We start from the raw sequence: 229,973 nt of genomic DNA, 5'->3' as shown, positions 1-229,973 counted from the left end.
GCGGGTGTACGTGAACGCCGCGAGGGATGCCGCGCCGACGACCACGACGAGGGGCAGGGCGAGGTCGGCCGCGCTGGGATGCGTGTCCGAGCCGCCGGGGTCGGCCGGGCCCGGGGTGATCGTGGGGGTGGGGACGGGGCGGCCCGCGAGCGTGGCGGAAATGCCGCCTGCCGCGCCGATCCCGGCGCCCGCCCAGTCGTTCCTGCGCAGCGCCGGTTCGATCGCGGTCTGCGCGACATCCTTGAGCTGCGCGTCGGTGAGCTGGGAGTCCTGGTCGACGGAGTAGGCGTACTGCCGGTCGTGCGTGGCGACGGCGAGGAGTACGTCGTTGAGGCCGAGGCCGTTCTTGGCGGCCGTGTCATCGGCCCAGTCCTGGGCGGAGCGGCCGGAGAAGTCGCGTACGTAGACCACGAAGAGCTGGGTGTTGTGCTCGCTGTCGAGCGAGTCGAGGGCCGAGGCGACGTCGTGCTCACGGTCGCGAAGGGCGTCCACCTTGTCGGTGATCTGGCCGGTTCTCGACAGAGTGACGGGGTCGTCGGCCCGGGCGGTCGTGGCGGGCAGAAGCGCCCAGCAGAGCGCGAGCACGGCGGCCACGGCCGACCGCGCGGCTATCCGTACCGGACGGGGGCGACTCGAAGGCGGCGTCACAGTTGGGAGCGTATGACCGGATCTGGGGCACCGCGACCGGGATCGGCACGATCCGGTTGTGCCGAATCCGCATTGTTATCGCCCGACCTTCCGGCAAAACCGCTGCTCAACATAGGTTTCCGCCATGGAGAACGGACCCTGGGCCGCAGGCGGCGCGATCAGCGAACCGGAGCTTGTCGCGTCCGGACCCGCGGCCCCTGCGAACCGCCCCGGGCTCCTGCCCGCGTCACGGCGGCGGCGCCCCCTCGGCGCGCTGCTCGTCGGCGCGCTCGCCGCGTCCGCCGTCTGGGGCGCCGGCCTGTACGCGTTCGGCGCGCAGGGCCCCGACCTGAGGGGCTACCGGGTCAGTGACCGCCTCTGCTCCCTCCTCGCGATGCCCCACCTCGCCACGGCCTTCGACCGCGGATCGCGCTGGGAGTCCACGCGGAGCGGCAGTGAGGCGGTGGACACGGCGGACTGCTCGGGGGAGCTGGAACGCAAGGAGGGCACGGGGCGGGCCGCCACCATCACGGCGTCCATGGTCCTGCACAAGCGGACGGACCCCGGCGCGGAGTTCGACGCGGCGCGCACGACGGCCGCCGAGCGGATCCCGGGCCGGACCGAGGTGCGGACGGCGAAGGGGCTGGGCGACCGGGCGTACACGGTCGTCCACGGCCGGACGGCTACGGTCCACGTCCTCGACGGCGACGCGGAGTTCACCCTGAGCGTCAGCACCGCACCGGCCGGCGGGCGCGTCACGCCGGAGCGGCTGCGGCCGCTCCTGGCGGGCGACATGGGCGCGCTGATGCGCCGGGTGAGCACTTCGTAGCGCCGCGCGGCCTTACGAGGACGGCCTCCGCCGGATCTTGTTCCCCAGCCACACCACCGGGTCGTACTTGCGGTCGACCGCTCGTTCCTTCAGGGGGATCAGGGCGTTGTCGGTGATGTGGATGCCCTCCGGGCAGACCTCCGTGCAGCACTTCGTGATGTTGCAGTAGCCGAGGCCGTGGTCCTCCTGGGCCGTGCGCTTGCGGTCGAGGCCGGAGTCCGACGCCGCATCGAGGGGGTGCATGTCCAGCTCGGCGACCCGCATCAGGAAGCGCGGGCCCGCGAACGCCGCCTTGTTCTCCTCGTGGTCGCGCACCGCATGGCACGTGTCCTGGCACAGGAAGCACTCGATGCACTTACGGAACTCCTGCGAGCGGTCCACGTCCTCCTGCTGCATGCGGTACTCGCCCGGGGCGACCCCGGCCGGCGGGACGAACGCGGGGATCTCGCGGGCCTTCGTGTAGTTGAAGCCGACGTCCGTGACCAGGTCGCGGACCACGGGGAAGGCGCGCAGCGGCGTCACCGTGATGACGTCCTCGCGGTCGAAGACCGACATGCGGGTCATGCACATCAGGCGGGGCCGGCCGTTGATCTCCGCCGAGCACGAACCGCACTTGCCCGCCTTGCAGTTCCAGCGGACCGCGAGGTCGGAGGCCTGGGTCGCCTGGATCCTGTGGATGATGTCGAGGACGACCTCGCCGTCGTTCACCTCCACGGAGAAGTCCGTCAGGTCGCCGCCCTCGGCGTCCCCGCGCCAGACCCTGAAACGCGCATCGTACGAACTCACTCGTACAGCTCCTCTTCGGCGAGGTACTTGACCAGCTCTTCCTTCTCGAAGAGGGCGAGCAGGTCCGGGCGGATGGGCTCGGTGGTGTCGCGCACGAGGTCGATCTGGCCCCGGACCGGGTCGGTGGCCGCGAGGCCGCCGGTCGGATCGACGAGGCGGCACAGCAGGTTCGTGCGGCGCCAGCGGCGGTCCATCGTCGGGTGGTCCTCGCGGGTGTGGCCGCCGCGCGACTCCGTGCGCTCCAGGGCGGCCCGCGCGATGCACTCGCTGACGAGCAGCATGTTGCGCAGGTCGAGCGAGAGGTGCCAGCCGGGGTTGAACTGGCGGTGCCCCTCCACCCCGGCCCGCCGCGCCCGCATCCGCAGCCCGGCGAGCCGGTCGAGCGCCTCGGCCATCTCCTCCTCGCGGCGGATGATGCCGACCAGGTCGTTCATCGCCTGCTGGAGCTCCTGGTGGAGCGTGTACGGGTTCTCGGCGACGCCCCCGTCCGCGGGACCCTCCGCGGAGAACGGGCGCAGTGCCTCCGCCGCCGCCGTGTCGACCTGGTCCGCGTCGATGGCCGGGCGCTCGCCGAGCCCGGCCGCGTACTCGGCCGCGTGCAGCCCCGCGCGGCGGCCGAAGACGAGGAGGTCGGAGAGCGAGTTGCCGCCGAGGCGGTTCGAGCCGTGCATGCCGCCCGCCACCTCGCCGGCCGCGAACAGGCCGGGGACGCCGCGCGCCGCCGCCGTGTCCGAGTCGACGGCGATGCCGCCCATCACGTAGTGGCAGGTCGGGCCGACCTCCATCGGCTCGGCCGTGATGTCGACGTCCGCCAGCTCCTTGAACTGGTGGTACATCGACGGCAGCCGGCGCCGGATGCGCTCGGCCGGCATGCGCGTGGAGACGTCCAGGAAGACGCCGCCGTGCGGGGAGCCGCGGCCCGCCTTCACCTCGGAGTTGATGGCACGCGCCACCTCGTCGCGGGGCAGCAGCTCGGGCGGGCGCCGGTTGTGGTCCGGGTCGTCGTACCAGCGGTCGCCCTCGTCCTCCGACTCGGCGTACTTCTCCTTGAAGACGTCGGGGACGTAGTCGAACATGAACCGCTTGCCCTCGGAGTTGCGCAGGACCCCGCCGTCGCCGCGCACCGACTCCGTGACGAGGATGCCCTTCACCGACGGCGGCCAGACCATTCCCGTCGGATGGAACTGCACGAACTCCATGTTCAGCAGCGGCGCCCCGGCGAGCAGCGCCAGCGCGTGGCCGTCGCCCGTGTACTCCCACGAGTTCGACGTCACCTTGAACGACTTGCCGATCCCGCCCGTCGCCAGCACCACGCTCGGCGCCTCCAGGACGAAGAAGCGGCCGCTCTCGCGCTCGTAGCAGAACGCGCCGGACACGCGGTCTCCGTCCTTGAGCACGCGGGTGACCGTGCACTCCTGGAAGACCTTGAGGCGGGCCTCGTAGTCGCCGAACTCCTTGAAGTCCTCCTGCTGGAGCGCCACGATCTTCTGCTGGAGCGTGCGGATCAGCTCCAGGCCCGTGCGGTCACCGACGTGCGCGAGGCGCGGGTACTCGTGGCCTCCGAAGTTGCGCTGCGAGATCCGGCCGTCCGCCGTCCGGTCGAACAGGGCGCCCCAGGTCTCCAACTCCCATACGCGGTCGGGTGCTTCGCGCGCGTGCAGTTCGGCCATCCGCCACTGGTTGAGGAACTTGCCGCCGCGCAGCGTGTCGCGGAAGTGGACCTGCCAGCTGTCGCCGGAGTTCACGTTCCCCATGGCCGCGGCGATGCCGCCCTCGGCCATCACGGTGTGCGCCTTGCCGAAGAGGGACTTGCAGATCACGGCCGTACGCGCGCCGCGCTCGCGCGCCTCGATCGCCGCGCGCAGGCCGGCACCGCCCGCCCCCACCACGACAACGTCCCACTGCTGTCGCTCCACTTGAGACATCAGGAATGCCACCCCATCTAGAAGAAGCGCGGATCGTCGAAGGCACCGGACGACAGCAGGAACACATAGAAGTCGGCGAGCGCGACGCTGATCAACGACGCCCAGGCGAGCAGCATGTGGCGGTCGTTCAGTTTTCCGACCCACTGCCACATCCGGTAGCGCACCGGGTGCTTGGAGAAGTGCTTGAGCTTGCCGCCGACGATGTGCCGGCACGAGTGGCAGGACAGGGTGTACGCCCAGATCAGCGTGATGTTCAGGAGGAAGACGAGCGTGCCGAGACCCATGTGGCCCCACGCGTACGTCTCGTCGCGGAACGAGAGCACGGTGTCGTACGTGAGGATGCCCGCCACGAGGATCGCCGCGTAGAAGAAGTAGCGGTGGATGTTCTGCAGGATCAGCGGGAAGCGGGTCTCGCCCGTGTACTTCTTGTGCGGCTCGGCGACCGCGCAGGCGGGCGGTGACGCCCAGAACCCGCGGTAGTAGGCCTTCCGGTAGTAGTAGCAGGTCAGCCGGAAGCCGAGCGGGAAGATCAGGATGAGCAGCGCGGGGGACAGGCCCCACCAGCCGCCGAAGATCTCCCAGTTGGGGCCCGCGTGCATCGGCTTGCAGTTCTGCGCGATGCACGGGGAGTAGAACGGCGAGACGTACGGCGCGTGGTAGTAGTGCGTGTTCGCGAAGGCCCGCCACGTCGAGTAGACGATGAAGGCGAGCAGTCCCGCGGCGGTACTGGCGGGCGCCAGCCACCAGCGGTCGGTGCGCAGGTGCCCGGACGCGATCGCGGCGCGCGTCCTGCCCCGGACGCCGTGCGCGTCCGCTTGGGGATGGGGTTCCGTGCCGGTGGCCAACGAAGCCTCCGCTCAGAGGGTCAGGGGGCGTGCCGGTCCCGGGCGCCGAGTCCTTCGTCGTCCGAGTCGGTCCAGAGCGAGCTGTCGTACGGGGTGTCGGGGACGGGCACGAGCTCGGGCCGGCGCGGTGGCGGCGGAGCGGCAGCAGCCGCCCGCAGCAGCGCGACGCTCTCGCGCAGATGGTCGGCGTCGGTGCGTACGCGCCGTACGTCGAGGCCGCCGTCGAGCTGCCGCTCCAGGCGCCCCACGGTCCGGCACAGCTCGTCGAGGCAGCGCTCGGCTGCCGCCAAGTCGTCGTTCAGGGTCATGACTTGCCCTCGCTTCCGCTGGTGCGGCGGAGATGCTCATGCGCCTGCGAGTGTCGCGCGTCACATCACGCCTTGTGAAGGGATCTGCGCGGATTGCTGGAGTGCGGGGCTTCGTGCGCCCCCTTCGGGGGCGGTGCCTCGGGGGGCGGGGTGGTGGGGTTTCGCCGGCGGGTGCGGGGCTGTGGGGGCTTGTCGCGCAGTCCCCGCGGCCCTGACGGGGCCGTCATTGGGCCGCACGAGTGGGGTTCTGGCACCTCAGCGCCGTGTCTGCGACTGCCTGCTCGACCCGTCCCCTTCAGTGGGGCGATAGATGTGATCAGCTCCATATACCGCCAAACGTGATCAAACCCGGCCCGTTCCTGGCAAGCGGGCGGCCGGGCTAGCCCCGGAGGTACCCGTGATGTCCCATGACGGCGCCACATCGCGCCCCGCCAGGCGTCCCGCGCGGCGTCCCGTCCTACGCTCGGCCGCGTTCCTCGTGTCGGGGGCGCTCGCGGTGACGGCCCTGGCCGGCTGCAGCTCGGGCGACGACGAAGCAGAGTCCAGCGGTCCGGCCGCCGCCCAGGACATCGCGCCCGCGGCCCGCGGCGACATCGCCGACGGCGGCACCCTGCGCTGGGCGGTCGACGCCCTGCCGGGGACCCTCAACTCCTTCCAGGCCGACGCCGACGCGGGCACGTCCCGCGTCGCCGGCGCCGTGCTGCCCTCGATGTACCGGCTCGACAACCAGGGCAAGGCGGTGCGCGACCCGGACTTCCTGGAGAAGGCCGAGGTCATCGAGCGCGAGCCCAAGCAGGTCGTCCTGTACAAGCTCAACCAGCAGGCGGTGTGGAGCGACGGCCGCGAGATCGGCGCCGCCGACTTCGCCGCCCAGTGGCGCGCGCTGTCCGGCAAGGACTCCGCGTACTGGACGGCCCACAACGCGGGCTACGACCGCATCGAGAAGATCGAGCGCGGCAAGAACAACCTGGAGGTGCGGGTCACCTTCGCGAAGCCGTACGCGGACTGGCGCTCGCTGTTCTCGCCGCTGTACCCCAAGGACGTCATGGGGACCCCGGACGCCTTCAACGAGGAAGCCCGGCGCAAGCTCAAGGTCACCGCCGGCCCCTTCTCGATCAAGAAGATCGACCGCGACGCCAAGGACATCACGCTGGTGCGCAACCCGCGCTGGTGGGGCCGCCAGGCCAAGCTGGAGCAGCTCGTCCTGCAGGCCGTGCCCCGTAAGGACCGCGCCGACGCGCTCGTCGCGGGGAAGATCGACCTCGCCGCCGTCGACCCGGAAGACGCCTCCCGCATCTCCCTCGCCGACCGTGACAAGGGCACCTCGGGCCCGCTCGCCCACGGCCCCGGCGCGCGCACGCCCGCTCAGTCGATGCGGTCCTGGGCCGTCGCGCACGGCGACGACGCGAACGCGGCCGACGCGGAACTCGAAGCCCGCGCGAAGACCCGCAAGGCCGCCACCAAGTACGAGAAGGAACAGTCGCGCCTGGAGGACTACGTCGTCCGCAAGTCCCTCGAACCCGCCTTCACGCAGCTCGCGCTGAACGGCTCCGAGGGGCCCCTGGCCGACGAGCGGGTGCGCCGCGCCGTCGCCCGCGCGATCGACCGCAAGAAGCTCGCCGAGGTCGTCCTCAAGCCGCTCGGCCTGCCCGCGCACCCCGTCGGCAGCCATCTCGCCCTCGCCGGGCAGCAGGCGTACGCCGACAGCAGCGGTGCGCTCGGCAGCCAGGACACCACCGAGGCCCGGGCGCTGCTCGCGGACGCGGGCTGGGTGTCGGGCGGTCCCCTGAAGAAGGAGACCGCGACGACCAAGCCGAAGACGGCCGGCAACGTCTCCGGCAGCGAGGGCAAGAAGAGCAAGGCGGGCACGAAGGACGAGAAGGGTGCCGCCTCCGACTCGGACGACGGCACGTACATCGTCGGCGAGAGCGACCAGAAGCCGGGCGACCGGCAGCCCCCGGTGCTCGACCCCGGGCGCACCGCCGCGTACCAGCACGTCGCGCTCCTGCACCAGGCCGACGCGCGGAAGCTGCGCGAGGCCGACAAGGAGAGGAAGCACACGGATCAGTACGCGAAGGAGGCCGCCCAGGGTGGCGCCCCGGGTGCGTACGCCCCGAAGGGGACGGCGGCACCCGCCGGTGCCCCCGCCGGGCCGCTCGCCAAGGACGGCAAGCCGCTGACGCTGCGCTTCGTGCTCCCGTCGGGCCCCGGCTCGGACTCGCTGCGCGCGGTCGCCGACCGGATCTCGCAGATGCTGGGGAAGATCGGTATCAGCACGGAGACGTCGAAGGTCGCCGACGCCAGCTACTTCAAGGACCACATCGCGTCCGGGCAGTACGACATGGCGCTCTACTCGTGGCCCGCATCGGCCTTCCCGGCCACCGACGCCCGCCCGATCTACGCCAAGCCGGTGCCCGCGGCGGACGGCACGCTCACGGTCGAGCAGAACTACACCCGGGTCGGCACGGACCACATCGACCAGCTCTTCGACCAGGCGATCGGTGAGCTCGACGAGGGGGAGGAGCGCTCCCTGGTCAAGCAGGCCGACGCCCGTATCTGGGCCGCAGCAGGATCGATTCCTCTCTACCAGCGCCCGGAGCTCGTGGCCGCCCGTCGCAGCGTCGCCAACGCGGGAGCCTTCGGCTTCCAGGAGCCCGACTACGAGGACATCGGCTTCCTGAAGCCGGGTGCGCGGCCGGGTGCCAAGCCGAACGCCTCCGGCAAGGCGAGCTCGTCCGCGAACTCCTCCGCGAGCCCGGCCGGGAAATCGTCCGGGAGCCCGTCCGAGAAGCCGTCCGAGAAGTGACGCACATCGCACCCTGAGTGGCCCTGAGAGCCGCTGGGGGAGCGCCCCCAAGATCGCCCAGCTCAGATCTCGCTCAAGTCCCTTGCCCGCCGGCCCCTCCGGCGGGCAAGGTGCGTATCACCACTGACCTGCGGTTTCCTCGGGGCGCCCCCCACGCCTCTCCGCGGCGTTCACTCACTGTGCACCCTTGACCCCAGAGCCCCAGAAGGCCTACTCGGCCGAAGCCCCGTACGATGGGGTGAGGCCGTGGCGTGTCCAGCCCGGCAGGGCGCGCGTACGAAGAGACGTACGCGCAGCCGTCCACTCACTCCGGGAGTACGCCGCAATATGGCCACGCGCCACGACATCCGTAACGTCGCCATCGTCGCCCACGTCGACCACGGCAAGACCACGCTGGTCGACGCCATGCTCAAGCAGGCCGGCGCCTTCGCGGCGCACGCCGCCGAGTCGCTCGACGACCGCATGATGGACTCGAACGACCTGGAGCGTGAGAAGGGCATCACGATCCTGGCCAAGAACACGGCGGTCAAGTACCACCCGAAGGATGGCGGCGACGCCATCACGATCAACATCATCGACACCCCCGGCCACGCCGACTTCGGTGGTGAGGTCGAGCGCGGCCTGTCGATGGTCGATGCGGTCGTGCTGCTCGTCGACGCCTCCGAGGGCCCGCTGCCGCAGACCCGCTTCGTGCTGCGCAAGGCGCTCTCGGCCAAGATGCCGGTCATCCTGTGCATCAACAAGACGGACCGCCCCGACTCCCGGATCGCCGAGGTCGTCGACGAGACGTACGACCTGTTCCTGGACCTGGACGCGGACGAGGACCAGATCGAGTTCCCGATCGTCTACGCCTGCGCCCGTGACGGCGTCGCCTCGCTGACCAAGCCCGAGGACGGCACCGTCCCGCAGGACAGCGAGAACCTCGAGCCGTTCTTCAACACGATCCTGTCGCACGTGCCGGCCCCGGAGTACGACGAGGACGCCCCCCTCCAGGCCCACGTCACGAACCTGGACGCCGACAACTTCCTCGGCCGTATCGCGCTCTGCCGTGTCGAGCAGGGCGAGCTGCGCAAGGGCCAGACGGTCACGTGGATCAAGCGCGACGGCACGATGTCCAACGTGCGCGTCACCGAGCTCCTCATGACCGAGGCCCTCACCCGCAAGCCGGCCGAGAAGGCGGGCCCGGGCGACATCTGCGCCATCGCCGGTATCCCGGACATCATGATCGGTGAGACCCTGGCCGACACCGAGAACCCGATCGCGCTGCCGCTCATCACGGTCGACGAGCCGGCCATCTCGATGACCATCGGCGCGAACACCTCGCCGCTGGTCGGCAAGGGCGGCAAGGGCCACAAGGTCACGGCCCGCCAGATCAAGGACCGACTCGACCGCGAGCTGGTCGGTAACGTCTCGCTCCGTGTCCTGGACACCGAGCGCCCCGACGCCTGGGAGGTCCAGGGCCGTGGTGAGCTCGCGCTCGCCATCCTGGTCGAGCAGATGCGCCGCGAGGGCTTCGAGCTGACCGTCGGCAAGCCCGAGGTCGTCACCAAGCAGGTCAACGGCAAGACGCACGAGCCGATCGAGCGCATGACGATCGACTCGCCCGAGGAGCACCTCGGCGCCATCACGCAGCTCATGGCGACCCGCAAGGGCCGCATGGAGACCATGACGAACCACGGTTCGGGCTGGGTCCGCATGGAGTGGATCGTCCCGTCGCGTGGCCTCATCGGCTTCCGCACGGAGTTCCTGACGCAGACCCGCGGCACCGGTATCGCGCACTCGATCTTCGAGGGTCACGAGCCGTGGTTCGGCGACCTGCGCACCCGTCACAACGGCTCGCTCGTCGCGGACCGTTCGGGCACGGTGACGCCGTTCGCGATGGTCAACCTCCAGGAGCGCGGTGTCATCTTCACCGAGGCCGGCACCGAGGTCTACGAGGGCATGATCATCGGCGAGAACTCGCGCGCCGACGACATGGACGTGAACATCACCAAGGAGAAGAAGCTCACCAACATGCGTGCGGCTTCCGCGGACACCACGGAGAACGTGGTGCCCGCCCGCAAGCTCTCGCTCGAGCAGTCCCTGGAGTTCTGCCGCGACGACGAGTGCATCGAGGTGACCCCGGAGACGGTCCGTATCCGCAAGGTCGTCCTGGACCAGAAGCTGCGCGGCCGCGCAGCCTCGAAGGCCAAGAACGCCTGATCCCGAGACAGCTGGGCCCGGGTCCCCTTCGGGGGGCCCGGGCCTTTGTCGTATGTCCTGCGCCGGGAGGTCCGGGCAGGAGTTTTTACAGGATCGATGCCCGCGCCAGGTGGTCCTTCACTACCCTCGTGGCATCCTGGACGCGTTCCCGCGCGATCCACGCGCGTTGATCCGCCCGCTGAGAGTCTTCCCACAGCCCTGCGCAAGGGCTCGTGATGTGCAACTCGTTTTCCAGAGGCGACTGTCCGGAATCCGGACCCCATTGACCGATAGATGTGTAACGAGTCCGTTTCGCAGGGATCTATCTAGGATCAGTTTGTCCGGATTTTGGGCTAAGTACGCATCAGGTGTGATCGAACCGAGACCAAAAGACTGTGGTCGGTCCGATTCTGATGCCAGATAGTTGAGCGCGTAGAGCTCGGGTCAATGGGTCACGCACTGTGGGGAGTGCCGACTCGCGAGCACACTGAGGCACTTTCAATCCTCGCCGTCAGGGGTGTCGGTCAGGTGGCATGTGCCTCCACTTGTAGTGAACAAAAGTGGACTCATGAGGAGGAACCCATGCGAGGTGCCACAAGCGCCATATGGGTCGCGTCGTCCCCGATGGCAGGTACAGGACTCGCGGGCAGTAGCTCCGTGGTCGGCACGGCGCTCAAGCGCCGCGACAGTCTCTGACGGCAATGCCTGCCCGGTCGGGTCAGGTTCCCCCGGGGTGAGTTCACCCCAGTCGTAGCTCAACCGCGCGCATCCGGCCTTGGGTTGCCGTGTACCGCCCGTAGGTCGTCGTACCCCCTGGTGGCAATCCAGCTGGAGTGGCGTACGCCGTGCGACGGCCGTCGGTCCGGTGCTCCGTCCCACAGGGAGGAGCCCGCCGTGTGCCGACGACCTCCAACACCTGTGAAATGGACGAATCATGACGAGTCCAATCGAGATTGAGGGCGCCGAGACCTCTTCCGCCTTGGACAAGGACAGCGCGCCGCAGGCTGACGCGAAGGAGCCCAAGAAGCTCGAGGGGCGCAGCCCCGGACAGCTGATGTGGCGTCGCTTCAAACGGGACAAGACGGGCGTCATCTCCGCCTTCATCGTCCTGTTCTTCTTCCTGATATCCGCGCTCGCGCCGGTCATCGCGAAGGTGTACGGCAAGGACCCGTACACCTTCTACGGGCAGGACGACCCCACACTCCTCAACGAGTTCAACCTGCCGGCCGGTCCCAACGGCGGTATCTCGCCCGAGCACTGGTTCGGCATCGACCCGAACTACGGCCGCGACGTGTTCTCGTACCTGCTCTACGGCATGCGTACGTCGCTCTACACGGCGCTGCTCGCCACGATCGGCATCGTCATCGTGGGCGTGCTCATCGGTCTCCTCTCCGGGTACTTCGGCGGCAAGATCGACTACTGGCTCGGGCGGCTGACCGACTTCATGCTCGCCCTGCCCAGCCAGCTGTTCATGGTCGCGGTGATGCCCGTCGTGGTCACGGTGTTCGTGGCGCCCGACGAGGAGACCCCGGTCTACATCCGCTTCCTCGCCATCCTCGGCGTGATGTGGCTCCTCACCTGGATGAGCCTGTCCCGCCTGGTGCGCGCCGTCACGCTCTCCCTGCGTGAGCGCGAGTTCGTGGAGGCGGCGAAGGTCGCGGGCGCCTCGCCCTGGCGGATCATCCGCAAGGAGCTGCTGCCCAACCTGATCACGCCGATCATCGTGCAGGGCACGTACCTGCTCCCCAGCACCATTCTCTCGGTCGCCTTCCTGTCCTTCGTCGGCGTCGGGTATCAGGACCCGACCCCCGACTGGGGCCTGATGTTCGCCACCGGCGCGAACATCTACGAGCAGGACCCGACCTACATGTTCTTCCCGGGTGTCGCCATGGTCGTCTTCTTCGTGGCGTTCAACCTCCTCGGGGACTCCGTCCGGGATGCGTTCGATCCCAAGACGGGCCGCTGAACCCAGCCCATCCGAGGGGGAGCTGCCACCCGGGCGCCGGCCCACACCGGATGCGCCAGGCAGCACCAAAGGATCACTACTCACAGGCAGGTGGATCTAACTCCATGAGCATCCTTCGTACGCGCACGGCGCAGGCAACGGTCGTCGCGGTGACCGCCGGCGCGCTGGCACTCACCGGCTGCAGCAGTGGCAGCAAGAGCTCCGACAAGCCCGCGGGCAAGTCCCAGAAGGACGCCCTCGCGCAGGCCAAGCCGGTCGTCATGGGCACCGCCCAGCAGTCCGTCGGCCCCGCCAAGGAGGTGCCGGGCTCCCGTAAGGGCGGCACCGTCCAGGTCTACCAGGAGACGGACTTCTCCCACCTGGACCCGGGGCAGATCTACGTCTCCGACGGTGGCCTCCTCTCCAAGCTCCTCTACCGTGGCCTGACCACGTACGTCGAGGACGACAAGGGCAACCAGACGGTCGTCGGCGACCTCGCCACCGACGCGGGCAAGTCCTCGGACGGCGGCAAGACCTGGACCTACACGCTGAAGGACGGCGTGAAGGACCAGAACGGCAACGTCATCACGTCGGGCGACATCCGCCACAGCTTCGAGCGTCTGTACGCCTCCTTCGAGACGGACGGCCCGACCTACGTGCAGCAGTGGCTGTCCGGCGAGGGCACCAAGTACCGCAAGGCGTACGCGGGTCCGTTCAAGGGCAAGCACCTGCCGGACTCGGTCCTGTCGACCCCGGACGACAAGACCGTCGTCTTCCACTTCCAGAAGCCGCACAGCGACGCCCCGCAGGCGTTCGCGATGGCCGCCTACTCCGTCGTCCCGGAGAAGACGGACACCAAGGAGAAGTACGACCAGGCGCCCGTCGCGACCGGCCCGTACAAGATCTCCGAGTACAAGTCCGGCAAGAACCTGAAGCTGGTCCGCAACCCCAACTGGGACCCGAAGACGGACCCGATGCGTCACCAGTACGTCGATGGCTTCAACATCGACTACAACCAGGACAAGGCCACGCAGACCAAGACGATCCTGGCTGACCGTGCCGAGGCCAAGAACGCCATCATGTTCACCGGCCAGGTCGACGCCACCCAGCTGCAGAAGATCACCACCGACAAGGCGGTCATGAAGCGCACGGTGCAGGGCTACGCCCCGTACGTGTGGCAGCTGAACTTCAACATGGACCGCGTCAAGGACAAGCGCGTCCGTGACGCCATCGCCCTGGCGATCCCGGCCAACGCGGCCGGCCACGCCGACGGTGGTGCCTACGGCGGCGACCCCGCGACCAGCCTGATGTCGCCGACCACCCCGGGCTACGACAAGAAGCTCGACCCGTTCAACCGCGCCAAGAAGCCGAACGGTGACATCGCCGCGGCGAAGAAGCTGATCGACGAGGCCGGCGCCAAGGGCAAGAAGCTCGTCTACGCCTACGCCAACACCCCGGTCCGTACCACTCAGGCGAACCTGATCATCAACAACCTGAAGAAGATCGGCCTCGACATCCAGAAGAAGGAGATCGACGCCGCGACCTGGTACGAGCAGATGGGCAAGGTCAAGAACGGCCTCGACCTCTACATGACCGGCTGGGGCCAGGACTGGGCGGACGGCAACACTGTCTTCCCGCCGTCCTTCGACGGTCAGCAGATCCAGGACGGTGCGTCGAACTACTCGCACACGAACGACAAGCACGTGAACGACGAGATCGCCCGCATCCAGGCGATCACGGACGCCGCTGAGCGTGCCAAGGAGTACGGGAAGCTCTCGGAGTACATCTCCACCAAGATCAACCCGGCTGCCCCGATCTACTACACCAAGGTGTTCCAGATCGCCGGCTCCAACGTCGGTGGCCTGCGGTACTCGACGGTGACGAGCTACACCGACCCGACCGCGGTCTACCTCAAGAAGTAGTCAGTAACAGGCAGTTCCCGGGGATGAGGGCGCGGCGGTGCCCTCATCCCCGGGTCGCCGGCTCCCTCCTGGCCTCCCACCGCCGCCGTCCTGAGAGCAGCTCATTGCCATGCTTCGATTTCTCATACGCCGGACGCTCGGCGCAGCACTCATCCTTCTGCTGATCAGCGCCTTCACGTACTTCATGTACTTCGCCATCCCACAGGACCCGGCGATGCTCGCATGTGGCAAGAACTGCACTCCGGATGCGCTGGCGCTCATTCACAAGAATCTGGGCCTCGACAAGCCGGTCCCCGTGCAGTACTGGGACTACCTCTCCGGCATCTTCGTCGGACGTGACTTCGGGGTGGGCCACTGCTCCGCACCCTGCTTCGGCGTCTCGTTCCGTAACAACCAGATGGTGTGGGACACCATGATGGACCGTCTCCCGCTGACGGTCTCCCTCACCTTCGGTTCCCTCATCGTCTTCCTGTTCGCCGGTCTCGGCGCCGGCCTGCTGGCCGCCCGCTTCCGCGGCACCTGGCTCGACAAGACCTTCAGCGGCGCCTCGCTGGTCACCAGCTCGTTCCAGATCTACTTCATCGGCCCGGTCGTCATGGGCCTCCTGGTCTTCAGCACCGGCTGGCTGGACAAGCCCAAGTACGTGCCGATCAGCGAGGATCCGTGGGGCTGGTTCATGGGCCTGCTGATCCCCTGGATCATCATGGCGACGATCTTCACGGCCAACTACACACGTATGGCCCGCTCCTCGATGATCGAGCAGTTGCAGGAAGAGCACGTCCGAGCTGCCAAGGCCAAGGGCATGAGCAGCCGTTACGCCTTCTTCCGCTACGCCTGGCGCGGCTCGCTCATCCCGATCATCACCATCCTGGGCATGGACATCGGCGGTCTGCTCAGCGGTGGCATGGTCACCGAGCTGACCTTCGGCCTCGCCGGCATCGGCCGTCTCGCCCGTGACTCGGTGGTCGGCAAGGACCTCCCCGTCCTCATGGGCGTCATGATCCTCAGCGCCGCTTTCATCATCGTCTGCAACATCGTCGTGGACGCTCTGTACGCCGTCGTCGACCCGCGCGTGCGTCTGTCCTAGGAGAACGACCGTGACCACACTCACCAAGACCGAGGACGCCCCGGCCCCCACCGGCGGCGACGCGTTCCTCTCGGTACGCGACCTGAAGGTGCAGTTCTCCACCGAGGACGGCATCGTCAAGGCTGTGGACGGGCTCTCCTTCGACATCGAGCGCGGCAAGACGCTCGGCATCGTCGGCGAGTCGGGCTCCGGCAAGTCGGTGACGAACCTGACCGTGCTCGGCCTGCACAACCGCAAGAGCACCCACGTCGAGGGCGAGATCCTCCTCGAGGGCAAGGAACTGATCACCGCCACCGAGCCCGAGCTCGAAAAGCTCCGCGGCAACAAGATGGCGATGATCTTCCAGGACTCGCTGACCGCCCTGTCCCCGTACTACACGGTGGGCCGGCAGATCTCCGAGCCGTTCCGCAAGCACACCGGGGCCAGCAAGAAGGAGGCCCGGGACCGGGCGATCCAGATGCTGGAGAAGGTGGGCATCCCCCACCCCAAGCAGCGGGTGGACGACTACCCGCACCAGTTCTCCGGCGGTATGCGCCAGCGCGCCATGATCGCCATGTCCCTGGTCTGCAACCCCGACCTGCTGATCGCCGACGAGCCGACCACCGCGCTCGACGTGACCGTCCAGGCGCAGATTCTCGACCTGCTCAAGGACCTCCAGCAGGAGTTCGGCTCCGCGATCATCATGATCACCCACGACCTCGGCGTCGTGGCGAACATGGCCGACGACCTGCTCGTGATGTACGCGGGCCGGGCCGTGGAGCGCGGCTCGGTGCGCGAGGTGCTCAAGTCGCCCGAACACCCCTACACCTGGGGGCTGCTCGGCTCCATGCCGCGCCTCAACTCGGACGTCGACGAACCGCTGCTGCCGATTCCCGGCTCGCCGCCGTCGCTCCTGAACCCGCCGAGCGGCTGCCCCTTCCACCCCCGGTGTGCGTTCACCGACAAGGTGGAAGGCGGCAAGTGCAAGGGCGACCGGCCCACGCTGCCGGTCGGCCGCGGCTCTGCCTGCCACCTGACGGCAGATCAGAAGCAGCAGGTGTTCATCGAGACGATTCAGCCCCGGCTGGGCTGAGCTGAAACCGGCGACTGGGGCATGACCATGAGCGAGAACAACCAGACCACCACGGCGGTCGCGGAAGCGATCCCGCAGCAGCGGGACGCGGACAGCGCACCGCTCCTCCAGGTCAAGGACCTGAAGAAGCACTTCCCGATCAAGGGCGGCTTCCCGATCCGGCGGACCATCGGCGCCGTCAAGGCCGTCGACGGCGTCTCCTTCGACGTCTTCCGGGGCGAGGCCCTGGGCCTCGTCGGCGAGTCCGGCTGCGGCAAGTCGACGACGGGCCGTCTGCTGACCCGCCTGTACGAGCCGACCCACGGCACGATCACGTACAACGGCCAGGACATCAGCACGGCCAACCGCAAGCAGCTGGCGCCGATCAGGTCCGAGATCCAGATGATCTTCCAGGACCCGTACGCGTCGCTGAACCCGCGCCAGACGGTCGGCTCGATCATCGCCGGGCCGATGGAGATCAACGGCATCAACCCGCCCGGCGGCCGCGAGGCGCGCGTGCGGGAGCTGCTGGAGATCGTCGGCCTGAACCCGGAGCACTACAACCGCTTCCCGCACGAGTTCTCGGGCGGCCAGCGGCAGCGCATCGGCGTGGCCAGGGCCGTGGCCCTCGAGCCCAAGCTGATCGTCGCGGACGAGCCGGTCTCCGCGCTCGACGTGTCGATCCAGGCCCAGGTCGTCAACCTGCTGCAGAAGGTGCAGCGGGAGATGGGCATCGCGTTCGTCTTCATCGCCCACGACCTGGCCATCGTGCGGCACTTCTCGCAGCGCGTCGCGGTGATGTACCTGGGCAAGATCGTGGAGATCGCCGACCGCGACTCCCTCTACAACCGCCCCCGTCACCCGTACACGCACGCGCTGATGTCGGCCGTGCCGAACGCGGACATCGACGCGGTGAAGAAGGAGCGGATCCGCCTGGAAGGCGACGTCCCCTCGCCGATCTCGCCGCCGTCCGGCTGCCGCTTCCGCACCCGGTGCTGGAAGGCGCAGGACAAGTGCGCCACGGAGGAGCCGCCGCTCGTCCAGATCTCCGGCAGCCGCGAGGGTCACCTCACGGCCTGTCACTTCCCGGAGGAGCCGACGACGGCGGACCGCGGCGAGGACATCGTGCTCGACCCGGCCCTCGCGGCCCTCGAGGACGAGTCCGGCGCGAACGCCTGACCGTCCACGCTTCGACCGGCCACGGCCCGTCACCGGTGACACACCGGTGACGGGCCGTCGGCGTATCCCGAGCCGGCGGTCGTGGCGGCCACGGTGTGGGCGATGATCCATGAACGAGCGGGCGAGGGAGAGGGGCGGCAATGCTGGACGACCTGGAGGCGCGGTGCGCGCAGGCGATGGCGGTGCACGGGTGCCCGTCCGTCTCGGTCGCGGTCGCGGTGCACGGCGAGGTGACCCTCGCCCAGGCTCACGGGCTTGCCGACACCGGCGCGGGGATCCCCGCCACCGCGCACACCCCGTACGCCCTCGCCTCCGTCACCAAGCCGGTCACGGCTGCGGCGGTCTGCGTCGCGGCCGACGAGGGGCTGCTCGACCTGGACGCGCCCGGCCCGCTCGGCGCGACCCCGCGTCAGCTCCTGCGGCACCGGGGCGGGCTCGGCGCGCACTACGACTTCCACTACGGCGAGGAGGGTGAGCCGGCCGTGGACGCGGAGCCGTACACGCGGCTCCACCGCGCGCCCGGCTCCGGCTTCGAGTACGCGAACCTCGGCTACCGGCTCCTCGGCCGGCTCCTGGAGGAAGCCACCGGACAGGACCTCGCCACATACGCCCGGGAGCGGGTCCTCGGGCCGCTCGGGCTCGACGGCTTCCGCATCGCCACGGTCTGCCCGGGATCCGCGACCCGCTACACCCCCGACGGGCGCCCGTACCCGGAAGGCCTGCGCACCAGCCATCCCGGCGCCACGCTCGGCTGGGCGACGGCCCCCCAGCTCGCCCTCTTCGCCCAGTCCTGGCCGCGGCTCCTGAAGGCGGAGACGGCCGCCGCGGTCCTCGACGCCGTCCCGATCGGCGAGCACCTCGGGTACGGCCTCGGCTGGTGCGTCTCGCGCGGCGATGGGCCTCTTCTGGTGAGCCACGGCGGCGGCATGGGCGGCGTGGCCGCGATCGCGGTGTCGGCGCCGGAACTCGGCCTGTCCGTGGCGGTCCTGACGAACACGACGGCGAAGGCGGCCCGCGACGCGGTCGTCAACCACGTCCTCGGCGAGCTCGTACCCGGTTTTGCTCCCGAACTGATCTCACCGGTGTTCTCCGTGCCCGCGCGCCCCCTGACCCTGAAGGAGGGGGAGTGGGCGGGCCACGCCTCGACACCGGAGGGCGAGGTCCCGCTGCGGCTACGGATCCTGCCGGGCGCCCGCGCCGAACTCACCACCGGCGACGAGACCGCCACCGCCCCCGTCGACGCCACGGCCACCCTCGCGCTGCGCGGCTCCTTCCCCGTACAACTGCCGACCGCCGACGCGAGGGTCGGCAGTCCGGTGCTCGGTCTGGAGCTGCGTCGGGACGAGGGCCGTCTGACCGGAGTGGCCCGCGTCTACAAGGAGGGCGACCGGGAGGGTCTGCTCGGCAATCTGCTGACCCACCCGTGCGAACTGGGGCCCGTACGGCCGGGCTGAAAGTGCGTTATGTGTCTTTACGGACGATATTTGGGCCTAAGTGCCGTAAGGCGCTGACCCAGAAGCACTCCGAGGAGGCACTCCATGCGTGGAGCCACGCACGCCAAGTGGGCCGTATGCGCGGTGGCCGTCGCTCTCGCCGCGACGGCCTGTGGTGGTGGGAGCAACAGCGGCGGTGGCGGCAACGGCTCAGGGATCGTCCGTTCGTCCTGGGGTGATCCGCAGAACCCGCTGGAGCCCGCGAACACGAACGAGGTCCAGGGCGGCAAGGTCATGGACATGCTCTTCCGTGGCCTGAAGCGCTACAACTCGAAGACAGGCGCCGCCGAGGACATGCTCGCGGACAAGATCGAGACGACGGACTCGATCAACTTCAAGATCACGGTCAAGGACGGCTGGACGTTCTCCAACGGGGAGAAGGTCACCGCGCAGTCCTTCGTGGATGCCTGGAACTACGGCGCCGACCTGAGGAACAACCAGAAGAACGCCTACTTCTTCGGCCAGATCGACGGCTACGACAAGGTCCACCCCGACTCCGGCACCCCGAGCGCCACCAACCTGTCCGGGCTCAAGGTCACCGGCCCCCTCACCTTCTCGGTCAAGCTCAACCAGAAGTTCTCGCTGTGGCCCGACACCCTCGGCTACGCGGCCTTCGCCCCGCTCCCCAAGGCCTTCTTCGACAACCACTCCGCGTGGGTGAGCAAGCCGGTCGGCAACGGCCCGTACACGATCGAGAACTACACCAAGGGCTCCCAGATGTCCCTGCGCAAGTGGGACGCCTACCCGGGCACCGACAAGGCGCAGAACGGCGGCGTGGACCTGAAGGTCTACACCGACAACAACACGGCGTACACCGACCTGACGGCCGGCAACCTCGACCTCGTCGACGACGTCCCGGCCTCGCAGCTCAAGAACGTCAAGGCCGACCTCAGCGGCCGGTACATCAACACCCCCGCCGGCATCATCCAGACGCTCGCCTTCCCGTTCTACGACCCCGCGTGGAACAAGGCGGACAGCGACAAGGTCCGCAAGGGCCTGTCGATGGCGATCAACCGCAAGCAGATCACCGAGACGATCTTCCAGAAGACCCGCACCCCGGCCTCGGACTGGACCTCGCCGGTCCTCGGCAAGGACGGCGGCTTCCAGGACGGCCTGTGCGGCGACAGCTGCGACTACAACCCCACCGAGGCCAAGAAGCTGGTCCAGGAGGGCGGCGGCATCCCCGGTGGCCAGGTGAGGATCGGCTACAACGCCGACACCGGCAGCCACAAGGAGTGGGTCGACGCCGTCTGCAACAGCATCAACAACGCGCTGGGCAACGACAAGGCCTGCGTCGGCCTGCCCACCGGCACCTTCGCCGACTTCCGCAACAAGATCACGCAGAAGAAGATGACGGGCCCGTTCCGCGCCGGCTGGCAGATGGACTACCCGCTCATCCAGAACTTCCTGCAGCCGCTGTACTACACCAACGCCTCGTCCAACGACGGCAAGTGGTCCAACAAGCAGTTCGACAAGCTCGTCGACCAGGCCAACGCCGAGTCCGACCGCGCCAAGGCCGTCAAGATCTTCCAGCAGGCCGAAGGCGTCGTCAGGGACAACATGGCGGCCATCCCGCTCTGGTACCAGAACGGCAGCGCCGGCTACTCGGACAAGGTCTCCAACGTCGCCCTCAACCCGTTCAGCGTTCCGGTCTACAACGAGATCAAGGTCAGCTGACGCCCCGGGGAGCGGCAGTCCGGGGCCCTGAAGGGCGGCCGCTCCCCCCGATTCGGGAGCCCGTATGGGACGTTATGTGATCAGGCGTCTGCTGCAGATGATCCCGGTCTTCTTCGGCGCGACGCTGCTCATCTTCCTGATGGTCAACGTGATGGGCGACCCCATCGCGGGACTGTGCGGCGACAAGCAGTGCGACCCCGCCACGGCCGCTCAGCTGGAGAAGGAGTTCGGCCTCGACAAGCCCGTCTGGCAGCAATACCTGACGTACATGGGGAACGTCTTCACCGGCGACTTCGGCACCGCGTTCAACGGCCAGAAGGTGACCGAACTGATGGCGGCCGCCTTCCCCGTGACGATCCGCCTGACGATCGTGGCGATCCTCTTCGAGATCGTCATCGGCATCTCGCTCGGCGTCGTCACCGGCCTGCGCCGCGGCCGTCCCGTCGACACCTCCGTGCTGCTCCTCACCCTGGTCGTCATCTCCGTCCCCACTTTCGTCACCGGTCTGCTCCTCCAGCTCCTGCTGGGCGTCGAGTGGGGGATCATCAAACCCGCGGTGTCCACGGAGGCGACGTTCTCCGAACTGATCGTCCCCGGCCTCGTGCTCGCGTCGGTCTCCCTCGCGTACGTCACCCGGCTCACCAGGACCTCGATCGCCGAGAACCGGCGCGCCGACTACGTCCGTACGGCCATCGCCAAGGGCCTGCCGCGCCGTCGCGTCATCGTCCGGCACCTGCTGCGCAACTCGCTGATCCCGGTCGTCACCTTCATCGGCACCGACATCGGCGCCCTGATGGGCGGCGCCATCGTCACGGAGCGGATCTTCAACATCCACGGCGTCGGCTACCAGCTCTACCAGGGCATCGTCCGGCAGAACACCCAGACCGTCGTCGGCTTCGTGACGGTACTCGTCCTCGTCTTCCTGGCGGCCAACCTGATCGTCGACCTCCTGTACGCCGTACTCGACCCGAGGATCCGCTATGCCTGAACCCGAGCCGCCGGAGCCCTACTCGTCGGGCGGAGGGCGCGTCCCGGACGACGGAGGAGCCATCGCCGCGACGGGCGCGGGCGGCGCCATGGACCTCGCCACGAGCGAGGGGACAACCTTGGAGAAGACTCCGGGCGGCCCCGAAGGCACGGGACCCGCGGGCAGGCCGAGAAGCCTCTGGTCGGACGCCTGGCGCGATCTGCGCCGCAACCCGATCTTCATCATCTCGGGCCTGGTCATCGTCTTCCTCGTGATCATCTCGATCTGGCCCTCGCTGATCGCCTCCGGCAACCCGCTCTCCTGCGACCTCGCCAAGGCCCAGGAGGGCTCCCAGCCCGGCCATCCGTTCGGTTTCAACGGCCAGGGCTGCGACGTCTACACGCGCACCGTGTACGGCGCCCGCACCTCCGTCACCGTCGGCGTCTGCGCCACCGTCGGCGTCGCCCTCCTGGGCAGCGTCCTCGGCGGGCTCGCCGGGTTCTTCGGCGGGGTGTGGGACGCGATCCTGTCCCGCATCACCGACGTCTTCTTCGCCATCCCCGTCGTCCTGGGCGGCCTGGTGCTCCTGTCCGTGGTCACCAGCTCCACCGTCTGGCCGGTCATCGGGTTCATGGTGCTGCTCGGCTGGCCGCAGCTCTCCCGCATCGCCCGCGGCTCCGTCATCACGGCCAAGCAGAACGACTACGTGCAGGCGGCGCGGGCGCTCGGCGCCTCCAACTCCCGGATGATGCTGCGGCACATCCTGCCCAACGCGATCGCGCCGGTCATCGTCGTCGCCACCATCGCGCTCGGCACGTACATCTCCCTCGAGGCGACGCTCTCGTACCTCGGCGTCGGCCTGAAGCCGCCCACCGTGAGCTGGGGCATCGACATCTCCTCGGCGTCCCAGTACATCCGCAACGCCCCGCACATGCTGCTCTGGCCCGCCGGCGCCCTCGCGATCACCGTGCTCGCTTTCATCATGCTCGGCGACGCGGTGCGCGACGCCCTCGACCCCAAGCTGAGGTAGGCGCCCATGCTGCTCGAAGTGCGCGATCTGCACGTGGAGTTCCGGACGCGCGACGGCATCGCCAACGCCGTCAACGGCGTCAGCTACACCGTCGACGAGGGCGAGACCCTCGCCGTGCTCGGCGAGTCCGGGTCCGGCAAGTCCGTGACCGCCCAGGCGATCATGGGCATCCTCGACATCCCGCCCGGGAAGATCACCGGCGGCGAGATCCTCTTCCAGGGCACGGACCTCCTCAAGCTCAAGGAGGACGGGCGGCGCAAGATCCGCGGCGCGAAGATGGCGATGATCTTCCAGGACGCGCTCAGCTCCCTCAACCCCGTACTGTCCGTGGGTGCCCAGATCGGCGAGCTGTTCACCGTCCACAAGGGCATGTCCCGCAAGGACGCCAAGGCCAAGGCCGTCGAGCTGATGGACCGCGTCAGGATCCCCGCCGCCAAGGAGCGGGTCGGCCAGTACCCGCACCAGTTCAGCGGCGGCATGCGCCAGCGCATCATGATCGCGATGGCGCTCGCCCTGGAACCGGACCTGATCATCGCCGACGAGCCCACCACCGCCCTCGACGTCACCGTCCAGGCCCAGGTCATGGAGCTGCTCGCCGAACTCCAGCGCGAGCTCAGGATGGGCCTCATCCTCATCACGCACGACCTCGGCGTGGTCGCCGACGTAGCCGACAAGATCGCCGTCATGTACGCGGGCCGCATCGTCGAGACGGCGCCCGTGCACGAGATCTACAAGGCGCCCGCCCACCCGTACACCAAGGGCCTGCTCGAATCGATCCCGCGCCTGGACCAGAAGGGCCAGGAGCTGTACGCGATCAAGGGCCTGCCGCCCAATCTGATGCACATCCCGCCCGGCTGCGCCTTCAACCCGCGCTGCCCGATGGCCCAGGACGTGTGCCGCGCGGACGTTCCCCCGCTCTTCGAGGTGAGTCCGACGCGCCGGAGCGCCTGCTACTTCTGGAAGGAGACGCTCGATGGCTGACCTGGCGAAAGAGGCGCACGCCGCCGCCCCCGTGCCGGCCGGCGAGCCGATCCTCGAGGTCAGCGGGCTGGTCAAGCACTATCCGCTCACTCAGGGGATCCTGTTCAAGAAGCAGGTCGGCGCGGTCAAGGCCGTGGACGGCGTCGACTTCGTGCTGGGCCAGGGCGAGACCCTCGGCATCGTCGGCGAGTCCGGCTGCGGCAAGTCGACCGTCGCCAGGATGCTGGTCAACTTGGAGCGGCCGACCGCCGGGCAGATCAAGTACAGGGGCGAGGACATCACCAAGCTGTCCGGGCGTGCCCTCAAGGCCGTACGCCGCAACATCCAGATGGTGTTCCAGGACCCGTACACGTCCCTCAACCCGCGCATGACGGTCGGCGACATCATCGGGGAGCCGTACGAGATCCACCCCGAGGTCGCGCCCAAGGGCGACCGGCGCCGCAAGGTGCAGGACCTTCTGGACGTCGTCGGGCTCAACCCGGAGTACATCAACCGGTACCCGCACCAGTTCTCCGGCGGCCAGCGCCAGCGCATCGGCATCGCGCGCGGCCTCGCCCTGCGCCCCGAGATCATCGTCGCCGACGAGCCGGTCTCCGCGCTCGACGTCTCCGTGCAGGCACAGGTCATCAACCTGCTCGACAGCCTCCAGAACGAGTTCGACCTCAGTTACGTCTTCATCGCCCACGACCTGTCGATCGTGCGGCACATCTCCGACCGGGTCGGCGTCATGTACCTCGGGCGCATCGTCGAGATCGGCACCGACGAGCAGATCTACGAACACCCCACGCACCCCTACACGCAGGCGCTCCTGTCCGCCGTGCCCGTCCCCGACCCGGAGGCGCGCGACCACCGCGAGCGGATCATCCTCACCGGCGATGTGCCGTCCCCGGCCAACATCCCCTCCGGCTGCCGTTTCCGCACCCGCTGCTGGAAGGCGCAGGAGCGGTGCGCGCTGGAGGTGCCGGCGCTGGCGGTGCCCGCCGTGTTCCGCATCGGGGACACACCGGCGAAGCACGACTCGGCCTGCCACTTCGCCGAGGAGAAGCGCGTCGTCCCCACCGAGTAGGCGTACGTGTCGCGACAAATGCACATCAACTTCGTTAACACACAGGCAACTTGACCGTCGCGGCACCGATATACGAACGCGTCAGGCTGAACAGCGTACGGCCGTGCGGGTGCCGTGGACCGGCCGGGGCGCGCCATGTCGCCCCGGCCGGTCGCCTTTCTAGACCAGCCCCAGCGAGCGCTTCAGGAAGTCCACCTGGAGCAGCAGCAGGTTCTCCGCTACCTGCTCCTGCGGCGTCATGTGCGTCACGCCCGACAGCGGCAGCACCTCGTGCGGGCGGCCCGCGGCGAGGAGCGCCGACGAAAGCCGCAGGCTGTGCGCCACCACGACGTTGTCGTCGGCCAGGCCGTGCACGATCATCAGCGGCCGGTGCTGGCCCGCCGCCTCGGCCAGACCGTCGTCGGTGACCAGGGAGTTCTTCGCGTACACCTGCGGCGCGGCCTTCGGGTCGCCCAGGTAGCGCTCCGTGTAGTGCGTGTCGTAGAGCCGCCAGTCCGTGACCGGGGCGCCGGCGATGCCCGCGTGGAAGACGTCCGGGCGGCGCAGGACCGCGAGCCCCGCCAGATACCCGCCGTACGACCAGCCGCGGATCGCCACCCGGTTCAGGTCGAGCGGGAAGGCGTCGGCCAGCGCGTGCAGCGCCGTGATCTGGTCGTCGAGCGTGAGGGTGAGGTCGTCGCGGACCGCCTTCTCCCGGGCGGGGGAGTGGCCGGGGGTGCCGCGGCCGTCCGCGACGACCACCGCGAAGCCCTGGTCGGCGAACCACTGCGACGTCAGATGCGGATTGTGCGCGGCGAGCACCCGCTGCCCGTGCGGGCCGCCGTACGGGTCGAGCAGCACCGGCAGCGGCCCGTCCCCCTGCTGGTACGAGGATGGGAGCAGGACGGCGCACGGGATGCCGGCCGCCTCCGTGAGCGTCAGGCGAGGGCTCAGCGAGGGGCGCTCGGCATGCGAGGCGACCGTCGCGATCTGCTTGCCGTCCCGCATCAACCGCACCCGGGTGCCGGGCTCGTCGGTGCGCGCGGACGCCAGGACGGTCACGCCGCCCGCGCGCACCGCGGAGTGCACGCCCGGCTCGTCCGAGACGCGCTCCACGCCCAGCTCGTTGACCCGGTACACATGCACCTCGCCGGTCTCCCGGTCCCGCGCCGCCGAGCCCGCCGACGCCGAGACGAGCACGTCGCTCTCACCCACGTCCAGGACTGCCCGCACGTGCAACTGCGGCCCGGTCAGGGGCCGTTCGCCGACCGCGAGGACCCGCGCCCCGCCCTCGTCGGCGATCCGCACGAGCTGCCCGCTCGGCGACCAGGACGGCACGCCGGGGAACAGCTCCAGCCACTGCCCGTCCTCGTCGGCGTGCACCATCCGCGTCGAACCGTCCTCGACGTTCACCGCGAGATACAGCTCACTGAGCTGGTCACGGGCCTGTACGAGGATCAGCGGCGCCCCGTTGGCCGACCAGTGCACCCGGGCGAGATACGGGTACCTCGCCCGGTCCCACGACACCTCGGTGCGCGACCCGTCCAGGCCGATGACGAAGAGCCGCACCTCCGCGTTGGGCGTGCCCGCCGCCGGGTACGCGTTGCGGGCGGGCTTGCGGTCCGGGTGCGCCGGATCCGCGATCCACCAGCGCCGCACCGCCGCGTCGTCCGCCCGGGCCACCAGGAGCCGGTCCGAGTCGGGCGACCACCAAAAGCCCCGGGAGCGGCCCATCTCCTCGGCCGCGATGAACTCCGCGAGCCCGTACGTGACGGTCGACGCCTCGTCCTCGCCCGGATCGGCGAGGGCCCGGTCGCCCTCGCCGTCGGCGCCGACCACGCGCAGGGCGCCCCCGGACACGTACGCGACATGGCGGCCGTCCGGCGAGGGTCGCGGGTCGATCAGCGGACCATGACGTGCGGGGTCGCGGAGTTCGCGGGTCGTGCCCGCGCGCAGCTCCGCGGTGAACAGCCGTCCCGACAGCGCGAACGCGGCCTGCTCCACGGCCGTGTCCGTCGCATAGGCGACGATGCCCGCGGCGCCCTCGCGGCTGCGTTCGCGGCGCGAGCGCTCCTCGTCCGACAGGTCCTCCTCGGCGCCGCCGAGGAGGACCCGCGGATCGGCGGCGATCCGCTCCTCGCCGGACGTCACGTCCAGGACCCACAGCGCGTTCGCCCGATCGGTACCGGACCCGGACCGCAGGAAGGCGACGCGCTCGCCGTCGGGCGCCACCGTGAACGCCCGTGGTGCGCCGAGAGTGAAGCGCTGGGTGCGGGCGTGCTGGCGCGGAAAGGAGAGAGGCTCGGTGGTCATCCCCCGACCCTATGGGGCCGTGCCGCCGTGCGCCCCCCTTGCTGCCATGCACCGACTCATGCGTCGGGACGGATAGTTATGATCCATAGCGCTGCGTGGGCAAGAAACGCTCGGCTACCGCGTGGCGTACGGCAGTTGGACTCGGATCAAGGGAGGTGGACCGCTGTGGCACTCTCGATTTCGGCAGTGGTGCTGTTCGCGATCATCGTCTTCATTCTGATCAGGAAGTCGGGTCTGAAGGCCGGACACGCGATCGTCTGCGTCCTGCTCGGGTTCTATCTCGCCAGCTCGTCCATCGCCCCCACCATCAGCGAGCTCACGACGAACGTCGCGGGCATGATCGGCGGGATCAAGCTCTAGTCGCGCCGTCGGGAGTCCTAGGCTGGGGCGCATGACGGAACTGCCCGACCGGCGTCTGCTCCTCGTGCACGCGCACCCCGACGACGAGTCGATCAACAATGGCGCCACCATGGCCAAGTACGCGGCCGACGGGGCCCACGTCACCCTGGTGACCTGCACCCTCGGCGAGGAGGGCGAGGTCATCCCGGACGTTCTCGCGCACCTCGCCCCGGACCGCGAGGACATCCTCGGCCCGCACCGCATCGGCGAGCTCACCGCCGCCATGAAGGAGCTCGGGGTCACCGACCACCGCTTCCTCGGCGGCCCCGGACGCTTCCGGGACTCCGGGATGATGGGCGCGGAGCAGAACGACCGGCCGGGCGCCTTCTGGTCCGCCGACCTGGACGAGGCCGCCGCGTATCTCGTCGAGGTGATCCGCGAGGTCCGTCCCCAGGTCCTCGTCACCTACGACCCGGACGGCGGCTACGGCCACCCCGACCACATCCAGGCCCACCGCGTCGCCATGCGCGCCGCCGAACTCGCGGCCGAGCCCGCGTTCCGCCGGGACCTGGGCGACACCCACACCGTCGCGAAGATCTACTGGAACCGTGTGCCCAGGTCCGTGGCCGAGGAGCGCTTCCGGTGGCTGGCCGGTGTCCTCGGCTCGACCCCGTACGAGACCGCGGCCGAGATCGGCGACGTGCCGGGCGTCGTCGACGACGAGCGGGTCACCGCGGAGATCGACGGCAGGGCCTTCGTCGCGGCCAAGACCGCCGCGATGCGCGCCCACACCACCCAGGTGGAGATCGCACCCGGCGGCGAGCCGGTCTTCGCCCTGTCGAACGGGCTCGCCCAGCCCGTCTTCGACAAGGAGTATTACGAGTTGGCGCGGGGCGAGGCAGAGGCGCCGTACGAGACGGACCTGTTCGCGGGAGTGGTGGCGTGATGAGTGGCGCAGACAAGTCGGGCAACCCGGCCAGGTCCGGCCGGGCGGCGGCGTCGAGCGGCGCCGCGAAGTCCGCGGGCGGCCCGCCCGTCCGGCCTGCGGCGACCGGCCTCGACGCCGGGCACATCGCCGTGCTGACCGGCCTCCTCGTGCTCGGCGCGCTCGTCGGAATGGCCGGTTCCCTCGTCCAAGGGGGCCTGTTCCCGGGCGGGTTGCTGCTCGCGCTGCTCGGCGCGGCCGGCGCGTTCCTCGGCGGGGCACGGGTGACGGGCACCAGGGCAGGGGCCGTCGCACCGGCCGTGGGCTGGGCCGTCGCGGTCATCCTGCTCACGGCGAGCCGGCCCGAGGGCGACTTCCTCTTCGGCGCGGGAACCGGCTCCTATCTGTTCCTTCTCGGCGGGATGGCCGTCGCTGTGATGTGCGCCACCCTTGGTCTGTCGCAGCAACCACCGGGGCCCGCCGCCCGACTTGGGAAGTGACGTACCACTTCGGCCCGTGCCCCGCACAGGTTTCGTCGGCGGTCACCGGATGCGTTCCGGCCGCGGCCAGTATGGTGGTGCGCGCCGCCGAGCAGCCCGCGTGAGGTCGAGACGGGCGGCGGAGCCAACCGGGAGATCCTGCTTTGAGCCGTGAAACTGACAGTTCGTCCTCCGGGCCCCAGGGGCGCGGCGGTGCCGCGTACCCCTCGGGGACGCCTCCGTACGGCACCCCCGCCCAGGGCGCCGGTCCCGGCGACGGTGCGCCCGGCGATGCCGGGCAGCCCGCCGAGGGCCGGCCGGTCCCCGAGGAACGCAAGACAGAGACCACGCTGACGACGCGGATCCGGATCAACATCCCCGGATCGCGCCCCATCCCGCCCGTAGTGATGCGCACGCCCATGAGCGACGTGGACGCGGGACCCACCACCCCGGACCCGGCCGCCGCGCCGGCCCCGGCACCTCGGGCCCCCGCCGCCCCCGCTCCCCGGACCCCTCCTTCGGGTGACGGCCAGGGCGCACCGGCCGCGGAGGAGAAGACGAGCAGCTGGTTCGCGCCACGTAAGTCGGGCGCCCCCCAGGGGAGCCCGCCCGCCTCCGGCAGTCCCGCTCCGGGCAACTCCGGTGCGGTGCCCGGCCCGTCGGGCGGCTCCGGCGCCTTCGACGTGTCCGGCGCCGTCGCGTCCGGGCCGCTCGGCGGCACCGCGTCGCACGACCGCCGGCAGCAGCCCGGGAACTCCGGCGACCCGCACCGCGGCGACCTGCCCTACTTCGCCGGGAACGCCGACGGCTCGGGCCCCGGCGTCCCCCCGCGCGGCCCTTCGGGCCCGACCACGGGACCCGTCGGCGGCGACAGCCCCATGGCACGCCCCGGCGGACCTGCCGGTGGCCCTCCCGGCGGTCGGCGGCCGCCGCAGATGAGCGACGACACCGCGATCCTCACGCCGCAGAAGCCCGCGCCCGAGCCGGGCCCGGGCGGCCATGTCTCCGGCGAGACGCTCACCAGCGGCATCCCGGTCGTCCCGCCGGGCCTCGGCGGACCGAACGCGCCGTTCGCCCCCGGCGGCCCGCGCCCCGACGGGCCGCTGCCGCACACCCCGCCGAAGCTCCCCGACCCGGTCGGCCAGAACGCCCCGGCCGCGCCCCGCAAGAAGAAGGGCCGCAACAAGCTCGTCCTCGCGGGCGCGGGCGTCGTGGGCCTCGCCGGTGTCGCCTACGGTGCAGGTCTGCTGATGAACCACTCGGACGTGCCCAAGAACACGACCGTGCTCGGCGTCGACATCGGCGGCGGCACCCGTGACGAGGCCGCGGCCAAGCTCGACACCGCGTTCGGCAAGCGCACCACCGACCCGCTCCAGCTGTCGGTCGACGGCAAGTCCGTGCCGCTCAGGCCGGACCAGGCGGGTCTGAGCCTGGACAGCACGGCGACGGTGGCGGCGGCCGCGGGCAGCGACTACAACCCGGTCTCCGTGATCGGCTCGCTGTTCGGCAACGAGCGCGTCGTGGAGCCGGTCATGCCCGTCGACGAGGAGAAGCTCCAGGCCGCCCTCGAACGGGCCGCCGGCGGCGCCGACTCCGGCGACGGCACGATCAGGTTCGTCCCCGGCAAGGCCATCGCCGTGTACGGCAAGACGGGCAAGGGCATCGACGTCGCCCGGTCCTCCTCGTCCGTCGAGGAGGCGTACCGCACGCATGTGGAGACGGGCGCCTCGCGGCCCGTGCCGATGGCGACGACGACCCGCAAGCCGACCGTCCCGAACGCCGAGGTCGACCGGATGATGAAGGAGTTCGCGGAGCCGGCCATGTCCGCGAACGTCGTCATCAAGGCGGGCAACGCACAGATCCCGTTCGGCCCCGCCAAGTCACTGCCGCAGATCCTCAGCGTCAAGGCCATCGACGGCAAGCTCGTCGACTACTACGACAAGGCCGCCCTGAAGAAGCTGTACGGCAACACGTTCGACGGCATCCTCATCACGCGCGGCACCGGCAAGAAGACGCCGGTGACGCCCGAGGACGTCATCGGCGTGATGCGGCAGGCCCTCAAGGGCAAGACGCCCGCCGAGCGCACCGGGGTCATCGAGACCAACCCGGGATAACCGGCACGCACGTCACACACCGGGCGGGTCCCTTCACGGGGCCCGCCCGCTGTGCTGCCGCCCGCGGACATGACATCTGTCATCCCGGACTCCGGCCGCCCGACACTGCCGGGCACCCGCCCCCGCCCGCCACCATGGGTTCCATGACAACGACAGCACAGGCCACCGAGGTGGTCAGCTTCGAGCGGGTGAGCAAGAGCTACGGGGACGTCAGGGCCGTGGACGGGCTCACCCTCGATCTGCACCCGGGCGAGACCGTCGCCCTCCTCGGCCCGAACGGTGCGGGCAAGTCCACCACCCTCGACCTCCTCCTCGGCCTGCGCCCCGCCGACACCGGCAGCGTCCGCGTCTTCGGCACCAGCCCCCGGGACGCGATCGTCCAGGGCCGCGTCGGCGCCATGCTGCAGAGCGGCGGCCTGATGGACGAGGTCACCGTGGCCGAGCTCGTGAAGCTCGCCTGCGCCCTGCACCCCAAGCCGTACAAGCCGGGCGAGGTGATGTCCCGGGCGGGCATCGCGCAGCTCGCCGACCGCAAGGTCAACAAGCTCTCCGGCGGCCAGGAGCAGCGCGTCCGCTTCGCCCTCGCCACCGCCGGGGCCAACGACCTCATCGTGCTCGACGAACCGACCACCGGCATGGACGTCTCGGCCCGGCAGGCGTTCTGGGCCACGATGCGCGAACAGGCCGACCAGGGCCGCACGGTCCTCTTCGCCACGCACTACCTGGAGGAGGCCGACGCGATCGCCGACCGCGTCCTCGTCCTGCACCGCGGCCGCCTCCTCGCCGACGGCACCGCCGCCGAGATCAAGGCCAGGGCGGGCGCCCGCAAGGTCGCCTTCGACCTGGAGGGCGACATCGACGAACAGGCCTTGCGCGCCCTGCCGTTCCTCACCACCCTCGACGTGTCGGGTCGCACCGTCCGCCTCCAGTCGAGCGACGCCGACGCCACCGTGCACGCCCTGTACGGACTCGGCGTCTACCCGCGCAACCTGGAGGTCGCGGGCCTCGGCCTGGAGCAGGCCTTCGTAGCCATTACCACGGCCGAGGAGGCCAGGACGTCATGAACAGCCTGATCAAGCTCGAGATCACCCGAGCCCTGCGCAACAAGAAGTTCCTGTTCTTCTCCGTCGTCTACCCGTCGGTCCTTTTCCTGCTCATCGCGGGCAGCTCCGACAGCTCGACCATGGTCGACGGCACCGGCCTGAACCTCGCCGCGTTCATGATGGTGTCGATGGCGTCCTTCGGCGCCCTGACCGCCGTCCTCATGGGCAACAGCGAGCGCATCGCCAAGGAGCGCGAGAGCGGCTGGGTGCGCCAGCTGCGCCTGACGACGCTCCCCGGGCGCGGCTACGTCCTCGCCAAGACCGCCAGCGCCGCCGTGGTCAGCCTGCCGTCCATCGTCGTCGTCTTCGTCGTGGCGGCCGTCACCAAGGGCGTACGGCTCGACGCCTGGCAGTGGCTCGCCCTCGTCGTCGCGATCTGGGCCGGCAGCCTGTGCTTCGCCGCGCTCGGCGTCGCCATCGGCTACCTCGCGACCGGCGACGCCGTCCGCCCCATCACGATGATCGTCTACTTCGGCCTGTCGATCCTGGGCGGCCTGTGGTTCCCCTCGACCGGCTTCCCGCAGTGGCTCAGCGACATCGCGTCCTGGCTGCCCACACACGCGTACGCTGCCCTCGGCCAGGCCATCGAGCTGGGCAACGCCCCGCACGGCAAGGACGTCACGCTGATCGTCGCCTACTTCCTGGTCTTCGCCGGCGGCGCGGCCTGGCTGTACCGGAAGGACACCCTGAAGGCGTGAACGCCCGGACGGCGGACGAGATCAGGCTCACCGGCATGGGGCAGTCGCCCCGCAACCAGCGTGAGGCCCTGCGCAAGCTGCTGTGGATCGGCATCTGGCTGGTCTTCATGGCGGATCCGATCGACGACCTCGTCAACGGCGGCCACACGGCCTGGGCCACCGCGCTCGGCTGGCTCGGCCTGGTCGCCTTCGTCGGCGTCTACCTGGCCCTCGTCTTCCGCCACACGGCCCGCGCCCTGCGCCTGGGGCGGCTGGCCGCGATCCTCGGGGCGCTCGCCGCGGTCGCCGTCGTCATGTCCCTCACGCTCGGCGCCCCCTGGCTCGTCCTGTTCGTGTACGTCTCCGTGTCCTGCGGGGCGGTGCTGCCCATGCGGTACGCCCGCTGGACGATCGTCGCGGTCACGGCCGCGATGGTCCTCCTCGGGATCCCGCTCGGCCGCGGCTGGGACCTCGGCCTGGTCGTGCCCGCCCTCCTCGGCGGCTTCGCGATGACGGGCGTACGGCAGCTCGTGCGCACGACCGTCGAACTGCGCAGGGCGCGCGCCACCGTCGCCCAGCTCGCGGCCAACGAGGAGCGCCTGCGCCTCGCCCGCGACCTGCACGACCTCCTCGGCCACTCGCTCTCCCTGATCACGCTCAAGAGCGAGCTCGCCGGCCGCATGCTCCCCGACCACCCCGAGAAGGCGGCCCAGCAGGTCGCCGACATCGAGCAGGTCAGCCGCCAGGCCCTCGTCGACGTCCGGGAGGCCGTCACCGGCTACCGGCGCCCCCGTCTCGGCGCCGAACTGGCCGGAGCGCGCGCCGCGCTGGCCGCCGCCGGCATCGAGGCCGCGGTCCCCGCGGACGCGCCCGACGACCTGCCCGCCGAACAGGAGGCCGCCCTCGCCTGGACCCTGCGCGAGGCGGTCACCAACGCCGTACGGCACAGCGGCGCCCACCGCTGCATGGTCGGTATCGCCCGCCGCCAGACCCTGGACGGCCCCGTCATGGAGCTCACGGTGGAGGACGACGGGGCCGGTGCCGCGGCGGGCGGCAGCGGCGTACCCGGCAACGGCCTGACAGGCCTGCGCGAACGCGTCGAGGGCGTCGGCGGCACCCTGGAGGCGGCGCCCGTGCGGGACCGCGGGTTCCTGCTGGTGGCCCGGGTGCCCGTGGGCTCCGTAGGATCCGCCGCATGAGCGCTCAGATCAAGGTCCTGCTCGCGGAGGACCAGTCGATGGTGCGGGAGGCCCTCGCGGCGCTCCTCGGCCTCGAACCCGACATCGAGGTCGTCGCCCAGGTGGCGCGCGGCGACGAGGTGCTCGAGGCGGCCCGCGCACACGGCCCCGACGTGGCGCTCCTGGACATCGAGATGCCCGGCATGACCGGCATCGAGGCCGCCGCCCAGCTCAGCGAGCACCTGCCCGCCCTCAAGGTCGTCGTCCTCACCACGTTCGGCCGCCCCGGCTATCTCCGTACGGCGATGGAGTCCGGCGCCCACGCGTTCCTCGTCAAGGACGCCCCCGCGGCCCAACTCGCCGAAGCCGTACGCAAGGTGCTCGCCGGCGAGCGTGTCATCGACCCCACCCTCGCGGCCGCCGCGCTCGCCGGGGGCGCCAACCCGCTGACCGACCGCGAACGCGAGATCCTGCGCGCGGCGGCCGACGGCTCGACCAACGCCGAGCTGGCGGCGGCCCTGCACCTGTCGCAGGGCACGGTCCGCAACTACCTCTCGACGGCCATCCAGAAGCTCGCCGTGCGCAACAGGGCGGAGGCGGTACGGATCGCCCGCGAGAAGGGCTGGCTGTAGCCGGTCAGTTGAGCATCGCCCGGGCCGCCCGCGCCTGCGCGCGCACCATCTCGGCGGCCGGGGCGTCCACGGCGCCCACCACATCCGCGTACGCGTCCAGCTCCGCCGCCCCCGCGAGGAAGTCCCCGCTGCGGACGAGGAGCTGGGCCCGCTCGTAGCGCAGCCGGGCCGGGTGCGCGGGCAGCAGCAGCGACAGCTCGACCGCCCACATCGCCACGTCCGACCGCTCCGGCCGCGCCGCCGCCCACGCACGGATGTTGTTCAGGATCCGCAGCACGACGTCCAGCGGATCGGCCGGTTGCAGCATCGCCGCGTTCAGCGGCGCCCCCGTCGCACCGGCCACGAGCAGCTCCGCGTCCGCACCGGTCAGCACCCGGCCCCCGTCGAACGGGTCGGCGAGCACCTGATCCTGCGCGGGGCCGAACCCGACCACGAAGTGCCCCGGCAGCGCCACCCCGTACACCGGAGCCCCCGCCCGCCGCGCGACCTCCATCCACACCACCGACAGCAGGATCGGCAGCCCTCGCCTGCGCCGCACCACCTCGTGCAGGAGCGAGGACTCCAGCCGCTCGTAGTCGCCCGGCGTGCCACGGAAACCGCAGCGGGCGCCCAGCAGCTCGGCCAGCGCCGTCGCCCACGCCAGCGGGCCGCCGGGCCGGAACGGCACCTGTCCGGCGAGCCGGTCGAGGTCCATCTGGACCGCGTCCATACCGGACTCGTCGAGCGAGCCGTCCGCTTCGGCGGCCACCAGCAGGCACAGCTGCGACAGATCGGGACGCTCCGCCCGAGCCTCCTCGGCGAACCGCCGGCGCAGCTCCTCGGAGCGGGGTGAGATGTGGGGGGACATGCGTGCCTCGCTCAGTGTCCGGCCGGGTCCGGTGCGCGGTAGTGGTGGTACGCGTGGTGCGCGGCGAAGCCCAGCCGCCCGTACAGCGCCCGAGCCCCCTCATTGTCCGCCTCCACCTGGAGCCAGGCCGCCGACGCGCCCTCCTCCAGCGCGCGCCGCGAGAGCGCCGTCATCACGGCGGACGCCAGGCCCTGGCGCCGCCGTGACGGAGCCACCTCGACCGCCGCGAAACCGGCCCACCGCCCGTCCACGACGCACCGCCCGATCGCGTCGGGCTCCCCGCCCTCGCCCGGCACCGTCGCGAACCACACGGAAGGCCCGGCGGTCAGCACCTTCAGGGCCACCTCGCTCGCGCCCTTGCGCTGATACCGGCCGAGCCACGCCTCGCCCGGCTCCCGCGTCAGCTCGACCCGGTCGCCGGGGTCCACGCCGTCCGCGACCGGCGCGAGCCCGCCGACCCACATCTCCGCGCTGACCTCACGCACCCACTCCCGCGCCTCCAGCTCCGCGCACAGCAGCTCCTGCGTGCCCTCGGCGCCGGTCGCGGTCTGGATGTACGCGGGCAGCCCGCGCCGCGCGTACCAGGCGCGGACACGGGAGAGCGCCTCGTCGAGGGGGAGCCCGGGATCCCCCAGCGGCAGCACCGAGTTGGCCCGCCGGGTGAACCCGGAGGCTGCCCGCAGCTCCCAGTCGCCGAGCCGCTCGCTCTCCACCGGCTGCCACGCGCGTGCGGCAGCCCGCGCCAGCTCCTCGTACGACGCGGCGGGCCCGCGGCGCCTGGCGGGCGCGGCCGGCACGACCTTCCCCGCGACCAGTGACGATTCCGGAATACGGACCTGTTCGCCGCCCCGTGTTGTGATGAGCAGCACACCGTCGTTCCACGATGTGAGAACTCCGACCGCGTCGGTGAACTTCGCACCCGGCGAGCCGCCCTCGGCCAGTCGGCGCACAGACACACGTTTTCCCACGTCAGAGGCCGTCAAGCGAACCTCGAGCCGTCCGCCCGCAGTGAATTCCACAGCTCGGTCCACCCCTCCTGTTCGGATCATGCCCAGGAACGGAGATACTAGGTGCGGGCATCGACGACGCCGCGCTCCCGCGCGCCACGCGGACGAGCCGCAGATCGGCCCGCCGCGCCCTACCGAGGAGGAACGACAGCGTGACCTACGTCATCGCGCAGCCTTGTGTCGACGTGAAGGACAAGGCGTGCATCGAGGAGTGCCCGGTCGACTGCATCTACGAGGGCTCCCGGTCCTTGTACATCCACCCGGACGAATGCGTCGACTGTGGAGCCTGTGAGCCGGTCTGCCCGGTCGAGGCGATCTTCTACGAGGACGACACTCCCGAAGAGTGGAAGGACTACTACAAGGCGAACGTCGAGTTCTTCGACGAGCTCGGTTCGCCCGGCGGCGCCAGCAAGCTCGGCCTGATCGAGCGCGACCACGCCTTCATCGCCGCGCTTCCGCCGCAGAACCAGTAAGCGGGCCGCATATCGCGCCGCCCCGGTCCCGTACGGCACTCCCGCTGTACGGGACCGAGGCGTTTGCCCGAGTACGCATGCACGTACGAAAGAAGTGAGCCAGGTGTCCGCAGTCTCCGACCGCCTTCCCACGTTCCCCTGGGACAAGCTCGAGCCGTACAAGAAGACGGCCGCCGCCCACGAGGGCGGGATCGTCGACCTCTCCGTCGGCACGCCGGTCGACCCGGTGCCCGAGCTGATCCAGAAAGCGCTGATCGCGGCCGCGGACTCGCCGGGCTATCCCACGGTGTGGGGCACGCCCGAGCTGCGGGACGCACTCGTGGGCTGGAGCGAGCGGCGCCTCGGCGCGCGCGGGTTCACCCACCACAACGTCCTGCCGATCGTCGGCTCCAAGGAGCTCGTGGCCTGGCTCCCGACGCAGCTGGGCCTCGGCCCCGGAGACAAGGTCGCCTACCCGCGCCTGGCCTACCCGACGTACGAGGTCGGCGCCCGCCTCGCCCGCGCGGACCACGTCGCGTACGACGCTGAGGCATTTGCGGCTGACGCCGAGGGCACAGCGCTCGACCCGACAGGGATCAAGCTCCTATGGCTCAACTCGCCCTCGAACCCGACCGGCCGCGTCCTGTCCAAGGACGAGCTGACCCGGATCGTCGCCTGGGCACGCGAGCACGGCATCCTCGTCTTCTCCGACGAGTGCTACATCGAGCTCGGCTGGGAGGCGGACCCGGTCTCGGTCTTGCACCCGGACGTCTGCGGCGGCTCGTACGAGGGGATCGTGTCGGTCCACTCGCTCTCGAAGCGTTCGAACCTCGCCGGCTACCGGGCCGCCTTCCTGGCCGGTGACGCCGCCGTCCTCGGCGACCTGCTCCAGATCCGCAAGCACGGCGGCATGATGACGTCCGCCCCGACGCAGGCGGCCGTCGTCGCGGCGCTCGGCGACGACGACCACGTACAGGAGCAGCGCGGGCGCTACGCGGCCCGCCGCGCGGCCCTGCGGGACGCCCTGGTCCAGCACGGCTTCCGCATCGAGCACAGCGAGGCGAGCCTCTACCTGTGGGCCACGCGCCACGAGTCCTGCTGGGACACCGTGGCGCATCTGGCGGAGCTGGGGATCCTGGTCGCGCCCGGCGACTTCTACGGCCCCGCGGGCGACCGGTTCGTCCGCGTGGCGCTGACGGCGAGCGACGAGCGCGTGGCCGCGGCGGTCGAGCGTCTGAGCCAGGGCGCCTGAGCCAGGGCATCTGAGCTGGGGCGCCTGAGCCAGGGCGCCAGAGCTGGGGCGTCTGCGTTACGGCTCACGGCACAGCGAAGGGGGCGGGGAGCCTGTCGTCACAGGCTCCCCGCCCCCTTTCACTCTCACTGTGTGCCGGATGCTCAGCTGAGCGGCAGGCCCTGCGTCGGGAGCTCGCCCGTGGCGGGGAGCGCGCCGGTGGGCAGGCCGCTGCCGAGCGCGCCGGTCGGGAGGCTGCCGTCGCTGGCCGCACCCGTGGTCTGGCCGACCACGTCACCGGCGCTGCCCGCGACGTCACCGGCCGCCTTCTGGGCGGCGGGGGTGGCCGTCTTGGCGCTCCGGCCCACGGCCTTGCCGACGGTCGGCACGGCCTTCTTCACGGCCTTGCTGCCCGTGTCACCGGCGAGGCCGCTGACGTTCTTGGCGGCGCCGTCGACGGTGTTGCCGACGTTCGCGCCGTCGAGCGCGGTGAGGCCGCCCACGTTCGGGGTGGCCGGGAGGTCTACGGCGCTCGCGGATCCGGCCGCTCCGACCACGGGAGCCGCTCCCGCTGCGATCAGCAGCGCGGCACGGGCGATCCGGCGGGTCAGGGGGAGGGACATTGATGCTCCTTAGACGGGAGAGAACGGTGGTGTAAGGCGCCGGGTGCCCGGCGCTCGGACGCAGTGACTACCGCTCGAAGGTCGCGAAGGTTTCGCCCCCGCAACGTAAAGAGTTGGCAATGTGTCGCATTATCATCTGCGGCGAAAAACGGGCAAACGCCACGCCCTCCGCGAGGTCGTAAAACGCCTACGCCCCTTTACCCGCAAGGGATTTCCGCATATGCCCACGGGGCCTGCGAAGAACCGTGCGGGACGTCGCCCACAGATGACGTACATCGCCCGATCGAGCTATCAACCGCACTACTGCGCGGTGACGATCCGGACCTCTCGGAGGCCCTTCTCGGCCCCCGCCGCGGCCTGCGCCACCGCCCCGCTCCACGTGCCGCCGGCGTCGCCCGCGGTCCAGTCGCGGCCCGCGTAGGACACCCGCTCGATTTGCAGGGCCGACGAGTTGGCCACCGCCCAGTGCGCCAGCTCCCACCCGCGCTGCCGCTCCCCGCCCTCGGCCGAGTCCACCGTGGCGGGTACCGGGACGGTCACGTCGTGCCCGCCCGCGCCGGCCGCCGGCGACACCTCGCGCCCGAAGTCACGCACCAGCGCCGCCCGCACCTTCGCCGGATCGCCCGGCTTCCTGACCTCCGTGCCGCTCGGCCGGCCCTCGCAGGTCAGCGACGCACTCGCCCGGCCGGTCAGCGCCGCGGCGAGCAGCGTGGCGTCCGGCTCGTGCTTCGCGTACGCCTGCGGATAGCCGCTGCGCTGCACCCGCTGCGCGGCGACCGTCAGGGGCAGCCGCGAATAGCCCGGGATCTTGTCCAGGTGCTCGTAGAACCGCCCCGCCGCGTACACCGGGTCCATGATCTGTGCCTGCGTGCCCCAGCCCTCCGACGGGCGCTGCTGGAACAGGCCCAGCGAGTCGCGGTCGCCGTGATGGATGTTGCGCAGGCCCGACTCCTGGAGCGCGGTCGCGAGGGCGATCGTGACGGCGCGCTCGGGCATGCCGCGCGAGGTGCCGACGGCCGAGATCGTCGCCGCGTTCACCGCCTGCTCGGAGGTGAACTCGTAGGACGCGCCGTCGCCGTTCCCCGACACGACCGTGCAGCGCGGGGCCGGTCTGCCGCCCGAGACGTACTGGACCACCAGATACGCGGCGACAGCGAGCAGCACCACGACGGCCGCCCCGATACGGAGGAGACGGCCGCGCCGGACGAGGGTGGGGGGCTCAGGCACGCGTCAAAGGTACTGGAGGCCACCGACAGGGCCCGCGGCCGCCGGGCATTAGGGTCGACGCCATGGACCTCACCGCCCTTGACCTCACGCGGGACGCCGCGCTGCTCACCGCCCAGCTGGTCGACTTCGCGTCGCCGAGCGGGCAGGAGAAGCCCCTCGCCGACGCCATCGAGACGGCCCTGCGCGCCCTGCCGCACCTCACGGTCGACCGGTACGGCAACAACATCGTCGCGCGGACGAACCTGGGGCACGCCGAGCGGGTCATCCTCGCCGGGCACATCGACACGGTCCCGATCGCGGACAACGTCCCCTCGCGCCTCGACGAGGACGGCGTCCTGTGGGGCTGCGGCACCAGCGACATGAAGTCGGGCGTCGCGGTCCAGCTGCGCATCGCGCAGACCGTCACCGAGCCCAACCGCGACCTCACGTTCGTCTTCTACGACAACGAAGAGGTCGCCGCACACCTCAACGGTCTGGGACATGTGGCCGAGGCCCACCCCGACTGGCTGGAGGGCGACTTCGCGATCCTCCTGGAGGGCACCGACGGCGAGGTCGAGGGCGGCTGCCAGGGCACCCTGCGCGTCATCCTGACGACCAAGGGCGAGCGGGCGCACTCCGCGCGCGCGTGGATGGGCTCCAACGCCGTCCACAAGGCCGCCCCCATCCTCGAACGCCTCGCCGCGTACGAGCCCCGCGAGCCCGTCGTCGACGGACTCCGGTTCCACGAGGGCCTCAACGCCGTGCGCATCGAGGGCGGCGTCGCCACCAACGTCATCCCCGACGCCTGCTCCGTCACCGTCAACTTCCGCTACGCGCCCGACCGCAGCGCAGAGGAGGCCGAGGCCTTCGTCCGGGACTTCTTCGCCGGCTGCGACATCGACGACTACGTGGTCGACGACCACACCGGCGGCGCGCGCCCCGGCCTCGACCACCCGGCCGCCGCCGCCTTCATGGCGGCCGTCGGCGGCAAGGCCCGCCCCAAGTTCGGCTGGACGGACGTCTCCCGGTTCAGCGCGCTCGGCGTCCCCGCGGTGAACTACGGCCCCGGCGACCCGATCTTCGCCCACAAGAGGGACGAGCACGTGGACACCCGCAAGATCCTCGCCGCCGAGGAACGTCTGCGCTCCTGGCTCACGGCCTGACACTCCGAGGTCCCCCGCACGTAACCCGCGTAGACCTACCCTTGCTGCACGTACGCAGTGGAGGGAGCAGCGAATGAGCAACCCCGAGGGCAGGAAGCGCCCCAAGGAGCAGCGGCTCGGCCCGGTGATCCGTCGCCGCGACCAGGTCCAGCCGGGCACCACCGACCAGCGCCTCCTCGACTCCGAAGGCCCCTCCGAGTGGGTGCACACCGACCCCTGGCGGGTCCTGCGCATCCAGTCGGAGTTCATCGAGGGTTTCGGCACGCTCGCCGAACTCCCGCCCGCCATCAGCGTGTTCGGCTCGGCCCGTACGCAGACGGACTCGCCGGAGTACGCGGCCGGAGTCGCCATCGGCAAGGCGCTCGTCGAGGCCGGGTTCGCGGTCATCACGGGCGGCGGCCCCGGCGCGATGCAGGCCGCGAACCAGGGCGCCGTCGAGGCCAAGGGCATCTCCGTGGGCCTCGGCATCGAGCTGCCCTTCGAACAGGGCCTCAACCAGTACGTCGACCTCGGCCTGAACTTCCGCTACTTCTTCGTCCGCAAGACGATGTTCGTGAAGTACGCGCAGGGCTTCGTGGTCCTGCCGGGCGGCCTCGGCACCCTGGACGAGTTGTTCGAGGCGCTCACCCTCGTCCAGACCACGAAGGTGACGCGCTTCCCGATCGTCCTCTTCGGTACGCAGTACTGGAGCGGTCTGGTCGACTGGCTGAAGAACACCGTCATCGCCCAGGGCAAGGCCTCCGAGGCCGACCTGCTCCTGTTCCACGTCACGGACGACGTGGAAGAGGCGATCTCCCTCGTGACCAAGGAAGTCGGCAAGTAAGGCCCTGAGGACAGGCGCCTACGCGAGCCCTCGGCGGGCGACCGCCGGGGGCCGGTGGCCGGCGATGGTGGCCACCATGTCGAGCACCTGCCTGGTCTCGGCCACCTCGTGGACCCGGTACACCTGCGCGCCCAGCCACGCCGACACCGCCGTCGTCGCAAGGGTCCCGATCACGCGCTCCTTGACCGGCCTGTCGAGTGTCTCGCCGACGAAGTCCTTGTTCGACAGGGACACCAGGACCGGCCAGCCCGTCTCCACCATCTCGCCCAGCCTGCGCGTCGCCTCCAGGCTGTGCCGGGTGTTCTTGCCGAAGTCGTGCCCCGGGTCGATGAGCACCGACTCACGCGGCACCCCCAGCGCCACGGCCCGCTCGGCGAGCCCCACCGTCACGTCGAGGATGTCCGCCATCACGTCGTCGTAGGCGACCCGGTGCGGGCGCGTACGCGGCTCGGCGCCGCCCGCGTGCGTGCATACCAGGCCCGTCCCGTAACGCGCCGCGACCTCCGCCAGCTTGGGGTCGACGCCGCCCCACGCGTCGTTCAGGACATCGGCGCCGGCCTCGCAGACCGCCTCGCCCACGTCGTGCCGCCAGGTGTCGACGCTGATGACGACGTCCGGGAAGCGGCGGCGCACCTCGGCCACGAAGCCGACCGTGCGGCGCGCCTCCTCCTGCGCGCTCACCTCGTCGCCGGGGCCCGCCTTGACCCCGCCGATGTCGATGATCGCGGCGCCCTCCGCCACGGCCTGTTCGACCCGGGTGAGCGCGGGCTCGTCGTGGAACGTCGAGCCCTGGTCGTAGAACGAGTCAGGAGTCCGGTTCACGATCGCCATGATCACCGGCTCGTGTGCGCCGAACTCGCGCGGGCCAAGCCTGAGCATCCCCTGTGACTCTCCTTGTGGCTGCTGTGAAACCTGTCGACCGGTCGCCTGCGACCTTAACTGTCACACCCTCATGGCACGATCGGACCCTGACAGTTTCCGGACCGGGATCGGGACCGGATCCGGGCTTCGAGCCAGGGGACAGCGAAGATGGTCATGTTCTTGTTTCTGGTCGTCGCGCTCGTCGTGGTCGTCGGCGCGGTGACGCTCGCCGTGCTCGGCGGCGGCGAGAGCGGGGCGCTCCCGGAGGCGCCGCCCGAGCAGTTCGCCGACCCGCTGCCCTACGACCGGCCGGTCGGCCGCGCCGACGTGGAGGCCCTGCGCCTGCCCGTCGCGCTGCGCGGCTACCGCATGGCGGAGGTGGACGACGCCCTCGGGCGGCTCGGCGCCGAGCTCGCCGAGCGGGACCAGCGCATCGCCGACCTCGAGACCGCTCTGTCGGGGGCCCGGGCCCAGCTGCGGCCCCAGGGACCCGGTTTCGGCCGGCACCCCGGAGAGGGCCACCAGTGAGCGACGAGAGCGCAGGCGGCGCCGTACCGGGCCCGGACGGGGCGCTGCGCTGCCCGTGGGGCCTGTCCACCGAGGACTACGTGACGTATCACGACGAGGAGTGGGGCCGCCCCGTCCACGGCGACGACGCGCTGTTCGAGCGGGTCTCCCTGGAGGCGTTCCAGTCCGGCCTGTCCTGGATCACGATCCTGCGCCGCCGCGAGGGCTTCCGCGCCGCGTTCGCCGGGTTCAAGATCTCCGACGTGGCCGCGTTCACGGACAGCGACCGCGAGCGGCTCCTCGCCGACGAGGGCATCATCCGCAACCGCGCCAAGATCGACGCGACGCTGGCCAATGCGCGCGTGCTCGCCGACTGGCCCGAGGGCGAGCTCGACACTCTCATCTGGTCGCACGCCCCTGACCCCGCCACCCGCCCGGCGCCGCGCGTCATCGGCGACGTACCCGCGATCACGGACGAGTCGACGGCCCTGTCCAAGGCGCTCAAGAAGCGCGGCCTGCGCTTCGTCGGCCCGACGACGGCGTACGCGCTGATGCAGGCCTGTGGTCTGGTCAACGACCACCTGGTGGACTGCGTGGCCCGAAGGCGCTGAGGACGGGCCTCAGGCGCGCTCCGGGCCGCGCACGCGTCCTACCGGCCCAGGTACTTGGGCTTCTCCTTGGCGATGAAGGCCTGGACCGCGATGGCGTGGTCCTCCGACGCGCCCGCCCTCGACTGGAGTTCGTCCTCCTTGTCGAGGGACTCGTCCAGGGTGTGACCCGCCGCGAAGGCGAGGGACTCCTTCAGCGCCGCGTACGCCAGCGTCGGACCCTCGGCCAGCGAACGCGCCAGCTTCCGCGCCTCCCCGGCCAGTTCGGCCGCGGGCACGATCCGGTTCGCGATCCCGAGCTCGTACGCCTCCTGCGCCTTCACCGAGCGCGGGAACAGCAGCAGGTCGGCGGCGCGCCCGGGGCCCACGACGCGCGGCAGCGTCCAGGACACACCCGAGTCCGCGGTCAGGGCGACGCCCGCGAAGGACGTGTTGAAGGCCGCCGTGTCCGAGACGATCCGGTAGTCGGCGGCGAGCGCGAAGCCGAAACCGGCCCCGGCGGCCACGCCGTTGACCGCCGCCACGACGGGCTTGGGCATCTGCGTCAGGGCCCGCAGGATCGGGTTGTAGTGCTCGCGCACGGTGTTCATGGTGCGGCCCGTGCCCGCCTCGCGGTCGGCCATCAGGGAGCCCACGTGCTCCTTCAGGTCCTGGCCCACACAGAACGCCCGGTCCCCCGCGGCGGTGAGCAGCACGGCCCGTACCGCACCGTCCGCCGCGGCCGCCTGTGCCGCGTCCCGGAAGGCGACCTTGGACTCGGTGTTCATCGCGTTCATCGCCTCGGGGCGATTGAGCGTGATGGTCGCGAGCCCGTCGCTCACCTCGTAGAGAACGCTGTCGGCCATGGATCCCCTCCAACTGATGCGGCTCGGTCGTCGTCAGTGCTCAGCATGACGGAGATCACGGTCCGCGGCGGGGCCCGCGCATGTGACCTGCGTCAAAGAAATTTGTCTCGGGGGAGTCGTGAAGGAGGCGCAGTATCGCAGCCACATCGCCGAATTGAGTGGTTTTGCTCAAGCGCGTTGTGCAAGCGATGCGGACCGAAGTTGGTCATCGGGTCCCGCGATGCGGGATAATGGCCGGGAAGCAATGTGTTCGATGCCGGTGACACCTGGGTTGTCGGCTGCGATGAGCTGGTTTCAGGAAGGGGAACGAGCATGGCGGCCATGAAGCCGCGGACGGGCGACGGCCCGCTCGAGGTGACCAAGGAGGGGCGGGGCATCGTCATGCGCGTTCCGCTCGAAGGCGGCGGTCGGCTTGTCGTCGAGCTGACTCCGGACGAGGCCGATGCACTCGGCGATGCCCTCAAGAAGGTCGTCGGCTGACGCGGAAGCGACCATACCTGTCGACTGCCCCGGTACCGCAAGCGGTGCCGGGGCAGTCGTGTATACGCAGGTCAGATAGCGTGCCGAAGCAATTTCTGCGGGGCTCGGGACGCGGCGTCAGCGCTTGACGGCGCAGAGCAGCCCGTCGCCGACCGGGAGCAGCGAGGGCACCAGGTCCTGCGCCTCACGCACCGCCCGCAGCAGCTCCCGCATCCGCAGGACCTCCACCGGCTGGGGGCCCGAATCGACCGTCCGGCCGTCGGCGAAGACGCCCTCGAAGCAGACGAGCCCACCAGGTCGCAACAGGCGCAACGATTCAGCGAGGTAGTCGAGGCACTCGGTGCGGTCGCCGTCGCAGAAGACGAGGTCGTACCCGCTGTCAGCGAGCCGGGGCAGCACGTCGAGGGCCCGTCCGGGGATGAAACGCGCCCGATTGCTCGCGAATCCTGCGGCGCGGAACGCCTGCCGGGCGAACTGCTGTCGCTCCGGCTCCGGATCCACCGTGGTCAGGACGCCGTCGGGCCGCATGCCGTGCAGCAGATGGATTCCGGACACCCCGGTCCCCGTGCCGATCTCGGCCACCGCCTTGGCGCCCACGGTGGCAGCGAGCATCCGCAGCGCGGCGCCCGCGCCGGGCGACACCGGGCGGGTGCCGGCCTCACGGGCCCGGTCCCGGGCCCAGCGCAGCGCGTCGTCCTCGGCGACAAAGGCGTCGGCGAACGCCCAGCTCGTCTGCCGGTTGCCGGTAATGGCCCTCTCCTGTCCCCGTGGTTGCCTGCGCGTGACTGTATCCGTTGGTGGCGGGAACTCGCAGATGGGACCGGGCGTTTAAGGGGGCAGGGGAAAACGGCGTGGGAAAGAGCGCGGGGGTGGCCGGTGGACCGACAGAGCAATCAGCGCAGGCGAAGCGCCCGGCGCCCTCAGGCAAATCTCAGTAAAAACGCTTATCCGGAGCTAACGGGCGAGGTGGCTATGGTAGGGGCTCCACTGGACACCACCAGAGCCGATAGGGGAGGTGCGGCTGCGCCTGTGGATCGGGGAGGAGTGCTGCGGCGCTTTCTCAGGTCGGCGGGTGAGCCGAAATCCGTGACCAACATTGCTGACCGTTCCAACGCCGCCCGTTCCGCGCAGACCGCGACCTTTGCCGCTGACGCGGAATCGCAGGCGTGGACTCCCCCGACCTGGGAGGAGATCGTCAGCACGCACAGCGGCCGGGTCTACCGCCTCGCCTACCGCCTGACGGGTAACCAGCACGACGCCGAGGACCTCACACAGGAAGTCTTCGTCCGCGTCTTCCGCTCGCTGTCGACGTACACGCCCGGCACCTTCGAGGGCTGGCTGCACCGCATCACCACGAACCTCTTCCTCGACATGGTGCGCCGCAAGCAGCGCATCCGCTTCGACGCCCTCGGCGACGACGCGGCCGAGCGCCTGCCGAGCCGCGAGCCGTCGCCGCAGCAGGTCTTCCACGACACGCACTTCGACGCGGACGTCCAGCAGGCGCTGGACACCCTCGCGCCCGAGTTCCGTGCGGCCGTCGTGCTGTGCGACATCGAGGGCCTCTCGTACGAGGAGATCGCCGCGACCCTGGGAGTCAAGCTCGGCACGGTCCGCAGCCGGATCCACCGTGGCCGCTCGCAGCTGCGCAAGGCCCTGCAGCACCGGTCGCCGGAGGCCCGCGCCGAGCGTCGCTCGCTCGCGACCACGGGCGTTCCCGCGCTTGGAGGAGGGGGCGCGACCGCGTGAGTGGATCACGTCCGGACCCCGCCGAGCGGCAGCTCGCCGAGCACCATCTGGGAGACCGGCTCGCCGCCCTTGTCGACGGCGAGCTGGGCCATGACGCCCGCGAGCGGGGACTCGCCCATCTGGCCACCTGTCCGAAGTGCAAGGCCGAGGCCGACGCGCAGCGCCGGCTGAAGAGCGTCTTCGCCGAGGCGGCACCACCGCCTCCCACCGAGAGTTTCCTGGCGCGACTCCAGGGGCTCCCCGGGGGAGGCGACGACTCACACGGCGGCGGCACCCCGTTCGGCGGGGGAGGACTCGGCGGCAGAGGCTTCGGGAACGGAGTCTTCGGAGTAGACCCCGAACCCTTCGGCTACGCCCCGACCGGCCGCCACAACGCACTGCTCGCCAGTGCCCCGGCCGTGGAGCGCGGCTTCCGCATCCATGAGGTCGGCCGCGGTGACAGCGACCGCGCGGCCTCGCGTGGGCGCCGCTTCGCGTTCGCCGCCGCCGGTGCGGTGTCGCTGGCCGCGATCGCGCTCGGCGGCGTCTCCACCGGCGTTCCCGCCGACACGGGCGGTGACGTCCGGGGCGGCGGTTCGGGCAGCAACGCGACACCGCTGCGCACCCAGAGCGCCGGCGTCGCCACGGCGGCCGAGTCGCAGCGCCGCCGGAACCTGTCCCCGATGCTCGGACAGCGGGCGGGCGGCGCGCTGAACGCGCCGGTCGCCGCCACGGAGTCGGGCGCCCCCCTGCTGTCCGGCATGGCCACGCAGCCGGGGGCGCAGAGCGCCGTCTACCCGCTCGCGGCCCCGCTCCTCAGCGGGACCCGGACGCTGTCTCCGCTGATACGTCCCGCCGCATCCGTCCCCGCAGTCCCCCTGTCCGGCGTCGGCACCGCTTTCGAAAGCCCCGGCCCGGGCCCGGAGTCCAGCCCCGGGTCAAGCCTCGCGGCGGCCCCCGCCGCGTCGCCCTCCGGCACGCCCACGGCCTCCGCCCGCTGACCCTGCCCTCTGCGCGCCGGCCCGCGAACCTGGTTGAATCCATGGTGAGCGGCCGCGCCCGCCGGGCGATCCCGGGGTGCGGCGCCGAGGGGCGGTCCGACTGGGGCGATCGCCGTGTGGCTGCCCGTGGGTCGTTGCCGCGGGCCAGGTGTGGGGAGAGCGGCGGAACATGGACGAGGGGAAGCCCACAAAGGCGAAGTGGTGGAGCCGCCCCCGGCCGACCGGGGACGCTCCGCGCGACGACGGCGACTTCGAACTGGCCGAGCCGGCGCCCGCACCCGTGGTGTCGGGATCCGGGGATGTGTCCGATGCCGCAGAGACCCTCGCCGGGAACGGTGAGGGCGCGGGTGATGAAGCGTCGGTTGCGGGCGCGGGTGCCGGTGAGGGTTCCCGTGACAGCTCTGCCGTTGCCGATGTGGTGACGACTGAAGCTCCCGGTGGTCCCGCGCAGGTGGCCGGTGCCGTGGCGGGCGAGGCCGAACCCGCGCAGGCTGCCGATTCCGTTGTCGCCGAGGGGTCCGCTGGGGCGCCCGGTGAAGCCGTGACGGTTGATCAGGGTGCCGTGCAGCAGGCGCGGCCGCGTCCTCTGCATGCGCCGGACCCCTACGGCACGCCGCCTTACGGTGAGCCCGGGCCCTGGGCCCCCGCGCCGCCTGTCCAGCACCCGGCCGCCGCCACCCCCGCGCAGGGCACGGCCATGCCGTCCCCGGCCCCCGGCACGCCCATGCCGCCGGAGCACGGCACCCCGCCGCCGTACGCCGGCGGACCGATACCCCACGCCGCCCCGTACGCCCCGCACCCGGCGGATCAGGCACCGGTGCCCGTCGAACAGCAGGCCCACCATGCGGCACCGCCGCTCGCGGGCGGCTCGGCGGGGCCCGGGACGGTACCGGGCGGACCTGGGCTCAACCCGCCCCAGCCCGGAGGGCCCTGGCAGCGGTACGACCCCTGGAGCACGCCCGCGCCCGCGGACGGCCAGCGACGTGGGACCAGGCGGGGGCGGCGGCTGCTCGTCGTCTGGACCGCAGTGGTCGCGCTCGTCGCGGGCGGGATCGGTGGCCTCGTCGGAACGTATCTGGAGCGCGACGGCTCGTCCGCCGACGTGGAACTGCCACAGGCCGACGCCGAGTCCGTGAAGCGCGACCCCGGCAGCATCGCCGGTATCGCGGCTCGCGCCCTGCCGGGCGTCGTCACGATCCACGTCAGCGGTTCCGACGCCCAGGGCACCGGCACCGGCTTCGTCCTCGACTCCCAGGGCCACATCCTCACCAACAACCACGTCGTCGAACCGGCCGGCAGCAGCGGCGACATATCGGTCACCTTCAGCGGAGGCGAGACCGCCAAGGCCGAGGTGATCGGCCACGACTCCGGCTACGACCTCGCCGTCGTCAAGGTCACCGGCGTCCGCGGTCTCAAGCCCCTCGCCCTCGGCAACTCGGAGAACGTCCAGGTCGGCGACCCCGTCGTGGCCATAGGCGCGCCCTTCGACCTGGCCAACACGGTGACCTCCGGGATCATCAGCGCCAAGGAGCGGCCCATCACGGCCGGCGGCGAGAAGGGCGACGGCAGCGACATCAGCTACGTCGACGCGCTCCAGACCGACGCACCCATAAACCCGGGCAACTCGGGTGGTCCGCTGGTCGATGCGCAGGGTCGCGTCATCGGCATCAACAGCGCCATCCGCTCCGCCGACAGCGGCTCGGACCTGGAGGGCGGCCAGGCCGGCTCGATCGGCCTCGGTTTCGCCATCCCCATCAACCAGGGCAAGCGCGTCGCCGAGGAGCTGATCAACACGGGCCGCGCGACCCACCCTGTGATCGGCGTCACGCTCGACATGGACTACTCGGGTGACGGGGCCCGTGTCGCGACGAAGGGCAACAACGGCGGTTCGCCGGTGAATCCGGGTGGCCCCGGTGCCAAGGCCGGGATCGAGGGCAGCGACGTCGTCACCGCGGTGGACGGGGCGCGTATCCACTCCGCCGAGGAACTCATCGTCAAGATCCGGTCCCACCGGCCCGAGGACCGCCTGGCCCTGACCGTGGAACGGGACGGCAAGGAGCGCAAGGTCACCCTCGTCCTCGGCTCGGCGGACGGCAACTGACGGGGCAACCGACGGCGCGCGGCAAGCGCCCCACCGCGGTCCCCGCCCCGGCCCTTTGGGGGCCGGGGCGGGGGCCCTGGTGAGGCGCCGCGGCAAGCGCTTGTGCGACGGCTGAGCCCAGACGTAGTCCAGTGGCTACCGGACGGACAGCAACGCCGGGTACCGTGGACCCGGTCCGGAACCCGGAAGACCTGCCACGGAGACCTGCTGCGGGCCTGAGGACACGCTAGGAGCGCAAGGTGTTCAACGACATAGGCCCACTCGAGCTGCTGACGCTCGTCGTCCTCGCGGTGCTCGTCTTCGGCCCGGACAAGCTGCCGAAGGTCATCCAGGACGTGACGCGCACGATCCGTAAGATCCGCGAGTTCTCGGACAGCGCCAAGCGGGACATCCGCGAGGAACTGGGCCCGGAGTTCAAGGACTTCGACTTCGAGGACCTCAACCCGAAGACGTTCATCCGCAAGCAGCTGGACAACGACGAGCTCGGGCTGAAAGAGATCCGCAACGGCTTCGACCTGAAGAAGGAGATGGCCGAGGTCACGGAGGCCGTGCAGAGCGCGGACGAGGCATCGTCCGGCTCCGGGGCCGCCGCCGCGTCGTCCGGTTCGGCTCCCGCCAAGATCGACATGCAGAAGAGGCCGGAGAAGCCGGCGGCGGACGACCACCCGCCGTACGACGCCGACGCGACCTGAGGCGTTCCGACTCGCCGCGCAGCGTCCCGGCGACCCGCCCCGCGTACCTGGCGGAACCCGGGGTCGCGTACCCGGGTGTGGCATCCTGCCTTGTTGTTGCGCGGATCGGTGGCGAGGACGCCCGAGGGGGGTGGGCCGCCGCGGTCCGACTGAGCGAGGAGGCGGCCGGGTACATGGAGACGACGAGTCGGGTAGGCGCGCAGGCGCCCGCGGCGGAAGGGACCCCCGAGGTCCTGACGGCCCGGCGCACGGTCGACGGCTACCTGCAGGCGCCCTTCCCGTGGTACGGCCTCGACGAGGCGTACACGGGGCCGCGGTGGCTGACGCAGGTCGGTACCTCGGCGGAGGGCGCCGTGGAGCACGGTTCCATCGGGCACGGCGACGAGCCCACCCTGCGGAGTGAAGGACCGGCAGGAAGGGACGCCAAGGAGCGGTTCACGGTCGTCGTGACCGTGGCGGCCAGCCCGGTCCGGCGCAGCGCCGACGGCACGGGTGTCCTGGAGGCGACCTCGGTCTCCTCGGCGGCCTGGCTCGCCGGGGTCGGCCTGCTCAACGTCACGTGGCCGGGGCAGATGGACCACACCCTGCGCGACGACTGGCTGGACCAGCAGACCGAGACGGCGTGGGTCCTCGCGGACGACCTCGACGGCGCGGACTGGACGATGCTGTCCCTGCCGGTGGACGGCGTCCCGACGCCGTTCCACTACCGGGAGTCGGAGTTCGGCTGGGTCCTCGCCGGGTCGACGCAGCAGGGCGTGCACCTGGGGGCGTACGGGCGCGGCATGAGCGCGTACGGTCTGGGCTTCTCGATGATCAAGGACATCGGCGCCTACGAGGCGTAGACGTTGGGAGTACGCCGATGGGGCACGGTCGCGATGACCGTGCCCCATCGGCGTACTCCCTGAGGGTCAGAACTTGTTGCGCGGGGTGATTCCCAGCGACATGCCGGACAGGCCGCGCTGGCGGCCGCCCAGCTTGCCGGCGATGGCGCGCAGGGCCGAGCCCGCGGGGGAGTCGGGGTCGGAGAGGACCACCGGCTTGCCCTCGTCGCCGCCCTCGCGCAGCCGGACGTCGATCGGGATGGAGCCGAGCACCGGCACGTTCGCCCCGGTCGTCCTCGTGAGGCCCTCGGCGACGCGCTCGCCGCCGCCCGTGCCGAACACGTCGACCATCTCGCCGCAGTGCGGGCACGGCAGGCCCGCCATGTTCTCGACGACGCCGACGATCTTCTGGTGGGTCTGGACGGCGATGGAGCCGGCGCGCTCGGCGACCTCGGCCGCCGCCTGCTGGGGCGTCGTGACGACGAGGATCTCCGCGTTCGGGACGAGCTGCGCGACGGAGATCGCGATGTCGCCCGTGCCCGGCGGCAGGTCGAGGAGCAGGACGTCCAGGTCGCCCCAGAAGACGTCGGCGAGGAACTGCTGGAGCGCGCGGTGCAGCATCGGGCCGCGCCACACGACGGGCGCGTTGCCCGGGGTGAACATGCCGATCGAGATGACCTTCACGCCGTGCGCGGACGGCGGCATGATCATGTTCTCGACCTGGGTGGGACGCCCGTCGGCGCCCAGCATGCGCGGCACGCTGTGGCCGTAGATGTCGGCGTCCACGACGCCGACCTTCAGGCCGTCGGCGGCCATCGCGGCCGCGAGGTTCACTGTCACCGAGGACTTGCCGACGCCGCCCTTGCCGGACGCCACCGCGTACACACGGGTCAGCGAGCCGGGCTTGGCGAAGGGCACCTCACGCTCGGCCGTGCCGCCGCGCAGCGCCGCGGCGAGCTCCTTGCGCTGCTCGTCGCCCATCACGTCCAGCGTGACGTCGACGCGCGTGACGCCCTCGACGGCCGCGACCGCGTCGGTCACGTTCTTGGTGATGGTCTCGCGCATGGGGCAGCCGGAGACGGTGAGGTACACGGTGACCGCGACCGCGCCATCCGCGCCGATCTCCACCGATTTGACCATCCCCAGCTCGGTGATGGGTCGCTGGATCTCGGGGTCGTTCACCGTCGCCAGTGCTTCGCGCACCGCGTCTTCCGTAGCCATACGCCGATAGTACGGCGCGGTAACCCTTGTCCGGAAAGCCCTGTCAGCGGTCGTCTACGTCACGTCTGTGACCTGCGTCGGCCGCGGAGCCGGTCGGGAAGGTCACGCGGTGGTCCTCCAGCTCCTTGAGCAGGTCCTGGAGTTCGGAGCGGATCCAGTCGCGGGTGGCGACCTCGCCGAGGCCCATCCGCAGGGCGGCGACCTCGCGACTGAGGTACTCGGTGTCGGCGATGGAGCGCTCGTTCTGCTTGCGGTCCTGTTCGAGGTTGACCTTGTCCCGGTCGTCCTGCCGGTTCTGCGCGAGCAGGATGAGCGGAGCGGCGTACGAGGCCTGGAGCGAGAGCATCAGGGTCAGGAAGATGAACGGGTACTGGTCGAAGCGCAGGCTGCTCGGCGCGGAGACGTTCCACACCACCCACGCGATGATGATCACCGTCATCCAGACGATGAACCGGCCCGTCCCCAGGAAGCGGGCGATGCGCTCCGAGAGGCGTCCGAAGGCCTCCGGGTCGTAGTCGGGCAGCAGTTTGCGGCGCGGGGGGCGCGGCAGGTCGAGCCGGAAGCGCGGCGCCCGCGCGCCCTCGGGGCGGCCGTCCCGCTCGCGCTCAGCCGGCGCCATGGTCCACCTCCGCGTCGGCCAGGTGGAACTCCTGCTCGCGCCAGTCCTCCGGCAGCATGTGGTCGAGGACGTCGTCCACGGTGACCGCGCCGAGCAGCGAACCGCTCTCGTCGACGACGGGCGCCGCCACCATGTCGTACGTCGCGAAGAACCCGGCGACGACCGGGAGCGCGGCGGACGGCGCGAGGGCCTGGAGGTCGTCGTCGAGCATCGAGGACACCAGCGTGTACGGGGGATCGCGCAGCAGCCGCTGGAAGTGCACCGTGCCGAGGTACTTGCCGGTGGGCGTCTCGTCGGGCGGCCGGCACACGTAGACCTGCGCGGCCAGCGCGGGGGAGAGGTCGGGGTTGCGGACCCGGGCCAGCGCGTCGGCGACGGTCGCGTCGGGCCGCAGCACGATCGGCTCGGTCGTCATCAGACCGCCCGCGGTCTTGTCCTCGTACGCCATCAGCCGTCGCACGTCGGCCGCGTCCGAGGGCTGCATCAGCGCGAGCAGCCGCTCCTTGTCGTCCTCGGGCAGCTCGCCGAGCAGGTCGGCGGCGTCGTCCGGGTCCATCTCCTCCAGGACGTCGGCGGCGCGCTCCTCCTTGAGCTTGCCGAGGATCTCGATCTGGTCGTCCTCCGGCAGCTCCTCGAGGACGTCCGCGAGGCGCTCGTTCGTGAGGGCCGACGCGACCTCGGCCCGGCGCTTGGGGGAGAGGTGGTGCAGGACGTTGGCGAGGTCGGCCGGGCGCAGCTGCTCGAACGTGGCGAGGAGGTTCTCGGCGCCCTGCCCGTGCTCCTCCAGCGAGAACCCGTCGACGGCCGACCAGTCGACGGTGAGCGTCTCGCCCTTGGCGCGGCGGAACGCGCCACCGCTCTTGCCCTTGCGTACGAAGACCCGGTCGATCTCCCAGTCCCTGCGGGCCGGCAGCTGCTGGACGGAGACGTCCAGGACCGTCACCTCCTCACCGGACTCGACGAGCCGCACCCGCCGGTCGAGCATCTCGCCGAGGACGAGCCGCTCGGTGGGCCGCTGCTCGAAGCGCCGCACGTTCAGTACGCCGGTGGTGATGACCTGGCCGGACTCGATGCCGGTCACGCGGGTCATCGGCAGGAAGATGCGGCGACGCGTGGAGAGTTCCACGACGAGCCCGAGCAGCCGGGGCGGGCGGCGGCCGACGCGCAGCATGGCGACGAGATCGCGGACGCGCCCCACCATGTCGCCGTTGGGGTCGAAGACGGCGATGCCGGAGAGGTGCGAGACGAAGATCCGGGGGGCGCCTGCCGCCATGCGCCGCGCCTCCTTTACATCCTCATTTGTCCTGAAGGTGTCCTTCAGGCTAGCCCGTCCCGGTCCCGTGCGCCTTTGTGCTGCGTCCGGACGGACTGGCTCCGTTCACCGCAGGTGACACGGGTACGCTGCCGTTCTGCCGCCGAGCAAGACGTCGTACGAGAGGTAGCGCGAGCCGTGACCGTACTTCCCCTGGCCCGCCGTTCCCCAGGGATCTTTCTGGTGGGAGTGATGTGCCTCGGGCTCGCGGCGTGCAGCAGCGAGGATCCGGACGCGGGCACGAACGGCGTCGCCGAACTGACCGCCCCGAAGATCCAGAGCCGCACCGTCAAGGCCGCGCAGGGCGCCGGTGCCGTCCATCTGTCCGGCACGGTCGTCAGCGGCGGCCACTCGTACAAGATCGACATGCGGCTCAAGGACGAGGGCGGCACGGGATCCGTCACGACGGGCGGCCGGAGCTTCCAGCTGCTGCGGGTCAAGGAGCATCTGTTCCTGAAGGCCGACGCGGACTTCTGGACGCACCAGGACAGCAAGGGTTCGGGCAGCGCGGCGCAGGGGGGCACGGCCGCCGCAGCGGACAAGCTCGACGGCAAGTACGTCAAGGTCCCGCAGGGCGACCCGGCCTACAAACGCCTGAGCGGCTTCACCGTCAAGGGCGCGCTCCTGGACGGACTGCTCACCCTGCACGGCAAGGTGGAGAAGGGCGACCGGGGTTCGGCGGGCGGCGTACGCACGGTCGAACTCACCGGCGACAAGGGCGCCGGCGGCACGCTCGACGTCTCCCTCGAGGGCACCCCGTACCCGCTGCGCCTGGAGCGCGCGGGCGGCGGTGGCACGCTCCAACTCGCCGACTGGGGCAAGGACTTCACGCTCCGCGAGCCGGGCAAGGGAGACACGGTGGACTACGGGGCCCAACTCCCGAATTCCTGAAACCCTCTTGAAGGGCCCTTACTTCCCGCGCCGCTTGCGGCGGAGCAGGAGGTGGGGGAGCGCCGCGGGGGCCTCTCGACGGGTGGTCGCGGTCGTGGCGAGGGGCGCCGCGGCCAGCGCCTCGGACGACGGCGGGAGCGTGGTCCCCGTCGGCTCCAGGCGGAGCACCCGGCACTCCTGTGCCCAGCGTTCCGGCATCGCCTCGCCGTCCGGCGCGTTCAGGCGCTTGCCCTTCAGCTCGGCGACGGCCGCCTCCCACCCCTCGGAGTGCGGGGCGAGTTCGACGACCCGGGCCGCCCAGCCCACGAGGCGCCCGCCCTTGTCCTTGCTGCGCACGGTGACGGTAGCCGCCCCGCCGTCGACGAGGCCCGGCAGCGGCTGCTCGCCGGGCCCGTCGCCGACCAGGTTCGCCGCGCCCTCGTGCCACACGTGCCACAGGGCGCGCTCGGGGCCAATGGCGCCCCGTACCCAGATCAGGCCGGACTTCTTGGTGGCCTCCTCGACGAGGGCCTGGTCCATCAACAGGGATGCCGCGGAGCCGCTCGTCGAGGGGTGGTGGGCGGGAGAGGGGCTGGCCTGATCCGTCATGGGCGCCAGCCTAGAGCCTGTCCGCCGGCCGTTCAGAGCCACCCGTTCCGCTTCAGGATGCGGTGGATCGCGAAACAGGCGCCCACCGTGACGCCGAGGACGAGCGGGTAGCCGAACCGCCAGTGGAGCTCCGGCATGTGCTCGAAGTTCATGCCGTACACGCCACAGACCATCGTCGGTACGGCGATGATCGCCGCCCAGGACGTGATCTTGCGCATGTCCTCGTTCTGCGCGACGGACGCCTGCGCGAGGTTGGCCTGGAGGATGGAGTTGAGCAGTTCGTCGAAGCCGACGACCTGCTCCTGCACGCGCGCGAGGTGGTCGGCGACGTCACGGAAGTACTTCTGGATGTCCGGGTCGACGAGCCGCATCGGCCGCTCGCTCAGCAGCTGCATGGGCCGCTGGAGCGGCGCCACCGCCCGCTTGAACTCGAGGACCTCGCGCTTGAGCTGATAGATCCGCCCGGCGTCGGTGCCTCGCGGAGCGCCCTTGCCCGTCTGCGAGAAGACGTCCGTCTCGACCTCGTCGATGTCGTCCTGCATCGCGTCGGCGACGGCGAGATACCCGTCGACGACGTGGTCCGCGATGGCGTGCAGGACGGCGGACGGGCCCTTGGCGAGCAGCTCGGGGTCGTCCTGGAGCCGGTGCCGCAGCGCCCGCAGCGAGCCCTGGCCGCCGTGCCGGACGGTGATGAAGAAGTCCCGCCCGGTGAAGCACATCACCTCGCCGGTCTCCACGACCTCGCTGGTCGCGGTGAGTTCGGCGTGCTCCACGTAGTGGATGGTCTTGAAGACGGTGAACAGGGTGTCGTCGTAGCGCTCCAGCTTGGGGCGCTGGTGGGCGTGCACCGCGTCCTCGACGGCGAGCGGGTGGAGCCCGAACTCGGCGGCGATACCCGCGAATTCGGACTCGGTCGGCTCGTGCAGACCGATCCAGGCGAAGCCGCCGTCGCGGCGCGCCTTGAGGATCGCGCCGCCGGGCGTCAGGCAGTCGCTGTCGTGGACGCGGGCGCCGTCGCGGTAGACGGCGCAGTCGACGACGGCCGTGGACATCGACGGGTCGCGGGTGGTGTCGTACGGGGCTGACGTGCTGCCGGTCTCGCGCGGCGCGGGGCGGACGGCGGCACGCAGGTCACGGATCATCGACATGGGCAGGCTCCTTCGCGGGCGGGAGCCGCCGGTGGCCATACGGGTCGGCGCTAACCGGAATGAGGACGTCCTGACTGCGGATCCTGTGTGCACGTCCACAAAGCGGGGAGCACCGCACCGGCGCGGTGGCGGCTTCGCTACTGATTCAGATCAGGCGGAAACGAAGTGCTCTTCCGTGGTGCGCAGACAGATTCGAGTGTGCGCTGAAAGCCGGGAAAATGCGGCTCAGTGGCCGGAAGAGCGAGTGGTACTGCACGGTCGACTTCGGTCCATTGCAGCCCCACCTCCTCCAGCCGGTCCCCCGTGAGGGACGACGTCTCATCCCTCGCAGGGGACGCATGTAGGTCAGGGGCTCGAAAGCGACGCTTGGCGTGCTGCCCCGACCAGCGGCCTAGACTATCAGCCGACTGAAGAAGCGAGCCCCGCCTTTACCCATTGGATGCGAGTTCTATGCTCGCGACATGGGAGATGTTCTTGCTCTGGTCGAGGCCCGGCTGCGTACGGCCCTCGGTGAACCGGACGCGCGCGCCGCTGTCACGTTCCTCGGCACCGACCGCATCGAGGTGCTGCGCTTCACGGACGCGGCGGACACCGGCCTCGTGCGCTACGCCACGCTCGGTATGTCGGCCGCCCCCATGGCCGACCCGACGTCCGCGCTCGCCGACCCGCTCAAGGGTCCGCGCGCGGAGCTCGTGCTGTCGGTGCGCGCCGGTCGCGCCGACACCGACAAGGTGCTGCGCCCGCTCGCCGTGCTCGCCGCGTCGCCGCAGGTCGAGGGGGTCGTCGTGGCCGCGGGCGCCTCGCTCGACGTGGGCGAACCCCTGTGGCCCGGCGCCCCGTTCACGTCAGTGCTCGTCGCGGAGTCCGGGGGCCTCGTGGAGGATCTCGAACTCGACGATCCGCTCGATCCCGTACGGTTCCTGCCGCTGCTGCCGATGACGCAGAACGAGGCGGCGTGGAAGCGGGTGCACGGGGCGGCCGCCCTCGAGGAGAAGTGGCTGAACAGCGGAACGGACCTGCGCGATCCGCTGCGCAGGTCCGTGTCCCTGGATCAGTAGGGGTCAGTTCGCGAAGACGGAGATCCCGTCCTCGCCGGCGTGCTGCGGCGCCAGTTCCTCGGCCTCGTGGGTGAGCGCGCTCCTGCGCACCCACACGACGACCGCGCCGAGCAGCGCCGTGATCGCGGCGACCACGAACGGGATGTGGATGTCGGTCCACTCCTCGATCTTCGGCGCGAAGTACGGGGCGGCCGCGGCGGCGAACCAGCGTACGAAGTTGTAGCCGGCGCTCGCCACGGGCCGCGGCGCGTCCGAGACGCCGAGCGCGAGCTCCGTGTACACGGTGTTGTTCACGCCGATGAAGGCGCCGGACACGATCGTGCAGACGATGGCGGCGGTGTGGCCGCCGTACCCGAGGACCAAGACGTCGGCGGCGAGCAGGACCAGCGAGCCGCCGAGCACCTTGAGCGACCCGAAGCGGGCCTGCATGCGCGGCGCGACGATCACCGAGAAGAACGCGAGCAGCACGCCCCAGGCGAAGAAGACGCCGCCCGACTTGTACGGGGTCATGTTCAGGACGAACGGCGTGAAGGCCAGGATCGTGAAGAACGTGTAGTTGTAGAAGAAGGCCGACACGGCGGCCGAGGCGAGCCCGCCGTGACCCAGCGCCTTGATCGGGTCGAGGATCGAGGTCTTCCTCGCGGGCCGGGGCTGTTCCTTCAGGAACGCCGTGATGCAGAGGAAGCCGATGGCCATCAGGGCCGCGGTGCCGAAGAACGGGTAGCGCCAGCTGGCGTTGCCGAGCAGCGCGCCGACCAGCGGGCCGCAGGCCATGCCGAGGCCGAGCGCGGACTCGTAGAGGAGGATCGCGGCGGCCGAGCCGCCGGCCGCGGCGCCGACGATGACGGCGAGGGCCGTCGAGACGAACAGCGCGTTGCCGAGGCCCCATCCGGCGCGGAAGCCGACGAGCTCACCGACGGAGCCGGAGGTGCCGGCCAGCGCGGCGAAGACCACGACGAGCGCGAGCCCCGCGAGCAGCGTCTTCTTGCCGCCGATCCGGCTGGAGACGAACCCGGTCACGAGCATGGCGACGGCGGTGATCAGGAAGTACGAGGTGAAGAGCAGCGAGACCTGGCTGGGCGTCGCCTCGAGGCCCTTGGCGATGGAGGGCAGGATCGGGTCGACGAGGCCGATGCCCATGAAGGCGACGACGGATGCCCCGGCGGTCGCCCAGACCGCCTTCGGCTGACGCAGCAGGCTGGTCGCCCCCGCGTCCAACGTGTCCCCTTCGGCGGGACCTCCCGCACTTCGGGTGCTGCTGTGGCTCATGCCGGTTCCTCGCATTCGTGTGTCGTTCGCTCGGGGGCGTTCGCTCGGGGTCGTTCGCTCGGGGTCGTTCGCGCGGAGACCGCTCGTGACCGTCGGCGGCCGTGAGCGGTCGTTGGCGTATACACATAATAAATTAGCTCGGCTAACTAATGCAAGTTACATCTAATTTTTCCGGGGAGGTCCCGCGAGACCCCGCCCTCGGACGGGTGATCGTCCTTGACGGAGCGGGAGACGGGGAGGACCGTTGGACCCTATGAGGGGCGAACCCAGTTGCCCGAAGTGTGGTGGCCGGGTCAGGGCTCCCGGCCTTTTCTCCGACTCCTGGCAGTGCGACGCGCACGGGGCGGTGCATCCGCTGCAGCCCGTGATCCCGCCCAGCGTCGAGGCGCTGAGCGTCGTCGTGCACCGCACCCAGGTGCCGGTGTGGATGCCCTGGCCGCTGCCCGTCGGGTGGCTGTTCACCGGGGTGGCCAGCGCGGGCGACGACCGCACGGGCGGCAAGGCGACGGCGGTGGCGTGCTCGGGCCCCGGGCCGCTCGGCGGTGTGGGGGAGATGGTGCTCGTCGCGGAGGAGCTCGGCGTCGGCCTCGGCGCCCGGTACGCGGGCATCGACGGCCCCGACCCCGGCCCATACATGAACGTCGAGAAGCCGCCCCAGGTCAAGGTCCTCGCCGCCGGACGCCCGACCCCGATGTGGCACGTCTCCGGCACCCCCGACGACCGCGCGGTCTTCGCGGGCGAGGCGCGCGGCCTGTGGGTGTGGGCGGTCGTGTGGCCCGAGCAGACCGGGCTCCTGATGTACGACGAGCTGGTCCTGACCGACCTGCGCGACGTGGGCGCCGAGGTCGACCTCGTGCCCTGCGGCGCGCTGTCGCCGCGCATCCTGACGTAAGGGGTCGTACCGGCAGGCGACGGTGACGGGATCGCTCCGGATCCCCGTTATCCTTGAGCGTCCCCTTCCGTCCGTTCAGAGCCTGGAGTACGCGCGTGCGCATCGATCTGCACACCCACTCCACCGCTTCCGACGGCACGGACACCCCGGCCGAGCTGGTCCGCAACGCGGCCGCCGCCGGCCTGGACGTCATCGCGCTCACCGACCACGACACGAGTCGCGGGTACACGGAGGCCGTCGCCGCGCTGCCGGCCGGACTCACGCTCGTCACCGGCGCCGAACTCTCCTGCCGCCTCGACGGCGTGGGCCTGCACATGCTGGCCTACCTCTTCGACCCCGACGAGCCCGAGCTGCTGCGCGAGCGCGAGCTCGTACGGGACGACCGGGTGCCGCGCGCGCAGGGCATGGTCACCAAGCTCCAGGACCTCGGCGTGCCCGTGACCTGGGAGCAGGTCGCCCGCATCGCCGGCGACGGGTCCGTCGGCCGCCCGCACGTCGCGGAGGCCCTCGTCGAACTCGGCGTCGTCGGATCCGTCTCCGACGCCTTCACGCCCGACTGGCTCGCCGACGGTGGCCGCGCGTACGTCGGCAAGCACGAGCTCGACCCCTTCGACGCGATCCGCCTGGTCAAGGCCGCGGGCGGGGTCACCGTCTTCGCGCACCCGGCGGCCGTCAAGCGCGGGCAGGTCGTGCCCGAGTCGGTGATGGCCGACCTCGCCGCGGCCGGACTCGACGGCATCGAGACCGACCACATGGACCACGAACCGGCCACGCGGGCCCGCCTGCGCGGCCTCGCCGCCGACCTCGGCCTCCTGGCCACGGGCTCCTCCGACTACCACGGCAGCCGGAAGACCTGCGTGCTCGGCGAGTTCACCACCGACCCCGAGGTGTACGCGGAGATCACGCGCCGGGCGACCGGGGCGTTCCCCGTGCCCGGGGCCGGCGGAACCACCGCGTAGCCGCGCCCTGCCGCGATCCGGCAAGCCGCTCCTTTCATGCCCCGGTGCGGGCTCACGCACCGCACCCCCACGCACGACGCGTCCCGGCTGATCCCGTGGACCCCACTCGCAAGGCCACACCCGTGTTTGATGTCGCTGTCTTCGGATCCCTTTTTCTCACGCTATTCGTGATTATGGACCCCCCTGGGATCACCCCGATCTTCCTCGCGCTCACCGCTGGCCGGCCCGCCAAGGTGCAGAAGAGGATGGCCTTCCAGGCTGTCTGTGTCGCCTTCGGCGTCATCGCGGTCTTCGGCCTGTTGGGCCACCAGATCCTCGACTACCTGCATGTCTCCGTCCCCGCGCTGATGATCGCGGGCGGGCTGCTGCTGCTCCTCATCGCGCTCGACCTGCTCACCGGAAAGACCGACGAACCGAAGCAGACCAAGGACGTGAACGTCGCGCTCGTGCCGCTCGGCATGCCGCTGCTCGCGGGCCCCGGCGCGATCGTGTCCGTCATCCTCGCCGTGCAGAAGGCGGACAGCGCCGCGACGCAGGTGTCGGTGTGGTCGGCGATCGTCGCCATCCATGTCGTCCTGTGGGTCGTGATGCGCTACTCGCTGCTGATCATCCGCGTCATCAAGGACGGCGGCGTGGTCCTGGTGACGCGCCTCGCGGGCATGATGCTCTCCGCGATCGCCGTGCAGCAGATCATCAACGGTGTGACCCAGGTGATCCAGGGCTCCTGACGGCGCCGAGCACCCCGGGCACGCAAAAGAGCCCCCGTACGGATGTCGTACGGGGGCTCTGAAGCGTGTTATTCGATTGCGTGCGGTGTATCAGGAGTCGTCGTCTACGTGCGGTGTATCAGGAGTCGTCGTCGCGTTACGAGGCCGGCGACTCGGCCGGGCGAATGTAGAGGCGCTGCCCTATGGCGGCCGCCTGCTGAACGATCCGGTTGACGGAGGCGGCGTCCACGACAGTGCTGTCCACGGCGGTTCCGTCGACATCGTCGAGTCGCATGATTTCGAAGCGCATAACCGCTTCTCCCTTCGTCTGGTCATCCTCCTGGAGGAGAACTACTGCTACGGGACAACAGTCTTGCCCCGTCGTACGGCCAGGCGGTTGCCTGACCGTTAAGAGTGGATTGCGCGGCTTCACTGCCCCGCGTTCTGTAGGGATCAACGAGTTGCCCCCAGCAAACATTCCCTACGCTAAGGAAATTTTTCGCGAGGCTAATTACCCTCGGGTAGCGGGACCAGTTGTGTTCGCAGCGTGACGACCGTGACAATGGGCCACATATGAACGACGACCTGACGGCCATCCGCGCGGAGCTCGACCGTACGAACGAGCTGCTCAAGCGCATGCTCGCCGAAGTGGCCAAGACCCCGTCCACCCACGCGATCTTCGTGGACGCCGGATACCTCTACGCCGCCGCCGGCCGCCTCGTCACCGGGACCGAGGACCGCAGGGCCTTCGACCTCGACGCCGAAGGCATCGTCGACGCCCTCATCGACAAGGCCCGCACGATCTTCGCGGACAGCCGGCTGCTGCGCGTCTACTGGTACGACGGCGCCCGGCGCCGCATCCATACGAACGAACAGCAGTCGATCGCCGAGCTCCCCGACGTCAAGGTCAGGCTCGGCAACCTCAACGCCCACAACCAGCAGAAGGGCGTCGACTCCCTGATCCGGACGGACCTGGAGTCGCTCGCCCGGCACCGCGCCATCAGCGACGCCGCGCTCATCGGCGGGGACGAGGACCTCGTCTCCGCGGTCGAGGCGGCGCAGGGCTACGGCGCACGCGTCCACCTGTGGGGCATCGAGGCGCCCGAGGGCCGCAACCAGGCGGACCCGCTCCTCTGGGAAGTCGACAGCCAGCGCACGTTCGACCTGGCGTTCTTCAAGCCGTACGTGTCCCGGCGCACCACCACGGCGACGTACGAGAACGCGGGCACGCCCCGCCCCTCGCGGGAGGACGTGCGGTTCGTCGGTGCGCAGATCGCCGCGAAGTGGCTCGCCGCGCGTGGCAGGGAGTCACTGCTGGAGCTGCTGCCGGGGCACCCGTATCTGCCCGGGCCCGTCGACCAGGAGCTGCTGGTCGAGGCGGAGGCGCTGCTGCAGTACTCGCTGCGGGGACAGTCCGACCTGCGGCGCGCCCTGCGGGACGGCTTCTGGGGCCACCTCCAGGCGCAGTACTAGTACCGCGCCCTCCGGCTAGACCATCGGCGGGTGCAGGTCCCAGAACGCGGCCAGGGCCGCCGCGGTCGCCTGGGGGCGGTCCGTGTTCGGGGAGTGCTCCGCGCCCGCGATGACGGTCCTGCGGGCCGAGAGGCGTACGGCCATGGAGTCGAGGAGCTGCACCGGCCAGGTGTCGTCGCGCTCGCCCGACAGCACGTGCTTGGGCAGCCGGACGGCCGCCAGCTCGTCGACCAGGTCGGGTTCCGTGCACAGCTGGCGGCCGGTCGCGATGAGCTGGGCCGGGCTGTGGAGCAGCCAGCGGTGCCGCAGGGCGGCGGCGTCGTCCGCGCCCGCTCCGGGCGTGTCCGTCTCCTCCGGCGTGTCGAGCGCCTGTATCGCGTCCCAGACCTGCGCCATGTCGAGCACGGCGAGTGCGTCCCGCAGCAGCTTGACCCGCTCCTGCTGCGACGGCGAGATCTGGGCCGGGCCCGAGGACATGAGGGTGAGCGAGGCGAACGGCGTGGCGTCGACGAGCACGGCCGCCCGGGCGATCTGGCCGCCCAGCGAATGCCCCACGAGATGCAGCGGCGTCCCGTCGTCCACGACGGCCGCCTGCGCGAGCACATCGCGGGCCAACTCCCTTTGCGCGTAAGGGGATTCGTCGTCGATGGGTCCCGTCGACTCGTACTGTCCCCGCCCGTCCACGGCGACCGTGCGGTACCCGGCGGCGGCGAGCGGCACGTGCAGGGCGATGAAGTCCTCCTTGCTACCGGTGAACCCCGGCAGCAGGAGCGCGGTACCCGTGTGCCCGGCGTCCTGCGGACCGGCACTGATGGCGGCGAAGTCGCCGCGCTCGGTCCGAAGGGCGTGGGCGACGGCGCCGGGCGGCGGGACGAATGCGGGAGGCCGACTCATGCGACGAGGCTAACCGCAGTGCCGCCGCGGGTCATTCGGGGATCGGGCGGGGCTCTCCGCGACCCCCGTGACCTCCGTGACCGTGAACGCCAATGGCCCGGCCCCGCTTTCGCGGGTGCCGGGCCATTGGCTTGCTCCGTGGTCCTGCTCAGCTCTCCGTCGGCTCCGCGGCCTTGCGGGTGCGGCGGCGGGGCTTGGCGGGCGCCTCCTCGGCGGGCGCTTCGGCGGCGGCCTTGGGGGCCGCGGCCTTGCGCGTGCGCTTCGGCTTCGTCTCCGTGACCTCGGCGGCCGCGTCGGCGGTCGCCTTGGGGGCGGCGGCCTTACGGGTGCGCTTCGGCTTCGTCTCCGTGACCTCGGCGGCCGCGTCGGCGGTCGCCTTGGGGGCGGCGGCCTTACGGGTGCGCTTCGGCTTCGTCTCCGCGACCTCGACCGACTCGACGGCCTCGACCGTGTCCACCACGGCCTGTGCGGCCTTGCGGGTGCGCCGGCGCGGCTTGGTCTCGGCCTCCTCGGCGACGACCGCCTCGGCGGCGGCCTTGGGGGCGGCGGCCTTGCGGGTGCGCTTCGGCTTCGTCTCCGCGATCTCCGTCGCCTCGACGGTGTCCGCCACGGCCTCGGCCTTGGGCGCCGCCTTACGGGTGCGCTTGGGCTTGGCCTCCGCGGGAGCCTCGACCGACTCGACGGCCTCGACCGTGTCCACCGCGGCCTGTGCGGCCTTGCGGGTGCGCCGGCGCGGACTCGGGACCGTCGCCTCGACGGTCTCGGCGACCTCCTCGGCGGCGGCCTTACGGGTGTGCTTCGGCTTCGTCTCCGCGACCTCGACCGACTCGACCGGGTCGGCGACAGCCTCGGCCGTCGCGACGGCGGCGGTCTCGACGACGGCCTCCGGAGCGGCGCCGGAACGGGTGCGACGGCGACGACGCGGCGTACGCGGCTCCACCAAAGTGGCGTCCACGGCCTCGGAGGCGGCGACCGCTTCGGCCGGAGCCGTCCTCGGCTCGTTCACCGTCGGCGCGGCCACCGGCTCGCCGTTACGGATGCGACGACGGCGACGCGGCGTCGTACGCGCCGTACGCGGCTCGCGCTCGCGCTCCTGGACGGGAGCCGGAGCGGCCGTACGGCCACCACGGCCGCCGCGCCCGCCACGGCCACCGGTCTCGCCGAGGTCCTCGACCTGTTCGGCGGCCAGGCCGGCCCGGGTGCGCTCGGAGCGCGGCAGCACGCCCTTCGTGCCGGCCGGGATGTTCAGCTCCTCGTACAGGTGCGGAGACGACGAGTACGTCTCGACCGGGTCGGGGAACTTCAGGTCCAGCGCCTTGTTGATCAGCTGCCAGCGCGGGATGTCGTCCCAGTCGACCAGCGTGATCGCGATGCCCTTGGCACCCGCGCGGCCGGTACGGCCGATGCGGTGCAGGTACGTTTTCTCGTCCTCGGGGGACTGGTAGTTGATGACGTGCGTCACACCCTCGACGTCGATGCCGCGAGCGGCGACGTCGGTGCAGACGAGCACGTCCACCTTGCCGTTGCGGAACGCCCGCAGGGCCTGCTCACGTGCGCCCTGGCCGAGGTCACCGTGGACGGCGCCGGACGCGAAGCCGCGCTGCTGCAGCTGGTCGGCGATGTCGGCGGCGGTCCGCTTCGTACGGCAGAAGATCATCGCGAGCCCGCGGCCCTCGGCCTGCAGGATGCGCGCGACCATCTCCGGCTTGTCCATGTTGTGCGCGCGGTAGACGTGCTGCGAGGTGTTCGCGACCGTCGCGCCCTCGCCGTCGGGCGACGTGGCGCGGATGTGCGTCGGCTGCGACATGTAGCGACGGGCCAGGCCGATGACGGCGCCGGGCATCGTCGCGGAGAACAGCATCGTCTGGCGCTTGGCCGGAAGCATGTTGATGATCTTCTCGACGTCGGGCAGGAAGCCCAGGTCGAGCATCTCGTCGGCCTCGTCGAGGACGAGGGACTTGATGTGCTTCAGGTTGAGCTTCTTCTGGCCCGCGAGGTCGAGGAGACGGCCCGGGGTGCCGACGACGACGTCGATGCCCTTCTTGAGGGCCTCGACCTGCGGCTCGTAGGCACGCCCGCCGTATATGGCGAGGACGCGCACGTTGCGCACCTTGCCGGCCGTCAGCAGGTCGTTCGTGACCTGCTGGCACAGCTCACGGGTGGGGACGACGACGAGCGCCTGCGGGGCGTCGGTCAGCTGCTCGGGCTGCGCCCGGCCCGCCTCGACGTCCGCGGGGACGGTGACGCGCTCGAGGAGCGGAAGCCCGAAGCCGAGCGTCTTGCCGGTGCCGGTCTTGGCCTGGCCGATGACGTCGGTGCCGGAGAGCGCTACGGGGAGCGTCATCTCCTGGATGGGGAAGGGGGTGATGATGCCGACGGCCTCGAGGGCTTCGGCGGTCTCGGGAAGGATCCCGAGCTCTCGGAACGTGGAAAGCTGCTGCGTAGTCAGGGTGTTGCCTCTTCTGTGAGACGCGGTGCGAGGCGAACGCGGGGGTCGTGACCGTGCCGATTGATCGCCGGTCGCCAGCGAGAGGCGGGCGGGCCGGGTGACGCGGGACCACTGCCGACGCTCGAGCGCTCGTGCCGCTGAGGGATTCCCTCCTCGTGCCGTACGCCGTGTGACGTACCGCCCGGAGGGCTGTCGGGTCGGAGCCGATCGGGCCACCGACCGGGCATCCTCATTCATGAAGCCCGTCGAAAACGCGTACAAACAGACACGTAAAAGTTCTGCTCGTACCCGGCGGGCTCTTTACCACCATACCCCGGAATCGCGCATGTGCGATGGCCGAATTGGTCACGTAGCCGTCGTCACAGTCATTGACCAGGGACTTCCGGGCGGCGGTCGGCGGGCTATTGTGCGCTTCATGGAGACGCCTGACACCGCCGCAGCCGACGAACCCACCGGAATCGCCGCCCAGGACTGGGCGAAGGCATCCGTCGACCCCCATTACCGCGCAGCGGTCGTGGACCTGCTCGGCGCACTCGCGTACGGGGAGCTGGCCGCATTCGAGCGGCTCGCCGAGGACGCGAAGCTGGCGCCTACGCTCGGCGACAAGGCCGAGCTCGCGAAAATGGCGTCCGCCGAATTCCACCACTTCGAGCAACTGCGCGACCGGCTCTCGGCGATCGGCGTCGAGCCGACCGAGGCGATGGAGCCCTTCGTCGCCGCGCTCGACGGCTTCCACAAGCAGACCGCGCCGTCGGACTGGCTGGAAGGTCTGGTCAAGGCGTACGTCGGCGACTCGATCGCCAGTGACTTCTACCGTGAGGTCGCGGCCCGGCTCGACTCGGACACCCGCTCCCTCGTCCTCGCCGTCCTCGACGACACCGGGCACGCCAGCTTCGCCGTGGAGAAGGTCCGGGCCGCGATCGAGGCCGAGCCGCGCGTGGGCGGCCGGCTCGCGCTGTGGGCCCGCCGCCTGATGGGCGAGGCGCTCTCGCAGTCGCAGCGGGTCGTCGCCGACCGGGACGCCCTGTCGACGATGCTCGTCGGCGGCGTGGCCGACGGGTTCGACCTCGCGGAGGTCGGCCGTATGTTCTCGCGGATCACCGAGGCGCACACCAAGCGGATGGCCGCGCTGGGGCTCGCGGCCTGAGGCCGCTTCACCGTCGGTCGGTCACGGTCCAGGGTCCTGCGTCCGGATCGGGCTGGATCAGGGAGCGGGGTCAGTGCGTGCCAGACCCCGCGAGCCCGGCACGGTCCGGACGAGAGGCCCTACGCCGGCGCTGATCGCCGGACTCGGGCTGAGGGGCGCAGCAGCAGCGACAGGAACGCCACTCCCACGACGACCGCTCCGGCCAGGGTGGCGAGGGCGTGTCCGGAGCCGAGCGCGGTGTGGGTCAGAAATGCCCCGAAGAGCGCACCCGCGATTCCTGTCGGCAGTACGAGCGCCCGGGACGGGAGCCGGCTGGGCAGGCGGACAGTCGCGGCCCAGGCAAGGCCGAGGCCGAGCAGGGCGGAGCCGAGCGCTTCCAGGAGCATTGTGTGAGGTCCCTCCCGCATTGGCCGTGGTGCAAATCGGTCTTGACCGGTGTACCCGCGGGCCGCGGAATGCAATCCTCCCCGTATGGGTTCGCTGGGTCCGCCCTGTGAAGGCCGCAGCGTCGCGGACAGGCACGGAAACAGGTGCGGGAAAGGCCCGGTGGCGGATGCCACCGGGCCTTTCCCGTATGTCTTTCGTGCCGCCGTGCGCGGGGCCCTACACCGGGCCGAAGCCCACCTTGCGCACCGCAGGCTCACCGATCTCCACGTACGCCAGGCGCTCGGCCGGCACCAGGACCTTGCGGCCGTGCTCGTCCACGAGAGTCAGCAGCTGCACCTTGCCGGACAGTGCCTCGGACACCGCGCTCTCGACTTCCTCGGCGGTCTGGCCGCTCTCCAGAACGATCTCGCGGGGCGTGTGCTGCACGCCGATCTTGACCTCCACGGCCTTGTCCCTCCGACGATCCGTGATGTGCGCGGACGACCGCGCCGTACCCAGCACACATTAGCCCGGTGAGGGGACGTACCCGGCGTCCACGCTGCACGCCAGGAGCGAACAAGACCGTGGGCCGCCGTGCGCCGCGCCTCGTCAGTGGTGGTCGGTGCCGTGCAGGGGGAAGCCGGCGATGCCGCGCCAGGCCAGGGATGTCAGGAGCGTCACGGCCTTGTCGCGCGGGATCTGCGACTGGCTGGAGAGCCAGTAGCGCGCCACGACCTGCGAAACGCCGCCCAGACCGACGGCGAGCAGCATCGACTCGTCCTTCGACAGGCCGGTGTCCTCGGCGATCACGTCGGAGATCGCCTCCGCGCACTGCAGGCTGACGCGGTCCACGCGCTCGCGCACCGCGGGCTCGTTCGTCAGGTCCGACTCGAAGACCAGGCGGAACGCGCCGCCCTCGTCCTCCACGTAGGCGAAGTACGCGTCCATCGTGGCCGCGACCCGCAGTTTGTTGTCGGACGTGGAGGCCAGCGCCGTGCGCACGGCCAGGAGAAGCGCCTCGCAGTGCTGGTCGAGCAGAGCCAGGTAGAGGTCGAGCTTGCCGGGAAAGTGCTGGTAGAGCACCGGCTTGCTGACGCCTGCGCGCTCCGCGATGTCATCCATGGCCGCCGCGTGGTAGCCCTGCGCGACGAATACCTCCTGGGCCGCGCCCAGAAGCTGGTTACGTCGGGCACGGCGCGGCAGGCGCGTGCCCCGAGGGCGCGCTGCCTCTGTCTGCTCGATGGCTGTCACGCCGCCTCCCAAGATTGTCCGTGTGCGGTGTGCGCCGCTTCGCCATCGTACTTTTCGGTAACCCTGGTGTGCGCGGTGCGAACGCACAATTTCACGGACCGGACAGCTATGGAAACCGTCCGCATACGGGCAAATACGGGCAGGTCACCGATAGTCGTCCTCGTCCAGATCCACAACGCGGGCCTGTTCGGCACGGTCCGCCTCGTTCGCGGCGTCCGGGTCGGCGTCCGCCGGAGGGTCGTCCCGGTGCGGCGAGAGCTCCGTGAGCTGCTCGGCCGCGTCCGCCTCGGGGGCCTCGACGCCGAACTCCGCGTCGTCCTCCTGCCGCTCGAATGTGTCAGGGTCGGATGGGTCGACCGTCATGGCGGCTCCCTTCCCTCATGTGTCCTTGTGCGTCCTCATGTGGGCGGGTGCCCAGATCTGAGCGTAGGAGACACCGGAACGGGGCGCGATGCGATCTGTGACGGCGAACACACGATCCAGCGCGTGATCGTCTCGTAACATATCCCGCATGTCTTCGACCGAGTCGCCGCGCGTGCCTGCCGCCTTCGCAGCCGCGGCGCCCAAGCCGGGCACCGTCCGGGTCGTGGAGGGTGAGCGGCTCGACTCGGTCGCCCTGCCGGGGCTCACGCTCACGATCCGCTCCCGCCCCGGCACCCGCGCAGGGCTGCCGCCCGCGCTGTACGTGCACGGCCTCGGCGGCTCCTCGCAGAACTGGTCCGCCCTGATGCCGCTCCTCGAGGACGTCGTCGACGGCGAGGCGCTCGACCTGCCCGGCTTCGGCGACTCGCCGCCGCCGGACGACGGCGACTACTCGGTGACCGGGCACGCCCGCGCCGTCATCCGCCACCTCGACGCGGCGGGCCGCGGGCCCGTCCACCTCGTCGGCAACTCCCTCGGCGGGGCGATCACGACACGGGTCGCGGCCGTACGGCCCGATCTCGTCCGCACCCTCACACTCGTCTCGCCCGCGCTGCCCGAGATCCGCGTGCAGCGGACGGCGGTGCCGACCGCGCTGCTGGCCGTACCGGGCGTGGCCTCGCTCTTCACCCGCCTCACCAAGGACTGGTCCGCCGAACAGAGGGTGCGCGGCGTCACAGCACTCTGTTACGGGGATCCCGGCCGGGTCACCCCCGAGGGGTACCAGGCCGCCGTCGAGGAGATGGAGCGGCGGCTTCAACTGCCTTATTTCTGGGACGCGATGACCCGTTCGGCGCGTGGCGTCGTGAACGCGTACACCCTGGGCGGGCAGCATGGGCTGTGGCGTCAGGCCGAACGTGTCCTCGCGCCCACGCTCCTCGTCTACGGTGGACGCGATCAGCTCGTGTCCTACCGGATGGCGGCGCGGGCCGCGCGGACGTTCCGTTCCTCGCGGCTCCTGACGCTGCCGGACGCGGGACACGTGGCGATGATGGAGTATCCGGAGACGGTCGCCACGGCGATGCGTGAACTCCTCGCGGATGCGGGGGAATCGACCGAGAGCGACGAGACGAGCGGGCGGGGAGCTGAGGCGGCGAGTGGGACGGCATAGCCGCCGGGGGCCGGCACCGGCACCATTGGACGACGCGGAGGAGGCCGGGGCGCCGGTCGCCGCAGGCCGCGGTCGCCGCAGACGCGGCGCCCCCGATGTCCCACGTCCCACCACGCCGGGTCCCCAGGCGCAGCAGGGCGCTCCGCGCGGGCAGGCGCAGCCGGCCCCGTACCGCGGCTCGTCGCCGAACGCCGGGCCGCCGCGTGGGTTCTCCGAGGCGACGCCCGCACATGGCTTTCCCCAGGCGACCCCGCCGCGCGGATTCCCGCAGGCGGCTCCGCCACAGGGGCCCACCACCCGTGGGTTCTCCGAGGCGACCCCCGCCCATGGCTTCCCGCAGGCGACCCCGCCGCACGGTTTCCCGGCGCAGGGGACTCCGGCTCACGGGTCGCCCCGTGTGACGCCTTCCCATGGATTCCCGCAGAGCACTCCCGCGCACGGCGTTCCGCATGTGCGCGGTGGGCACCCTGAGCAGTTCGAGGGGGGCGCCCGGGGCGAGACCCGCATGGGCGTCGGCTACGCCGCCGCGCCGGTCGTGCCGTCGCCCCGGAGCAGGCCGCGGCAGGACTACGTGGACGCGTTCGCCCCGCCTGTCCGTCCCTCCGACCCCTACGGCGCTGTCACCGACTGGGAAGCGGAGGGCGGCGAGCCCGACGTGGCCGCAGCCGGGTCCGCCGAGGACGAGGAGCCGGGTGACAAACGGCGCAAGGGCCGTACGTACACCGGCATCGCGGCCGCCGCAGTGACCACCGCGCTCGCCGTCGTCGTCGCCGGGCACGTCGTCCAAGGGCGTGGCGGCGCGGCCGACGCCCACGCGCAGTCCGCGGCCGGGCCCGGCAAGCGGTCGACGGCCGGGTCGGCGTCCCGTTCGGACGACCGGGCCGCCCCCGGGGGCAAGGCCCGGCCCGTCACCCCGCTGACGTACGACCAGAAGATGGGCAGGACGTATCCCCTGTCCGCCAAGCTCAAGGGTTCCGGGAAGTTCACGGCGGTGCCCGGATTCGACAAGGCACCGGGCAAGGGGCAGAAGTTCCAGTACCGGATCGACGTCGAGAACGGGCTCGGGCTCGACGGCGGGCTTTTCGCGCAGGCCGTGCAGAAGACCCTGAACGACGACCGCAGTTGGGCCCATGACGGCGGCAGGACTTTCGAGCGGATTTCCTCCGGAAAGCCCGACTTCGTGATTACGCTCGCCAGTCCGGGGACCACCGGCGTCTGGTGCGAGAAATCCGGGCTCGACACGACCGAGGACAATGTGTCCTGCGATTCCGCCGCCACCGACCGCGTCATGATCAATGCCTATCGGTGGGCACAGGGATCGACGACGTACGGGAACAAGATCCATCTGTACCGGCAGATGCTCATCAACCACGAGGTCGGGCACCGGCTCGGGTTCAACCACGTGACCTGCACGAAGAACGGCGCGCTCGCGCCCGTCATGCAGCAGCAGACCAAGTTCCTGACCTTCGACGGAATCACCTGCAAGCCCAACCCCTGGGCCTTTCCCAAGAGTTGAGCCGCAGGGCAGGGGTCGCTTTGACATCCGGCGAAAGTTCGTTCATATTTCTCCGCATGTCGTACCGCCACGCACCCTCGCGCACCGCCATTGAGCTCACGCTCATCGGCGTGACCGCGCTGTGCGTCGCTGACGTGCACTGTTGCTGACGCCCGCCCCTGGCGTGCCGCGTCGCATTTAATCTCTCCTTTCCGGTATCCACCCTTATTTCTTCTCAGGGTTTCCGGTTTCGCGTTTTCCGGCTGTCGACGTGCCTCGGGCGAGTTCTGCGCATTTCCCTGCCTGCCCTCTGCTGCCCAGCGCAGCGCACATTCCCCAAGGGGTCGATTTCCGATGCGTCAACCGTCCGTCATAGCGCGCCGCGTGGCCGCCGCATCCGTCAGCGTGGTCCTCGCCGTCGGCGCCGCCGCCTGCGCCGGGCCCAAGGACAGCGACGCAGGGGGGAGCTCCGACGCCAAGCCGCAGAAGGGCGGCACCCTCACCGTCCTCAACTCCAACCCGCAGTCCGACTTCGACCCGGCGCGGCTCTACACCTCCGGCGGCGGCAACGTCCCCTCGCTCGTCTTCCGCACGCTGACCACCCGCAACCGCGAGGATGGGGCAGCGGGCGCGAAGGTCGTCCCCGACCTCGCCACCGACCTGGGCAAGCCCAGCAAGAACGCGACCGTGTGGACGTACACCTTGAAGAAGGGCCTCACGTACGAGGACGGATCGCCCATCACGTCCACCGACATCAAGTACGGCATCGAGCGGTCCTTCGCGGCCGAACTCTCCGGCGGAGCACCGTACTTGAGGGACTGGCTGATCGGTGGCGCCGACTACCAGGGCCCGTACAAGGACAAGAAGGGCCTCGACTCGATCGAGACCCCGGACGCGCGGACCGTCGTCTTCCACCTGAACAAGCCCGAGGGCGAGTTCCCCTACCTGGCCACGCAGACGCAGTTCACGCCCGTGCCCAAGGCCAAGGACACCGGCACGAAGTACGAGGAGCACCCCGTCTCGTCCGGCCCGTACAAGGTCGTCAAGAACGAGAACGACGGCGAGCGGCTCGTCCTGGAGCGCAACACACACTGGTCCGCGACGACCGACGAGGAGCGCAAGGCCTACCCGGACCGGATCGATGTCCGCTCCGGTCTCGACTCCTCCGTCATCAACCAGCGGCTCTCCGCAGGTCAGGGCGCCGACGCCGCCGCAGTCACCACCGACACCAACCTCGGCCCCGCCGAACTCGCCAAGGTCAGCGGTGACAAGAAGCTCGCCGCCCGCGTCGGCACCGGCCACTTCGGCTACACGAACTACATCGCCTTCAACCCGAAGGTGAAGCCGTTCGACAACCCGAAGGTGCGCCAGGCGATCTCATACGCCGTCGACCGCTCCTCCGTGATCAACGCCGCCGGCGGCTCCTCGCTCGCCGAGCCCGCCACGACGTACCTTCCGGACCAGAAGTCCTTCGGTTACACCGCGTACGACCACTTCCCGGCCGGCGCATCAGGCAACGCGCAGAAGGCCAAGGAGCTGCTCAAGGAGGCCGGTTACAAGAACGGCCTGACCGTCACCCTCACGCACTCCAACGCCAAGGACTTCGAGACCAGTCCGGAGATCGCCACCGCCCTCCAGGACGCCCTGAAGAAGGCCGGCATCACCGTCAAGCTCCAGGGCCTGGAGGCGAACGACTACTCCGACACGATCCACAGCGCCAAGAAGGAGCCCGGCTTCTTCCTCGCGCACTGGGGAGCCGACTGGCCCTCCGGCGGCCCGTTCCTCGCCCCGATCTTCGACGGCCGGCAGATCGTCAAGGACGGCGCGAACTTCAACACCGGCTTCCTCGACGACAAGTCCGTCAATGACGAGATCGACTCGATCAACAAGTTGACCGATCTTGACGCTGCCGCCGAGCGCTGGGGTGCACTGGACAAGAAGATCGGGGAGAAGGCACTGACCGTGCCGCTGTTCCACCCTGTGTACAAGCGCCTGTACGGACCGGACGTCAAGAACATCGTCATCAGTGACTGGACCGGCGTGCTCGACATCTCGCAGGTCTCGGTGAAGTGACGCGATGACCGAGGCACTTGTGGCCTCGGAGACCGCAGGGGCGGGCGCCATCACGGCGTCCGCCCCCGTCTCCGGAGCCCGTCAGTTCTGGCGGCGCCTGCGCACGCAGCGCGCCGCCCTCGTCGCGGCGACCGTCGTCGCCCTGCTCGTCCTGATCGCACTCGGGGCCCCGCTCCTCGCGCTGATCGAGGGCCAGGACCCGAACACGTACCACCCCCACCTCATCGACTCCGCGCGCGGCGGCGTGCCCGTCGGCGCGTTCGGCGGAGCCGGCGGCGAGCACTGGCTCGGCGTCGAACCGCAGACCGGACGCGACCTGTTCACCCGCCTCGTCTACGGGGCCCGGGTCTCACTCGGCGTCGCACTCGCCGCCACCGTCGTGCAGGTGTTCATCGGCGTCACCGTCGGCATCGCGGCCGGGCTCGGCAACCGCTGGGTCGACCAGGTCCTCAGCCGCGCCACCGACGTCATCGTCGCGCTGCCCTTGATGATCCTCGCGCTCGCCCTGATGGCGATCGTCCCGAGCGGCTTTCCCCGGCCCGTCCTCGTCGCCCTGGTGATCGGGCTCGTGGCCTGGGGCGGCACCGCCAAGATCGTGCGCGCCCAGACCATCACCCTCAAGGAACGCGACTTCGTGGCCGCGGCCCGGCTCAGCGGCTGGCCCACCTGGCAGATCGCCCGTCGCGAACTCCTCCCGTCGCTCGCCGCGCCCGTCATCACGTACGCGTCCCTGCTCGTCCCGACGAACGTCACCGTCGAGGCGGCCCTCTCGTTCCTCGGCGTCGGCGTCAAACCGCCCACACCCTCCTGGGGACAGATGCTCACCGCCGCCGACGTCTGGTACCAGGCCGCACCGCAGTACCTACTGCTGCCCGCAGGCACGCTCTTCGTGACCGTGCTCGCGCTCACCGTCCTCGGCGACGGCGTGCGTACCGCGCTCGACCCGCGCGCCGCGTCCCGCCTGCGCATCGGCACGGGCCGCAAGCGGGAGGCCGGCGCATGACCGGCTTCCTGCTGCGCAGGGCGATCGGCGCCGCCGTCACCCTGCTCGCCATCTCCGTGATCATCTACGTCGTCTTCTACGCGGCCCCCGGCAATGTCGCCCAGATCAGCTGCGGCCCCCGCTGCTCGCCCGCCCAAGTGCAGCAGGTCGCCGACCAGTTGAGGCTCGACGATCCGCTGTACCTGCGCTACTGGCACTTCCTCCAGGGCATCTTCGTAGGACAGGACTTCTCCACCGGCACCGCCGTCCAGCACTGCGACGCCCCCTGCCTCGGCTTCTCGTACCAGACCGACCAGCAGGTCACGCAGCTGATCCTCACCAAGCTGCCCGCCACCGCCTCGCTCGCGCTCGGCGCCATGGTGCTGTGGCTGATCCTCGGCGTCGGCACCGGCGTCCTGTCCGCATGGCGGCGCGGCCGTCCCACGGAGCGGATCCTCACCGCAATCACCCTCGCCGGCACGGCCACGCCCGTCTTCGTCATCGGCCTGCTGCTGATGATCGTCGTCTGCGGACAGCTCCAGTGGCTGCCTTTCCCGCAGTACGTGCCCTTCACCGACGACCCCGAACAGTGGGCGTGGAACCTGCTCCTGCCCTGGCTGTCGCTCGCCCTCATCGAGGCCGCCAAGTACGCGCGCCTCACCCGCGCGTCCATGCTGGAGACCCTCGCCGAGGACCACGTGCGCACCTTCCGCGCCTACGGGGTCGGCGAACGCTCCATCATCGGACGGCACGCACTGCGCGGCGCCGTCGCCCCTGTCATCGCCCTGAACGCCAACGACTTCGGCTCCATGTTCGGCGGCGCCGTGCTCAGCGAGACCCTGTTCGGCATCCCCGGACTCGGCCGCGAACTCGTGCACGCCGTCAACGTCGTCGACCTGCCGGTCGTCGTCGGCATGGTCCTCGTCACCGGCTTCTTCGTCGTACTCGCCAATGCCGTCGCGGACGTCCTGTACGCGGTGGCCGACCGACGGGTGGTCCTGTCATGAGCCTCGTCGAAGTGGATGCGCTCACCGTCGAGTTCGGGGACCTGCGGGCCGTCGACACGCTCTCCTTCCGCCTGGAGCAGGGCGCGGCGCTCGGCGTCGTCGGCGAGTCCGGATCCGGCAAGAGCACGGTCGCCTCCGCGCTCCTCGGCCTCCACCGGGGGACCGGCGCGCGCGTCACCGGGTCCGTGCGGGCCGCCGGCACCGACGTACAGGAAGCCGACGGCGAGGCCCTGCGGCGGCTGCGGGGCGGGACGGCCGCGATGGTCTTCCAGGACCCGCTGTCCTCCCTCGACCCGTACTACGCCGTCGGCGACCAGATCGCCGAGGTGTACCGCGTGCACTCCAAGGCGTCCCGGCGCGCCGCACGCGCGCGTGCCGTGGAAGTGCTCGACCGGGTCGGCATCCCCGACGCCGCCCGCCGCGCGCGGTCACGCCCCCACGAGTTCAGCGGCGGCATGCGCCAGCGCGCCCTGATCGCCATGGCCCTGGCCTGCGAACCCGCCCTCCTCGTCGCCGACGAACCGACCACCGCCCTCGACGTCACCGTCCAGGCGCAGATCCTCGACCTGCTGCACGGACTGCGCCAGGAGACCGGCATGGGTCTCATCCTCGTCACCCACGACGTGGGCGTCGCCGCCGAGAGCGTCGACGACGTCCTCGTCATGCGCCACGGCCGCGCCGTCGAACGCGGAGCCGTCGCCGACGTGCTCGGCGCACCCTCCGCCGCGTACACGAAGGAACTGCTCGGGTCCGTCCCCCGCGTCGACGCGGCACGCCCGCAGCGCCCGGACGCGACGGGCGACGCCCTGCTCGAAGCGGTCGGCCTGCGACGGGAGTTCGGGCGCGGCAAGCGCGCCTTCGCCGCCGTCGACGGGGTCTCCCTGACCGTGCGCCGGGGCGAGACCCTCGGAATCGTGGGCGAGAGCGGCAGCGGCAAGACCACGCTCGGGCGGATGCTCGTCGGGCTCCTCGAACCGACGTCCGGACAGGTGCTCCTGTCAGGGGCGCGCGCCGACACGGGCGTGCAGATGGTGTTCCAGGACCCCGTCTCCTCCCTCAACCCCCGCCGCAGCGTGGGGGAGTCCGTCGCCGACCCGCTGCGGGCGCGCGGCGACAAGGAGGTGCGCGGCCGGGTCGAGGAACTCCTGGAACGCGTCGGGCTGGACCCGGCGCACTACGGGCGCTATCCGCACGAGTTCAGCGGCGGCCAGCGCCAGCGCGTCGGGATCGCCCGCGCGCTCGCCGCCGAACCGCGCATCATCGTGTGCGACGAAGCCGTCTCCGCCCTCGACGTCACGACCCAGGCCCAGGTCACCGGCCTGCTGCGGGAACTCCAGGACGAGCTGGGCCTCGCCCTCGTCTTCATCGCCCACGACCTCGCCGTCGTCCGCCAGGTCAGCGACCGGGTCGCCGTCATGCGCAAGGGACGCGTCGTCGAGTACGGCACCGTGGACGAGGTCTACGGAGCGCCACAGGACCCGTACACCCGGCAGCTGCTCGCCGCCGTGCCGGCGCTCGATCCGGCCGTCGCCGCGCGACGACGCTCCGCCCGCAGGGAGCTGGCCGCAGCATGACATTCCGTGACGCAATGAGTGTGTAGCGCGACAGAACGCTACCCGCGCGGGAAAGTTACTGCCGTTCACCCCTTTTGGTGGCGTGATGGACAACCGTCCATCACGCCACCGGCATGTCCGCATACGTTCGTCCCGCTGAGCCGCCGGGCCAACGGCGGCTCCCCAGACGGGAGATCGGGGGTGTACTCGTGCGCATCGGACTGCTTACGGAGGGTGGCTATCCGTATGTGAGCGGTGAGGCCAGACTCTGGTGCGACCGGCTCGTGCGCGGGCTCGAGCAGCACGAGTTCGACCTCTACGCGCTCAGCCGCAGTCAGGACCAGGAGGACCGCGGCTGGATCGAACTGCCCCCGCAGGTCAGCCGGGTGCGCACCGCGCCGATGTGGACCGCCGCCGACGACGGCACCGGCTACGGACGCCGCAGCAGGCGACGCTTCGCCGACGCGTACGCGGAACTGGCCGCGGCCGTCTGTACCGGGGCTTCCCCCGACCCCACCGGCCTCGCGGGTGCGCCCGCCCACTCCGCCGGCGCCGAGGCGGACCGTTTCGGCAACGCGCTGTACGCCCTCGCCGAACTCGCCCGCGACGAAGGCGGACTCGTCGGCGCCCTGCGCTCCGAAACCGCCGTGCGCACACTGGAGCGCGCCTGCCGCGCACCGGGCGCCCTGCGCGCGGCCCGCGCCGCCCGCGTCCCCGACCTCCTCGCTGTCGCCGGACAGATCGAACGCGCCCTGCGCCCGCTCTCCCTCGACTGGTACGGCGACGACGGCCTCGGCTCGGTCGACCTGTGCCACGCCACCTCCGGCGGCCCCGCCGCCCTCCCCGGACTCGTCGCCCACCACTTCTCCGGCGTCCCCCTCCTCGTCACCGAGTACGGCGTACAGCTGCGGGCCCACTACATCGCGACCGGCGACGCCGAACTCAGCGCCCCCGTACGGGCGATGCTCGCCGCATTCCACGGCGGCCTCGCCGCCGAGACCTACCGGCAGGCCGCGATCATCACCCCCGGCAACACGCACGCCCGGCGCTGGCAGGAGCGGTGCGGCGCCGACCGCGCGAAACTGCGCACCGTCCACCCCGGCATGGAGGCCTCCCGCTTCGCCGAGATCGGCGAGCGCGAGGAACCGGGGGAGCCAGGCACCCTCGTCTGGGTCGGCCGCATCGAACCCTCCAAGGACCTGATCTCCCTCCTCCACGCCTTCGCGGAGATCCGCAAGGAGGAGCCCAAGGCCCGCCTGCGCCTCGTCGGAGCGCCCGCCGAGGGACCCGACGCCGCCGCCTACCTCGCCCACTGCAAGGCCCTCGCCGCCCAGCTCTTCCCCGACGAGGCGGAGGGCGCCCACGCGATGGGCGACAACCCGGTCTCCTTCGAGGAGATCGGCGGGCCCGAGACGCCCGACCTCGCGGACGCGTACGCCGCCGGGAGCGTCGTCGTCCTGTCGAGCATCGTCGAGGGGTTCCCCATCAGCCTCGTCGAGGCGATGTTCTGCGGACGCGCGACGGTCTCGACCGACGCGGGCGCCGTCGTCGAGGTCATCGGCGGCACCGGCCTGGTGGTCCCGCCGCGCAATCCGCGGGCGCTCGCCGAAGCGTGTGTGTCGCTGCTGCGTGACCCGGGGCGCCGCGAACGGCTCGGCGCCGCCGCGCGGGCACGAGCGCTCGAACTCTTCACCGTCGAGCAGAACATCACGGCATTTCACGGCATTTACCTGGAGATCGTTTCTCACTGCCCCGTGCGCCGTGAACCCGTGGACGACGCGGGCGACCCCCTGCCCTTCGCCAACCCCCCGGAGGCCCATGTGCCGGGCCGCTGGACCGCACCGACGAGCGAGTCGGGCGGAGGCTTCGGCACGTGGCTGGCGGGGCGCTCCGCTTCTGGGGGCCCGCCTAGTTGGGCGGGGACGGAGGGGGAGGCGGCTGCCCCTGGGGGCGGTGCCGTTGGTGCGGGTGGGGGGATCGGCTCGGGCGGTGGCGTTGGTTCGGGCAGTGCCGTTGGTTCGGGCGGTGGCGGGCAGCGGCCGGCCGGCGAGCAAAGCCAGTTGGCCGGGGCCTTTCCGGGTGGGGAGGGGGACGCGTGAGCGGGCAGGGGTTGGACGAGACGGTCGTGGGCGCGAGCCTGGACGCGCCTCAGGTGCCGGGTGGCGCGGATGCGTGGGGTGCGGGGTCGCAGGAGGCGTTGGGGGAGCCGGGATCGGGTGCTGAGCCGGGGCCGGCCCGAGGGTCGGAGCCGCGGTCGGGTGTCGGGCCGGTTATGGAGCTGGGTGCTGGGCCGGTTACGGGGCCGGGTGCTGGGCCGGAGTCGGAGCGGCCTGCGGAGCGGGAGCCGGAGGGTGGGCCGGAGTCGGAGCGGCGTGCGGAGCGGGAGCCGGAGGGTGGGCCGGAGTCGGAGCGGCGTGCGGAGCGGGAGCCGGAGGGTGGGCCGGAGTCGGAGCGGCGTGCGGAGCGGGAGCCGGAGGGTGGGCCGGAGTCGGAGCGGCGTGCGGAGCGGGAGCCGGAGGCTGGGCCGGAGTCGGAGCGACGTGCGGAGCCGGAGTCGGACGCTGAGCCGGGGTTGCCGGCCCGTGGGCTCGACCCCGCCGCGGGCGACGAAGCGCTGTTGAACGAACCCGTGGCCTGGCGTGCCACCGCCGCAGCCGCGTCGACGGGCAGCCCCCTCCCCGACGTGCCACCCCCTCCGTCGGCCTCCCCTCCCGGCAGCCCCGCCAAGGCCGCCAACCCCGGCAGCCGTCGCCGTACCAGCGTGGACCCCGTGAAAGCGCTGATGCACCGGCACCGCGAGCTGTGCGAGCGCGCCGTCGACGCACTGGAGATCGCCGCCGGCCTGGAGGCCCATGGCGTGACCGACCGGACCGCCGCCCGCTTCCGGCACCGCGACGTCTTCTCGCTCGCCGAAGAGATGTACGCGCGCGTTCCCCGCGACAGCGACATCGAACCGGAATCCCGGCACGCCGTATCCGGCACGCCGCGCGGCCGACGCCCCGTCTGGGCCGCCCTCGCGCTGCTGCCCGGCACGCTGGGCGCCCTCACCCTCGTAGGACTCGACTTCACCGGCGGACGACTGCGGCTCGCGGTCGGGGCCGGAGGCGTGCTCGCCGTCTCCGCCGCACTCCGCGCGGCCCTGCGCCGGGGCCCGCTGCGCGCCACCGCCCACACCGGGCCCGCCATCCGCGCCTGGACCTGCTGGCTCCTCGCCTACGCACTCCTCGGCGACGGACTCCTGAGCGCCGCCGTATCGGGCGGTCCCGACGAGGCCTGGGCACCCGCCACCGCCCCCCTCCTCGCCCTCGCCTTCGCCGTCGCGCCCGGCGCCTGGTGCGCCCAGCTCTTCGGCGCCGTGGCCCGCCGCAGGCTCGCCTCCAGCCGGGGCCTCGATGAGTTCGTTGCCTCCGTACGCCCCCTTCTTCTCGCCGTCTTCGCGCTCTTCCTGTGTGCGCTGTGGACCCTCATCGGGGTGGCCGCCGCCGTACTCGGCCAGGACGCCGCATACGCCGGTGCCGGAACGCTCGGCGCACTCCTGCTGCTCGCCCGCCTGCTCACGGCGTACGGCCGCACCCACGCCCCCGCCGTCGTCCTCGGCGCAGCCACCGCGGCCGAGGCGCTCGCGGTCTGCACCGTGTTCGCCGGCCGCCTCCCCGGCTGCGGCTTCCTCGCCGTCCCCGTAGAGACGGCCGTCGACGCCTGGGGGCCCGGCACCGTACCTGGCCTGGCCTGCGGCGCTGCCGCGCTCACCCTCCTCGTCCACGCGGCCCGCACGCTCACCAGGGCCTCCGCCCACGCGCCCACGGACACCACTCCGTGACCGCGTCCGACGCCGTACGACCACACGAAGCGGCCGGCCCGGCCGCTCCCCTCCCGCGGGGCCGACACCGCGGGCCTTCCGAAGACCCACGGCAACTTCCCTAAGGAGAACGCGAGATGACCACCCCTCCCCCCGGAGGCCCCGGCCCATCCAGACGCCCCGGGCGCCCAGGACTTCCCGGAGAGCTCGGAGAGCTCACCCAGGGAGCCGCCCGATGAGGGTGCTGCTGATCGGAGCCAACGGATACCTCGGCCGCTTCGTCGCCGACCGCCTCCTCGCCGACCCCGCCGTGCAGCTCACCGCACTCGGCAGGGGGGACGACGCGGACGTACGGTTCGACCTCGCCACCGGAAGCCCGGGCGCGCTGACCCGCTTCCTCGACGCGGTCCACCCCGGAGTCGTCATCAACTGCGCGGGAGCCACCCGCGGCGGGGCCCGCGACCTCACCCGCCACAACACCGTCGCCGTCGCCACCATCTGCGAGGCACTGCGGCGCAGCGGCTGCGGCGCCCGCCTCGTGCAGATCGGCTGCGGCGCCGAGTACGGGCCCTCGCAGCCCGGCTCCTCCACGGCCGAGGACGCGGTCCCGAGGCCCGGCGGACCGTACGGCGTGAGCAAGCTCGCCGCGACGGAACTCGTCCTCGGCTCCGGCCTCGACGCCGTCGTCCTGCGGGTGTTCTCCCCGGCCGGACCCGGCACCCCCGCCGGCTCGCCCCTCGGCCGTCTCGCCGAGGCCATGCGCCGCGCCATGCAGTCCGGCGACGGCGAACTCAAGCTCGGCGGACTCGGCGCGCAGCGCGACTTCATCGACGTACGCGACGTGGCCCGCGCCGTCCACGCCGCCTCGCTCTCCGCCGCGCAGGGCGTCATCAACATCGGCTCGGGCCGTGCCGTCCGGCTGCGGGACGCGGCGTCCGTACTCGCCCGCGTCGCCGGCTTCGGCGGCGCGCTCCACGAGCTCGACTCACCCGGCGGCCCCGTCCGCCCGACGCTCGGCCACCCCCGCTCCGACCCCGACCACGTGGCACCCGCCGCGCACCCGTACCCGGACGGCTGCGGCAGCTGGCAGCAGGCCGATGTGCGCACCGCACGCGACCGGCTCGGCTGGCGCCCCCGCATCAACCTCGAGGAATCACTCGCCGACATCTGGATGGAAGCGGCATGCCGTATCTGACCCCCACCGCCCCCGGGACCGCGAGCACCGACATACGGCTCGGCTTCGGCATCCCCGGCTACGCACACCCCCTCATGGCGCCCGTCGAATGGGCCGAACTCACCCGCCCCGGCGCCCCCTTGCACTGGGTCGTCCTGAACGTGGCGGACGGACCCGGGGCCCGCCCCGACCCGCACTGCCTCGAAGCCGCGGGCAGGCTGCGCAACCGGGACGTACGGGTCCTCGGCCACCTCGATCTCACCTATGGCGCACGCTCGTTCGGCGAGGTCGTGTCCGACGCCCACCGCTATCTCGACTGGTACCGCGTCGACGGGTTCTCCCTGGGCCGCTGCCCGACCGAGCGGGCGGCCCTCCCCGAAGTCCGCCGCATCGTCACCACGCTGCGCGCCCTGTGCGAGGACGCCCACATCGTCCTCGGGCACGGCACACACCCGTACCCGGGATACGCCGAGGCCGCCGACCAGTTGGTGACCTTCTCCGGGCCGTGGAGCGACTACCGCTGGTCCCAGGTCGCCGAGTGGACCGCCGACTACCCGCCGGAGCGCTTCTGCCATTTCGTGCACGGCGTACCCCGCGGGCACCTCGACGAGGCGCTGCGCATCGCCCGCTGGCAGGGCGCGGGGACGATCTACTTCACCGACCGCACGGACCGCGGTGGCGCCGCCGATCCCTGGGAGGCCATGCCCGGGTACTGGGACGACATCGTCTCGCGGGTCGGAACGGGTGTCTCGGAATGAAGAGGGGCGTGGCAGTGTTGACGCAAGAACCACTGTTCCGAAATGACGATCAACGGAGCCCCCGTGTCGCTGCCACCCCTGGTAGAGCCAGCTGCTGAGCTCACCGTAGACGAGGTCCGCAGGTACTCCCGCCACCTGATCATCCCCGATGTCGGGATGGACGGGCAGAAGCGGCTGAAGAACGCCAAGGTGCTCGCCGTGGGCGCGGGCGGCCTCGGTTCGCCGGCGCTCATGTACCTGGCCGCGGCCGGTGTGGGCACGCTCGGCATCGTCGAGTTCGACGAGGTCGACGAGTCGAACCTCCAGCGCCAGATCATCCACAGCCAGGCCGACATCGGCCGTTCCAAGGCCGAGTCCGCCAAGGACTCCGTGCTCGGCATCAACCCGTACGTGAACGTGATCCTCCACGAAGAGCGGCTCGAGGCCGAGAACGTGATGGACATCTTCAGCCAGTACGACCTGATCGTCGACGGCACGGACAACTTCGCGACCCGCTACCTGGTCAACGACGCGTGCGTGCTGCTCAACAAGCCGTACGTGTGGGGCTCGATCTACCGCTTCGACGGCCAGGCCTCGGTCTTCTGGTCCGAGCACGGCCCGTGCTACCGCTGCCTCTACCCGGAGCCCCCGCCCCCCGGCATGGTTCCCTCCTGCGCCGAGGGCGGCGTCCTGGGCGTGCTGTGCGCGTCCATCGGCTCCATCCAGGTCAACGAGGCCATCAAGCTCCTCGCCGGCATCGGTGAGCCGCTCGTCGGCCGCCTGATGATCTACGACGCCCTGGAGATGCAGTACCGCCAGGTCAAGGTCCGCAAGGACCCCGATTGCGCGGTCTGCGGCCCGAACGCGACCGTCACCGAGCTCATCGACTACGAGGCCTTCTGCGGCGTCGTCTCCGAGGAGGCCCAGGAGGCGGCGGCCGGCTCGACGATCACTCCCAAGCAGCTCAAGGAGTGGATGGACGACGGCGAGAACATCGAGATCATCGACGTCCGCGAGCCGAACGAGTACGAGATCGTCTCGATTCCCGGCGCCCGGCTGATCCCGAAGAACGAGTTCCTCATGGGCACCGCCCTGGAGAGCCTCCCGCAGGACAAGAAGATCGTCTTGCATTGCAAGACGGGTGTCCGCAGTGCGGAGGTCCTCGCCGTCCTGAAGTCCGCGGGCTTCTCGGACGCCGTGCACGTCGGCGGCGGCGTGATCGGCTGGGTCAACCAGATCGAGCCCGAGAAGCCGGTCTACTAGACCGCCCGCCGGCCCGCGCGGCCGACGCCGCCGGTCAGGGGGCAGCTTTTCCGAACGGGTCCCGCACCTCGCGTGCGGGGCCCGTTCGTCATAGAGCGCCGCATAGGGCGCCGCGTCGGCGTTGGCGTCGGCGTCAGGAGCAGACCTTCCCGTCGCGCGGTATTCGGCCCTCCAGGAAGTAGCCGTTCACCGTCGAGTCGACGCAGCTCGACCCGCTGCCGTACGCGCCGTGCCCCTCGCCCTTCCAGGTGAGCTCGATGCCGACACCCTTGCCGAGCTCGTCCGCCATCCGGCGGGCGCCCTCGTACGGGGTCGCCGGGTCGCCCGTGTTCCCCACGACGAGGATCGGGGCGGCGCCCGGCGCGCTCACCTCGGGAGTCGCGTACTGGCCCGGCACCGGCCAGTCGTGGCACCAGCCCGCCGTGTCCCAGGCCATGAACTCCCCGAAGACGGGCGAGATCTCGCGGAACGACGCGAGCCGCTTCTTCGCCTCCGCCGGCGTCGGCCGCTCCTTGTCGTCGAGGCAGGAGATCGCCCGCTGCGAGTGGCTCTGCGAGCTGTAATGCCCGGCGGGACTCCGCTCGTTGTACGCGTCGGCCAGGGCGAGCAGCGCCGTCCCGTCCCCCTTCTCCGCCGTCTCCAGGCCACGCGTCAGTGCGGGCCAACTGCTCTGGCTGTACAGGGTGACGGTGATGCCGATCGTCGCGAGCGACTGGTTGAGTTCGCGGCCGCCCGAGGTCCGCAGCGGCTTCGCGTCGATCCGCTTCAGCAGGGCGGCGATCTTCCGGGATCCCTGATCCGGGTCCTGGCCGGTGGACTTGAGGTAGTTGTCGAGGGCCCGCTGGAAGCCTCTCGTCTGGTTCTCGGCATGGCCCACGGTGTCCGCGGCCGGGTCGACCACGGCGTCCAGAACGAGCCGTCCCACCTTGCCGGGGAACAAGTGCGCGTACACACCGCCCAGTTGGGTCCCGTACGAGACGCCCATGTAGTGCAGCTTGTCGTCGCCGAGCGCCTGGCGTGCCAGGTCCATGTCGCGGGCCGTGTCGTCCGTCGAGACGTGCCCGAGCAGCTTGCCGGCCTGCCGGGCGCAGCCCGCGCCGAGGTCTGCGGCGTCCTTGAAGTACGCCCGCTCCTCGGCGGGGGTGTCCGGCGTGAGGTCGACGGACTCGGCGGCCTGGATCGCCTTGTCGTCGCGGCAGCGCACTCCCTCGCTCGCGCCGACGCCGCGCGGGTCGAAGCTCACCAGGTCGTAGCGCTCGCGCAGCTTCGCGTAGTCCGGTGCGAAGGCGGGCAGCATCGAGACCCCGGAGCCGCCCGGCCCCCCGAAGTTGAACAAGAGCGAGCCGGAACGTCCGCTCCCGCTCGTGGACTTGGCGCGGATGAGGGCGACGCCGATGGTCTCCCCGTCCGGCTTCGCGTAGTCGAGCGGCGCCTTCAGCGTCGCGCACTGCCAGTCGGAGCCGGGCGCGGGGCCGTCGTCGGTGGCCTTGCAGCGGCCCCAGTCGAGTCGCTGAGACGTGAGTGCGGCGGGCAGTGCGGGCAGTGTGCCGGCGCGGCCGGCCTTGTCCGAGCCCGGTGGTGACGACGGCGACGAGTGCGGTGGCTGCGTGTGCCCCTTCCCCTCGCCGTGCCCGGCCTTGTCTCCCGACCCGCCGCAGCCCGCGGCGGCACCGGCCACCAGCAGCCCCGCGGCCAGCAGAGCGAACGAACGAACATGACGCGACACAGGCACCCCCCGGCGATCCCCCTCGCCTGCCTCCGATCCGAAGACAGTCAGACCATCCTAGGCAGCGCCACTGACAATCATCTGCGGCAGCGCGTCATCGACAACCGGGCGCGCGAGCCGAACACGCTTACCCCCGCCGCTACTTGCAGACCGAGCCCGCCTTCGGCACCGTCCCGTTCAGCAGATAGCCGTCCACGGCGCCTCGCACACACTTGTTCCCGCTGTCGTACGAGCCGTGCCCCTGGCCCTCGTACGTGAGTTCCACCCCGACACCCTTGCCGAGCGCGTCGACCATCTTCCTCGCACCTTCGTACGGGGTGGCCGGGTCACCCGTATTGCCCACGACGAGGATCGGCGCCGAGCCGGGCGCGCTGACGTCGGGGTGGTCCGCGGCGCCGGGGACCGCCCAGTCCGTGCAGCTGAGCATGCCCCACGCGAGGTAGTCGCCGAACAGGGGAGAGGCGGCGCGGAACTCGGGGAGCTTCGACTTCACGTATGCCGGCGTGTAGCGGGGCTTGTCGTCGGCGCAGTTGACGGAGACGTTGGCCGCCTGGATGTTGCTGTACTTGCCGTCCTCGCTACGGCCGTTCATGGAGTCCGAGAGGAGCATGAGGATCTGGCCGTTGCCCTCGTAGGCCTGGACGAGACCCTCGGTGAGGTACTCCCAGAAGTCCTTGGAGTACAGCGACTGCGCGATGCCGTTCGTCGCGGCGGTCTGCGTCAGGTCGCGCGGGAAGACCCCGGGGATCGGCTTGGAGTCCAAGTCCTTGAGCAGCTTCGCGATCTTGGCCTTGACCTGCTCGGGGGTGTCGCCGACCGGACAGTCCTCGACCTTGGAGGTGCAGTCCTTCGCGTAGTTGTCGAGGGCGAGCTGGAAGCCCTTGGCCTGGCTGAGCGAGCCCTCCTCGGAGTTCTGGGTGGGGTCGACGACGCCGTCGAAGATGGCGCGGCCCACGTTCCTGGGGAACAAGTGGGCGTACACGCCGCCCAGTTCGGTGCCGTACGAGATCCCGAAGTAGTGCATCTTGTCGTCGCCGAGCACCTGACGCATCAGGTCCATGTCGCGCGCCGCGTCCGTCGTCGCGACGTGCGGGATGACCTGCCCGGAGTTCGTCTCGCAGGCGTCGTTGAACTGGGTGATGTTGCCTACGAGCTCCTTCGTCTCGGCGGCGTCGTCGGGCATGGCGTCCTGCTGGAAGTACTTGTCGAGTTGCTTGTCGTTCTCGCACTTCACGCCGTCGCTGCGGCCGACGCCGCGCGGGTCGAAGCTCACCAGGTCGTAGCGGGTGCGCAGGTTCGCGTACTCGTTGCCGAACGCGGGCAGCGTGGTGACTCCGGAACCGCCGGGTCCGCCGAAGTTGAAGATGAGCGATCCGATGCGCTTGTCCTCGGCGCCGGAGGACTTGGCGCGGATGAGCGCGATGCCGATCGTGTCGCCCTTGGGCTTGCCCCAGTCGAGGGGCGCCTTCATGGTGGCGCACTGCCAGGTGGCGCCGCCGGGCAGCGGCGACGGCGCGGGGCCGCCGCCCTCCGACTCCGAGGGCGCGGGGCAGTCCTTCCAGCTGAGGGTCTGGGCCGTCAGGTCCGGGTCCTCGGAGTCGCTGCTGCACGCCGCGAGGGCGGAGGTCATGAGGAGGGCGGCGGCGACCAGGGCAGCGGCACGCGGCCGGGACGGATTGGGCATGAACCCATCCTGCGGCGACAGCTCACGGGGCGCTCGGGGCGGGGGCCGTGCGGGTGAGCGATGCGGCTACGGGGGAGGGCTCTCCGAAGAGGCGCCGCGATGCTGTCCACGAGCTCACCCGGACACGCGTCCTTGCAGGGAGCGCTCCGGGAAACGCGTCCCTAAAGGGTGCCCTTCCCTAAACACGCCGCTACAGGGAGCGCTCCAGGAAATGCGCTCCTACAGGGAGCCCTTCCGGGAGAGGTGGTTGAAGAAGAGCCAGCCCGGCAGCACCGGTACCCACAGCGTCAGGAGCCGGTAGAGCAGCACGGCCGGGGCCGCGACCTCCTTGGGCAGCCCGACCGCGATGAGGCCGACCGTCAGGGTTGCCTCGACCGCGCCCACACCGCCCGGCGTCGGCGCGGCGGAACCGAGCGCGTTGCCCGCGAGGAACACGACCGCGACGCTGGCCAGGCTGAGCGTCGTCGACTCGTCCCCGAAGGCGCGGATCGACGCGTCCAGGCACATCACGAAGCAGGCCGTCAGGAGGAGCATGCCGCCGATGCCGGTGATCAGCTTCTGCGGCCGCTGGAGTACGTCCAGCATGCGCGGTACGACGCCGGCGAACAGGGACCGTACGCGCGTGACGACGAACTTCCGCAGGAACGGGATCGACGTGACCACGAGTACGAGGACCGCGACGGTCAGCAGGCCCGCGATGACCGTCCGGGACGGCGACAGGGACGGGGTCTTCTCCGTGCCGGTCAGATAGCCGAAGGTCAGCAGCATCATGATGTGCGCGCCCAGGCCGAAGAGCTGGGAGGCGCCGACACTGGCCACCGCGAGCCCGGGGCGCACGCCCGCGCGTTGCAGGAAGCGGGTGTTGAGCGCCACACCGCCGACGGCGGCCGGTGCCACGATCTTCACGAACGAGCCCGCGACCTGGGCGGCGACCGTCCGCAGGAACGGCACCCGCTCCGGCACGAAGCCGAGCAGGCTCATCGCGGCGGCGAAGTAGCTCAGCGCCGAGAACAGGACGGCGGCGGCGACCCAGCCCCACTGGGCCTGGTCGAAGAGCGTGCCGAACTCGATGTGGGTGAGCTGCGACAGCAGGAAGTACGCGCCGATGGCGCCCGCGATGAAGCTCACGAGAGTGCGCGGTTTGATGCGCTCCAGGCGGGCCGGCTCGACGGGCGCCTGAGGCCGGATGCGGAGCACCTGGTGGCGGATCTGGGTGAGGAGATCCTCCTCGCGCGCTTCGTCCAGGGCCTCGTCGATGGCCTTCTTCTCGGCCTGCCGCTCGGCTTTCTCGGTCTGCCGTTCGACCTTCGCGGAGGTCTTGGCCGACGGGGGCGTGATCCGCTCGGCGACCGTCTTCGTAGAGGGCGTTTTCTCGGTGGCCCTCTCCGTAGGCGTCGATTCCTCGGCGGGAGAGGGCTCGGCGAGGGAGGCCTCGTCCAGGCGGGCCTGCTTCGCCCTGCGCGACGCCTCGAGCACGGCCTCGCGCTCGCGTTCGGAACGCTCCCTGCCGAGCTTGCGCAGTGTCGAGCGCGTCGTACGGCTCAGGGCGATGGGCTGGAGCAGCGGCAGACAGTCGGCGATCGCATCGGGGCCGAGCACTCCCACGGCGGACGCCACCGCACGCTCGGCGCCCACACGAAGGCCCAGCGTGGCCAGGAGCTGCGCGATGTCCATGCGCAGGATCAGATCGCCGGACGCGATCTCGCCGCCGCGCAGATCCGTCAGGATCACCGTGCCGGAACGATCCACCAAAATCGCGTCGCCGGTGAGCCGCCGATGGGCGATACGCCGCGACTGGAGCGCCTGCACCTGGTGCCAGGTGTCGCGCAGCAGCTCGTCGGTGATCTCCTCGTCCGGCACGGAGTCCAGCGAACGGCCGCCCGTGTGCTCGTACACGAGCATCACCGCGTCGGGGCCGAGCTCGGACGTCGCGATCAGCTTCGGTGCGTTGGCCCCGGCCGCGATCGCCGCGTACGCGAGGAGCGCCTCCTGCTCCAGCGCCTGGCGCAGCGACTGGAGGCTGCGGCCCGTGGTGATACCGCGCAGCGTCAGTCGGCGCCACACGCGGTAGAAGAAGCCCTGTGCCTGCTGTTCTCGGTCGACGATGGTGACGTCGAGAGGGGGGCCGTCCTCCAGGGTGACGAAGTAGCGCCGCCCCCTGTCCCCGTTCTCCGTAGCGCCCTCGTGGGCCTCTTCGCGGGCCGCGCTCACCGGGTGGAAGCCGACGTGCCGCAGGCCCGCGAGGAGCGTCTGGCCGGTGGGCCGTACGTTCGGTGAACCGACCGCGTAGAGCGTGCCGTAGGCGACAGTCCAGCCGATGAGGACCGTCAGGATGATCGAGAACGGTGTCGTGTAGCCGGTGACCAGCATCGCGAACGCGTCGAGCAGCAGCACCACCCACAGCACCACACGCCAGCGTGGTCTGCGGGACATCCCCACGGCTGTCATATAGGCGATGACGGGCGCCAGATAGCCGTGCACCGGATCGGTCAGCGCGTGGATGTCGCCCGGCGACGGACGGGTGAGCGCGTCCTGGATCGACTGTGGGGCGCCCTGGGCGACCCACAGGTCCGTCGCGAGCGTCACCCCGTGTGCGAGGACGGCCGCGAGAACACCGTCGGCGATCCGCAGCCCGTCGCGTTTGATCAGCCGCTCGATCGCGAAGGCGACCGGGACGAGGAGGATCGCGATGCTCGACGCGAGCCCCGCGAATTTGATCATGAGGTCGGGAGCGGCGCCCGTGCCCTTGCTGATGTCCTGCTGAAGACCCGAGGTCGTGCCGTGGGCGAAGGCGGCGATCGACAGGAGCACGGCGATCGCGAGAACGCCCACCAGCAGACGCATCAGGTCGGAGGGGCGGTGCACGCGCGCGGGGAGGAGCGGTTCGTCGCCGTCCACCCGCTCGGAGTGTGCGTCGGCATCGATGCACTCCGGGTCGACGAGAGGGACCTCGGTCCGCTCGGGCCCGGCCTCCGCGCCCTTCTCGGGCGCGGCCTCAGCGGCCTCAGCGGCCTCCTCGGACGTGTCCGCCGGGGGCGCCCCGGCCGGCCGGCCCAGGCGTTCGGTCACGGGGGAGTGGTCGGCCTCGTCGCTGTCCGGGCGCGCCGAAGCCCCAGAGGTGCCCTCCGCCTTATCGGGATGCACGCCCTGCTGCTCCGTCGTTTCTTCTTGATCTCGTATCACCGGTCACCGCCCGCACGATGGTGGCACGTCCCACTGACACAGGGGGGCATCAGGGTGCGATGCGGGGGAGCAAAGTATCCCGCAACCGCGGATTCGTGCGTCTTCATACGCCTCTCCACGCCCCGTGACCGGGTCGTCACAGTGTCGGCGGGGTGCGGCAGGATGGGCCGGATGAGCGAGGAGAGCGGTGCGGCGGGAGAGCTGCCGGAGTACGCGGAGCGGGTGCTCGAGGTCGCGGAGCTGATCCCGCCCGGGCGCGTCATGACCTACGGGGACGTCGCCGAATGGCTCGGTGAGGGCGGCCCACGCCAGGTCGGCCGTGTGATGGCCCTCTACGGGGGAGCCGTTCCGTGGTGGCGCGTCGTGCGCTCGGACGGCGTGTTGCTGCCCGGCCACGAACTGGACGCCATGGCGCACTACCGCGCGGAGAGCACCCCCCTGCGCGAAGCCTCCCGCGCGTCCGAGGGGCACATCCCGCGCCTCGACATGAGGCACGCGCGATGGGACGGCGAGGAACGCGTGGAATCTCACACCTGACAGCTCCCGCCATCGCGTTCCCGCACGAGCGGCCTGTGGCCCGTACGGGGGAAACGGGGCGAGAGGGGCACTTCGCCGCCATCGCGTACGTTCGTGAATCGCGGCACACCCGTGCCGCACGGGACCCGGGGGACCCGACGGAAGCCCGGCTTCCGCCACACTCGACGGCGTAGCGTCGACGGCGCGCACCGCCCTCACCCCGCAGCCACCGCCCCGCTCGGACGGCCGGCCGTCTCCCCGTCCCCCCAGCACACCCACCAGGACCAGCGATCCACGTGAGCTCCTCTTCCTCCACCCGGAACCTGTCGCACCGCCAGGTACGACAGGGGACCCCCGGCGCGTACCGACTGGTGCGTACCCCGCCGGCCCCGGTGGACCCCCCTCGTCTGGACGCACGGCAGCGCGCGGTGGTTGACCACGTGCACGGCCCGCTGCTCGTCCTCGCGGGACCGGGCACGGGCAAGACGACCACGCTCGTCGAGTCCGTCGCCGCACGCATAGCCAAAGGCACCGACCCCGAGCGCATTCTGGTCCTCACCTTCAGCCGCAAGGCAGCCGTCGAACTGCGCGACCGCATGGCCCTGCGCATCGGCGCCGCCCACGCACCACAGGCCACCACGTTCCACTCGTTCTGCTACGCCCTCGTCCGTGCCCACCAGGACGCCGGCCTGTTCGCGGAACCCCTGCGCCTGCTGTCCGGACCCGAACAGGACGTCGCCGTACGCGAGCTGCTCGCCGGCCAGATCGACCTGGAGCAGGCCGGCCTCGCCCACGTCCGCTGGCCCGACGAACTGCGGGCCTGCCTGACCACCCGAGGCTTCGCCGACGAGGTACGCGCCGTCCTCGCCCGCAGCCGCGAACTGGGCCTCGGACCGGCCGCACTCGACGCCTTCGCCCGCCGCATCGGCCGCCCCGACTGGAAGGCCGCCGCCACCTTCCTCGCCGAATACCTCGACGTCCTCGACCTGCACGGCGTCCTCGACTACGCCGAACTCGTCCACCGCGCGGTCCTCCTCGCCCACCGCACCCCCGTCGCCGACGAACTCGCCACGCGCTACGACGCCGTGTTCGTCGACGAATACCAGGACACCGACCCGGCCCAGGTGCGGCTGCTGCACGCCCTCGCCGGCGACGGCCGCACCCTGCTCGCCTTCGGAGACCCCGACCAGTCGATCTACACGTTCCGCGGCGCCGACGTGAACGGCATCCTCGAATTCCCCGACCAGTTCCCCCGCGCCGACAAAAGCCCCGCCCCCGTAGAGGTCCTCACGACGTCCCGCCGCTCCGGAGCACACCTCCTCGACGCCACCCGCCGCATCACCCGGCGCATGCCCCTGACCCGGCTGCCCGCCGACAAGGTCCGCGCCCACCGCGAGCTGACCCCCGCGCGGGACGGCGGCCGCGTCGAGGCCTACACGTACCCGACCTCCGGCACCGAACTCGACAACATCGCGGACATCCTGCGCCGCGGCCACCTCGAGGACGGCATCCCCTGGAACGACATGGCCGTCCTGGTCCGCGCCGGCACCCGCTCTATCCCCGCGATCCGCCGCACCCTCACCGCGGCGGGCGTCCCCCTCGACATCGACGGCGACGACCTGCCCCTGCGCCACGAACCGGCCGTCACACCCCTGCTGACCGCGCTCAGGGCCGTCGCCCTCAGCGTCGCGCAGGACACCCCTGAACCCGACGACGAGGACCGGGAACCGCCCGTCTGGCTCGACACCGAGACCGCCCTCACCCTCCTCGCCTCACCCCTCGCCGGCATGGACGCCGCCGACCTGCGCCGCCTCGGCCGCGCCCTGCGCGAGGAGGAACGCGCCGCCGGCAACCACCTGCCGCCGCCCTCCGACGAACTCCTCGCACGCGCCCTGGCACAGCCCGAACGCCTCACCGCCCACGACCCCGCCCACGCCCGCGGCGCCCAGCGCCTCGGCGCACTGCTGCGCGCGGCCCGCGAAACCCTCACCTCCGGAGGCACCGCAGAGGAAGCCCTCTGGCAGCTGTGGAACGGCACGTCCTGGCCCCAGCGCCTGGAACGCGCCGCCCGCCGCGGCGGCGCCGCAGGACGCAACGCGGACCGCGACCTCGACGCCATATGCGCCCTCTTCGCGACCGCCTCCCGCGCCGAGGAACGCACCGGAGGCCGCGGCGCCCTCAACTTCCTCGAAGAGGTCGAAGCCCAGGACATCGCCGCCGACACCCTCGCCGGACGCGCCGTACGCCCCGACGCCGTACGCCTCATGACCGCCCACCGCTCCAAGGGCCTCGAATGGCGCCTCGTCGTCGTCGCCGGCGTACAGGAAGGGCTGTGGCCCGACCTGCGCCGCCGCGGCTCCCTCCTCGAAGCCGACCGCATCGGACGCGACGGCCTCGCCGAACCCCTCACCCCCGGAGCGCTCCTCTCCGAAGAGCGCCGCCTGTTCTACGTGGCCACCACGCGCGCGCGTGAACGCCTCGTCGTCACCGCGGTCAAGGCACCCGCCGACGACGGCGACCAGCCGTCCCGCTTCCTCACCGAACTCGGCGTCGACCCCCAGGACGTCACCGGCCGCCCGCGCCGCCCCCTGTCCGTCGCCGCGCTCGTCGCCGAACTGCGCGCCACGACCGTCGACCCCCGCGCCTCCGACACGCTGCGCGACGCCGCCGCCCGCCGCCTCGCCCGCCTCGCCGCCCTCACCGACGACGACGGACGCCCCCTCGTGCCGTCCGCGCACCCCTACCGCTGGTGGGGCATGGACGACCCCACCGAGAGCAAGATCCCCCTGCGCGACCGCGACCAGCCCGTCGTGCTCTCCGGAAGCGCCCTCGACCAGCTCGCCAACACCTGCTCCCTGCAGTGGTTCCTCGGCCGCGAGGTCAAGGCCGACGCCCCCGCCACCGCCGCCCAGGGCTTCGGAAACGTCGTCCACGTCCTCGCCGACGAGGTCGCCTCCGGACGCACCCCGGCCGACCTCGCCGTCCTCATGGAACGCCTCGACTCGGTCTGGGACGCCCTCGCCTTCGACGCCCCCTGGAAGTCGGCCCAGGAGAAGGAGCACGCGCGCGTGGCGCTCGAACGCTTCCTCCGCTGGCACGTCGACTCCAGCCGCGTGCGCACCCCCGTAGCGAGCGAACACGCCTTCGACGTCACCCTCGAAGCGGGCTCCTACGAAGTACGCATCCGTGGCTCCATGGACCGCGTCGAACGCGACACCGAAGGCCGCGCCTACGTAGTCGACTTCAAGACCGGCAAGCAGGCCCCCTCCGCCGCCGACGTCGCCCGCCACCCCCAGCTCGCCGTGTACCAGCTCGCCGTCCGCGAGGGCGCCGTCGACGAACCCTTCGACGGCGATCGCCCCGAACCCGGCGGCGCCGAACTCGTCCAGCTGCGCCAGGGCGCCGCCAAGAAGGACGGCGGCGACACCCTCCCCAAGGTGCAGGCGCAACAGCCCCTCGGTGAACACGGGGAAGGCGAGGGGGACGGAGCGTGGGTCGGCGACCTCCTCGCCACCGCCGCCGGCAAGGTCCTCGACGAACGCTTCACCCCCACCACCGGACAGCACTGCACCCACTGCGCGTTCCGCGCCTCGTGCAGCGCCCGCCCCGAGGGCAAGCACGTCGTCGAGTGACGCGCGCCTCCACCGCGCCGGGTGCCCGGCGACGTGCGCATCGACCGCTGCGGACGCCGCGTGACGCGCGCCTCCACCGGATCGGGCCGGAGCTGTCAGTGGGGCCGGTTAGCCTCGATGAGGTGACCACACGCCTCACCGACCCCGAGCAGCTCAAGGAGCTCCTCGGGATCCCGTTCACCCCGGAGCAGACGGCCTGCATCACCGCGCCGCCCGCCCCGCAGGTGATCGTGGCCGGAGCCGGCTCCGGCAAGACGACGGTCATGGCCGCCCGCGTCGTATGGCTCGTCGGCACCGGCCAGGTCGCCCCGGAACAGGTCCTCGGCCTCACCTTCACCAACAAGGCCGCCGGCGAACTCGCCGAGCGCGTCCGCAAGGCACTGATCAAGGCAGGCGTCACCGACCCCGACGCCATCGACCCGGACAACCCCCCGGGCGAGCCCGTGATCTCCACGTACCACGCCTTCGCCGGCCGCCTCCTCACCGACCACGGCCTGCGCATCGGCCTCGAACCCACCGCACGCCTCCTCGCCGACGCCACCCGCTTCCAGCTCGCCGCCCGCGTCCTGCGCGAGGCCCCCGGCCCCTACCCGGCCCTCACCCGCTCCTTCGCCGACCTCGTCAGCGACCTCCTCACCCTCGACGGCGAGCTCGCCGAACACCTCGTCCAGCCCGACGAACTACGCGCCCACGACACCCGCCTCCTGCACACCCTCGAAGGCCGCAAACTCACCAACGCCGACCTGCGCAAGGTCCCCGAGGCCGCCGCCGCCCGCCTCGACCTCACCGGCCTCGTCACCCGGTACCGCGAAGCCAAGCGCGCCCGCGACCTCCTCGACTTCGGCGACCAGATCGCCCTCTCCGCCACCCTCGCCCGCACCCGCCCCGAGGTAGGCGCCATCCTCCGCGACGAGTTCCGCGTCGTCCTCCTCGACGAGTACCAGGACACCTCCGTCGCCCAGCGGATCCTCCTGGCCGGCCTCTTCGGAGCGGGCACCGGCCACCCCGTGACCGCCGTCGGCGACCCCTGTCAGGCGATCTACGGCTGGCGCGGCGCCTCCGTCGCCAACCTCGACGACTTCCCCGAACACTTCGCCGACACCGACGGCCGCCCCGCCACCCGCTTCTCCCTCAGCGAGAACCGCCGCAGCGGCGGCCGCCTCCTCGAACTCGCCAACGGCCTCGCCCAGCCGCTGCGCGCACTGCACGCGGGCGTGGAAGCCCTGCGCCCCGCCCCCGGCGCCGAACGCGACGGCGTCGTCCGCTGCGCCCTCCTGCGCACCCACGCCGAGGAGATCGACTGGCTCGGCGACTCCCTCGCCCACCTCGTACGCACCGGCACCGCCCCCGGCGAGATCGCCGTCCTGTGCCGCACCGCGACCGACTTCGCCGCCATCCAGGGCGCCCTCGTCGCACGCGACATCCCCGTAGAGGTCGTCGGCCTCTCCGGCCTCCTCCACCTCCCCGAGGTCGCCGACCTCGTCGGCGTCTGCGAAGTCCTCCAGGACCCCGGCGCCAACGCCTCACTGGTCCGCCTCCTGACCGGCCCCCGCTGGCGCATCGGCCCCCGCGACCTCGCCCTCCTCGGCCGCCGCGCCCGCCTCCTCGTCGCCCACGCGCGCGCGGGCGACGACGACCCCGACCGCCGCCTCGCGGAAGCCGTCGAGGGGATCGACCCCTCCGAAGTGATATCGCTCGCCGACGCCCTCGACACGTTCCTGGAGACCCCCCTCGACGAACCGGGCGACGACAGGCTGCCGTTCTCGCCCGAGGCACGCGTACGTTTCGCGCGCCTCGCCACCGAGCTGCGCGACCTGCGCCGCTCACTCGCCGACCCGCTGATGGACGTACTCCACCGTGTCCTCGCCGTCACCGGCCTCGAAGTCGAACTCGCCGCCTCACCGCACGCCCTGGCCGCCCGACGCCGCGAAACCCTCTCCAACTTCCTTGACATCGCCGCCTCGTTCGCCGCGAACGACAGCTCCGCGACCCTCCTCGCCTTCCTCGCCTTCCTGCGCACCGCCGCCCAATACGAAAAGGGCCTCGACAACGCGCTGCCCGGCGGCGAGAACACCGTGAAGGTGCTCACCGCCCACAAGTCCAAGGGCCTGGAATGGGACGTCGTCGCCGTCCCCGGCCTCGTCACCGGGACGTTCCCCAGCGCCCAGGGCCGCGAGAAATGGACCGCCCAGAGCAAGGTCCTGCCGCACGAACTGCGCGGTGACGCCGCCACACTGCCCGACATCGAAGCGTGGGACTCCAAGGGCATGAAGGCCTTCCACGAAGAGATGAAGGAACACCAGCGCACCGAGGAACTCCGCCTCGGCTACGTCACCTACACCCGCCCCCGCACCCTCCTCCTCGGCTCGGGCCACTGGTGGGGCCCCGCCCAGAAGCGCCCTCGCGGCCCCTCCGACTTCCTCCAGGCGCTGTACGACCACTGCGCCGCCGGACACGGGGAGATCGAGGCCTGGGCCGACGAACCGGAGGAGGACGAGGAGAACCCCGCGCTCCAGGAGGCATCCGCCGATCAGGCGTGGCCGCTCCCGCTCGACGACGAGGCCATGGCGCGCCGCCGCGAGGCCGCGGCCACGGTGCTGGCCCACCTCGCAACCCCGGCCGACGCCGACGCCCACTCCCACGAGGTGGGCCACCCGGCCACGTACACCGACCCGGACTGGCCGGCCCCACCGGACGAAGAGGCCCCCTACGAAGGCGAGCCCCCCTACGAAGACGGGCCCTTCTACGGAGACGAGCCCCTCCACGGAAACGAGCCTCTTTATGAAGAGGGCGATTTCGTCGGCTCACCGGAGGACGGCCCCGGACCAAACTGGGACGAGTGGGACGACTGGGACGCGCTGCCCCACGAACGCCCCACGCTCCCGCACCCGACCGGCACCCCCGCGCAGGCCGCTGCCGATGCCCCGCACAAGGACGCGCACCCACACCCGGACGACGCCCGCCCCATGCGTGGCGCCCCGCACACGCCCGCGCACAACGCCCCACGAACGCCCGCGCACCCCCTGAGCGCCATCCCGCACCCGACCACGCCCCAGGACGCCGACACCCGCCCCCACCCCGACCCGGCACCCACCAGCACCGCCCCGACCGTCCCCCCGGAGCGCCACCGGCCAACTCCGGAGGAGACCCGCACACTCGCCTCCTGGGACCGCGACCTCGACGCCCTCACCGGCGAACTCCTGCGCTCCCGCCAGGCCGTCCGCGACGTCCCCCTCCCCACCACCCTCACCGCCTCCCAGCTCCTGCGCCTCGCCGCCGACCCCGACGGCTTCGCCCAGGACCTGGCCCGCCCCATGCCCCGCCCGCCCCAGCCCGCCGCCCGCCGCGGCACCCGCTTCCACGCCTGGGTCGAATCCCGCTTCGAAGAGCTCCGCCTGCCCATGCTCGACCCCGAAGAGCTCCCCGGCAGCGAGGCCGACATCGCCGACGAACGCGACCTCGAAGCCCTCAAGGAAGCCTTCGACAGCACGCCCTACGCCCACCGCACCCCCCACCGCGTCGAAACGCCCTTCCAGCTCGCCATCGCCGGCCGTGTCATCCGCGGCCGCATCGACGCCGTCTACAAAGAAGGCGAAGGCGACGACACCACGTACGAGATCGTCGACTGGAAGACCACCCGCGGCCGCACCGCCGACCCCCTCCAGCTGGCCGTCTACCGACTCGCCTGGGCCGAGCAGCACGGCCTCGCGCCCGAGGCCGTCAAGGCGACGTTCGTCTACGTACGCGACGGCGAAACCGTCACCCCCCGCGACCTCCCCGGACGCGCCGAACTGGAACGCCTCCTCCTCGAAGATCCCACCCCCGGCCCCGGCGGCGGCAGAGCACCGGAACCACCGCACGAGCACGCACCGGCGGACGGATAGGCTCGGGACCATGAGCAAGCCCGTTGACAACGCCGTCAGCACCGTCCGTGCGTACATCGAGACCCACCACGACGCGTTCCTCCAGGACCTCGCCGAGTGGCTCCGAATCCCGTCCGTGTCGGCCCAGCCCGACCACGCACCCGACGTACGCCGCAGCGCCGACTGGCTCGCCGCGAAACTCCGGGAGACCGGCTTCCCGACCACCGAGGTCTGGGAGACACCCGGCGCCCCCGCCGTCTTCGCCGACTGGCCCTCCGACGACCCGCACGCCCCCACCGTCCTCGTCTACGGGCACCACGACGTCCAGCCCGCGGCCCGCGAGGACGGCTGGAACACCGACCCCTTCGAACCCGTCGTCATCGGAAACCGCCTCCACGCGCGCGGAGCAGCCGACGACAAGGGACAGGTGTTCTTCCACACACTCGGCGTCCGCGCCCACCTCGCCGCCACCGGCCGCACCACCCCCGCCGTCCACCTCAAGCTCCTCGTGGAGGGCGAAGAGGAATCCGGCTCCCCCCACTTCCGCACCCTCGTCGAGCAGCACAGGGACCGCCTCACCGCAGACGCCGTGATCGTCTCCGACACCGGCATGTGGTCCGAGGACACCCCCACCGTCTGCACCGGAATGCGCGGCCTCGCCGACTGCGAGATCGAACTCCACGGCCCCGACCAGGACATCCACTCCGGATCCTTCGGCGGCGCCGTACCCAACCCCGCCACCGCCGCCGCCCGCCTCGTCGCAGCCCTCCACGACGACCACGCGCGCGTGGCCGTCCCCGGCTTCTACGACGGCATCACCCCCCTCACCGACCGCGAACGGGAACTCTTCGCCGAGCTCCCCTTCGACGAAGCCCAATGGCTGCGCACCGCCAAGTCGCACGCCACCCACGGAGAGGCCGGCCACACCACCCTCGAACGGATCTGGGCCCGCCCCACCGCCGAGGTCAACGGCATCGGAGGCGGCTACCAAGGCCCCGGCGGCAAAACCATCGTCCCCTCCTCAGCCACGCTGAAGCTGTCCTTCCGCCTCGTCGCCGGACAGGACCCCGACCACGTGGAAAAGGCCGTCACCGACTGGGTCGCCGGGCGGCTCCCCGCCGGCATCCGCCACACCATCACCTTCGGCGCCGCCACCCGCCCCTGCCTCACCCCCCTCGACCACCCCGCCCTCCAGTCCGTCGTCCGCGCCATGAACCTCGCCTTCGACCAGAAGATCCGCTTCACGCGCGAAGGAGGCTCCGGCCCCGCCGCCGACCTCCAGGACGTCCTCGACGCTCCCGTCCTCTTCCTCGGCATCTCCGTCCCCTCCGACGGCTGGCACGCACCCAACGAGAAAGTCGAACTCGACCTCCTCAAAAAGGGCGTCGAAACAGCCGCCCACCTGTGGGGCGACCTCGCGGAGAACTGGCGCGATGCACACTGAGCCACCCCACCCGCCACACCCCGCACCCGCCCAGCCGAACCGTCCCGCCGAAACACCCATTCCACCGGGGGAGTTGGAAGCACCCGTGACCACCTGGACCGACCGCACAGCCGACCGTCCGCTCTCGCTCTCCGCACCCAGCGGCATCGACCGCGCCGCACACCACCGCCTCGACGAGGCCTGGCTCGCCGCAGCCTGGAGCCACCCCACCACCCGCGTCTTCGTGGTCTCCGGCGGACAGGTCCTCATCGACGAGACGCCGGACGGCGCCACCGAACTGGTCATGACCCCGTCCTTCGAAGCGCCCCTCACCGAAGCCCACCGCTACTTCCTGGGCACCGACGACGACGGCGTCAGCTACTTCGCCCTCCAGAAGGACACCCTCCCCGGCCGCATCGACCAGTCCGCGCGCCCCGCCGGCCTGCGCGAAGCCGGACTCCTCCTGTCCCCCCGGGACGCCGGCCTCATGGTGCACGCCGTCGCCCTCGAGAACTGGCAGCGACTGCACCGCTTCTGCTCCCGCTGCGGCGAACGCACCGTCATCGCCGCCGCGGGCCACATCCGCCGCTGCCAGGCCTGCGGAGCCGAGCACTACCCCCGCACCGACCCCGCAGTGATCATGCTCGTCACGGACGACGAGGACCGCGCACTCCTCGGCCGCCAGGTCCACTGGCCCGAAGGCCGCTTCTCCACCCTCGCCGGCTTCGTCGAACCCGGAGAGTCCATCGAGCAGTCCGTACGCCGCGAAGTCTTCGAAGAAGCCGGAGTCGTCGTCGGCCCCGACGTCGAATACGTCGCCAGCCAGCCCTGGCCGTTCCCCTCCAGCCTCATGCTCGGCTTCATGGCCCGCGCCACCTCGTCCGAGATCAACGTCGACGGCGAAGAAATACACGAAGCCCGCTGGTTCTCCCGCGAAGACCTGCGCGCCGCATTCGAGTCCGGAGAGGTCATGCCCCCCTACGGAATCTCGATCGCGGCCCGCCTCATCGAACTCTGGTACGGCAAGCCCCTCCCCAAGCCCGGCGACGCCGTATAAGCCCCGCCCTGATCTGATCCGACTGGCCTGACCGGGCGCCCAACCCCGGTCAGGTCGGGCAGGGCATCTGCCTGGACGGGGCCGCATGGCCGGCTGAACAGGATTGCCGAGCCCCAGGGCACGAACGCGTCAACGCGAAGTGACCAGGAATGCAGAAGGCCCCCGCCGAAGCAGGGGCCACTCTGTACGTACGGAGCGATCAGGAGGCGACGCCGAGCGCCTGCTTGATCTGCGCCAGGCTCGGGTTCGTCATGATGACCTCGGCCCCACCGCTCACGGGGACGACCTGAACGGTCGGAACCGTCTGGTTCCCGCCGTTCGCCTTCTCGACGAATGCCGCCGAATCCGGGTCGTGCTCGATGTTGACCTCGTTGTACTCGATGCCCTCGCGGTCCATCTGGCCCTTCAGCCGACGGCAGTAGCCGCACCACGTCGTGCTGTACATCGTCACAGTCCCCGGCATGTTCCTCATGCTCCTTCACGGCTCGGAATGCTTGTTCGCACTGAGTCGAACGTAAGCGACCCGGCCACCATTCCCGACCCCGACCCCCGACCCCGACCCCGCCCGAGCCTCCGCCACCGACCGCGCATGACGCCCATCACACCCGCAGACGTGACACGCACCGCATTAATACGACTGCACCCGCCCCCTGTGGACAACGCGACGCACCCGCCCCCACCGACCTGGCAGCATGGCGGGGTGACAGCAGCAACGCACTCCACCCTCTTCCCGCAGGTTCCGGACACGGCCGACGCGGTGCTCGACGGGCTCGACCCCGAACAGCGCGCCGTCGCCACCGCCCTGCACGGACCGGTGTGCGTCCTCGCCGGCGCGGGCACAGGCAAGACCCGCGCCATCACCCACCGCATCGCCTACGGCGTCCGCTCGGGCATCCTCCAGCCCAACAGCATCCTCGCCGTCACCTTCACCAACCGCGCAGCAGGCGAAATGCGCGGACGCCTCCGCCACCTCGGCGCCGGCGGAGTCCAGGCCCGCACCTTCCACGCCGCGGCCCTGCGCCAACTCCAGTTCTTCTGGCCCAAAGCAGTCGGCGGCGAGCTGCCCCGCATCGTCGACCGCAAGATCCAACTCGTCGCCGACGCGGCCGCCGCCTGCCGCATCCGCCTCGAGCGCGGCGAACTCCGCGACGTCACGGCCGAAATCGAGTGGTCCAAAGTCACCCAGACCGTCCCCACCGACTACGCCGCGGCGGCCGCCAAAACCGGCCGCCTCACCCCCCGCAACAACGCCGAGACCGCCCAGATCTACGCGACCTACGAAACGCTCAAGCGCGACCGCGCCCTCATCGACTTCGAAGACGTACTCCTGCTCACCGTCGGCATCCTCCAGGACCGCCACGACATCGCCGAACAGGTCCGCTCCCAGTACCAGCACTTCGTGGTCGACGAATACCAGGACGTCAGCCCCCTCCAACAGCGACTCCTCGAACTCTGGCTCGGCGACCGCGACAACCTCTGCGTCGTCGGCGACGCCAGCCAGACCATCTACTCCTTCACGGGCGCCACCCCAGACCACCTCCTCAACTTCCGCACCCGCCACCCCGGCGCCACCGTCGTCAAACTCGTCCGCGACTACCGCTCCACCCCCCAGGTCGTCCACCTCGCCAACACCCTCCTCTCCCACGCCCGAGGCCGCGCCGCCGAACACCGCCTCGAACTCATCTCCCAGCGGGACCGAGGACCAGAACCCGCCTACACGGACTACGCCGACGAACCGACCGAAGCCGAAGGCACCGCCCGCCGCATCCGCGCCCTCATCGACAACGGCGTCTCCGCCGGCGAAATCGCCATCCTGTTCCGCACCAACGGACAGTCCGAGATCTACGAGCAAGCCCTCGCCGACGCCGGCATCCCCTACCAGCTCCGCGGCGCAGAACGCTTCTTCGAACGCGCGGAAGTACGCAAAGCCGGCCACGCCCTCCGCAGCGCCGCCCGCTTCGGAAACAACGACTCCCTCCTCGACGACGCCGTCGACCTGCCCTCCCAGGTCCGCGCCGTCCTCTCCGGAGAAGGCTGGACCAGCCAACCCCCCGACGGCTCCGGAGCCGTCCGCGAACGCTGGGAATCCCTCGCCGCCCTCGTCCGCCTCGCCGAGGACTTCGCCCGCGCCAAACCCACCGCCACCCTCACCGACCTCGTCACCGAACTCGACGAACGCGCCGCCGCCCAGCACGCACCCTCCGTCGAAGGCGTCACCCTCGCCTCCCTGCACGCCGCCAAGGGCCTCGAATGGGACGCCGTCTTCCTCGTCGGCCTCGCCGAAGGCATGATGCCAATCACGTACGCCAAGACCGACGAACAGATCGAGGAAGAACGCCGCCTCCTCTACGTCGGCGTCACCCGGGCCCGCCACCACCTCAGCCTGTCCTGGGCCCTCTCCCGCTCACCCGGCGGCCGCCCCAACCGCCGCCCCAGCCGCTTCCTCGACGGCATCCGGCCAGGCACCTCAGGAGCCACGGCCCGCAACACGAGCACCGGACAAGGCGGCATCGAACACGGCACACCGACGACGCCCCGCACCACCACCGGACCCGTCCGACGCCGCACCGCCCGAACCGTCGCCCGCTGCCACGTCTGCCGACGCACCCTCACCGACGCCGGCGAGATGAAACTCATGCGCTGCGAGGACTGCCCCTCCGCCATGGACGAGGGCCTCTACGAGCGACTCCACGACTGGCGCGCCGACCAGGCACAACAGCTCGGACAGCCCGCCTTCTGCGTCTTCACCGACAAGACCCTCGTCGCCATCGCCGAAGCCATGCCCGAAGACGCGGCCCAACTCGCCCGCATCCCCGGCGTCGGCATGCGCAAGCTCAACCGGTTCGGCACCGACGTGCTCACCATCTGCGCAGGTGGGGCCCCGGATGCGGGCGTTGGAGTAGCCGACGAGGACGACTGATGCAAACTCGTCGAAAAAATAGTTTGCGCATGCCCCAGCAATCCCCATAGGTTCTTAAGCACGGGAACAGCGCCTCTTCTCCGAGGCACTGGTTCCGTGCTGTACTAAAGCCGTCGGACCGGTTCACACCGGTCCCAGAGACGCCGAGAGGAGGCGAATTCCAGTGATCAGCATCAACGCCAGCTTCATCAGCACCGCCAAAATGACCGATCGCTCGGTCGTCGCTTCCTGCCTGCTCGGTTTCTCGAACCTGGGCACCGGTGCGTCCGGCATTCCCGCCGCCCGTCCGGAGTCCTTCCTGTCTCTCGCCGACCTTCCCGTCCGCGAGAGCAATGAGCGACCGACCAAGGCACCGGAAGCAGTAGCAACGGCACAGGCCCAGGCCTATGCCTTTGCGGCGGCCGGTGCCGGATCCCGGAAGCAGACGACGCACCACCACACGATGTGGGCCTTCCGTGGGCTCGAACCCTGGAGTGATCCAGCCTGATCTTCGATCAGGCCGGCGCCTTCAGGGCCGCGGAACCCCACCCGGGATCCGCGGCCCTTCTGTTTTGCCCGCACGGGACAACAGAACGAAGGGGCCTCGGGACAAGAAAAGACCCGGTACCACCGCCATCCGGCCCACAGGCCGGAACGACCAGACGAGGAAACAACACCGTGCAACTCGAAGCGCACGCCCCGTCAGTACCGCCTTCAGACACTCTCCCCCCGCCCGGTCTCACGGAGGACTCCACCTTGAACCCCCTGACTGCGCTCACCGCGCTCGACGACGCCATCGAGAACCTCGGCGTACCCGTCCCCTGCCGTGCCTACGACCCCGAGGTCTTCTTCGCGGAGTCGCCGGCGGACGTCGAGTACGCCAAGTCCCTCTGCCGCACCTGCCCGCTCGTCGAGGCCTGCCTCGCCGGCGCCAAGGAGCGGCGTGAGCCCTGGGGCGTCTGGGGCGGCGAGCTGTTCGTCCAGGGCGTCGTCGTAGCCCGGAAGCGGCCGCGTGGCCGCCCGCGCAAGAACCCGGTCGCGGCATGAACGCACGAGGAACGATCGACCGCCCCCTGACGCACGACCCCCAGAAGCAGGCCCCGATGAAGCCGTCCACCAGCGAGCCCACCGGCTCTGCGACCCCAGACTTCACCACCACCGACGCGAACGACTCGCGCCAGAACAGGACCCGAGAGATGCAACTCATCCCAGAAGCGCTGGCTCGTGCGCATATGCACGAGCAGCTGCGCTCCGCCGAGGCCGAACGCCGCGCACTGCGCCTGGCAACGGCCCGCCGGATGCAGCGCCGCGCCGAGCGCGCATCACTGCGCGCCCGCCGCGCGCTCGCCATGGCGGTCATGCAGTGACCCACCCCGCGGGGGCCGATCCACAACGGACCGGCCCCCGCGGTGCGTTGCGCCACACCCTCGGAAGACGGAGATATCGTCACCACGTGACGTCTCATCCTGACGGCGACTCAGCGCAGCGACCCGAGCCCGAACCCGGCACCATCGTGTGCGCCCTCTGTGGCACCACAGCCCAGGACACCCCACCGACCTGGACCTACTCAGTGGAGAACGGGACCGGCCGGCACTACTGCGACCGCTGCGCCCGAGAGAACCTGCGGGCCATTGAGGGGCGGCTCGACTCGGAGTGGTGGTGAGCTTCGGGAGGACTGGACTCCCGCAAATTCCTGGGGGGCTTCCCTCCCCCCCCGTCCCCTCCCCACCCCACCCGCCCCCCAATTCTTGATCACGCCTCAGCAGCCGAGGCACCCTCGGTTGTTCCCGCGCTTGCGGCTGCTTGCGCGGTTATGTCTTCGACCGTGCCGACGGCCATGCCCTCGACCGCGTCGTCGGTTGTGCTGCCGGCCGCGCCCTCGATCGTGCCGTGAGCCGTGGCGCCTGTCGTCTCGTCAACCGGCTCCTCGTCCGCCGCCAGGAAACCCGGTAGCCACATCTCCAGTTCGTCCCGTAGCCGTACCGTCGCGCCGAGTTGGCACAGGACTCCGATGGTGCTGAGGGTCACGCGGTGTATCAGGAGGTAGGAGGGCGGCAGGTTCAGCTGCTTGCCGAGCTGGTGGGCGGGGGAGCGGAGGTCGGCTATGCGTGCGGCCTGGCTGCGCATCCAGCCGCGGGTGAAGGTGAACTCGTCGACCAGGGCCGGCTCGATGATCGGCAGCAGGTACTCGAGCACCGCGTCGGGTTCGAGGTCGATCGTCTCCTTGACGAATCCCTCTGTGCGCAGCAGTTCGTAGACCGCTTCCGCGTTGCCCGCCAGGGTCATACGCAGTGAGGTGCCTATGGTTTCGGGGAGGCCGCCGGGGAGCCGGTCCACGGTGCCGAAGTCGAGGACTCCCAGTCGCCAGCCGTTCTTCTCGTCGGACAGCAGCCGGAAGTTCCCCGGGTGCGGATCGGCGTGGAGCAGGCTGGTGCGGGCCGGGCCCGAGAACAGGAAGCGGGCGAGGAGCTGTCCTGCCCGGTCCCGCTGCTCGTCGGTGCCGTCGATGATCACCTCGGAGAGTGGTGTTCCGTCTATCCATTCGGTGATGAGGACCTGGTCGCACTGGTGCACCACGTCGGGTACGTGCACATCGGGATCGTCGGCGAACTCTTCCGCGCAGGCCCGCTGGGCCTGTGCCTCCAGCCCGTAGTCGAGTTCCTCGGACACCCGGTCGCGTAGTTCCGTGATCAGCGGCTTGATGTCCATGCCGGGGATCAGGGGGCCGAGGAGGCGGGCGAAGCGGCCGAGTTGGTTCAGGTCGGAGAGCAGGGCCTCGCCGGCTCCCGGGTACTGCACCTTGACGGCGACCTCGCGGCCGTCGTGCCAGATGGCGCGGTGGACCTGACCTATCGATGCGGCTGCCGCGGGCTTGTCCTCGAACTCCAGGAAGTTCTCCAGCCAGTCGTCGCCGAGCCGTTCCGCGAGGACGGCGTGGACCGTCCTGGTGGGCATCGGGGGAGCGGCTTCCTGGAGTTTGGTCAGGGCTGCGCGGTACGGGCCCGCGACCTCCTCGGGGAGGGCGGATTCGAAGACGGACATGGCCTGCCCGAACTTCATGGCTCCGCCCTTGAGCTCACCGAGAACCTTGAAGAGCTGGTCCGCCGTGCGTTGTTGCAGTTCCCGCCCGACGATCTCGGCCGACTTCCCGCCGATGCGTTTGCCGAGGCCCCAGGTCGCGCGCCCGGCGAAGCCGAGTGGCAGCGCGGCCAGTTTGGCGGTACGGGTTACCGCCTTCCGGGGAAGATCAGACATGCGCCCCTCCAAGTCCCAGCCTGCCGTGCCGCCCGTGGCGGTTACCCGGCCATTGTGTCGTGCTGCTCTCCACCGTCGGAGGTCTGCTCCCCCTTACTTCTCCCACCTGCTCCGCATGAGCAGTCCGGATGCGCCCATACCGGGCGGGCATGCCAGTCGAGCCCGGGAGCCGACGCCTCCCAGCGCGCGCCGGTGCTGGACGGCAGTTCGCCGTCGAGGAAGGCCAGTGCGTGTGCTGCCGTGAGTCCGGCGACGGCCGTGGCGAGCGCCAGGTCGCACGCGGGTACCTGGAGTTGACGTCCGGAACGCCATTGGGCGAGCAGCCGGGGCCAGGTCGGGTCGCGGTCCGTGCGGTCCAGCGAGAGGCATCCGGCACAGGCGGTGCCGCCGGGCAGTACCAAGGGGCCCACGACTCCGGTGGCCTCGACCACTCCGGCGTAGAGGTGGGGCGTGCCCGAGGTGATGAGTTCTTCGGCGGCCAGAGGGTCGGGAGTGTGGGCGGACAGACCGTCGCGCGGGGCGACGATCACGAGGGAGAGGGCCGGTTCCTCGGCCGGGGGCGGGGCTTGGCTCTCTGAGGGGGATTGGGGCTGGGGTTGGGCTTGGGATGGGAGTGGGCCGGAGCGGCGGTCGGGTCGGGGTGGGCGGTCGGGTGCGGCCTTGCGTACGGCTCGGTACGCGGCTGTGTCACGGCGTTCTCCGACGGATTCGACGGGGAGTCCGCCCGGGGCGACGTCCCACGGTTCGACGCAGCCTCCGTCGCGCACGTCGACGTGGCCGACTCCGGCGGCGGACAGGACGGACGCGATGACGGTCCCGACGCGGCCGGTTCCCCGGACCTGGATCCGCATGCTGCGGCGGGCCGCCAACTTCCTTGCCCCCGCAGCTGGTTCTGGGGACAGGACGGTGAGGGCCGCGAGGTCGGGGCGGAGTCGGTCGAGGACTCCTTGACGCTTGCGGAGCAAGTCGAAGGCCGGGCCGCCGCCGGTGGCGTCGTCGAGCAGTCCGGCCCTGGTCAGCCGATGGAGCAGGGCGTCGACATGACCGTCGGGCAGTCCCATCCGGCGGCCTTCGTCGCGCAGAAGGGCCACGCCGCGGGTTCCGTCGAGGAGGGTGAGGAAGGTGCCGGTCGCGGTGTCGACCGGGCCGAGTACGACGGCGTGAGCGGGTGCCACTCCGAACTGGACGGTATTGAGGTCGCGCCAGCCGCGTCGCAGCGCCGGTTTCAGGATCGGATGCATGGCTGTCGGCGGTGAAGTGCCCATCTGTTCCCCCGTGATGTGCCTGTGTTCTCGCTCTGGTGGTCAAGTTGATGAGGTTGGTGTGCCGGGTGAAGTTGGTGACGTGACCGTGGTCCGGAATTCGGGTGGCATCTCGGTCGATTGCCAGGATGCATGGCTGGGGGAATCCGTGTGAAAAGTTATCCACAGGGGGCGGGTGTTAGTCGTATAAATCGCGCGGGAGGAGCGCGGGGCCGCACCGAAGACTCCCGGAGGCGGGACTTCCGCTATGTGCAGCGGGTAACGTCGGGGCGTGCCCGCCGACCCACTGCACCGTGCCACGAACACGCAGCGCAGCACGACCAGCCCGCCGCCGAGCGGCCCGAGGGCGAGCGCGGTGGAGGTCCGCAGAAGCGCCCGGCGGCGCCGGACGGTCTCCGCGTATCGCGAGGGTGACCGGACCGTCGTCCTCATTCCGGCCCGCATGTCGGAGGCCGAGGAGAAGCGCTGGGTCAACGTCATGCTCGACAAGCTGGCCGCGCAGGAGAGCAAGCGGGTCCTGGGGGACGCGGAGCTCGCCGAGCGGGCGGAGCGGCTGTCCGAGCAGTGTTTCGAAGGCCGGGCCCGTCCCACGTCCGTGCGCTGGGTGACGAATCAGAACACGCGTTGGGGGTCGTGCACGCCGTCCGAGGGCAGCATCCGGCTGTCACACCGGCTGCAGGGCATGCCGGAGTACGTCGTCGACTACGTACTCGTACACGAGTTGGCGCATCTGCTGGTGCCGGGGCACGGGCCGCGGTTCTGGCGTCTCCTTGAGGCGTATCCGCGCACGGAGCGGGCGCGGGGCTATCTCGAGGGTGTCGTCGCGGCCGACCGTCTGCCGCACCTGCCGGCCGCTCGCGAAGAGTGACCGCAGAGGAATGACGGCAGAGGAATGACCGCACAGGAGTGAACGTCCAGGCCTGACCGACCATCACCCCTCGCTGATTCCGCCCGACACGTGCCCGTTGTGTACCAGGGCTGTACCGGCTGCCGCCGCTGTCAGCGTTAGCGGTTAGCCTGACGCGACGTATTCACCTTCGGGATGGGGGACGGTCGTTACGTATGGCCAGGGAATTCCAACGCGGCCACAAGGCCAGGATCAGTGACCTCACCGCGGGCACGGATCTGTACGTAGGCGTGCAGATCACGGGGCCCGGGCTGACCTTCGACATCAGCTGCTTCGGTCTTGACGCCGACGAACGGCTCTCGGACGACCGGTATTTCGTCTTCTTCAACCAGCCGAAATCGCCCGAGGAGTCGATTCAGCTTCTCGGTGCGCAGGCCGGCGACAGCGAGTCCTTCCGCGTCACCCTCGACCGGATCCCGGCGAACATCCAGAAGCTCTCGTTCACCGCGACCATCGACGGTGCGGGGCAGATGTCGCAGATCGCCCCCGGATACGTACGGATCGTCGCGGGCGGCGAAGAGGTCGCCCGCTATTCGTTCAACGGCACCGAGTTCTCGACCGAACGTGCTGTCATGCTGGGCGACTTCTACCTGAAGGACGTCTGGCGGTTCGCCGCCGTGGGGCAGGGGTTCGACGGGGGACTCGACGCGCTGCTGAAGAACTTCGGCGGTGAGGTCGCCGAGGAGGAGCCCGCCGCCGCGCCGCCGCAGCAGCAGTCCGGTGCGCCGTCGTTCGCGCCGCCCGGGCAGGCCACGGCGCCACCCGCGTTCGGCGCGCCCGCGACGCCGGAGCCCGCCCAGCAGGGATACGCGCCGCCGCAGGGAGCCACGCCGCCGCCCGCCCCCGCCCCGCCGTCGGTGCACGCCGCGCCGACGATCATCGCGCCGCTGGCCACACCGCCCGGCACCATGCAGCCGCCGGCCGCGCCCAGCCCGCACGCGCCGCCCATCGGACAGGTGCCCGGTCAGACCGCGCCCCCGCCCCCCGGCTACGGGCAGCCGACCGCGCCTCCCGGCTACGGGCAGCATCCCCAGGCACCGACCCCGCCCCCGGGCTACGGTCAGCCGACCCCGCCTGCCGGCTACGGACAGCAGCCGCCCGGCCAGTTCCCCGGCCAGCAGGGCGCTCCGTCGCCGTACGGGGCACCTCAGGGTGTGCCGCAGGGCGGAGGTGCCCCCGGTGTTGCCGCCGCGCTGTCGGCGTTCCGCGAGGCGCCCACCGGCCAGCGGTGGACCCTGCAGAACAAGAAGCTGATCCGCGTCGACCTCGGCGCCAGCGACCAGCCGGTGCTCGCCCGTCAGGGCAGCATGGTGCTCTACCAGGGCAAGGTCGAGTTCAGCTACAAGGGCGCGGGCTTCGCCGGCCGGATCGTGGGCAACGCGACCGGCCAGGAGATGCAGCTGATGCGCTGCACCGGCCGTGGCCAGGTCTTCCTCGCGGAAGAGGCCACGCATCTGCACCCCATCGAGCTCCAGGGCGACGCGATCTGCGTATCCGCGGAGAACGTGCTGGCGTTCGACGAGAGCCTCCAGCACGAGGTGCGCCGGATCGAGGGGCACGGCATTCCCGGCGGCGCCCTGTTCGTCATGCAGTTCCAGGGCACGGGCACGGTCGTCGTCAAGACGCACGGCACGCCCGTCGTGCTGCCCGTGACGCCGACGACGTTCGCCGACTGCAACGCGGTCGTCGCCTGGTCGGCCGCCGCGCAGGCGATCGTGTCCAGCCAGGTGCGCATGCGCTACAACGCCTACCCGGGACACAGCGGGGAGAGCGTGAACCTCCAGTTCCGGGGTGCGCCAGGGAACTTCATCGTCGTCCAGCCGTTCGAGGTCTGAGGGAGCCCGTCATGAACCAGCCGCTCGCGGGCTACGCCCCGACCCCGGTAGCCGCCCGCATGGAGAACCACGGCGCCAACATGCTCAAGGTCGCCATGCAGACCGGCAACGACCTCCTCGCGCGCGTGGGCTCGATGGTCGCCTACGAAGGGTTCGTCCAGTACGAGCCCAACCCGCCCGCCGTCCGCCAGATCGCTCGCGACTGGATCACCGGCGAGGGCGCGCCCCTGATGAAGGCCACCGGAGACGGCATCCTCTACCTCGCCGACTACGGAGCCGAGATCGTCGTCATCAACCTCGGCGGCGAATCGATCTCGGTGAACGGCACGAACCTGCTCGCCTTCGACGCGCACCTGCAGTGGGGCGTCGAGCGCGTCAAGGGACTCGCCAAGTTCGCCGGCCAGGGCCTGTGGAACATCAAGATCTCCGGGCAGGGCTATGTCGCCCTCACGTCCCGGGGCACCCCCATCGTCGTCGACTGCGGCCGCGGAGAGGACGAGACGTACGTCGACCCGGACGCGCTGATCGCCTGGTCCCCGAACCTCAAGGTGAAGGGCAAGCGCAGCTTCAAGGCCGGCTCGCTCATCGGGCGCGGCAGCGGGGAGGCCTACCAGATGGGCTTCTCCGGGGAAGGCATCGTCGTCGTACAGCCCAGTGAGGACAGCACCGACCGCCTCCGAGTCCGGGGCTGAGGGGGAACGGAACACCATGCAGAGCCCGCTTTTCGCGCACTCCGAGCAGCAGACTCAGGAGCGCTACGCCGTTCAGAACCCGCAGATGCTGCGGGTCACCCTGGAAGGCCACGACGACATCCTCGCCCGCAAGGGCGCCATGGTCGCCTACCAGGGGCTTGTCGAGTTCGACGGCGAGATCCAGACCTCCGGTCAGCGGCGCGCCCGCGCCAGCACCGGTGAGGGCCTCGACCTGATGCGCTGCCACGGGCAGGGCACCGTCTACCTCGCCAATCTCGCCCAGTACATCCACGTGGTGGAGGTCGAGCAGGGCGGTCTGACCGTGGACAGCAGTTACGTCCTCGCGCTCGACTCCTCGCTCAGCCACCAGGTCGTCGCCGTTGACAGCCAGTACGGCATCTCCGGCTCCGGCAAGTACCAGCTCAACATCACCGGGCGCGGCAAGGTCGCCCTGATGACGTCGGGGCAGCCGCTGATGCTCCAGGTCACCCCGGACCGTTACGTCAACGCCGACGCGGACGCGATCGTGGCCTGGTCCAACGGCCTGCGCGTGCAGATGCAGGCCCAGACGCACTCCTCCGGAGTGTGGCGACGCCGCGGCAACACAGGTGAGGGCTGGGAGCTCAGCTTCATGGGCCAGGGCTACGCCCTCGTGCAGCCCAGCGAGCTGCTGCCCCCGCAGAACGCGGTGATCGGCCAGGGCCTCGGCGCCCAGTACGGCATGGGCCAGCAGGGCGCCCGCGGCCAGAACCAGGGCAACGTCTGGAGCTGACCCCGAAGGACGACGATGAGGCATGTGTAAGGGGCGGCCACCGCGGTGGCCGCCCCTTACACATGCCCGCTCACAGTCGGGCGCGCGTCGCCTCCACCAGGCGCACGACGGACTCGTCCGCCACGTCCGCGACCTGGTCGTACGGGAACCAGCGCAGATCGAGCGACTCGTCACTGATGGCGGCCACCGCGTCGGCGGGAGCGAGAGCCGCGTACTGCGTGTCGAGATGCCGCGTGCACGGTCCCGGAATGGGATGCCGGTCGAGCCGCACGGGGCCGCCCGGCAGGAGCGTGAGCCCAGGGATGCCGGACTCCTCGGTCGCCTCCCGCAGCGCGGCGTCGGCGAGCGTCAGGTCACCCGGCTCGCAGTGGCCGCCCATCTGCAGCCACATCCGGAGCTTCTTGTGCAGCGTCAGCAGCACCCGCCCGCGGGACGGGTCGACGACCAGCGCGCTCGCCGTCAGATGCCCGTCCGTGCAGGCCTTCCACATGCCGTCCTCGGGATGGGCCGAGAGGTGGTCCAGGTACGCCTGGCGCAGCTCCGGCTGGCCCTCGTAGGCCTTCAGTACGAGGACGGCGTCGTCGTGCAGCGTCACTTGCCCTCGTCGTCCTCGGAGTCGCCCTTGGGACCGTCCGCGGGACCGTCGCCCTTGGAGTCGTCCTCCTTGGAGAGGTTCGGCTTGTCCAGGCCGCCGCGCGCCGCCTCGCCGAGCATCTTGTCGATCTCGGAGAAGTCCAGCTGCTCGCGGTGCACGAAGCCGTCCGGATCGTCGAGGTCCGAAGCCGTCGGCAGCATGTCCGGGTGCGCCCACAGGCCGTCACGCCCGTCCACGCCACGCGCGTCCGTCAGCGAGGCCCACAGCCGCGAGGCGTCCCGCAGACGGCGCGGACGCAGCTCCAGCCCGATCAGCGTGGCGAACGTCTGCTCCGCGGGGCCACCGGTCGCCCGGCGGCGGCGCAGCGTCTCACGGAGCGCGTCGGCCGACGACAGGCGCGGCTTCGCGGCCGCGTGGACCACGGCGTCGACCCAGCCCTCCACGAGCGCGAGAGCGGTCTCCAGGCGGGCCAGGGCGGCCTTCTGCTCCGGAGTGTCCTCCGGCTGGAACATGCCCTGCTGAAGGGCCTCCTGCAGCTGCTCCGGATTCTGCGGGTCGAGCTGGCCGACCGCGTCCTCCAGCTTCGCCGTGTCGACCTTGATGCCGCGCGCGTACCCCTCGACCGCGCCGAACAGGTGCGAGCGCAGCCACGGCACGTGGGAGAAGAGCCGCTGGTGGGCGGCCTCGCGCAGCGCCAGGTAGAGCCGCACCTCCTCCTTGGGGATGCCGAGGTCCTTGCCGAACGCCTCGACGTTCACCGGCAGGAGTGCCGCCTTGCCGGCCGGGCCGAGCGGCAGACCGATGTCGGTCGAGCCGACGACCTCGCCCGCGAGGACGCCCACGGCCTGCCCGATCTGCGAGCCGAACATGGCGCCGCCCATGGAGCGCATCATCCCGATGAGCGGGCCGGCCATGGCCTGCATCTCCTCGGGAAGGACGTCGCCCATGGCCAGGCCGACACGCTCGGCGACCGGGTCGACGAGTTCCTTCCACACCGGGAGGGTCGCCTCGACCCACTCGGCGCGGCTCCACGCCACCGCGGACCCGGCGCCCGACGGCAGCGACGTCGCGTCGTCGAGCCACAGGTCGGCGAGGCGCACGGCCTCCTCGACCTGCGAGCGCTCGGCGGGGCCGACACTCGCGTCCTTGGTGCCGTCGGCGGTGCCCTGGGAGACCGTCTGACGGGCGATGTCCTTGGCCATCTCCCAGTTCACCGGGCCGCCCTCGTACGAGAGCATCTGGCCGAGCTGCTGGAAGGCGGCTCCCAGGTCATTGGGGTTCAGGGAACCGAACATCGCGGCGAACGGGTTGTCCCCGCCGCCCACGCCGGGCAGTCCTCCGAAACCGAAGGGGTTGGCAGGTCCCTGACCGCCACCGCCCTGCTGATCCTTCTTCTTGCCCTCGTCGCCGTCGTCCGGCTCCTCCGGCGGAAGGCCGAATCCGAATGGGGTGTCACTCACGGGATTCCTCGGCTGGTAAGGCCACCGGTTCTGTCCCGGCGGCGTTTGCCCGACTACACACCCAGCGTAGACACCGTGGCGCGATCGGGCCTCGGTGCTCCGCCGACTCATGGCCTGCGGCAGGATGGATGCCTCCTGGTACGTACGCGTCATACACGTACGTACTGAATACAACCGCTGGAGACGCCCGGTGAGTTCCCCAGATCCACAGGTTCGCGCAGCGCGAAACCCTTCGACCAGTTCCGGGGGGCGCGGCCCCGTCGTCGCGGTCACCGGTGCCGCCTCCGGCGTCGGTGCGCTCCTTACCGAGCGCCTCGCCGCATCCGACGAGATCAAGCAGGTCCTGGCCATCGACGAGCGGCGCGGCGAGTGCGCGTCCGCGACCTGGCACATCCTTGACGTGCGCGACCCGGCGATCGCCGAGAAGCTGCGTGGCGCGGACGTCGTCGTGCACCTCGCGCTCGACCTCGACCTGGAGACCGACCCCGCCGCCCGTACGGCGTACAACGTGCGCGGCACCCAGACGGTGCTCACCGCCGCGGCCGCCGCCGGCGTCCACCGTGTCGTCCTGTGCACCTCGGCGATGGTCTACGGAGCGCTCGAGGACAACGAACTGCCGCTCTCCGAAGACGCCGAACTGCGGGCGACCGCGGAGGCCACCGGCGTCGGCGACCTCCTCGAGGTCGAGCGGCTCGCCCGCCGCGCACCGCGCGCCCACCCGGGACTCAATGTGACCGTGGTCCGCCCCGCCACCCTTGTCGGCGGCACCGACACCGCCCTGACCAGGTACTTCGAGTCGCCGCGGCTCCTGGTCGTGGCGGGATCCCGGCCCGCCTGGCAGTTCTGCCACGTCGAGGACCTGTGCAGCGCCCTCGAGTACGCCGTCCTGGAGAAGGTCGAAGGGGAACTCGCCGTCGGCTGCGACGGCTGGCTGGAGCAGGAGGAGGTCGAGGAGCTCAGCGGGATCCGCCGCATGGAGCTGCCCTCGGCGGTCGCCCTGGGCGCCGCGGCCCGGCTTCACCGGATCGGGCTCACACCGTCCCCCGCCGGCGACCTCGCGTACACGATGTACCCCTGGGTGGTCAGCGTGAGCCGGCTGCACGACGCCGGATGGCGCCCCCAGTGGACCAACGAGGAGGTCCTCGCCGAACTCCTCGAAGAGGTCGCCGGACGGCACACCGTCGCGGGCCGCCGCCTCGGACGCAAGGACGCGACCGCCGCCGGAGCGGCCGGAGCCACCGTCGCCCTGCTCGGCGCGGCCGCCGTCGTGCGCCGGGCCCGCAAGGCCAGGCGCAGGATCTGACGGCCCGGCCCGGCCCGCCCCGGCCGGCCCCCGGACCGGCTCTCCTGTAGGAGGCTCCAACCCGCTACGCGTGCGTGCCGGTGGAAAGCGCTATTCCGCGCCGGTGGCCGCGTACGGCACGATGACCTCATGGCACGCACCACGAACGACCACCCCGGAGAGCAGCCGGCGCAGGACCCGATCCGGCTCATCGCGATCCGAGACACGCCCTTGTCCGTGGACGAGGTGTTCCGAGCCGTCGGGGAGGACGCGGCGGGCGGTACGGCGCTGTTCGTGGGGACGGTGCGCAATCACGACGGCGGCGCCGACGTCGACGCGCTCGGGTACTTGTGCCACCCCTCCGCCGAGGCCGAGATGCGGACCGTCGCCGAGAAGGTCGTCGCCCAGTTCCCCGTGCGCGCGCTCGCGGCCGTCCACCGGGTGGGCGATCTGGCAGTCGGCGATATCGCGGTCGTCGTCGCCGTGTCCTGCCCGCACCGCGGTGAGGCCTTCGAGGCCTGCCGGAAGCTGATCGACGACCTCAAGCACGAGGTGCCCATCTGGAAGCACCAGAAGTTCTCGGACGGCACCGAGGAGTGGGTCGGCGCCTGCTGACCTCCCGGACCCCGGCCATGATCACCGCCTTCGCCCACTCGGGCGGTTCCGGTTGCGTAACCGCACCCCTGCGGCGAGCGTTGACGCAGCGGATGGTTAATCTGCTGATCAGTCAGTTGTAGTGGCTCATGGGGTCGGAGGTCCGGCATGGCGGCGCTCTTGTGGCTGCTCATTCCGCTTGTTGCAGGGGTCGGGGCCGGTTTGTGGGGCACTTGGGCCGCACGGAACCGCAAGACCGGCGACGTGACGGAACTCAACGGGTACGCCCGCTTCCGTGAGGCGATGGAACGGACACACACCGGGACGGAAACGGATCCCCTCGCCCCGGCTGCCGGCTCGCTGCCCGGCGTCGAGTCCCGGACGGACGCCCCAGCGGTGCACTGACAGACCGGTCCCGTACTGTCGTTCCATGCCACGCCGCACCGCGACGATGCTCGCTTCGACCCTGATGCTGATCGCGCTGCTCTGCGCGGGAGTGCTCATCAAAGTTCCGTACGCGGAGATGACCCCGGGACCGACGGTCAACACGCTCGGGGACCACGACGGCGAGCCGGTGCTCCAGATCTCCGGCCGCAAGACGTACCCGACGACCGGTCACCTCAACATGACGACGGTCCGGGTCACGAGCGCCGACTACAACATGAACCTCGTCTCGGCGGTCTACGGCTGGCTCGCGCACGACAGCATCGTCGTGCCGCACGCGACGCTCTACCCCGACGGCAAGACCGAGCAGCAGTCCTCGCAGGAGAACGCCGAGGAGTTCAGCCAGTCCCAGGAGAGCGCCAAGGTCGCCGCCCTGAACGAGCTGAAGATCCCCGTGAAGTCCTGGGTGATCGTCCAGTCGGTCATCAAGGGCAGCCCCTCCGAGGGACGGCTGCACGCCGGTGACGTGATCAAGGCCGTCGACGGCGCCAAGGTCGAGAAGCCGGCCGACGTCGCGAAGCTCGTCACCAAGCACAAGCCGGGCGAGGACGTCTCCTTCACGATCGTGCCCGTCAAGGACGCGGCCGCCGCCGAGAAGGAGGGCAAGCAGGCCACCCGCACGCGGAACGTCACGGTCACCACGGAGAAGGCCAAGGACGGTCGCGCGATCGTCGGCATCCAGGCCGGCACCGATCACACGTTCCCGTTCGCCATCGACATCAAGCTCGCCGACGTCGGCGGCCCCAGCGCCGGACTGATGTTCGCGCTCGGCATTGTCGACAAGCTGACGCCCGAGGACCTCACCGGCGGGAAGTTCGTGGCCGGTACGGGCACCATCGACGACGACGGCAAGGTCGGCCCGATCGGCGGCATCCAGATGAAGACCGTCGGCGCCCGCGGCAAGGGCGCGCGCTACTTCCTGACGCCGAAGGACAACTGCGCCGAGGCGGCCAAGGACGTCCCGGGCGGACTCACCCTCGTCAAGGTCAACACCATCGACGACGCGACGAACGCACTCAAGGACATCCGTTCGGGCAACACCGCCGACCTGCCGAAGTGCACGGTCAAGGGGTGACACGAGGTTCATGAAGGGGGCGCCGCACACCGTGCGGCGCCCCCTTTCGTGCAGTGAGGGTGTTACTCCGCGAACGTCGCCGCGAGGGCCTCGGCCAGGCCCGGGACCAGGTCCGACCCGGTGAGGACCTCGGTGGGGGAGTCCTTCTCGCGCAGGCGCAGCGCCGACTCGCGCGCACCGTCACGCAGCACCGCGACCGTCATCCGGACCTCCTGACGGCCCGGGTGCTTCGCCACCCACTGGGCGAGCTCCGCCTCACCGAGGCCCTTCGGAACGGACGCCTCCGCGGACGGCGGCAGCATCAGACGCTCCACCGTCAGAGCGCAGCCGACCACCGGGTCGGGCCAGGCGATGGTGCCGAGGAACTCGTCGAGCGGCTTGTCGGCGGGCACCTCGTCCTGCTCGATCGGGGTGAAGGCCGCGGTCTCCTGCTCGCCGTCCAGGCCGAGCTGGGCCGCGAGGCCGGGTTCCTGGGCCCGCAGGCGGGCGGTGTCGACGAGGGCGAAGAGTCGGGCGGGCTGGTTCCAGCCGAGGCCGGCGGCGTACTCGTCGATCTCGAGTACGGCCCGGGTGAGCGGGCTGGCTGCCATGGGAGTGTTGGACATGGTCACAATCCTGCCTCGTTAGTACCCGGAACCGGGAACTGAGTAAAGCGTGAGTAAGTTGCATAGGTGATGGGTCCGCGATCACGGGGGCCTGACCGATCGATTTCGAACTTTTCGAGGTGCGCACCTTGGCTTTCCAGATGCCGGACCGCGGCGGAGGCCCGACGGGGCCACGGATGAGAGTGGGCCGACCGTCCCGGCGAGTCCGTTCCCTGCTCATGACGCTCGCCGTTCTTGCCGCGCTGGGCATGGCGTTCGTCATGTTCGCAGGGTTCTGGACCGACTGGCTCTGGTACCGATCGGTCAACTACTCGTCCGTCTTCACGACCACCCTGTGGACGAAGATCGGGCTGTTCTTCGTCTTCGGACTGCTGATGGCGATCGCCGTCGGACTGAACGTCTGGCTCGCGCACCGGCTGCGGCCCCCGCTGAGCGCCATGTCGATGGAGCAGCAGAGCCTCGACCGGTACCGCATGAGCATCGCGCCGTACAAGAAGTGGCTGCTGGTCGGCATCACGGCGCTGGTCGGCCTCATCGCGGGCGCCTCCGCCGCCACCCAGTGGCGTACGTGGCTGATGTGGGTGAACGGCGTGCCGTTCCACCAGAAGGACCCCCAGTTCCACCTCGACGTGGCCTTCTACGCGTTCGACCTGCCGTGGTTCCGGTTCCTGCTCGGCTTCGGCTTCGCGGCGACGATCCTCTCCCTGATCTCGGCCGCGCTGACCCACTACCTGTACGGCGGGCTGCGCATCACCAGCCCGGGCGCGCGCGCCACCGCCGCGGCCACCGGCCATCTCTCCGTGCTGCTCGGCGTGTTCGTGGCCCTCAAGGCGGTCGCGTACTGGCTCGACCGGTACGGGCTCGCGGTGAAGTCCAGCGACTTCAAGGCCACGGACAACTGGACGGGCCTGCGGTACGTCGACGCGAACGCGTATCTGCCCGCCAAGACCATCCTGTTCTGCATCGCCGCGATCTGCGCCGTGCTGTTCTTCGCGACGCTGTGGCGGCGCACCTGGCAGCTGCCCGTCATCGGCTTCGGCCTGATGGTGCTCTCCGCGATCCTGATCGGCGGCCTGTACCCGGCCATCGTCCAGAAGTTCCAGGTGCAGCCGAACGAGCAGTCCAAGGAAGCCCCGTACATCGAGAAGAACATCGAGGCGACCCGCAAGGCGTACGGGATCGCCGGGGTGTCCCCGGTGGACTACACCGGCAAGGGCACGGTCAAGGACTCCGAGAAGCAGCGCACGGACGCCGACTCGGCGGCCAGCTACCGGGTCAACGATCCGAACGTGGTCTCGCCGACGTTCCAGCAGCTGGAGCAGGAGCGGAAGTACTACCAGTTCCCGAAGACCCTCGACGTCGACCGCTACAAGGGCCAGGACACCGTCATCGGCCTGCGCGAGCTCAACCTCGCGGGCGTCGAGAAGCGGAACTGGATCAACGACCACTTCACCTACACGCACGGCTTCGGAGCGGTCGCGGCCAAGGGCACGCAGACCGACCCGGACTCCCCGGGAGCGCCCCTGTTCACCGAGTCGGGCCTGCCCGCCGGCGGCACCCTGGGCTCGTACCAGCAGCGGATCTACTACGGCGAGAAGACCCGCCAGTACTCGATCGTCGGCGGGCCCCAGAAGGAGCTCGACTACGAGCAGGACGACGGCACCCAGAAGACCACGAGCTACAGCGGCAAGGGCGGCGTCGGACTCTCCAACCCGATCACCCGCGCCGCGTACGCGGTGTCCTTCAGTGAGCCGCAGATCCTGTACTCGGGAGCCATCGGCGACGGTTCGAAGATCCTTTACAACCGCACGCCCAAGGAGCGCGTCGAGGCGGTCGCCCCCTGGCTGACCATCGACGGCGACGCGTACCCGGCGGTCGTCAAGGGCAAGATCCAGTGGGTCGTCGACGCGTACACGACGTCGAACGGATACCCGTACGCGTCCCGTACGACGCTCGGTGACACGACGGCCGACTCCCTCAACGAGGGCGACAACCAGCGCGCGGTGGTGGCCCAGCAGAACCAGGTCAATTACATCCGCAACTCGGTGAAGGCCACTGTCGACGCCTACGACGGCACGGTGAAGCTGTACACGTGGGACGACAAGGACCCGGTCCTCAAGACCTGGAAGAAGGCGTTCCCCGGCACGGTCGAGCCCAAGAGCGCGATCCCGCAGGCGCTCAAGGACCATCTGCGGTACCCGCAGGACATGTTCAAGGTGCAGCGCGAGCTGCTGTCCCTGTACCACGTCACGGACTCCGACCAGTTCTACAACGCGTCCGACGCGTGGCAGGTCCCGAACGACCCGACGAAGAAGGACAACAGCGCGGTCCCGCCGTACTACCTGTCCATGAAGATGCCGGGCCAGAGCGACCAGCAGTTCTCGCTGACGACGACGTTCACCCCGAGCGGGCGCCCCAACCTGCGCGCGTTCATGGCGGTCGACGCCGACGCCACCAGCAAGGACTACGGCACGATAAGACTGCTGCGGGTCACCGAGGACAAGGTCTACGGCCCGGAACAGGTGCAGAACAAGCTCAACTCCCTGTCGTCCGTGGCGAACTTCGTCCGTGACATGAAGGGCGCCGACTCGACGGTCCTGTACGGCAATCTGCTGACGGTGCCACTCGACAAGGGCTTCCTCTACGTCGAGCCGATCTACGCACAGGGGCGCAACGCGGAGTATCCGCTGCTGCGCAAGGTCGCGGTCTCCTACGGCGACAGAACCGGATTCGCCGACAACCTCGGGGACGCGCTGAACCAGGCGTTCGGCGTGGACGGCGCGCAGCCGGCCGAGCCGGAGAAGCCCGGTGGCACCACGAAGCCACCGGAGAACTCCACCGTCAAGGAAGCCCTCGCGGACGCCGAGAAGGCCTTCGAGGACGGCCAGGCCGCCATGAAGAAGGGCGACCTGCACGCCTACGCCGACGCGCAGGACAAGCTGGAGGAGGCCCTCCAGCGCGCCGAGAAGGCGCAGTCCGCGGCCGACAAGGCGGCCGGCGACGGCAAGAGCGGCGACAAGTCCAGCGACAAGAGCGCTGATCAGAGCGCCGACAAGGACAAGAGCACGGACACCGGCAAGGGCACTGGGGGCTCGAGCAGCTGAGCGAAGACCCACCTCGCGCCGTGGTACGGTTTGAACACAACGGCGCGGGGTGGAGCAGCTCGGTAGCTCGCTGGGCTCATAACCCAGAGGTCGCAGGTTCAAATCCTGTCCCCGCTACTGAAGACGAAGGCCCGGATCCTGATCTTTCAGGATCCGGGCCTTCGTCGTGTGCGCGGGAACCGCCTGTACGTGCGAAGCGTGCCTCTCTCGGGGGTAGTTGAGGTTTTTGTGTTTCACTTATCTCTCTGTGGGCATGTCGACAAAACGCTGTAGTGACCTCACTGGCTGCGGTATACCAGGTGTACCCAGGTTGCAGGTGGTGCGACGATGGACGTTATGGGGGACAAGGCAACTCTGTTGGAGACAGGGCGGTTTGTGCAGCCGGCCGACCGGGAGGAACCCGGGGCGGCCGCCGAGGAAGCACGTCATCGGCCGGCTGCCGAGTCCGGCGACGTCGAGGCGATGAGTGTCCTCGGAGCCATGCTGCTGCGCCGCGGTGACCTCGACGGAGCCGAACCCCAGCTGCGCGCTGCCACCGCCGCGGGCGACCGCGCCGCCGCCAACAACCTCGGTGTCCTGCTGCACCAGCGCGGATACGCGGACGAGGCCGCCGGCTGGTGGCGCATCGCCGCCGTCGCCGGATCCGCCCCCGCCGCGCACGCGCTCGGCCGCCACCACCGCGAGCGCGGCGACGAGCCCGCCGCCGAGTACTGGCTGCGGCAGTCCGCCGAACAGGGCCACGCCCTCGGCGCGTACGCGCTCGCCGACCTCCTCGAACACCGCAGCGATGTCGGCGCCGAGCGCTGGATGCGCGCCGCCGCCGAGCACGGTCACCGCGAGGCCGCCTACCGGCTCGCCCGCACCCTCGACCGGCGAGCCGCGCAGGAGCGTCCCGAGGGAGCGCTCCGTGGCGCGCCCGCGCCCGCCGACGGCAATGACGTCCCCGGCGACGCGACCGCGACCGGCGCCCGCAGGAAGCTGCCCACAGCCGCGGAGGCCGAGCAGTGGTACCGGCAGGCCGCCGCGCGCGGACACCGCCGGGCCGCCCTGCACCTCGGCGCGATCCTGGAGAAGCGCGGCGAGCTCAAGGAGGCCGGCCGCTGGTACCTGAACTCCGCGAAGGACGGCGAGCCCCGCGCCGCCTGCGCGCTCGGCTTCCTGCTGCGCGACGCCGGTGACGAGGAGAGCGCCGGGGTCTGGTGGCTGCGCGCCGCCCAGGAGGGTGACGGCAACGCGGCCAACGCGCTCGGCGCCCTGCACGCCCAGCGCGGCGAGACCCAGACCGCCGAGCGCTGGTACCGCGCCGCCATGGACGCGGGCGACATCAACGGCGCGTACAACCTCGGCCTGCTCTGCGCCGAGCAGGGCCGCACCGCGCAGGCCGACCAGTGGTACCGGCGTGCCGCGTACGCGGGCCACCGCGAGGCGGCGAACGCGCTGGCCGTGCTGCTTCTCCAGGGCGGCGACGCGGCGGGCGCCGAACCGTGGTTCTCCAAGGCCGCCGAGGCGGGCAGCGTGGACGCCGCCTTCAACCTCGGCATCCTCTACGCCGGACGGGACGACGAGGGCGCCGCCCTCCAGTGGTACGAGCGGGCCGCGGCGGGCGGGCACACCGAGGCCGCGCTCCAGGCCGGTATCGCCCGGCTGCGGGACGGCGACGAGCGGGACGCCGAGCGGCATCTGCGGTGCGCGGCCGGCGGGGGCAGCGCGGAGGGCGCGTACCGCCTGGCCACGGTCCTCGACGCGCGGCAGCCCCCGGTCGGGCCCCCCGCGCTGGGCGAGTGCGTCAGTGAGCGCGCCGAGTGCGAGGAGTGGTACGAGCGGGCCGCCGAGCAGGGGCACCGGCGCGCGCAGGTGCGCGTCGGGATGCTGGCCGCGGCGCGGGGTGACATCGTCTGCGCGGCGCGCTGGTACCGCGAGGCCGCGGAGGCGGGCTCGCGCAACGGCGCGTTCAACCTCGGGCTGCTGCTCGCCCGTGAGGGGAGCGAGCCGGAGGCCGCGCTGTGGTGGACGCGCGCGGCCGACGCCGGTCACGGGCGCGCGGCACTGCGGCTCGCGCTGCTGTGCGCGCGCCGCGGCGACCTCGTCGAGGGGCAGCGGTGGGCGCACCGCGCCGTGGAGCTCGGTCCGGCCGAGGTGTCCGAGCGGGCCGGGCGGCTGCGGGACGCACTGCGGTCGGAGCTGTCCGCGTAGCGGAGCAGCGGAGGCATATCGGGGTGCGGCGGGGCCGAGGCGGGCCCTGCCGCACCCCGTTTGTCCGCCCCTGTTCCGCCCCTTTTCGCCCGCGCAGGCCAGGCGCCGGAAGGGATTTGCGCTGGTCGGGGGCGTTCGCGTAGAGTCGTGTTTACCGACGCGGGGTGGAGCAGCTCGGTAGCTCGCTGGGCTCATAACCCAGAGGTCGCAGGTTCAAATCCTGTCCCCGCTACTGAAGGCCTGAGGCCCGGAACCAATGGTTCCGGGCCTCAGCTCTGTTTCGGGCCGGGTGAGCCCGGCGTCACGGCTTGTGGCCCACCGCCTCCCCGTACAGCGCCCGGTCCACGACCTTGTCCTCCGCAAGCGGGTCCCCCTTGGAGACGCCCGCCGCTCGGTACGCGGCCTGGAGCCGGTCCGTCGTGCCCGCCCTGATCTCCCAGTCCATCCGCAGCGGCGGCGTCGACTCCAGTACGGTCTTGTCGGTCTTCAGGAGCCCGGCGAGGTCGGCGACGAACGCCGGGTCCTTCTTGTAGTCGCCCGCGAAGTACGTGTTGACCGTGCGGATGTACGCGCGCAGCAACGCGACCCCGGCGTCCGGGTCCTCCTTGAGGAGCTTCGGGCCGAACAGGAGGCCGCCGAGGGGTTCGCCGAGCGGCTGGCCGCCCAGGAACGCGTATCGCTTGTCGCCGTCGACCTTGCGCCACACCGGGTCGAGCAGCCACGCCGAGTCGACCCCGCCGTTCTGGAGCGCGGTCAGGACGTCGGCCGAGCCGAGCTGCTGGAACTGGATCTTGTCGAGGCCGCCGCCGTGCTTCTTCAGCGCCTTGTCCATGGGGTACGAGATGACCGAGCCCTTGCCGATCATCGTGCCGAGCCTGCGTCCCGCCATCGGGACGTGGTCCGGGTTCTGTCCCTTCTTCAGGCGCACCCACATACCGCTCTTGGACTTCGGGTCCGGGGAGAAGTTCCCGGCGACCCACTTGATGTCGAAGCCGCCGCTGATGCCGTTCATCACCGCGGCCTCGGGCGCCGCCCACTGCGCGTCGATGTCCCCCTTGGCCAGCAGCGGGAGCGCGTCCGGGGTCGGCAGGACCTTCAGGGTGACGTCGAGACCCTCCTTCTTGAACTCGCCCTTCTGTGCGGCCAGTTCGAGCGGGGCCACGTACTCGGCGCTCAGGGTGCCGGTCGCGATGGTGAGCTTGCGGGTCTTCGTGAGCTTCACCGGGGCCGGGGCGCCCTTGTCGCAGCGGGCGGGTGCACGGTCGGCGGCCAGGTCCGACGGATCGGTCCAGCCGGTCTTCCCGCAGCCCGCCACCGCCTTGACCGTGCGGGGCTTCGCGGCCGTGTCCGAAGAGGAGTTGCCGTTGCCGCCGCAGCCGGCCGAGGCGAGCAGGGCGCCGGTCGCGAGCAGGGTCGTACAGACGAGTCTGGTGCGCATGGATTCTCCGTACGGGAAGGGGCGGTGGAGGTCAGGACTGGCCGCGGCCGCGGTCGCGCGGCGCCCACGGGGTGAGCAGCCGGCCCGCGATGCGCACCAGTTCGGAGAAGACGACGCCGAGCACGGCGACACAGACGATGCCGACGAACATCACGTCGTTCTGGAAGAGGGCGCGGGCGTCGAAGATCAGGTGGCCGAGACCGTTCGTGGCCGCGATCTGCTCGGAGGCGACGATCACGAGGACCGCGACGCCCGCGGCGATGCGGGCGCCGACCAGGACCGCGGGCAGCGACGCGGGAAGCAGGACGTGCCGGAACATCTGCCACGGCGAGGCGCCGAAGACCTGGCCCGCGTCCCGGTGACCGGAGGGGACGGCGAGCACCGCCGCCATCGTGGAGATCCAGACGAAGAAGAAGACGGTCGTGGCGACCAGCGCGATCTGCGGGCCCTCACCCAGGCCGAACATGTTCAGGAAAACCGGCAGCAGGGCCAGCTTCGGGACGACGTAGAGCGCGTCCAGCATCGGTTCGAGGGCGGCACGGACGACGGAGAGCGAGCCCATCAGGAGGCCGAGGGCGTATCCGGTGACGGTGCCGATCGCGTATCCGGCGAGTACGCGCTCGAGGGTGGCCCACACGTCCGGCCACAGGTCGCCGTCCGCGGCGCGGTGCCAGCCGTCGACCAGGATCGTGGACGGCGCCGGGTAGACGCGGTCGTCGATCCACGCCTGGGTGGCGGCGAGCTGCCACAGCAGGACCAGGGCGAGAGGGACGGCGACGGCGAGCGAGAGTTCGAGGGCGCGGCGCCTGCGGTGGGTGCGGGCGGGGTGCAGCTCCTGTGGGCCCGGCCGTCTGACCAGGAGCGTCGTGTCTTCCTTCGGAGCGGTCGTCGTCATGCCGGGACCACCTCGTCGCGCCGTACCTCGCCCCGCAGCAGATCCCACAACTCGCCCTTCAGGGCGTTGAATTCGGGCGTCGAGCGGATGTCGCCGGTGCGCGGCCGGGCGAACGGCGGGCGGCGCTCGGCGATGATGCGGCCCGGCCGGGCCGACATCACGAGGACGCGGTCGCCCAGCACGATGGCTTCTTCCAGGCTGTGGGTGATGAAGAGGGTGGTGGTGCGGGTGGTCTGGGTGAGGTCGAGGAGCTCGTCCTGGAGGATCGTGCGCAGCTGGGCGTCGAGGGCCGCGAACGGCTCGTCCATGAGGAGGATCTCGGGCTCCACGGCGAGCGCGCGGGCGATGGCGACGCGCTGGCGCATGCCGCCGGACAGCGCGGACGGATAGGCGTCCGCGAAGTCGGCGAGGCCCATACGGGTGAGCCAGTCGGTGGCGCGGGCGTCGGCCTCCCGGCGGGGGACCTTCTGGATGTCCAGGCCGAAGCGGACGTTGGCCAGGACCGTCTTCCAGTCGTAGATCCCGTAGTCCTGGAAGATCATCGCGGCCGGGCGGGCGCTGTCGGTGCGGATGGCCAGCTCACCGGCGGTCGGGCGCAGGAGGCCGGCGGCGATGCGCAGGAGGGTGGACTTCCCGCAGCCGGAGGGGCCGACCACGCAGGTGAACTCGCCGGGGGCGATGGTGAGGTCGAGGGGGCCGAGGGCCGCCACGGTGCGGTGGCCTCGGCCGAAGGACCGGGTGAGTGTGCGGGCCTGGAGTTTGGGGTGCGGATCTCCCACGGTTTCCCTCCCGGGGTGCGGTGGAGGTGGGCGCCGCCGACGATATGACGGGTCGTCAGATTGGGGAAGGGGGCGGGTTGTTGAGATACGGACCAAAGGGGTGTGCGAGATGGGCAAGCGAAGAGGGCCCGCACCGTTCGGTGCGGGCCCTCTTCGGAGGATTCGTGTGCGCTACGCCGTCGCGCAGTTCGGACAGACGCCCCGGTACGTCACCTCGACGTCCGAGACCGTGAAGCCGAAGCGCTCGGAGTCGGGGAGGTCGGTGAGGGGGTTGCCGCTCGGGTGGACGTCCCGGATCGCGCCGCACCGGGCGCAGACCAGGTGCTGGTGCGGGCGGTGCGCGTTCGGGTCGTAGCGCTTGGCGCGCTTGTCCGTGGCGACCTCGATGACCTCGCCGAGGGAGACCATCTCGCCGAGTGTGTTGTAGACGGTCGCCCGGGAGATCTCGGGGAGCCTGGCGACGGCGCGCGCGTGCACCTCGTCGGCCGTCAGGTGTACATGGTCCCCGTCGAGGACCTCGGCCACGACGCGCCGCTGCGCGGTCATGCGCCAGCCGCGTCCGCGCAGTCGTTCCAACAGGTCACTCATGAGGGCCAGCCTAACAGGCGGGGGACCAGGTCCCGAACGGGTGTGACTTTGGAAGCTCACTTGACTTAGACATTGTCCATTGTAGGATCGGGAACGGCTTTGGCCAAGGGACAGGACTTGCAGAACTTGACGCAGGAGGCGTACGTGACGTCGCAGGGACCGCTCACCACGGAGGCCGGCGCGCCGGTCGCCGACAACCAGAACAGCGAGACCGCGGGCGTCGGCGGGCCTGTCCTGGTCCAGGACCAGGCGCTGCTCGAGAAGCTCGCGCACTTCAACCGCGAGCGCATCCCGGAGCGCATCGTGCACGCCCGCGGCGCGGGTGCGTACGGCACGTTCACGCTGACCCGGGACGTCTCGCAGTGGACGCGGGCCACGTTCCTCTCCGAGGTCGGCAAGCAGACCGAGACGTTCCTGCGGTTCTCCACCGTCGCCGGCAGCCTCGGCTCCGCGGACGCCGTGCGTGACCCCCGCGGCTTCGCGCTGAAGTTCTACACCGAGGAGGGGAACTACGACCTCGTCGGCAACAACACCCCGGTGTTCTTCATCAAGGACGCCATCAAGTTCCCCGACTTCATCCACACGCAGAAGCGCGATCCGTACACGGGCTCGCAGGAGGCAGACAACGTGTGGGACTTCTGGGGCCTGAGCCCCGAGTCGACGCACCAGGTCACCTGGCTCTTCGGCGACCGCGGCATCCCGGCGACGCTGCGCCACATGAACGGGTACGGCTCGCACACGTACCAGTGGAACAACGAGGCCGGCGAGGTCTTCTGGGTCAAGTACCACTTCAAGACCGACCAGGGGATCAAGAACCTTGCCCCCGACGAGGCCGCGAAGCTCGCCGGTGAGGACCCGGACTCGCACCAGCGCGACCTGCGCGAGGCCATCGAGCGCGGCGAGTTCCCGTCCTGGACCGTGCAGGTGCAGATCATGCCGGCGGCCGACGCGGCGAACTACCGCTTCAACCCGTTCGACCTCACCAAGGTGTGGCCGCACGAGGACTACCCGCCGATCGAGATCGGCAAGCTGGAGCTCAACCGCAACCCGGAGAACATCTTCGCCGAGGTCGAGCAGTCCATCTTCAGCCCCGCGCACTTCGTGCCGGGCATCGGCCCCTCGCCCGACAAGATGCTCCAGGGCCGCCTCTTCGCGTACGGCGACGCGCACCGCTACCGCGTCGGCATCAACGCCGACCACCTGCCGGTGAACCGCCCGCACGCCACCGAGGCGCGCACCAACTCCCGTGACGGCTTCCTGTACGACGGCCGTCACAAGGGCGGGAAGAACTACGAGCCGAACTCCTTCGGCGGCCCGTTCCAGACGGACCGGCCGCTGTGGGTGTCGACGCCGGTCACCGGCGGCACCGGCAACCACGAGGCTCCCTCGCACGTCGAGGACGACGATTTCGTGCAGGCGGGCAACCTCTATCGCCTGATGTCCGAGGACGAGAAGGTCCGTCTGATCGAGAACCTCGCGGGCAACATCGCGGGCGTCTCCCGTGACGACATCGCCGAGCGCGCGATCGGCAACTTCCGCCAGGCGGACGGTGACTTCGGCAAGCGCCTCGAGGCCGCGGTCCAGGCCCTTCGCGGCTGACCGGGACGCTTGACGCAGGCAGAGAGGGCCTGCTCCCTTCGGGGGCCGGCCCTCTTGTGCGCCTGACGCGAGGTCCTAGCTCACCAGTGTCGTCGACCGGCGCCGGGCCGGCGCCCAGCAGCGAATGATGTCGCGGACCGACACGATGCCGACCGGCTCCTGGTCGTCGAGCACGATGAGATGCCGGAAGCCGCCGTGGGCCATGGCCTCGGCGGCTTCCTGGAGCGTCCACGCCGGGGCGGCGAAGACGACGTCGGTCGTGGTGTGGGTACCGGCGATCTCGTGGTCCGGATTCTGGCCGAGGCCGATCGAGTTGAGGATGTCGCGCTCGGTCAGAATGCCGATTCCGCAGGTGTCGGGGTCGAGGACGACCGCCGCGCCGACGCGGCGCTCGGACATCAGTCGGGCCGACCTGCGCAGCGTGTGGGCGGGGCCGATGGTGAGGACCATCGTGCTCATGGCGTCGCGGACGAGCATGGGCGTGAGCCACCTCCTTGGTGAATCCGCGACCTCCGGGATGCCGAAGGATTGCCTCCGGTCCCGACCTGGAGAACGGATTCACAAGTTCACAAGTGGGGGGGACTCTCAGAGTCGCAGCCCTTCGGGCCGTCAACAAGGGGGCGGGGAAGGTCCGTTGCGCCGCTACGGTGCTTCCGCGCGCCGTAGCGGCGGGACGCTCACGTCTGCAGATAGCTCAGCAGCTCGCCGTGGAGCAGGCCGTTCGACGCCGCCGCGTTGCCGCTGTGCGGGCCGTGGCGCCCGTCGAGGCCGGTGAACACGCCGCCCGCCTCCGTCACGATGATCGCGTTCGCCGCCATGTCCCACAGGGAGAGCTCCGGCTCCGCCGCCATGTCGACCGAGCCCTCGGCGACCATCATGTAGGGCCAGAAGTCGCCGTAACCGCGCGTGCGCCACACCGCGCGCGTGAGGTCGAGGAAGCCGTCGAGCCGGCCCTGCTCCTCCCAGCCGCTCAGCGAGGAGTAGGCGAAGGACGCGTCCGCGAGGCGCCCGACCTTCGAGACGTGCAGGCGCGAGGCCGACGTCAGGCTGCGGCCCGTGTAGGCGCCCGCGCCCTTCGCCGCCCACCAGCGGCGGCCGAGCGCCGGCGCGGAGACGACGCCGACCACCGGCTGGTAGCCGCCCTCGCCCGCCTCCATCAGCGAGATGAGCGTCGCCCAGACCGGCACGCCGCGTACATAGTTCTTGGTGCCGTCGATCGGGTCGACGACCCAGCGGCGCGGGCCCGTGCCCTCGATCCCGTACTCCTCGCCGAGGATCGCGTCCCGCGGCCGTGCCCGCTTGAGCTGACCGCGGATGATCTCTTCCGCGGCCTTGTCGGCCTCGCTCACCGGCGTCATGTCCGGCTTGGTCTCGACCTTCAGGTCGAGGGCCTTGAACCGGTCCATGGTCGCGGCGTCGGCGGCGTCCGCGAGGACGTGGGCGAGACGCAGATCATCGTGATAGTCGGGCATGGGTGAACAGTATCGATCGAGGTCGGTCCGGGGCCACAGGGCGCCGGGCCCGGTGGCTCGCGAGGGCTATTGACAGGGCACACGGGCGCGTCAACCCTGGCGGTTGAGCCGCTACGGCGTGGGGAGGCGACGATGCCCACAGCGCGGGAGTCCTTGCTCGACGCGGCCGGTGCGGCGCTGGCCGGGCGCCCCTGGTCCCTGGTGCGGATGATCGACGTGGCGGCCGTCGCCGGGGTGTCCCGGCAGACCCTCTACAACGAGTTCGGTACGAAGGACGGGCTCGCGCGCGCCCTGGTCCGGCGCGAGGCCGACGCCTATCTGGCGGGCGTCGACCGGGCCCTGGGGGAGGCCGGGATCGAGGCCGTCGCTGAGTGGACCGTCACCGCGGCCGGCTCCAGCGCACTCGTACGGGCCGTGCTCACCGACTGCTGGGGCGAGCGCCTGCCCGCCCCGGTGCCCGGCGGGGTGCCCTCGTCGTCCACCGTGCCCGCACAGCGGCGGGCCGACGGGCCGCTCCCTGGCCCCGGCGACCTGGTGAAGCTGGTCCGCGAGCGGGCCGCGGCCGCGCTCCGTTCGGCGGGGCGACCGAGGGCGGAGGCGGACCGGCTGGCCCGCGACTGCGAACTGGCCGTCCGGCTCGCCCTGTCCTGTCTGCTCGCCCCCGTCGGTGAGGGCGGCGTCACACGGCTCGTGCGGGACGCGCTGACACATCACCGGCAGCGAGCAGGATGAACGGCCCGTCGGAGGCGGCGTGTTGAGGCCGCGCGGCCTCGCGAGCGCCGCTCACTGCCAGTTCAGTGCGCCGATCCCGACAGCTGAAGCCCGATCACACCGACGATCACGAACGAGATCGAGACGAGCTTGAGGGTGGAGACCAGGTCGTCGAGGAAGACCATGCCGTAGATCGCGGTGCCCGCGGCGCCGATGCCCGTCCACACCGCGTACGCCGGACCCACGTCGAGCTTGCGCAGAGCGAGCGTGAGGAGGCCGAAGCTGCCGAGGGCGAAGCACGAGAAAGCGATCGTCGGCCAGAGCCGGGTGAAGCCGTGCGAGAGCTTCAGGCAGACCGCGAAGCCGGTCTCGAGAATCCCCGCCACGATGACCAGCAGCCACGCCATGTGCTTGCCTCCAGCATCTTCGACTTCCGTGACCGCTTCGTACGGTTTCGATCTTGCGTCCGGCTTGGTGCGATTATGCACTTACCGTCGCGGGGCGGTCGCAAACAACGCTGAGGTCAGTCGCCCTCGCGTCGCTCCCTCGTGGCGAGCAGCCGCCGCAGTGAGTACAGACGCGCGGGATCGGCGTGTCCCTGAGTGACCCACTCGTCGAGCGCGCAGTCCGGCTCGTCGTGGCTGCACGCGCGCGGACAGTTCTCCGTGCCCGGCTCCAGGTCGGGGAAGGCGTGGATGACGCGGGACGGGTCGACGTAGTGCAGACCGAAGGAGCGCACGCCCGGGGTGTCGATCACCCAGCCGTTGTCGTCGGGCAGCGGCAGCGCGAGCGCGGACGTCGTGGTGTGCCGGCCGCGGCCCGTGACCGCGTTGACATGGCCCGTCGTACGCCGGCTGCCCTTCGGCACCAGCGCGTTCACCAGCGTCGTCTTGCCGACGCCGGAGTGGCCGACGAACACGGTGATCTTGCCGTCGAGCTGCTCTCGCACCCGCGACACCGCGGCCCCGCTCTCCAGCTCGTCCCGGCTGGTGACGACATAGGGGACGCCCAACGCCCCGTACATCTCCAGGAGTTTGTCCGGCGGGTCGAGGTCCGACTTGGTCAGCACGAGGAGCGGGTCGAGGCCGCTGTCGTACGCGGCGACGAGGCAGCGGTCGATCATGCGCGGGCGCGGCTCGGGGTCCGCGAGGGCGGTGACGATGGCGAGCTGGTCGGCGTTGGCGACGACCACGCGCTCGTACGGGTCGTCGTCGTCGGCCGTGCGGCGCAGGACGGAGGTGCGCTCCCCGATGCGGACGATGCGCGCGAGGGTGTCCTTCTTGCCGGACAGATCCCCGACGACGGAGACCTGGTCGCCGACCACGGCCGCCTTGCGGCCCAGCTCGCGGGCCTTCATCGCGGTGACCGGGATGTCGTCGATGAGGACGGTGAGCCGGCCGCGGTCCACGGTCAGGACCATGCCGTCGGCGGCGTCCTCGTGCTTCGGGCGGATGTTCGTGCGCGGGCGGTTGCCCTTGCGGTTGGGGCGGACGCGGATGTCGTCCTCGTCGGGGTTCTTGCCGTAGCGGCGCATGATCTCGATCCGCCCGTCAGTTCCCCAGCATCCCGGCCCACAGGTCGGGGAAGTCGGGCAGGGTCTTGGCGGTCGTCCCCACGTTCTCGATCTCCACGCCCGGCACGGCGAGGCCGATGATCGCGCCCGCGGTGGCCATGCGGTGGTCGTCGTACGTGTGGAAGATCCCGCCGTGCAGGCGGCGCGGCCGGATGTGCAGGCCGTCGGCGGTCTCGGTGACGTCGCCGCCGAGCTCGTTGATCTCCTTGGTGAGCGCGGCCAGGCGGTCCGTCTCGTGCAGACGCAGGTGCGCCACGCCCCGCAGCGTGGAGGGGGAGTCGGCGAGCGCCGCGACGGCCGCGATGCCGGGCGTCAGCTCCCCGACCTCGCTCAGGTCCACGTCGATGCCGTGGACGGAGCCGGAACCGGTGAACTCAAGGCCCTGCTCGGTCAGTTCGCAGGAGCCGCCCATCAGGGTGAAGATCTCGCGCAGCCGGTCGCCGGGCTGCGTCGTGCGCTCCGGCCAGTCGGGGACGATGACCTTGCCGCCGGTGACGAGGGCCGCGGCCAGGAACGGCTGGGCGTTCGACAGGTCGGGCTCCACCGTCAGATCGCGGCCGAGCAGGGCGCCCGACGTGACCCGCCAGACGTTCGGCTCGCCGCCGGACTCCGGGGTGTCGACCTGGGCGCCGACCGTGCGCAGCATGTCGACGGTCATCCGGATGTGCGGCATCGAGGGCAGCGGGCCGCCGACGTGGCGCACCTCCACCCCCTGGTTGAAGCGCGGCGCGGACAGCAGGAGGGCGCTGACGAACTGCGACGAGGAGGACGCGTCGATCTCGACCCGGCCGCCGTCGAGGGCGCCGCTGCCGTGCACGGTCATCGGGAGCGAGCCGCGGCTGTCGTCGTCGATGCGGGCGCCGAGCACGCGCAGCGCGTCGATCACGCCGTTCAGCGGCCGCTCGTACGAACGGGGGTCGCCGTCGAAGCGCACCGGGCCGTCGGCGAGCGCCGCGACCGGGGGCAGGAAGCGCATCACCGTACCGGCGTTGCCCACGTCGACCGTGGCCGGGCCGCGCAGCCCCGAGGGGATCACGCGCCAGGCCTCGCCGGAACCGTCCGGGCCCACGCCCTCCTCGATGCCGACGCCCAGGGCGCGCAGGGCGGCCGCCATCAGGAGCGTGTCGCGCGACCGCAGCGGGCGGCGCAGCCAGCCCGGCTCGGCGGCGAGCGCGGCCAGGACGAGCGCGCGGTTGGTGACCGATTTCGACCCCGGCACATGGACCGTCGCGAAGACGGGGCCGCTCGCGTGCGGGGCGGGCCAGAGAGAGGTGTGCGCGGGGATTTCGGTCATGCCTTTACTTTAGTGGGCTCAGGCGATCGGGCCGGATCACGAGCCCCCACCCGGGGTCACAGTCGGAGCAGCCAGCGGCCCCCGCCGAGCAGTGAGCACAGTGAGACGGCGTGGAAGAAGAACAGCCACATCCCGGCCGGCACGTGCGTGAGCCGCGACAGCTGGTCCGCGTCCGAGTCACCGGCCCCGCCCCGCCTGCGCTTGCTCTGCAGCTCGAACGCGGGCCGTACGCCGCCCAGGAGCAGGAACCACACGACGACGTACGCGAAGGCGGCCTGCACCTGCGGTCCCGCCAGCCAGGACACCAGCACGAAGGTGCCGCCGGTCAGGATCACGGTCAGCGCGCCGTACGCGTTCCTGATCATCACGAGCAGCGCCACGAGCAGGGCCGTGGCCAGCCACAGGAGGGCCGTGATGTGTCCCGCGGCGAGCAGCGCGGCGCCGCCGAGGCCGAGGAGCGGGGGAGCGGTGTATCCGGCGGCCGCTGTCAGGATCATGCCGAGGCCCGACGGCTTGCCGCGGCTGACGGTGAGGCCGCTGGTGTCGGAGTGCAGCCTGATGCCGTCGAGACGGCGCCCGCTGACGAGGGCCACGATGCCGTGACCGCCCTCGTGGGCGATGGTGATCGCGTTGCGGGAGAGCCGCCATATGTTGTGCGGGACGACCGCGGCGAGCGCGAGTGCCGCTGTGGCGAACACCACCCACTGGTCGGGGTCGGACTGGCTGCCGAAGACCCGGTCCCACAGGTCGGCGGCGCCGGTACTCGCGGTGACGTACATGGTTGGGGAGGCTCCCTCTGGCGGGCCAGTATCTGGCACTGTGGCACGTATGTGCGGACGGTATGCATCGAGTCGTAGGCCCGAGGATCTCGCAGGAATCTTTGAGATCGAGAAGTGGGAGCCCGAGGAGACCCTCGCGCCCGACTTCAACGTGGCCCCGACCAAGGAGGTCTACGCGGTACTCGACCGCCCTGTGAAGGACGCCGCCGACCCGAATCCGGTTCGCCAGCTGCGCACTCTCAAGTGGGGCCTCGTGCCGTCGTGGTCGAAGACCCCCGAGGGCGGCGCCCGGATGATCAACGCCCGCGCCGAGACGGTGTCCGAGAAGCCCTCGTACCGCCGCGCCTTCTCGAGCCGCCGCTGCATCCTGCCCGCCGACGGCTACTACGAGTGGGTCACCGGGGTCGGCGAGCGTGACCTGGAGGTCGAGGGCAAGAAGAAGCGGCCGCGCAAACAGCCCTACTTCGTCACGCCCGCCGACGGCTCCGTCTTCGCGATGGCGGGTCTGTACGAGTTCTGGCGCGACCGCACCCTGCCCGACGAGCACCCCCTCGCCTGGTGGGTGACCTGCACCGTCATCACCACCGAGGCGGAGACCGCGCAGCTCGCCGTCGCGCCCGACGAGGGGCCCCGCTCGCTCTTCGACATCCACCCCCGGATGCCGCTCATGCTCACGCCGGACCGGTGGGATGCCTGGCTCGACCCGGCCCGCACCGACGTCGACGACCTGAAGTCCCTGCTCGCGCCGCCGCCGGAGGGCCTGATGCGGGCGTACCCCGTGTCGACGTCGGTCAGCAACGTGCGCAACAACGGCCCGGAGCTGCTCAAGGAGCTGGAGGGGCCCGAGGAGGGCACACTCTTCTGACGTGACCAAGAACACGACCACGAACGCCGCCCAGCCCACCGTCAGGACCGAGACCGTCGGGACCGGCGCCGGCGAGGCGCGCGTCACCTGGCATCCGGCCCCCGCGAAGAAGGCCCGGCTCGTCCTGGCCCTCAGCCATGGCGCCGGAGGCGGCATCGAGGCGCGTGACCTGAAGGCCGTCGCCGCCGAGCTGCCCGCCCACGGTGTGACCGTCGCCCTCGTCGAGCAGCCGTGGCGGGTGGCCGGCAAGAAGGTGGCACCCGCACCGAAGACCCTGGACGTCGGCTGGCGCGGGGTGTGGCCCGCGCTGGAGAAGCCGGCGCTGCCGGTCGTCTCGGGCGGGCGCAGCGCGGGCGCGCGCGTGGCGTGCCGCACGGCGCAGGAACTCGGCGCGGCCGCGGTCCTCGCCCTGAGCTTCCCGCTCCACCCGCCGGGCCGCCCGGAGAAGTCCCGCGCCGACGAGCTCCTCGGCGCCGGGGTCCCCACCCTCGTCGTCCAGGGCGGCAACGACCCCTTCGGGAAGCCCGCCGAATTCCCCGGCTCCACCGCGTACGAACTCGTCGAAATCCCTTACGGGGACCACGGATTCGCGGTGCCGAAACGGGCGGACATCGGCCAGGACGAGGCCCTCGCGCTCATCGTGGACGCCGTCGTGAAGTGGGCCGGATCACTCGCGTAACCCCCGGGAATGTTGCGGCCCGGACGTCTGTTGTCCGGAACAGACGGTACGAGAGTGCTGTCGAAGACTTGCGAGAAGTCACGAGTGCTGACGAGAGGAAGTCCGCCGCATGGGTTCGACCATCTGCCCGAGCCGCAGCAGGGCCGCTGACCTGGAGTGGAGCGTGCTGCACGCGGCGAAGACCGACCCCATTCGGACCGCGGGCGGACACGATCGCCAGGCCGCTCCGACCGAGGGTCGTCTATTCTCCGATTCGAGTGGGGTCTCCTTCGGCCCCGCCACGTCGTTGGAGGAGGTGGGTCCGGTCACTGGCACCGACGCAGGGACCGAACACGGGCAGGCGGAAGAGCCCGAGGAGACCGCCGCGGAGCGCAGTCTGCGCTTCGAGCGTGACGCGCTCACGTTCCTCGACCAGATGTACTCGGCCGCGCTGCGCATGACGCGCAATCCGGCCGACGCCGAGGACCTGGTGCAGGAGACCTACGCGAAGGCGTACGCGTCGTTCCACCAGTTCCGCGAGGGCACGAACCTCAAGGCGTGGCTGTACCGCATCCTCACGAACACCTTCATCAACTCGTACCGCAAGAAGCAGCGCGAGCCCCAGCGCAGTGCCGCCGAGGAGATCGAGGACTGGCAGCTGGCGCGTGCCGAGTCGCACATGTCGACCGGCCTGCGGTCCGCCGAGTCGCAGGCGCTCGACCACCTGCCCGACTCGGACGTGAAGTCGGCGCTCCAGGCGATCCCCGAGGAGTTCCGGATCGCGGTCTATCTCGCCGACGTAGAGGGCTTTGCGTACAAGGAGATCGCGGACATCATGGGGACACCCATCGGGACGGTGATGTCCCGGCTCCACCGGGGCCGTCGCCAGCTGCGCGGCATGCTCGAGGACTACGCCCGCGACCGCGGACTGGTCCCGGCCGGCGCCGGAGAGTCGAACGAAGCGAAAGGCTCGGGCTCATGAGCTGCGGAGAGCCGCACGAGACGGATTGCAGTGAAGTCCTCGACCATCTCTACGAGTTCCTCGATCACGAGATGCCGGACAGCGACTGCACGAAGTTCGAGACGCACTTCGAGGAGTGCAGTCCGTGCCTGGAGAAGTACGGCCTCGAGCAGGCCGTGAAGAAGCTGGTCAAGCGGTGCTGCGGCCAGGACGACGTACCGAGCGACCTGCGGTCGAAGGTCATGGGCCGCATCGACCTGATCCGGTCGGGGCAGGCCGTGCCCGACCAGGACGTGACGGCGTCGGCTCCCAAGCTGCGGGAAGCCTGAGACCGCGGCCGCGAGGCCGAGCGGTGATGAGCGGGACGTGACGGCGCTACGTCACGTCCCGCCGCCGTTACCCGCCCCCGTCACCCGAATGTGCTAATCCGTCGTCGGGTGGCCCGGGGAATCCTCGCGATGCCGCCCGCGCGCCCCACCCACCGCTCTATTCTCCGGAACCTGAAGCGGGATCACGGGGAGGGGGGTCGGTATGCGCACGGTTCCGCCCGTGGCCCTCTGCTACGTCCTGTGCGCGGCCGGCGGCGCCCTCGCGTGCCTGGCACCCGCCGCGGGTCCGGCCACACCGTGGCCCGCCGTCGGACTCCTCGCCGTCCTCTACACGGGATGCGAACACGCGGGCCAGTGCCGCGTGATCGGGCGGCGCGTACCCCAGGGCATGGGCACCTTCTTCCCCGTCCTGCTCGCCGGAGCGTTCCTCCTGCCGCCCGCGGCGGCCGCACTCGTCGCCGTGCCCGGAGCGCTCTTCGCGAGGACGGACCGGCGCCCGGCCGGCCTGCGCCGCGTCTGGCGCGCCGCCCAGCTCGCCCTCGCCACCTGGGCCGCCGCCCGCGTCCACGGAGCGCTCGGTGGCACCGCGGCCGTGTCCGCGCCCCACTCCCCGTACGCGCTCGTGCCCGCCGGAGCGGCCGTCCTGGTCTTCTGCGCCACCCTCGCCCTGCTCGACGGCGGCATCCTCGCCACCGCCGAACGCGTCCCGCTGCGCGCCGCCTGGCGCGGCCTCTTCCCGCGCGCCCTCGGGCCCGTCGCCGTGCACGGCCTCGCGGGCCTCATGATGGCCGTCCTGTGGCGCAGCCCGTACGGCCCGTTCGCCGCGCTCCTCGTGCTGCTGCCGATGTACATCTCCTGCTGGGTGTTCGCCCAGTACCACCGCGAGCGCGCCGCCCACCAGGAGACGATCCGGGCCCTCGTGCAGGCCGTCGACATCAAGGACGGATACACGCGCGGCCACAGCGAGCGGGTCGGCCAGGCGTCCATGATGATCGCCCGCGAACTCGGCATGGCGGAAGAGCGCGCCGAGGTCCTGCGGTTCGCCGGGATCCTGCACGACGTCGGCAAGCTCGGCGTACCGACCCGCTTGTTGCGCAAGGACGGCCCGCTGACCCCCGAGGAGCGGCGCATCATCGAACTGCACCCCGAGTACGGGCACGAGATGGTGCGCGGGATCGGGTTCCTGGGGGAGGCGCGGGCCGCGATCCTGCATCACCACGAGCGGATGGACGGCAGCGGGTACCCCTACGGGCTCACGGGGGCGCAGATCCCGGAGTTCGCGCGGGTCGTGGCGGTGGCGGACGCGTTCGACGCGATGACGTCCACGCGGTCCTACTCGCGGGCCAGGCCCGTCGACGTCGCGCTCGCCGAGCTGTCCCGGTGCGCGGGTGCGCAGTTCGACCCGCAGATGGTCGGGGCGCTGGTGCGGGCGCTCGGGCGGCACGGGTGGCATCCCGCCGTGACCGCGGACGAGGCCGCCGCACAGGTGCCCTGGCCCCGCGCCGCGCGGCGGGCGGCCTCGCGGTGACATGGACCCGGTCCCCGGGTCCGGGAAGCGGCCGGGCGCGCACCACCGTCGCGGCCGTCCAGGGCCTCGCCGTCGTGCTCACCGCCGTCTCCCTCGGTTCCACCGTGTGGAAGGGCGTCGAGGAGCCCGGGACGGCGCTCGCCTTCGGCGTGCTCATCGCCGTCGGTGAACTCGCCCGCTGGGGGGCACCCGGAGGGGACCGGGAGCCCGCGCCTCTGGGGTCCGCCGGCGCGCTCGCGTACGCACTCCTCGGGGAGACGGCGGGACAGGCGACGCATCACGGAGCGCTCCAGGTCGTCGCCGTCTGCGTCGCGGCCGCGCTCGTCGGCTCCGTACCGCATCTCGCGCTCGGGCACGGCCCGTCCGCCGACCACATGGCGCGGCGAGTCCTGACCGTCGCCTTCGCCGCCGTCTGCTTCCAACCCCTTTACAACCAGGGCAGGTTGGGCGCCTGGCTCGGTGACGGCGCGGCCTACGCGCTGCTGCTCGTCGGACTGCTCGTCCTGACCGCGCTGTGCGACGCCGTCCTCGCCGCGGCCATGGCCCACGCCCGTACCGGCTGGCCGTTCGGCCCGCTGCTCAGGGACGAGCTGCGGGCCATGATCGGCATCGGCTCCGCGGTGTGCGCCACCGGCGCCGTCATCGCCCTCGCCGTGGCCGTAGCCGGACTGTGGGCGCTGCCCGTCTTCTGCCTGCCCCTCCTCCTGACCCAGCTAGCGTTCCGCCGGTACGCCGCCGTGCGGACCACGTACCGGCAGACGATCACCTCGCTGGCCCGCGCCACCGAGATCGCCGGGTACACACCCCAGGGCCACGCCCTGCGCGTGGCGGCGCTCAGCCGCGCCGTGGGACGTGAGCTGGGACTCTCCGAGCCCGACCTCACCGTCCTGGAGTACGCGGCCCTCATGCACGACATCGGGCAGCTGTCCCTCGTCGACCCGGTGGCCGACGGCGCCACCGCCGCCCTGCCCGCCCAGGAGCAGCGCCGCATCGCGCTGCTCGGCGGGGCCGTCGTGCGCCAGACGGGCGTGGACGCGGAGGTCGCCGTCGTCGTCGAGCGCCAGGCCGATCCCTACCGTGAGCAGCCCCTCACCGCGCGCATCGTCCGCACCGCCAACGCATACGACGAGATGGCCCGGGGAGAAGGCCCCCAGGGGCCCCTCACCGCCCTGGAGCGGCTGCGTCTGGCCACCGGGCGCGACTACCAGCCCGATGTGGTGGAATCCCTGGCCAGGGTCGTGTCGAGGGGCGGGGTGACCCTGCCCCCGGCTGGGTAACCCATGGGTAATGAGCGGCTGTCCGGCCGCACGTGGTTGGATGCGAAGAAGAGGATGTCCGGGGGCTCAGGCCCCGGCCGTGCTCCTTGGGGGAAGGCCCCCCGAGGGCACTGTCCCCCGGACCGACAGGCGGGAATGCAGGCGGGAATCGTGAGGATCTTCGGCAAGGGACGGCACCGGCCCTCCGCCTCATGGCGGCAGGCCACCGATCGGGCGTTCACGCTCATCGGCGACGGCCGCTACGAGGACGCCGGGGCCCTGCTCACCCGGGCCGCCGACCTCGAGCCGTGGCTGTCGGAGTCCTGGTTCAACCTCGCGCTGCTGCACAAGTTCCGGCACGACTGGGAGCAGGCACGGGCCGCGGGCCTGCGCGCGGTGGCCCTCCTGGACCGCGAGAGCGGCGCCCCCGACTGGTGGAACGTGGGCATCGCGGCCACCGCCCTGCAGGACTGGCCGCTCGCGCGGCGGGCCTGGCAGGCGTACGGACTGAAGGTGCCGGGCGGCGCGACCGCCGCCGGTGAGCCGACCGGCATGGACCTGGGCAGTGCCGCGGTGCGGCTTTCGCCGGAGGGCGAGGCCGAGGTGGTGTGGGGGCGCAGGCTGGACCCCGCCCGCATGGAGGTCCTGTCCATTCCGCTGCCGTCCTCCGGGCGCCGCTGGGGCGAGGTCGTGCTGCACGACGGAGTGCCCCACGGGGAGCGGACGACGGCCGCCGGGCACTCGTACCCCGTCTTCGACGAGATCGAGCTGTGGGCCCCCTCGCCCGTCCCGACCTGGGTCGTCCTCCTGGAGGCGGCGACCGAGGCCGACCGGGACGCCCTGGAGCAGCTCGCCTCCGACGCCGGTTTCGCCGCCGAGGACTGGTCGTCCTCCGTGCGGCTGCTGTGCCGGATGTGCTCCGAGTCGCGGATGCCGTCCGACGAGGGCGACGGCCGGCACCTGGACCCCCACGACCACAGCGAGCCCGGACATCCCGGGCCGCTCGGCCACCGCACGGACGGCCAGCTGTGGGTGCCCGAGCGCGAGTGCGGTGTCGCTGCGCCCGCGTCGCTCGTGCGGGGGCTGCTCGACGGCTGGGTCGCGGACAGCCCGGACTCCAGGGACTGGCGGGACCTTGAAGAGGTCTGCTGACCGGTCCCCGTAGGCTGTACCCCGGAAAATTTGTCGCAGCAGGTACCGGAAGGCGTACGTCGGACATGGCGCAGCAGGACACCGAGCACGAGCACGCCGGAGTGCTCCCCGTGGACGACGAGGGCTTCGTCCTCGACACCGAGGACAACGCCGCCCGCGAGGAGGCCGCCGTCGCGCGCGGCACGTCGCGGCCCATCACCGTCGTGGGGAACCCCGTCCTGCACAAGGAGTGCAAGGACGTCACCGAGTTCGGCGACGAGCTCGCGCAGCTGGTCGACGACATGTTCGCCAGCCAGCGCACCGCCGAGGGCGTGGGCCTCGCCGCCAACCAGATCGGCGTCGACCTGAAGGTCTTCGTCTACGACTGCCCCGACGACGACGGTGCGCGCCACACCGGCGTGGTCTGCAACCCGGTGCTCCAGGAGCTGCCCGCGGACCAGCGCCGCCTCGACGACTCGAACGAGGGCTGCCTGTCGGTGCCGACGGCGTACGCGCCGCTCGCGCGTCCCGACTACGCGGTGGTGACCGGGCAGGACGAGAAGGGCAACCCGATCAAGGTCCGCGGCACCGGCTACTTCGCGCGCTGCCTCCAGCACGAGACGGACCACCTGTACGGGTACCTGTACATCGACCGCCTCTCCAAGCGCGAGCGCAAGGACGCCCTGAAGCAGATGGCCGAGGGCACTCCGCGCTACGAGGTCGTCCCCAACGACTGAGCGGGGAGGGCCCGTTGGGGCCCGAGCGCACCAGAGTGACACGCGAGCGGCGTCCGGCCGGATTTCCAACCGACCGGGCGCCGCTCGCCTGTTCGGGGCCCGGACCGCCCCGGCGGTCAGGTGTGCGAACCGGACCCGCCGTAGATGATCCAGAATCAGTCACCTAAGGGGACTTTTCCGGCGCGTGGGGGTAGTGAGGGAGGCAAATCCGTTCCCAGAACGGTCAGTTGTAGTGCTGAATAGAAAGTGCGGGGATACGCAACGGCGCGCGCCCGGCACAGCACAGGGGCGCACGCCACCAGGCGGCTGAGAGGGGTTTGTTCGTGCCTGCTTTCTCACACAGCACTTCACGGACTCGGGTGCAGTCACAGACACAGACGCAGACAGCGGTCCCACCGGCGCTGGCACTACCGGTGATCGAGGAGGCGTTTCCTCGCAACCTGCATCCGTATTGGCCGAAGCTTCAGGAGAAGACGCGGTCCTGGCTGCTCCAAAAGCGGCTCATGCCGGCCGACAAGGTGGAGAAATATGCCGATGGACTTTGCTACACCGACCTCATGGCGGGCTACTACATAGGAGCCCCCGACGACCTCCTCTCCGCGATTTGCGACTACAGCGCGTGGTTCTTCGTCTGGGACGACCGCCACGACCGCGACGTGATCCACGGCCGGGCCGGTGCCTGGCGACGCCTCGCCGTCCAGCTCCACGCGGCACTCGAGGCGCCCCAGCTCCATCTGCACCACAAGGACCCGCTGGTGGCCGCATTCGCCGACAGCATCGTCCGGCTGAACGGCTCCCTCACCCGTTCATGGAACGCCCGGTTCGCCCGCCACTTCCACGTGGTGATCGACGCATATGACCAGGAATTCCGGAACCGGACCTCGGGAACGGTACCCACGGTCGAGGAGTACATCGAACTCCGAAGGAACACCTTCGCGCACTGGATATGGCTCGATCTCCTCGAGCCGACCGCACAGTACGAGCTCCCGAAATGGGTGCTCGAAAGCCCTGCATACCGGCGGGCCGCGCTCGCGTGCCAGGATTTTGCCGCCTGGTACAACGACCTCTGCTCATTGCCCAAGGAACTCGCGGGCGATGAACTCCACAACCTCGGGATAAGCCTCATCCAGCATGAGGGGCTTTCCCTCGAAGAGGCCGTGGAAGAAGTCCGCCGAAAGGTCCACGGATGCATTACCGAATTCCTGGACGCCGAGCCCGAAGTTCTACGGATGGCGGACGAGGCGGCCGACGGGACTTTAGCGGGCGAGAGCCTCGCGGTGGCACTCAGGTCATGCCTTTCCAATATGCGGAACTGGTTCAGTTCCGTGTACTGGTTCCACCACGAGTCGGGCCGCTATCAGGTGGACAGCTGGGACGACCGCGCCACTCCTCCGTACATCAGCGACCAGGCAGGTGACGAATGACCGTCGAATCGGCAGAATCCTCGGTTCCGGCCGCCGTGGAGCCCGGTGAGCGGCGCACACCGCCGTACGCCGGCGGCGGCGCGCCCCTCCTCGGGCATGCCTGGAACCTCGTGCGCGACCCCCTCGCCTTCGTCGCGGGACTGCGCGGCCACGGCGACCTGGTCCGCATCAGGCTCGGCCCGAAGACGGCGTACGCGGTCTGCGACCCCGACCTCGTGGCCGCGCTCCTCAAGAGCCCCGACTACATGGTCGGCGGCCCCCTCTGGGAAACGCTCGGAGTGCTCCTCGGCAAGGGCGTGGCGACCAGCAACGGACCCGTGCACCGGCGCCAGCGGCGCACCATCCAGCCCGCGTTCAGGACGGACCGCATCGCCGACCACGCGACCGTGATGGAGGAGGAGGCGCGCGCCATGGCGGCGCGCTGGAAGCCCGGTGACACGGTCGACATCGGCGCCGAGGTGTTCCGCACCGCGGTCCGCATCGTCGCCCGCTCCGTCCTGCACGTCGACTCGGTCGACGAACGCGCCGACCGGCTCAGCTCCTCGCTGCACACGGTCTTCAGCGGCCTGTACCGGCGCATGGTCCTGTCCGTCGGACCCTTCTACCGGCTGCCACTTCCGGCCAATCGCCGTTTCGAGCGGGCCCTGGCCGATTTGCATCGGCTGGTGGACGAGATCATTGCCGAGCGGCGCGCATCCGGCGTCAACCCGGGTGACCTGCTCGCGGCATTGCTCGGTGCCGAGGACGAGAATGGCGAAACGGTCGGCGAGCAGGAGGTGCACGACCAAGTCGTCTCCCTCGTCGTGGCCGGCGCGGAGAATGTCGCGTCGACCCTCACGTGGACGTTCCAGCTCCTCGCGGAACACCCCGAGCAGGAAAGCCGGTTGCACGATGAGGTTGAATCTGTGACGGGTGGCCGCCCCGTTGCATTTGCCGACCTCAAAGGCCTCGTGCATACCCGCAACGTCATCACGGAGGCGATGCGCATACGGCCCGCCGTATGGATATTGACGCGGCAGGCCGCCGTCGATACCGAGCTCGGCGGCTATCACATTCCGGCCGGTGCGGACATCGTCTACAGCCCGTATGCGATGCAGCGCGATCCGCGGTCCTTCCGTGACCATCTGGAGTTCGACCCCGACCGCTGGCTTCCGGAACGCGCCGCGGAAAGCCGGCAGAGCGCGATGATGCCGTTCAGTGTCGGCAACCGGAAGTGTCCCGGCGATCACTTCAGCATGGCCGAACTGGCCATCATCCTCGCCACGGTGACGCCCCGCTGGCGGCTGGTTCCGGTCGCGGAGACGGACAGCACGGCCCGCATCGGGATCACGCTCCAGCCCAAGCGGGCGCTGCTGCGGGTCGAGTCTCGCTGACCCGGAGACCCGGAGACCCGGTTTTCCGGGGGCTGCTACCGGCCCCCGGAAAACCGGGAGCGGTACCTCAACGGGCCGCTGATACTGGCGCGATGAGCAGATTCGTAGGAGTCGTCGTCATCGCCAGAGACGCCAGGGACGTGATGGAGCCGCTGACCCGTCCCGATGACGACCGCGAGTGGCACCAGTGCTTCACTCCCGCCGAGGTGGGCATGTCGGACGCCTGGACCGTCGAGTTCATACGCCGCAACTGGGACGGCCTTCTCGCCCACCTGGAGGCGCTGCCCTGGCCGCGCCCCGAGACGGTGCAGGTGCTCATCGGTGGCGAGGACGACGACTGCTTCGGCCTGTGGATGATGTACGGCGGCAGGCTCGTCGAGGTCCCGCTGCCGCACACCCGGCGCCACCAGGACGGTTGCGACTTCACCGGCTGGCTCACGCGGACCGACGGCTCGCCTGCGAAGCACTGACGGCGCGCACCCGGAACGTTCGCCGGAAGGCGTTGGGTGTCGTGCCCAGCGCCTTCATGAACTGATGCCGCATCGCCGCCGCGTTGCCGAACCCGGCCCGCCCCGCGATCGACTCCACCGTCTCGTCCGTCTGCTCCAGCAACTCCTGGGCCAGCAGCACCCGTTGGCGAAGCAGCCAGCGGTACGGCGTCGTGCCCGTCTCCTGCTGGAAGCGGCGCGCGAAGGTGCGCGGCGACATATGGGCGCGCGCCGCGAGCTCCTCGACCGTGAGTGTCTGGTCCAGATGCGCCTCCATCCACGCCAGTACGCCCCCCACGGTGTCGCAGGGAGTGACGGGCAGCGGGCGCTCCACGTACTGGGCCTGCCCGCCGTCGCGGTGCGGCGGGATGACCATGCGGCGCGCGATGGCGTTGGCGACCTCGGAGCCGTGCTCCGTGCGGACGATGTGCAGGCAGGCGTCGATGCCGGCGGCGGTGCCCGCCGAGGTGATGACCGGCCCCTCGTCGACGTACAGGACGTCGGGGTCGACGCGGGTGCGCGGGAAAGCGACGGCGAGCTCGTGCGCGTACCGCCAGTGCACCGCGCACCGGCGGCCGTCGAGCAGTCCGGCCTCGCCGAGCACGAACACCCCCGAGCAGACGCTGAGGACGCGCGCGCCCCGGTCGACGGCCCGGCGCAGCGCGTCGAGCAGCTCGGGAGGGTAGCCCTCGCGGATACGGCCCGCCGCGGGGACGGCGATGAGGTCGGCCTCCTCCAGCCGCTCCAGGCCGAACGGGGTGGAGATCGTCATGCCCGGTACATGGGTGGCCAGGTCGGGCCCCTCGGCGGACACGGCCGCGAAGTCGTACACGGGCAGCCCGGCATCGCTGCGGTCGAGGCCGAACACCTCGCAGATGACGCCGAGTTCGAAGGGATGCACACCATCGAGCAGCACTGCGGCCACGTTCTTCAGCATGCCGTCCAGTGTGCCGCAGGCTTGGCAGTAATTCGAGGGTCAGTGACAGTCCTGCCACTGCCGGATGCGTCCGCGGGGGACGAGAGTGGAGGACATGAACACAGCGATGAACTACCTCACCGTCCTCTTCGTCTTCGCCCTCCTGGCCGCCCCGTCCCTGTACGGGATCGCCCACGACCGCCGGATCGACCGGCAGCTACGGCAGGCCCGGCAGGCGGGGCGGGACGCCGAACGCCCGTCCCGCCGCGCCGAGTTCACGACCGTCGCCTAGGGATTCCGACCGGAGCTCCGGCCGGAGGTCCCGGCCAGAGGTCCCGCCCAGAGGTGGTCCCCGCCCAGAGGTGGTCCCCGTCTAGAAGTCCTCGTCGAACCCGACCGTGCCCTCGACCGCGACCTGGTACGCCGACGGCCTGCGCTCGAAGAAGTTCGTCAGTTCCTGGACGCCCTGGAGCTCCATGAAGGAGAAGGGGTTCTCCGAGCCGTAGACCGGCGCGAAGCCGAGGCGCTGGAGGCGCTGGTCGGCGACGCACTCCAGGTACTGGCGCATCGAGTCGGTGTTCATGCCGGGCAGGCCGTCACCGCACAGGTCGCGGGCGAACTGGAGCTCGGCCTCGACCGCCTCGCGCAGCATCGCGGTGACCTGCTCCTGGAGCCGGTCGTCGAACAGGTCCGGCTCCTCCTTGCGGACGGTGTCGACGACCTCGAACGCGAACGACATGTGCATCGTCTCGTCGCGGAAAACCCAGTTGGTGCCGGTCGCGAGCCCGTGCAGCAGGCCTCGGCTGCGGAACCAGTAGACGTAGGCGAACGCCCCGTAGAAGAACAGGCCCTCGATGCACGCGGCGAAGCAGATCAGGTTGAGGAGGAAGCGGCGGCGGTCCGCCTTCGTCTCCAGGCGGTCCAGCTTCTCGACCGAATCCATCCACCTGAAGCAGAACTCGGCCTTCTCGCGGATGGAGGGGATCTCCTCGACCGCGTCGAACGCGGCCGCGCGGTCCTCCGGGTCGGGGAGGTAGGTGTCCAGGAGGGTCAGGTAGAACTGGACGTGCACGGCCTCCTCGAACAGCTGGCGCGACAGGTACAGGCGCGCCTCGGGGGAGTTGATGTGCTTGTACAGCGTCAGGACCAGGTTGTTCGAGACGATCGAGTCACCCGTCGCGAAGAACGCGACCAGGCGGCCGATCATGTGCTGCTCGCCCGGCGACAGCTTCGCGAGGTCGGCGACGTCCGAGTGGAGGTCGACCTCCTCGACGGTCCAGGTGTTCTTGATCGCGTCCCGGTAGCGCTCGTAGAAGTCCGGGTAGCGCATGGGACGCAGGGTCAGCTCGAAGCCCGGGTCGAGCAGGTTCTTCTTCTCGCTGGTCATTACTGGCAGGCCTCGCAGGACTCGGGGTTTTCGAGGGAGCAGGCGACGGCCTCGGGGTCGGCTGCCTGCTGTACGGGAATGGGGGCGGCGGACGCCGCGCGGGCGATCCGCGTCGCCGGGCGCGAGCGCAGGTAGTACGTCGTCTTCAGACCCGACTTCCAGGCGTACGCGTACATCGACGAGAGCTTGCCGATGGTGGGCGTCTCCAGGAACAGGTTCAGGGACTGCGCCTGGTCGAGGAACGGCGTACGGGCCGCCGCCATGTCGATGAGGCCGCGCTGCGGGATCTCCCACGCCGTGCGGTACAGCTCGCGCACCTCGGCCGGGATCCAGCCGAAGCCCTGCACGGAGCCGCTGGACTCGCGCAGCGCCTCGCGGGTCTGCGCGTCCCACACGCCGAGCCGCTTGAGCTCCTGGACCAGGTAGGAGTTGACCTGGAGGAACTCGCCGGACAGCGTCTCGCGCTTGAACAGGTTGGAGACCTGCGGCTCGATGCACTCGTAGACGCCCGCGATGGAGGCGATCGTGGCGGTGGGCGCGATGGCGAGGAGCAGGGAGTTGCGCATGCCGGTGGCGGCGATGCGCTCGCGCAGCGCGGCCCAGCGCTCCGGCCAGGTCAGCTCGACGCCGTAGTGGTCGGGGTGCAGCACGCCGCGCGCGGTGCGGGTCTTCTCCCACGCGGGCAGGGGGCCGTTGCGCTCGGCGAGGCCGGCGGACGCCTCGTACGCGGCGAGCATGATGCGCTCGGCGATCCGCGTGGACAGGGCCTTCGCCTCCGGGGAGTCGAAGGGCAGCTTCAGCTGGAAGAAGACGTCCTGGAGGCCCATCGCGCCGAGGCCCACCGGGCGCCACTTGGCGTTGGAGCGGCCGGCCTGCTCGCTCGGGTAGAAGTTGATGTCGACGACGCGGTCGAGGAACGTGACGGCCGTGCGGACGGTCTCGTCGAGGCGCTCCCAGTCGATCTCCCCGCCGCCGGGTCCCTGCCGCACGAAGGCGCCGAGGTTGACCGAGCCCAGGTTGCAGACCGCGGTCTCGCCGTCGTCCGTGACCTCGAGGATCTCGGTGCACAGGTTCGAGGAGTGCACGACGTTGCCGCGCTCCGCCGTCTGGTTGGCGGTGCGGTTGGCGGCGTCCTTGAAGGTCAGCCAGCCGTTGCCGGTCTGCGCCAGGGTGCGCATCATGCGGCCGTACAGCTCGCGGGCCGGCATCGTCTTCTGCGCGAGCCCGGCGGCCTCCGCCGCGCGGTACGCGGTGTCGAACTCCTCGCCCCACAGGTCGACGAGGTCGGGCACGTCGGACGGGGAGAAGAGCGACCACGTGCCGTCGTCGGCGACGCGGCGCATGAACTCGTCGGGGATCCAGTGCGCGAGGTTGAGGTTGTGGGTGCGACGGGCGTCCTCGCCGGTGTTGTCCCGCAGCTCCAGGAACTCCTCGATGTCGGAGTGCCACGTCTCCAGGTAGACGGCCGCGGCGCCCTTGCGCCGGCCGCCCTGGTTCACGGCCGCGACGGACGCGTCGAGGGTCTTCAGGAACGGAACGATGCCGTTGGAGTGCCCGTTCGTGCCGCGGATCAGCGAACCGCGCGAGCGGATCCGCGAGTACGAGAGTCCGATGCCGCCCGCGTGCTTGGAGAGCCGCGCGACCTGGTGGTAGCGGTCGTAGATGGAGTCCAGCTCGTCGAGGGGCGAGTCGAGGAGGTAGCAGGACGACATCTGCGGGTGGCGGGTGCCGGAGTTGAAGAGCGTCGGCGACGACGGCAGATAGTCGAGGCGGCTCATCAGGCGGTACAGGGAGGCGACTTCGTCGAGCGCGCGGACCGAGTCGTCCTCGGCGAGGCCGCACGCGACGCGCAGCATGAAGTGCTGCGGGGTCTCGACGACCTGCCGGGTGATCGGGTGGCGCAGCAGATAGCGGCTGTGCAGGGTGCGCAGTCCGAAGTAGCCGAAGCGGTCGTCGGCGCCCTCGGTGACGGAGGCGGTGACGAGCGCGTCGAGGCGTTCGGCGTGCAGCGTCACGAAGTCGTACGTGCGGTCGGCGATCAGGCCCTCGCGGTGGCCCACCGCGACGGACCCGGAGAACGAGGTGACGCCCTGCGACGCGGCCTCGTCGGCGATGCTGATCGTCAGGAGCCTGGCGGCCAGCCGCGAGTACGCCGGGTCGTCGGAGATGAGGCCCGCGGCGGCCTCGGTGGCGAGGGAGCGCAGTTCGGCGGTGATGCCGGAGTCCGCCACCGCGGACCTGCCGCGCAGCGCGGCGGCGGCGACCTTGCCCGGGTCGGTGTCCGGGAGGTCGGCGGTCAGTTGGGTCAGGGTGCGCAGCAGCGCGGTTCCCGGAGCGTCGTGCTGCTCGGGGTTCCCTGCCAGCTCTGAGGCCGGTTCGGCGGGCGCGATGGTCACGTGGGGCTCTCCCTCGCTCGGCTCTGGGCCTGACGGGGAGGAGGGCACGGGGGCATGGCGGGGCCCGCGTCACCGGCCCACTCCACGAGACCCGGACGTCGTCATCCCGGGCCGGACGGCTCGGGCAGGCTGTCGACAGGTCCTCGGACTCGCGTATGCGTGCATACGTACACCGTTGCGGGACAGTTCCGGAATTGCACCGGATTCCCCTGCGGCGACAGCGAGCATGAGCATACATCTTGTGTCGGGCTTGGATGACAGCCCCACATCTTGTGTCGGCTAGGGTTGCGGCCGAACTGGTGGCCTAGTAGGGGAGGCGCGGGTGCGAAGCCGGGGAGCGGGTTGTGCGGCCGTACTGCTGATGCTGCTCGCCGGGTGCGGGGACGGCGGGGACGGCGGGTCCGGGCAGCGGGGCGAGGGCGGGAGCAAGCAGCCTTCGGCGTCCGGTGTCGACGGTACGGCGGATCCCGCGAAGGTCTTCACGGGCGCCGAGTTGAGCGCCGCCCTCCTTCCGCCCGAGGCTGTCGGCAAGGGCGCGAAGGCGTTCGAGGTCGCCCTGGGACTCTTCGATCAGGGTTCCGGGAGAGGCGACTGGAGCACCTGCGCGGCCGGCCGGGACGCGCGAGGGGAACTGTGGCGCATGCGGGGCGCCAGCGCCGAGCGGACGTTCCGCCCGGACCCCGGGGCGGTGGACGAGGACGACCCCTTCGTCTACGAGCGCCTGGTCTCGATGCCGGCCGGGCGGGCCGGGCGCTATCTCGAACTGCGCCGCGAGCTCCACGAGGCGTGCGGCCGCGTCACCGTCGACACCGACGCCGCGCCCGTCGAGGAGCACCACGAGGTCCGGCCGCTGCCGGACCTGGGCGACGAGGCGGTCCTGGAGACCACGCGGACCACGGGCGGCGACGAGTACGACGGGAGTGCGCACTACGAGGTCGAACTGCGGGTCGGCGGCGTCCTGGTGATCGTGGGGGCGGGCCCGGACAGGGCCCTGACGCTCTCCTCGGCCGCCGAGGCGGCGCGGCGGGCCGGGAAGGACCTCTACGGAGCCTCGTGAACCCCGAGTACGGCAACGGGCCGCCGGAGGGATCCGGCGGCCCGTTGCCGTACTCGGGGGGAAGTTGGGGAAGTCGGGTCAGTGCCCGCCGGTTCCCGCCGTCGCCTCCGGCAGCTTCTTCAGGACGCCCGGGTCGCCGGCGTCCGCCGTGTAGTCCGCCGCGGACGTCTCGTCGACTCCCTCAGGGGCCTTCAGCGCCTTCAGGACGAAGGTGAGGACCACCGTGACCACCACGTTCATGACGAACGCCGTGAGGCCGATGTAGCCGATCTCGCCGATGCCCGGGATCTCCTTGGCGCTGCCGCCGAAGTGCTTCTGCGTCGGCGACGCGACCCCGTACGCGGCGAGCGTGCCGTAGACCATGCCGACCGCCCAGCCGGCGAGCAGCGCCCAGCGGTGGAACCAGCGCGTGAACAGGCCGCCGACGAGGGCCGGCATGGTCTGGAGGATCCAGATGCCGCCCAGGAGCTGGAAGTTGATCGCGACGGTCTTGTCCATGGTGAGGACGAAGGCGAGCGCGCCGACCTTCACGAGCAGCGACACCAGCTTGGAGACCTTGGTCTCCTGCTCGGGCGTCGCGTCCGGCTTGATGAAGTCCTTGTAGATGTTGCGCGTGAACAGGTTCGCCGCGGCGATGGACATGATCGCGGCGGGCACGAGCGCACCGATGCCGATGGCCGCGAACGCGACGCCCGTGAACCAGTCGGGGAACATGTCCTCGAAGAGCTGCGGGATCGCCAACTGCCCGTTCTGCACCTTGATCCCGGCCGCGATCGCCATGAAGCCGAGCAGCGCGAGCAGGCCCAGCATCAGGGAGTACAGGGGCAGGATGGTGGTGTTACGGCGGATCACGTTGCGGCTGCGCGAGGACAGCGTCGCCGTGATCGAGTGCGGGTACATGAAGAGCGCCAGCGCCGAGCCGAGGGCCAGCGTCGCGTACGTCCACTGGCCGGCCGGTGCCGGGGCGAGCGATCCGACCGGCTTGCCCGTCGCCGGGTTGGGCGTCGCGAACTTCTCGTTCGCCGCGTGGAAGATGGCGTCGAAGCCGCCCAGCTTGATCGGGATGTAGATGATCGCGACGGCGATGACGAGGTAGATCAGACCGTCCTTGACGAACGCGATCAGGGCGGGGGCCCGCAGACCCGACGAGTACGTGTACGCGGCGAGCACCGCGAACGCGATGAGCAGCGGCAGGTCCTTGATGAACCAGTTGGTCGACTCGTCGCCGCCGACGCCCATGACGTCCAGGACGGCCTGGATGCCGACGAGTTGGAGCGCGATGTACGGCATCGTGGCGAGGATGCCGGTGACGGCGACCGCGAGGGACAGGCCCTTGGAGCCGAAGCGGCCGCGCACGAAGTCGGAGGTCGTCACATAGCCGTGCTTGTGCGAAACCGACCACAGACGCGGCAGGAAGGTGAAGATCAGCGGGTAGACGAGGATCGTGTAGGGCACGGCGAAGAAGCCGGAGGCACCGGCCGCGTAGATCGCCGCCGGGACGGCCACGAAGGTGTACGCGGTGTAGAGGTCGCCGCCGAGCAGGAACCAGGTGACCCACGTGCCGAACGACCGTCCGCCCAGGCCCCATTCGTCGAGGCTCTGCTCGCTGTCGGACCTGCGCCAGCGCGCGGCCAGGAACCCCATGACCGTGACGGCGATGAAGAAGAAGATGAAGACGCCGAGTGCGACGCCGTTGACTCCGCCGTTCATGCCTGCCCACCCGTCTTCCGGGCGCGCTGGTCACGCTGCCACAGCTTGTACGCGATCATCGTCAGCGCCGTAGAGATGAGGACCCACAGCATCTGGTACCAGTAGAAGAACGGAATACCGATGAAGGTCGGGTCGATCTTCGCGTAGGAGCCGACCCAGAGCATCGCCACGAACGGCGCGACGAGGCACAGGGCAATGACCACTCGCACCGGTGTGACCACCGGCCGTTTCACTTCAGGCACATCGGACATACGGCGGTCCGTCCCCTCGCTGATCCCGCTTATCTCATGCTTAACGTGGCGGAAATCTAGGCGACGATCTCGTCGTATGGAACCCCCGTCCGGATAACGGACAATGTGTGGCCGACATGCCCGTTCATGTGCCGACTCGTCGGTCGGCACAAGCGGATTCGCGTACGGCGCCCGTCAGTCCGTCGGACGCTTGAGGCGGGCCACGAACTTGTAGCGGTCGCCCCGGTACACCGAGCGCACCCACTCGACGGGCTGCCCCGTGCCGTCCAGGGAGTGCCGCGACAGCATCAGCATGGGCAGGCCCACGTCCGTGCCGAGCAGGCCCGCCTCGCGCGGGGTGGCAAGGGACGTCTCGATGGTCTCCTCGGCCTCGGCGAGGCGCACGCCGTAGACCTCGGCCAGCGCCGTGTACAGGGACGTGTACTTGACCAGGGAGCGGCGCAGCGCGGGGAAGCGCTTGGCCGACAGATGCGTCGTCTCGATGGCCATCGGCTCGCCGCTCGCGAGGCGGAGCCGCTCGATGCGCAGGACGCGGCCGCCCGCAGTGATGTCGAGGAGCCCGGCGAGGGTGTCGTCGGCGGTCACATAGCCGATGTCCAGGAGCTGCGACGTGGGTTCCAGGCCCTGGGCGCGCATGTCCTCGGTGTACGAGGTCAGTTGCAGCGCCTGCGAGACCTTGGGCTTGGCGACGAACGTCCCCTTGCCCTGGATGCGCTCGAGCCGGCCCTCGACGACCAGTTCCTGAAGGGCCTGGCGCACGGTCGTGCGGGAGGTGTCGAACTCGGCGGCGAGGGTGCGCTCGGGCGGGACCGGGGTGCCCGGGGGCAGCGTCTCGGTCATGTCCAGCAAGTGCCGCTTCAGGCGGTAGTACTTGGGCACACGCGCGGTGCGGCCCGCTGCGGGTGCCTCCGCCGTCGTGGCGCCGCCCGCATCGGTTCCGCTGCTGCCCGCATGGGTGCCCATGGTCCGCCTTCCCGGCTCCTGTGGTGCTGCCGTCACCGGCTCCTCCGTCTGTCGCGGCTCACATCGTGGCACGGCCCTCCCCGAGGGTGTCGTGCTCCCTCAGGTGTCGGTCCGATAACGGACGTGACAGCCCTTCTTATACACCCTTGACACCCCTAAAGGTCTAGGCCAAGCTCCGGGTACTGGTCTACACCATTAAAGACCAGGTCCCAGTCCCACGTGCAGTACCACGTCGAGTTTGTTGTGTTCGTCGTATCCGTCGTCGTGGGCGGGGGGGGTTGCTGGCATCCCTGAGGAGGGTGACGTGAAGCGCAGGCTCATTGCGGCTATCGGTGTCGCGGGCATGTTGGTTTCGATCGCGGCTTGTGGCAGTGGTGATGACGGCGGCAAGGACAAGAAGGCCGGCGCCGACGGCTACAAGGGCCAGACGCTGACCGTGTGGGCCATGGACGGCTCGACGCCGGACACCTGGCAGAAGGACGTCACGGCGGCCTTCGAGAAGAAGACCGGCGCGAAGCTGAAGATCGAGATCCAGCAGTGGAACGGCATCCAGCAGAAGCTGACCACCGCCCTGTCCGAGGAGAACCCGCCCGACGTCTTCGAGGTCGGCAACACGCAGACCCCCGCCTACGCCAAGACCGGCGGCCTCGCCGACCTGTCCGACCTCAAGTCCTCAGTCGGGGCCGACTGGGCCGAGTCGATGAACAAGTCCGCGGTCTCGGACGGCAAGCAGTACGCCGCCCCGTGGTTCGTCGTGAACCGCGTCGTCATCTACAACAAGAAGATCTGGGCCGACGCCGGCATCAAGGACACCCCCAAGACGCGCGACGAGTTCTACAAGGACCTCGAGGCCATCGGCAAGAAGACGGACGCCGAGCCGATCTACCTGCCCGGGCAGAACTGGTACCACTTCGTCGGCCTGACCATCGGTGAGGGCGCCGAGCTCGTCAAGAAGGACGGCGACAAGTACGTCTCCAACCTGGGTGACCCCAAGGTCGCCGCCGCCATGGAGACGTACAAGAAGTTCCAGGCCCTGTCCAAGGCCCCCAAGGACAAGGACGAGGCCACCCCGCAGCAGGCCGAGGTCTTCGCCAAGGGCAAGACCGGCTCCTTCATCGGCATGGGCTGGGAGTCCGCCCTCGCCATCAAGGCCAACCCGAAGATCGAGAAGGAGATCGGCTACTTCACCGTCCCGGGTGTCACGGCCGACAAGCCCGAGGGTGTCTTCCTCGGCGGCTCCAACCTCGCCGTCGCCGCGGGCAGCAAGAAGCAGGACCTCGCCAAGGAGTTCCTGAAGCTTGCGCTCTCCGACAAGTTCGAGGGCCAGCTCGCCAAGGAAGGCGGCGTGATCCCCAACAAGGAGGCGCTGCAGTCCAACCTCAAGGGCAACGCGGCCGCCGAGGCCGCCGCTCCCGCCGCGGCCGGCGGCGGCACCACCCCGCTGATCCCGGAGTGGGCCCCGGTCGAGAACGCGCCCAACCCGATCAAGACCTACATGACCGCGGTGCTGAAGGGTAAGTCCCCGGCCGCCGCCGCCAAGCAGGTCGAGGCCGAGTTCAACAAGCGCCTCTCGCAGAAGCAGTAAGGCAGCAAAAGGCCCCGCGGGGACGGAGAGCGCCGGCAGGCCCTCCGCCCCCGCGGGGTCCACGGCGTCCCGGCAGGCCCAGAAAAGAGATGGCGAGCATGACCGTGCAGACCGAACGGCCGCCCTCCGGTCCGGCGGAGGTCCTGAAAGCGGACGGCGGGGGATCCGGCGGACCGAGAAAGCAGGCCCGCGCACGGGCCGGGACCCTCGCGCCCTATCTGCTGCTGCTTCCCGCGGTCGCGGCCACCGTGCTGCTCCTCGGCTGGCCGCTGCTCAAGGACGGGCTCCTGTCGTTCCAGAACCTCAACATGGGGCAGCTGATCCAGCATGTCACCGAGTGGAACGGCTTCGACAACTACCAAGAGGTACTGACCAGTTCGGACTTCTGGCGGGTGACCGGACGCTCCATCGTCTTCACTCTCGTCAACGCCGTCCTGATCATGGTGATCGGCACCCTCGTCGGTCTGCTCCTCGCCCGGCTCGGCAAGCGCATGCGCGTCCTGCTCCTCGTCGGGCTCGTGCTCGCCTGGGCGATGCCCGTCGTCGCCGCGACCACCGTCTACCAGTGGCTGTTCGCGGAGCGCTTCGGCGTCGTCAACTGGGTCCTCGACAAGCTCGGCTGGCACTCGATGGCCGACTACAGCTGGACCGGCAGCCAGATGTCGACGTTCTTCGTCGTCACCGTGCTGATCGTCTGGATGTCGATCCCGTTCGTCGCGATCAACCTCTACGCCGCGACGACCACCATCCCCAAGGAGCTCTACGAAGCCGCGTCCCTCGACGGCGCCGGTCCCTGGAAGAGCTTCCTCTCGGTCACCCTGCCGTACCTGCGGCCCTTCCTCTACGCGACGACGTTCCTCGAGATCATCTGGGTCTTCAAGGCGTTCGTCCAGGTCTTCACGATCAACGGCGGCGGCCCCGACCGGCTCACCGAGATCCTGCCCGTGTACGCGTACATCGAGGGCGTCGGCAACCAGCACTTCGGCATGGGCGCGGCGATCGCCGTCCTGACGATCCTGATCCTGCTCGTGCTGACCGCCTACTACCTCCGGATCGTGCTCAAGCAAGAGGAGGACGAGCTGTGAAGCGCTCTGCTTCGTCGACGTTCCGCCGCGCCTGGCCCAATGTGACGGCCGTGATCCTGTTCATCGGCTTCGTCTTCCCCGTCTACTGGATGTTTGCGACGGCGCTCAAGCCGACCGGTGACATCATCAGCGAGAACCCCGTCTGGTTCCCGACCGACATCACGTTCGAGCACTTCAGGACGGCGTTCGGCGCCGACAACTTCTGGACGCTGGTGCGTAACTCGGTCACCGTGACCGTGCTCGCCGTCGTCTTCTCGCTGGTCATCGGCCTGGCCGCGGCGTTCGCCCTCGCGCGGATGCGGTTCAGGGGCCGCCGCGGGTTCATCATCGGGTTCATGCTGGCCCAGATGGCGCCCTGGGAAGTCATGGTCATCGCGATCTACATGATCGTGCGCGACGCGTCGATGCTGAACAGCCTCGTCCCGCTGACCCTCTTCTACATGGTGATGATCCTGCCCTTCACCCTCCTCACGCTGCGCGGCTTCGTCGCCGCCGTGCCCAGGGAGCTGGAGGAGTCCGCGATGGTCGACGGCTGCACCCGCATGCAGGCCTTCCGCAGGGTGATCCTGCCGCTGCTGGCGCCCGGCCTGATGTCGACCTCGATGTTCGGCTTCATCACCGCCTGGAACGAGTTCCCGATGGTCCTCGTCCTCAACAAGTCGCCCGAGGCGCAGACGCTGCCGCTGTGGCTCTCCAGTTTCCAGACCGCCTTCGGCGACGACTGGGGTGCGACCATGGCCGCGTCCTCGCTCTTCGCGATCCCGATCCTGATCCTCTTCGTCTTCCTGCAGCGCAGGGCCGTCAGCGGCCTCACCGACGGCGCCGTGAAGGGATAACACCGCCAGATGACGACACTCACCGCACACGGCACCGACACCCTCACCCGTGACGCGCTCACCGTCCTCCAGCCCGGCTTCACCGGCACCAGCGCCCCCGACTGGCTGCTGCGCCGGCTCGGCGAGGGCCTCGCCTCCGTCGGCCTGTTCGGCCGGAACATCGCCTCACCCGAGCAACTCGCCGCCCTGACCGCCCAGTTGCGGGCCGAGCGGGACGACGTCCTGGTCGCCATCGACGAGGAGGGCGGTGACGTCACCCGCCTGGAGGTGCGCTCCGGTTCCTCGTTCCCCGGCAACCACGCGCTGGGCGCCGTCGACGACGTGGAGCTCACCCGGTCCGTCGCCGCCGAACTCGGCCGCCGCCTGGCCGCTTGCGGCGTCAACCTCAACTGGGCCCCGTCCGCGGACGTCAACTCCAACCCGGCCAACCCCGTCATCGGCGTACGGTCCTTCGGCGCCGACACCGGCCTCGTCTCCCGCCACACCGCCGCCTACGTCACCGGGCTCCAGTCCGCGGGCGTCGCCGCCTGCACCAAGCACTTCCCCGGCCACGGCGACACCGCCGTCGACTCGCACCACGACATGCCCCGCATCGACGTGGGTCTCGACGTGCTCCACGAGCGTGAACTCGCGCCGTTCCGCGCGGCGATCGCGGCCGGCACACGCGCGGTGATGAGCGCCCACATCCTCGTCCCCGCCCTGGACCCGGACCGCCCCGCCACCCTCTCGCGCCGCATCCTGACCGGTCTGCTCCGCGAGGAACTGGGTTACGAGGGGCTGATCGTCACCGACGGCATGGAGATGCAGGCCATCTCCGCCACGTACGGCATCGAGCGCGGCAGCGTCCTCGCCATCGCGGCCGGCGCCGACGCCATCTGCGTCGGCGGCGGGCTCTCCGACGACGACACGGTCCTGCGACTGCGCGACGCTCTCGTCGCCGCGGTGCACGCGGGCGACCTGCCGGAGGAGCGGCTCGCCGACGCCGCGGCGCGGGTGCGTTCGCTCGCCCGATGGACCTCGGAGCCGGGCGCGGCCGAGCACTCGGGGGGCGCGTCCGACTCCTGGATCGGACTGGTCGCGGCGCGGCGGGCGGTGACCGTCACACGCGGTGAGCACGCGGCCCCCGTCACCGAGGCGCCGTACGTCGCCGCCTTCACGCCCGTCGCCAACATCGCGGTCGGCGACGAGACGCCGTGGGGTGTCGCCGCCGAACTGGAGCGGCTGCTGCCCGGCACGGAGACCGGCAGCTTCTCCGGCGCGGACGCGGGCGCCGCCGCCCTGGCCGCGGCGGGGGACCGCCGCATCGTCGCCGTGGTCCGCGACGCCCACCGCCACGCGTGGATGGCTCAGTCGCTGGACACGCTCCTCGCGGCCCGCCCCGACACGGTCGTGGTCGAGATGGGCGTGCCGCAGGCGCCGCCGCAGGGCGCGCTGCACGTGGCGACACACGGCGCGGCCCGGGTGTGCGGTCTGGCGGCCGCCGAGGTGATCGTCGCCGGGTGAGCCGAGCGCCCCCTTCAGGGGCGCGGGGCTGTGACGCGGTGCGCCCCCTTCAGGGGCGCGGGGCTGTGACGCGGTGCGGCTTCACCGGGGCGGCGCGACAAGCCACGCCGCCCCCGCCTCCCGCGGACGACGAACGCGAAGGTGCCGGTCACCCCTCACCAGGGGTGACCGGCACCTTCATGTCGGCCCGAACTCGCCTACAGCCCCTGCCAAGCGGGCTTGTTCACGTACGTGTGCCGGAAGTACTCGGCAAGCTTCAACTTCGACGCCGCTCCCTCGTCGACGACAACCGTCGCGTGCGGGTGCAGCTGAAGCGCCGAGGCCGGCACCACGGAGGCCACCGGCCCCTCGACGGTCGCCGCCACGGCGTCGGCCTTGCCCTCACCGGTGGCGAGCAGCACCAGATGCCGCGCCTCCAGGATCGTGCCGATGCCCTGCGTGATGACGTGGCGCGGCACCTGGTCGAGGTCGCCGTCGAAGAAGCGCGCGTTGTCCGCGATGGTCTGCTGCGTCAGCGTCTTGATCCGCGTACGGGAGGCGATCGACGAGCACGGCTCGTTGAAGCCGATGTGTCCGTCGGTGCCGATGCCGAGCAGCTGGAGGTCCACACCGCCGGCGGCGGCGAGCGCCTTGTCGTACGCCTCGCAGGCCGCCTGCACGTCCTCGGCGCTGCCGTCCGGGCCCATGAAGGAGCCCTCGCTCAGGCCGAGCGGCTCGACGACCTCGCGCAGCACGGTCGCCCGGTAGGACTCGGGGTGTCCGGTCGGCAGTCCCACGTACTCGTCGAGCTGGGCGATACGGGCCTTCGACGCGTCGACCTCGCCGCCGCCGACCTTGGCCGCCAGCGCCTCGTAGATGGGCAGCGGGGTCGAGCCGGTGGCCACGCCGAGCAGGGCGTCGGGCTTGCGGCGCAGCAGCTGGGCCATCGCCTCGGCGATGAGCTCGCCGCCTGCCTTGGCGTCCGGGACGATCACAACTTCCACGCTGGGCCTGCCGATCTGGTCGAGGGTGTGATGCTGCGCATGTGGTATAGACCAATCTAGCAGAGGTGGCCCGGCCGGTCACGGGGCGTACGCCCGCCGTTCGACCATGCTCGGCGCTCCCCGCGCCTACGGCACCTCGAAGCCGGCACGCCCGAACCGACTCGGCCGGGCGCGCGCCCGCGTCAGCCGCCACAGTGGAACTGAGCGCGCGCAGGAGGAGCCCGGCCGGCCCCGCCCGCGCACCCGCGACCGCCCCTGCGGAGGAGTTCGCATGACCGCCACCCCATCGGCCCCGAAGAGCGAGCAGCCGGGCCGGATCATGGCCCGCGAGATGGCCGAGCAGCCCGCGGTGCTGCGCCGCCTCCTGGACACCGGCGCTCCCCGTATCCACGAGGTGGCCCGGCTGGTCGCGGCGCAGGCACCCCGCTTCGTCCTGCTCACCGCCCGCGGCACCTCCGACAACGCCGCCCTCTACGCGAAATACCTGCTGGAGATCCAGCTCGGGATGCCCTGCGGCCTGGCCTCCATGTCCACCACGACGGCGTACGGCGCCCGGCCCGACCTGCGCGACGTCCTGGCCGTCACCGTCAGTCAGTCGGGCGGCTCGCCCGACCTGGTCGCCTCCACGAAGGCGGCCCGCGCGGCCGGCGCGATCACCCTGGCGGTGACCAACAACCCGGACTCACCGCTGGCCGCCGTCTCCGAGCACCACATCGACATCATGGCGGGCTCGGAGAAGGCGCTCCCGGCCACGAAGACGTACACCGCGTCCCTGCTCGCGCTCTACCTCTTCGTCGAGGGTCTGCGCGGCGGCGACGGCTCGCCCGCCGGCGTGCTGCCCGGCCTCGCCCAGCAACTCCTGGACCGCCAGGACGAGGTGCGCACCCTCGCCTCCCGCTACCGCTTCGCGAACCGCATGGTGATCACCTCGCGCGGCTACGGCTATCCGACCGCCAAGGAGGCCGCCCTCAAACTCATGGAGACCAGCTACATCCCGGCCCTGTCCTACTCGGGCGCCGACCTGCTGCACGGCCCGCTGGCCATGGTCGACAACATCTCACCGGTCATCGCCGTCGTCACGGACGGCAAGGGCGGCAGCATGCTCCAGCCCGTGCTCGACCGGCTGCGCGGCCGGGGCGCCGACCTCGTCGTCATCGGTCCCGAGGCGCAGGTGGACCAGGCGTCGGCCGGGTTCGTCCTGCCGACCGAGGGCGTGGCGGAGGAGGTCCAGCCGGTCCTGGAGATCATCCCGCTCCAGCTTCTCGCGTACGAGGTCACCATCGCCCGCGGGCAGGACCCGGACGCCCCGAGGGCGCTGGCGAAGGTGACGGAGACGCACTGACTCCCGCCGTCCTCTCCGGCGCCCGCTCTTCTCTAGCGCCCGCTATAGAATTCGCGGATGGCGACCAAGCAGCGCGGACGGCCCCGCTCCTTCGACCGGGACGCCGCCCTGGAGAAGGCGATGCGCGCCTTCTGGGAACACGGCTACGAGGCGACGACGGTCGCCGATCTGACCCGGGCCATGGGCATCGGCGCCCCCAGCCTCTACGCGGCCTTCGGCGACAAGAAGACGCTGTTCGACGAGGTCGTCAGGTTCTACAGCGCCGCGCACGCCTCGTTCGGGGAGCGCGCCTACGCCGAGGAGCCCACGGCCCGCGCCGCGCTGGCCCGCCTGCTCCACGAGGCGGCGGCCGCGTTCACGCGCCCCGGCCTGCCGCACGGCTGCCTGGTCGTCCATGCGGCGACCAACTGCACCACACCCGGGATCGAGGACGCCCTGCGCGACCGGCGGCAGGCGGATATCGCCGCTTTCGAGACCCGAATCCGGGCGGGTATCGCGGAAGGAGAGCTTCCACCCGACACGGACGCGGCGGCTCTGGCACGCTATATGGGGGCGGTCTTCCAGGGGATGTCCCAGCAGGCCCGCGACGGCGCGAGCCGGAGCGATCTCGAGTCACTCGCCGGCCTGGCGATGGCGGCCTGGCCCGCGTCCGCGAAAGCGGATACGAAGAGACAACAACAAACATCGTCCAACGCGTAGACATGACAGAATGGTCTAGTCCACAATGCGATGGTAAAGCCTCCGCCCTCCCCGCACAGGAGGACGGACCGAGGAGCCGGCGCTCTCTGCCCTGACTGCGTCGGGTCCTCACACGGCCGACGGGACCGCACACCCGACGGCTGTTGCAACTCCGGGCTGCGGTGCCGGGAGGGCTGAGGGTCCCTCCCAGGCGCCGCGGCCCGCGGGTGTCTTCGGGGCCGAACCCGCCAGGTACCCTCGGCTCCGTGCCCTCCATGAACGACCTCGTACGCCAGCACACGGCCCTCGGCGACTCCGACCTCGAGTGGCTGCATCTGCTGGTCTCGGAGTGGCAGCTGCTCTCCGACCTCTCCTTCGCCGACCTCGTGCTGTGGGTTCCCACGCTCGACGGCACCCGCTACGTCTCCGTGGCGCAGATGCGGCCCAACACCGGCCCCACCTCGTACCAGGACGACATGGTCGGCCATCTCGTCCCGCGCGGCCGCCGCCCCCTCCTGGACGCCGCCCTCGATGAGGGCCGCATCGTCCGCGAGGGCGACCCCGAGTGGCGCGAGGAGGTCCCGGTACGGGTCGAGTCCATCCCCGTACGCAGGGAAGGGCGCGTCCTCGGTGTGATCGCCCGCAACACGAACCTGCTCACGGTCCGCACCCCCTCCCGCCTCGAACTGACCTACCTCCAGTCGGCCTCCGACCTCGCCCAGATGATCGCGGCCGGGTCCTTCCCGTTCCCGGGCCAGCAGGTCGACATGGACGCCTCGCCGCGCGTCGGCGACGGCCTCATCCGCCTCGACGCGGACGGCGTCGTCCAGTACGCGTCGCCGAACGCGCTCTCCGCGTACCACCGGCTCGGCTTCTCCGCCGACCTGGTCGGGCACCACCTCGGCCGGACGACGGCCGAACTCGCCCCGTCGCGCGGCCCGGTGGACGAGGCGCTCGCCAAGGTGGCCAGCGGCTGGGCGCCGCGCGAGTTCGAGATCGAGGGGGAGGAGGGGTCGATCCAGCTCCGCGCGATCCCCCTCAAGCCCAAGGGCACCCGCATCGGTTCCCTCGTCCTCCTGCGCGACGTCACCGAACTGCGCCGCCGCGAGCGGGAGTTGATCACCAAGGACGCGACCATCCGGGAGATCCACCACCGGGTGAAGAACAACCTCCAGACCGTCGCCGCCCTGCTGCGCCTCCAGGCCCGCCGCATCGACTCCGACAGCGGCCGCGAGGCACTGGAGGAAGCGGTGCGCCGCGTCGGCTCCATCGCCATCGTCCACGAGACGCTCTCCCAGAACCTGGACGAGCGCGTGGAGTTCGACGAGATCGCCGACCGGGTGCTCGCCATGGTCGCGGAGATCTCACCGGGCGTGGTCACGGGCCGGCGTACCGGCCGCTTCGGCATCCTGGACGCCGAGGTCGCCACCCCGCTGTCGATGGTCCTCACCGAGGTCCTGCAGAACGCCCTGGAACACGGATTCCGTCAGGGCGACACCGGCACGGTCGAGGTCTCCGCGGTACGCGGCGGCACCACCAAGGACGCCCGCCTCCTGATCACCGTCACCGACGACGGAGTGGGCCTGCCTGAGGGCTTCGACCCGAAGCGCGCCGGCAACCTGGGCCTGCAGATCGTACGCACCCTGGTCGAGGGTGAGTTGAGCGGATCGTTCGACATGGTCCCGGCGCCCGTGCGCGGCACACGGGTCGTGCTCGACATCCCGGTGACCACCGACAAGTAGTCGGCCCGGCGCCGGGCCGCCACGTCGGCAAACCGACACAGCCGCAAACGCCAGTGAGCCCCGGACCGTTGGGTCCGGGGCTCACTGTTCGCGTTGCCCGGGTCTACATCCCGGGCGGAGCCTGGGTGGAGCATCGGGGGTACTGCGCGCTGCGGCTCGGGGGCGGGAGTTGCGTACTCGCTGTACGCGCCGCCGGGCTCAGGCTCGTGGGGGGCGTGGGCGTCAGGCGCTGGCCTGGCGAGCACGGTTGCGGGCGGCGCGACGCTTCATTGCGCGGCGCTCGTCCTCGCTGAGGCCACCCCAGACGCCGGAGTCCTGGCCGGACTCGAGCGCCCACTGCAGGCACTGCTCCATGACGGGGCAGCGGCGACAGACGGCCTTGGCTTCCTCGATCTGCAGCAGCGCAGGACCGGTGTTGCCGATGGGGAAGAAGAGCTCGGGGTCTTCCTCGCGGCAAACGGCGTTGTGACGCCAGTCCATGGCTGCTACCTCTCCTTGGTATTACGTGCGGGTTGCTTGTGAATGTGAACGCTTTCACGAATCCCCGGACAACGGAAGGGACTTTCGTCACATCTGCGACGGATGTCCTGTGTGTTGAGGAGGGGGTTCGGGCTCTCTGTGGGGGCCGATGTTGCGGGCCGTCCCGAGCGCCATGTAGAGATTCGCAAACCTCGGCGGCGGATACAACCCCTTCAGGAAAGTTTTTTTTGATTCCTCGGTGTCGGCTAGGTCACAGCCGTACTTCCATGGGGTGGATCCTGGCCCAAACGTTCGAGATAAAGGACTTTGGGCTCTTCCACTCACACAATCACACGCAGTGCACGGCGTACGCCTGTGAACGTCACGCTCGTTCGCAGCCCCAGGTGGTCACCGTCCATCTGGAGGGGCAGGGGGACCTTCGATTGCAAGGTGAAGTCGGTCAGGTCGTGCAGCGTCACGGCGTTCTTCCCGTGGGGTCCCCGGTCGGGTGACGAGGTGAGCAGCTGGGTGCCGTAACGGGCCACCGAAGGAGCGGACAATTTCTTGAGTCCCAGCACGTCAAGCCCGGTGTCGAAGGACGCCTGAGGGGACGCGTAGAGCGGCCTGTTCCCCAGATATGACCATGGGGAGGTATTGCAGACTATGGACAGGACCAGATCGGTGACGGGGTCCTCACCCGGCCGGTCCAGTGTGATCGCGCCGTGCCGGCGGTCGTGCTCGCCGAGGAACTGGCGTACGACCTGGCGCAAATAGAGCGCGTGTGTCGATCGCTTTCCGCGTTCGCGTTGCTGTTCGACCCGGCCGATGACGCCTCCGTCGAAGCCGAGACCGGCACAGAACGTGAACCACCGGGACGGGGCGGCCTCGTCCGCCGTGCCCGGCGTGCCGCCCGCGCGGCCGAGACCCACCGTGCGCTCCCGGCCCTCGCGCAGAGCGTCGAGCAGGGCGCCCGTCGCCTCGACCGCGTCGTTCGGCAGGCCGAGCGCGCGGGCGAAGACATTGGTGGAGCCGCCGGGGACGACGGCGAGGCGGGGGAGCCGGTCCGGGTCGGGGCCGTGGTGCAGCAGGCCGTTCACGACCTCGTTGACCGTGCCGTCGCCGCCGAGAGCCACGATCAGCTCGATGTCCTTGCTCTCCGCGGCCTGCCGGCCGAGGTCCCTGGCGTGCCCGCGGTACTCCGTGGTGATCGCCTCGAGCTTCATCTCGCTCGCGAGCGCGTGGATCAGTACGTCACGCGTGCGCGCACTGGTGGTGGTTGCCGCCGGATTGACCACAAGAAGTGCACGCATGCGAAGCAGGGTACCTACCGGGTGGTACTCGGCCCAGACCGAGGTAGGAGTCGGGTAAGAAACCGGGGTCGCCGAGGGCCCCACCCGGGGCAGCCGGGAGGTACGGGCCGAGGGCTACCCTGCTTGGGTGACCTCAGAGCAGAACCCCAGCCCCGAAGACGCCGCGACCACCGACGACGGCCCGCGCCCCGGGCGGCTGACCGCGGCCGCCGCGCTGGCCGGTCTCGAGGGGGCCGCCCTGCTCGTCGGCGGCGTCTCCATGCTCGCCATGGGCCTCGCGGGTCACCCCGACAACCCCGAGCAGGCCGTGACCGGCGGTGTCACGCTCGCCGTCCTCGCGCTGCTGCCGCTGATCGCGGCGCGCGGGCTGCTGAAGCGGCGCAGCTGGAGCCGGGGGCCCGCGATCATCACGCAGATCATGGCGCTTCCGGTCGCCTACACGCTGCTCCAGGCCGACAGCGTGATGATCCCGGGCGGGATCGCACTCGCCGTCGTCGCGGTGACGGCGCTGGTGCTCCTGGTGAACCCGGCCACGACCCGGGCGCTCGGCATCACGACTCCGGGCGCCGCGGGCGACGTACCGGGCCGGAAGTAGCCGGCCCGGTACGTCTCGGGGCTCACTGCTCGGGTCTCACTCCTCGACGAGGAGCTTCTCGCGCAGCTGGGCCAGGGTGCGGGCCAGCAGGCGCGAGACGTGCATCTGGGAGATGCCGACCTCCTGCGCGATCTGCGACTGCGTCATGTTCCCGAAGAAGCGAAGAAGCAGGATCCGCTTCTCGCGCGGCGGCAGGTCCTCCAGAAGCGGCTTGAGGGACTCGCGGTACTCGACGCCCTCCAGCGCCTCGTCCTCGGATCCCAGTGTGTCCGCCACGGCAGGCGACTCGTCGTCCGTGTCCGGGACGTCCAGGGACAGCGTGGAGTACGCGTTGGCCGACTCCAGGCCCTCCAGGACCTCCTCCTCCGAGATCCCCAGCTTCTCGGCGAGCTCGTGGACCGTGGGGGAGCGGCCGTGCAGCTGGGACAGCTCGGCCGTCGCCGTCGTCAGTGCGAGACGCAGCTCCTGAAGACGCCGCGGGACGCGCACCGCCCAGCCCTTGTCGCGGAAGTGGCGCTTGATCTCACCGACGACCGTCGGCGTCGCGTACGTGGAGAACTCCACGCCGCGCTCCGGGTCGAAGCGGTCCACCGACTTGATCAGGCCGATCGTGGCGACCTGGGTCAGGTCGTCGAGCGGCTCGCCGCGGTTGCGGAAACGGCGGGCCAGGTGCTCGACGAGCGGCAGATGCATACGGACCAGCTGATTGCGCAGGTCCGCGTATTCAGGGCTGCCGTCCTTCAGGGTGCGCAGCTCGATGAACATCAGCCGTGCGCCGCTGCGGTCCCGCGGATCGTGCGTGCGCTGCTGGTCACCGTGTCGCTCGTGCTCGCTCATCCATCCCGCCCGTCGCGCGTCCGGTCCTGCGGAGATCTTCTCCCCGCCGGCCGGCTCTGCCTGCCCCGACGCATCGGCCACCGCCGGCGGACCCGGCCGTTCGAGGTCCGCGGGGTCCTCCGGGTGCGGCCGGGCCTGCTGTTCGGGGATGCCGTCGGCAAGCCGCCGCATCCCGTCCCCGCCGTCGGCCGGGAGGTCCTGTGTGCCGTGCTTCTCGTCCCGCACCGGCCCGTCCCCGTTCGTCACGCCGGCCCGGGACCCGCGCCGCGCTGTTTGTAGAGGCTGATCGAGACGGTGTTGTCGTCGGCGACCGTGGAGTCCACCTTGCCCGCGAGGGCCGACAGCACAGTCCAGGCGAAGGTGTCGCGCTCCGGGGCGCGGCCGTCGGTGGTGGGCGCCGAGACCGTCACCTCGAGCGAGTCGTCGATGAGCCGGAAGACGCAGCTGAGTACCGAGCCGGGCACGGCCTGCTGGAGCAGGATCGCGCACGCCTCGTCGACCGCGATGCGGAGGTCCTCGATCTCGTCGAGGGTGAAGTCCAAACGCGCCGCGAGGCCGGCCGTGGCCGTCCGCAGCACCGACAGGTAGGCACCCGCAGCCGGCAGCCGGACTTCTACGAAGTCCTGATTCCCGGGCTCGCCTGCGATCTGGGACACCCTCACCTCCATGGTGGTACAAGCACTTTCGGGCTCCGGAGGGTACGTCCCCCGGGTGACGCGCTATGTGTTCAGCGGTGACGCTACCGCGCGCCCAAGTCTTCTGTCCCGGGGGCCCCCGGCCCGTTGGTGTCACTCATAGTAAGCCTATGAGTACGGACAGTGGCTAGAGGGTGTGCGGGCTCAATTGGAAAGAGCGGGCGCCGGGTTGACGTACCCAGGCCTCGCACGGTCGAACCGTAAACCGGCGCGGTCCTCAGACGAGCAGGCTGTCCACGAAGCACCAGCGCCAGCTCTCGCCGGGCTCGAACGTCCGGATCACGACGTGGCCCGACTCGTTGAAGTGCTGCGTCGCGTGCTTCATGGGCGAGGAGTCGCAGCAGCCCACATGCCCGCATTCCAGACAGAGCCGCAGCTGCACCGGGTGGCTGCCGGCCGCGAGGCACTCCAGGCAGGTGTCGCTCAGGGGCGCGGGTTCGGGGTGAGGCAGCGCGTCGACGTGCGGGCACTCGTTCATGATGGCCAGGTTACGACGGGCGGCGGCGTGGCGGACGGCGGAGGGACGGCTGATGGATGTATTGCCCCTGGTGGCACTGATCGCGGCGAGCGCGGCGGTCGCGGGGGTGGCGCGCCGGACCCCCGTCCCCGCGCCGCTGCTGCTCGTCGCGGTCGGACTCGTGGCGTCGTACCTGCCGGGAGTGCCGCAGTACACGCTCGACCCGCACATCGTGCTGCCGCTCATCCTGCCGCCGCTGCTGCACACCGCGGCCCTGGAGAGCTCGTACCTCGACCTGCGGGCCAATGTCAGGCCGGTCGCGCTGCTCTCTGTCGGGTACGTGCTGTTCGCGACCGTCGCCGTCGGCTGGCTCGCGTACGAGCTGATCCCCGATCTGCCGCTGACGGCCGCGCTGGTCCTGGGCGCGGTGATCGCCCCGCCGGACGCGGTCGCCGCGACGGCCATCGCGCGCAAGGTGGGGCTGCCCGCGCGGATCACGACGATCCTCCAGGGCGAGTCCCTGGTGAACGACGCCACCGCGATCACCGCCTACAAGGTGGCGCTGGCCGCCGCGGTCGGGGAGGGCGCGAGCTGGGCGGGCGGGATCAGGGAGTTCCTGGTGGCGTCGGTCGGCGGCGTCGGCGTCGGGCTCGTCCTGATGGTGCCGCTGCACTGGCTGCGGACGCACCTGAAGGAGGCGATTCTCCAGAACACGCTCTCCCTGCTCATCCCGTTCGTCGCCTACGCGGCCGCCGAGCAGGTCGGCGCCTCCGGAGTGCTCGCCGTGGTCACGGTCGCCCTCTACCTGGGGCACCGCTCCTGGCAGGTCGACTTCGAGACACGGCTCCAGGAGGCCGCCGTGTGGAAGGTGGTCGCCTTCATCCTGGAGTCGGCGGTCTTCGCGCTCATCGGACTCCAGCTGCCCTTCGTCCTCAAGGACCTCGGCGAGTACAGCGTCGGAGAGGCCCTCGCGTACGCCGTCGCGGTCTTCGTGCTCGTCGTGGTGATGCGCTTCGTGTGGTCGTATCCGGCGACATACGTGCCCTGGTGGCTGTCGGCGCGGACCAGGGAGCGGGAAAGGGACACCGACTGGCGGCGGCCGCTCGTGGTGAGCTGGGCCGGGATGCGCGGTGTCGTGTCGCTCGCGATCGCCTTCTCGATCCCGCTGTTCGTCGACGACGGGAGCCCTTTCCCCGCGCGCAACCTGGTCCTGTTCCTGACGTTCACGACTGTGATCGGAACCCTCGTCGTGCAGGGTCTCTCGCTGCCCTGGCTGATCAAGATCCTCAAGCTGCCGGGACGCGACACGCAGGCCGAGACGCTCGCCGAGGCGCAGGCGCAGAACGCCGCCTCCCAGGCCGCCGAGGAGCGCGTGAACGAGCTGATGGAGGACGAGCGCAACTGTCTGCCCGCGCCTTTGGAGGACCGGCTGCGGACCGTCCTGGAGCGCCGCCGCAACTCTGTGTGGGAGCGGCTCGGCCAGGCCAACCCGGTGACGGGGGAGTCCGCCGACGACACCTATCGCAGGCTCACGCGGGAGGCCATCGCGGCCGAGCGAGAGGTCTTCGTGCGGATGCGGGACGAGCGGCGGATCGACGACGAGATGATGCGCACACTGTTGCGCAAGCTCGACCTGGAGGAGGCGGCGGCCTACCGGGAGGTCGGCGACTGACCGGCCGCTACGGCGAGGGCGTTCCCGTGACGACGGCCATGAGCCGGGTGCCCGGCGCGAACGCGCCCTCCTCGGTGAGGGTGAGCAGCCCGTACAGGAGCTTGGCCACATAGAGGCGCTCGACGGGCAGGCCGTGACGCTGCTCGAAGTCCTCGGCGAAGGCGAGGAGGGCGGGGGTGGTGCGGCCGTAGCCGCCGCAGTGGAAGCGCTCGTCCAGGGACCAGTCGCCCCGCGGACCGCCGAACGCCGCCTCCTGGAGGGTGCGTATCTCGTCGCCGAGGAACCCGCCCCTCAGGACGGGTATGCCGAGCGCTCGCTGCCCCTCGCCGAGCCCGGCGGTGAGTCCGGCGAGCGTGCCGCCCGTGCCGCAGGCGACGCCCACCACGCCGGCGGCCCCCCGCAGTTCCCGTCCGAGCTCCGCGCAGCCGCGGACGGCCTCGGCGTTGCTGCCGCCCTCGGGGACGACGTAGGGCGTGCCCCCGTCACCGTCGCGCGGCGCCACCTCGCGCAGGATGCGCGCGAGCGTGGCCGGATCCCGCTTCTCCCGGTACGTCGTCCGGTCGACGAAGTGCAGGCGCATGCCGTCGTCGGCGCAGCGCGCGAGAGAGGCGTTCAGAGGCCGGCCCGCGAGCTCCTGGCCCCGGACGACGCCGATGGTCCGCAGACCCAGGAGGCGGCCCGCGGCGGCCGTGGCGCGCAGGTGGTTGGAGTAGGCACCGCCGAACGTGAGCAGTGTGCCGTGACCCGCGGCGGTCGCCGCTGTCAGGTTCGGGGCCAGCTTGCGCCACTTGTTGCCGGGCAGGTCGGGGTGGATGAGGTCGTCGCGCTTGAGCAGGAGCCGCACCCCGTGACGGTGGAACCGGTCGTCGGCGACCGGCTCCACCGGCGAGGGCAGCCGGGGGTGCAGGGGCGGGCGCGGGAGGTGCGGGGTCACCTGCTCATTGTGCAAGCGGGAGGGCGCGGGCCGCGTGCCGGAGGGCGGCTACTTGAGCCGGTCGCGGACGCGCCCCCGCATCGAGGCCATCGTGAAGCCCCGCGGGTCGACCTTGCCCGGCTGCCACTCCAGGTGGCCGATCACCGAGCGCTCCGTCCAGCCGTGATGGCGGCACACCGCGGCCGCCGCCCTCTCGATGGCCTCCAGCTGTGCGGCGGGCCAGGGGTCCTCGCCGTCGCCGAGGTTCTCGCACTCGAAGCCGTAGAAGTGGCGGTTGCCGTCCGTGTTCGCCTCGTTGTCGTGGGGCAGCGTCTTTTCCGCGATGACCGCCCGCAGTACGTCGTCGTCGCCGAGACCCGCGTGGTTGGCCCGGCCGTAGCCGACGAGGTGGACGCGGCCGTCCTTCGTGATGACGCCGTGGCACAGCGGCCCCGGCAGGTCCGCCCGCCCCTTCCGGCAGAGGTCGACGGTCTGCTTGCTCCCCGACGTCACGGTGTGGTGGATCATCACGCCGTTCACCGGGCCCCAGGGCCCCTTGTGGTTGCGGTTGTGGTGTCTCCAGTCGCCGACCTCGACCACCGTCAGGCCTTCATGCCTGAGGGCGTCCAGGAAGCTGCTCGCGGACATGGGTGGGGCCATGCCGCCTCCTTCGCGGGGTGCGACGGAAGCGGGGCGCGTCCGTCTCGTACGCCGCTTGTACCCGAACCGGCCCACCGGAACTACTTGTTCGCATCGCGTGCGAGCCGTTCCGGTCATCGCGGGCTGTTCCGGTCAGTGAGGCGTGCAGCCGCAGGCATCCATGCCTGAGTGCGGTCGGCCGGGAGGCGGTACGGCGGCCTCAGCTCTGCAGGAAGCCGTCCCCGTGTTCCGCGACGTGGTGCTCCAGGGCTCCGAGGGCGGCCTGGGTCTCCTCGGGGGTGCCGGTGCCCTTCCGCTCCGCGTAGTAAGCGGCGCCCAGCTTCTTCAGGAGGTCGCCGCCCGCCCGCTGCGCCTGCACCTCGTCCAGCTTCTGCTTGCCCTGCGTGAGCCCTCGCTGCGCCTGTTCCTTGGCGCGGTCCAGGAAGCCTGTCATTGCTGTCTCCCGTCATCGGTGCCTCGGTGTATCGGTTGAACGCCCACCGGGATCTTGAAGTTCCGCCGTCAGAAAGTTCCCTACCCGGAAAAACGGGCATCGTGCCCCGTCCACTCTCACCCAACCCCGCTCGTTTGTGTAATGGCGCGGCCACAATGCGTGCTGGAAGTCTTGTCGCCGCAGGTCAGTTCTTGATCGGGAGGCATAGCCCATGTCGGTAGGCGAAGAAGTCCGCACGGAGCAGGCCGGGCCGCAGCAGAGTCTCGGCACTTCCGCCGCGCGGAATCTGGCCACCACCACGAAGTCCGCTCCACAGATGCAGGAGATCAGCTCCCGGTGGCTGCTGCGGATGCTGCCCTGGGTGAACGTGCAGGGCGGCACGTACCGGGTGAACCGGCGGCTCAGCTACTCGGTCGGCGACGGACGCGTGACGTTCGTGAAGACCGGCGACCAGGTGCGGGTCATCCCCGCGGAGCTCGGCGAACTGCCGGTGCTCCGGGACTACGGGGACCAGGAGGTGCTCGAGGAGCTCGCCGTGCGGTGCCGGCAGCGGGAGTACGCGCCCGGTGAACTGCTCGCCTCGTTCGGCAGCCCCGCGGACGAGGTGTTCCTGCTCGCCCACGGCAAGGTCGAGAAGATCGGCACCGGCCCCTACGGGGACGACGCGGTCCTGGGGGTCCTGGCCGACGGGGCGTACTTCGGCGAGCAGTCGCTGCTCGACCCGGAGGCCATCTGGGAGTACACGGCGCGAGCCGTGACCGGGTGCACCGTGCTCGCGCTGCCCCGTCAGGACCTGGAGCAGGTCGCGGAGCGCTCCGAGAGCCTCGCCGGGCACCTGGGAGCGCTGCGGTCCATCCCGGAGCAGCGGGCGAACAAGTTCGGCGAGAAGCAGATCGACGTCTCCGCCGGCCACGTCGGCGAGGCGGTGCTCCCGGGTACGTACGTCGACTACGACGCGGCGCCCCGCGAGTACGAGCTGAGCGTCGCCCAGACCGTCCTGCGCATCCACTCGCGCGTGGCGGATCTGTACAACCAGCCGATGAACCAGACGGAGCATCAGCTCCGGCTCACCGTCGAGGCGTTGAAGGAGCGCCAGGAGCACGAGCTCATCAACAACCGGGAGTTCGGTCTGCTCAACAACTGCGAGTACGAGCAGCGGCTCCAGCCGCACGACGGCGTGCCCAGCCCGGACGACATGGACGAGCTGCTCAGCCGGCGCCGGGGCTCGAAACTGTTCCTCGCCCACCCGCGCGCCATCGCCGCGTTCGGGCGCGAGTGCAACAAGCGGGGGCTCGTCCCGGAGTCCATCGACGTGGGGGGCAACCGCATCCCGACCTGGCGCGGGGTGCCGATCTTCCCGAGCAACAAGATCCCCGTGTCCGACGCGCGCACGACGTCGATCATCTGCATGCGTACCGGCGAGGAGGAGCAGGGCGTCATCGGCCTCCAGCAGGCGGGCATCCCGGACGAGATCGAGCCGAGCCTGTCGGTGCGGTTCATGGGTATCAGCGAGCAGGCGATCATCTCGTACCTGGTGACGACGTACTACTCGGCGGCGGTGCTCGTGCCGGACGCGCTCGGTGTCCTGGAGAACGTCGAGATCGGCAGGTGGCGTTGAAGCTCAAGACGCAGACGAAGCAGTCCATAGCGCCGCAGCAGCAAGGGGGGTCGGGCGGACGGGGTGCAGACGTGGCCGCGGACGGTCAGGAAGTGGCGGTGATCCTGGCGCAGGCCAGGGCGCAGGTCGACCCGGAGCTGCGCAGGGCCGTGGAGACCCTGCCCACGTCGCTGCGCCGCATCGCGCGCTACCACTTCGGGTGGGAGCAGGCGGACGGCACCACGGCCGCGGGGCACGCGGGCAAGGCCATCAGGCCGGCGTTCGTCCTCGCCGCGGTACGGGCGCTGGGGGGCGCTCCGGAGCTCGCGGTACGGGCGGCGGCGGCCGTGGAACTCGTCCACAACTTCACGCTCCTGCACGACGACGTCATGGACCGGGACACCACGCGCAGGCACCGGCCGACCGCGTGGACCGTCTTCGGGGACGCCGGCGCGATCCTGGCGGGCGACGCGCTCCAGGCGCTCGCGCAGCGGCTGCTCGCCGAGGACCCGCACCCGGCGGCCCGGCCGGCGGCGGCCCGGATCGCGGCCTGTGTGATGGAGCTGTGCGAGGGGCAGGTCACCGATGTCGCCCTGGAGAGGCGTGAGCCGGACCAGGTCACGCTGGACGAGTGCCTCGTCATGGCGGAGGCGAAGACGGGCGCGCTGCTCGGCTGCGCCTGCGCGGTCGGGGGGCTGTACGCGGGGGCCGGAGAGGAGGAGGTCGCGGCCCTCGACGGGTTCGGCAGACAGGCCGGGCTCGCGTTCCAGCTGATCGACGACGTCATAGGGATCTGGGGGGATCCGGCCCGTACGGGCAAGGCGGCGGGCGCCGATCTCGCGGTGCGCAAGAAGTCGCTGCCGGTGGTGGCGGCGCTGGCCTCGGGCACGCCCGAAGCCGGTGAACTGGCCGCGCTCTACGGGGTGGTGGGCCCGCTGGAGGGCCCGCCGGAGGAGGGGGAGCTGGAGGCCATGGCGCTGGTCGTCGAGCGCGCCGGGGGGCGCGACTGGGCGCAGCTGCACGCGGCGGACCGGATGTCCCGGGCGGTGCACCAGCTGTCCAGGGCGGTCCCGGCACCGGAGGCCGCGGACGGACTGCTGTCGCTGACGGAGTTCGTGACGCGGCGTAGCCACTAGGGGGAATCCACCAGCAGGGGAGGGGAGTTGAACCGGCTGCGGGCCCCGCACTCCGGGAGGAGCGCGGGGCCCGCACGCGCGTGCGGAACCGATCGCCTAGGCTGCAGCGGGCCGGCGCGTGGCGGCCGACCGGCGCAGGGACACGGCCCGTTGAGGCGGGCCGCTACGTGAGGGGGCGGGGTCATGGGCGTGGCGATCCGGAGGGCCACGGAGGGCGATCGGGCGGACCTTGTGCGGCTGCTCGACGAGGCGTTCATGGACGACCCGGTGAGCGGCTGGGTCTTCCCCGGCCTGGCGCACCGGCGCCGCAGGCACGCCGGCCTCATGGCGGCCTTCATCGACATCTCGCTGAGCGAGGGATACGTCGACATCACCGAGGACGGCGCCGCGGCCGCCCTCTGGCTGCCGGTGCCCGCCCGGCCGCGCGGGACGGGCGGCCCGGACGAGGGCGACGACGGCCCTGCGCAGCTGCGCGCCGCCGTGGACCCCGACAACGAACGGGTCGAGGAGATCGGCCGGTTGACGGCAGGGGCCCACCCGCGAGACCGCGGCGCGCACGAGTACCTGTGGATGATCGCCGTGGACCCGGCGCGGCAGGGCCAGGGCCTCGGCACCGCGCTGATGGAGCCCGTCCTCGACCGCTGCGACCGTGAGGGCATGGCGTCGTATCTGGAGGCGAGCAGCGACCGTAGCCGTGTGCTGTACGAGCGGCTCGGTTTCGCGTGCACCGGCAGCGGGATCGCGCTGCCGGACGGGCCGACGATGTGGCCCATGTGGCGGGACCCGCAAGCGAGTTGAGTTCCAGCCTTCAGGGTGCGGGCGGCTACTCCTGCGGCACGATCGTGCGGACGATCCGGTCCATGAGCCCCTCGGGGACGCTCACGCCGGGCACGGCGCCGTCCAGCATCCCCGGCATCGTCAGGTGTTCCAGGATGAGCCCCAGCGTGGCGAGGTAGAGCACGGTCACCGTCTCCGCGCCGCCGGGGAGCCCGGACTCGGTGTGGAACGAGATCCCGAAGTCCAGGTCGCCGCGGAGCGACTTCATGAGGGACGCCCGCAGTTCGGGCCTGCGCCCGGCCTCGAGGCGCATCTCCATCATGGCCAGATAACCGGTGCGGTCGCGCTGGGCGCGGCCCAGCAGATCGTGCATGAACGCGGCGACCAGCTCGCGGTCCCGCGGCCGCTGAAGGAGTTCCGCGACCACCGCCGGGTCCGGGGCCAGCCGCTCGTGCAGCCATGCGTCGATCTGGTGCAGCAGGTCGTCCCGGCTGGAGAAGTAGTTCGACGACGTGCCCGTGGGGACGGCCGCCGCCGCGTCCACCGCTCGGAAGGTCAGGCCGCGCGCCCCCTCGGCCGCGAGCACCTCCACCGCGGCGTCGACCAGGGCCACCCTGCGCTCCGCGTTCCGTGCCATCCGTGCGCTCCTTCCGACCGGAGATCCGGCAACCCGCCGAACCGGATTCCCGAATCTTCTTGCAACCACTACAGATGAAGCACTATAACTGTAGTTGTTCGAGCGGGGCCACTGCGGGAAGCCCGTACGACGGTCCACCCGGACACCCCTGTCACCTGCGGAAAGAGACCCACTTGCGAAAGCTCACGTACTTCGTCGCCGTGTCGATCGACGGTTTCATCGGCGGTCCCGACGGAGACGCGAACGCCTTCATGCCCTTCGTGGACGAGGAGTTCCTCGAGTTCCTCACGACCGAGTACCCCGAGACCATCTCGGCGGAGGGCCGGCGGATCCTCGGCCTGGAGCACCTGGCCAACAAGCGGTTCGACACCGTCATCCAGGGCCGGGCCAGCTACCAGGTCGGCCTCGACGCCGGTCTGACCAGCCCGTACGGGCACCTGCGCGAGTACGTCGCGGCGCGCTCGATCGAGAAGTCCCCCGACCCGAACGTGGCGATCGTCGCCGAGGACGTCGTCGGCAAGGTCCGCGAACTGAAGGCGGAGGACAGCCAGTTCGGCATCTGGCTGTGCGGCGGCGCGACGCTCGCCGGTGTGCTCGCCGACGAGGTGGACGAGCTGGTGATCAAGACGTACCCGCTGGTGTTCGGCTCGGGCATGCCGATGTTCGGCTCCGGCTTCGCGATCGGCGAGTTCGCCCTGGAGGAGAACCGGACGTTCGGCAACGGCGTGATCGTGCGGACGTACAGCAGGAAGAGGCAGGGGCTCCCCGGCTAGAATTTTTCTCCGGTGCGGTGTCGAGAACGCTGCTGCCGCTCCGACGTCTCCAGTGAAGCCGCCCGCGCCCGGCGGGCGGCTTGGCCGAAGGAGCGCAGAGCAATGAAGTACCTGATGATGGTGACGGGCACCCAGCTCGACTACGAGGCCATGGCGGGCAAGGCGTCCGAGGGCAATCCGGCCTGGGGCGAGAAGGACATCCAGACGATGTTCGCCCACATGCAGAAGATCAACGACGACCTCGCCGAGTCCGGCGAGATGCTCACCGGCGAAGGTCTGGCGGAGCCCGCGAAGACCCGGTTCGTCACGCCGGACGCGGAGGGGCGGCCCGTCATCAGTGACGGCCCCTACGGGGAGACGAAGGAACTGCTCGCCGGTTTCTGGATCCTCGAGTGCGAGAACCTCGACCGGGTCACCGAGATCGCCAAGCGTGTGGCCGAGTGTCCCGCCCCCGCGGGCGCCCCCGCCCGCCCCGTCGTGATCCGCCCCATCCTGGACAGCGGTGGCGACCTTTGCTGACCGCGTCGACCGAGGACCTGCTGCGCCGCCACGCGCCGCAGGTCCTCGGCGCGCTGGTCCGCCGCTACGGACACTTCGACGCCGCCGAGGACGCCGTGCAGGAGGCGCTGCTCGCCGCCGCACGCCAGTGGCCCGACGCCGGGGTGCCCGACAACCCGCGCGGCTGGCTCATCAAGGTCGCGTCGCGCCGCCTCGTCGACACTCTGCGCAGTGACGACGCGCGGCGCAGGCGCGAGGAGGCGGACGCCGCGCTCACCCCGCGCGACGCGTTCACGGCCCCGCCCGGCGAGAGCCGCGCCCCCTGTGAGGACGACACCCTCACCCTGCTCTATCTGTGCTGCCACCCCGAGCTGACCCCCGCCGCCCAGGTCGCCCTCACCCTGCGAGCCGTCGGCGGCCTCACGACCGCCGAGATCGCCCGCGCCCACCTGGTCCCCGAGCCGACGATGGCGCAGCGCATCAGCCGCGCCAAGCAGCGGGTACGAGGCGTGCGGTTCCGCCGGCCCGAGGACTGGCGCGAGCGGCTGCCCGCCGTGCTCCAGATCCTCTACCTGATCTTCAACGAGGGGTATACGGCCACGTCGGGGCCCCAGTTGCAGCGCGCCGACCTGGCCCGCGAGGCGATCCGGCTGACCCGGGCCGTGCGGGCGCTGCTGCCCGGCGACAGCGAGGTCGCGGGGCTGCTCGCCCTCATGCTCCTGACCGACGCGCGCCGCGCAGCCCGCACCGACGCGGCGGGTGAACTGGTCCGTCTCGACGAACAGGACCGCACCCTGTGGGACCGCGCCGAGATCGACGAAGGCGTCGCACTGGTCGCCCTCGCCCTCCCGCGCGGACCGGTCGGCCCGTATCAACTCCAGGCGGCCGTCGCCGCGTTGCACGACGAGGCGGCGAGCGCCGAGGACACCGACTGGCCGCAGATCCTCGCCCTCTACGACCTGCTCGTGCGGGTCGTGCCCGAGGGGGAGGCGATGGCCGCGCTAGGCCGGGCCGTGGCCGTCGCCATGGTGCACGGCCCCGAGGCGGGCCTGACGGAGACGGACAAGCTGGCGGACGCCCTCGGCGGGCATCACCGGCTCGCCGCCGTCCGGGGCCACCTCCTGGAGCTGGCGGGGGACCGCGACGCCGCGCGGGCGGCCTATCAGGAGGCTGCGGGCGGCACGCTCAGCCGCCCGGAGCAGCGCTACCTCCAGCTGCGTGCGGCCCGGCTCGGCTGAGGCGGGCCGCGTCGGCCGATGGGCGACAACGGCCCGAGCGATCAGCTCGTAGGTTGGTGCGCATGACCGAACTCCTGCACATCACCGAGCGCTCCCTGTGGGACGCGGCCCGCGCGTCCGGCGCCTACGAGATGTCCACGCGCGGCAAGACCCTCGCCGAGGAGGGCTTCATCCACTGCTCGCTGGCGCACCAGCTGCGGGGGGTCGCCGACTTCCTGTACGGCGCGTATGACGGGCCCGACGAGCTGGTGGTGCTGGTCATCGACAGCGAGCGGGTCCCCGTGCCGGTCAGGTTCGAGGCGCCGGAGCCGGGTGCCGACGAATTCCCGCACATCTACGGGCCGTTGCCGGTCGAGGCCGTCACCGAGGTGCGGCACTGGGGCGGCGGGCGGGTGCGCTGAGGCTCCGCGGTCCACCCGTCGGTCGGACGGGCGTACGAATGCGGTCGCCCCCGGACGGGGGCGGGTCGGCGCGCGCAGGCGAGGCACTCGCTCGACGTAACGGAACTGTAGTTCCCTTAATGGTCGCCACCCTGCTACGTTTGGCATGCCTTAACGGGAACGTAGAACCATTTAAGGAGTGCCCAGATGTCGGCGCCCACGCAGACCGCCCCCGCCCCGGCCGTCGCACCATCCCCGCGCATGACGGCCCGCCAGAAGCTCGTCCTCAACCTCCTCCTTGGCGCCCAGTTCATGATCGCCGTGGACTTCTCGATCCTGAACGTCGCGCTGCCCGTCGCCGGCGAGGGGCTCGGCTTCTCGCTCTCCCATCTCCAGTGGATCGCCACGGCGTTCGCGCTCGCCGCCGCCGGGTTCACGCTCCTCTTCGGCCGTGTGGCCGACCTCTTCGGCCGTAAGCGGCTGTTCCTCGCCGGCATGGCGGTCCTCGGCGCCTCCTCCCTCCTGGGCGGCCTCGCCACCTCGCCTGAAGTCCTCCTCGTGGCAAGGGTGTTGCAGGGACTCGCGACCGCGGCCGTCACCCCTGCCGGACTCGCCCTCCTGACCACCGCCTTCAAGGAGGGGCCGCTGCGCGAACGCGCCCTCGGCCTCAACGGCGCCCTGATGTCCGCCGGATTCACCGCGGGCGCCATCCTCGGCGGGCTCCTCACCGACCTGCTCTCCTGGCGCTGGGCCTTCTTCGTCAACGTCCCCGTCGCGGCCCTCGTCCTCGTCCTCGCCCCGTCCGTCATCACCGATTCGCGCCCGGACCGCCGCCCGCGCCTCGACGTACCGGGCGCCGCGACCGTCACCGGCGGACTTTTGCTCCTCGTCTACGGGCTGACGCAGGCCGGCGAGACCGGCTGGGGCGCCCCCGCGACCCTGGCCGCGCTCCTTTCCGGAGCCGCGCTCCTCGTCGCCTTCCGGTTCGTCGAGAAGCGGGCCGCCGCGCCCCTCGTCCCGCTCCACATCCTCAAGCGGCGCACCGTGATCTGGGGCAATGCGGCCGGGCTCATCGCCTTCGTCACCGAGACGTCCCTCGTCTTCCTGCTCACGCTCTACCTGCACGAAGTCCTCGGCTACTCGCCGCTCGCGACCGGGCTCGCCTTCGGCGTCCTCGGGCTCGGCACCGTGATCGGCGGCACGCTCGGCGGCCGTGCCGTCGGGCGCCTCGGCAACCGGACCACGATCGTCGTCGGCGGCGCCGTCCAGGCCGTCGCCACGCTCGCCCTGGTGGCGCTCGGCGCGTCGGGGGCCTGGATCTGGCTGCTCCTCGCGGCCACGTTCGTCGGGGGCGTCGGCAACATGCTGGTGATCGTCGGCTTCATGGTGACGGCCACGTCCGGGCTGCCCGACGAGGAGCAGGGTCTCGCCACCGGCCTCGCGACCATGACACAGCAGGTCGGCATCACCCTGGGCATCCCGGTGATGAGCGCGATCGCCACGGCCCGCATGGGCGGGGCGAGCGGTCCGGGCGCGGTCCTGTCCGGAGTCTCCACGGCCGTACTCGTCAACGCCCTCCTGGTGGCCGCGGGTTCGGCGCTCGCCGCGCTGTTCCTCGCACCCCGGCGACCGCGTGACAGGGCGGACGCCTGAGGGCCCGGCCCTGCGTGATGGGGCCATGTTCCACCCCACGGCGAACACGGCCGCAGCACCGGCCCTCCCGGGGGCCGTCGACCAGGACGCGCTCCTCGCCCTCGCCGACGGCCACCACGACCCGCCACGTCCTCGACGGCGAAGGCGGCCCGAGCGCTCGGGATCGCCGAGGTCCAGTGGCAGGCGCCGGTCTGGAACGACGGGGCGATCCGCTTCTACCGGCGCCTGGGCGCCGCGAGATGGACAAGCTCCGTTTCAGCCGGCCGTCCTCCTCAGGCCCCGTCGGCCAGCAGCCCCCGCAGCGAGTCCGCCATCGCCGCCACGAACGCGTCCCGTGTGCCCGCGTCGACCAGATCCAGGGACAGATACGGATTGAGGTCCTCCAGCTCGACCAGGAGCAGCTCGCCCTCCGGCGTGCGGCACGCGTCCACGCGCTGGATGCCGTGACCGATGGTGTTCCAGTCGACGAACTTCTGCGCGAACTCCCGGTCCGCGTCGGTGGGTTCGTACGGTTCGAGGACCCACCGCTCGTCCGGCCGGGGCGCGTACAGGGCGTACTGGAGAGTGCGGTCGACGAAGTAGAACGACACCTCGTACCGGAAGCGGATCCGCGGCTGGACGAGGATGCCGTCGAACTCCAGGCCGGACAGCGCCTCGCGGCCGACGAACTCGAGTCCGATGGAGTCGGCGCCGAGCAGCGGCTTGACCACGTACTCGTCCGCCTCGGGCAGCAGAGGGAGATCGGCGGCGCGGGCGACGGTCGGGATGACGGGATACCCGGCGGTGGTCAGGTCGAGCAGATACCCCTTGCCCGCCATGTCGGCCTTCCCGGACAGCGCGTTGTAGACGCGTACCCCGCGCGCGAGCGCCTGCTCACGGAAGGCGTCGTAGGCGGCCTGGTAGTGCAGTACGGGCCCGCTGTTGCGCACGACGACCGCGTCGAAGCCGTCCATCAGCGCGGCGGCGTCCAGCGGGTGGCACAGCGCCACGTCGAACGCCTCGCGCAGCCGTGCCGAGAGGGCTATGTCCTCGTCGCAGTAGCGGCGGCCACGGGCCGGGTACGCGAGGTCGGTGACGTAGAGGATGCGGGGGCGACGCGAGTGGTCCATCCGGGCGACGCTACCCGAGCGGTCCGAAGACGCCGACAGCACCCGGCTCCGCGCGGACGCCGGGTGCTGTCGGACAGATGACGCGAAGGCGTCAGGCCTTCTTCGTCTCCCAGAAGATCTTGTCGATCTGGGCGATGTAGTCCAGAGCCTTCTGGCCGGTCGCCGGGTCGCTCGACGCCTTGGCGGCCGAGAGGGCCTTCAGGGTGTCGTTGACCAGCTGGCTGAGCTCCGGGTACTTCTCGAAGTGCGGGGGCTTGAAGTAGTCGCTCCACAGCACCGACACGTGGTGCTTCGCGAGCTCGGCGCGCTGCTCCTTGATGACGATGGCGCGCGTCTGGAACTGCGGGTCGTCGTTGCCGGCCATCTTTTCCTGGACGGCCTTGACCGACTCCGCCTCGATGCGGGCCTGGGCCGGGTCGTACACGCCGCACGGCAGGTCGCAGTGCGCGCTGGCCTTCACCTTGGGGGCAAACAGGCGGGAAAGCATGTAGCAGTCCTTCCTCGTGATCGTCTTCTCAGGTGGGACATTACTCCGTGGCAGACGTGTTTTCTCGGGTGCCCCCATGGGCTTAGGACAAAAGTCCAGGGCGAGACTGGGACTGGTGGAGGATGGGACCGCAAGGCCGGCGGGCGGAACCGGGGAGGATGTCTGATGCCTGAGACGGCGGAGGAGACGCGGGAGGCCAGGGTGCCGTTTCAAATCATCGAGGTGGACGGGCCGTCCATGGTGCCCACGCTGTATCCCGGCGACTGGATGCTCGTGCAGCACGGCGCCCGGGTACGCCCGGGCGACGTGGTCGTCCTGCGGCACCCCTTCCAGCAGGATCTGCTCGTGGTGAAGCGCATCTCCGGGCGGCGGGACGGGGGTTGGTGGGTGCTCGGCGACAACCCCGACGCCGGCGGCGACAGCGAGGTGTACGGGACGGTGCCCGACGACCTTGTGCTCGCCAAGGTGCGCGGGCGCCTTCGCCGCCGCAAGCCGTGGGTGGAGGGCGAGCGTCAGCGGTCCGTGGCGGCCGTGGCCTCGTGGGCCTTCTCGGCGCTGCGCCCCGTGCTGTCCGACCGGTCCGCCTCGGCGCGCTTGCGGGCGCGGTAGGCGGCGACGTTGGCGCGGGTCGCGCAGCGGTCCGAGCAGTAGCGCCGGGAGCGGTTCGTCGACGTGTCCAGGTAGGCGTTGCGGCACGGCGACGCCTCGCACAGGCCGAGGCGGTCCACGCCGTACTCCGTGAGGTGGAAGGCGAGGCCCATCGCGGCGATCGCCGCGTATCCCGCTGTCGCGTTCGACGGGTGGTCCGCGAGATGCATGTGCCACAACGGGCGGTCGTCGTCGTCCCGGTGGTCGTGCCCGGAGATCTGCGGGCTCACCGGGAACTCCAGGAGGAGCGAGTTCAGCAGGTCGACCGCGAGCGTCTCGTCGTCGCCGTCCGCCGCCTCGAACACCGAGCGCAGGCGCGCCCGTACGCCGCGGAAGCGGGTCAGGTCCGCGTCCGTGGCGCGCCGGGCCGCCGACTGGTTCGCGCCGAACAGGCCGCGCACCGCCTCGACCGTGGTCAGGGAGTCCTTGCCACGCCCCGGCTCCTCGCTGTTGACCAGGCGTACGGCGTAGTCCGAGTAATAGGCCAGTTCCACTTGTAGTCCTTACCGGGGCGGTCTATCTTCGTCAGTGACGGGAGTAATAGCTGCTCTTGCTTCGAGGGTATTACGTACGGGAGGGTTCTCGATGACGGGATCTACGGAAACCGCCGGAGTCACCGCCGACTGGCGCGCCTGGCAGGACAGCTGGGACCGGCAGCAGGAGTGGTACATGCCCGACCGCGAGGAGCGGCTGCGGGTCATGCTCGACATGGTGGAGGCCTTCGCCGGGCCCACGCCGCGCGTGCTCGACCTCGCGTGCGGTACGGGAAGTATTACGGACCGGCTCCTGAAGAGGTTCCCCGGAGCCACCAGTGTCGGCGTCGACCTCGACCCCGCGCTGCTCGCCATCGCCGAGGGCACCTTCGCGGGCGACGACCGCGTCACCTTCGTGAGCGCCGACCTCAAGGACCCGCACTGGGCCACGCGGCTGCCGCACACCTCCTACGACGCCGTCCTCACCGCCACCGCCCTGCACTGGCTGCACAACGAACCGCTCGCCACCCTCTACGGACAGATCGCCGGCCTCGTCCGCGACGGCGGTGTCTTCATGAACGCCGACCACATGATCGACGACACCACGCCCCGGATCAACGCCGCCGAACGCGCCCACCGCCACGCGCAGATGGACCGCGCCAAGGCCTCCGGCGCCCTCGACTGGGCCGAGTGGTGGGCCCTCGCCGCCAAGGACCCGGTACTCGCCGGACCCACCGCGAAGCGCTTCGAGATCTACGGGGAGCACGCCGACGGCGAGACCCCGTCGGCCGACTGGCACGCCCGCACCCTGCGCGCCGCCGGGTTCGCCGAGGCCCGCCCCGTGTGGCGCTCGCCCTCGGACGCACTGGTGCTCGCGGTCAAGTAGCCCCGCGCATACGGAGGGGGCGGTACGGACACCAGGTCCGTACCGCCCCCTCCTTCTGCTTCTGCGTGGCGGAGCTACAGCACCTTCGACAGGAAGGACTGCGTGCGCTCGTGCTGCGGGTTCGTCAGGACGTCGCGCGGGTGGCCCGACTCGACGACCACGCCGCCGTCCATGAAGACGAGGCTGTCGCCGACCTCGCGCGCGAAGCCCATCTCGTGCGTCACGACGATCATCGTCATGCCGGACTCGGCGAGGTCACGCATCACGTCGAGGACGTCGCCGACGAGCTCGGGGTCGAGGGCCGACGTCGGCTCGTCGAAGAGCATCAGCTTCGGGTCCATGGCGAGGGCCCGGGCGATGGCGACGCGCTGCTGCTGGCCGCCGGACAGCTGCGAGGGGTAGTTCCCCGCCTTGTCGGCGAGGCCCACGCGCTCCAGGAGCTCGTTGGCCCGCTGCCGCGCCTGTGCTCGCGACTGGCGCTTGACCTGGACCGGCGCCTCCATGACGTTCTCGAGAGCCGTCAGGTGCGGGAAGAGGTTGAAGCGCTGGAACACCATGCCGATGTCCCGGCGCTTGAGCGCGACCTCGCTGTCCTTCAGCTCGTAGAGCTTGTCGCCCTTCTGCCGGTAGCCGACCAGCTCGCCGTCGACGTAGAGCCGGCCGGCGTTGATCTTCTCCAGGTGGTTGATGCACCGCAGGAACGTCGACTTGCCGGAGCCGGAGGGGCCGATGAGGCAGAAGACCTCGCCCTCCTTGACCTCCAGGTCGATGCCCTTGAGGACCTCGACGTGGCCGAAGGACTTGTGGACGCCCTCGGACTTCACCATGGCGTTGGTGGTCATCACGCGGCTCCCTTCGGCCTGCCGAGCGACAGCAGGTTGGCCTTGATCTTCTGGAACGGCGTCGGAGGAAGCGAGCGGCTGGAGCCGCGGGCGTAGTAGCGCTCCAGGTAGTACTGGCCGACGCTCAGGATCGAGGTCATCACGAGGTACCAGGCCGCGGCGAGGAAGTACATCTCCACCGGTGCGCCGGAGTTCTGCCCGATGTCCTGGGCGTAGCGGAAGAGTTCGTAGAACTGCACCGCCGACACCAGCGAGGTCGTCTTCAGCATATTGATGACCTCGTTGCCCGTGGGCGGCACGATCACGCGCATCGCCTGCGGGATCACGATCCGGCGCAGGGTCTTGGCGTGGCTCATGCCGAGGGCGTGCGAGGCCTCGGTCTGGCCCTCGTCGACCGAGAGCAGGCCGGCGCGGCAGATCTCCGCCATGTACGCGGCCTCGTTCAGGCCGAGTCCGAGCAGCGCCGTCAGGAACGGCGTCATGAACGAGGACCAGTAGTCCTTGTAGATCGGGCCGAGGTTGATGTACTCGAAGACCAGGCCCAGGTTGAACCAGACGAACAGCTGGACCAGGACCGGGGTACCGCGGAAGAACCAGATGTAGAACCAGGCGATCGACGACGTCACCGGGTTGCGCGACAGGCGCATCACGGCGAGCAGGATGCCGCCCGCCACGCCGATGACCATGGAGATCACGGTCAGGAGCAGGGTCTGGCCGACGCCCTTGAGGATGCGGTCGTCGAAGAAGTATTCGGGGATCGCGCCCCAGTTGATCTTGCCCTGGGCGAACGCGTAGACGATCGCGGCCAGGACGCCGATCGCGACGACCGCGGCGACGTAGCGACCGTAGTGCCGGACCGGGATCGCCTTGATGGCCTCGGGTCCCGCCTTGGGCGGCGGGACGTCCGCGGGCCCGTCCGCCTTGTCGATGTCAACAGACACGGGTGTTGCCTTTCAAACGGCTGGGTGACGAGAGGGACGCGGTCACTTGCCGCCGTTGACGGTGGCTTCCTTGACGGAGCCCGCCTCGACGCCCCACTTCGCGATGATCTTCTCGTACTCGCCGTTCTTGATGACGGCGTCGAGCGCCGCCTTCAGGGCGTCCCGCAGCTGGGTGTTGCCCTTGGCGACCGCGATGCCGTACGGAGCGGCCTCGACCTGCTCGCCGACGAGCTCGAAGTCCTTGCCGCCGCCCGCGGTCTTCACCGCGTACGCGGCGACCGGGAAGTCGGAGGAGCCGGCGTCCGCGCCGCCCGAGCGCAGCCGAGTCTGGGCCTGCTGGTCGTCGTCGAAGGACTCGATGGCGAGCTTCTTGCCGGCCGGGCACTTCTTCGCCTGCGCCTTGGCCAGGTCGTGCGAGACCGTGCCGCGCTGGACGACGATCTTCTTGCCGCACAGGTCGTCCCAGGACTTGATGCCCTGGGTCTTGCCCTTCGGCGTGTAGATCGAGACGCCCGCGTCGAAGTAGTCCACGAAGTCGACGCCCTCGCCGACCTTCTTGCCGGTGTCGGAGTCGACACCGTCCTGCCGGTCCTTGGTGTCCGTCATCGCCGACATCGCGATGTCGTAGCGCTTGGAGCGCAGGCCGGTGATGAGGGTGTCGAACGTGCCGTTCTGGAACTCGAACTTCACGCCGAGCTGCTTGCCCATGGCGGCCGCGAGGTCCGGGTCGATGCCCGCCGTGTTGCCGGACTTGTCCTTGAACTCGACCGGCGCGTACGCGATGTCCGAGCCGACCTTGATGACGCCCTTGTCGCGGATCTCCTTGGGGAGCTTGTCCGCGAGCGGAGCGTTCTTGGTGGAGTCGGCGGGCGCGCTCTTGTCCTTGGTCTGGTCACCGCAGCCGGACAGCAGCAGAGCGCCGGCGACCGCGATCGCGCCGACCATGGCAATCCGGGACTTCGCGGACTTCGCAGCGGTCGAACGACGGGTGGTGCTTGCGGTCATTTCTGGTTCCTCCGGCAGGGTGAGGGAGTAGCCGATGCAGAGATACGGCACACATCTTCGAGTGTCGCGACCTCGTGTGATTACGGCATCTTGCCATTCGGACCGGGCCATTCAGGGCCCCCGCTATGTCAAAATCGGATAACGGGTTACCCCCGTACCGCTCCCGGACCCCGACAGGTCGGTACATCGCGCCAACGGGTGAGCGAATATCTGCGGCGACAGCGCCGTCAGGCCGGAAGATCTGCGGCCCCGGGGCTCGTGTCTCACCATGTGAGCGATGCTCCATCGGCTTTGAGCTCGACTTGAGGTCCGGCCCCTAATATCCGGGTCCTCGGCTATGAGTCTCGTCACCGCGCTGTGATCGATCACAAATGGACTCGTCCGGGGTGGCGTCCGTCAGGTAAGAAGGTTCTTTACACCCCTCATCCGGGGCTCAGGGCGCGCGTGCGGCGCGCCCATCGCGTACTGACCCGTACGAGTGCAAGACACCCGACATGTGGGTCATACGCGGTGCCCGCCCGTTCCTCAACCAGGAGCGGACCCACCCTCAACTGATGATTAAGACTTAAGGGGTCATACAAGTGGCAGCGGAGATCGTCAATCCTCGCAGCGACGCCGGTTCCGGCCAGGCCAGTGCGGGCCCGGCGCATACCGGCAACGAAAGCACCGAAGAGCCCTTCGATCCGGCCTTCGCACTGCACCGCGGCGGCAAAATGGCCGTGCAGGCCACCGTGCCGGTGCGCGACAAGGACGACCTGTCCCTGGCGTACACGCCGGGCGTCGCGAAGGTCTGCTCCGCCATCGCGGAGAATCCCGAGCTCGTCCACGACTACACGTGGAAGTCGTCCGTCGTGGCCGTCGTCACCGACGGCACCGCGGTGCTCGGCCTCGGGGACATCGGTCCCGAGGCGTCCCTCCCGGTGATGGAGGGCAAAGCGATCCTGTTCAAGCAGTTCGGCGGCGTCGACGCGGTGCCGATCGCGCTCGGCACGACCGACACGGACGAGATCATCGAGACCGTCGTCCGCCTCGCTCCCTCGTTCGGCGGTGTGAACCTCGAGGACATCTCGGCGCCGCGCTGCTTCGAGATCGAGCGCAGGCTCCAGGAGCGGCTCGACATCCCGGTCTTCCACGACGACCAGCACGGCACCGCCGTGGTCACGCTGGCGGCGCTGAAGAACGCGGCCAAGCTCAGCGGGCGCACGCTCGGCGAGCTGCGCGCCGTGATCTCGGGCGCCGGCGCGGCCGGTGTCGCCATCGCCAAGTTCCTCCTCGAGGCGGGGCTCGGCGACGTGGCGGTCGCGGACCGCAAGGGCATCGTCAGCCGGGACCGCGACGACCTCACGGACGTCAAGCGCGAGCTGGCCGAGCTCACCAACAAGGCCAACATCACGGGTTCGCTCGAGACCGCGCTCGCCGGCGCTGACGTCTTCATCGGCGTCTCCGGCGGTACGGTCCCGGAGCCCGCGGTCGCCTCGATGGCGCCCGGCGCCTTCGTCTTCGCGATGGCCAACCCGAACCCCGAGGTTCACCCGGACGTGGCCCACAAGTACGCGGCGGTCGTCGCGACCGGGCGCTCCGACTACCCGAACCAGATCAACAACGTCCTCGCCTTCCCCGGCATCTTCGCCGGTGCGCTCCAGGTGCGGGCGTCGCGGATCACCGAGGGCATGAAGATCGCGGCTGCGGACGCGCTCGCCGACGTGGTCGGTGACGACCTGGACGCCGGGTATGTCATCCCCTCGCCGTTCGACGAGCGGGTCGCTCCCGCGGTGACCGCGGCCGTCGCCGCCGCCGCGCGCGCCGAGGGTGTCGCCCGACGCTGACCACGCCGCAGGCCCCGACCGCGCCCCGTGCGCCACGGATCGACTCCGTGGGGCACGGGGCGCGGCGCGTGTCACAGCCCTACGGTGTTCCGCACGGCACCCGGCGGACCTAGGGTCAAGGTCATGTTCGCTGCCTACGCCGCCCGAATCGACCGTGACCAGCCGCTGAACGGCCTTGAGTTGGGGGATCGCCCGGCCCCCGAGGCCCGCCCCGGCTGGACGACCGTGAACGTCAAGGCCGCCTCCCTCAACCACCACGACCTGTGGTCCCTGCGCGGGGTCGGACTCGGTGAGGACAAGCTCCCGATGATCCTCGGCTGCGACGCCGCCGGGATCGACCAGGACGGCAACGAGGTCGTCCTGCACTCCGTCATCGGCCAGGCCGGTTACGGGGTCGGGCCCCGGGAGGGCCGGTCCATCCTCACCGAGAAGTACCAGGGCACCTTCGCCGAGCAGGTGACCGTGCCCGAGTGGAACGTTCTGCCCAAGCCGAAGGAGCTCAGCTTCGAGGAGGCGGCCTGCCTGCCGACCGCGTGGCTGACCGCGTACCGGATGCTGTTCACCAACGCCGGTGTGCGGCCCGGTGACTCCGTGCTCGTGCAGGGCGCCGGCGGCGGGGTCGCCACGGCCGCGATCGTCCTCGGCAAGGCGGCCGGTCTCAAGGTCTTCGCGACCAGCCGCGACGAGGCCAAGCGCAAGCGCGCCCTGGAGCTCGGCGCCGTCGAGGCCGTCGAGTCGGGTGCGCGGCTGCCGCAGCGCGTGGACGCCGTCATCGAGACGGTCGGCGCGGCCACCTGGTCGCATTCCATCAAGTCGCTCAAGCCCGGCGGCACGGTCGTGATCTCCGGTGCCACCAGTGGTGACCGTCCTTCGCACGCCGAGCTGACCCGCGTCTTCTTCCTGGAGCTGAAGATCGTCGGCTCGACGATGGGCTCGAAGGACGAGCTGGAGGATCTGCTGTCGTTCTGCGCGGCCACCGGCGTGCGCCCCGTGATCGACGAGACCCTCCCGCTGGACCGCGCCCGCGAGGGCTTCGAGCGGATGGAGGCCGGAGGCCAGTTCGGCAAGATCGTACTGACGGTCTGACGGTCTGACGGTCTGACGGTCTGGCGTTGCTGGACCCTGCCTGATCTTGCGGATCTGTGAGGGTCGAGGGGCGGTGCCCCTCGACCCTTCCCGCTCCGGCCGTCGCGCGGGTCAGCCCTTGGGTGTCCGCAGGGACGCCCCGATGTGCGCCGCCGCCTCGGACAATCGGCGCCGGGCCTCGCGGAGTTGGTCCTCCGTCACCCCGTGGTCCCTGGCCGTGTCGCGGATGTCGTCGCGGAAGCGGTCGAGGAGGCGGTCCAGATCACGGGCCGGGTCGCCGGTCGAATCCTCGTGGCTCCACGACGGCAGATACTCCGCCGGGATGTCGCCATGGGTGACCCGCGCCTCGGGCCCGGCGTCGTCCGAACGGGCCGCGCCGCCCGCCTCCTTGCCGAAGTACTTGCCGAAGTCGCCGAACTCCTCGGCCAGTTCGGTCAGGCCCTCCCGGACCCCCGTGGGCCAGTCGCCCTGCGCGAAGTGGTCCTGGACCTGGTCCTGCACCCGCTTCGCCATTCGCTGGACCTGCTCCTGGACCTGCTCCTGGACCTGCTCCTGCGCCTGCTCGCGCGCCTGCTCCTGCGCCTCCTTGGCCTGCCGGCGCGCCCGCTGGGCCTCCTCGCGGGCCCGGCGGCTCTCGTCCTTCGCGCGCCGCGCCTGCTCCTTCCACTCCTGCCGGGCGCGTCGCAGCTCCTCCTTGGCCGCGCGCCACGCCTCCTTGTCCCCGAAGTCCTGGAAGTCGCCGAACGGGCCCGGCCGCTCGCCCTTGCGCGTGGTCGTCCCCGACCCGTTCCTCGCCTCCGAGGCGGCCGCCCGCATCTCTCGGCGCAGATCGCCCGCCGCGCCCCGTACGTCGTCCCGGATCTCGGCCGCGAGCTCCGCCACGGACTCGCGGATCTCCAGCTCCAGGTCGACCAACTCACCACTGCGGTCGGCCAGCTCGGCGCGGCCCGCGTCGGTGATCGAGTAGACCTTCCTTCCGCCCTCCGTGGTGTGCGTGACCAGCCCTTCGGCCTCCAGCTTCGCCAGGCGCGGGTACACCGTGCCCGCCGAGGGCGCGTACAGGCCCTGGAAGCGCTCCTCCAGGAGCCGGATCACCTCGTACCCGTGGCGCGGGGCCTCGTCGAGCAGCTTCAGGAGGTACAGGCGCAGGCGGCCGTGGGCGAAGACGGGGGGCATGTCAGAGCACCTTCTTGTCGGCCGGGCCGCCGGCGGCGGCGTCAGGGACGGTGGGGGAACCGGCGGCGGGGGAGCCGGCGGCGGGGGAGTGCTCGACGGGGGCGTCCGCGGCGGGGGTATGGGTGTCGTCCTCCGCCGGAGGCCGCCGCAGGAGCGCGATCGATCCGGAGACCGTCGTCGCCTTCAGCTTTCCGCGTCCCGTGCCGAGCCTGCCCGTGATGCTCTTGGCGCCCCAGTGGCCGCCGACCCGCAGATCCTCGAAGGCGTTCGACACGGATCCGCTCGCCGTGTTCGCCTCGACCTCCGCGTCCGCGGGGTGCGGGAGGCGGATCGCGATCTCGCCCGAGACGCTCGTCAGGTTCACATCCGTCGCCCGGTCGGCCGGGTCGAGGTCCACGATCATCGAGCCGCTCACCGAGTCGGCCCGCACGGAGGGGCCCGCGCCCTCGACGACGGTCAGGTCCCCGGAGACGGAGTTGAAGCGCAGATCCCCTGTCACCGCCTGGGCCTCGACATTCCCGGAGACGGTGTCCGTGCGCACATCGCCCGCGACGCCGACCAGTGTCGTGTCGCCGGTGACGCCCTTGACCTCCGTCCGCCCCTGCATCCCGGACACGACCGCGCCGGCGCCGACGACGCCGACCTCGACTCCAGTGCCTGCCGGGACCGCCAGGGACACGACCGCGCTGCGACGCCAGCCCTTGGGGTCGAGCCACTTGAGGAAGCCCTTCCAGGGCAGATCCTCATACGCGACGGTCAGCACGCCGTCCGCCAGGGTCACCTGGAGCGGCGGGCCCTCGATCCCGGACACCTCGAGGCGGGCGGAACCTTCGTCGGTGCCCACGACGTTCACCGTTCCGTTGACGATGCGTACGTGGAGCGTCGTCACGGGCTCGTCGAAGGCGAGCTTGCGGGGCTCTGCCACGGACCACTCGGGCATGGTGCGACCTCCTCGGCGGGACGGATCGGGAGCGGACGCGTTGTATCGCACCCTTGCGAGACACGATATATCGCGGATACGGAAAGTCAAGACAGTCGCGACTGGATTTCGTCGCGTCGGCCACTCCGCACGGGGGCATTCATGGGCCGAACCCCACAAACTGACCTAGCGTTGAGTTCATGCCGTCCGACGCCACCGCCGGCTCCACCGGCACTCCCGCCCCGCAGCCCAGGGCCGCGGGAGCGCTGCTGCTGTGCCGCGCCGACCCCGCCACTGTCGGTCCCGCCGCCAAGCTCCTGCGCGAACGCATGCTCCTCACCCAGGCGGGACCCGACTGGAGCGTCCTGGTCCCCGAGGGCAAGCCCTGGCTGCGCGGCGGCGAACGGGTCGACAGCGTCCTCGCGGGCTGGGCCGCGGCCCTCGCCGTCAGCGTCCCCTGGCCGGTGCTCGCCCTGTGGTGGGACGCCGAACACAGCGGCTACACCCTCGCCTCGGGGTTCCGCCGCCCCGTCGGCTACGTATGGCTGGCGAACGGCACACCCGTCGGCGAGGACGAAGCGATGCGCACGTTCGCCGCGCGCCTCGGCCTCGACCCGGTCCTGGACATGCAGTCCCTGGAGGAACTCACACGGTCCGACAGCGCGGCGGACTCCCGCGCCCGTCTGCTCGGCCTGCTCGCGGTCCTCACGCGCGCGGGGCTCACGCTCCCGGCCGGCCTGACCCCCGGCGAGCCCGCCGACCGGCTGCGCGAGGTCGCGCGCGTGCAGCCCGGCGCCGAACCCATCGAGTGGTCCAGCTGGCGCGACGCCGTCCGCGCGGAACTCGACGTCGTCGAACGCAGCGCCATCGGACCCTGGCTGCGCGGCCCCAAGGCGAGCACAGCGGCGGCGGTCCAGCTCGCCGTGGGCATCCCGCTCACCGTGTGGGGTCTGCGCCGGCGCGGCACCGGCTGGGCGGTCGCGGGCGCTCTCCTCGTCGTACACGGCGCGCTCGGCCTCGCCTACGACCGGCTGCGCGCCTGGGACTGAGGCCCGCTCGGGACCTGCTACTCGTCGTCGTCCTCGTCGTCGAGACGCGCCAGCCATGTCGCCAGCCGCTCGACCGGCACCTCGAAATCCGGGTTCAGGTCGACGAACGTGCGCAGCTGCTCGGCGAGCCACTCGAAGGTGACCTCCTCCTCGCCGCGCCGCTTCTCCAGTTCCTCGATGCCGCGGTCGGTGAAGTACATGGGCCAGTCGCTCCTGGGGTGATACGGACGTGGGGCCCGGAACAATGTTCCGGGCCCCACAATCGTACGTACGAGGTCAGGCTGCTCAGGCCTCGAAGACCTCGCGCACCAGCTGCTCCTGCTCCGCCTGGTGACGCTTCGCCGAGCCGACCGCCGGGGACGAGCCGTGCGGCCGCGAGATGCGGCGCAGACGCTCACCGTGCGGGACGTCGGCGCCGACCGCCAGGTCCAGGTGGTCGATCAGGTTGAGGGCGATGAAGGGCCATGCGCCCTGGTTCGCCGGCTCCTCCTGCGCCCACAGGTACTTCTCCGCGTTCGGGTACTTGGAGATCTCCGCCTGGAGCTCGGCACCCGGGAGCGGGTACAGGCGCTCGATGCGGATGATCGCCGTGTCCGTCACTCCGCGCTTCTGACGCTCGGCCTCGAGGTCGTAGTAGACCTTGCCCGCGCAGAAGACGACCTTGCGGACCGCGGCCGGGTCCACCGAGCTGTCGCCGATGACGGGACGGAAGCCGCCCGTCGTGAACTCCTCCGCCTTCGACGCGGCGGCCTTGAGGCGCAGCATCGACTTCGGCGTGAAGACCACCAGCGGCTTGTGGTGCGGGTTGTGCACCTGCCACCGCAGGAGGTGGAAGTAGTTCGACGGGAGCGTCGGCATGGCGACCGTCATGTTGTTCTGCGCGCACAGCTGGAGGAAGCGCTCCGGGCGGGCGGACGAGTGGTCCGGGCCCTGGCCCTCGTAGCCGTGCGGCAGGAGCAGCGTGACGCCGGAGGTCTGGCCCCACTTCTGCTCGGCGGCCGAGATGTACTCGTCCACCACCGTCTGCGCGCCGTTGACGAAGTCGCCGAACTGCGCCTCCCACATCACGAGCGACTCGGGACGGGCCAGCGAGTAGCCGTACTCGAAGCCCATGACCGCGTACTCGGAGAGCAGGGAGTCGTAGACGTTGTAACGCGCCTGGTCGTCCGAGAGGTACAGCAGCGGGGTGAAGTCCTCGCCCGTCTCACGGTCGATCAGGACCGCGTGGCGCTGGCCGAACGTGCCGCGGCGCGAGTCCTGGCCCGAGAGGCGCACCGGGGTGCCCTCGAGGAGCAGGGAGCCGATGGCGAGCGTCTCGCCCATGCCCCAGTCGATCGTGCCGTCCTCGATCATCGCCGCGCGGCGCTGCAGCTGCGGCAGCAGACGCGGGTGGACGGTGACGCGGTCGGGGATGTTGACCTGCGACTCGGCGATCCGCTTCACGGTCTCCTGGGAGATCGCGGTGCTGACGGCGACCGGGAACTCGGCCTGCGGGTCGAGGGCCGGGACCGGGGCCGGGAGCGCGGTGGCCTCGCGGACCTCGGCGAACACCTTCTCCAGCTGGCCCTGGAAGTCCTGCAGCGCCTGCTCGGCCTCTTCGAGCGTGATGTCGCCACGGCCGATGAGGGACTCGGTGTAGAGCTTGCGCACCGAGCGCTTCTTGTCGATCAGGTCGTACATCAGCGGCTGCGTGAACGCCGGGTTGTCCGACTCGTTGTGACCGCGGCGGCGGTAGCAGATCAGGTCGATCACGACGTCCTTGTTGAACGCCTGGCGGAACTCGAAGGCCAGTCGGGCAACGCGGACGACGGCCTCGGGGTCGTCGCCGTTCACGTGGAAGATCGGCGCCTCGATCATGCGGGCCACGTCCGTGGCGTACATGGAGGAGCGCGACGACTCCGGGGCGGCGGTGAAGCCGACCTGGTTGTTGATGACGATGTGGACCGTGCCGCCCGTGCGGTAGCCGCGCAGCTGCGACATGTTGAGCGTCTCGGCGACCACACCCTGGCCCGCGAAGGCCGCGTCACCGTGCAGGGCGACGGGCAGGACCGTGAAGTCGGTGCCGCCCTTGTTGATGATGTCCTGCTTGGCGCGGACGATGCCCTCGATGACCGGGTCGACCGTCTCCAGGTGGGACGGGTTCGCGGCCAGCGAGACCTTGATCTGCTCGCCGTCCAGGCCGGTGAAGGTGCCCTGGGCGCCCAGGTGGTACTTCACGTCGCCGGAGCCGTGCATCGACTTCGGGTCGAGGTTGCCCTCGAACTCGCGGAAGATCTGCGCGTACGACTTGCCGACGATGTTCGCCAGGACGTTCAGGCGGCCGCGGTGGGCCATGCCGATGACGACCTCGTCCAGGCGCGACTCGGCGGCGGAGTCGATGACCGCGTCGAGCAGCGGGATGACGGACTCGCCGCCCTCCAGGGAGAAGCGCTTCTGGCCGACGTACTTCGTCTGCAGGAACGTCTCGAACGCCTCGGCCGCGTTCAGCCGGCGCAGGATGCGCAGCTGCTCCTCGCGCTCCGGCTTGGTGTGCGGGCGCTCGACGCGGTCCTGGAGCCACTTGCGCTGCTTCGGGTCCTGGATGTGCATGTACTCGATGCCGGTGGTGCGGCAGTACGAGTCACGCAGGACGCCGAGGATGTCGCGCAGCTTCATCATCGACTTGCCGGCGAAGCCGCCGACCGCGAACTCGCGCTCCAGGTCCCACAGGGTGAGGCCGTGCTCGGCGATGTCCAGGTCGGGGTGCTTGCGCTGGCGGTACTCCAGCGGGTCGGTGTCGGCCATGACGTGGCCGCGGACCCGGAAGGAGTGGATCAGCTCGAAGACGCGGGCGGCCTTCGTGACGTCGTCGTCGTGCGAGGCGTCGATGTCCTTGAACCAGCGGACCGGCTCGTAGGGGATGCGCAGCGCCTTGAAGATCTCGTCGTAGAACTCGCCCTCACCGAGGAGGAGGTTCGCCACGACGCGCAGGAACTCACCGGAGGCGGCGCCCTGGATGACCCGGTGGTCGTAGGTCGACGTGAGCGTCATGACCTTCGAGATGCCGAGCTTGTTCAGGGTGTCCTGGGACGTGCCCTGGAACTCCGCGGGGTAGTCCATCGAGCCGACGCCCATGATGACCGACTGTCCGGGCATCAGACGCGGCACGGAGTGGACGGTGCCGAGGCCGCCGGGGTTGGTCAGCGAGACCGTGACACCGGTGAAGTCGTCCATGCCGAGCTTGCCGTCGCGGGCGCGGCGGACGATGTCCTCGTAGGCCTGCCAGAACTCGAAGAAGTTCAGCGTCTCGGCCTTCTTGATGCCCGCGACGACCAGCTGGCGGTCGCCGTTGGGCTTCACCAGGTCGATGGCGAGGCCGAAGTTCACGTGCTCCGGCTTGACCAGCGTCGGCTTGCCGTCCTTCTCCGCGAAGGAGTAGTTCATCGACGGCATGGCCTTGATGGCCTGCACCATCGCGTAGCCGATGAGGTGGGTGAAGGAGATCTTCCCGCCCCGGGCGCGCTTCAGGTGGTTGTTGATGACGATGCGGTTGTCGAACAGCAGCTTCACCGGGACCGCGCGCACGGACGTCGCCGTGGGGACCTCGATGGAGGCGTTCATGTTCTTTGCGACGGCGGCGCTCGGGCCGCGCAGCGTCACGAACTCGGGGCCGCCGGCGGCCTCGGTCGCGGGCGGCGCCTTGGCGGGAGCAGGAGCCTTCACGGCAGCGGCGGCCGGCTTCGCGGGCGCCGCGGTGGCGGGCTTGGTCACCGGGGCGGCCGGAGCCGCCTGGACCGGAGCCGGAGCCGGAGCCGGAGCTGCGGCCGGAGCCGGGGCTGCCGGAGCGGCGGGCGCCGCGGCAGTGCCCGCAGCCCCCGCGGCTGCGGTACCGGCGGTGCCGGGACCGGAACCCTGTGCGGGGGCTCCGGTCGTCGGCTGGGCCGGGGCACCCGGCTTGTAGTCGGCGAAGAAGTCCCACCAGGCTCGGTCAACCGAATTCGGGTCCTGGAGGTACTGCTGATAGATCTCGTCGACGAGCCACTCATTGGGACCGAAAGCGGCGGCAGGGCTCTTGCCCTGCCCCTCTTGGTCGGTCGAGGTGCTCGAGTTACTGGGGGACTGTGGCGACACGGCGGTAACCGCCCTCTTCCGCTTCTCACAAGGTGATGGACAGCGGGAATAAAGGCTACGCCTCCAACACCGGGACTTGCAGACCGGGCCGGTCATCCGTCGCGTAAGTCACACCGGAAGCCGTGTTTCGACGCTGGAAATGGCGGGAAACAAGCGGGGTTCCGGTTCACCTTGGGTACGTCCTTGTACGAGTGCGGCCCATCGGCCCGCACCTCGTGACGAATGACACGGCGATCTTGTGCTTCCGGTTCGAACCCTACGTCAACTCTGAGCTCGGGGCAGGCCCGGAAGAGTGACCTGGATCCGGCAGCCGCGAGCCGATTCGGCCACGCCGATCCGGCCGCCGTGCAGGTCCACGGCCCACCGGGCGATGGCGAGGCCCAGACCGGTGCCGCCGTCGCTGCCGGGGCCGTGCGCGGCGCCCTTCACATGGCCGCCCCGGTTGAAGCGCTCGAAGACGCGGTGCCACTCGGAGCGGGGGATGCCGGGGCCCTCGTCGAGGACCTCCAGATCGAGCGACTCCGGATAGAGGCCGCGCCGCGCGAGCACGGTCACGCGGCCGTGCGGCGGGCTGTGTTTCACGGCGTTGTCGATCAGGTTGGCCACGACCTGGTGGATCCGCTCGGGGTCCGCGTGCGCGGTCAGCTCGGGCGGCGACACGTCCAGGTGCAGATGCACGTCCGTGCGCGTGTGGGTGCCGGAGCCCGAGGCGATGCCGGCGCGCTGCGAGGCGACCATGTTGGCCTCCTTCAGGACACCCGACAGATACGGCCACACCTCGAAGCGGCGCGCCTTGAGCGGGACCACGCCGTTGTCGAGCCGCGAGAGGTCGAGCAGCGTCTCGACCAGCCGGCCCAGGCGCTCGGTCTGTTTCAGGGCGGTGCGCATGGTCTCGGGGTCGGCGGCCGAGACCCCGTCCACGACGTTCTCCAGGACGGCGCGCAGGCCCGCGATCGGGGTGCGCAGCTCGTGCGAGACGTTCGCCACGAGCTCCTTGCGCTGCTGGTCCTGGGCCTCCAGGTCGTCGGCCATGCGGTTGATGGTCGCGGCCAGGTCGCCCAGCTCGTCGCGCCGGTCGGCGCCCCGGACCCGGCGCGTGTAGTCACCGTGCGAGATGGAGCGGGCGACCGTGTTCATCTCGTCGAGCGGCGCGGTCAGCGAGTGCGCCACGAACTGGGTGATGAGGAGCGTCGCGATGACCGAGAAGACGGTGATGAAACGGAGCTCGGTCTGGGTGCGGACGGCGACCATCAGCAGTCCGGTCGTGATGAACACCGAGACGACGACGAGCGTGCCGAGCTTGGTCTTGATGGAGAACGGCCGCAGACCGCCCTGCACCCAGTGGCCCGCGAGGGGCCGGGCGGCCGGCGGAGCGCCGGGCGGGAGGCCCGGCGGCCCCGGCTCGTACCCGTCCGCGTCCCGTACGTCGGATGCGTCGCCGCTGCCGGTCATGGCGTCGGCGTCTCCAGCGCGTAGCCCACACCGTGGACGGTGCGGATCCGCTCGGCGCCGATCTTCCGGCGCAGCGCCTTGATATGGCTGTCGACGGTCCGGGTGCCCGACGCGTCCGCCCAGTCCCACACCTCGGCGAGCAGCTGCTCACGCGAGAGGACGGCGCGGGGCGTGTTGGCCAGGCAGACCAGGAGGTCGAACTCCGTGGGCGTCAGGTGGACGTCCTCGGAGCGCACCCGCACCCGGCGCTGTGCGTGGTCGATCTCCAGCTCGCCGAGCCGCAGGATGCCGCTCCTGGGCGTGGCCGCCGCGAGCGCCGCGCGCTCGACCCTCCGCAGCAGGACGTGCACGCGCGCCGCGAGCTCCCGCATCGAGAAGGGCTTCGTCATGTAGTCGTCGGCACCCACGCCGAGTCCGACGAGCATGTCCGTCTCGTCGTCGCGCGCCGTGAGCATCATCACCGGCACCGGCCGCTGCGCCTGCACGCGGCGGCAGACCTCGAGCCCGTCGAAGCCGGGCAGCATGATGTCGAGGATCAGCAGGTCCGGTTGCCATGCCTCTGCCGTGTCGACCGCCGCCGGACCGTCCTGTGCCGTTTGCACGAGGAATCCCTCGGCACGCAGCCGAGCGGCGATGGCGTCGACGATCGTGGGGTCGTCCTCGACCACCAGGACCCGTCGCTGGGCACCCGGCGTCGCCGTGCTGCCGTTGTGGGAGGTGTGTGTCTGCTCCATCGCCCCGCCCCTGAATGCGCACATCCGTGTGCGCTTGACGCTTGAATGATCTGGGTTTCGGCAGTCAGCGTACGGGGAGTTACCGCGAGTCGGCTACGCAGGTCTGACCCCGAGATGTACGACGTCCGGAACGCCCCGGACAACCGGGATCTCTTCGGTGCGGACCGACCGGAATCCGGCATTCCGCAAGGTTCCTTCAAAATTTGCGGAGGGCTGTGCGGACCACACGGCAAGCACGCCACCAGGAGTGAGCCGCGCCCGGCAGGCCGCGAGACCTACCGGTGAGTAGAGGCTGTCATTACCCTCCGTCACTGTCCAGTCGGGCCCGTTGTCGATATCGAGGCACAGTGCGTCGTACGTCTCGGTCGATTCCTGGATGTACGAGACAAGGTCCGCCTCCACAATCTCCGTGCGTGGGTCGGCGAGCGCGGACCGTGACAGCTCGGACAGCGGGCCCTCGCGATGCCAGTCGACGATCGCCGGCTCGCGCTCGACGACGGCGATGCGGCCCCAGCGGGAATTCGCAGCCGCGTGTGTGAGGGAGAATCCGACACCGAGCCCGCCGATGAGAATTCCGGGCGCCGGGCGGTCGTCGAGAGCGTCGAGCGCCGCGTCGACCAGGAGGCGCTCGGAGCGGCCGTCGGACGTGTCCATCAGGAAGCATCCGTTGGCGATGATCTGGAGCAGCGCGCCGTGGCGCCGCAGTACGACCTCTCCGAACGGCCCTTCGCGCCGGTCGAGGACGACGGGGGCGGTGTGGTCGGGGTCGTACGGGATGGGGTACGAGGTGGACATGGCGTCCATCCTGCCGCAACCGGCGGGACGCCTGGCCGTCCCTGTAAACGGAGTTGGGGGCGCTCCTGTGCGGGTCCTGTGGATCATGCCGCACGTGGCGTCGGTCATGGACAGCGCGGGTACGGGAGGCGGAAGCTGGGGCGGGCCGGAAGGGAAAGGATGCCGCAGGTGGAGCGTGGCGTGACGGTCGAGGCCGACGGGGCGGACGTTTCTTCGAGGGCTGTTTCTTCGGGGACTGTTTCTCTCGGGACGCTTTCTTCGGGGACGCTGCCTGAGGCTTCTTCTTCGGGGACGCTGCCTGGGGCTTCGCGGCCCCTGCTCGATGCCGTCCCGGCTCAGCCGGCTGCCTGTGGCACGGCGCCTGCCGCTCCCGGATCCGCGACCGGTGAGCGCATCCCGCCCGGGACCGTCAGCCCCCGGCGTCGGATGCGCCCCTGGCGGTTGCTGCCGACGCCCACGGGGACGCCGTTCACCTTCGCCTACGCCGCCGTGCTCGTCGGCACGTCCCTCTTCGCGCGGTTCGCCGATCCCGGCGTCGTCGCGTCCGCGCTGCGGGGTTCCAGTACCGACGTGGCGCACCTCGCGCACACGCCCGTGTTCGTGCTGGTCGCCAGTGCGCTGTGGATCGCCGGCGGGATCACGTCCCCGTTCGCGATCGGCTTCCTGTTCGTCCTCACGGCGCTGGAGCGCCGGATCGGCGGCCGGCGCACCGCCGGTGTCTTCGTCCTCGGCCACACCGTGGCGACGCTCGCCACCGAGGTGCCCGTCGGGCTCTCCGTGATGGCCGGGCATCTGCCCGCGAGCTCGCTGCACCGCCTCGACTACGGGATCAGCTTCGGCGTGGCCGCGAGCATCGGGGCACTCGCCGGTCTCCTCACGCCCTGGCTGCGCTGGGCCGTGCTCGCCGTCGTCGGCGGGATGCTGGCCGAGGACCTCATCGCGTTCGCGGACCCGATGACGAGCTGGGGTCACCTCCTGGCCCTGGCGAGCGGCGTCGGGACCTGGCCGCTGGTGCGCCGGTGTCGCCTCGCGCCGGGACCGTCCGCAGCCTGACGCGTCACCCGTCCCCCGGTCGGCCGATGGTCGTACACGTCACGCACCCCCTCTGAGCTGTGGCTTTCCCCTGCCCATCCACTGATCGCCGAGAGCGAACAGCGTCTGGGGAACATTCGGGGGCTCACGTGCATTGAGTCGGCATAGCTCAACTTGACTGCTTAAGGGGAGATCATGGCATCGACGTCCACACCGCTCACCCTGCCCGTGCTGCCGCTCGACGACGAGGTCGTGCTGCCCGGAATGGTGGTGCCCCTGGACCTCAACGACAACGACGTACGCGCCGCGGTGGAGGCCGCCCAGGCAGCGGCCCGTTCCAGCGGATCTGTGGGCGGCAGCAAGCCGAAGGTGCTTCTTGTTCCCCGGATCGACGGCACGTACGCGAACACCGGCGTGCTCGGCACCGTCGAGCAGGTGGGCCGGCTCGCCGACGGCGACCCCGGCGCCCTGATCCGTGGCCGCAGCCGCGTACGGATCGGCGCGGGCACGACCGGCCCCGGCGCCGCCCTGTGGGTGGAGGGCCTCGCGGTCGAGGAGAGCGTGCCGGAGCCGCTGCCCGGCTCCGTGACGGAGCTGGTCACCGAATACAAGGCACTCGCCACGAACTGGCTGAAGAAGCGCGGCGCCTGGCAGGTCGTGGACCGCGTCCAGCAGATCGACGACGTCTCCGCGCTCGCCGACAATTCCGGCTACTCGCCCTTCCTGAGCACCCCGCAGAAGGTGGAGCTTCTGGAGACGGCCGACCCGGTCGCCCGGCTCAAGCTGGCCACCGAGCAGCTGCGCGAGCACCTCGCCGAGCAGGACGTGGCCGAGTCCATCGCCAAGGACGTGCAGGAAGGCGTCGACAAGCAGCAGCGCGAGTTCCTGCTGCGGCGCCAGCTGGACGCCGTACGCAAGGAGCTGCGCGAGCTGAACGGCGAGTCGGAGGGCGAGGAGTCCGACGACTACCGCACGCGGGTCGAGGCCGCCGACCTTCCCGAGAAGGTCCGTGAGGCCGCGCTCAAGGAGGTCGAGAAGCTGGAGCGGTCCAGCGACCAGTCCCCCGAGGGCTCGTGGATCCGCACCTGGCTCGACACCGTCCTCGAACTGCCGTGGAACGAGCGCACCGAGGATGAGTACGACATCCAGGGCGCCCAGCGCGTTCTCGACACCGAGCACTCCGGCCTCGAGGACGTGAAGGAGCGCATCACCGAGTACCTGGCCGTGCGCAAGCGGCGTTCCGAGCGCGGGCTCGGCGTCGTCGGCGGACGCAGGGGCGGCGCGGTGCTCGCGCTCGTCGGCCCGCCCGGCGTCGGCAAGACCTCGCTCGGCGAGTCCGTGGCGCACGCCATGGGCCGCAAGTTCGTCCGGGTCGCCCTCGGCGGCGTACGGGACGAGGCGGAGATCCGCGGACACCGGCGTACGTACGTGGGTGCCCTGCCGGGCCGGATCGTGCGTGCGATCAAGGAGGCCGGGTCGATGAACCCGGTCGTGCTGCTCGACGAGATCGACAAGGTGGGGTCCGACTTCCGGGGCGACCCGGCGGCCGCCCTGCTCGAAGTTCTCGACCCGGCGCAGAACCACACGTTCCGCGACCACTACCTGGAGGTCGAACTCGACCTCAGCGACGTCGTGTTCCTCGCGACGGCCAACGTCCTGGAGGCCATCCCGGAGGCCCTGCTCGACCGTATGGAGCTGGTCCGCCTCGACGGCTACACCGAGGACGAGAAGGTCGTCATCGCCCGCGACCACCTGCTCCCGCGCCAGCTGGAGCGGGCCGGTCTGGACCAGGACGAGGTCACCCTCGGTGAGAGCGCGCTGCGCAAGCTCGCGGGGGAGTACACGCGGGAAGCCGGCGTGCGCAACCTGGAGCGGTCCGTCGCACGGCTGCTGAGGAAGGTCGCGGCCCAGCACGAACTGGGCGAGCGCGAGCTGCCGTTCACCGTCGAGGACACAGACCTGCGCAGCCTCATCGGGCGCCCGCACCACGTGCCCGAGGCGGCACAGGACCCGGCCGAGCGCCGTACGGCCGTGCCGGGCGTGGCCACCGGACTGGCGGTCACCGGAGCGGGCGGCGACGTCCTCTACGTGGAGGCGTCCCTCGCCGACCCGGAGACGGGCGCGGCCGGCCTGACCCTGACCGGTCAGCTCGGTGACGTGATGAAGGAGTCGGCGCAGATCGCGCTCTCCTTCCTGCGCTCGCACGGCGCCGAACTGGAGCTGCCCGTCGCCGACCTGAAGGACCGGGGCGTGCACATCCACTTCCCGGCGGGCGCGGTGCCGAAGGACGGTCCGAGCGCGGGTGTCACCATGACGACCGCTCTCGCGTCGCTGCTCAGCGGGCGCCAGGTCCGTACGGATGTGGCCATGACCGGTGAGGTCTCGCTGACCGGGCGTGTGCTGCCGATCGGTGGCGTCAAGCAGAAGCTGCTCGCCGCGCACCGGGCCGGCGTCACCACGGTCGTCATCCCGAAGCGGAACGAGGCGGATCTGGACGACGTCCCCGCCGAGGTCCTGGAGAAGCTGGACGTGCACCCGGTGACGGATGTGCGGCAGGTGCTCGAACTGGCGCTGGCGCCGGCCGCGGTGGAGGTTCCGGTGGCGGCGTGACGGACGCTGCCGGATGACGAAGGCCCGAGTCCCCTTCGGGGCTCGGGCCTTCCGTGTGTGCCCGGTGCGGACGGGCCCTAGTTGATCGGCAGCCAGCCGCGCAGTGCCGCCTGCACCCCCGCCTGGAACCTGGTCTCCGCGTTCAGCACCGCCATCAGCCGGGTGATGCGCCGGCGCACCGTGTGCACATGGACGTCCAGGCGGCGGGCTATCGCCTCGTCCTTGAGTCCTGACGTCAGCAGCGTCAGCAACTCCCGGTCCTCCTCGGTGATCTCCTCGTCCGTGACCGACCCGATGGGCACGGCGCGCTCCCACACCGCGTCGAAGAGCGGCACCAGGGCGTGGCTGAGCAGGGAGTCGCTCACCACCAGGGCGGTTGCGGTCGGGTCCGCCGCGTCGGTCGGCGGGAGCAGCGTGATGCGCCGGTCGACGGTGATCAGCTTGGTCGGTAGATCGGTGCCCACCCGGATCTGGACCCCCTGCTCCGACAGCTCGTTGAGCCCTCGGGCCCGCCCGGGGAAGCTCAGCCCTTCCCGGTCCACGACCACCCGCACACGCGCCCCGCGCCGCGCCGGCGCCGCCACATCCAGTGGGGCCGGCATGCCGTCCGGCTGGCTGGAGGCGTAGGGCGGGCGGTCGATCAGGGCCACCTCCTCGCGCGCCGACACCAGCATTGCGGCGACGCGCTCGGCGATGGCCGGCCCACCGCGCACGGTCTCGATGCCGTTGGCGCGAGGATCCTGCGTGGTGCTCAGGAGCAGCGCGGAGATCCGGTCGACCGATCCGGTCAGTTCCTCCAACTCGGCCGATCTGTACAGCAGTTGGGCCCGATGCTGGTGGAGCAGGCCGCGCAGCGCGGTGGCGGGGGCCACGGGCCGGGGGAGTCCCGGGCCGTCGGCGGTCCCGGTGAAGCCGTGCTCGGCGAGCTGGGCGAGGGCGGCCGTGACCCGGCGTACGGGCAGGCCGAGGGAGCGGGCGAGCGCGGTCCGGGACCCGGGCGAGGACAGGTTCAACAGGGCCTCGTACACCTGGAGCCCGTCGGCTCCGAGTCCGAGCGCCTCCCACTGTGTACCCACCTCGGACTGCCTCACGGCGCCGATTCTCGCCTTGATCACGCAGGGCACACAAGTGTGCACGTCCACAAGTAGGCACCGGAAACGCATTGTTCGCAGGCGTGTACCGGCATTTGCATGTCCGCATCCGATTTCCGTTCACCCGCCCATGGCAGCGAAGGGATCAGTCGTGCGGACTTCAGCGCGCAGAAACAGAGCAGAAAGGTCGGGCGGCACAGCCGTCGGCCAGGGAGTGGCGGCCGTGCTCGCCGCCGCCGGGCTGCTCGTCACCGGCATGACGGCCGCCCACGCCGACACCGCTCCGACGGCGGCCACGGCCACCACCGCCGGCAGTGAGACGGACACCCCGTCCCTGGTGACCGGGCTCAGCGAGGAGGCCGCCGGCACCGGCAGCGCCGCCGACGCCGCCCGCGGGCACCTCAAGGCGAAGAAGAGCCGGTACCACATCGCCGACACCTCGGCGAAGGATCTCTCGGCGGTCTCCACCGACAGCGAGGGCGGCAAGGAAACGGTCCGCCTCCAGCAGAAGTACAAGGGCGTCGACGTCCTCGGCGGCCAGTACTTGGTCCGCATGACGAAAAAGGACGACAAGCGCACCGTCACCGGCACCTCCGGTAACTACTTCACCAGGCTGAAGCTGGATTCGGTCAGCCCGAAGGTCTCGGAGAAGACCGCGATCGAGCGCGCGATCGGTGCCGTCACCTCCCAGCTGGGCGGGGCCCCGCTGCACGCCCCGGCCAAGGGCGAGAAGCCCGACAGCAAGACGTTGACCGGCAAGGCCGTGGACGTGACGATCCTGCCGCAGGGCACCGGTGTGCTCACCCGGCACATCACCGTCACGGGCACCGATCCGGCAGACGGCACGGCCGTCAAGCAGGAGGTGTACGTCGACGCCCACTCCGGCTTCCCGGTCATGCAGTACAGCGGCATCCAGACGTTCGGCGCGACCGCGGCCGCCTCCTCCGGCGCCGCGGCCGGGACCGCGGCGACCCCGGCCGACGCAGCCCCGACGGCCGCCCCGTCGTTCGTGGTCAAGGGCTCCGGCACCCGCTACAACGGCCAGAAGGCCGACCTCAACCTGTACAAGGGCGCCGACGGCACCTACCAGATGTACGACTACGGGTTCCGGGACGCCGCCACCCCGTACAACGGCCCGCTGCTGCAGACCTGGGACGCCCGCGGCAGCGACGTGTCCGAGGCGTCCGGCGCCTGGCCCAGCGGCGCCAAGATCTTCAAGTCGGACACCCCGGACCTCGGCGCGGACTTCACCGACTCCGGTGCGGTCGACGCCCATTGGGCCGCCAACAAGGTGTACGCGTACTACAAGAACCACTTCGGCCGTAAGGGGCTCGACGACAAGGACGGGTACATGTACTCGCTCGTCGGCGTCACCGCGAACGGTCAGCCGTACGACAACGCCTTCTGGGACGGCTCCAAGATGGTGTACGGAAAGGGCGGCGGCGACTTCCGCACCTTCTCCGCGGACACCGACGTCGTCGGCCACGAGATGACCCACGCCGTCACCCAGCACACCGCCAACCTCGTCTACGCGGGCCAGTCCGGCGCGATGAACGAGGCGATCTCCGACTACTTCGGCAACGCCATCGACCTGGAGGCCAACGGCCAGTCGATGGACGATCCGGACTCGGGTCTGCTCGGCGAGGACCTGTGCACCACGCTCAGCCCGCGTGAGTGCGCCCTGCGCGACCTCAACGACGGCCACACCACGGCCAAGGACTTCATCGGCACCAGCTACCGCGGTGACAACGGCGGCGTGCACCTCAACTCGACGATCTTCTCCGGCGCCCTGTGGGACATGCGCCAGGACCTCGGCGCCGAGCTCGCCGACCAGATCGTCTACCGCGCCCTGTCCGCGTACATGACGCCGCTGGACGGCTTCACCGAGGGCCGCGCCGCGGTCATCGCCGCCGCGACGGAACTAGGCGCCACCAAGGACCAGCTGAAGACCGTCAAGCGCTCCTTCGACGCCCACGGCATCGTGCCGGGCTGGGAGAAGGCGCTCGGCGTGGACACCGACACGCTCCTGTCCAAGGTCAACGTGTCCGGCACCGGTGTCGCCGCGGGCGGCGGCAAGTACGCGCTCTCGCGCTCCAACGAGGACGGCAGCGAGCCGTACTCGGTGTGGGCCGGCAACACCAGCGGCAAGGGCACGCCGCAGCAGCTGAGCCCCAACAACGGCAACTACAACGTCTACGCCGCCACCGACGGCAAGAACGTGGCGTGGGCCGAGTTCGCCTACGACGCGGTGAAGATCCACGTGCGCCCGATCGGTGGTGGAATCGACAAGGTCGTCGACGGGATCGGCGCCAACGTCACGTCCGTCCAGCTCGACGGTGACGTCCTCGTGTATACCTACGTCAACCCGCGATCCGGCTTCGAGCAGGCCCGCTACGTCAACATCAAGACCGGCTTCGTCAAGGACCTCGCGTCCAACCCCGTCACCGTGACGGCGCTGGCCTCCGTCCACGACGGCAAGATCGCCTACGCGAAGCTGTGGGGCGAGTCCGACGGTTACAAGCTGGGCGTCGAGGTCTACGACACCGTCACCGGCAAGACCCAGCTCATGCCGATCGACAAGAGCGCGGTCGTCGGCGTCGGCCAGACGGCGATCACCGACGACGGCGTCTCCTGGGTCGAGGACGGCGACGGCACCGACTCCGGTCAGGCCTCCGTGATGCGCGCGAACGCCGACGGCACCGACCGCACCACGATCGTCCCGGAGTCCGGCGCCGGCGCGCTGTACGCGTACCAGCTGACGGCCTCCGACGACGCGGTCACCGTCCTCACGCTGCCGCCGGCCACGTCGTGGGCCAACGAGACGCTGCCGAAGCTGTACCAGGTCGCCCCCGACGGCAAGGGCGGCGCCCAGCGCATCTCCTGCAACCGCGGCGACCAGGTCTACCCGGCCGCCGACGAGGGCCAGCGTGTGCTGTGGCTCGACGGCACCACCGGCTACACGAACCTCGTGAAGCGGGACCGCCCGGCGGGCAACTGCTGACCCGCCCTCGCACGAGCGGCCGGACCCCTGGGGGAGTCCGGCCGCTCTCCGCTCGCTCGCAGGCTCAGCCGTTGGCCAGTGCCTGCAGCCGGTCGTAGGCGCCGTTGAACTTGCTGTGGTCGCCGACCGTCGGGCCGGACGACGTGTACTGCCACATCGTGTAGTAGCCCCAGCCGGCCGGGAGCGTGCCCGGGTCGGTGTTGTAGCGCGCGATCCAGAGCGGGTTGGTCGCCCCGAACGCGCTGGAGTTGCCGGTGCACTCGGTCCACCAGCTCGTCGCCGTGTAGATGACGGCGTCGCGTCCGGTGCGGGCCTTGTACTGGTTCAGGAAGTCGCGGATCCAGCTGACCATTCCGGCCGCGGTCTTGCCGTAGCAGGACGCGCCGTACGGGTTCCACTCGATGTCGAGCGCGCCCGGCAGGGTCCTGCCGTCCCGGGACCAGCCGCCCCCGTGGTCCACGAAGTAGTTGGCCTGGGCGGCGCCGGTCGTCGTGTCCGGGGTCGCGAAGTGGTACGCGCCGCGGATCATGCCGACGTCGTAGGAGCCGTTGTACTGCTGGGCGAAGTACGGGTTCGTGTAGTACGTGCCTTCCGTGGCCTTGACGTAGGCCCACTTCACGCCGCTGTTCCAGAGCGTCGACCAGGCCACGTTGCCGTTGTGGCTGCTGGTGTCCACGCCCTCGGTCTGGACGGCCTTGTCGCCGGCGGGCAGACCGCCTCGACCGTCGTGCTCGGCGACGCCCATGCCCATCGTGGCGGAGCCACGGGCGGGGACGTCGGCGGCCTGGGCCGCGGTGGGCAGGGTGAACAGCAGCGAGAGCGCTGCGAGGATGACTCCGGCCGCCGGGAAGCGCCTGAGGCGCGGGCGGCGGACGGTTCCGGATCTGTGCACGGGCATTGCGTGCCTCCGAAGGCCTCGTTGAGCTTCTGTGAGCTCGGTGGGGGGACCTTTCGACATGTCGCTGGTGTGGACATGTCACCAATGAAGCTACGCACGTAGACCGCCTGGAGGGAAGGGGGCCCGGATGCTGCCGTTGGTCTACTCCTGCGAAATACTGGCGGAGCTGCGGCAATGGCCGCGAATGGCGGAAACTTTCAGAAACGGGAAACCCTGGCATGGGTGCTGACGTGCACGAGGACGGGAACGGCGCGCGGCCGGGCGCCGAATTCGACGCGACGGAGAGTGGTGTGGACCACGAATTCTTGTCCCTGGAAAGGGAGTTGACGGTCTTCCTCAGGCGAGCCCGCGCGTCCTCCGGCGAGATGGCGCGCGCCGTACACCCGGACCTCGAACCCGCCGCCTACGGACTCCTCGCGCGCCTGGAGGAGTGCGGCCGGCAGCGGGCCACGGAACTCGCCGCGTACGTCGGCGTCGGCAAGGCCACCATGAGCCGGCAGCTGCGCGCCCTTGAGGACCTCGGTCTCGTCGCCCGCGAACCCGACCCCGCCGACGGCCGCGCCTGGCTCGTGCACCTCACCGACGAGGGCCGCGCCAACTTCCGGCAGGTCCGCGACGCCCGCCGTGCCACGTACGTGCGCCAGCTCGCGGGCTGGGACCGCAGCGAGGTGGCGGAACTGGCTCGGCTGCTTCACCAGTTGAACGCGGGCGCCGAGAGCTAGAGCCAGGGCCTACAGCTCCACGTACACCGCCGTCGCGTCGTCGTGGGTCTTGCTGCGCCGCAGGAAGACCCGGTCCCGCTCGTCCGCGTCCTCCAGGGCCCGTACGCGGGCGATCGCCGCCTCGGCGCCCTCCTTGCGTACGAGCGCGAACAGGTCCGCCCAGTCGCCCTCGCGGAACTTCTCGACCCAGCGCGTGACTCCGTCGGTCAGCGCCACGAGCGTGCGCGCCCGCGCGCGGGGGAGTTCACCCGTGACCGCTCGGGCGGCGGCCGAGGGGTCGGCGGCGGCCGTGAAGAAGCCGCCCTCCTTGTTGCGCACGGTCGCGTCGGCCACCTCGTCCGAGACGAGAAGGGAGCGCGGCACGCGGTCGAGCCGGTCGTCCACCAGTGCCGTGACAGATCCGGACGCGGCCTCGACCAGCAACACCGAGTCGGACAGCACCAGATACTCGACCCGCTCCGCGTCCCACCGCGCCAGGACCACGGTTGCCTGGGGCGTACGCGGGTGAGAAAGGTCACAGGCTTGCCGATGGGCGTCGGCGGTGCGGCGGATTGCCTCGGCGAGGACGGCGGTCAACGTCATATCCCGCCGCGAAACGGACAGTTCACCCAGTGCGCCGCCCAGCCGGGCCGTGAACCAGGGGACGGAATGCAGACAGCCGCTCTCGCCCCGGGGTGGTGTGACCCCGTCCAGGACCACCAGCGTTCCCCCTTGTCCGGAGGCGGGTACGGCCGCCGAGGCGAAGTCCTCGTTGGGCCGGTCGGGGTTTCCGGGCTCCGTCGCGAGTTCGATGCGCATCCGGCCAGTCTGCACGAGGCCTTCACAAGAGGCCCGTTGAGCCGGGAGTTGGGTCGCATCGGCAGGTCAGACGCCTGGTTTCGACCGGAATGATCAACTCCGTCGGGGAGTGGCGGGGCATCTTGCCAAAGCCTGTGAGAGACGTCCAACCGGCGCCCCGTTCGGGCCCCGTGCCCATGCCACCGGGACTTGCTCCCCAACTCCCGCTCGATGTTCACTCCTTCGGGTGGCTGGCTAGGTGATGCGCGACCACTGCTCACCGGCACTGGAATGGTCTGGAGCCATACCAGGGGGCGCGCGCGTTGACAGATCGTCACCCGGGCCCATGGGTAGACGAGTCAGGAATGCGAGCACCGGTGCGGAAGATGCGGCCTCGACGCAAGGGCAAGCAAGCGGCCTCCGAAGCGGACGAGGGGCGCACGACGGTTCCCGCGGGATCCGCCGCGCACGCCCCGGCGGGCACCCCCGCCGACCCCGGAGGACGACGCACCGCGCGGGTGCGCAACCGGCTCATCATCGCCGTAGCGGTCGTCGCCGCGGCGATCGCCGGTTCTGCCGCACCCGCCCTCATGACCGCGTCCGGTCAGGTCAGCGACTCGCAGGAGCTCGTCGACCTCGCGGCACGGACCCAGCAGACCGTCACGCTCTCCCACTCCCTGGCCGACGAGCGCGACGAGGTCACCGCCTTCATCGCCGCCGGGCGGCCCAAGGGACAGGGGCTCTCCGAGAGCCGCAGCGCCCGCGTCGACCGGCAGCTCGATGAGCTCCGCACCGACGCCCCGGCCCCCCTGCGACACGACCTCGCCGGCATCGCGGCCGTCCGCCGGGCCGCGCTCACCGGCAAGGGCAGCGCCCTCGAGGCGCACAAGGCGTACTCCGGCGCGATCGACGAGCTGCACAGCACCGCCGAGCAGCTCGCCGAGAGCACCCCGCCCCGCGCGGGCTCCGGAGCGCACGCCTTCGCCGACCTCGACCGGGCCGTCGAGCAGGCCTCCGCCGCGCGCGGGCTCCTGCTCGCCGCGTTCGCCGTACCCCGCACCAACCAGACGTCCACGATCATCGACCCGGTCACCGGACTCCCGAAGACGGTCGTCTCCCAGGACTCCGCCGACGGCAAGCAGCGCGACGCCCTGAGCGCCGCCGCCCAGCAGGCCCACGTACGCGAACAGGCCGCGCTCGCCGACTTCGAGGACGCCGCCCCGGCCGCGTCCGTCGCCTCCTACGGCGCCACGGTCACCGGGCCCGACGTCACCAAGGCCGACAAGTACCTGGCCGCCCTCACGGACGAGCCCACGCTGTCCGCCGACGACCTCGCAGCCAGCCCCAAGAACGTCGACGCCGCGCTCTCCGCCCGTATCGACCTGATGCGCGGCGCCGAGTCGTCCCTCTACGACCGGCGCACCAAGGACCTCGCCCTGATGCGCGACGACGACGTCACCGCGCTCGAGGTCCGTATCGCGCTGGCCGGTCTGTGCCTGCTCGTCGCCGTCGGCGTCTCGATGGCCGTGGCCCGCACGCTGACCAGGCCGCTCGCGGTGCTCCGCCTCGGCTCGGCCCGGCTCGCCGCGGACCCGGCGAGCGAGGAGCCGGTCAAGTTCACCGGCCGCAACGATGAGTTCGCCCAGGTCGTACGGTCCGTCAACGCACTGCACGCGCACGCACTCGGCCTCCACGAGCGCCTCACCACGCTCGAGGCCGACCGCAAGCACCTGATCGGCCAGCGCGCGACCATGGCCGACGAGCGCGAGAAGCTGCGCGCCGAACTCGCCTCGGCCGCGGGGCACCTGGACCGGGTCCGGCACAGCATCCACGGCACGTTCGTGAATCTCGCCCTGCGCACCCTCGGCCTCGTGGAGCGCCAGCTCGGCGTCATCGAGAACCTGGAGGAGCGCGAGCAGGACCCCGAGCGCCTCGCGACCCTCTTCAAGCTCGACCACTTCGCCACCGTCATGCGGCGGCACAGCGAGAACCTCCTCGTCCTCGCCGGCGCCGAGCACGGCCACGGAAACCCCGGCGCCGTCCCGCTGGTCGACGTCGTGCGCGCCGCGGTCAGCGAGATCGAGCGCTACGAGCGGGTCCGGATCTCCGCCCTCCCGCCGCACGCGCACCTCGCCGGGTTCGCCGCCGACGACCTCAGCCACCTCGTCGCCGAAGTCCTGGAGAACGCCACCTCGTTCTCGCCGCCCGACGCCTCCGTCGAGGTGTCCGGCTGGCTCCTGGAGAGCGGCGAGGTCATGCTCTCCGTCCAGGACGAGGGCATCGGCATGACCGACGAGCGGATGAAGGAGCTCAACGCCCGCCTCGCCGCCTTCGCGGACGACGAGATGTTCGAGCCCGAGGACGGTGACGGCCTCGGCCTCGGCCTGTACGTCGTGGCCCGCCTCGCCGCGCGCCACGGTGTGCGGGTGCAGCTGCGCGAGCAGAAGCAGGGCGGGATCGCCGTCGTCATCGTGCTGCCCAGGGCGCTCCTCGCGGCGGCCCCCGCGGCAGCCGCGCCCCCGCGGGTCCCGGTGGCCGGCGCCGCGCCCGCCGTGCACCTGCCCGGATCCGAGGCCGAGGCCAACTCCAATGTCCTGAGCAGCCGTTCCAAGGACGGCCACGACCCGCTGATCGCCGCGGCGGAGCACGCCGTCCGGGAAGCGGGAACGGACGCCGAAGTGGCGCGGGAGCCCGAGGCGGACCCCGAACCGCAGCGCACGCAGCCCACGGTCCCGGTCGAGTCGCCCGCCGAGACGACCATGACCCTGACCGCGCCGATCCCGGCCGTCGACCCGGAGCCGGTACGCGCCGTCGACCCGGGACCCGTACCGGCGGCGGCCCCCGAGCCCGCGCCGCGGCCCCTGCACCTCGACGACGAGCCCGCGCACGAGCGGGTCGCCGACGAGACAGGCACCGCGGAGACCAGCGGCATCCCGGGCCTGCCCACCCGGCCCAAGGCCGACACGCCTCCCGCCCCCGAGGCGGCGGGCGAGCCCGTGATCCCCGCGGCCCGCACCTCGCAGTGGGAGCGCGTCACGGACAAGGGCCTGCCCAAGAGGACCCCCAAGATCTCGGCCCCCGCGCCCGCCGCGGCGCCGCGCACCGGATCCGTCGACGCCGACGCCCTGCGCCGCCGCCTCGGCGGATTCCACCAGGGGGCCAACAAAGGCCGGCGGGACGTCGAGGCCGAGATCGGCGGAACGGATCCGTCCGCAGAACCCAAGGGGGACACAGTCGAGGAGGCAAGCAGTTGACTGCGCCCAGTCGCACGCCGAGTGCGTCCACCCCTGGATTCGGACTCAGCACCGAAGCCCGCAACCTGCACTGGCTGCTGACCAATCTGGTGGAGGAGGTGCCAGGGCTCCTCTCGGTCGCGGTCGTCTCCTCCGACGGGCTGCTCCTGCTCTCCTCCGACCCCGGCAGGAACAGTGAGCGCCCCGCCGACCACAGCGGCGGACCCAAGGGATCCAGCGCCGACCTGGCCACGATCGTGTCCGGCGTCGGCAGCCTCACCATCGGCGCCGCCAAGCTGATGGACGGCGGCAGCGTCAAGCAGACCATGGTCGCGATGGAGGAAGGCAGCCTCTTCGTCATGTCCATCAGCGACGGCTCACTGCTCGGCGTGCACGCCACCCCGGACTGCGACATGAGCGTCGTCGCCTATCACATGGCGCTCTTCGTCGGCCGTGCCGGGCACGTCCTCACGCCCGAACTCCGCAGTGAACTGCGCCAGTCGATGGAGAACGCCAAGTGAGCAGCAGCATCACGAATCTCAGTACCGGCGGCCCGAAACTTCCCACCCGGGGCGGCGACCGCAAGCCGGCCCGGGTGCGCCCCTACTCGCTCACCGGCGGCCGCACCCGCTTCGGCCATGTGCTGCTCGTCGAGACGTTCGTCGCCGCGCTCGAAGCGCCCGAGGAACGCCTCGAGATAGGCCAGGGCACGCTCTCGACACGGATCATGCCGGAGATGCGGGCGATCGTGGAGCTGTGCCGCCGCATGCGCACGGTCGCCGAGATCGCAGCGCTCCTGAAGATGCCCCTCGGCGTGGTCCGCGTACTGCTCAGCGACCTCGCCGACCAGGGAAAGATCCGCGTTTACGGAACCGGCCACGGCCCGGGCCAGCCGGACCGCGCACTGCTTGAAAGGGTGCTGAGTGGACTCCGTCGTCTCTGAAGGCGTCACCGAGGGCGCCACCACGCCCGCCTTCGTACCTGCCCAGCCGTCGTCCGGCCGTGATGCCGTCGCCTTCGAGCCCCAGGAGGAGCTCCAGGCCTGGCAGACGGACCGCACCCGCGCCCCGATCGCCACGAAGATAGTGGTGGCCGGCGGCTTCGGCGTCGGCAAGACCACACTCGTCACCGCCGTCTCGGAGATCCAGCCCCTCCAGACGGAGGCGCTGATGACCCAGGCGAGTGAGGAGACCGACGACCTCACCGCCACCCCCGACAAGACCACGACCACGGTCGCCATGGACTTCGGGCGGATCACGCTCGACGACGACCTGGTGCTCTACCTCTTCGGCACACCGGGGCAGCAGCGCTTCTGGTTCATGTGGGACGACCTGGTGCGCGGCGCGATCGGCGCGGTCGTGCTCGCCGACACCCGGCGGCTGCCCGACTGCTTCCCGGCCCTCGACTACTTCGAGAGCTGCGGGCTCCCGTACGTCGTCGCCGTCAACCACTTCGACGGCTCCGACGAGTTCGCGGCCGCCGACGTGCGCGAGGCCCTGACGGTGCCGCCGCACATCCCTGTCCTCATCATGGACGCGCGGCAGCGCATCTCGGTCGTCGAGACCCTCCTGGCCCTCGTCGGCCACGCGCTCGACGCCACCCCCGAATAGCCACCACCCCTCAGCAGTAGAAGAGGCACCCGCATGCGGAAGATACTCGTCGTCGGAGCCGGCCAGTCCGGTCTCCAGCTCGCCCTCGGCCTCCAGTCGAACGGGTACGAGGTCACCCTGATGTCCAACCGCACCGCGGACGAGATCCGGTCCGGCCGGGTCATGTCCACGCAGTGCATGTTCGACACGGCGCTCCAGCACGAGCGCGACCTTCAGGTGAACTTCTGGGAGTCCCAGGCCCCCAAGATCGAGGGCCTCGGCGTCTCCGTAGCCGCCCCCGGCTCCTTCGACCCGGGCCCCTCGCAGCGCGCCATCGACTGGGTGGGCAAGCTCGACGGCTACGCGCAGTCCGTCGACCAGCGCGTGAAGATGGCCGGCTGGATGGAGACGTTCGCGCAGCGCGGCGGGCAGCTCGTCATCCACGGCGCCGCGGTCTCCGACCTCGACTACTTCGCCCGCACCTACGACCTGGTGCTCGTCTCCGCCGGCAAGGGCGAGCTGGTCTCGATGTTCGGCCGCGACGCCTCGCGTTCCCCGTACGCCGAGCCGCAGCGCGCGCTGGCCGTCGCGTACGTGCACGGCATGGGCCCCCGCCCCGAGCACCCGGACTTCGACGCGGTGCGCTGCAACCTGGTGCCCGGCGTCGGCGAGCTGTTCGTGATGCCGACCCTCACCACCTCGGGCCGCGCGGACATCCTGTTCTGGGAGGGCATCCCCGGTGGTCCGCTGGACGCCTTCAAGGGCGTCAAGGACCCCTCGGAGCACCTGGCCCTCACCCTGGAGCTGATGGAGAAGTTCACGCCCTGGGAGTACGCGCGCGCCACGAAGGTCGAGCTGACCGACGCCAACGCGACCCTCGCGGGCCGTTACGCGCCGACCGTCCGCAACCCGATCGGGCGGCTGCCCGGCGGCGGCGCGGTCCTCGGTGTCGCCGACGTCGTCGTCGCCAACGACCCGATCACGGGCCAGGGTTCGAACTCGGCGTCCAAGTGCGCCGCCTCGTACCTCGACTCCATCGTCGAGCACGGCGACAAGCCGTTCGACGAGGAGTGGATGCAGTCCACCTTCGACCGCTACTGGGACACCGCGCAGCACGTCGTGAAGTGGACCAACGCGATGCTGGGCGTCCCGCCGGAGCACGTCCTCAACCTGATCGGCGCCGCCGGCCAGCTCCAGCCGGTCGCCGACCGCTTCGCGAACGGCTTCAACAACCCGGCCGACTTCGAGAACTTCTTCTATGAGCCCGAGAAGACGAACGCGTACCTGGCCTCCGTCTCCGGCTGATCCGCGGCGGGGCGCGCACCGGTCAGCCGGTGGGCGCCCCCGCGGCGCCGTTTCCGGTGTCGTCGCCGCCCGTCGCGCCCCCGGGCAGCTTCGGCGGGGTGTAGTCCTTCATCGACGTGGCGCCCTGATCGGGGCGGACGGCGCCGAGCAGCGGGTTGGCCGCGATCGGCGACACCTTGACCTTCGCGCCCGGCCGTGGCGCCTGCACCACCATGCCGTCGCCCAGGTACATCGCCACGTGCGTGGCCTCGGGGAAGTACACGACGAGGTCCCCGGGCCGCAGCGCGTTCAGCGGGACGCGGGGCAGTCGCGCCCACTGCTCCTGCGACGTGCGGGGGATGGCCTCGCCCGCGTGCTCCCACGCCTTCGACGTGAGCCCCGAGCAGTCGAACGCCGCGGGCCCTTCCGCGCCCCACACGTACGGCTTCCCGATCTGTTGCACCGCGTACGCGAGTGCCGTGTCCCCGGCCCGCGACGGCGCCCGCCGCGAGCTGAGCGCGCCCGACGCCATGAACGTCTTCTGGGCCTTCGCCATCCCCGTGTCCTCCAGGCGGGTCAGCTCGGCGAGCTGGTCCGCGCTGAGCGAGGCGAGCAGCTTCTCGACGTCCTTGAGGCGGGCCCGGACCGCGTCCCGGTCCTTCTTCTGCCGATCCGAGAGCCGGGTCTGCTCGGAGAGCGCCTTGCGTGCCCGGGCGGCCAGGTCGTCGGCGCGCTTCTCGCCACCGACGAGCCGGTCCACGGTCGCGATGCGCTCCTGGGCCACCCGCCGGATCACATGGCCCTGGTCGAGGGCGTGCTGCGGGTCGCGGGCGAGGAGCAGGCGCACGTAGGGGGAGAAGTTGCTGCTGCCCTGGTACTGCTCGCGGGCGAGGCGGCCTGCCGCGTCGCGGCTGTCGTGGAGCGAGGTGCGGGCCGTGGCCAGCTTGCGGGCCAGGTCACCGGCCGTCTTCTGACGCTTCTTGAGCTTCTCCGCTGTCGCGTTGTACGTCTCGGTGGCCTTCTCGGCCTCCTGGTACAGACGCTGAAGATCCGTCAGAAGTGTGGCGACGGACTTGCCGCCCGCCGCCGGAAGGGGGGCGGGGTTCGTGGCGGTTGCGGCGGTCGCGGGTCCCGGCGCCGCGAGCATTGAGGCCACCGTCGCGGCACAGGCCCACCGTAGAAGGCTTCCTGACACGTCATCACCTCCGGTGCGGGGCGGCCCGTCCGTCCCGCACCGAGAGCATCGACACGTCCGCCTGCCCGTGCGTCGCCTGCTGGGCGGTTCGGCCCAAGGACCTCACCCGGCCGGGGGACTCCACGAAGGTGATCCACGAAAGTGATCTACGAAGGTGATCTACGAAGTCGACTGCTGTGGGCGCGGCTTGGACCAGGGCCACCGGAGCCCGCTGTCGTCGCGCCCCGTGGGGTCGTACTCGTACTTCCAGCGGTGGGTGAACCGGATCCTGCCGGGGACCATCGGCACCCGGCGGTAGATGAGCACCGTGCCCGCGGAGCCGTCGGGGCCCGGTACGGGGATGCGGTACACCTTCGGCGGATGCCCCGTGGGTCCGAGCAGCACGGGCAGCACCCGTCCGTCCATCGGCCCGCCGACGAACGGCGTCTCTTCGCTCTTCACGGCACCAGTGTCACTGTTTCTTGCGAGGAAGCCCCGGCGGTCACGCCGGGGAGGATGATTCAGAACAGGTGTGCCGCGTCGCTCACCACGGGCAGCACCAGGCGCGCCAGCCGGCCCACGGGTCCGTCCGGCGTCTCCAGGGCGAGCGCGTGCCGCACCGCCCCGGCGGTCTGCGGGTCGCGGCCCGCCGTCGCCGTGAGGACCGCCATGAACTGGTCGACGAGCCCGTCGCGCAGCTCGTCCAGCGGCGGCTTCTTGTCCTCGTCGAGCCAGATCAGCGAGGCCGCCTCCACCGCCGTGATCCACATACGTACGGTCATCCGCAACCGGGGACCCGGGTCCGCCACGGCGAGATGGCTCAGGATGTGCTCGGCCGCCGCCCTGCGCACGCCGTCCACGATCGACGTCGTGCGCGACGTCTCCACGACGCTGCCGCCCTGGAGCAGGGCGGCGAACCCCATGTCGTGCTGGTCCACGAACCCGAGGTAGCGGTCGAGCGCCCGCGTGAGCCGGCCGCTCAGCGGCCCTTCCTGCGGCTCCGCGAAGCACTTCTCCAGCTCGTCGGCGGCCGAGCGCAGCGCGGCCTCGTACAACTGCTGCTTGCCGCCGGGGAAGTACCGGTAGACGAGCGGCCGTGAGACACCGGCCGCCTCCGCCACGTCGTCGAGGGACACCTCCTCGGGTGCCCGGTGCGCGAAGAGGGACAGCGCGGCGACGAGGAGCTGACTGCGACGCTCCTCGACGCTGAGCCGTCGGTACGCGCGGGTGCCGGGTGCCGAGGTCATGTCCCGCAGCGTAACCGGCTTTTCGTGCGGAGGTCCTGTACGGAGGCGCCCCGCGCGGTCCCGGGCGCAGTCCTAGGCGAGCAGCCCGGACGACTTCCACAGCCTGCGTCCGACGCCCCGCATGACCCCGATGTCGTCCAGGAAGTCGGTCAGGCGCTTGGCGCCGGTCTGCATGATCTCGCGGCGGTGGCCGCTGGCCTTGACCTGCGCCAGCGCCTCCTTCGGGTCGAGCCCGGCCCGTTCGTAGGCCGCCGGGTTGTGGAACGCGGTGTAGATCACGCGGGCCGCCTCGCCGCACACGATCCGGGTGTACGCCGCCTCGGCCGGTCCGCACTTCACCATCTGGCGGCGCAGCTCCTCGCGGGCGTAGCGCACGTGCCGAGCCTCCTCGATGACGTGGATGCGGGTGATGCCGCGGACCAGCGGCTGGACGCGCTCGTCCGGGAAGGTCATCCGCTGCATCCAGTCGATGATCTCCTCGCCGAGCAGCGTGGCCGCGAAGGATCCCGGCGTCGTGGAGATCGTCTTGAGCACGCGCCCCAGGTTGTGGTGGACGCGCGGCATGGGGAAGCTCTCGCCGACGCTCCGCTTGATCATGCGGGCGAACATCATGGAGTGCCGGCACTCGTCGGCGATCTCCGTGAGGGCGTAACGCACATGGCTGCTGGTCAGCGACTTGTCGTAGATGTGCCGTACGAGAAGCTGCATCAGGATGATCTCGAACCAGACGCCCATGGACGCCATCGAGGCGGCCTCGTACTTGGAGAGCTCGATGCGCTGCTCCTGCGGCATCCGCTTCCACATGGGAGTGTCGTAGAGCGAGCAGAGCTCCGGGGGCCAGTACCACATGCCCTCGACGTCGGGGGCGTCCCAGTCCAGTTCCTTGTCCGGGTCGAAGGAGTGCTTGGCGGAGGAGTCGAGCAGGCGCTCGGCCACCTGCTCGCGGTCCTTGAGCAGCCCGAGCGCGTCGCGCAGACCCTCGAACGCGTCGGCTTCCGTCACGGTCGTCATGGCTGTCCCACCTCGTCGTACGGGAAACGGGCGCCGCGGCACAGGAGTTACCGGCGGTCACGTCTTATGAGACTGCTTGTCAGCAAGGCCGTCAATCCCTTGCGCGCGACTTGTTGACCCGGTGTCCACGAGCGTGTGAGCCTGCCTGTATGTCGACGCATGAGCTGTACACCAGGGCGCCCGAGGAGCTCAACTGGGACATACCGGCGGCCGGTGCGGCAAGATTCAGCTGGGAGTACGACGAGGGCAGGGACCGCCTCCTCGCGCTCTACCAGAAGGGCAAGGACAAGCAGTGGGACGGCGCCAAGCGCATCGACTGGGATCTCGAGGTCGACCCCCACAACCCGCTCGGCACCCCCGACGAGGCGCTCACCCTCTACGGCACCCGGCACTGGGCGAAGATGACGGACCGGGACAAGGGCGAGCTGCGCAAGCACTACGCGTCCTGGCAGTTCAGCCAGTTCCTGCACGGTGAGCAGGGCGCGATGGTGTGCGCCGCCCGCATCGTCGAGTCCGTCCCCGACATGGACGCCAAGTTCTACTCGGCGACCCAGACCATGGACGAGGCCCGGCACGCGGAGATCTTCGGCCGCTTCCTGCACGAGAAGATCGGGATGCTCTACCCGATCAACGACAACCTCCAGTCGCTCCTCGGCGACACCCTGCGCGACTCCCGCTGGGACATGCCCTACCTCGGCATGCAGGTCCTCATCGAGGGCCTGGCGCTCGCCGCGTTCGGCATGATCCGCGACACCACGGACAAGCCGCTGCCCCAGCAGATCCTCGCGTACGTGATGCAGGACGAGGCCCGCCATGTGGCCTTCGGACGGATGGCCCTGCGCGACTACTACAAGCAGCTCACCGACGCCGAACTGCGCGAGCGCGAGGAGTTCGTCATCGAGGGCTGCTACCTGATGCGCGACCGGCTGCGCGGCGTCGAGGTCCTGGAGAACTTCGGCATCTCCAAGGCGGAGGCCGAGGAGTACAGCGAGCAGTCCGAGTTCCTGGCCCTCTTCCGCCAGCTGCTCTTCTCCCGGATCGTGCCCTGCGTCAAGGACATCGGCCTGTGGGGCAAGCGCCTCCAGCAGGCGTACGTCGACATGGGCGTCTTCGAGATGGGCAACTCGAACCTCGACCAGCTGATGGCCCAGGACGAGGAGATCGCCGAGAAGCTCGACGCGGAACGCTTCGCGGCGGAGGAACTGGAGCGGGTCGCGGAGGTGGAGTCGACGATCGGGGAGGGCGCGCAGCTTCCCTAGGGCCTGCCCGGGGGTGCCCGTGGTGTCCGGGGCGTGTGGGCGTGTCACCCGCATGCAGTAGTTTGCTGACGTGTCCACGCCTCAGCCGCCCCAGCCCAACCCGTACGGCCAGCAGCCCCCGGCCGCGCCCTACGGTCAGCCCGGCCCCTACGGCCCGCCGCAGCAGCCCGGCCAGCCCGGCCAGCCCGGCCCGTACGGTCAGCCGGGCCAGCAGGGTCCGTACGGTCAGCCGGGCCAACAGGGCCCTTACGGTCAGCCGGGCCAGCCCGGCCCGTACGCCCAGCAGCCCTACCCGGGCGGTGCCCCTTACCCCGGATGGGGTGGTGCCCCCCTGGACCCGCCGCCCAAGAAGCGGCGGGTCGGGATGATCCTCGGCATCGTCGGCGGCGCGCTCGCCGTCGTCGTCATCGGGATCGTCGCGGTCGCCATGCTCGGCTCGGAGGTCGACAAGAGCTTCCCGAAGGCCGAGTACAAGCTGACCATCCCGAAGACCGTCCTCGACGGGAGGTACACCCTCACCCAGGACCTGTCCGACACCCAGGGCAAGCAGATCGAGGACGAGGCGGACGGCGCCTGGGACGCGCGCGACACCAAGGCGGCCGTCGGCCAGTACGCCGCGACCGACCCCGCCAAGAAGAACGCGGGTGTGGTGATCTCCGGCATGTACGGCCGGTTCAAGAACACCGACCTCGCCCGCAAGAACATGATGAAGGGCGCCGCCAAGAGCGACGGCGCCGAAGTCGCCGTGCCCGCCAAGGACTTCGAGCCGGCCGGCTCCGACGTCACCATCACCTGCCAGGTGCTCACCAAGCAGCAGGCGACCATCCCGATGTGCGCCTGGGCCGACGGGAACACCGGCGCCACCGTCGCCGAGATCACCCCCGAGATCGCCCTTCAGGACCCCTCCGAAGTGGACCTCGACGCGGCGGCCGCGACCGCGGCGAAGATCCGCTCGGAGATCAGGAAGCCGATCGGCTGACGGACTCCGGCTCAGGCGCCGGCTCACGCTCCGGCTCGGGGCCGGTGCCGCCCGCCGGGAACGCCGTACGCAGATTGAACGCGTGCGGCGTCGGGCCGTGTGCCCGCAGATGGACCAGGCGTTCCTCCGCCTCCTCGAGGGTCGGCCGGTGCCCGGCCGGCACCCACCACAGAGCGGTCACCGCCTCGTCGAGACGCTCGAAGAACTCCCTTCGGCGGGCGAGCAGTTCACGGTGCAGGCCCTGGTACATGAACGCCGTCAGCGCGTTCGTGTCCCGCCACACCGACATGTTCACGAGCAGCCACGCGTCGTCGAAGATCCGGAAGCTCGTCGCGTCCCCGCTCTCGTCCTTCAGGCGCCACACGAACCCGTCCGACGCGTCGGCGACGGCGTTCACCGGATCGAGTCCCTCCGCGAAGTCCCTCAGCTGCTCGGAGTCGAGCGGGGCGGTCAGGCGGCCGATGTTCACCTGGGCGAGTTCGTGGTGAGTCCCGTTTTCCGTCGTCTTCGCAGTCCCGTTGTCAGTCATGGACTGCACGATAGGCAGGGGGAGCGGCGCCGTAGAGGGCCATTTCACCTGTTGGTATCAGGGGCCACTTGCGGGCCGATTCCCTTACCGCGCGGCTGAGTTCAGTGCCGCTTCCATCACGTCCCGCGCGATCGGCGCCGCGCTCCCGCCACCGCTGATGTCCGTACGGTTCGCCGACGCGTCCTCGACGACCACCGCGACCGCGACCTCCGCGATGCCCGCCTCCGGGGACCGCGCCCAGGAGATGAACCACGCGTACGGGGTGCCCTTGTTGCCCACTCCGTGCTGCGCCGTGCCGGTCTTGCCGCCGACGGCCACATCGGGGATCTGCGCGTTCGTGCCCGTGCCGTTCTCCACGGCGTCCTGCATCAGCTCCTGGAGCTGCACCGCCGTGGCCGGGTTCATCGCCTGGCGGTACGCCTTCGAACCGGTCTGCGCCACGGTGTTGCCGTGGCCGTCCGTCGTCCTCTCCACCAGATGCGGCGCCATCAGGACCCCGCCGTTGGCGACGGCGGCCGAGACCATCGCCATCTGCAGCGGCGTCGCCGTCGTGTTGAACTGGCCGATGGACGAGAGCGCCAGCTGCGAACGGTCCATGTCCGTGTCGAAGTTGCTCCGCGAGACGCCGGACGGGATCCTCACCCCCGCATCGTCGAAGCCGAACCTCCTGGCCGTCGACACCATCCCCTTCAGCCCCACCTGAACACCGAGTTTTGCCATCACCGTGTTGCAGGAGACCCGGATCGCGTCCGCGAGCGACGCGTCCTCACAGCCGCGCGCCTCGTTCCGCAGCAAGGTCGACGTGTCGGGCAGGCGCCAGGGGCTGGGCGTTTCGGTCGGCTCGTGCACATCTGTCACGAGGCCCGAGTCCAGGGCCGCCGCCGCTGTGACGATCTTGAAGGTCGAGCCGGGTGGATACGTCTGCCGGATCGCCCGGTTGAGCATCGGCTGACTCGGCGCGCGGTTCAATTTCTTCCACGCCGACATCGTCGCCGAATCCGTCCCCGCGATCGCCCCCGGATCGTACGAGGGGCTGCTCACCAGGGCGAGGATCTTCCCGGTCGCCGGATCGAGCGCCGCGACCGCGCCCCGGCGCCCGGCAAGACCGGAGTACGCCGCCTTCTGCGCCGCCGCGTTGATCGTGGTCGCCACCCTGCCGCCCGGCTGCTGCGAGCGCGTCAGGTCGTTGAACAGGGGGAGCGGCGCGAGCATCGGGTCCGTGCCGGAGAGGATGTCGTCCTCGGCGTTCTCCAGCAGCGAGGTGCCGTACACCTGGGACGCGTACCCGGTCACCGGCGCGTACAACGGACCCTCCCTGTACGTCCGTTCGTAACGGAGCTGCTCGTCGGTGTCCCTCGAACCGGTGACGGCCTTGCCGTCGACGAGGATGTTGCCGCGCGGCTGGGTGTAGCGCGCGATGGTGTTGCGGCGGTTGGCCGGGTTGTCGTCGAGGGAGTCCGCCTCGAAGATCATTACGCGGGCCGAGTTGACCAGCAGTGCGACGAGCAGCACCAGACAGAAGACCGAGGCGCGGCGGATGTAGCGGGTCACCGATGCGCCTCCAGCGCGTCGTCCGGCAGGAGTTGGGCTCGCGCGGAGTCACTGATCCGGACGAGCAGCGCCACGATGATCCAGTTCGTGACGACGGACGAGCCGCCCTGCGCGAGGAACGGCATCGCCATGCCGGTCAGCGGGATCAGACCCATCACCCCGCCCGCGATCACGAACACCTGGAGCGCGACGATCGACGCGATGCCGATCGCGAGGAGCCGGCCGAACGGGTCGCGCAGCGCCAGCCCGGCACGGTAGCCGCGCTCCACGAGCAGCGCGTACAGCACGAAGATCGCCGTCAGGCCGACGAGCCCCAGCTCCTCGCCCGCGGTCGCCAGGATGAAGTCCGACTTGACGGCGAACCCGATGAGGATCGAGTGCCCCGCCCCGAGTCCCTCGCCGAGCATGCCGCCCGCCGCGAACGCGAACAGCGACTGCGCGAGCTGGCCGGGACCCTCGCCCGCGTCGATCGAGGCGAACGGGTGCAGCCAGTCTTGGACGCGGCTGTTCACATGCGGTTCGAGCGCGCCGACGAAGACCGCGCCGCCCGCCGCGAGGAGAAGCCCGATCGCGATCCAGCTGCCGCGGCCCGTCGCCACGTACAGCATCACGATGAAGAGGCCGAAGAACAGCAGCGAGGTCCCCAGGTCACGTTCCAGGGCCAGGACGCCCACGCTGATCAGCCAGAAGACCAGGATCGGCGCGAAGACCCGCATGGTGGGGAGCTGGAAGCGCCAGATCTTCTTTCCCGTGTACGAGAGCGCGTTGCGGTTCGCCGCGAGATAGCTGGCGAAGAAGATCGCGAGCAGCACCTTGGCGAACTCGCCCGGCTGGATGGAGAATCCGCCGATCCTGAGCCAGATGCGGGCGCCGTTCACCGCCGGGAAGAAGATCGGCAGGACCATCAGGAGCAGCGCGGCGACGGCCGACAGATACGCGTACCGCTGCAGCACCCGGTGGTCGCGCACGAGCACCACGACCGCGATGAACAGGGCCACGCCGAGCGTGGACCAGATGAGCTGGGCCGGCGCCGCCCGGTCGTGGGGCGTCTCCAGGTCGAGCCGGTAGATCAGGACCAGGCCGAGGCCGTTGAGCAGCACACCGATGGGCAGCAGGAGCGGGTCCGCGTACGGGGCGCGCAGACGGATCGCGCCGTGCGCCACGAGGGCGAGCACGCCGAGCCCTGCGCCGTAACCGGCGGCGTCGGGCGGTACGGAGCCGTTCTTGGCGATTCCTACGGCGCAGTATCCGTAGACGCTGAGCAGGACGGCCAGAACGATCAGGACGAGTTCGGTGCCACGGCGCCGCGGGAGGCGGACGGCGGGGACAGCGGGAGGGCTGACGCCGGCTCTCGTGCCTGCCGGGCCCATGGGTCCCGTCGATCCCGTCGATCCGGTCGATCCGGTCATGGCGGGAACGTAACAAGCGATAGCCTTGAAATCCCGCTATGTCGCTTTAATCTGACTGGGTGTGTGTCCGGTGGGCGTTTCGGGCGGGGGGGTGCGGGAGGGGTTCTGCGCGGGCTTCTGCGCGGGGTTCTGCGCGGGGGTTCTGCGCGGGGTTTCCGTGTGGTGCGTCAGGGCTGGTGGTCGTCGTACGGCAACGTCAGCGTCGCCAGCGCTCCGCCGTCCTCCGCGTTCGTGAACCTGAGCGAAGCGCCGAGCACCTTCGCCTGGCCCAGCGCGATCGTCAGACCGAGGCCGTGGCCCTTCGCGCCGCCCTCCGTCCTGAACCGCTGCGGACCGCCCTCCACCAGGTAGTCCGGGTAGCCCTCCCCGTGATCCCGCACCGTGATCACCGGGCCGTCCACCGTGAGAACCACCGGCGGGCTGCCGTGCCGGTGCGCGTTCGCCACGAGGTTGCCCAGCACCCGTTCCAGGCGCCGGCGGTCCGTCAGTACGCAGGTGTCGCGCACCACGACCACCTCCGTCTCCGTGCCGGACCCCCGGACCACCCGCTCGGTGAGCGGGCCGAGCCAGTTGTCGTCCAGGTCCACGCGCTCGCTGCGCGCGTCCAGGCGCGAGATCTCCAGCAGGTCCTCGGTGAGGGTCCGCAGCGCGGCGACCCGGTCCCGTACGAGCTCCGTCGGGCGGCCCGGCGGGAGGAGTTCGGCCGCCGCGTGCAGGCCCGTCAGCGGTGTCCGCAGTTCGTGCGCCACGTCCGCCGTGAACCGTTGCTCGCTGAGCAGCTTGCGCTGCAACGACGTCGCCATGCTGTCCAGCGCGCCTGCGACCGCGGCCACCTCGTCCTGGTGCCTGGCCGGATTCCTCGTCCTCGGATCGCCCACGCGCGCGTCCAGGTCCCCGCCGCTGATCCGCCGGGCCACCCTCGCCGTCGCGTGCAGGCGCCGGGTCACGCGGGTCACCGCGAACGCTCCCACCAGCAGCGTCGCGCCGATCGCCAGCACGGACGAGCCGACGATCGCCTGGTCCAGGCCGGCGATCGTGCGGGCGCCCTGGGAGTAGTCGATCTCCACTGCCAGTACGCGGTTCCCGTCGACCGGTCCCGCCGCCCACATCGTGGGTGCCTTCACGCGGCTGCTCACCATGGTGCCGCGTTCTCCGCCCGCGGCGAGCCTGCGCAGCGAGTCGGGCAGGTCAGGGGGGTCGATCCCCGCGAGCGGACCCAGTCTCGCTCCGGCCTCGTACGCCTCGGTGGCCTCGTCCAGCCGGCCCAGTGCGCGGTCACGGGCCTGGCCGACGGTCTGGTTGGCGACCGATACGTGGACCAGGGCGCCCAGGAGTGCGGCGAGTGCGCAGCACATCACCGTGATGAAGACTGCGGCCTTCCAGGTGAGGGTGGCGGTCCACGCGGGGAGCCGGGGGTTGGGCCTGGTGTGGCTCGGGTCGGCGCGGGAGGTGGTGGGGGTCGTGGGGGTCATGGGCGGCTCTTGGCGGGCTGCCGGGCGGGCGGGTGTTCTGGGCCGGTGTTCTTGCGCCGGGCTGTGTGGGTGGGTGCGGGGTCGCTGCCGGTGCCGGTGCCGGTGCCGGTGCCGGTGCCGGTGCTGGGGCTGGCGCTGGGGATCGCGCCGGTCGTGGGTGCGGGGCCGGGCCGGTATGTCCGTCCTCGCTTGGATGGTTCGGCGTCGGACTTCGTACGCGTCAGTTGTGTGTGCCGGCTCCGGGCGGACATACCGGCCCGGCCCCTTCCGTTCGGTCGCGGGTGCGGCTGCCTCCGGGGCGGTGTCTGTCGGGCCGTGTACGTGGGCCGGTGCGGGCCGGTCGTGTGGGGCCGTGGTCCCGGGCTCGTGTGTGTCGTCATCGCGTCGGGGCCGATGGGGTTGTCGTCGGCGATTTGGGTTTCGGAGGGGAGGTGGTGGGGTTGGGCTCGGGGGTTGGGGTTGGGGTTGGGGTTGGGGTTGAGGTTGTGGGTGGGCCTGTGCGGAGGATCTCGTCCCGGGTGGGGAGCATCGCGCGCTGGTGCGCGTCCCAGGACCACGCCGTGCGGTACTCGTAGCCCGGCAGGTCCGCCACCGCCCGCAGGATCACGTCGCGGCCCGCGATCTCCACGCTCACGACCGCGTCCGACGTACCCATGATCTGCGTCAGCTTGTGGTCCTCGAACTTGTAGCAGCGCACGGCCAGTTGGCCCTTCGGCAGGCGGATCCCCACGACGAGTTCGTCCTTGCCGTCGCCGGTCAGGTCCCGGTAGTACGCCTTCAGTACCGGGCACTTGGTACTGGCCTCCGTGCCGCAGTCGTCCAGCCCTACGACGTTGGTCGGGCTCGGGGACGGGTTCGGCGATGCCGAGGCGGCCGCCGCCTGGGCGCGGACCACTTCGACCGGGTTCACGCGGTGAATGTCGTCACCCTTGGCGGTGATGCCCTTCACGACCTCGGTGTGGCCCGAGCCGTAGTTGTCGGCCGCGGCGGACGCCGGCGGCAGCGTGGGCCACAGCCGGGCCGGTCCCACCGCCGTGGACGTCGGACCCGCGCTGCGCAGCTCGCCCGAGTCGCCGCACCCCGCGAGCAGCAGTACCGACGCCGTCACGGCGGCGGCCGCGGTACAGGTGCGCCTGGAATTCACTGCACTCCTGCCTGTCCGCGTGACGGTCGGTCACTCCA

Annotated in this window: 208 protein-coding genes, 2 tRNA genes and 1 riboswitch (1 of these 211 cut by a window edge); of the genes, 123 read left to right on the top strand and 87 right to left on the bottom strand. The window is 70.8% G+C overall.

Translation table 11 applies throughout. From position 1 onward, the window contains the following. Positions 1–648: the beginning of a YgcG family protein gene (locus tag OG456_RS13310; protein ID WP_266560568.1), read on the bottom strand. The gene continues 1,458 nt to the left of window position 1, outside the view; only the first 648 of its 2,106 coding nucleotides appear in the window; the start codon lies at positions 646–648; its stop codon lies beyond the left edge, outside the window. Positions 649–772: 124 nt separating this feature from the next. On the opposite strand from OG456_RS13310, the gene OG456_RS13305 reads away from it, so the two are divergent. Beyond that, on the top strand, positions 773–1,456 hold the full coding sequence (locus tag OG456_RS13305; RefSeq protein WP_266560566.1) for a hypothetical protein: 684 nt from the start codon (positions 773–775) through the stop codon (positions 1,454–1,456). 12 nt (positions 1,457–1,468) lie between these two features. Here the strand turns inward: OG456_RS13305 and OG456_RS13300 are convergent, their stop codons facing one another. The 4 genes from OG456_RS13300 to OG456_RS13285 are packed head-to-tail and all read right to left on the bottom strand — an operon-like array spanning position 1,469 to position 5,320. Then, positions 1,469–2,242, bottom strand: coding sequence for a succinate dehydrogenase/fumarate reductase iron-sulfur subunit (locus OG456_RS13300; RefSeq protein WP_266560564.1), 774 nt, complete (start codon positions 2,240–2,242; stop codon positions 1,469–1,471). Next, entirely contained in the window at positions 2,239–4,167 is a 1,929-nt protein-coding gene (locus tag OG456_RS13295) for a fumarate reductase/succinate dehydrogenase flavoprotein subunit (RefSeq protein WP_266560562.1), read from the bottom strand. The genes OG456_RS13300 and OG456_RS13295 overlap by 4 nt, the downstream gene beginning before the upstream one ends. 17 nt (positions 4,168–4,184) lie before the next feature. Then, entirely contained in the window at positions 4,185–5,012 is an 828-nt protein-coding gene (locus tag OG456_RS13290; protein WP_266560560.1) for a hypothetical protein, read from the bottom strand. A 20-nt stretch (positions 5,013–5,032) separates the two neighbouring features. Further along, positions 5,033–5,320, bottom strand: coding sequence for a hypothetical protein (locus OG456_RS13285; RefSeq protein ID WP_266560558.1), 288 nt, complete (start codon positions 5,318–5,320; stop codon positions 5,033–5,035). A 400-nt stretch (positions 5,321–5,720) separates the two neighbouring features. On the opposite strand from OG456_RS13285, the gene OG456_RS13280 reads away from it, so the two are divergent. From OG456_RS13280 to OG456_RS13220, 13 genes are all read left to right on the top strand, one after another. After that, positions 5,721–8,126 carry an ABC transporter family substrate-binding protein gene (locus OG456_RS13280; protein ID WP_266560556.1) on the top strand — a complete coding sequence of 802 codons (2,406 nt, stop codon included), beginning with the start codon at positions 5,721–5,723 and terminating at the stop codon, positions 8,124–8,126. Between the two features lie 327 nt (positions 8,127–8,453). Then, positions 8,454–10,328: a translational GTPase TypA gene (gene typA, locus OG456_RS13275; protein WP_266560554.1), complete on the top strand. Its 1,875-nt coding sequence runs from the start codon at positions 8,454–8,456 to the stop codon at positions 10,326–10,328. 913 nt (positions 10,329–11,241) lie between these two features. Beyond that, the gene (locus OG456_RS13270) at positions 11,242–12,273 is read left to right on the top strand and encodes an ABC transporter permease (RefSeq protein WP_266560552.1); all 1,032 of its coding nucleotides are present in this window, start codon (positions 11,242–11,244) and stop codon (positions 12,271–12,273) included. Positions 12,274–12,377: 104 nt separating this feature from the next. After that, entirely contained in the window at positions 12,378–14,174 is a 1,797-nt protein-coding gene (locus OG456_RS13265; RefSeq protein ID WP_266560550.1) for an ABC transporter substrate-binding protein, read from the top strand. 109 nt (positions 14,175–14,283) lie between these two features. Beyond that, the gene (locus OG456_RS13260) at positions 14,284–15,261 is read left to right on the top strand and encodes an ABC transporter permease (RefSeq protein ID WP_266560548.1); all 978 of its coding nucleotides are present in this window, start codon (positions 14,284–14,286) and stop codon (positions 15,259–15,261) included. A 10-nt stretch (positions 15,262–15,271) separates the two neighbouring features. Beyond that, a complete protein-coding gene (locus OG456_RS13255) occupies positions 15,272–16,333 on the top strand; it encodes an ABC transporter ATP-binding protein (RefSeq protein ID WP_266560546.1) in 1,062 nt (353 codons plus the stop codon). A 27-nt stretch (positions 16,334–16,360) separates the two neighbouring features. Continuing rightward, on the top strand, positions 16,361–17,491 hold the full coding sequence (locus OG456_RS13250; protein ID WP_266560544.1) for an ABC transporter ATP-binding protein: 1,131 nt from the start codon (positions 16,361–16,363) through the stop codon (positions 17,489–17,491). A 140-nt stretch (positions 17,492–17,631) separates the two neighbouring features. After that, complete coding sequence (locus OG456_RS13245) at positions 17,632–18,945, top strand: serine hydrolase (protein WP_266560542.1); 1,314 nt, start codon at positions 17,632–17,634, stop codon at positions 18,943–18,945. Between the two features lie 84 nt (positions 18,946–19,029). Then, positions 19,030–20,661: an ABC transporter substrate-binding protein gene (locus OG456_RS13240; RefSeq protein WP_266560540.1), complete on the top strand. Its 1,632-nt coding sequence runs from the start codon at positions 19,030–19,032 to the stop codon at positions 20,659–20,661. A 64-nt stretch (positions 20,662–20,725) separates the two neighbouring features. Then, a complete protein-coding gene (locus OG456_RS13235) occupies positions 20,726–21,649 on the top strand; it encodes an ABC transporter permease (RefSeq protein ID WP_266560538.1) in 924 nt (307 codons plus the stop codon). Next, positions 21,642–22,658 carry an ABC transporter permease gene (locus tag OG456_RS13230; protein ID WP_266560536.1) on the top strand — a complete coding sequence of 339 codons (1,017 nt, stop codon included), beginning with the start codon at positions 21,642–21,644 and terminating at the stop codon, positions 22,656–22,658. The genes OG456_RS13235 and OG456_RS13230 overlap by 8 nt, the downstream gene beginning before the upstream one ends. Positions 22,659–22,664: 6 nt before the next feature. Beyond that, positions 22,665–23,639: an ABC transporter ATP-binding protein gene (locus OG456_RS13225; RefSeq protein ID WP_266560535.1), complete on the top strand. Its 975-nt coding sequence runs from the start codon at positions 22,665–22,667 to the stop codon at positions 23,637–23,639. Beyond that, positions 23,632–24,705: an ABC transporter ATP-binding protein gene (locus OG456_RS13220; RefSeq protein WP_266560533.1), complete on the top strand. Its 1,074-nt coding sequence runs from the start codon at positions 23,632–23,634 to the stop codon at positions 24,703–24,705. Before OG456_RS13225 ends, OG456_RS13220 begins: the two co-directional genes overlap by 8 nt. A gap of 159 nt (positions 24,706–24,864) precedes the next feature. On the opposite strand, the gene OG456_RS13215 is transcribed toward OG456_RS13220, so the two are convergent. Beyond that, positions 24,865–26,997 (bottom strand): S9 family peptidase, encoded by a 2,133-nt coding sequence (locus OG456_RS13215; RefSeq protein WP_266560531.1) that lies wholly within the window; start codon positions 26,995–26,997, stop codon positions 24,865–24,867. Positions 26,998–27,162: 165 nt separating this feature from the next. On the opposite strand from OG456_RS13215, the gene OG456_RS13210 reads away from it, so the two are divergent. From OG456_RS13210 to OG456_RS13175, 8 genes are all read left to right on the top strand, one after another. Further along, entirely contained in the window at positions 27,163–27,357 is a 195-nt protein-coding gene (locus OG456_RS13210) for a hypothetical protein (protein WP_266560529.1), read from the top strand. Between the two features lie 31 nt (positions 27,358–27,388). After that, complete coding sequence (gene mshB / locus OG456_RS13205) at positions 27,389–28,282, top strand: N-acetyl-1-D-myo-inositol-2-amino-2-deoxy-alpha-D-glucopyranoside deacetylase (protein WP_266560527.1); 894 nt, start codon at positions 27,389–27,391, stop codon at positions 28,280–28,282. Continuing rightward, positions 28,282–28,761: a DUF6113 family protein gene (locus OG456_RS13200; protein WP_266560525.1), complete on the top strand. Its 480-nt coding sequence runs from the start codon at positions 28,282–28,284 to the stop codon at positions 28,759–28,761. The genes mshB and OG456_RS13200 overlap by 1 nt, the downstream gene beginning before the upstream one ends. Positions 28,762–28,904: 143 nt before the next feature. Beyond that, positions 28,905–30,854: a hypothetical protein gene (locus tag OG456_RS13195; RefSeq protein ID WP_266560523.1), complete on the top strand. Its 1,950-nt coding sequence runs from the start codon at positions 28,905–28,907 to the stop codon at positions 30,852–30,854. 143 nt (positions 30,855–30,997) lie between these two features. Beyond that, the gene (locus tag OG456_RS13190) at positions 30,998–31,918 is read left to right on the top strand and encodes an ABC transporter ATP-binding protein (protein WP_266560521.1); all 921 of its coding nucleotides are present in this window, start codon (positions 30,998–31,000) and stop codon (positions 31,916–31,918) included. Continuing rightward, positions 31,915–32,655: an ABC transporter permease gene (locus tag OG456_RS13185; RefSeq protein WP_116510336.1), complete on the top strand. Its 741-nt coding sequence runs from the start codon at positions 31,915–31,917 to the stop codon at positions 32,653–32,655. The genes OG456_RS13190 and OG456_RS13185 overlap by 4 nt, the downstream gene beginning before the upstream one ends. A 35-nt stretch (positions 32,656–32,690) precedes the next feature. After that, complete coding sequence (locus OG456_RS13180; protein ID WP_266569197.1) at positions 32,691–33,833, top strand: sensor histidine kinase; 1,143 nt, start codon at positions 32,691–32,693, stop codon at positions 33,831–33,833. Beyond that, entirely contained in the window at positions 33,830–34,444 is a 615-nt protein-coding gene (locus tag OG456_RS13175) for a response regulator transcription factor (RefSeq protein ID WP_266560518.1), read from the top strand. Before OG456_RS13180 ends, OG456_RS13175 begins: the two co-directional genes overlap by 4 nt. Before the next feature lie 4 nt (positions 34,445–34,448). On the opposite strand, the gene OG456_RS13170 is transcribed toward OG456_RS13175, so the two are convergent. Next, the gene (locus OG456_RS13170; RefSeq protein ID WP_266560516.1) at positions 34,449–35,291 is read right to left on the bottom strand and encodes a transglutaminase-like domain-containing protein; all 843 of its coding nucleotides are present in this window, start codon (positions 35,289–35,291) and stop codon (positions 34,449–34,451) included. An 11-nt stretch (positions 35,292–35,302) separates the two neighbouring features. Next, the gene (locus OG456_RS13165) at positions 35,303–36,310 is read right to left on the bottom strand and encodes a GNAT family N-acetyltransferase (RefSeq protein ID WP_266560514.1); all 1,008 of its coding nucleotides are present in this window, start codon (positions 36,308–36,310) and stop codon (positions 35,303–35,305) included. 140 nt (positions 36,311–36,450) lie between these two features. Between OG456_RS13165 and fdxA the strand changes: the two genes are divergently transcribed. Next, positions 36,451–36,771: a ferredoxin gene (fdxA, locus tag OG456_RS13160; protein WP_030573070.1), complete on the top strand. Its 321-nt coding sequence runs from the start codon at positions 36,451–36,453 to the stop codon at positions 36,769–36,771. Positions 36,772–36,874: 103 nt separating this feature from the next. Continuing rightward, positions 36,875–38,002, top strand: a complete 1,128-nt coding sequence (locus tag OG456_RS13155; RefSeq protein WP_266560510.1) for a bifunctional succinyldiaminopimelate transaminase/glutamate-prephenate aminotransferase — start codon at positions 36,875–36,877, stop codon at positions 38,000–38,002. Between the two features lie 143 nt (positions 38,003–38,145). Here OG456_RS13155 and OG456_RS13150 read toward each other — a convergent pair whose 3' ends face one another. Next, positions 38,146–38,604: an ATP-binding protein gene (locus tag OG456_RS13150; RefSeq protein WP_266560508.1), complete on the bottom strand. Its 459-nt coding sequence runs from the start codon at positions 38,602–38,604 to the stop codon at positions 38,146–38,148. Positions 38,605–38,904: 300 nt separating this feature from the next. Further along, the gene (locus OG456_RS13145; RefSeq protein ID WP_266560507.1) at positions 38,905–39,831 is read right to left on the bottom strand and encodes a heavy metal transporter; all 927 of its coding nucleotides are present in this window, start codon (positions 39,829–39,831) and stop codon (positions 38,905–38,907) included. 62 nt (positions 39,832–39,893) lie between these two features. Between OG456_RS13145 and dapE the strand changes: the two genes are divergently transcribed. Beyond that, positions 39,894–40,973, top strand: a complete 1,080-nt coding sequence (gene dapE, locus OG456_RS13140; protein ID WP_266560506.1) for a succinyl-diaminopimelate desuccinylase — start codon at positions 39,894–39,896, stop codon at positions 40,971–40,973. Positions 40,974–41,046: 73 nt separating this feature from the next. Continuing rightward, positions 41,047–41,796, top strand: coding sequence for a TIGR00730 family Rossman fold protein (locus tag OG456_RS13135; protein ID WP_266560504.1), 750 nt, complete (start codon positions 41,047–41,049; stop codon positions 41,794–41,796). A gap of 18 nt (positions 41,797–41,814) precedes the next feature. Here the strand turns inward: OG456_RS13135 and folP are convergent, their stop codons facing one another. Next, a complete protein-coding gene (folP, locus tag OG456_RS13130) occupies positions 41,815–42,675 on the bottom strand; it encodes a dihydropteroate synthase (protein ID WP_266560502.1) in 861 nt (286 codons plus the stop codon). A 150-nt stretch (positions 42,676–42,825) separates the two neighbouring features. Here folP and OG456_RS13125 point away from each other — a divergent pair, with 150 nt between their 5' ends. Together OG456_RS13125 and OG456_RS13120 are read left to right on the top strand one after the other, a co-directional pair. Further along, a complete protein-coding gene (locus tag OG456_RS13125; protein WP_266560496.1) occupies positions 42,826–43,185 on the top strand; it encodes a DivIVA domain-containing protein in 360 nt (119 codons plus the stop codon). Next, positions 43,182–43,775 (top strand): DNA-3-methyladenine glycosylase I, encoded by a 594-nt coding sequence (locus OG456_RS13120; protein ID WP_323136324.1) that lies wholly within the window; start codon positions 43,182–43,184, stop codon positions 43,773–43,775. Before OG456_RS13125 ends, OG456_RS13120 begins: the two co-directional genes overlap by 4 nt. Before the next feature lie 38 nt (positions 43,776–43,813). On the opposite strand, the gene OG456_RS13115 is transcribed toward OG456_RS13120, so the two are convergent. Continuing rightward, positions 43,814–44,617 carry an enoyl-CoA hydratase/isomerase family protein gene (locus tag OG456_RS13115; RefSeq protein ID WP_266560494.1) on the bottom strand — a complete coding sequence of 268 codons (804 nt, stop codon included), beginning with the start codon at positions 44,615–44,617 and terminating at the stop codon, positions 43,814–43,816. Positions 44,618–44,929: 312 nt separating this feature from the next. Between OG456_RS13115 and OG456_RS13110 the strand changes: the two genes are divergently transcribed. Beyond that, on the top strand, positions 44,930–45,097 hold the full coding sequence (locus OG456_RS13110; RefSeq protein ID WP_003966491.1) for a DUF3117 domain-containing protein: 168 nt from the start codon (positions 44,930–44,932) through the stop codon (positions 45,095–45,097). A 117-nt stretch (positions 45,098–45,214) separates the two neighbouring features. On the opposite strand, the gene OG456_RS13105 is transcribed toward OG456_RS13110, so the two are convergent. Next, a complete protein-coding gene (locus tag OG456_RS13105) occupies positions 45,215–45,913 on the bottom strand; it encodes an O-methyltransferase (protein WP_116510313.1) in 699 nt (232 codons plus the stop codon). Positions 45,914–46,069: 156 nt separating this feature from the next. Here OG456_RS13105 and sigE point away from each other — a divergent pair, with 156 nt between their 5' ends. The 5 genes from sigE (at position 46,070) to OG456_RS13080 (ending at position 51,458) form a co-directional block, all read left to right on the top strand. Then, positions 46,070–46,843 carry an RNA polymerase sigma factor SigE gene (gene sigE, locus OG456_RS13100; RefSeq protein WP_266560492.1) on the top strand — a complete coding sequence of 258 codons (774 nt, stop codon included), beginning with the start codon at positions 46,070–46,072 and terminating at the stop codon, positions 46,841–46,843. Next, complete coding sequence (locus OG456_RS13095) at positions 46,840–47,823, top strand: zf-HC2 domain-containing protein (protein ID WP_266560490.1); 984 nt, start codon at positions 46,840–46,842, stop codon at positions 47,821–47,823. The genes sigE and OG456_RS13095 overlap by 4 nt, the downstream gene beginning before the upstream one ends. A gap of 169 nt (positions 47,824–47,992) precedes the next feature. Beyond that, positions 47,993–49,924 carry a trypsin-like peptidase domain-containing protein gene (locus tag OG456_RS13090; protein ID WP_266560488.1) on the top strand — a complete coding sequence of 644 codons (1,932 nt, stop codon included), beginning with the start codon at positions 47,993–47,995 and terminating at the stop codon, positions 49,922–49,924. 239 nt (positions 49,925–50,163) lie between these two features. Next, complete coding sequence (locus tag OG456_RS13085; RefSeq protein ID WP_266560486.1) at positions 50,164–50,616, top strand: sec-independent translocase; 453 nt, start codon at positions 50,164–50,166, stop codon at positions 50,614–50,616. Positions 50,617–50,789: 173 nt separating this feature from the next. Beyond that, a complete protein-coding gene (locus tag OG456_RS13080; protein WP_266560484.1) occupies positions 50,790–51,458 on the top strand; it encodes a hypothetical protein in 669 nt (222 codons plus the stop codon). Positions 51,459–51,524: 66 nt separating this feature from the next. On the opposite strand, the gene OG456_RS13075 is transcribed toward OG456_RS13080, so the two are convergent. Genes OG456_RS13075 through OG456_RS13065 form a run of 3 tightly spaced genes read right to left on the bottom strand, consistent with a single transcriptional unit; the run spans position 51,525 to position 54,550 of the window. Continuing rightward, on the bottom strand, positions 51,525–52,658 hold the full coding sequence (locus OG456_RS13075; RefSeq protein ID WP_266560482.1) for an Mrp/NBP35 family ATP-binding protein: 1,134 nt from the start codon (positions 52,656–52,658) through the stop codon (positions 51,525–51,527). A 43-nt stretch (positions 52,659–52,701) separates the two neighbouring features. Further along, complete coding sequence (locus tag OG456_RS13070; RefSeq protein WP_266560480.1) at positions 52,702–53,277, bottom strand: DUF1003 domain-containing protein; 576 nt, start codon at positions 53,275–53,277, stop codon at positions 52,702–52,704. Beyond that, a complete protein-coding gene (locus OG456_RS13065) occupies positions 53,264–54,550 on the bottom strand; it encodes a CBS domain-containing protein (protein WP_266560478.1) in 1,287 nt (428 codons plus the stop codon). The genes OG456_RS13070 and OG456_RS13065 overlap by 14 nt, the downstream gene beginning before the upstream one ends. Before the next feature lie 231 nt (positions 54,551–54,781). Between OG456_RS13065 and OG456_RS13060 the strand changes: the two genes are divergently transcribed. After that, the gene (locus tag OG456_RS13060) at positions 54,782–55,480 is read left to right on the top strand and encodes a hypothetical protein (RefSeq protein WP_266569193.1); all 699 of its coding nucleotides are present in this window, start codon (positions 54,782–54,784) and stop codon (positions 55,478–55,480) included. Positions 55,481–55,498: 18 nt separating this feature from the next. Here OG456_RS13060 and OG456_RS13055 read toward each other — a convergent pair whose 3' ends face one another. Then, positions 55,499–55,999 (bottom strand): hypothetical protein, encoded by a 501-nt coding sequence (locus OG456_RS13055; protein ID WP_266569192.1) that lies wholly within the window; start codon positions 55,997–55,999, stop codon positions 55,499–55,501. 101 nt (positions 56,000–56,100) lie between these two features. Then, entirely contained in the window at positions 56,101–57,216 is a 1,116-nt protein-coding gene (locus OG456_RS13050; protein ID WP_266560476.1) for a magnesium and cobalt transport protein CorA, read from the bottom strand. Between the two features lie 461 nt (positions 57,217–57,677). Between OG456_RS13050 and OG456_RS13045 the strand changes: the two genes are divergently transcribed. Beyond that, positions 57,678–58,274, top strand: coding sequence for a suppressor of fused domain protein (locus tag OG456_RS13045; RefSeq protein WP_116510288.1), 597 nt, complete (start codon positions 57,678–57,680; stop codon positions 58,272–58,274). Positions 58,275–58,277: 3 nt separating this feature from the next. On the opposite strand, the gene OG456_RS13040 is transcribed toward OG456_RS13045, so the two are convergent. Further along, complete coding sequence (locus OG456_RS13040) at positions 58,278–59,543, bottom strand: MFS transporter (RefSeq protein ID WP_266560473.1); 1,266 nt, start codon at positions 59,541–59,543, stop codon at positions 58,278–58,280. 253 nt (positions 59,544–59,796) lie between these two features. Between OG456_RS13040 and OG456_RS13035 the strand changes: the two genes are divergently transcribed. The 3 genes from OG456_RS13035 (at position 59,797) to OG456_RS13025 (ending at position 62,122) form a co-directional block, all read left to right on the top strand. Then, positions 59,797–60,435 carry a DUF6758 family protein gene (locus OG456_RS13035; protein ID WP_266560471.1) on the top strand — a complete coding sequence of 213 codons (639 nt, stop codon included), beginning with the start codon at positions 59,797–59,799 and terminating at the stop codon, positions 60,433–60,435. Between the two features lie 95 nt (positions 60,436–60,530). Further along, positions 60,531–61,394 carry a PHP domain-containing protein gene (locus OG456_RS13030; RefSeq protein WP_266560469.1) on the top strand — a complete coding sequence of 288 codons (864 nt, stop codon included), beginning with the start codon at positions 60,531–60,533 and terminating at the stop codon, positions 61,392–61,394. 122 nt (positions 61,395–61,516) lie between these two features. Further along, positions 61,517–62,122 (top strand): MarC family protein, encoded by a 606-nt coding sequence (locus tag OG456_RS13025; protein ID WP_266560467.1) that lies wholly within the window; start codon positions 61,517–61,519, stop codon positions 62,120–62,122. Between the two features lie 136 nt (positions 62,123–62,258). On the opposite strand, the gene OG456_RS13020 is transcribed toward OG456_RS13025, so the two are convergent. Continuing rightward, entirely contained in the window at positions 62,259–62,411 is a 153-nt protein-coding gene (locus OG456_RS13020) for a hypothetical protein (RefSeq protein ID WP_165914635.1), read from the bottom strand. Positions 62,412–62,674: 263 nt separating this feature from the next. On the opposite strand from OG456_RS13020, the gene OG456_RS13015 reads away from it, so the two are divergent. Then, a complete protein-coding gene (locus tag OG456_RS13015) occupies positions 62,675–63,574 on the top strand; it encodes an NYN domain-containing protein (RefSeq protein ID WP_266560464.1) in 900 nt (299 codons plus the stop codon). 15 nt (positions 63,575–63,589) lie between these two features. Here the strand turns inward: OG456_RS13015 and OG456_RS13010 are convergent, their stop codons facing one another. Together OG456_RS13010 and OG456_RS13005 are read right to left on the bottom strand one after the other, a co-directional pair. After that, positions 63,590–64,468: an alpha/beta fold hydrolase gene (locus tag OG456_RS13010; RefSeq protein WP_266560462.1), complete on the bottom strand. Its 879-nt coding sequence runs from the start codon at positions 64,466–64,468 to the stop codon at positions 63,590–63,592. A gap of 148 nt (positions 64,469–64,616) precedes the next feature. Further along, entirely contained in the window at positions 64,617–66,812 is a 2,196-nt protein-coding gene (locus tag OG456_RS13005) for a DEAD/DEAH box helicase (protein WP_266560460.1), read from the bottom strand. A gap of 520 nt (positions 66,813–67,332) precedes the next feature. Here OG456_RS13005 and OG456_RS13000 point away from each other — a divergent pair. After that, positions 67,333–68,064, top strand: a complete 732-nt coding sequence (locus OG456_RS13000) for a ferritin-like fold-containing protein (RefSeq protein ID WP_116513430.1) — start codon at positions 67,333–67,335, stop codon at positions 68,062–68,064. 119 nt (positions 68,065–68,183) lie between these two features. Here OG456_RS13000 and OG456_RS12995 read toward each other — a convergent pair whose 3' ends face one another. From OG456_RS12995 to OG456_RS12980, 4 genes are all read right to left on the bottom strand, one after another. Continuing rightward, positions 68,184–68,450, bottom strand: coding sequence for a hypothetical protein (locus OG456_RS12995; protein WP_266560394.1), 267 nt, complete (start codon positions 68,448–68,450; stop codon positions 68,184–68,186). 217 nt (positions 68,451–68,667) lie between these two features. Next, entirely contained in the window at positions 68,668–68,895 is a 228-nt protein-coding gene (locus tag OG456_RS12990; protein WP_227297095.1) for a DUF3107 domain-containing protein, read from the bottom strand. A gap of 144 nt (positions 68,896–69,039) precedes the next feature. Beyond that, positions 69,040–69,681, bottom strand: a complete 642-nt coding sequence (locus OG456_RS12985; RefSeq protein ID WP_266560391.1) for a TetR/AcrR family transcriptional regulator — start codon at positions 69,679–69,681, stop codon at positions 69,040–69,042. A gap of 144 nt (positions 69,682–69,825) precedes the next feature. Next, positions 69,826–70,044 (bottom strand): hypothetical protein, encoded by a 219-nt coding sequence (locus tag OG456_RS12980; RefSeq protein WP_116510277.1) that lies wholly within the window; start codon positions 70,042–70,044, stop codon positions 69,826–69,828. 148 nt (positions 70,045–70,192) lie between these two features. On the opposite strand from OG456_RS12980, the gene OG456_RS12975 reads away from it, so the two are divergent. The 12 genes from OG456_RS12975 to moeZ all read left to right on the top strand — a co-directional run bounded on the left by OG456_RS12975 (position 70,193) and on the right by moeZ (position 85,295). After that, positions 70,193–71,212, top strand: a complete 1,020-nt coding sequence (locus tag OG456_RS12975) for an alpha/beta hydrolase (RefSeq protein ID WP_266560388.1) — start codon at positions 70,193–70,195, stop codon at positions 71,210–71,212. 25 nt (positions 71,213–71,237) lie between these two features. Next, positions 71,238–72,728: a DUF3152 domain-containing protein gene (locus tag OG456_RS12970; RefSeq protein ID WP_266560386.1), complete on the top strand. Its 1,491-nt coding sequence runs from the start codon at positions 71,238–71,240 to the stop codon at positions 72,726–72,728. Between the two features lie 56 nt (positions 72,729–72,784). Then, complete coding sequence (locus OG456_RS50490) at positions 72,785–72,877, top strand: Ms4533A family Cys-rich leader peptide (protein WP_323136323.1); 93 nt, start codon at positions 72,785–72,787, stop codon at positions 72,875–72,877. Positions 72,878–73,061: 184 nt separating this feature from the next. Beyond that, the gene (locus tag OG456_RS12965; RefSeq protein WP_266560384.1) at positions 73,062–74,780 is read left to right on the top strand and encodes an ABC transporter substrate-binding protein; all 1,719 of its coding nucleotides are present in this window, start codon (positions 73,062–73,064) and stop codon (positions 74,778–74,780) included. Between the two features lie 4 nt (positions 74,781–74,784). Then, positions 74,785–75,783: an ABC transporter permease gene (locus OG456_RS12960; protein ID WP_266560382.1), complete on the top strand. Its 999-nt coding sequence runs from the start codon at positions 74,785–74,787 to the stop codon at positions 75,781–75,783. Next, positions 75,780–76,769 (top strand): ABC transporter permease, encoded by a 990-nt coding sequence (locus tag OG456_RS12955; RefSeq protein WP_266560380.1) that lies wholly within the window; start codon positions 75,780–75,782, stop codon positions 76,767–76,769. The genes OG456_RS12960 and OG456_RS12955 overlap by 4 nt, the downstream gene beginning before the upstream one ends. After that, positions 76,766–78,343: an ABC transporter ATP-binding protein gene (locus OG456_RS12950; protein WP_323136322.1), complete on the top strand. Its 1,578-nt coding sequence runs from the start codon at positions 76,766–76,768 to the stop codon at positions 78,341–78,343. The genes OG456_RS12955 and OG456_RS12950 overlap by 4 nt, the downstream gene beginning before the upstream one ends. A gap of 188 nt (positions 78,344–78,531) precedes the next feature. Next, positions 78,532–80,421: a DUF3492 domain-containing protein gene (locus tag OG456_RS12940; RefSeq protein ID WP_266560378.1), complete on the top strand. Its 1,890-nt coding sequence runs from the start codon at positions 78,532–78,534 to the stop codon at positions 80,419–80,421. 518 nt (positions 80,422–80,939) lie between these two features. Further along, on the top strand, positions 80,940–82,142 hold the full coding sequence (locus tag OG456_RS12935; protein ID WP_323136321.1) for a hypothetical protein: 1,203 nt from the start codon (positions 80,940–80,942) through the stop codon (positions 82,140–82,142). Between the two features lie 214 nt (positions 82,143–82,356). Next, a complete protein-coding gene (locus tag OG456_RS12930) occupies positions 82,357–83,316 on the top strand; it encodes an NAD(P)-dependent oxidoreductase (protein ID WP_266560376.1) in 960 nt (319 codons plus the stop codon). Beyond that, positions 83,304–84,053 carry a spherulation-specific family 4 protein gene (locus OG456_RS12925; protein ID WP_266560374.1) on the top strand — a complete coding sequence of 250 codons (750 nt, stop codon included), beginning with the start codon at positions 83,304–83,306 and terminating at the stop codon, positions 84,051–84,053. Before OG456_RS12930 ends, OG456_RS12925 begins: the two co-directional genes overlap by 13 nt. 63 nt (positions 84,054–84,116) lie before the next feature. Continuing rightward, a complete protein-coding gene (gene moeZ, locus OG456_RS12920) occupies positions 84,117–85,295 on the top strand; it encodes an adenylyltransferase/sulfurtransferase MoeZ (RefSeq protein WP_266569190.1) in 1,179 nt (392 codons plus the stop codon). Positions 85,296–85,428: 133 nt separating this feature from the next. Here moeZ and OG456_RS12915 read toward each other — a convergent pair whose 3' ends face one another. From OG456_RS12915 to OG456_RS12905, 3 genes are all read right to left on the bottom strand, one after another. Next, entirely contained in the window at positions 85,429–87,021 is a 1,593-nt protein-coding gene (locus tag OG456_RS12915; RefSeq protein WP_266560372.1) for an alpha/beta hydrolase, read from the bottom strand. A gap of 139 nt (positions 87,022–87,160) precedes the next feature. Continuing rightward, positions 87,161–88,705 carry an alpha/beta hydrolase gene (locus OG456_RS12910; RefSeq protein ID WP_266560370.1) on the bottom strand — a complete coding sequence of 515 codons (1,545 nt, stop codon included), beginning with the start codon at positions 88,703–88,705 and terminating at the stop codon, positions 87,161–87,163. 219 nt (positions 88,706–88,924) lie between these two features. Next, on the bottom strand, positions 88,925–91,849 hold the full coding sequence (locus OG456_RS12905) for a lysylphosphatidylglycerol synthase domain-containing protein (protein WP_266560368.1): 2,925 nt from the start codon (positions 91,847–91,849) through the stop codon (positions 88,925–88,927). Positions 91,850–92,050: 201 nt separating this feature from the next. On the opposite strand from OG456_RS12905, the gene OG456_RS50485 reads away from it, so the two are divergent. The 5 genes from OG456_RS50485 (at position 92,051) to nudC (ending at position 102,379) form a co-directional block, all read left to right on the top strand. Then, positions 92,051–92,425 (top strand): MGMT family protein, encoded by a 375-nt coding sequence (locus OG456_RS50485; protein WP_323136320.1) that lies wholly within the window; start codon positions 92,051–92,053, stop codon positions 92,423–92,425. Between the two features lie 275 nt (positions 92,426–92,700). After that, positions 92,701–96,036, top strand: coding sequence for an ATP-dependent DNA helicase (locus tag OG456_RS12895; RefSeq protein ID WP_266560364.1), 3,336 nt, complete (start codon positions 92,701–92,703; stop codon positions 96,034–96,036). A gap of 122 nt (positions 96,037–96,158) precedes the next feature. Continuing rightward, positions 96,159–99,920, top strand: a complete 3,762-nt coding sequence (locus OG456_RS12890; RefSeq protein WP_266560362.1) for a UvrD-helicase domain-containing protein — start codon at positions 96,159–96,161, stop codon at positions 99,918–99,920. Between the two features lie 10 nt (positions 99,921–99,930). Further along, positions 99,931–101,343 (top strand): dipeptidase, encoded by a 1,413-nt coding sequence (locus OG456_RS12885; RefSeq protein WP_266560360.1) that lies wholly within the window; start codon positions 99,931–99,933, stop codon positions 101,341–101,343. Between the two features lie 85 nt (positions 101,344–101,428). Continuing rightward, the gene (gene nudC / locus OG456_RS12880) at positions 101,429–102,379 is read left to right on the top strand and encodes an NAD(+) diphosphatase (RefSeq protein ID WP_165914633.1); all 951 of its coding nucleotides are present in this window, start codon (positions 101,429–101,431) and stop codon (positions 102,377–102,379) included. A 199-nt stretch (positions 102,380–102,578) separates the two neighbouring features. On the opposite strand, the gene OG456_RS12875 is transcribed toward nudC, so the two are convergent. Beyond that, positions 102,579–102,842, bottom strand: coding sequence for a mycoredoxin (locus OG456_RS12875; RefSeq protein WP_266560357.1), 264 nt, complete (start codon positions 102,840–102,842; stop codon positions 102,579–102,581). A 237-nt stretch (positions 102,843–103,079) separates the two neighbouring features. Between OG456_RS12875 and OG456_RS12870 the strand changes: the two genes are divergently transcribed. The 5 genes from OG456_RS12870 to OG456_RS12850 all read left to right on the top strand — a co-directional run bounded on the left by OG456_RS12870 (position 103,080) and on the right by OG456_RS12850 (position 106,941). Further along, positions 103,080–105,299, top strand: a complete 2,220-nt coding sequence (locus OG456_RS12870; protein ID WP_266560355.1) for an ATP-dependent DNA helicase UvrD2 — start codon at positions 103,080–103,082, stop codon at positions 105,297–105,299. A 163-nt stretch (positions 105,300–105,462) separates the two neighbouring features. Then, entirely contained in the window at positions 105,463–105,786 is a 324-nt protein-coding gene (locus OG456_RS12865) for a hypothetical protein (protein WP_100596669.1), read from the top strand. A gap of 170 nt (positions 105,787–105,956) precedes the next feature. Further along, positions 105,957–106,325 (top strand): WhiB family transcriptional regulator, encoded by a 369-nt coding sequence (locus OG456_RS12860; RefSeq protein WP_266560352.1) that lies wholly within the window; start codon positions 105,957–105,959, stop codon positions 106,323–106,325. Further along, on the top strand, positions 106,322–106,645 hold the full coding sequence (locus OG456_RS12855; protein ID WP_116510236.1) for a hypothetical protein: 324 nt from the start codon (positions 106,322–106,324) through the stop codon (positions 106,643–106,645). Before OG456_RS12860 ends, OG456_RS12855 begins: the two co-directional genes overlap by 4 nt. An 86-nt stretch (positions 106,646–106,731) precedes the next feature. Beyond that, a complete protein-coding gene (locus OG456_RS12850) occupies positions 106,732–106,941 on the top strand; it encodes a hypothetical protein (protein WP_266569566.1) in 210 nt (69 codons plus the stop codon). An 89-nt stretch (positions 106,942–107,030) separates the two neighbouring features. Here the strand turns inward: OG456_RS12850 and OG456_RS12845 are convergent, their stop codons facing one another. Both OG456_RS12845 and OG456_RS12840 read right to left on the bottom strand, forming a co-directional pair. Beyond that, positions 107,031–108,533, bottom strand: coding sequence for an AarF/ABC1/UbiB kinase family protein (locus OG456_RS12845; protein WP_266560350.1), 1,503 nt, complete (start codon positions 108,531–108,533; stop codon positions 107,031–107,033). Positions 108,534–108,574: 41 nt separating this feature from the next. Further along, on the bottom strand, positions 108,575–109,774 hold the full coding sequence (locus tag OG456_RS12840; protein WP_266560348.1) for a ThiF family adenylyltransferase: 1,200 nt from the start codon (positions 109,772–109,774) through the stop codon (positions 108,575–108,577). 292 nt (positions 109,775–110,066) lie between these two features. On the opposite strand from OG456_RS12840, the gene OG456_RS12835 reads away from it, so the two are divergent. The 4 genes from OG456_RS12835 to OG456_RS12820 all read left to right on the top strand — a co-directional run bounded on the left by OG456_RS12835 (position 110,067) and on the right by OG456_RS12820 (position 114,001). Beyond that, entirely contained in the window at positions 110,067–110,663 is a 597-nt protein-coding gene (locus OG456_RS12835; protein ID WP_116510229.1) for a M48 family metallopeptidase, read from the top strand. A 194-nt stretch (positions 110,664–110,857) separates the two neighbouring features. Beyond that, on the top strand, positions 110,858–112,537 hold the full coding sequence (locus OG456_RS12830; RefSeq protein ID WP_266560345.1) for a TerD family protein: 1,680 nt from the start codon (positions 110,858–110,860) through the stop codon (positions 112,535–112,537). Positions 112,538–112,548: 11 nt separating this feature from the next. Next, complete coding sequence (locus tag OG456_RS12825; RefSeq protein WP_266560343.1) at positions 112,549–113,229, top strand: AIM24 family protein; 681 nt, start codon at positions 112,549–112,551, stop codon at positions 113,227–113,229. Positions 113,230–113,245: 16 nt separating this feature from the next. Beyond that, the gene (locus OG456_RS12820; RefSeq protein WP_266560341.1) at positions 113,246–114,001 is read left to right on the top strand and encodes an AIM24 family protein; all 756 of its coding nucleotides are present in this window, start codon (positions 113,246–113,248) and stop codon (positions 113,999–114,001) included. A gap of 70 nt (positions 114,002–114,071) precedes the next feature. On the opposite strand, the gene OG456_RS12815 is transcribed toward OG456_RS12820, so the two are convergent. Together OG456_RS12815 and OG456_RS12810 are read right to left on the bottom strand one after the other, a co-directional pair. Further along, positions 114,072–114,596, bottom strand: a complete 525-nt coding sequence (locus tag OG456_RS12815; RefSeq protein ID WP_266560339.1) for an NUDIX hydrolase — start codon at positions 114,594–114,596, stop codon at positions 114,072–114,074. After that, complete coding sequence (locus tag OG456_RS12810; protein WP_266560337.1) at positions 114,593–116,056, bottom strand: zinc-dependent metalloprotease; 1,464 nt, start codon at positions 116,054–116,056, stop codon at positions 114,593–114,595. The genes OG456_RS12815 and OG456_RS12810 overlap by 4 nt, the downstream gene beginning before the upstream one ends. Before the next feature lie 190 nt (positions 116,057–116,246). Here OG456_RS12810 and OG456_RS12805 point away from each other — a divergent pair, with 190 nt between their 5' ends. From OG456_RS12805 to OG456_RS12795, 4 genes are all read left to right on the top strand, one after another. Continuing rightward, positions 116,247–117,359, top strand: coding sequence for an SDR family oxidoreductase (locus OG456_RS12805; RefSeq protein ID WP_266560335.1), 1,113 nt, complete (start codon positions 116,247–116,249; stop codon positions 117,357–117,359). A gap of 129 nt (positions 117,360–117,488) precedes the next feature. Beyond that, the gene (locus tag OG456_RS12800) at positions 117,489–117,953 is read left to right on the top strand and encodes a molybdenum cofactor biosynthesis protein MoaE (protein ID WP_266560333.1); all 465 of its coding nucleotides are present in this window, start codon (positions 117,489–117,491) and stop codon (positions 117,951–117,953) included. Between the two features lie 147 nt (positions 117,954–118,100). Beyond that, positions 118,101–118,337, top strand: a complete 237-nt coding sequence (locus OG456_RS50480) for a hypothetical protein (RefSeq protein WP_266934071.1) — start codon at positions 118,101–118,103, stop codon at positions 118,335–118,337. Positions 118,338–118,362: 25 nt separating this feature from the next. Next, on the top strand, positions 118,363–119,451 hold the full coding sequence (locus OG456_RS12795; protein ID WP_266560331.1) for a PDZ domain-containing protein: 1,089 nt from the start codon (positions 118,363–118,365) through the stop codon (positions 119,449–119,451). A 62-nt stretch (positions 119,452–119,513) separates the two neighbouring features. Here the strand turns inward: OG456_RS12795 and OG456_RS12790 are convergent, their stop codons facing one another. Beyond that, positions 119,514–120,056 carry a PPA1309 family protein gene (locus tag OG456_RS12790; RefSeq protein ID WP_266560329.1) on the bottom strand — a complete coding sequence of 181 codons (543 nt, stop codon included), beginning with the start codon at positions 120,054–120,056 and terminating at the stop codon, positions 119,514–119,516. 140 nt (positions 120,057–120,196) lie between these two features. Between OG456_RS12790 and OG456_RS12785 the strand changes: the two genes are divergently transcribed. From OG456_RS12785 to OG456_RS12770, 4 genes are all read left to right on the top strand, one after another. Continuing rightward, positions 120,197–123,160, top strand: a complete 2,964-nt coding sequence (locus OG456_RS12785) for a UPF0182 family protein (RefSeq protein ID WP_266569189.1) — start codon at positions 120,197–120,199, stop codon at positions 123,158–123,160. Positions 123,161–123,203: 43 nt separating this feature from the next. Beyond that, positions 123,204–123,277, top strand: a tRNA-Met gene (locus OG456_RS12780). A gap of 210 nt (positions 123,278–123,487) precedes the next feature. Continuing rightward, positions 123,488–125,353: a sel1 repeat family protein gene (locus OG456_RS12775; RefSeq protein ID WP_266560327.1), complete on the top strand. Its 1,866-nt coding sequence runs from the start codon at positions 123,488–123,490 to the stop codon at positions 125,351–125,353. Between the two features lie 158 nt (positions 125,354–125,511). Next, a tRNA-Met gene (locus OG456_RS12770) sits at positions 125,512–125,585 on the top strand. A gap of 69 nt (positions 125,586–125,654) precedes the next feature. Here the strand turns inward: OG456_RS12770 and OG456_RS12765 are convergent. From OG456_RS12765 to OG456_RS12750, 4 genes are all read right to left on the bottom strand, one after another. Beyond that, entirely contained in the window at positions 125,655–126,791 is a 1,137-nt protein-coding gene (locus OG456_RS12765) for an ABC transporter substrate-binding protein (protein WP_266560325.1), read from the bottom strand. A gap of 31 nt (positions 126,792–126,822) precedes the next feature. After that, complete coding sequence (locus OG456_RS12760) at positions 126,823–127,686, bottom strand: ABC transporter permease (RefSeq protein ID WP_266560323.1); 864 nt, start codon at positions 127,684–127,686, stop codon at positions 126,823–126,825. After that, positions 127,683–128,465, bottom strand: a complete 783-nt coding sequence (locus OG456_RS12755; protein ID WP_266560321.1) for an ABC transporter ATP-binding protein — start codon at positions 128,463–128,465, stop codon at positions 127,683–127,685. The genes OG456_RS12760 and OG456_RS12755 overlap by 4 nt, the downstream gene beginning before the upstream one ends. Before the next feature lie 171 nt (positions 128,466–128,636). Next, complete coding sequence (locus OG456_RS12750; protein WP_266560319.1) at positions 128,637–129,053, bottom strand: Fur family transcriptional regulator; 417 nt, start codon at positions 129,051–129,053, stop codon at positions 128,637–128,639. Between the two features lie 126 nt (positions 129,054–129,179). Between OG456_RS12750 and OG456_RS12745 the strand changes: the two genes are divergently transcribed. Continuing rightward, the gene (locus tag OG456_RS12745) at positions 129,180–130,652 is read left to right on the top strand and encodes a catalase (protein ID WP_266569188.1); all 1,473 of its coding nucleotides are present in this window, start codon (positions 129,180–129,182) and stop codon (positions 130,650–130,652) included. Positions 130,653–130,727: 75 nt separating this feature from the next. Here the strand turns inward: OG456_RS12745 and OG456_RS12740 are convergent, their stop codons facing one another. After that, positions 130,728–131,129, bottom strand: coding sequence for a cyclic nucleotide-binding/CBS domain-containing protein (locus OG456_RS12740; RefSeq protein WP_266560317.1), 402 nt, complete (start codon positions 131,127–131,129; stop codon positions 130,728–130,730). A gap of 200 nt (positions 131,130–131,329) precedes the next feature. Then, a complete protein-coding gene (gene hisN / locus OG456_RS12735; protein ID WP_266560315.1) occupies positions 131,330–132,124 on the bottom strand; it encodes a histidinol-phosphatase in 795 nt (264 codons plus the stop codon). A gap of 132 nt (positions 132,125–132,256) precedes the next feature. On the opposite strand from hisN, the gene OG456_RS12730 reads away from it, so the two are divergent. Continuing rightward, positions 132,257–132,856: a TetR/AcrR family transcriptional regulator gene (locus tag OG456_RS12730; protein WP_266560313.1), complete on the top strand. Its 600-nt coding sequence runs from the start codon at positions 132,257–132,259 to the stop codon at positions 132,854–132,856. A gap of 62 nt (positions 132,857–132,918) precedes the next feature. Here OG456_RS12730 and OG456_RS12725 read toward each other — a convergent pair whose 3' ends face one another. The 4 genes from OG456_RS12725 to OG456_RS12710 form a co-directional block, all read right to left on the bottom strand. After that, on the bottom strand, positions 132,919–133,242 hold the full coding sequence (locus OG456_RS12725; RefSeq protein WP_100595965.1) for a multidrug efflux SMR transporter: 324 nt from the start codon (positions 133,240–133,242) through the stop codon (positions 132,919–132,921). A 116-nt stretch (positions 133,243–133,358) separates the two neighbouring features. Next, positions 133,359–134,369 carry a ribosome small subunit-dependent GTPase A gene (rsgA, locus tag OG456_RS12720; RefSeq protein WP_266560311.1) on the bottom strand — a complete coding sequence of 337 codons (1,011 nt, stop codon included), beginning with the start codon at positions 134,367–134,369 and terminating at the stop codon, positions 133,359–133,361. A gap of 16 nt (positions 134,370–134,385) precedes the next feature. Next, on the bottom strand, positions 134,386–135,702 hold the full coding sequence (aroA, locus tag OG456_RS12715) for a 3-phosphoshikimate 1-carboxyvinyltransferase (RefSeq protein WP_266560309.1): 1,317 nt from the start codon (positions 135,700–135,702) through the stop codon (positions 134,386–134,388). Between the two features lie 56 nt (positions 135,703–135,758). Further along, positions 135,759–136,481 (bottom strand): M50 family metallopeptidase, encoded by a 723-nt coding sequence (locus OG456_RS12710; RefSeq protein ID WP_266560307.1) that lies wholly within the window; start codon positions 136,479–136,481, stop codon positions 135,759–135,761. Positions 136,482–136,530: 49 nt separating this feature from the next. Between OG456_RS12710 and OG456_RS12705 the strand changes: the two genes are divergently transcribed. From OG456_RS12705 to OG456_RS12655, 11 genes are all read left to right on the top strand, one after another. Continuing rightward, positions 136,531–137,346 (top strand): SOS response-associated peptidase, encoded by an 816-nt coding sequence (locus tag OG456_RS12705; RefSeq protein WP_266560305.1) that lies wholly within the window; start codon positions 136,531–136,533, stop codon positions 137,344–137,346. Between the two features lies 1 nt (position 137,347). Next, on the top strand, positions 137,348–138,025 hold the full coding sequence (locus tag OG456_RS12700; protein WP_266560303.1) for an alpha/beta family hydrolase: 678 nt from the start codon (positions 137,348–137,350) through the stop codon (positions 138,023–138,025). A gap of 295 nt (positions 138,026–138,320) precedes the next feature. Beyond that, a complete protein-coding gene (gene sigR, locus OG456_RS12695) occupies positions 138,321–138,986 on the top strand; it encodes an RNA polymerase sigma factor SigR (protein WP_199841903.1) in 666 nt (221 codons plus the stop codon). Continuing rightward, complete coding sequence (rsrA, locus tag OG456_RS12690; protein ID WP_116510175.1) at positions 138,983–139,294, top strand: mycothiol system anti-sigma-R factor; 312 nt, start codon at positions 138,983–138,985, stop codon at positions 139,292–139,294. Before sigR ends, rsrA begins: the two co-directional genes overlap by 4 nt. 202 nt (positions 139,295–139,496) lie before the next feature. Next, entirely contained in the window at positions 139,497–140,822 is a 1,326-nt protein-coding gene (locus OG456_RS12685) for an HD-GYP domain-containing protein (protein ID WP_266560300.1), read from the top strand. Positions 140,823–140,896: 74 nt separating this feature from the next. Then, entirely contained in the window at positions 140,897–142,099 is a 1,203-nt protein-coding gene (locus OG456_RS12680) for an HD-GYP domain-containing protein (RefSeq protein WP_266569169.1), read from the top strand. A gap of 150 nt (positions 142,100–142,249) precedes the next feature. Continuing rightward, positions 142,250–143,230 carry a hypothetical protein gene (locus OG456_RS12675; protein ID WP_266560298.1) on the top strand — a complete coding sequence of 327 codons (981 nt, stop codon included), beginning with the start codon at positions 142,250–142,252 and terminating at the stop codon, positions 143,228–143,230. Between the two features lie 65 nt (positions 143,231–143,295). Then, positions 143,296–143,946: a peptide deformylase gene (gene def / locus OG456_RS12670; protein WP_116510169.1), complete on the top strand. Its 651-nt coding sequence runs from the start codon at positions 143,296–143,298 to the stop codon at positions 143,944–143,946. 317 nt (positions 143,947–144,263) lie between these two features. Next, on the top strand, positions 144,264–145,370 hold the full coding sequence (gene cyc1 / locus OG456_RS12665) for an epi-isozizaene synthase (RefSeq protein WP_323136319.1): 1,107 nt from the start codon (positions 144,264–144,266) through the stop codon (positions 145,368–145,370). Continuing rightward, positions 145,367–146,743, top strand: coding sequence for a cytochrome P450 (locus OG456_RS12660; protein WP_266560292.1), 1,377 nt, complete (start codon positions 145,367–145,369; stop codon positions 146,741–146,743). Before cyc1 ends, OG456_RS12660 begins: the two co-directional genes overlap by 4 nt. A gap of 92 nt (positions 146,744–146,835) precedes the next feature. Then, the gene (locus OG456_RS12655) at positions 146,836–147,213 is read left to right on the top strand and encodes a hypothetical protein (RefSeq protein WP_266560290.1); all 378 of its coding nucleotides are present in this window, start codon (positions 146,836–146,838) and stop codon (positions 147,211–147,213) included. Here OG456_RS12655 and OG456_RS12650 read toward each other — a convergent pair. Further along, entirely contained in the window at positions 147,179–148,168 is a 990-nt protein-coding gene (locus OG456_RS12650; protein ID WP_266560288.1) for a GlxA family transcriptional regulator, read from the bottom strand. The genes OG456_RS12655 and OG456_RS12650 overlap by 35 nt on opposite strands. Before the next feature lie 94 nt (positions 148,169–148,262). Between OG456_RS12650 and OG456_RS12645 the strand changes: the two genes are divergently transcribed. Beyond that, positions 148,263–148,439: a hypothetical protein gene (locus OG456_RS12645; RefSeq protein WP_165914632.1), complete on the top strand. Its 177-nt coding sequence runs from the start codon at positions 148,263–148,265 to the stop codon at positions 148,437–148,439. Positions 148,440–148,520: 81 nt separating this feature from the next. Here OG456_RS12645 and OG456_RS12640 read toward each other — a convergent pair whose 3' ends face one another. Continuing rightward, entirely contained in the window at positions 148,521–149,534 is a 1,014-nt protein-coding gene (locus OG456_RS12640) for a ribonucleotide-diphosphate reductase subunit beta (protein ID WP_266560285.1), read from the bottom strand. After that, positions 149,534–151,930, bottom strand: coding sequence for a ribonucleoside-diphosphate reductase subunit alpha (locus tag OG456_RS12635; protein ID WP_266560283.1), 2,397 nt, complete (start codon positions 151,928–151,930; stop codon positions 149,534–149,536). Before OG456_RS12635 ends, OG456_RS12640 begins: the two co-directional genes overlap by 1 nt. A 138-nt stretch (positions 151,931–152,068) precedes the next feature. After that, a riboswitch (cobalamin riboswitch) is annotated at positions 152,069–152,139 on the bottom strand. A 113-nt stretch (positions 152,140–152,252) separates the two neighbouring features. Here OG456_RS12635 and OG456_RS12630 point away from each other — a divergent pair. Further along, complete coding sequence (locus OG456_RS12630) at positions 152,253–152,987, top strand: hypothetical protein (RefSeq protein ID WP_266560281.1); 735 nt, start codon at positions 152,253–152,255, stop codon at positions 152,985–152,987. Positions 152,988–153,065: 78 nt separating this feature from the next. On the opposite strand, the gene mctP is transcribed toward OG456_RS12630, so the two are convergent. The 3 genes from mctP to OG456_RS12615 all read right to left on the bottom strand — a co-directional run bounded on the left by mctP (position 153,066) and on the right by OG456_RS12615 (position 155,911). Further along, positions 153,066–154,697: a monocarboxylate uptake permease MctP gene (gene mctP, locus OG456_RS12625; RefSeq protein ID WP_266560279.1), complete on the bottom strand. Its 1,632-nt coding sequence runs from the start codon at positions 154,695–154,697 to the stop codon at positions 153,066–153,068. Further along, positions 154,694–154,948: a DUF3311 domain-containing protein gene (locus OG456_RS12620; RefSeq protein ID WP_266560277.1), complete on the bottom strand. Its 255-nt coding sequence runs from the start codon at positions 154,946–154,948 to the stop codon at positions 154,694–154,696. Before OG456_RS12620 ends, mctP begins: the two co-directional genes overlap by 4 nt. A 174-nt stretch (positions 154,949–155,122) precedes the next feature. After that, complete coding sequence (locus OG456_RS12615; protein WP_116510148.1) at positions 155,123–155,911, bottom strand: GntR family transcriptional regulator; 789 nt, start codon at positions 155,909–155,911, stop codon at positions 155,123–155,125. A 304-nt stretch (positions 155,912–156,215) separates the two neighbouring features. Here OG456_RS12615 and OG456_RS12610 point away from each other — a divergent pair, with 304 nt between their 5' ends. The 4 genes from OG456_RS12610 to OG456_RS12595 all read left to right on the top strand — a co-directional run bounded on the left by OG456_RS12610 (position 156,216) and on the right by OG456_RS12595 (position 160,920). Then, positions 156,216–157,496 carry an extracellular solute-binding protein gene (locus tag OG456_RS12610; protein ID WP_266560274.1) on the top strand — a complete coding sequence of 427 codons (1,281 nt, stop codon included), beginning with the start codon at positions 156,216–156,218 and terminating at the stop codon, positions 157,494–157,496. A 98-nt stretch (positions 157,497–157,594) separates the two neighbouring features. Then, positions 157,595–158,581: a carbohydrate ABC transporter permease gene (locus OG456_RS12605; protein WP_266560267.1), complete on the top strand. Its 987-nt coding sequence runs from the start codon at positions 157,595–157,597 to the stop codon at positions 158,579–158,581. Further along, positions 158,578–159,417, top strand: coding sequence for a carbohydrate ABC transporter permease (locus OG456_RS12600; RefSeq protein WP_266560265.1), 840 nt, complete (start codon positions 158,578–158,580; stop codon positions 159,415–159,417). The genes OG456_RS12605 and OG456_RS12600 overlap by 4 nt, the downstream gene beginning before the upstream one ends. Positions 159,418–159,426: 9 nt before the next feature. Further along, the gene (locus OG456_RS12595) at positions 159,427–160,920 is read left to right on the top strand and encodes a glycoside hydrolase family 3 protein (RefSeq protein ID WP_266560263.1); all 1,494 of its coding nucleotides are present in this window, start codon (positions 159,427–159,429) and stop codon (positions 160,918–160,920) included. Positions 160,921–161,117: 197 nt separating this feature from the next. On the opposite strand, the gene nagB is transcribed toward OG456_RS12595, so the two are convergent. Next, complete coding sequence (nagB, locus tag OG456_RS12590) at positions 161,118–161,903, bottom strand: glucosamine-6-phosphate deaminase (RefSeq protein WP_266560261.1); 786 nt, start codon at positions 161,901–161,903, stop codon at positions 161,118–161,120. A 271-nt stretch (positions 161,904–162,174) separates the two neighbouring features. On the opposite strand from nagB, the gene OG456_RS12585 reads away from it, so the two are divergent. The 3 genes from OG456_RS12585 (at position 162,175) to OG456_RS12575 (ending at position 165,665) form a co-directional block, all read left to right on the top strand. Further along, complete coding sequence (locus tag OG456_RS12585) at positions 162,175–163,245, top strand: SIS domain-containing protein (protein ID WP_266560259.1); 1,071 nt, start codon at positions 162,175–162,177, stop codon at positions 163,243–163,245. Between the two features lie 57 nt (positions 163,246–163,302). Then, a complete protein-coding gene (locus OG456_RS12580) occupies positions 163,303–163,944 on the top strand; it encodes a TetR/AcrR family transcriptional regulator (RefSeq protein WP_266560257.1) in 642 nt (213 codons plus the stop codon). A 254-nt stretch (positions 163,945–164,198) separates the two neighbouring features. Next, a complete protein-coding gene (locus OG456_RS12575; RefSeq protein WP_266569168.1) occupies positions 164,199–165,665 on the top strand; it encodes a sensor histidine kinase in 1,467 nt (488 codons plus the stop codon). 222 nt (positions 165,666–165,887) lie between these two features. Here the strand turns inward: OG456_RS12575 and OG456_RS12570 are convergent, their stop codons facing one another. Both OG456_RS12570 and OG456_RS12565 read right to left on the bottom strand, forming a co-directional pair. Further along, on the bottom strand, positions 165,888–166,145 hold the full coding sequence (locus OG456_RS12570; protein WP_016639615.1) for a WhiB family transcriptional regulator: 258 nt from the start codon (positions 166,143–166,145) through the stop codon (positions 165,888–165,890). Positions 166,146–166,465: 320 nt separating this feature from the next. Further along, positions 166,466–167,434, bottom strand: coding sequence for a diacylglycerol kinase family protein (locus OG456_RS12565; RefSeq protein ID WP_266560254.1), 969 nt, complete (start codon positions 167,432–167,434; stop codon positions 166,466–166,468). A 127-nt stretch (positions 167,435–167,561) separates the two neighbouring features. Between OG456_RS12565 and OG456_RS12560 the strand changes: the two genes are divergently transcribed. Next, positions 167,562–168,029, top strand: a complete 468-nt coding sequence (locus tag OG456_RS12560; RefSeq protein WP_266560252.1) for a hypothetical protein — start codon at positions 167,562–167,564, stop codon at positions 168,027–168,029. A gap of 36 nt (positions 168,030–168,065) precedes the next feature. Here the strand turns inward: OG456_RS12560 and OG456_RS12555 are convergent, their stop codons facing one another. The 3 genes from OG456_RS12555 to OG456_RS12545 all read right to left on the bottom strand — a co-directional run bounded on the left by OG456_RS12555 (position 168,066) and on the right by OG456_RS12545 (position 170,039). Then, positions 168,066–169,112 (bottom strand): RNA polymerase sigma factor SigF, encoded by a 1,047-nt coding sequence (locus tag OG456_RS12555; RefSeq protein ID WP_266560250.1) that lies wholly within the window; start codon positions 169,110–169,112, stop codon positions 168,066–168,068. Further along, a complete protein-coding gene (locus OG456_RS12550; RefSeq protein WP_266560248.1) occupies positions 169,109–169,522 on the bottom strand; it encodes an anti-sigma regulatory factor in 414 nt (137 codons plus the stop codon). The genes OG456_RS12555 and OG456_RS12550 overlap by 4 nt, the downstream gene beginning before the upstream one ends. A gap of 256 nt (positions 169,523–169,778) precedes the next feature. Further along, the gene (locus tag OG456_RS12545; protein ID WP_266560246.1) at positions 169,779–170,039 is read right to left on the bottom strand and encodes a UBP-type zinc finger domain-containing protein; all 261 of its coding nucleotides are present in this window, start codon (positions 170,037–170,039) and stop codon (positions 169,779–169,781) included. A gap of 52 nt (positions 170,040–170,091) precedes the next feature. Between OG456_RS12545 and OG456_RS12540 the strand changes: the two genes are divergently transcribed. Beyond that, complete coding sequence (locus OG456_RS12540) at positions 170,092–171,690, top strand: Na+/H+ antiporter (RefSeq protein ID WP_266560244.1); 1,599 nt, start codon at positions 170,092–170,094, stop codon at positions 171,688–171,690. 7 nt (positions 171,691–171,697) lie between these two features. Here the strand turns inward: OG456_RS12540 and OG456_RS12535 are convergent, their stop codons facing one another. From OG456_RS12535 to OG456_RS12525, 3 genes are all read right to left on the bottom strand, one after another. Continuing rightward, on the bottom strand, positions 171,698–172,624 hold the full coding sequence (locus OG456_RS12535) for a 1-aminocyclopropane-1-carboxylate deaminase/D-cysteine desulfhydrase (protein ID WP_266560242.1): 927 nt from the start codon (positions 172,622–172,624) through the stop codon (positions 171,698–171,700). 48 nt (positions 172,625–172,672) lie between these two features. Beyond that, a complete protein-coding gene (locus OG456_RS12530; RefSeq protein WP_266560240.1) occupies positions 172,673–173,263 on the bottom strand; it encodes an N-acetylmuramoyl-L-alanine amidase in 591 nt (196 codons plus the stop codon). Positions 173,264–173,462: 199 nt separating this feature from the next. Beyond that, positions 173,463–173,696 carry a hypothetical protein gene (locus OG456_RS12525; protein WP_266560238.1) on the bottom strand — a complete coding sequence of 78 codons (234 nt, stop codon included), beginning with the start codon at positions 173,694–173,696 and terminating at the stop codon, positions 173,463–173,465. 211 nt (positions 173,697–173,907) lie between these two features. Between OG456_RS12525 and OG456_RS12520 the strand changes: the two genes are divergently transcribed. The 3 genes from OG456_RS12520 (at position 173,908) to OG456_RS12510 (ending at position 177,227) form a co-directional block, all read left to right on the top strand. Then, positions 173,908–175,314 (top strand): family 2B encapsulin nanocompartment shell protein, encoded by a 1,407-nt coding sequence (locus OG456_RS12520; protein WP_266560236.1) that lies wholly within the window; start codon positions 173,908–173,910, stop codon positions 175,312–175,314. Positions 175,315–175,340: 26 nt separating this feature from the next. After that, complete coding sequence (locus OG456_RS12515; protein ID WP_266569167.1) at positions 175,341–176,429, top strand: family 2 encapsulin nanocompartment cargo protein polyprenyl transferase; 1,089 nt, start codon at positions 175,341–175,343, stop codon at positions 176,427–176,429. Positions 176,430–176,612: 183 nt separating this feature from the next. Continuing rightward, positions 176,613–177,227, top strand: coding sequence for a GNAT family N-acetyltransferase (locus tag OG456_RS12510; protein WP_266560234.1), 615 nt, complete (start codon positions 176,613–176,615; stop codon positions 177,225–177,227). A 25-nt stretch (positions 177,228–177,252) separates the two neighbouring features. Here the strand turns inward: OG456_RS12510 and OG456_RS12505 are convergent, their stop codons facing one another. Continuing rightward, entirely contained in the window at positions 177,253–177,843 is a 591-nt protein-coding gene (locus OG456_RS12505; RefSeq protein ID WP_266560232.1) for a TetR/AcrR family transcriptional regulator, read from the bottom strand. A 173-nt stretch (positions 177,844–178,016) separates the two neighbouring features. On the opposite strand from OG456_RS12505, the gene OG456_RS12500 reads away from it, so the two are divergent. The 5 genes from OG456_RS12500 (at position 178,017) to OG456_RS12480 (ending at position 182,385) form a co-directional block, all read left to right on the top strand. After that, complete coding sequence (locus OG456_RS12500; protein WP_266560230.1) at positions 178,017–178,616, top strand: dihydrofolate reductase family protein; 600 nt, start codon at positions 178,017–178,019, stop codon at positions 178,614–178,616. 102 nt (positions 178,617–178,718) lie between these two features. Further along, positions 178,719–179,135, top strand: coding sequence for a YciI family protein (locus OG456_RS12495; protein WP_266560229.1), 417 nt, complete (start codon positions 178,719–178,721; stop codon positions 179,133–179,135). Next, positions 179,129–180,352, top strand: a complete 1,224-nt coding sequence (locus OG456_RS12490) for an RNA polymerase sigma factor (protein ID WP_266560227.1) — start codon at positions 179,129–179,131, stop codon at positions 180,350–180,352. Before OG456_RS12495 ends, OG456_RS12490 begins: the two co-directional genes overlap by 7 nt. A 62-nt stretch (positions 180,353–180,414) precedes the next feature. Then, positions 180,415–180,753: a DUF952 domain-containing protein gene (locus OG456_RS12485; RefSeq protein ID WP_266560225.1), complete on the top strand. Its 339-nt coding sequence runs from the start codon at positions 180,415–180,417 to the stop codon at positions 180,751–180,753. Between the two features lie 186 nt (positions 180,754–180,939). Continuing rightward, positions 180,940–182,385 carry an MFS transporter gene (locus OG456_RS12480; RefSeq protein WP_266560223.1) on the top strand — a complete coding sequence of 482 codons (1,446 nt, stop codon included), beginning with the start codon at positions 180,940–180,942 and terminating at the stop codon, positions 182,383–182,385. Positions 182,386–182,657: 272 nt separating this feature from the next. Here OG456_RS12480 and OG456_RS12475 read toward each other — a convergent pair whose 3' ends face one another. Together OG456_RS12475 and sodN are read right to left on the bottom strand one after the other, a co-directional pair. Next, a complete protein-coding gene (locus OG456_RS12475) occupies positions 182,658–183,494 on the bottom strand; it encodes a hypothetical protein (protein WP_266560221.1) in 837 nt (278 codons plus the stop codon). A 91-nt stretch (positions 183,495–183,585) separates the two neighbouring features. Continuing rightward, the gene (sodN, locus tag OG456_RS12470; protein ID WP_100595918.1) at positions 183,586–183,981 is read right to left on the bottom strand and encodes a superoxide dismutase, Ni; all 396 of its coding nucleotides are present in this window, start codon (positions 183,979–183,981) and stop codon (positions 183,586–183,588) included. A 165-nt stretch (positions 183,982–184,146) separates the two neighbouring features. Between sodN and sodX the strand changes: the two genes are divergently transcribed. Then, on the top strand, positions 184,147–184,590 hold the full coding sequence (gene sodX, locus OG456_RS12465; protein WP_266560217.1) for a nickel-type superoxide dismutase maturation protease: 444 nt from the start codon (positions 184,147–184,149) through the stop codon (positions 184,588–184,590). Here the strand turns inward: sodX and OG456_RS12460 are convergent. Beyond that, positions 184,494–185,123, bottom strand: a complete 630-nt coding sequence (locus OG456_RS12460) for a CGNR zinc finger domain-containing protein (RefSeq protein ID WP_266560215.1) — start codon at positions 185,121–185,123, stop codon at positions 184,494–184,496. The genes sodX and OG456_RS12460 overlap by 97 nt on opposite strands. A gap of 91 nt (positions 185,124–185,214) precedes the next feature. Between OG456_RS12460 and OG456_RS12455 the strand changes: the two genes are divergently transcribed. Next, a complete protein-coding gene (locus tag OG456_RS12455) occupies positions 185,215–185,988 on the top strand; it encodes a class I SAM-dependent methyltransferase (protein ID WP_266560213.1) in 774 nt (257 codons plus the stop codon). 74 nt (positions 185,989–186,062) lie between these two features. Here the strand turns inward: OG456_RS12455 and OG456_RS12450 are convergent, their stop codons facing one another. From OG456_RS12450 to OG456_RS12440, 3 genes are read right to left on the bottom strand one after another with little or no spacing between them, the layout of a single operon-like run. Further along, on the bottom strand, positions 186,063–186,815 hold the full coding sequence (locus OG456_RS12450) for an amino acid ABC transporter ATP-binding protein (RefSeq protein WP_266569166.1): 753 nt from the start codon (positions 186,813–186,815) through the stop codon (positions 186,063–186,065). A gap of 14 nt (positions 186,816–186,829) precedes the next feature. Beyond that, the gene (locus tag OG456_RS12445) at positions 186,830–187,771 is read right to left on the bottom strand and encodes an amino acid ABC transporter permease (protein WP_266560211.1); all 942 of its coding nucleotides are present in this window, start codon (positions 187,769–187,771) and stop codon (positions 186,830–186,832) included. A gap of 42 nt (positions 187,772–187,813) precedes the next feature. Beyond that, positions 187,814–188,776 carry an ABC transporter substrate-binding protein gene (locus tag OG456_RS12440; protein WP_266560209.1) on the bottom strand — a complete coding sequence of 321 codons (963 nt, stop codon included), beginning with the start codon at positions 188,774–188,776 and terminating at the stop codon, positions 187,814–187,816. 581 nt (positions 188,777–189,357) lie between these two features. Between OG456_RS12440 and OG456_RS12435 the strand changes: the two genes are divergently transcribed. Then, the gene (locus OG456_RS12435) at positions 189,358–190,602 is read left to right on the top strand and encodes an NADP-dependent malic enzyme (protein WP_266560207.1); all 1,245 of its coding nucleotides are present in this window, start codon (positions 189,358–189,360) and stop codon (positions 190,600–190,602) included. Between the two features lie 123 nt (positions 190,603–190,725). Beyond that, complete coding sequence (locus tag OG456_RS12430; RefSeq protein WP_100595910.1) at positions 190,726–191,688, top strand: zinc-binding dehydrogenase; 963 nt, start codon at positions 190,726–190,728, stop codon at positions 191,686–191,688. Positions 191,689–191,799: 111 nt separating this feature from the next. Here the strand turns inward: OG456_RS12430 and OG456_RS12425 are convergent, their stop codons facing one another. Beyond that, positions 191,800–192,864, bottom strand: a complete 1,065-nt coding sequence (locus OG456_RS12425) for a PadR family transcriptional regulator (protein WP_266560203.1) — start codon at positions 192,862–192,864, stop codon at positions 191,800–191,802. A 1-nt stretch (position 192,865) separates the two neighbouring features. Then, positions 192,866–193,804: a DUF4097 family beta strand repeat-containing protein gene (locus OG456_RS12420; RefSeq protein ID WP_266560201.1), complete on the bottom strand. Its 939-nt coding sequence runs from the start codon at positions 193,802–193,804 to the stop codon at positions 192,866–192,868. 179 nt (positions 193,805–193,983) lie between these two features. Here OG456_RS12420 and OG456_RS12415 point away from each other — a divergent pair, with 179 nt between their 5' ends. After that, positions 193,984–194,832, top strand: a complete 849-nt coding sequence (locus OG456_RS12415; RefSeq protein WP_266560199.1) for a hypothetical protein — start codon at positions 193,984–193,986, stop codon at positions 194,830–194,832. 17 nt (positions 194,833–194,849) lie between these two features. Here OG456_RS12415 and OG456_RS12410 read toward each other — a convergent pair whose 3' ends face one another. From OG456_RS12410 to OG456_RS12390, 5 genes are all read right to left on the bottom strand, one after another. Next, positions 194,850–195,032 carry a DUF6104 family protein gene (locus OG456_RS12410; RefSeq protein WP_019075209.1) on the bottom strand — a complete coding sequence of 61 codons (183 nt, stop codon included), beginning with the start codon at positions 195,030–195,032 and terminating at the stop codon, positions 194,850–194,852. Positions 195,033–195,117: 85 nt separating this feature from the next. Further along, a complete protein-coding gene (locus OG456_RS12405; RefSeq protein ID WP_266560197.1) occupies positions 195,118–198,942 on the bottom strand; it encodes a multifunctional oxoglutarate decarboxylase/oxoglutarate dehydrogenase thiamine pyrophosphate-binding subunit/dihydrolipoyllysine-residue succinyltransferase subunit in 3,825 nt (1,274 codons plus the stop codon). 261 nt (positions 198,943–199,203) lie between these two features. After that, entirely contained in the window at positions 199,204–200,394 is a 1,191-nt protein-coding gene (locus tag OG456_RS12400) for a HAMP domain-containing sensor histidine kinase (protein ID WP_266560195.1), read from the bottom strand. Then, positions 200,391–201,128 (bottom strand): response regulator transcription factor, encoded by a 738-nt coding sequence (locus tag OG456_RS12395; RefSeq protein ID WP_116510033.1) that lies wholly within the window; start codon positions 201,126–201,128, stop codon positions 200,391–200,393. The genes OG456_RS12400 and OG456_RS12395 overlap by 4 nt, the downstream gene beginning before the upstream one ends. A 93-nt stretch (positions 201,129–201,221) precedes the next feature. Further along, a complete protein-coding gene (locus tag OG456_RS12390; protein WP_266560192.1) occupies positions 201,222–201,923 on the bottom strand; it encodes a spermidine synthase in 702 nt (233 codons plus the stop codon). Between the two features lie 267 nt (positions 201,924–202,190). Here OG456_RS12390 and OG456_RS12385 point away from each other — a divergent pair, with 267 nt between their 5' ends. Both OG456_RS12385 and lon read left to right on the top strand, forming a co-directional pair. Continuing rightward, the gene (locus OG456_RS12385) at positions 202,191–202,976 is read left to right on the top strand and encodes a rhomboid-like protein (protein WP_323136402.1); all 786 of its coding nucleotides are present in this window, start codon (positions 202,191–202,193) and stop codon (positions 202,974–202,976) included. A gap of 174 nt (positions 202,977–203,150) precedes the next feature. Next, the gene (gene lon / locus OG456_RS12380; RefSeq protein WP_266560190.1) at positions 203,151–205,565 is read left to right on the top strand and encodes an endopeptidase La; all 2,415 of its coding nucleotides are present in this window, start codon (positions 203,151–203,153) and stop codon (positions 205,563–205,565) included. A gap of 77 nt (positions 205,566–205,642) precedes the next feature. Here lon and OG456_RS12375 read toward each other — a convergent pair whose 3' ends face one another. Next, on the bottom strand, positions 205,643–206,656 hold the full coding sequence (locus OG456_RS12375; protein WP_266560188.1) for a LuxR family transcriptional regulator: 1,014 nt from the start codon (positions 206,654–206,656) through the stop codon (positions 205,643–205,645). A 256-nt stretch (positions 206,657–206,912) separates the two neighbouring features. Here OG456_RS12375 and OG456_RS12370 point away from each other — a divergent pair, with 256 nt between their 5' ends. Then, complete coding sequence (locus OG456_RS12370; RefSeq protein WP_266569164.1) at positions 206,913–209,657, top strand: M4 family metallopeptidase; 2,745 nt, start codon at positions 206,913–206,915, stop codon at positions 209,655–209,657. 64 nt (positions 209,658–209,721) lie between these two features. On the opposite strand, the gene OG456_RS12365 is transcribed toward OG456_RS12370, so the two are convergent. Then, positions 209,722–210,555: a lysozyme gene (locus tag OG456_RS12365; protein ID WP_266560186.1), complete on the bottom strand. Its 834-nt coding sequence runs from the start codon at positions 210,553–210,555 to the stop codon at positions 209,722–209,724. A 218-nt stretch (positions 210,556–210,773) separates the two neighbouring features. Here OG456_RS12365 and OG456_RS12360 point away from each other — a divergent pair, with 218 nt between their 5' ends. Continuing rightward, positions 210,774–211,277 (top strand): MarR family winged helix-turn-helix transcriptional regulator, encoded by a 504-nt coding sequence (locus OG456_RS12360; RefSeq protein WP_227297195.1) that lies wholly within the window; start codon positions 210,774–210,776, stop codon positions 211,275–211,277. 9 nt (positions 211,278–211,286) lie between these two features. Here the strand turns inward: OG456_RS12360 and OG456_RS12355 are convergent, their stop codons facing one another. Next, positions 211,287–212,075: a protein phosphatase 2C domain-containing protein gene (locus OG456_RS12355; RefSeq protein WP_266560182.1), complete on the bottom strand. Its 789-nt coding sequence runs from the start codon at positions 212,073–212,075 to the stop codon at positions 211,287–211,289. A gap of 365 nt (positions 212,076–212,440) precedes the next feature. On the opposite strand from OG456_RS12355, the gene OG456_RS12350 reads away from it, so the two are divergent. The 5 genes from OG456_RS12350 to OG456_RS12330 are packed head-to-tail and all read left to right on the top strand — an operon-like array spanning position 212,441 to position 218,181. Next, entirely contained in the window at positions 212,441–215,308 is a 2,868-nt protein-coding gene (locus OG456_RS12350; RefSeq protein ID WP_266560180.1) for a nitrate- and nitrite sensing domain-containing protein, read from the top strand. Further along, complete coding sequence (locus tag OG456_RS12345) at positions 215,305–215,808, top strand: roadblock/LC7 domain-containing protein (protein WP_116510014.1); 504 nt, start codon at positions 215,305–215,307, stop codon at positions 215,806–215,808. The genes OG456_RS12350 and OG456_RS12345 overlap by 4 nt, the downstream gene beginning before the upstream one ends. Next, positions 215,805–216,230 (top strand): DUF742 domain-containing protein, encoded by a 426-nt coding sequence (locus OG456_RS12340; protein WP_240654277.1) that lies wholly within the window; start codon positions 215,805–215,807, stop codon positions 216,228–216,230. Before OG456_RS12345 ends, OG456_RS12340 begins: the two co-directional genes overlap by 4 nt. Continuing rightward, positions 216,211–216,897, top strand: coding sequence for an ATP/GTP-binding protein (locus tag OG456_RS12335; RefSeq protein WP_266560175.1), 687 nt, complete (start codon positions 216,211–216,213; stop codon positions 216,895–216,897). Before OG456_RS12340 ends, OG456_RS12335 begins: the two co-directional genes overlap by 20 nt. Positions 216,898–216,930: 33 nt before the next feature. Then, entirely contained in the window at positions 216,931–218,181 is a 1,251-nt protein-coding gene (locus OG456_RS12330) for a styrene monooxygenase/indole monooxygenase family protein (protein ID WP_116510012.1), read from the top strand. A gap of 22 nt (positions 218,182–218,203) precedes the next feature. Here the strand turns inward: OG456_RS12330 and OG456_RS12325 are convergent, their stop codons facing one another. The 4 genes from OG456_RS12325 to OG456_RS12310 all read right to left on the bottom strand — a co-directional run bounded on the left by OG456_RS12325 (position 218,204) and on the right by OG456_RS12310 (position 221,592). Next, a complete protein-coding gene (locus OG456_RS12325) occupies positions 218,204–219,355 on the bottom strand; it encodes an NlpC/P60 family protein (protein ID WP_266560171.1) in 1,152 nt (383 codons plus the stop codon). 159 nt (positions 219,356–219,514) lie between these two features. Then, positions 219,515–219,796 (bottom strand): hypothetical protein, encoded by a 282-nt coding sequence (locus tag OG456_RS12320; RefSeq protein ID WP_266560169.1) that lies wholly within the window; start codon positions 219,794–219,796, stop codon positions 219,515–219,517. 59 nt (positions 219,797–219,855) lie between these two features. Further along, a complete protein-coding gene (locus OG456_RS12315) occupies positions 219,856–220,581 on the bottom strand; it encodes a TetR/AcrR family transcriptional regulator (RefSeq protein WP_266560167.1) in 726 nt (241 codons plus the stop codon). 72 nt (positions 220,582–220,653) lie between these two features. Continuing rightward, positions 220,654–221,592, bottom strand: coding sequence for a diiron oxygenase (locus OG456_RS12310; RefSeq protein WP_266560165.1), 939 nt, complete (start codon positions 221,590–221,592; stop codon positions 220,654–220,656). Between the two features lie 149 nt (positions 221,593–221,741). Here OG456_RS12310 and OG456_RS12305 point away from each other — a divergent pair, with 149 nt between their 5' ends. Next, positions 221,742–222,851 (top strand): ferritin-like domain-containing protein, encoded by a 1,110-nt coding sequence (locus OG456_RS12305; protein WP_266560163.1) that lies wholly within the window; start codon positions 221,742–221,744, stop codon positions 222,849–222,851. A gap of 70 nt (positions 222,852–222,921) precedes the next feature. Next, the gene (locus tag OG456_RS12300; RefSeq protein ID WP_266560161.1) at positions 222,922–223,830 is read left to right on the top strand and encodes a hypothetical protein; all 909 of its coding nucleotides are present in this window, start codon (positions 222,922–222,924) and stop codon (positions 223,828–223,830) included. Here the strand turns inward: OG456_RS12300 and OG456_RS12295 are convergent. The 6 genes from OG456_RS12295 to OG456_RS12270 all read right to left on the bottom strand — a co-directional run bounded on the left by OG456_RS12295 (position 223,811) and on the right by OG456_RS12270 (position 229,935). Next, positions 223,811–224,359, bottom strand: coding sequence for a DUF3291 domain-containing protein (locus OG456_RS12295; RefSeq protein WP_266560159.1), 549 nt, complete (start codon positions 224,357–224,359; stop codon positions 223,811–223,813). The two genes, OG456_RS12300 and OG456_RS12295, sit on opposite strands and share 20 nt — an antisense overlap. A gap of 84 nt (positions 224,360–224,443) precedes the next feature. Further along, on the bottom strand, positions 224,444–225,910 hold the full coding sequence (locus OG456_RS12290; protein ID WP_266560157.1) for a penicillin-binding protein 2: 1,467 nt from the start codon (positions 225,908–225,910) through the stop codon (positions 224,444–224,446). After that, the gene (locus tag OG456_RS12285; RefSeq protein ID WP_266569163.1) at positions 225,907–227,280 is read right to left on the bottom strand and encodes an FtsW/RodA/SpoVE family cell cycle protein; all 1,374 of its coding nucleotides are present in this window, start codon (positions 227,278–227,280) and stop codon (positions 225,907–225,909) included. The genes OG456_RS12290 and OG456_RS12285 overlap by 4 nt, the downstream gene beginning before the upstream one ends. A 206-nt stretch (positions 227,281–227,486) precedes the next feature. Continuing rightward, positions 227,487–228,674, bottom strand: a complete 1,188-nt coding sequence (locus OG456_RS12280) for a HAMP domain-containing sensor histidine kinase (protein ID WP_266569162.1) — start codon at positions 228,672–228,674, stop codon at positions 227,487–227,489. A 113-nt stretch (positions 228,675–228,787) separates the two neighbouring features. Continuing rightward, entirely contained in the window at positions 228,788–229,042 is a 255-nt protein-coding gene (locus tag OG456_RS12275) for a hypothetical protein (RefSeq protein ID WP_266560155.1), read from the bottom strand. 125 nt (positions 229,043–229,167) lie between these two features. Next, the gene (locus tag OG456_RS12270; RefSeq protein ID WP_266560153.1) at positions 229,168–229,935 is read right to left on the bottom strand and encodes a hypothetical protein; all 768 of its coding nucleotides are present in this window, start codon (positions 229,933–229,935) and stop codon (positions 229,168–229,170) included. Between the last annotated feature and the right edge of the window lie 38 nt (positions 229,936–229,973).

Origin of the sequence: Streptomyces sp. NBC_01446, assembly GCF_026340095.1 — a bacterium.
Classification (GTDB): domain Bacteria; phylum Actinomycetota; class Actinomycetes; order Streptomycetales; family Streptomycetaceae; genus Streptomyces; species Streptomyces aureus.
Note: the sequence above shows the minus strand (reverse complement) of the source record. Positions and strands in the feature narration are given on the sequence as shown.

Coding starts and splice junctions, on each gene's coding strand:
- OG456_RS13305 (WP_266560566.1), top strand. CDS start 773: ATGGAGAACGGACCCTGGGCCGCAGGCGGCGCGATCAGCGAACCGGAG.
- OG456_RS13295 (WP_266560562.1), bottom strand. CDS start 4,167: ATGTCTCAAGTGGAGCGACAGCAGTGGGACGTTGTCGTGGTGGGGGCG.
- OG456_RS13285 (WP_266560558.1), bottom strand. CDS start 5,320: ATGACCCTGAACGACGACTTGGCGGCAGCCGAGCGCTGCCTCGACGAG.
- OG456_RS13280 (WP_266560556.1), top strand. CDS start 5,721: ATGTCCCATGACGGCGCCACATCGCGCCCCGCCAGGCGTCCCGCGCGG.
- typA (WP_266560554.1), top strand. CDS start 8,454: ATGGCCACGCGCCACGACATCCGTAACGTCGCCATCGTCGCCCACGTC.
- OG456_RS13270 (WP_266560552.1), top strand. CDS start 11,242: ATGACGAGTCCAATCGAGATTGAGGGCGCCGAGACCTCTTCCGCCTTG.
- OG456_RS13265 (WP_266560550.1), top strand. CDS start 12,378: ATGAGCATCCTTCGTACGCGCACGGCGCAGGCAACGGTCGTCGCGGTG.
- OG456_RS13260 (WP_266560548.1), top strand. CDS start 14,284: ATGCTTCGATTTCTCATACGCCGGACGCTCGGCGCAGCACTCATCCTT.
- OG456_RS13250 (WP_266560544.1), top strand. CDS start 16,361: ATGAGCGAGAACAACCAGACCACCACGGCGGTCGCGGAAGCGATCCCG.
- OG456_RS13245 (WP_266560542.1), top strand. CDS start 17,632: ATGCTGGACGACCTGGAGGCGCGGTGCGCGCAGGCGATGGCGGTGCAC.
- OG456_RS13240 (WP_266560540.1), top strand. CDS start 19,030: ATGCGTGGAGCCACGCACGCCAAGTGGGCCGTATGCGCGGTGGCCGTC.
- OG456_RS13235 (WP_266560538.1), top strand. CDS start 20,726: ATGGGACGTTATGTGATCAGGCGTCTGCTGCAGATGATCCCGGTCTTC.
- OG456_RS13230 (WP_266560536.1), top strand. CDS start 21,642: ATGCCTGAACCCGAGCCGCCGGAGCCCTACTCGTCGGGCGGAGGGCGC.
- OG456_RS13225 (WP_266560535.1), top strand. CDS start 22,665: ATGCTGCTCGAAGTGCGCGATCTGCACGTGGAGTTCCGGACGCGCGAC.
- OG456_RS13220 (WP_266560533.1), top strand. CDS start 23,632: ATGGCTGACCTGGCGAAAGAGGCGCACGCCGCCGCCCCCGTGCCGGCC.
- OG456_RS13215 (WP_266560531.1), bottom strand. CDS start 26,997: ATGACCACCGAGCCTCTCTCCTTTCCGCGCCAGCACGCCCGCACCCAG.
- mshB (WP_266560527.1), top strand. CDS start 27,389: ATGACGGAACTGCCCGACCGGCGTCTGCTCCTCGTGCACGCGCACCCC.
- OG456_RS13200 (WP_266560525.1), top strand. CDS start 28,282: ATGAGTGGCGCAGACAAGTCGGGCAACCCGGCCAGGTCCGGCCGGGCG.
- OG456_RS13190 (WP_266560521.1), top strand. CDS start 30,998: ATGACAACGACAGCACAGGCCACCGAGGTGGTCAGCTTCGAGCGGGTG.
- OG456_RS13185 (WP_116510336.1), top strand. CDS start 31,915: ATGAACAGCCTGATCAAGCTCGAGATCACCCGAGCCCTGCGCAACAAG.
- OG456_RS13180 (WP_266569197.1), top strand. CDS start 32,691: ATGGGGCAGTCGCCCCGCAACCAGCGTGAGGCCCTGCGCAAGCTGCTG.
- OG456_RS13175 (WP_266560518.1), top strand. CDS start 33,830: ATGAGCGCTCAGATCAAGGTCCTGCTCGCGGAGGACCAGTCGATGGTG.
- OG456_RS13170 (WP_266560516.1), bottom strand. CDS start 35,291: ATGTCCCCCCACATCTCACCCCGCTCCGAGGAGCTGCGCCGGCGGTTC.
- OG456_RS13150 (WP_266560508.1), bottom strand. CDS start 38,604: ATGTCCCTCCCCCTGACCCGCCGGATCGCCCGTGCCGCGCTGCTGATC.
- dapE (WP_266560506.1), top strand. CDS start 39,894: ATGGACCTCACCGCCCTTGACCTCACGCGGGACGCCGCGCTGCTCACC.
- OG456_RS13135 (WP_266560504.1), top strand. CDS start 41,047: ATGAGCAACCCCGAGGGCAGGAAGCGCCCCAAGGAGCAGCGGCTCGGC.
- folP (WP_266560502.1), bottom strand. CDS start 42,675: ATGCTCAGGCTTGGCCCGCGCGAGTTCGGCGCACACGAGCCGGTGATC.
- OG456_RS13125 (WP_266560496.1), top strand. CDS start 42,826: ATGGTCATGTTCTTGTTTCTGGTCGTCGCGCTCGTCGTGGTCGTCGGC.
- OG456_RS13115 (WP_266560494.1), bottom strand. CDS start 44,617: ATGGCCGACAGCGTTCTCTACGAGGTGAGCGACGGGCTCGCGACCATC.
- OG456_RS13110 (WP_003966491.1), top strand. CDS start 44,930: ATGGCGGCCATGAAGCCGCGGACGGGCGACGGCCCGCTCGAGGTGACC.
- sigE (WP_266560492.1), top strand. CDS start 46,070: ATGGTAGGGGCTCCACTGGACACCACCAGAGCCGATAGGGGAGGTGCG.
- OG456_RS13090 (WP_266560488.1), top strand. CDS start 47,993: ATGGACGAGGGGAAGCCCACAAAGGCGAAGTGGTGGAGCCGCCCCCGG.
- OG456_RS13080 (WP_266560484.1), top strand. CDS start 50,790: ATGGAGACGACGAGTCGGGTAGGCGCGCAGGCGCCCGCGGCGGAAGGG.
- OG456_RS13075 (WP_266560482.1), bottom strand. CDS start 52,658: ATGGCTACGGAAGACGCGGTGCGCGAAGCACTGGCGACGGTGAACGAC.
- OG456_RS13070 (WP_266560480.1), bottom strand. CDS start 53,277: ATGGCGCCGGCTGAGCGCGAGCGGGACGGCCGCCCCGAGGGCGCGCGG.
- OG456_RS13065 (WP_266560478.1), bottom strand. CDS start 54,550: ATGGCGGCAGGCGCCCCCCGGATCTTCGTCTCGCACCTCTCCGGCATC.
- OG456_RS13060 (WP_266569193.1), top strand. CDS start 54,782: ATGTGCCTCGGGCTCGCGGCGTGCAGCAGCGAGGATCCGGACGCGGGC.
- OG456_RS13055 (WP_266569192.1), bottom strand. CDS start 55,999: ATGGACCAGGCCCTCGTCGAGGAGGCCACCAAGAAGTCCGGCCTGATC.
- OG456_RS13050 (WP_266560476.1), bottom strand. CDS start 57,216: ATGTCGATGATCCGTGACCTGCGTGCCGCCGTCCGCCCCGCGCCGCGC.
- OG456_RS13045 (WP_116510288.1), top strand. CDS start 57,678: ATGGGAGATGTTCTTGCTCTGGTCGAGGCCCGGCTGCGTACGGCCCTC.
- OG456_RS13040 (WP_266560473.1), bottom strand. CDS start 59,543: ATGAGCCACAGCAGCACCCGAAGTGCGGGAGGTCCCGCCGAAGGGGAC.
- OG456_RS13035 (WP_266560471.1), top strand. CDS start 59,797: ATGAGGGGCGAACCCAGTTGCCCGAAGTGTGGTGGCCGGGTCAGGGCT.
- OG456_RS13020 (WP_165914635.1), bottom strand. CDS start 62,411: ATGCGCTTCGAAATCATGCGACTCGACGATGTCGACGGAACCGCCGTG.
- OG456_RS13015 (WP_266560464.1), top strand. CDS start 62,675: ATGAACGACGACCTGACGGCCATCCGCGCGGAGCTCGACCGTACGAAC.
- OG456_RS13010 (WP_266560462.1), bottom strand. CDS start 64,468: ATGAGTCGGCCTCCCGCATTCGTCCCGCCGCCCGGCGCCGTCGCCCAC.
- OG456_RS13005 (WP_266560460.1), bottom strand. CDS start 66,812: ATGACGCTCCCCGTAGCGCTCTCCGGCACCGACGTCATCGGCCAGGCC.
- OG456_RS13000 (WP_116513430.1), top strand. CDS start 67,333: ATGGAGACGCCTGACACCGCCGCAGCCGACGAACCCACCGGAATCGCC.
- OG456_RS12995 (WP_266560394.1), bottom strand. CDS start 68,450: ATGCTCCTGGAAGCGCTCGGCTCCGCCCTGCTCGGCCTCGGCCTTGCC.
- OG456_RS12980 (WP_116510277.1), bottom strand. CDS start 70,044: ATGACGGTCGACCCATCCGACCCTGACACATTCGAGCGGCAGGAGGAC.
- OG456_RS12975 (WP_266560388.1), top strand. CDS start 70,193: ATGTCTTCGACCGAGTCGCCGCGCGTGCCTGCCGCCTTCGCAGCCGCG.
- OG456_RS50490 (WP_323136323.1), top strand. CDS start 72,785: ATGTCGTACCGCCACGCACCCTCGCGCACCGCCATTGAGCTCACGCTC.
- OG456_RS12965 (WP_266560384.1), top strand. CDS start 73,062: ATGCGTCAACCGTCCGTCATAGCGCGCCGCGTGGCCGCCGCATCCGTC.
- OG456_RS12960 (WP_266560382.1), top strand. CDS start 74,785: ATGACCGAGGCACTTGTGGCCTCGGAGACCGCAGGGGCGGGCGCCATC.
- OG456_RS12955 (WP_266560380.1), top strand. CDS start 75,780: ATGACCGGCTTCCTGCTGCGCAGGGCGATCGGCGCCGCCGTCACCCTG.
- OG456_RS12950 (WP_323136322.1), top strand. CDS start 76,766: ATGAGCCTCGTCGAAGTGGATGCGCTCACCGTCGAGTTCGGGGACCTG.
- OG456_RS12930 (WP_266560376.1), top strand. CDS start 82,357: ATGAGGGTGCTGCTGATCGGAGCCAACGGATACCTCGGCCGCTTCGTC.
- OG456_RS12925 (WP_266560374.1), top strand. CDS start 83,304: ATGCCGTATCTGACCCCCACCGCCCCCGGGACCGCGAGCACCGACATA.
- OG456_RS12910 (WP_266560370.1), bottom strand. CDS start 88,705: ATGCCCAATCCGTCCCGGCCGCGTGCCGCTGCCCTGGTCGCCGCCGCC.
- OG456_RS50485 (WP_323136320.1), top strand. CDS start 92,051: ATGGGCCGGATGAGCGAGGAGAGCGGTGCGGCGGGAGAGCTGCCGGAG.
- OG456_RS12885 (WP_266560360.1), top strand. CDS start 99,931: ATGAGCAAGCCCGTTGACAACGCCGTCAGCACCGTCCGTGCGTACATC.
- OG456_RS12875 (WP_266560357.1), bottom strand. CDS start 102,842: ATGCCGGGGACTGTGACGATGTACAGCACGACGTGGTGCGGCTACTGC.
- OG456_RS12855 (WP_116510236.1), top strand. CDS start 106,322: ATGAACGCACGAGGAACGATCGACCGCCCCCTGACGCACGACCCCCAG.
- OG456_RS12845 (WP_266560350.1), bottom strand. CDS start 108,533: ATGTCTGATCTTCCCCGGAAGGCGGTAACCCGTACCGCCAAACTGGCC.
- OG456_RS12840 (WP_266560348.1), bottom strand. CDS start 109,774: ATGCATCCGATCCTGAAACCGGCGCTGCGACGCGGCTGGCGCGACCTC.
- OG456_RS12830 (WP_266560345.1), top strand. CDS start 110,858: ATGGCCAGGGAATTCCAACGCGGCCACAAGGCCAGGATCAGTGACCTC.
- OG456_RS12825 (WP_266560343.1), top strand. CDS start 112,549: ATGAACCAGCCGCTCGCGGGCTACGCCCCGACCCCGGTAGCCGCCCGC.
- OG456_RS12820 (WP_266560341.1), top strand. CDS start 113,246: ATGCAGAGCCCGCTTTTCGCGCACTCCGAGCAGCAGACTCAGGAGCGC.
- OG456_RS12800 (WP_266560333.1), top strand. CDS start 117,489: ATGGCACGCACCACGAACGACCACCCCGGAGAGCAGCCGGCGCAGGAC.
- OG456_RS50480 (WP_266934071.1), top strand. CDS start 118,101: ATGGCGGCGCTCTTGTGGCTGCTCATTCCGCTTGTTGCAGGGGTCGGG.
- OG456_RS12795 (WP_266560331.1), top strand. CDS start 118,363: ATGCCACGCCGCACCGCGACGATGCTCGCTTCGACCCTGATGCTGATC.
- OG456_RS12790 (WP_266560329.1), bottom strand. CDS start 120,056: ATGTCCAACACTCCCATGGCAGCCAGCCCGCTCACCCGGGCCGTACTC.
- OG456_RS12785 (WP_266569189.1), top strand. CDS start 120,197: ATGCCGGACCGCGGCGGAGGCCCGACGGGGCCACGGATGAGAGTGGGC.
- OG456_RS12775 (WP_266560327.1), top strand. CDS start 123,488: ATGGACGTTATGGGGGACAAGGCAACTCTGTTGGAGACAGGGCGGTTT.
- OG456_RS12765 (WP_266560325.1), bottom strand. CDS start 126,791: ATGCGCACCAGACTCGTCTGTACGACCCTGCTCGCGACCGGCGCCCTG.
- OG456_RS12760 (WP_266560323.1), bottom strand. CDS start 127,686: ATGACGACGACCGCTCCGAAGGAAGACACGACGCTCCTGGTCAGACGG.
- OG456_RS12750 (WP_266560319.1), bottom strand. CDS start 129,053: ATGAGTGACCTGTTGGAACGACTGCGCGGACGCGGCTGGCGCATGACC.
- OG456_RS12740 (WP_266560317.1), bottom strand. CDS start 131,129: ATGCTCGTCCGCGACGCCATGAGCACGATGGTCCTCACCATCGGCCCC.
- hisN (WP_266560315.1), bottom strand. CDS start 132,124: ATGCCCGACTATCACGATGATCTGCGTCTCGCCCACGTCCTCGCGGAC.
- OG456_RS12730 (WP_266560313.1), top strand. CDS start 132,257: ATGCCCACAGCGCGGGAGTCCTTGCTCGACGCGGCCGGTGCGGCGCTG.
- OG456_RS12725 (WP_100595965.1), bottom strand. CDS start 133,242: ATGGCGTGGCTGCTGGTCATCGTGGCGGGGATTCTCGAGACCGGCTTC.
- rsgA (WP_266560311.1), bottom strand. CDS start 134,369: ATGCGCCGCTACGGCAAGAACCCCGACGAGGACGACATCCGCGTCCGC.
- aroA (WP_266560309.1), bottom strand. CDS start 135,702: ATGACCGAAATCCCCGCGCACACCTCTCTCTGGCCCGCCCCGCACGCG.
- OG456_RS12710 (WP_266560307.1), bottom strand. CDS start 136,481: ATGTACGTCACCGCGAGTACCGGCGCCGCCGACCTGTGGGACCGGGTC.
- OG456_RS12705 (WP_266560305.1), top strand. CDS start 136,531: ATGTGCGGACGGTATGCATCGAGTCGTAGGCCCGAGGATCTCGCAGGA.
- rsrA (WP_116510175.1), top strand. CDS start 138,983: ATGAGCTGCGGAGAGCCGCACGAGACGGATTGCAGTGAAGTCCTCGAC.
- OG456_RS12685 (WP_266560300.1), top strand. CDS start 139,497: ATGCGCACGGTTCCGCCCGTGGCCCTCTGCTACGTCCTGTGCGCGGCC.
- def (WP_116510169.1), top strand. CDS start 143,296: ATGGCGCAGCAGGACACCGAGCACGAGCACGCCGGAGTGCTCCCCGTG.
- OG456_RS12660 (WP_266560292.1), top strand. CDS start 145,367: ATGACCGTCGAATCGGCAGAATCCTCGGTTCCGGCCGCCGTGGAGCCC.
- OG456_RS12655 (WP_266560290.1), top strand. CDS start 146,836: ATGAGCAGATTCGTAGGAGTCGTCGTCATCGCCAGAGACGCCAGGGAC.
- OG456_RS12650 (WP_266560288.1), bottom strand. CDS start 148,168: ATGCTGAAGAACGTGGCCGCAGTGCTGCTCGATGGTGTGCATCCCTTC.
- OG456_RS12645 (WP_165914632.1), top strand. CDS start 148,263: ATGAACACAGCGATGAACTACCTCACCGTCCTCTTCGTCTTCGCCCTC.
- OG456_RS12640 (WP_266560285.1), bottom strand. CDS start 149,534: ATGACCAGCGAGAAGAAGAACCTGCTCGACCCGGGCTTCGAGCTGACC.
- mctP (WP_266560279.1), bottom strand. CDS start 154,697: ATGAACGGCGGAGTCAACGGCGTCGCACTCGGCGTCTTCATCTTCTTC.
- OG456_RS12620 (WP_266560277.1), bottom strand. CDS start 154,948: ATGTCCGATGTGCCTGAAGTGAAACGGCCGGTGGTCACACCGGTGCGA.
- OG456_RS12615 (WP_116510148.1), bottom strand. CDS start 155,911: ATGGGCACCCATGCGGGCAGCAGCGGAACCGATGCGGGCGGCGCCACG.
- OG456_RS12605 (WP_266560267.1), top strand. CDS start 157,595: ATGACCGTGCAGACCGAACGGCCGCCCTCCGGTCCGGCGGAGGTCCTG.
- OG456_RS12595 (WP_266560263.1), top strand. CDS start 159,427: ATGACGACACTCACCGCACACGGCACCGACACCCTCACCCGTGACGCG.
- OG456_RS12585 (WP_266560259.1), top strand. CDS start 162,175: ATGACCGCCACCCCATCGGCCCCGAAGAGCGAGCAGCCGGGCCGGATC.
- OG456_RS12580 (WP_266560257.1), top strand. CDS start 163,303: ATGGCGACCAAGCAGCGCGGACGGCCCCGCTCCTTCGACCGGGACGCC.
- OG456_RS12575 (WP_266569168.1), top strand. CDS start 164,199: ATGAACGACCTCGTACGCCAGCACACGGCCCTCGGCGACTCCGACCTC.
- OG456_RS12570 (WP_016639615.1), bottom strand. CDS start 166,145: ATGGACTGGCGTCACAACGCCGTTTGCCGCGAGGAAGACCCCGAGCTC.
- OG456_RS12565 (WP_266560254.1), bottom strand. CDS start 167,434: ATGCGTGCACTTCTTGTGGTCAATCCGGCGGCAACCACCACCAGTGCG.
- OG456_RS12545 (WP_266560246.1), bottom strand. CDS start 170,039: ATGAACGAGTGCCCGCACGTCGACGCGCTGCCTCACCCCGAACCCGCG.
- OG456_RS12540 (WP_266560244.1), top strand. CDS start 170,092: ATGGATGTATTGCCCCTGGTGGCACTGATCGCGGCGAGCGCGGCGGTC.
- OG456_RS12530 (WP_266560240.1), bottom strand. CDS start 173,263: ATGGCCCCACCCATGTCCGCGAGCAGCTTCCTGGACGCCCTCAGGCAT.
- OG456_RS12525 (WP_266560238.1), bottom strand. CDS start 173,696: ATGACAGGCTTCCTGGACCGCGCCAAGGAACAGGCGCAGCGAGGGCTC.
- OG456_RS12520 (WP_266560236.1), top strand. CDS start 173,908: ATGTCGGTAGGCGAAGAAGTCCGCACGGAGCAGGCCGGGCCGCAGCAG.
- OG456_RS12510 (WP_266560234.1), top strand. CDS start 176,613: ATGGGCGTGGCGATCCGGAGGGCCACGGAGGGCGATCGGGCGGACCTT.
- OG456_RS12505 (WP_266560232.1), bottom strand. CDS start 177,843: ATGGCACGGAACGCGGAGCGCAGGGTGGCCCTGGTCGACGCCGCGGTG.
- OG456_RS12495 (WP_266560229.1), top strand. CDS start 178,719: ATGAAGTACCTGATGATGGTGACGGGCACCCAGCTCGACTACGAGGCC.
- OG456_RS12485 (WP_266560225.1), top strand. CDS start 180,415: ATGACCGAACTCCTGCACATCACCGAGCGCTCCCTGTGGGACGCGGCC.
- OG456_RS12480 (WP_266560223.1), top strand. CDS start 180,940: ATGTCGGCGCCCACGCAGACCGCCCCCGCCCCGGCCGTCGCACCATCC.
- OG456_RS12475 (WP_266560221.1), bottom strand. CDS start 183,494: ATGGACCACTCGCGTCGCCCCCGCATCCTCTACGTCACCGACCTCGCG.
- sodN (WP_100595918.1), bottom strand. CDS start 183,981: ATGCTTTCCCGCCTGTTTGCCCCCAAGGTGAAGGCCAGCGCGCACTGC.
- sodX (WP_266560217.1), top strand. CDS start 184,147: ATGCCTGAGACGGCGGAGGAGACGCGGGAGGCCAGGGTGCCGTTTCAA.
- OG456_RS12455 (WP_266560213.1), top strand. CDS start 185,215: ATGACGGGATCTACGGAAACCGCCGGAGTCACCGCCGACTGGCGCGCC.
- OG456_RS12450 (WP_266569166.1), bottom strand. CDS start 186,815: ATGGTGAAGTCCGAGGGCGTCCACAAGTCCTTCGGCCACGTCGAGGTC.
- OG456_RS12440 (WP_266560209.1), bottom strand. CDS start 188,776: ATGACCGCAAGCACCACCCGTCGTTCGACCGCTGCGAAGTCCGCGAAG.
- OG456_RS12430 (WP_100595910.1), top strand. CDS start 190,726: ATGTTCGCTGCCTACGCCGCCCGAATCGACCGTGACCAGCCGCTGAAC.
- OG456_RS12425 (WP_266560203.1), bottom strand. CDS start 192,864: ATGCCCCCCGTCTTCGCCCACGGCCGCCTGCGCCTGTACCTCCTGAAG.
- OG456_RS12420 (WP_266560201.1), bottom strand. CDS start 193,804: ATGCCCGAGTGGTCCGTGGCAGAGCCCCGCAAGCTCGCCTTCGACGAG.
- OG456_RS12415 (WP_266560199.1), top strand. CDS start 193,984: ATGCCGTCCGACGCCACCGCCGGCTCCACCGGCACTCCCGCCCCGCAG.
- OG456_RS12410 (WP_019075209.1), bottom strand. CDS start 195,032: ATGTACTTCACCGACCGCGGCATCGAGGAACTGGAGAAGCGGCGCGGC.
- OG456_RS12400 (WP_266560195.1), bottom strand. CDS start 200,394: ATGACCGGCAGCGGCGACGCATCCGACGTACGGGACGCGGACGGGTAC.
- OG456_RS12395 (WP_116510033.1), bottom strand. CDS start 201,128: ATGGAGCAGACACACACCTCCCACAACGGCAGCACGGCGACGCCGGGT.
- OG456_RS12390 (WP_266560192.1), bottom strand. CDS start 201,923: ATGTCCACCTCGTACCCCATCCCGTACGACCCCGACCACACCGCCCCC.
- lon (WP_266560190.1), top strand. CDS start 203,151: ATGGCATCGACGTCCACACCGCTCACCCTGCCCGTGCTGCCGCTCGAC.
- OG456_RS12370 (WP_266569164.1), top strand. CDS start 206,913: ATGACGGCCGCCCACGCCGACACCGCTCCGACGGCGGCCACGGCCACC.
- OG456_RS12365 (WP_266560186.1), bottom strand. CDS start 210,555: ATGCCCGTGCACAGATCCGGAACCGTCCGCCGCCCGCGCCTCAGGCGC.
- OG456_RS12360 (WP_227297195.1), top strand. CDS start 210,774: ATGGGTGCTGACGTGCACGAGGACGGGAACGGCGCGCGGCCGGGCGCC.
- OG456_RS12355 (WP_266560182.1), bottom strand. CDS start 212,075: ATGCGCATCGAACTCGCGACGGAGCCCGGAAACCCCGACCGGCCCAAC.
- OG456_RS12350 (WP_266560180.1), top strand. CDS start 212,441: ATGCGGCCTCGACGCAAGGGCAAGCAAGCGGCCTCCGAAGCGGACGAG.
- OG456_RS12330 (WP_116510012.1), top strand. CDS start 216,931: ATGCGGAAGATACTCGTCGTCGGAGCCGGCCAGTCCGGTCTCCAGCTC.
- OG456_RS12315 (WP_266560167.1), bottom strand. CDS start 220,581: ATGACCTCGGCACCCGGCACCCGCGCGTACCGACGGCTCAGCGTCGAG.
- OG456_RS12310 (WP_266560165.1), bottom strand. CDS start 221,592: ATGACGACCGTGACGGAAGCCGACGCGTTCGAGGGTCTGCGCGACGCG.
- OG456_RS12305 (WP_266560163.1), top strand. CDS start 221,742: ATGTCGACGCATGAGCTGTACACCAGGGCGCCCGAGGAGCTCAACTGG.
- OG456_RS12295 (WP_266560159.1), bottom strand. CDS start 224,359: ATGACTGACAACGGGACTGCGAAGACGACGGAAAACGGGACTCACCAC.
- OG456_RS12285 (WP_266569163.1), bottom strand. CDS start 227,280: ATGGGCCCGGCAGGCACGAGAGCCGGCGTCAGCCCTCCCGCTGTCCCC.
- OG456_RS12280 (WP_266569162.1), bottom strand. CDS start 228,674: ATGTGCTGCGCACTCGCCGCACTCCTGGGCGCCCTGGTCCACGTATCG.
- OG456_RS12275 (WP_266560155.1), bottom strand. CDS start 229,042: ATGTCCGCCCGGAGCCGGCACACACAACTGACGCGTACGAAGTCCGAC.